This window comes from Arsenophonus symbiont of Ornithomya chloropus (assembly GCF_964026495.1).
Taxonomy (GTDB): Bacteria; Pseudomonadota; Gammaproteobacteria; order Enterobacterales; family Enterobacteriaceae; genus Arsenophonus.
Genome location: NZ_OZ032148.1, coordinates 634,384 through 865,069 on the forward strand (window position 1 = coordinate 634,384; position 230,686 = coordinate 865,069).

At 23.7% G+C, this 230,686-nt stretch carries 149 protein-coding genes, 13 tRNA genes and 6 pseudogenes (1 of these 168 cut by a window edge); 75 read left to right on the forward strand and 93 right to left on the reverse strand.

Annotated features, from left to right (window positions below):
* Positions 1-575 precede the first annotated feature (575 nt).
* Both mutH and metK read left to right on the forward strand, forming a co-directional pair.
* A complete protein-coding gene (gene mutH, locus ABNS14_RS02390) occupies positions 576-1,262 on the forward strand; it encodes a DNA mismatch repair endonuclease MutH (RefSeq protein ID WP_348666664.1) in 687 nt (228 codons plus the stop codon).
* A gap of 591 nt (positions 1,263-1,853) precedes the next feature.
* Positions 1,854-2,999: a methionine adenosyltransferase gene (gene metK / locus ABNS14_RS02395; protein WP_348666114.1), complete on the forward strand. Its 1,146-nt coding sequence runs from the start codon at positions 1,854-1,856 to the stop codon at positions 2,997-2,999.
* Positions 3,000-3,271: 272 nt separating this feature from the next.
* On the opposite strand, the gene ABNS14_RS02400 is transcribed toward metK, so the two are convergent.
* The 9 genes from ABNS14_RS02400 to ABNS14_RS02440 all read right to left on the reverse strand — a co-directional run bounded on the left by ABNS14_RS02400 (position 3,272) and on the right by ABNS14_RS02440 (position 16,549).
* Positions 3,272-4,129: an N-acetylmuramoyl-L-alanine amidase gene (locus ABNS14_RS02400; protein ID WP_348666115.1), complete on the reverse strand. Its 858-nt coding sequence runs from the start codon at positions 4,127-4,129 to the stop codon at positions 3,272-3,274.
* Between the two features lie 1,432 nt (positions 4,130-5,561).
* The gene (gene ihfB / locus ABNS14_RS02405) at positions 5,562-5,849 is read right to left on the reverse strand and encodes an integration host factor subunit beta (protein WP_348666116.1); all 288 of its coding nucleotides are present in this window, start codon (positions 5,847-5,849) and stop codon (positions 5,562-5,564) included.
* 72 nt (positions 5,850-5,921) lie between these two features.
* Positions 5,922-7,598 carry a 30S ribosomal protein S1 gene (rpsA, locus tag ABNS14_RS02410; RefSeq protein ID WP_348666665.1) on the reverse strand — a complete coding sequence of 559 codons (1,677 nt, stop codon included), beginning with the start codon at positions 7,596-7,598 and terminating at the stop codon, positions 5,922-5,924.
* A gap of 174 nt (positions 7,599-7,772) precedes the next feature.
* Positions 7,773-8,456, reverse strand: a complete 684-nt coding sequence (cmk, locus tag ABNS14_RS02415) for a (d)CMP kinase (protein ID WP_348666117.1) — start codon at positions 8,454-8,456, stop codon at positions 7,773-7,775.
* A gap of 109 nt (positions 8,457-8,565) precedes the next feature.
* Positions 8,566-9,849, reverse strand: a complete 1,284-nt coding sequence (gene aroA / locus ABNS14_RS02420; protein ID WP_348666118.1) for a 3-phosphoshikimate 1-carboxyvinyltransferase — start codon at positions 9,847-9,849, stop codon at positions 8,566-8,568.
* Between the two features lie 111 nt (positions 9,850-9,960).
* Positions 9,961-11,049: a 3-phosphoserine/phosphohydroxythreonine transaminase gene (serC, locus tag ABNS14_RS02425; protein WP_348666119.1), complete on the reverse strand. Its 1,089-nt coding sequence runs from the start codon at positions 11,047-11,049 to the stop codon at positions 9,961-9,963.
* Between the two features lie 1,112 nt (positions 11,050-12,161).
* Complete coding sequence (gene grxD, locus ABNS14_RS02430) at positions 12,162-12,515, reverse strand: Grx4 family monothiol glutaredoxin (protein WP_348666120.1); 354 nt, start codon at positions 12,513-12,515, stop codon at positions 12,162-12,164.
* 1,343 nt (positions 12,516-13,858) lie between these two features.
* Positions 13,859-15,178, reverse strand: a complete 1,320-nt coding sequence (gene sufD, locus ABNS14_RS02435; RefSeq protein ID WP_348666121.1) for a Fe-S cluster assembly protein SufD — start codon at positions 15,176-15,178, stop codon at positions 13,859-13,861.
* Between the two features lie 735 nt (positions 15,179-15,913).
* Positions 15,914-16,549 (reverse strand): bactofilin family protein, encoded by a 636-nt coding sequence (locus ABNS14_RS02440; protein WP_348666122.1) that lies wholly within the window; start codon positions 16,547-16,549, stop codon positions 15,914-15,916.
* A gap of 2,137 nt (positions 16,550-18,686) precedes the next feature.
* On the opposite strand from ABNS14_RS02440, the gene cmoA reads away from it, so the two are divergent.
* The 3 genes from cmoA to argS all read left to right on the forward strand — a co-directional run bounded on the left by cmoA (position 18,687) and on the right by argS (position 22,676).
* Complete coding sequence (gene cmoA, locus ABNS14_RS02445) at positions 18,687-19,445, forward strand: carboxy-S-adenosyl-L-methionine synthase CmoA (protein ID WP_348666123.1); 759 nt, start codon at positions 18,687-18,689, stop codon at positions 19,443-19,445.
* On the forward strand, positions 19,442-20,410 hold the full coding sequence (cmoB, locus tag ABNS14_RS02450; RefSeq protein ID WP_348666125.1) for a tRNA 5-methoxyuridine(34)/uridine 5-oxyacetic acid(34) synthase CmoB: 969 nt from the start codon (positions 19,442-19,444) through the stop codon (positions 20,408-20,410). The genes cmoA and cmoB overlap by 4 nt, the downstream gene beginning before the upstream one ends.
* Positions 20,411-20,948: 538 nt before the next feature.
* Positions 20,949-22,676: an arginine--tRNA ligase gene (gene argS / locus ABNS14_RS02455; RefSeq protein ID WP_348666126.1), complete on the forward strand. Its 1,728-nt coding sequence runs from the start codon at positions 20,949-20,951 to the stop codon at positions 22,674-22,676.
* A gap of 393 nt (positions 22,677-23,069) precedes the next feature.
* Here the strand turns inward: argS and ABNS14_RS02460 are convergent, their stop codons facing one another.
* On the reverse strand, positions 23,070-23,690 hold the full coding sequence (locus tag ABNS14_RS02460; protein WP_348666127.1) for a riboflavin synthase subunit alpha: 621 nt from the start codon (positions 23,688-23,690) through the stop codon (positions 23,070-23,072).
* A gap of 251 nt (positions 23,691-23,941) precedes the next feature.
* Here ABNS14_RS02460 and ABNS14_RS02465 point away from each other — a divergent pair.
* Positions 23,942-24,019, forward strand: a tRNA-Val gene (locus ABNS14_RS02465).
* A 120-nt stretch (positions 24,020-24,139) separates the two neighbouring features.
* On the opposite strand, the gene murJ is transcribed toward ABNS14_RS02465, so the two are convergent.
* Entirely contained in the window at positions 24,140-25,660 is a 1,521-nt protein-coding gene (gene murJ / locus ABNS14_RS02470; protein WP_348666128.1) for a murein biosynthesis integral membrane protein MurJ, read from the reverse strand.
* Between the two features lie 528 nt (positions 25,661-26,188).
* On the opposite strand from murJ, the gene ABNS14_RS02475 reads away from it, so the two are divergent.
* A tRNA-Ser gene (locus tag ABNS14_RS02475) sits at positions 26,189-26,278 on the forward strand.
* A gap of 643 nt (positions 26,279-26,921) precedes the next feature.
* Here the strand turns inward: ABNS14_RS02475 and kdsA are convergent.
* Genes kdsA through hemA form a run of 5 tightly spaced genes read right to left on the reverse strand, consistent with a single transcriptional unit; the run spans position 26,922 to position 31,846 of the window.
* Positions 26,922-27,779, reverse strand: coding sequence for a 3-deoxy-8-phosphooctulonate synthase (gene kdsA / locus ABNS14_RS02480; protein WP_348666129.1), 858 nt, complete (start codon positions 27,777-27,779; stop codon positions 26,922-26,924).
* A 50-nt stretch (positions 27,780-27,829) separates the two neighbouring features.
* Positions 27,830-28,639, reverse strand: a complete 810-nt coding sequence (gene sirB1 / locus ABNS14_RS02485) for an invasion regulator SirB1 (RefSeq protein ID WP_348666666.1) — start codon at positions 28,637-28,639, stop codon at positions 27,830-27,832.
* On the reverse strand, positions 28,623-29,474 hold the full coding sequence (prmC, locus tag ABNS14_RS02490) for a peptide chain release factor N(5)-glutamine methyltransferase (RefSeq protein WP_348666130.1): 852 nt from the start codon (positions 29,472-29,474) through the stop codon (positions 28,623-28,625). Before prmC ends, sirB1 begins: the two co-directional genes overlap by 17 nt.
* 5 nt (positions 29,475-29,479) lie before the next feature.
* Positions 29,480-30,556 carry a peptide chain release factor 1 gene (prfA, locus tag ABNS14_RS02495; protein ID WP_348666131.1) on the reverse strand — a complete coding sequence of 359 codons (1,077 nt, stop codon included), beginning with the start codon at positions 30,554-30,556 and terminating at the stop codon, positions 29,480-29,482.
* Positions 30,557-30,583: 27 nt separating this feature from the next.
* Entirely contained in the window at positions 30,584-31,846 is a 1,263-nt protein-coding gene (hemA, locus tag ABNS14_RS02500; protein ID WP_348666132.1) for a glutamyl-tRNA reductase, read from the reverse strand.
* A gap of 226 nt (positions 31,847-32,072) precedes the next feature.
* Here hemA and lolB point away from each other — a divergent pair, with 226 nt between their 5' ends.
* The 5 genes from lolB (at position 32,073) to ychF (ending at position 36,693) form a co-directional block, all read left to right on the forward strand.
* On the forward strand, positions 32,073-32,726 hold the full coding sequence (gene lolB / locus ABNS14_RS02505) for a lipoprotein insertase outer membrane protein LolB (protein ID WP_348666134.1): 654 nt from the start codon (positions 32,073-32,075) through the stop codon (positions 32,724-32,726).
* The gene (ispE, locus tag ABNS14_RS02510; protein WP_348666135.1) at positions 32,726-33,592 is read left to right on the forward strand and encodes a 4-(cytidine 5'-diphospho)-2-C-methyl-D-erythritol kinase; all 867 of its coding nucleotides are present in this window, start codon (positions 32,726-32,728) and stop codon (positions 33,590-33,592) included. Before lolB ends, ispE begins: the two co-directional genes overlap by 1 nt.
* 74 nt (positions 33,593-33,666) lie before the next feature.
* On the forward strand, positions 33,667-34,614 hold the full coding sequence (locus tag ABNS14_RS02515) for a ribose-phosphate pyrophosphokinase (RefSeq protein WP_348666136.1): 948 nt from the start codon (positions 33,667-33,669) through the stop codon (positions 34,612-34,614).
* Positions 34,615-34,888: 274 nt separating this feature from the next.
* Complete coding sequence (gene pth, locus ABNS14_RS02520; protein WP_348666138.1) at positions 34,889-35,491, forward strand: aminoacyl-tRNA hydrolase; 603 nt, start codon at positions 34,889-34,891, stop codon at positions 35,489-35,491.
* A 110-nt stretch (positions 35,492-35,601) separates the two neighbouring features.
* Positions 35,602-36,693 carry a redox-regulated ATPase YchF gene (gene ychF / locus ABNS14_RS02525; RefSeq protein ID WP_348666139.1) on the forward strand — a complete coding sequence of 364 codons (1,092 nt, stop codon included), beginning with the start codon at positions 35,602-35,604 and terminating at the stop codon, positions 36,691-36,693.
* Positions 36,694-36,907: 214 nt separating this feature from the next.
* Here the strand turns inward: ychF and dapF are convergent, their stop codons facing one another.
* Entirely contained in the window at positions 36,908-37,732 is an 825-nt protein-coding gene (gene dapF, locus ABNS14_RS02530; protein ID WP_348666140.1) for a diaminopimelate epimerase, read from the reverse strand.
* A gap of 71 nt (positions 37,733-37,803) precedes the next feature.
* Positions 37,804-37,968 (reverse strand): hypothetical protein, encoded by a 165-nt coding sequence (locus ABNS14_RS02535; RefSeq protein WP_348666142.1) that lies wholly within the window; start codon positions 37,966-37,968, stop codon positions 37,804-37,806.
* A 2,158-nt stretch (positions 37,969-40,126) separates the two neighbouring features.
* Here ABNS14_RS02535 and hemC point away from each other — a divergent pair.
* From hemC to ABNS14_RS02550, 3 genes are read left to right on the forward strand one after another with little or no spacing between them, the layout of a single operon-like run.
* Positions 40,127-41,050 carry a hydroxymethylbilane synthase gene (gene hemC, locus ABNS14_RS02540; protein ID WP_348666143.1) on the forward strand — a complete coding sequence of 308 codons (924 nt, stop codon included), beginning with the start codon at positions 40,127-40,129 and terminating at the stop codon, positions 41,048-41,050.
* 13 nt (positions 41,051-41,063) lie between these two features.
* Positions 41,064-41,255, forward strand: a complete 192-nt coding sequence (locus tag ABNS14_RS02545) for a uroporphyrinogen-III synthase (RefSeq protein ID WP_348666145.1) — start codon at positions 41,064-41,066, stop codon at positions 41,253-41,255.
* A complete protein-coding gene (locus tag ABNS14_RS02550; protein WP_348666667.1) occupies positions 41,210-41,800 on the forward strand; it encodes a uroporphyrinogen-III synthase in 591 nt (196 codons plus the stop codon). The genes ABNS14_RS02545 and ABNS14_RS02550 overlap by 46 nt, the downstream gene beginning before the upstream one ends.
* Before the next feature lie 805 nt (positions 41,801-42,605).
* Here the strand turns inward: ABNS14_RS02550 and ABNS14_RS02555 are convergent.
* The 9 genes and pseudogenes from ABNS14_RS02555 to rluD all read right to left on the reverse strand — a co-directional run bounded on the left by ABNS14_RS02555 (position 42,606) and on the right by rluD (position 52,419).
* A tRNA-Pro gene (locus ABNS14_RS02555) sits at positions 42,606-42,682 on the reverse strand.
* A 74-nt stretch (positions 42,683-42,756) separates the two neighbouring features.
* A tRNA-Leu gene (locus tag ABNS14_RS02560) sits at positions 42,757-42,842 on the reverse strand.
* Between the two features lie 34 nt (positions 42,843-42,876).
* A tRNA-His gene (locus ABNS14_RS02565) sits at positions 42,877-42,952 on the reverse strand.
* A gap of 88 nt (positions 42,953-43,040) precedes the next feature.
* A tRNA-Arg gene (locus tag ABNS14_RS02570) sits at positions 43,041-43,115 on the reverse strand.
* Positions 43,116-43,595: 480 nt separating this feature from the next.
* The gene (locus tag ABNS14_RS02575; RefSeq protein WP_348666147.1) at positions 43,596-43,742 is read right to left on the reverse strand and encodes a hypothetical protein; all 147 of its coding nucleotides are present in this window, start codon (positions 43,740-43,742) and stop codon (positions 43,596-43,598) included.
* Between the two features lie 1,352 nt (positions 43,743-45,094).
* Positions 45,095-46,354 (reverse strand): transcription termination factor Rho, encoded by a 1,260-nt coding sequence (gene rho / locus ABNS14_RS02580; protein WP_348666148.1) that lies wholly within the window; start codon positions 46,352-46,354, stop codon positions 45,095-45,097.
* A gap of 500 nt (positions 46,355-46,854) precedes the next feature.
* Positions 46,855-47,156: pseudogene (gene trxA / locus ABNS14_RS02585) on the reverse strand (thioredoxin).
* A gap of 1,209 nt (positions 47,157-48,365) precedes the next feature.
* Positions 48,366-50,942, reverse strand: coding sequence for an ATP-dependent chaperone ClpB (gene clpB / locus ABNS14_RS02590; RefSeq protein WP_348666149.1), 2,577 nt, complete (start codon positions 50,940-50,942; stop codon positions 48,366-48,368).
* 523 nt (positions 50,943-51,465) lie between these two features.
* The gene (gene rluD / locus ABNS14_RS02595; protein WP_348666150.1) at positions 51,466-52,419 is read right to left on the reverse strand and encodes a 23S rRNA pseudouridine(1911/1915/1917) synthase RluD; all 954 of its coding nucleotides are present in this window, start codon (positions 52,417-52,419) and stop codon (positions 51,466-51,468) included.
* A gap of 127 nt (positions 52,420-52,546) precedes the next feature.
* Between rluD and bamD the strand changes: the two genes are divergently transcribed.
* A complete protein-coding gene (gene bamD, locus ABNS14_RS02600; protein WP_348666152.1) occupies positions 52,547-53,251 on the forward strand; it encodes an outer membrane protein assembly factor BamD in 705 nt (234 codons plus the stop codon).
* Between the two features lie 791 nt (positions 53,252-54,042).
* On the opposite strand, the gene tyrA is transcribed toward bamD, so the two are convergent.
* The 5 genes and pseudogenes from tyrA to rpsP form a co-directional block, all read right to left on the reverse strand.
* On the reverse strand, positions 54,043-54,315 hold the full coding sequence (tyrA, locus tag ABNS14_RS02605) for a chorismate mutase (RefSeq protein ID WP_348666153.1): 273 nt from the start codon (positions 54,313-54,315) through the stop codon (positions 54,043-54,045).
* Between the two features lie 261 nt (positions 54,316-54,576).
* On the reverse strand, positions 54,577-54,930 hold the full coding sequence (rplS, locus tag ABNS14_RS02610; RefSeq protein WP_348666154.1) for a 50S ribosomal protein L19: 354 nt from the start codon (positions 54,928-54,930) through the stop codon (positions 54,577-54,579).
* A 64-nt stretch (positions 54,931-54,994) separates the two neighbouring features.
* Positions 54,995-55,737 (reverse strand): annotated as a pseudogene (gene trmD / locus ABNS14_RS02615) (tRNA (guanosine(37)-N1)-methyltransferase TrmD).
* A gap of 30 nt (positions 55,738-55,767) precedes the next feature.
* Complete coding sequence (gene rimM / locus ABNS14_RS02620) at positions 55,768-56,316, reverse strand: ribosome maturation factor RimM (protein WP_348666155.1); 549 nt, start codon at positions 56,314-56,316, stop codon at positions 55,768-55,770.
* A 14-nt stretch (positions 56,317-56,330) separates the two neighbouring features.
* Positions 56,331-56,573: a 30S ribosomal protein S16 gene (gene rpsP, locus ABNS14_RS02625; protein WP_348666156.1), complete on the reverse strand. Its 243-nt coding sequence runs from the start codon at positions 56,571-56,573 to the stop codon at positions 56,331-56,333.
* 1,899 nt (positions 56,574-58,472) lie between these two features.
* Here rpsP and ABNS14_RS02630 point away from each other — a divergent pair.
* The gene (locus tag ABNS14_RS02630) at positions 58,473-59,753 is read left to right on the forward strand and encodes a CNNM domain-containing protein (RefSeq protein WP_348666157.1); all 1,281 of its coding nucleotides are present in this window, start codon (positions 58,473-58,475) and stop codon (positions 59,751-59,753) included.
* Positions 59,754-60,726: 973 nt separating this feature from the next.
* On the forward strand, positions 60,727-61,263 hold the full coding sequence (gene fldA, locus ABNS14_RS02635) for a flavodoxin FldA (RefSeq protein ID WP_348666158.1): 537 nt from the start codon (positions 60,727-60,729) through the stop codon (positions 61,261-61,263).
* 362 nt (positions 61,264-61,625) lie between these two features.
* Here the strand turns inward: fldA and glnS are convergent, their stop codons facing one another.
* Positions 61,626-63,296, reverse strand: a complete 1,671-nt coding sequence (glnS, locus tag ABNS14_RS02640; RefSeq protein WP_348666160.1) for a glutamine--tRNA ligase — start codon at positions 63,294-63,296, stop codon at positions 61,626-61,628.
* Positions 63,297-63,998: 702 nt separating this feature from the next.
* Here glnS and ABNS14_RS02645 point away from each other — a divergent pair.
* The 3 genes from ABNS14_RS02645 (at position 63,999) to ABNS14_RS02655 (ending at position 64,289) form a co-directional block, all read left to right on the forward strand.
* Positions 63,999-64,073 (forward strand) — tRNA-Met (locus tag ABNS14_RS02645).
* A gap of 10 nt (positions 64,074-64,083) precedes the next feature.
* Positions 64,084-64,166, forward strand: a tRNA-Leu gene (locus ABNS14_RS02650).
* Between the two features lie 48 nt (positions 64,167-64,214).
* A tRNA-Gln gene (locus tag ABNS14_RS02655) sits at positions 64,215-64,289 on the forward strand.
* A gap of 418 nt (positions 64,290-64,707) precedes the next feature.
* Here ABNS14_RS02655 and ABNS14_RS02660 read toward each other — a convergent pair.
* Positions 64,708-65,943 carry an FAD-dependent oxidoreductase gene (locus ABNS14_RS02660; RefSeq protein WP_431603636.1) on the reverse strand — a complete coding sequence of 412 codons (1,236 nt, stop codon included), beginning with the start codon at positions 65,941-65,943 and terminating at the stop codon, positions 64,708-64,710.
* A gap of 906 nt (positions 65,944-66,849) precedes the next feature.
* Here ABNS14_RS02660 and ybeY point away from each other — a divergent pair.
* The 13 genes from ybeY to lipA all read left to right on the forward strand — a co-directional run bounded on the left by ybeY (position 66,850) and on the right by lipA (position 83,640).
* On the forward strand, positions 66,850-67,374 hold the full coding sequence (gene ybeY / locus ABNS14_RS02665; protein ID WP_348666161.1) for an rRNA maturation RNase YbeY: 525 nt from the start codon (positions 66,850-66,852) through the stop codon (positions 67,372-67,374).
* Between the two features lie 64 nt (positions 67,375-67,438).
* Positions 67,439-68,317 carry a CNNM family magnesium/cobalt transport protein CorC gene (gene corC, locus ABNS14_RS02670; RefSeq protein WP_348666162.1) on the forward strand — a complete coding sequence of 293 codons (879 nt, stop codon included), beginning with the start codon at positions 67,439-67,441 and terminating at the stop codon, positions 68,315-68,317.
* Positions 68,318-68,329: 12 nt separating this feature from the next.
* A complete protein-coding gene (lnt, locus tag ABNS14_RS02675; RefSeq protein ID WP_348666163.1) occupies positions 68,330-69,868 on the forward strand; it encodes an apolipoprotein N-acyltransferase in 1,539 nt (512 codons plus the stop codon).
* 130 nt (positions 69,869-69,998) lie between these two features.
* Positions 69,999-70,724 carry an amino acid ABC transporter ATP-binding protein gene (locus ABNS14_RS02680; RefSeq protein ID WP_348666164.1) on the forward strand — a complete coding sequence of 242 codons (726 nt, stop codon included), beginning with the start codon at positions 69,999-70,001 and terminating at the stop codon, positions 70,722-70,724.
* Positions 70,725-70,975: 251 nt separating this feature from the next.
* Positions 70,976-73,558: a leucine--tRNA ligase gene (gene leuS, locus ABNS14_RS02685; RefSeq protein WP_348666165.1), complete on the forward strand. Its 2,583-nt coding sequence runs from the start codon at positions 70,976-70,978 to the stop codon at positions 73,556-73,558.
* Between the two features lie 21 nt (positions 73,559-73,579).
* Positions 73,580-74,107, forward strand: a complete 528-nt coding sequence (locus tag ABNS14_RS02690) for an LPS assembly lipoprotein LptE (protein WP_348666166.1) — start codon at positions 73,580-73,582, stop codon at positions 74,105-74,107.
* 7 nt (positions 74,108-74,114) lie between these two features.
* Entirely contained in the window at positions 74,115-75,161 is a 1,047-nt protein-coding gene (gene holA / locus ABNS14_RS02695; protein WP_348666167.1) for a DNA polymerase III subunit delta, read from the forward strand.
* Entirely contained in the window at positions 75,145-75,819 is a 675-nt protein-coding gene (gene nadD / locus ABNS14_RS02700) for a nicotinate-nucleotide adenylyltransferase (RefSeq protein WP_348666168.1), read from the forward strand. The genes holA and nadD overlap by 17 nt, the downstream gene beginning before the upstream one ends.
* 751 nt (positions 75,820-76,570) lie before the next feature.
* Positions 76,571-78,403 (forward strand): peptidoglycan DD-transpeptidase MrdA, encoded by a 1,833-nt coding sequence (mrdA, locus tag ABNS14_RS02705; protein WP_348666669.1) that lies wholly within the window; start codon positions 76,571-76,573, stop codon positions 78,401-78,403.
* Positions 78,404-78,412: 9 nt separating this feature from the next.
* The gene (gene mrdB, locus ABNS14_RS02710; RefSeq protein WP_348666169.1) at positions 78,413-79,525 is read left to right on the forward strand and encodes a peptidoglycan glycosyltransferase MrdB; all 1,113 of its coding nucleotides are present in this window, start codon (positions 78,413-78,415) and stop codon (positions 79,523-79,525) included.
* 754 nt (positions 79,526-80,279) lie between these two features.
* Positions 80,280-81,494, forward strand: a complete 1,215-nt coding sequence (locus ABNS14_RS02715) for a serine hydrolase (protein ID WP_348666170.1) — start codon at positions 80,280-80,282, stop codon at positions 81,492-81,494.
* Between the two features lie 491 nt (positions 81,495-81,985).
* A complete protein-coding gene (lipB, locus tag ABNS14_RS02720; protein WP_348666172.1) occupies positions 81,986-82,549 on the forward strand; it encodes a lipoyl(octanoyl) transferase LipB in 564 nt (187 codons plus the stop codon).
* A 125-nt stretch (positions 82,550-82,674) separates the two neighbouring features.
* The gene (gene lipA / locus ABNS14_RS02725; RefSeq protein WP_348666173.1) at positions 82,675-83,640 is read left to right on the forward strand and encodes a lipoyl synthase; all 966 of its coding nucleotides are present in this window, start codon (positions 82,675-82,677) and stop codon (positions 83,638-83,640) included.
* A gap of 135 nt (positions 83,641-83,775) precedes the next feature.
* Here the strand turns inward: lipA and rplI are convergent, their stop codons facing one another.
* From rplI to orn, 12 genes are all read right to left on the reverse strand, one after another.
* The gene (gene rplI / locus ABNS14_RS02730) at positions 83,776-84,225 is read right to left on the reverse strand and encodes a 50S ribosomal protein L9 (protein ID WP_348666175.1); all 450 of its coding nucleotides are present in this window, start codon (positions 84,223-84,225) and stop codon (positions 83,776-83,778) included.
* A gap of 32 nt (positions 84,226-84,257) precedes the next feature.
* A complete protein-coding gene (gene rpsR, locus ABNS14_RS02735; RefSeq protein WP_348666177.1) occupies positions 84,258-84,485 on the reverse strand; it encodes a 30S ribosomal protein S18 in 228 nt (75 codons plus the stop codon).
* A 269-nt stretch (positions 84,486-84,754) separates the two neighbouring features.
* Positions 84,755-85,156 carry a 30S ribosomal protein S6 gene (gene rpsF / locus ABNS14_RS02740; RefSeq protein ID WP_348666179.1) on the reverse strand — a complete coding sequence of 134 codons (402 nt, stop codon included), beginning with the start codon at positions 85,154-85,156 and terminating at the stop codon, positions 84,755-84,757.
* Between the two features lie 203 nt (positions 85,157-85,359).
* Positions 85,360-86,100 (reverse strand): 23S rRNA (guanosine(2251)-2'-O)-methyltransferase RlmB, encoded by a 741-nt coding sequence (rlmB, locus tag ABNS14_RS02745; protein WP_348666180.1) that lies wholly within the window; start codon positions 86,098-86,100, stop codon positions 85,360-85,362.
* 160 nt (positions 86,101-86,260) lie between these two features.
* Entirely contained in the window at positions 86,261-88,504 is a 2,244-nt protein-coding gene (gene rnr, locus ABNS14_RS02750; protein WP_348666181.1) for a ribonuclease R, read from the reverse strand.
* Between the two features lie 437 nt (positions 88,505-88,941).
* A complete protein-coding gene (locus ABNS14_RS02755; protein ID WP_348666182.1) occupies positions 88,942-90,240 on the reverse strand; it encodes an adenylosuccinate synthase in 1,299 nt (432 codons plus the stop codon).
* Between the two features lie 139 nt (positions 90,241-90,379).
* Entirely contained in the window at positions 90,380-91,414 is a 1,035-nt protein-coding gene (gene hflC / locus ABNS14_RS02760; RefSeq protein ID WP_348666183.1) for a protease modulator HflC, read from the reverse strand.
* 5 nt (positions 91,415-91,419) lie between these two features.
* Positions 91,420-92,625, reverse strand: coding sequence for an FtsH protease activity modulator HflK (gene hflK / locus ABNS14_RS02765; protein WP_348666184.1), 1,206 nt, complete (start codon positions 92,623-92,625; stop codon positions 91,420-91,422).
* A 935-nt stretch (positions 92,626-93,560) separates the two neighbouring features.
* A complete protein-coding gene (hfq, locus tag ABNS14_RS02770) occupies positions 93,561-93,857 on the reverse strand; it encodes an RNA chaperone Hfq (protein WP_348666185.1) in 297 nt (98 codons plus the stop codon).
* A gap of 106 nt (positions 93,858-93,963) precedes the next feature.
* The gene (gene miaA, locus ABNS14_RS02775; RefSeq protein WP_348666186.1) at positions 93,964-94,872 is read right to left on the reverse strand and encodes a tRNA (adenosine(37)-N6)-dimethylallyltransferase MiaA; all 909 of its coding nucleotides are present in this window, start codon (positions 94,870-94,872) and stop codon (positions 93,964-93,966) included.
* 35 nt (positions 94,873-94,907) lie between these two features.
* Entirely contained in the window at positions 94,908-96,830 is a 1,923-nt protein-coding gene (mutL, locus tag ABNS14_RS02780; RefSeq protein WP_348666187.1) for a DNA mismatch repair endonuclease MutL, read from the reverse strand.
* 2,434 nt (positions 96,831-99,264) lie between these two features.
* On the reverse strand, positions 99,265-99,807 hold the full coding sequence (gene orn, locus ABNS14_RS02785) for an oligoribonuclease (protein ID WP_348666188.1): 543 nt from the start codon (positions 99,805-99,807) through the stop codon (positions 99,265-99,267).
* A 453-nt stretch (positions 99,808-100,260) separates the two neighbouring features.
* On the opposite strand from orn, the gene asd reads away from it, so the two are divergent.
* Positions 100,261-101,130 (forward strand): archaetidylserine decarboxylase, encoded by an 870-nt coding sequence (gene asd, locus ABNS14_RS02790; protein ID WP_348666189.1) that lies wholly within the window; start codon positions 100,261-100,263, stop codon positions 101,128-101,130.
* Positions 101,131-101,370: 240 nt separating this feature from the next.
* On the opposite strand, the gene corA is transcribed toward asd, so the two are convergent.
* Positions 101,371-102,321: a magnesium/cobalt transporter CorA gene (gene corA, locus ABNS14_RS02795; protein ID WP_348666670.1), complete on the reverse strand. Its 951-nt coding sequence runs from the start codon at positions 102,319-102,321 to the stop codon at positions 101,371-101,373.
* A 258-nt stretch (positions 102,322-102,579) separates the two neighbouring features.
* On the reverse strand, positions 102,580-104,547 hold the full coding sequence (uvrD, locus tag ABNS14_RS02800) for a DNA helicase II (protein ID WP_348666190.1): 1,968 nt from the start codon (positions 104,545-104,547) through the stop codon (positions 102,580-102,582).
* 1,623 nt (positions 104,548-106,170) lie between these two features.
* Between uvrD and dapA the strand changes: the two genes are divergently transcribed.
* From dapA to potD, 5 genes are all read left to right on the forward strand, one after another.
* Positions 106,171-107,088 (forward strand): 4-hydroxy-tetrahydrodipicolinate synthase, encoded by a 918-nt coding sequence (gene dapA / locus ABNS14_RS02805; RefSeq protein WP_348666191.1) that lies wholly within the window; start codon positions 106,171-106,173, stop codon positions 107,086-107,088.
* A 1,349-nt stretch (positions 107,089-108,437) separates the two neighbouring features.
* The gene (gene potA / locus ABNS14_RS02810; RefSeq protein WP_348666192.1) at positions 108,438-109,547 is read left to right on the forward strand and encodes a spermidine/putrescine ABC transporter ATP-binding protein PotA; all 1,110 of its coding nucleotides are present in this window, start codon (positions 108,438-108,440) and stop codon (positions 109,545-109,547) included.
* Positions 109,537-110,397, forward strand: coding sequence for a spermidine/putrescine ABC transporter permease PotB (gene potB, locus ABNS14_RS02815; RefSeq protein ID WP_348666193.1), 861 nt, complete (start codon positions 109,537-109,539; stop codon positions 110,395-110,397). The genes potA and potB overlap by 11 nt, the downstream gene beginning before the upstream one ends.
* Positions 110,394-111,188, forward strand: a complete 795-nt coding sequence (potC, locus tag ABNS14_RS02820; protein WP_348666194.1) for a spermidine/putrescine ABC transporter permease PotC — start codon at positions 110,394-110,396, stop codon at positions 111,186-111,188. The genes potB and potC overlap by 4 nt, the downstream gene beginning before the upstream one ends.
* A gap of 295 nt (positions 111,189-111,483) precedes the next feature.
* The gene (gene potD / locus ABNS14_RS02825) at positions 111,484-112,485 is read left to right on the forward strand and encodes a spermidine/putrescine ABC transporter substrate-binding protein PotD (RefSeq protein ID WP_431603654.1); all 1,002 of its coding nucleotides are present in this window, start codon (positions 111,484-111,486) and stop codon (positions 112,483-112,485) included.
* Positions 112,486-113,479: 994 nt separating this feature from the next.
* On the opposite strand, the gene ABNS14_RS02830 is transcribed toward potD, so the two are convergent.
* The 3 genes from ABNS14_RS02830 to asnS all read right to left on the reverse strand — a co-directional run bounded on the left by ABNS14_RS02830 (position 113,480) and on the right by asnS (position 117,948).
* Entirely contained in the window at positions 113,480-114,670 is a 1,191-nt protein-coding gene (locus tag ABNS14_RS02830; protein WP_348666196.1) for an amino acid aminotransferase, read from the reverse strand.
* A gap of 238 nt (positions 114,671-114,908) precedes the next feature.
* The gene (locus ABNS14_RS02835) at positions 114,909-116,207 is read right to left on the reverse strand and encodes a porin (protein WP_348666671.1); all 1,299 of its coding nucleotides are present in this window, start codon (positions 116,205-116,207) and stop codon (positions 114,909-114,911) included.
* 340 nt (positions 116,208-116,547) lie between these two features.
* Positions 116,548-117,948 carry an asparagine--tRNA ligase gene (gene asnS, locus ABNS14_RS02840; protein ID WP_348666197.1) on the reverse strand — a complete coding sequence of 467 codons (1,401 nt, stop codon included), beginning with the start codon at positions 117,946-117,948 and terminating at the stop codon, positions 116,548-116,550.
* A 1,152-nt stretch (positions 117,949-119,100) separates the two neighbouring features.
* Between asnS and bcp the strand changes: the two genes are divergently transcribed.
* From bcp to minE, 4 genes are all read left to right on the forward strand, one after another.
* Complete coding sequence (bcp, locus tag ABNS14_RS02845) at positions 119,101-119,571, forward strand: thioredoxin-dependent thiol peroxidase (protein WP_348666198.1); 471 nt, start codon at positions 119,101-119,103, stop codon at positions 119,569-119,571.
* 1,008 nt (positions 119,572-120,579) lie between these two features.
* Complete coding sequence (gene minC / locus ABNS14_RS02850) at positions 120,580-121,266, forward strand: septum site-determining protein MinC (protein WP_348666199.1); 687 nt, start codon at positions 120,580-120,582, stop codon at positions 121,264-121,266.
* A 27-nt stretch (positions 121,267-121,293) separates the two neighbouring features.
* Entirely contained in the window at positions 121,294-122,106 is an 813-nt protein-coding gene (gene minD / locus ABNS14_RS02855; RefSeq protein WP_348666200.1) for a septum site-determining protein MinD, read from the forward strand.
* Between the two features lie 3 nt (positions 122,107-122,109).
* Entirely contained in the window at positions 122,110-122,406 is a 297-nt protein-coding gene (gene minE / locus ABNS14_RS02860; protein ID WP_348666201.1) for a cell division topological specificity factor MinE, read from the forward strand.
* Between the two features lie 184 nt (positions 122,407-122,590).
* On the opposite strand, the gene tsaB is transcribed toward minE, so the two are convergent.
* The 4 genes from tsaB to aceE form a co-directional block, all read right to left on the reverse strand.
* Positions 122,591-123,280 (reverse strand): tRNA (adenosine(37)-N6)-threonylcarbamoyltransferase complex dimerization subunit type 1 TsaB, encoded by a 690-nt coding sequence (gene tsaB, locus ABNS14_RS02865; RefSeq protein ID WP_348666202.1) that lies wholly within the window; start codon positions 123,278-123,280, stop codon positions 122,591-122,593.
* Positions 123,281-123,527: 247 nt separating this feature from the next.
* Positions 123,528-124,955, reverse strand: a complete 1,428-nt coding sequence (gene lpdA, locus ABNS14_RS02870; protein WP_348666203.1) for a dihydrolipoyl dehydrogenase — start codon at positions 124,953-124,955, stop codon at positions 123,528-123,530.
* A gap of 179 nt (positions 124,956-125,134) precedes the next feature.
* Positions 125,135-126,730, reverse strand: coding sequence for a 2-oxo acid dehydrogenase subunit E2 (locus tag ABNS14_RS02875; protein ID WP_348666204.1), 1,596 nt, complete (start codon positions 126,728-126,730; stop codon positions 125,135-125,137).
* 12 nt (positions 126,731-126,742) lie between these two features.
* Positions 126,743-129,406, reverse strand: coding sequence for a pyruvate dehydrogenase (acetyl-transferring), homodimeric type (gene aceE, locus ABNS14_RS02880; RefSeq protein WP_348666205.1), 2,664 nt, complete (start codon positions 129,404-129,406; stop codon positions 126,743-126,745).
* Positions 129,407-131,763: 2,357 nt separating this feature from the next.
* Here aceE and pitA point away from each other — a divergent pair.
* A complete protein-coding gene (gene pitA, locus ABNS14_RS02885) occupies positions 131,764-133,257 on the forward strand; it encodes an inorganic phosphate transporter PitA (protein WP_348666672.1) in 1,494 nt (497 codons plus the stop codon).
* Between the two features lie 1,272 nt (positions 133,258-134,529).
* On the opposite strand, the gene ABNS14_RS02890 is transcribed toward pitA, so the two are convergent.
* Positions 134,530-135,285, reverse strand: coding sequence for a class I SAM-dependent methyltransferase (locus tag ABNS14_RS02890; protein WP_348666207.1), 756 nt, complete (start codon positions 135,283-135,285; stop codon positions 134,530-134,532).
* 9 nt (positions 135,286-135,294) lie between these two features.
* Positions 135,295-137,334, reverse strand: a complete 2,040-nt coding sequence (gene prlC / locus ABNS14_RS02895) for an oligopeptidase A (protein WP_348666208.1) — start codon at positions 137,332-137,334, stop codon at positions 135,295-135,297.
* Positions 137,335-138,958: 1,624 nt separating this feature from the next.
* Between prlC and aroK the strand changes: the two genes are divergently transcribed.
* From aroK to trpS, 4 genes are all read left to right on the forward strand, one after another.
* Positions 138,959-139,486, forward strand: coding sequence for a shikimate kinase AroK (aroK, locus tag ABNS14_RS02900; protein ID WP_348666210.1), 528 nt, complete (start codon positions 138,959-138,961; stop codon positions 139,484-139,486).
* Between the two features lie 25 nt (positions 139,487-139,511).
* The gene (aroB, locus tag ABNS14_RS02905) at positions 139,512-140,597 is read left to right on the forward strand and encodes a 3-dehydroquinate synthase (RefSeq protein WP_348666211.1); all 1,086 of its coding nucleotides are present in this window, start codon (positions 139,512-139,514) and stop codon (positions 140,595-140,597) included.
* A 1,516-nt stretch (positions 140,598-142,113) separates the two neighbouring features.
* Positions 142,114-142,794, forward strand: a complete 681-nt coding sequence (gene rpe, locus ABNS14_RS02910) for a ribulose-phosphate 3-epimerase (RefSeq protein ID WP_348666213.1) — start codon at positions 142,114-142,116, stop codon at positions 142,792-142,794.
* A 217-nt stretch (positions 142,795-143,011) separates the two neighbouring features.
* A complete protein-coding gene (trpS, locus tag ABNS14_RS02915) occupies positions 143,012-144,058 on the forward strand; it encodes a tryptophan--tRNA ligase (protein WP_348666214.1) in 1,047 nt (348 codons plus the stop codon).
* Positions 144,059-144,500: 442 nt separating this feature from the next.
* Here the strand turns inward: trpS and ABNS14_RS02920 are convergent, their stop codons facing one another.
* The 4 genes from ABNS14_RS02920 to trkH form a co-directional block, all read right to left on the reverse strand.
* A complete protein-coding gene (locus ABNS14_RS02920) occupies positions 144,501-145,133 on the reverse strand; it encodes a Fe-Mn family superoxide dismutase (RefSeq protein WP_348666215.1) in 633 nt (210 codons plus the stop codon).
* 598 nt (positions 145,134-145,731) lie between these two features.
* Positions 145,732-145,807: transfer RNA gene (locus ABNS14_RS02925), tRNA-Trp, on the reverse strand.
* A gap of 737 nt (positions 145,808-146,544) precedes the next feature.
* On the reverse strand, positions 146,545-147,069 hold the full coding sequence (hemG, locus tag ABNS14_RS02930; protein ID WP_348666216.1) for a menaquinone-dependent protoporphyrinogen IX dehydrogenase: 525 nt from the start codon (positions 147,067-147,069) through the stop codon (positions 146,545-146,547).
* A gap of 24 nt (positions 147,070-147,093) precedes the next feature.
* Positions 147,094-148,545 (reverse strand): Trk system potassium transporter TrkH, encoded by a 1,452-nt coding sequence (trkH, locus tag ABNS14_RS02935; protein ID WP_348666217.1) that lies wholly within the window; start codon positions 148,543-148,545, stop codon positions 147,094-147,096.
* A 1,395-nt stretch (positions 148,546-149,940) separates the two neighbouring features.
* Here trkH and rmuC point away from each other — a divergent pair.
* The 6 genes from rmuC to ABNS14_RS02965 all read left to right on the forward strand — a co-directional run bounded on the left by rmuC (position 149,941) and on the right by ABNS14_RS02965 (position 158,942).
* The gene (gene rmuC / locus ABNS14_RS02940; RefSeq protein WP_348666219.1) at positions 149,941-151,272 is read left to right on the forward strand and encodes a DNA recombination protein RmuC; all 1,332 of its coding nucleotides are present in this window, start codon (positions 149,941-149,943) and stop codon (positions 151,270-151,272) included.
* An 85-nt stretch (positions 151,273-151,357) separates the two neighbouring features.
* Positions 151,358-152,098, forward strand: a complete 741-nt coding sequence (ubiE, locus tag ABNS14_RS02945; RefSeq protein ID WP_348666221.1) for a bifunctional demethylmenaquinone methyltransferase/2-methoxy-6-polyprenyl-1,4-benzoquinol methylase UbiE — start codon at positions 151,358-151,360, stop codon at positions 152,096-152,098.
* Positions 152,099-152,689: 591 nt separating this feature from the next.
* Positions 152,690-154,330, forward strand: a complete 1,641-nt coding sequence (gene ubiB, locus ABNS14_RS02950; RefSeq protein WP_348666223.1) for a ubiquinone biosynthesis regulatory protein kinase UbiB — start codon at positions 152,690-152,692, stop codon at positions 154,328-154,330.
* Positions 154,331-155,258: 928 nt separating this feature from the next.
* The gene (ubiD, locus tag ABNS14_RS02955) at positions 155,259-156,749 is read left to right on the forward strand and encodes a 4-hydroxy-3-polyprenylbenzoate decarboxylase (protein WP_348666225.1); all 1,491 of its coding nucleotides are present in this window, start codon (positions 155,259-155,261) and stop codon (positions 156,747-156,749) included.
* Positions 156,742-157,473: an NAD(P)H-flavin reductase gene (gene fre / locus ABNS14_RS02960; protein ID WP_348666226.1), complete on the forward strand. Its 732-nt coding sequence runs from the start codon at positions 156,742-156,744 to the stop codon at positions 157,471-157,473. The genes ubiD and fre overlap by 8 nt, the downstream gene beginning before the upstream one ends.
* A gap of 920 nt (positions 157,474-158,393) precedes the next feature.
* The gene (locus ABNS14_RS02965; RefSeq protein WP_348666227.1) at positions 158,394-158,942 is read left to right on the forward strand and encodes a single-stranded DNA-binding protein; all 549 of its coding nucleotides are present in this window, start codon (positions 158,394-158,396) and stop codon (positions 158,940-158,942) included.
* A gap of 223 nt (positions 158,943-159,165) precedes the next feature.
* Here ABNS14_RS02965 and alr read toward each other — a convergent pair whose 3' ends face one another.
* Positions 159,166-160,266 (reverse strand): alanine racemase, encoded by a 1,101-nt coding sequence (gene alr, locus ABNS14_RS02970; protein ID WP_348666228.1) that lies wholly within the window; start codon positions 160,264-160,266, stop codon positions 159,166-159,168.
* A gap of 32 nt (positions 160,267-160,298) precedes the next feature.
* Positions 160,299-161,708 (reverse strand): replicative DNA helicase, encoded by a 1,410-nt coding sequence (dnaB, locus tag ABNS14_RS02975; protein ID WP_348666229.1) that lies wholly within the window; start codon positions 161,706-161,708, stop codon positions 160,299-160,301.
* A gap of 1,422 nt (positions 161,709-163,130) precedes the next feature.
* Between dnaB and ABNS14_RS02980 the strand changes: the two genes are divergently transcribed.
* Positions 163,131-164,363 carry a multifunctional CCA addition/repair protein gene (locus ABNS14_RS02980; protein WP_348666230.1) on the forward strand — a complete coding sequence of 411 codons (1,233 nt, stop codon included), beginning with the start codon at positions 163,131-163,133 and terminating at the stop codon, positions 164,361-164,363.
* A 24-nt stretch (positions 164,364-164,387) separates the two neighbouring features.
* Here ABNS14_RS02980 and folB read toward each other — a convergent pair whose 3' ends face one another.
* The gene (gene folB / locus ABNS14_RS02985) at positions 164,388-164,741 is read right to left on the reverse strand and encodes a dihydroneopterin aldolase (protein ID WP_348666231.1); all 354 of its coding nucleotides are present in this window, start codon (positions 164,739-164,741) and stop codon (positions 164,388-164,390) included.
* A 769-nt stretch (positions 164,742-165,510) separates the two neighbouring features.
* Positions 165,511-166,530, reverse strand: coding sequence for a tRNA (adenosine(37)-N6)-threonylcarbamoyltransferase complex transferase subunit TsaD (tsaD, locus tag ABNS14_RS02990; RefSeq protein WP_348666673.1), 1,020 nt, complete (start codon positions 166,528-166,530; stop codon positions 165,511-165,513).
* A gap of 303 nt (positions 166,531-166,833) precedes the next feature.
* Between tsaD and rpsU the strand changes: the two genes are divergently transcribed.
* The 6 genes and pseudogenes from rpsU to mutS form a co-directional block, all read left to right on the forward strand.
* Positions 166,834-167,049 carry a 30S ribosomal protein S21 gene (rpsU, locus tag ABNS14_RS02995; RefSeq protein ID WP_348666233.1) on the forward strand — a complete coding sequence of 72 codons (216 nt, stop codon included), beginning with the start codon at positions 166,834-166,836 and terminating at the stop codon, positions 167,047-167,049.
* 142 nt (positions 167,050-167,191) lie between these two features.
* On the forward strand, positions 167,192-168,949 hold the full coding sequence (gene dnaG, locus ABNS14_RS03000; protein ID WP_348666674.1) for a DNA primase: 1,758 nt from the start codon (positions 167,192-167,194) through the stop codon (positions 168,947-168,949).
* Positions 168,950-169,080: 131 nt separating this feature from the next.
* Positions 169,081-170,925: an RNA polymerase sigma factor RpoD gene (gene rpoD / locus ABNS14_RS03005; protein WP_348666235.1), complete on the forward strand. Its 1,845-nt coding sequence runs from the start codon at positions 169,081-169,083 to the stop codon at positions 170,923-170,925.
* 340 nt (positions 170,926-171,265) lie between these two features.
* Positions 171,266-171,340, forward strand: a tRNA-Ile gene (locus ABNS14_RS03010).
* Between the two features lie 901 nt (positions 171,341-172,241).
* Positions 172,242-172,688, forward strand: a complete 447-nt coding sequence (locus ABNS14_RS03015; RefSeq protein WP_348666236.1) for a DedA family protein — start codon at positions 172,242-172,244, stop codon at positions 172,686-172,688.
* A gap of 696 nt (positions 172,689-173,384) precedes the next feature.
* A pseudogene (gene mutS, locus ABNS14_RS03020) lies at positions 173,385-175,796 on the forward strand (DNA mismatch repair protein MutS); the annotation flags it as partial.
* A 308-nt stretch (positions 175,797-176,104) separates the two neighbouring features.
* On the opposite strand, the gene ABNS14_RS03025 reads toward mutS, so the two are convergent.
* From ABNS14_RS03025 to thrS, 12 genes are all read right to left on the reverse strand, one after another.
* Entirely contained in the window at positions 176,105-177,130 is a 1,026-nt protein-coding gene (locus ABNS14_RS03025; protein ID WP_348666238.1) for a peptidoglycan DD-metalloendopeptidase family protein, read from the reverse strand.
* A gap of 561 nt (positions 177,131-177,691) precedes the next feature.
* Positions 177,692-178,453, reverse strand: coding sequence for a 5'/3'-nucleotidase SurE (gene surE, locus ABNS14_RS03030; RefSeq protein WP_348666240.1), 762 nt, complete (start codon positions 178,451-178,453; stop codon positions 177,692-177,694).
* 786 nt (positions 178,454-179,239) lie between these two features.
* Complete coding sequence (gene ispF / locus ABNS14_RS03035; protein ID WP_348666241.1) at positions 179,240-179,737, reverse strand: 2-C-methyl-D-erythritol 2,4-cyclodiphosphate synthase; 498 nt, start codon at positions 179,735-179,737, stop codon at positions 179,240-179,242.
* 43 nt (positions 179,738-179,780) lie between these two features.
* Positions 179,781-180,512 (reverse strand): 2-C-methyl-D-erythritol 4-phosphate cytidylyltransferase, encoded by a 732-nt coding sequence (ispD, locus tag ABNS14_RS03040; protein WP_348666243.1) that lies wholly within the window; start codon positions 180,510-180,512, stop codon positions 179,781-179,783.
* Between the two features lie 107 nt (positions 180,513-180,619).
* On the reverse strand, positions 180,620-180,922 hold the full coding sequence (ftsB, locus tag ABNS14_RS03045; protein WP_348666245.1) for a cell division protein FtsB: 303 nt from the start codon (positions 180,920-180,922) through the stop codon (positions 180,620-180,622).
* Positions 180,923-182,072: 1,150 nt separating this feature from the next.
* On the reverse strand, positions 182,073-182,369 hold the full coding sequence (locus tag ABNS14_RS03050; RefSeq protein WP_348666247.1) for an integration host factor subunit alpha: 297 nt from the start codon (positions 182,367-182,369) through the stop codon (positions 182,073-182,075).
* A 1-nt stretch (position 182,370) separates the two neighbouring features.
* A complete protein-coding gene (pheT, locus tag ABNS14_RS03055; RefSeq protein WP_348666248.1) occupies positions 182,371-184,764 on the reverse strand; it encodes a phenylalanine--tRNA ligase subunit beta in 2,394 nt (797 codons plus the stop codon).
* Positions 184,765-184,778: 14 nt separating this feature from the next.
* On the reverse strand, positions 184,779-185,768 hold the full coding sequence (gene pheS / locus ABNS14_RS03060; protein ID WP_348666250.1) for a phenylalanine--tRNA ligase subunit alpha: 990 nt from the start codon (positions 185,766-185,768) through the stop codon (positions 184,779-184,781).
* A 1,275-nt stretch (positions 185,769-187,043) separates the two neighbouring features.
* Positions 187,044-187,415: a 50S ribosomal protein L20 gene (rplT, locus tag ABNS14_RS03065; RefSeq protein WP_348666251.1), complete on the reverse strand. Its 372-nt coding sequence runs from the start codon at positions 187,413-187,415 to the stop codon at positions 187,044-187,046.
* Positions 187,416-187,475: 60 nt separating this feature from the next.
* Positions 187,476-187,676: a 50S ribosomal protein L35 gene (rpmI, locus tag ABNS14_RS03070; RefSeq protein ID WP_348666252.1), complete on the reverse strand. Its 201-nt coding sequence runs from the start codon at positions 187,674-187,676 to the stop codon at positions 187,476-187,478.
* 71 nt (positions 187,677-187,747) lie between these two features.
* Positions 187,748-188,284: a translation initiation factor IF-3 gene (gene infC, locus ABNS14_RS03075; protein ID WP_348666675.1), complete on the reverse strand. Its 537-nt coding sequence runs from the start codon at positions 188,282-188,284 to the stop codon at positions 187,748-187,750.
* On the reverse strand, positions 188,280-190,211 hold the full coding sequence (thrS, locus tag ABNS14_RS03080) for a threonine--tRNA ligase (RefSeq protein WP_348666253.1): 1,932 nt from the start codon (positions 190,209-190,211) through the stop codon (positions 188,280-188,282). Before thrS ends, infC begins: the two co-directional genes overlap by 5 nt.
* Before the next feature lie 1,416 nt (positions 190,212-191,627).
* Here thrS and ABNS14_RS03085 point away from each other — a divergent pair.
* The 4 genes from ABNS14_RS03085 to ABNS14_RS03100 are packed head-to-tail and all read left to right on the forward strand — an operon-like array spanning position 191,628 to position 195,176.
* Positions 191,628-192,539 carry a metal ABC transporter substrate-binding protein gene (locus tag ABNS14_RS03085; RefSeq protein WP_348666254.1) on the forward strand — a complete coding sequence of 304 codons (912 nt, stop codon included), beginning with the start codon at positions 191,628-191,630 and terminating at the stop codon, positions 192,537-192,539.
* A 2-nt stretch (positions 192,540-192,541) separates the two neighbouring features.
* Positions 192,542-193,420 (forward strand): ATP-binding cassette domain-containing protein, encoded by an 879-nt coding sequence (locus ABNS14_RS03090; protein ID WP_348666255.1) that lies wholly within the window; start codon positions 192,542-192,544, stop codon positions 193,418-193,420.
* A gap of 3 nt (positions 193,421-193,423) precedes the next feature.
* A complete protein-coding gene (locus ABNS14_RS03095; protein WP_348666257.1) occupies positions 193,424-194,314 on the forward strand; it encodes a metal ABC transporter permease in 891 nt (296 codons plus the stop codon).
* A complete protein-coding gene (locus tag ABNS14_RS03100) occupies positions 194,307-195,176 on the forward strand; it encodes a metal ABC transporter permease (RefSeq protein WP_348666259.1) in 870 nt (289 codons plus the stop codon). Before ABNS14_RS03095 ends, ABNS14_RS03100 begins: the two co-directional genes overlap by 8 nt.
* Before the next feature lie 182 nt (positions 195,177-195,358).
* Here the strand turns inward: ABNS14_RS03100 and ABNS14_RS03105 are convergent, their stop codons facing one another.
* From ABNS14_RS03105 to udk, 4 genes and pseudogenes are all read right to left on the reverse strand, one after another.
* Positions 195,359-196,831, reverse strand: coding sequence for a DASS family sodium-coupled anion symporter (locus ABNS14_RS03105; RefSeq protein ID WP_348666261.1), 1,473 nt, complete (start codon positions 196,829-196,831; stop codon positions 195,359-195,361).
* A 527-nt stretch (positions 196,832-197,358) separates the two neighbouring features.
* Positions 197,359-198,762 (reverse strand): NADP-dependent phosphogluconate dehydrogenase, encoded by a 1,404-nt coding sequence (gene gndA, locus ABNS14_RS03110; protein WP_348666262.1) that lies wholly within the window; start codon positions 198,760-198,762, stop codon positions 197,359-197,361.
* Positions 198,763-199,967: 1,205 nt separating this feature from the next.
* Positions 199,968-200,561, reverse strand: a complete 594-nt coding sequence (gene dcd, locus ABNS14_RS03115) for a dCTP deaminase (RefSeq protein ID WP_348666264.1) — start codon at positions 200,559-200,561, stop codon at positions 199,968-199,970.
* A 76-nt stretch (positions 200,562-200,637) separates the two neighbouring features.
* A pseudogene (gene udk, locus ABNS14_RS03120) lies at positions 200,638-201,277 on the reverse strand (uridine kinase).
* Between the two features lie 944 nt (positions 201,278-202,221).
* Here udk and metG point away from each other — a divergent pair.
* Positions 202,222-203,865: pseudogene (metG, locus tag ABNS14_RS03125) on the forward strand (methionine--tRNA ligase); the annotation flags it as partial.
* Positions 203,866-204,862: 997 nt separating this feature from the next.
* Here metG and folE read toward each other — a convergent pair.
* On the reverse strand, positions 204,863-205,528 hold the full coding sequence (gene folE, locus ABNS14_RS03130) for a GTP cyclohydrolase I FolE (RefSeq protein ID WP_348666266.1): 666 nt from the start codon (positions 205,526-205,528) through the stop codon (positions 204,863-204,865).
* Positions 205,529-206,777: 1,249 nt separating this feature from the next.
* On the opposite strand from folE, the gene rhtA reads away from it, so the two are divergent.
* Positions 206,778-207,650 (forward strand): threonine/homoserine exporter RhtA, encoded by an 873-nt coding sequence (gene rhtA, locus ABNS14_RS03135; protein WP_348666267.1) that lies wholly within the window; start codon positions 206,778-206,780, stop codon positions 207,648-207,650.
* Between the two features lie 321 nt (positions 207,651-207,971).
* Here the strand turns inward: rhtA and sseA are convergent, their stop codons facing one another.
* The 6 genes and pseudogenes from sseA to bioB form a co-directional block, all read right to left on the reverse strand.
* The gene (gene sseA, locus ABNS14_RS03140) at positions 207,972-208,811 is read right to left on the reverse strand and encodes a 3-mercaptopyruvate sulfurtransferase (RefSeq protein ID WP_348666269.1); all 840 of its coding nucleotides are present in this window, start codon (positions 208,809-208,811) and stop codon (positions 207,972-207,974) included.
* A gap of 764 nt (positions 208,812-209,575) precedes the next feature.
* Positions 209,576-210,286 carry a Bax inhibitor-1/YccA family protein gene (locus ABNS14_RS03145; protein WP_348666271.1) on the reverse strand — a complete coding sequence of 237 codons (711 nt, stop codon included), beginning with the start codon at positions 210,284-210,286 and terminating at the stop codon, positions 209,576-209,578.
* Positions 210,287-210,757: 471 nt separating this feature from the next.
* Positions 210,758-211,450, reverse strand: a complete 693-nt coding sequence (bioD, locus tag ABNS14_RS03150) for a dethiobiotin synthase (RefSeq protein WP_348666273.1) — start codon at positions 211,448-211,450, stop codon at positions 210,758-210,760.
* Positions 211,443-212,216, reverse strand: coding sequence for a malonyl-ACP O-methyltransferase BioC (gene bioC, locus ABNS14_RS03155; RefSeq protein ID WP_348666274.1), 774 nt, complete (start codon positions 212,214-212,216; stop codon positions 211,443-211,445). Before bioC ends, bioD begins: the two co-directional genes overlap by 8 nt.
* A complete protein-coding gene (locus tag ABNS14_RS03160) occupies positions 212,185-213,351 on the reverse strand; it encodes an 8-amino-7-oxononanoate synthase (protein ID WP_348666676.1) in 1,167 nt (388 codons plus the stop codon). The genes bioC and ABNS14_RS03160 overlap by 32 nt, the downstream gene beginning before the upstream one ends.
* A 106-nt stretch (positions 213,352-213,457) precedes the next feature.
* A pseudogene (bioB, locus tag ABNS14_RS03165) lies at positions 213,458-214,385 on the reverse strand (biotin synthase BioB); the annotation flags it as partial.
* A 118-nt stretch (positions 214,386-214,503) separates the two neighbouring features.
* Between bioB and bioA the strand changes: the two are divergent.
* On the forward strand, positions 214,504-215,790 hold the full coding sequence (gene bioA / locus ABNS14_RS03170) for an adenosylmethionine--8-amino-7-oxononanoate transaminase (protein WP_348666278.1): 1,287 nt from the start codon (positions 214,504-214,506) through the stop codon (positions 215,788-215,790).
* A gap of 12 nt (positions 215,791-215,802) precedes the next feature.
* Here bioA and pgl read toward each other — a convergent pair whose 3' ends face one another.
* Both pgl and ABNS14_RS03180 read right to left on the reverse strand, forming a co-directional pair.
* Entirely contained in the window at positions 215,803-216,792 is a 990-nt protein-coding gene (pgl, locus tag ABNS14_RS03175) for a 6-phosphogluconolactonase (protein WP_348666280.1), read from the reverse strand.
* Positions 216,793-217,704: 912 nt separating this feature from the next.
* Positions 217,705-217,778, reverse strand: a tRNA-Val gene (locus tag ABNS14_RS03180).
* A 333-nt stretch (positions 217,779-218,111) separates the two neighbouring features.
* Between ABNS14_RS03180 and gltX the strand changes: the two genes are divergently transcribed.
* Together gltX and ABNS14_RS03190 are read left to right on the forward strand one after the other, a co-directional pair.
* The gene (gltX, locus tag ABNS14_RS03185; protein WP_348666281.1) at positions 218,112-219,524 is read left to right on the forward strand and encodes a glutamate--tRNA ligase; all 1,413 of its coding nucleotides are present in this window, start codon (positions 218,112-218,114) and stop codon (positions 219,522-219,524) included.
* Positions 219,525-219,709: 185 nt separating this feature from the next.
* Positions 219,710-219,785 (forward strand) — tRNA-Ala (locus ABNS14_RS03190).
* Between the two features lie 50 nt (positions 219,786-219,835).
* Here ABNS14_RS03190 and dusA read toward each other — a convergent pair.
* A complete protein-coding gene (gene dusA / locus ABNS14_RS03195; RefSeq protein ID WP_348666283.1) occupies positions 219,836-220,837 on the reverse strand; it encodes a tRNA dihydrouridine(20/20a) synthase DusA in 1,002 nt (333 codons plus the stop codon).
* Between the two features lie 1,142 nt (positions 220,838-221,979).
* On the opposite strand from dusA, the gene hemB reads away from it, so the two are divergent.
* Positions 221,980-222,957, forward strand: a complete 978-nt coding sequence (gene hemB / locus ABNS14_RS03200) for a porphobilinogen synthase (protein WP_348666677.1) — start codon at positions 221,980-221,982, stop codon at positions 222,955-222,957.
* 785 nt (positions 222,958-223,742) lie between these two features.
* Here the strand turns inward: hemB and tyrS are convergent.
* Positions 223,743-225,017 (reverse strand): tyrosine--tRNA ligase, encoded by a 1,275-nt coding sequence (gene tyrS / locus ABNS14_RS03205; protein ID WP_348666285.1) that lies wholly within the window; start codon positions 225,015-225,017, stop codon positions 223,743-223,745.
* Between the two features lie 110 nt (positions 225,018-225,127).
* Positions 225,128-225,781: a pyridoxamine 5'-phosphate oxidase gene (gene pdxH, locus ABNS14_RS03210; protein ID WP_348666287.1), complete on the reverse strand. Its 654-nt coding sequence runs from the start codon at positions 225,779-225,781 to the stop codon at positions 225,128-225,130.
* Positions 225,782-227,231: 1,450 nt separating this feature from the next.
* Here pdxH and rnt point away from each other — a divergent pair.
* From rnt to ABNS14_RS03225, 3 genes are all read left to right on the forward strand, one after another.
* A complete protein-coding gene (rnt, locus tag ABNS14_RS03215) occupies positions 227,232-227,876 on the forward strand; it encodes a ribonuclease T (RefSeq protein ID WP_348666289.1) in 645 nt (214 codons plus the stop codon).
* 980 nt (positions 227,877-228,856) lie between these two features.
* Positions 228,857-230,269 carry a pyruvate kinase PykF gene (gene pykF, locus ABNS14_RS03220; protein WP_348666290.1) on the forward strand — a complete coding sequence of 471 codons (1,413 nt, stop codon included), beginning with the start codon at positions 228,857-228,859 and terminating at the stop codon, positions 230,267-230,269.
* A 246-nt stretch (positions 230,270-230,515) separates the two neighbouring features.
* Positions 230,516-230,686 carry the 5' portion of a major outer membrane lipoprotein gene (locus ABNS14_RS03225; protein WP_348666292.1) on the forward strand. The gene runs 66 nt beyond the window's last position, so 171 of the gene's 237 nt are visible here — the first part of the coding sequence; its start codon is at positions 230,516-230,518; the stop codon falls past the right edge of the window.

Consider the following 230,686-nt stretch of genomic DNA (forward strand, 5'->3'; position numbering starts at 1 on the left):
TAAAAAAAATAAATTCAATCAAAGATTTTTTACAAACTCAAAAATAATATAAATAAAATAATTTTAATAAAATATAAAAATTTTTATAAAAACATTTGACAATAAAATTTTACAAAAAAAATAATACTACATATAATAATTAAATTATTTATTTTTTAATAAAAACTATGTATAAGCATTTTTTATAATAGATTTTTAAAAAATATTTCAAAATATCTTATTAAGAACTTAAACTCTGCATTTATTTTTTATAATGTAATCAAAAATATTTCATCAAATAATTTATTTTTAATATTTATTTAAAAATCTCTATATAAAAAAAGTATCAAAATTTTATAAAAGTATTATAAAACAATTAATAAAACTTTTTATATAAAATAAAATTGATTATAACTTCTATTTTTTATTTCAGATATATCTTGTATACTTTTTTTAAATATAAGAAATTTATATAATCTTTGCAAAAAATATGATATGCATAAAAAATAACTTTATTATAAAATTAATTTAAGAAACATAACAAATTAAATAATTTAATACATTATTTTTATTGATCATTAAATTTCTATATAGGTATCAATTATGGATTTTTTTTAGAACCTCCTAAAAATGAAAACATTTTACTTAAAAAAGCAAATGCATTGGTAGGATATACAATAGAAGAATTAGCTTCTTATGTAGGTATATCTCTTCCATCAAATCTTAAAAATAACAAAGGTTGGATAGGACAATTATTAGAATATTGTTTAGGTGCAAATGCTAGAAAAACTCAAGATAAAGATTTTATTAATCTTGGAATTGAGCTCAAAACTATTCCGATCAATCGCTATGGTAAACCATTAGAAACTACTTTTGTGTGTACAGCTCCTTTAATAAAAAATAATGGAATAAGATGGCATTCTAGTTATTTAAGATATAAACTATCACGAGTATTATGGATCCCAATTGAAGGTGAAAGAAAAATTCCATTAGGAAAACGTAAAATCACTCATCCAATACTTTGGAGCCCAAGTTTAATGGAAGAAAAATTACTAAAACAAGATTGGGAAGAATTAATGGATATGATTGTTTTAGGTTATATTGAAAACTTAACTGGAAATTATGGAGAAATATTACAAATTCGACCTAAATCTGCTAATAAGAACGTATTAACTAAAGGTATCGGAAAATACGGACAGACAATAATGACACAACCACGTGCTTTTTATCTTAAAAAAAAATTTACTCACCAGATACTCATTGAGTATTTTAATACTAATTAAATGTACTAAAATATTTTTCTATAAAAATCATTAAAAATTTTTCTTAAAAATTATAAATTATATTATACATCTTAATATATATTCTATCTCTAAAATAGAATACTCAAAACTTAAATATCAATTAATAAAAAATTAAATACAAACTTATATTATGCTTATATCCCTTATAGATAATATCTCCATACTTCAAAAAAGAGATTGATTATATTTTATATTTAATAATATTTTTAAAAAAAATCATTTAAAAAATACAATTTTATTTATATCATATTTTTATACAAAAAAATTAATTAATGTTACATGATTAAATATTTTTTATATATATAAAAAATATTATGTAATATCTATATTAGATTTATTTTTATAAAAAATATTTTTATAAAAAAAATAGTTTTATAGATTAAATTATAACATTGATAAATTTTCTATTTTTACAGAAACTTACAATATAAAATATTAATATCTACAAATAGAAAAACTTGCATAAATATACAAAAATATATCGTAATATCATTTAATAAATAATATCATTAATTATTAATTGTTAATATATTTAACATTATTTTAAAATTTTAAGGTACTCAAATATTTATGACAAAACATCTTTTTACTTCTGAATCAGTATCAGAGGGTCATCCTGATAAAATTGCTGATCAAATTTCAGATGCAATACTTGATGCAATTCTAGAACAAGACTTAAAAGCACGTGTAGCATGTGAAACTTATGTAAAAACAGGTATGGTAATGGTTGGTGGTGAAATTACTACCACTGCTTGGGTAGATATTGAAGAAATTATTCGTAGAACAATACGTAAAATTGGCTACACAAGTTCTGATATGGGTTTTGACGCAAATTCTTGTGCTGTAATAAATACTATTGGTAAACAATCACCTGATATTAATCAAGGAATAGATCGAAACAATCCTTTTGAACAGGGTGCAGGTGATCAAGGAATTATGTTTGGTTATGCTAATAATGAAACTGATGTACTCATGCCAGCACCAATTACTTATGCTCATCGTTTAGTAGCACGTCAAGCTGAAGTAAGAAAAAACGGTATTTTACCTTGGTTACGCCCAGATGCTAAGAGTCAAATTACTTTTCAATATGAAAACAATAAAATCGTTGGAATTGATACTGTTGTATTATCTACTCAGCATGATCAAGCAATTAATCAAAAAGTATTATTTTCAGGTGTTATGGATGAAATTATTAAACCCGTATTACCTAAAAAATTATTAAAAAAAAACACAAAATATTTTATCAATCCAACAGGTCGTTTCGTCATAGGTGGACCAATGGGAGACTGTGGATTAACTGGACGAAAAATCATTGTTGATACTTACGGGGGTATGGCTCGCCATGGCGGGGGGGCATTTTCTGGAAAAGATCCATCTAAAGTCGATCGGTCTGCTGCTTATGCAGCTCGATATATAGCAAAAAATATTGTTGCAGCAGGATTAGCCTCTCGTTGTGAAATCCAACTTTCTTATGCTATTGGAATAGCTCAATCAACATCAATCATGATAGATACTTTTGGCACAGAAAAAATAAAAAACGAAAAACTTGTTCATTTAATAAATGAAATTTTTGATTTACGACCTTATGGTTTAATTAAAATGCTGAATTTATTACAACCTATCTATCTTGAAACATCAGTATATGGACATTTTGGACGTTCTCAATTTCCATGGGAAAAGACGGACAAAGTACCTGCATTATGTGCAGCAATCTAATGTGATTTCAATTAATCATTCTCTTAATATCTTTATTTCTGATATATATATCAGAAATAAATTATCATTTAATATTTAAAAATATTTCACTTATGATTTTTACATTAATCACAAATTTTTTAAATTAACAAATTTATATTTTTAAAATATCATCAAAAAATCACAATATTTTTTAAATAAAAAATAATAATTTAAAATTAGTATTTGCTATTATAGCATTAATAATTAATTACAAAATTATATATTAAAATGCGTGGTATAATAATCATTTATTATATTATAACTGCAACACCTTGATTTCTATATTTTTCAACTAATGCACAAGCAATTGCTTCTGTTTCAGCATCTGGGTTACCACTAATATCCATTGAACGAAAATGCAGTTGAAATGCACTAATGATTTTACGTGTTTCTTCATCAAGTTCACCTGATTGAGGAATTGTATCATATCCATATCTTTGTAATTGTTGTTGAATCACTAATATATTAGCAGGTGAATATGGTGATCGACCTGCTAAATATTTTTTAACCGTTATTTCATCTGGCCAAGCACCAATGCCAAATGCAGCTAACCGCTTCCATGGAAAAAGTTTTCCTGGATCATACTTCCTTAAAGGAGCAATATCACTATGCGCTAAAACATTATCAGGAGTAATATTATATTTTCTTATAATATCTTGTGCTAAAAAAATAATTGCAGAAATTTGTCTTTCAGTAAAAGGATACCATATCCTATCCCCAAATAAATCTTCAGTAAATCCTTTATTAACTATTTCTATACCAATAGAACTATAATTAATATTCAATTTTCCATTCCAACTACTAAACCCTGCATGCCAAGCTTTTTTATTTTCTGGAACTAAATTAAAGATCACTGGTTTTCCATTTTTTACTTTAAGATGTTTTGGAATAAGATAATGAGCACTTACTTGAGCTTGTGTTAATAGCTCTAATGATCTAGCATCATTTACTACTGTATAATGAAATATCAAAAATTTAATTCTATTATTTTGACTGATAGCAGAAAAAGAGTTATCGATATAATAATTACCTTTATCAATAATATGTCGCTCAGAAGAGCAACCAATGATCATAATTAATGTTAATAAAATAATCAATAATTTGCCCATATAACTCCATATAACTATTATAATGCTAATCATATATGATATTACATTGCTTAATTTTATATGTTATGAAAAATACTTTACTATAAGATTTTTATTTTAAATCTTTAAATTTTTATATTTTAATTAAAAATTTTTCTATATAATAGATTTATCAAACTTTATTGATTTAATTTTATCTTTAAAAATACTTTTTAAAAGTAAAATATCTTTCATAAAAATACACTACATAATTTATATATTAAAAAATAGAAATATTCTCTTTTAATAATACTTAGATAAAAAATTGATATATAAAAATTATAACCAAAAATAGCACATAATAGAAAAGATGAAGGATCATTTAATAAAATTATTATTTATTTATATTTTTTATTATCATGAAAAAAGAAGACTAAAATAATCAATTATATTACTTTAATATCAATACTTTTATCTATTTTAAAATATTTTAAATACTTATTAAATTAAAGCAATTATTTATAATGATTATTAAAACACGAAATATAATTAAAAATTTGATATAATATAAACGTTTTATAAAAAAAAATAAACCAGTTAATTTTATTTTAATAATTTTATTGTTAATAAAAAAATATATTTATCTTTAAAAATTAAATAATTTAAAAAAAATATTTTGTACAAATTTAAATCAATTTAAAATATTAGTCGATAAAATATAATTTGTAATATAGGATATGTTGAAAATTATATTTTTAAAAAATCAATTTTAAAATTATTTTTGAATTCAACAAAAAAAATATTTTGTATTTACTAATATTAATAACCATATAATAAAAATATTTTTAATTTTTATAAAGTAATAACAATATTTTTTAGTATAAAGTATATTATAATAAAAAATTTCATAAATTTTAAAAAATTTACATATAATACTTTTAATTTATATTTTTATAATTCATAATAAATATTATTTTTATATTATTTTACATATTATTTCAATAAATAAAAAAATAAAATTTTTTTTGCTTATTTCTATTAACAATAAAATTTATATAATAATATGAATAATAAATTCATTTTATATATCTTATTTTTTAATATATTATAAAAATATTTTTTTTAACCAAAATATATAATTTATACTACAATCAAAAAAGTATTTAATATAAAAAATTATTTAACACTCTAATATTGATATTCTAAAATATAAAAAAAGTATCTTAATAAATTTTTATTAAAATAAAAAAATACAACTAAAAGAATATGTAAAATATTCATGATAATTTACTAAAAAAATATATTTAAGGTAAATACATAGCTTTTATTTTAGTAATCTTAAATTTTATGCTTTTTAAAAATAGTAATAACGATTTATTAATTTATATTTTAAAGAATTTTAAATAATATTATTTTACACCAAAATTCATTATTACTATTCAATAATAAAACTCATTTTATCCTTATTATATATTTATGCATATATGTTATTAACGCGATCACGTAATTCTTTACCTGGTTTAAAATGAGGTACAACTTTTTCTTTTAAAAGAATTCGATGACCATTTTTTGGGTTACGACCAATACGTGAAGCACGATAATGAAGAGAAAAACTCCCGAATCCACGAATTTCAATACGTTTTCCTTTACTAAGTGTAATAATCATATTTTCAATCATCAATTTTATAGTTTTTTCAATTAATTTTGCTGGCATATGAGTTAATTCATTAATAAGTCTTTCAATAAGTTCAGACTTTGTCATAGTATTTTTCCTGTAAAATTTTATTTATCGTAAAAATAAAAATAATATTTGTGATTATCATCAATTTATCTTTCATTCACCTTTAGCTACTTTAAATGCTTCCGCCATAGCATTATTGATAAAATCACTACTTTCTTTTTTACTTACAGTAGTGACTGAATCTTTTTCATTAACTTCATCTTTTGCATAAAACGATAAAACAATTATACGATTTTTTCTATCAACACCAGTATATTTAGCTTCAACAATATCACCAATTTTAAACATATTATAAACATCTTCTTGCAAACGATCATGAGCAATATCTGATATACGTAAATAACCTTCAACACCTGAGGCTAATTCAATAGTAATTCCTTTTTCCTCAACCAAAAGTACTTTGCCACTAACAATAATACCTTTTTTATGAGTAGATAAATAACTATTAAATGGATCCTCACCTAATTGTTTAATTCCTAATGAAATACGTTCACGTTCAGCATCAACTTGTAGTACAACAGCAGAAATTTCATCCCCTTTTTTATATTCACGTACCGCTTGTTCACCTGGGATATCCCACGATATATCAGATAAATGAACTAAACCATCAATGCCACCTTCCAAACCAATAAAAATACCAAAATCAGTAATAGATTTTATTTTTCCTTCAACACGATCATTTTTATTATGTATTTCTGCAAATTTTTGCCATGGATTTGGTTGACATTGTTTCAAACCTAATGAAATACGACGTCGTTCTTCATCAATATCCAAAACCATAATTTCAACAATATCAGATACATTAACAACTTTAGATGGATGAATATTTTTATTAGTCCAATCCATTTCAGAAACATGCACTAAACCTTCAACACCTTCTTCTATCTCAACGAAACAACCATAATCAGTAAGATTAGTTACACGTCCTTTCAATTTAGTTTTTTCTGGATAACGTTTAGCAATTTCTACCCATGGATCTTCTCCAAGTTGTTTCAAACCTAAAGAAACACGTGTTCTATCTCTATCAAATTTTAATATTTTAACATTAATATCATCACCAACATTAACAATCTCACTGGGATGTTTTACTCGTTTCCAAGCCATATCAGTAATATGCAATAAACCATCAACTCCACCTAAATCAACAAATGCACCATATTCAGTTAAATTTTTGACAATACCTTTAACTTCCTTACCTTCTTGTAAATTTTCAAGCAAATGAGTACGTTCAGCACTATTTTCAGATTCAATCACGGAACGTCTTGACACAACAACGTTATTACGTTTTTGATCTAATTTAATAACTTTAAATTCAAGTTCTTGATTTTCTAAATTAACGGTATCACGAACAGGACGTACATCTACCAATGATCCGGGCAAAAATGCACGAATACCTCTTAATTCTACAGTAAAACCACCTTTTACTTTACCATTAATAATTCCAATTACTGTTTCACTATTTTCATAAGCTTTTTCTAACATTAACCAAGCTTCATGTCTCTTTGCTTTTTCACGAGATAAAATCGTTTCACCAAAACCATCTTCTACTGCGTCTAAAGCAACATCAATTTTATCACCAATTTTAATTTCTAACTCACCCTGTACATTTTTAAATTGATCTATCGGAATTGCTGATTCTGACTTCAAACCTGCATCAATTAATACTATATCTTTATCTATAGCAACAACAATACCATTAACAATAGCACCTGTGCGAGTTTCAATACTTTGTAAAGATTTTTTAAAAAGTTCAGCAAACGATTCTGTCATAGTAAGATCTTCAAAAATTTTAATTTTTAATTTTCCCATTTAACATCCTGATAAATGGTTTTTATGTATATTTTGCAACATTCCTTGCAGCAAATCTTTTTTGAATCAAATAAAAATCAAAGCTATAACGACAAAAATACAATAGATATAACTATTATGTCAATATTCATCGTATTATATTGATAATATTCGCTTTTTTATATAATCAAGTGCCTTTTTAATCACTCCTTTAATGGATAATTTTGTTGAATCTAAAATATAAGCATCTTTTGCAGGTCTCAATGGTGCTATTATTCTATGACGATCACGATAATCACGTTTTTTAATATCAACTAAAAGATTGCTTAATTTTACATCAAAACCTTTTTTTTGTAACTGTTCCATACGTCGACGAGCACATTCCCCAGGTGTTGCATTAAGAAAAATTTTTATTGGTGCATCAGGAAATACTACAGTTCCCATATCACGTCCATCAGCAATTAAACCTGGTTTCATACGAAACTCTCTTTGCCTACTTAATAATGCTTTTCTCACTTCAGGAAAAATTGCTGTAAGAGATGCAATATTACTAATTTTATCTCTACGAATTTCATTGCTAACTTCTTCTCCTTCAAGAAAAACACTTAATTCTTTATTTCTAGTTTCAAAAGATACATCAAGATTAGCTGCTAGGGGGATCAATGCTCTTTCAGATTTAATATCTACATGATGATATAATGCTGCTAAAGCAAGAACACGATAAATAGCACCAGAATCAAGTAACTGCCAACCTAATTCATTTGCTAATGCTTGAGATAATGTACCTTTACCAACTCCACTTGGACCATCAACTGTAATAACAGGTGGTACAACTACCATTTATACTCCTCCTTGTTTTGATAGAATTTTTTTCAGAAACTCATGCTTTAAATTTAATTATTATGATTTACCTTATTATACTTCATTATGCTTCATTTATAACATTATATTATCGATAACTTAACATTTCTAATTTTTCAAAATACTTGGGAAAAGTTTTAGCGACACAATCAGGGTATACAATTGTAACCGGGGTATTAGATAAAGCAATAAGCGAAAAACACATAGCAATACGATGATCATTATACGTCATTATTTTTGCATAATTCAATTTTTTAGGTGCTAATATCTGAATATAGTCATATCCTTCTTTAATTTGCACTCCAAGTTTTCGTAATTCAAATGCCATTGCACTTAATCGATCACTTTCTTTTACTCGCCAATTATAAATATTGCGAATAATTGTTTCACCATCAGCAAAAATCCCTAAAATAGCAATTGTCATAGCTACATCAGGAATCTCATTCAAGTCCATATCAATTCCGATTAATTTATTACGTTTACATTCAATAAAATTTTTTCCTAAAAAAACTTTAGCTCCCATTTCCTTAAGAACATCAGCAAATTTTATGTCACCCTGCAAACTATTTTTTCCAACACCTTGCACTCTAACAATACCACCTTTTATTGCTGCTGCAGCTAAAAAATATGAAGCAGAAGAAGCATCACCTTCTATAACATACTCTCCTGGAGAAATATATTGTTGTTGAGACTTAATATAAAATTTATAATAAAATTCATTTTCTACTTCAACCCCAAAATCACGCATTAATCTAAGCGTAATATCAACATACGGTTTTGAAGCAAGATTACCTTTTACTTGAATAATAGAATTATGGGATGCTAAAGGTGCTGCAATCAAAATAGCTGTCAAAAATTGACTAGAAATATGGCAATCTAAAGTAATATGCTCACTACCATAAAATCCTCCTTTTATTTTTATCGGTGGATACCCATCTTGCTCAAGATACTCAATTTTTGCACCACCTTGCTGTAATGCTTGAATTAAATGCAAAATTGGACGTTTTTTCATTCTAGGATCTCCAGTTAACACAATATCATTATTACTTAAAGATAAAACTGCAGTTAATGGACGAATTGCTGTACCTGCATTTCCTAGAAAAATTTCTAAACCTTTTTTATAATCAAAAAAATTACCGATACCTTTTATAATACATGTTTTACGATTATTAGATAATTGATATTCAACACCTAAAATTTTTAAAGCTTTTAACATGTAAAAAATATCAGTACTATCCAATAAATTAGTTAATATTGTTTGACCTTTTGCTAATGCAGATAACAAAAGTACTCTATTAGAAATACTTTTTGAACCAGGTAAATTAATAATACCTTCAACATAAGAAATAGGTTGTATAGTTAAAGTTTGCATCAAAAAATATTACAAAAATTTTAGTAAGATAATATATTTTATAATTATAATACATTTATAGTATTCATGTTACGTATAAATTCGTAATTTAAAAACAAAAAACAATGTAACTTATTTATTCTGATATTCAAAATGCATCATAAACTTAACAAGCTTATTTACACCATCCAAAGGCATAGCATTATAAATTGAAGCACGTATGCCTCCTTTTGTTTTATGCCCTTTAAGAAAAAGCAATCCTTTTCTTTTAGCTTCTTTTACAAATTCAACATCTAAACCATCTTTTATTATTTTAAAGGGGATATTCATTAATGATCGATTGAAAGGATGAATTCGATTAATATAAAATTTACTATTATCAATAATATCATATAATAATCTAGCTTTTTCTTCATTTCGTTTTGCTATTTCTGTTAATCCACCTTGTTCTTGAAGCCACTTAAAAACTAAACTTGATAAATACCATGAAAAAGTAGAAGGTGTATTATACATTGATTTATTATTAGCCAATAAAGTATAATTAAAGACAGAAGGTGTAGATTCTCTAGGATTCCCTAATAAATCTTCTCGAATAATTAGTAATGTAATACCTGCTGGCCCAATATTTTTTTGTGCACCTGCATAAATCACTCCAAATCGACTTACATCGAGCGGTTCCGATAATATTGCTGAAGAATAATCAACAATAACAGTCTTGTTTGATGAAAAATTAGGTAATGAACGACAAGCAATACCATCAATTGTTTCATTAGGACAATAATGTAAGTACTTTGCACTACTACTTAATAACCAATCATCCATGGATTTTATAGTTATATAATCAGAATTTTCTTTTATAATATTAATTTTATTAACAATGGAATATTTTTTAGCTTCATTTGCAGCACACTGTGACCAATACCCATTAATAATATAATCTACTATTTCATTACATTGAAATAAATTTAATGGCAATGCCGAAAATTGTCCTCTGGCACCACCATGGCAAAAAAGAACTTTATAATTTTTAGGTATTTTAAGTAATACACGTAAATTTTCTTCAGCTTGTTCCACAATTTCTAAAAATTCTTCGCTACGATGGCTAATTTCCATAACAGAAACACCCATACCATTCCAATTACAAAGTTCTTGTTTTGCACGTTGTAAAACTTCTACTGGCAACATAGCTGGACCAGCACTAAAATTATATATTTTAGTCATTAAGATACTCTATATTGATAATTTTAGCTTGCAGTGAGATATAGCAAAAATTAGTAATAACATTAAAAATAAATTTCTAATTAGAAATTTATTTTTAAATATAATAATATTTTTATATTTAAAAATAAAAATACATTTAAAAAACATAATATTTAGTAAGAGTATATCCTAAATAACAAAACTAATCTTAAAATAATTAATACTAATTTCTATAAATGTAAGAATTATTAAAAATAATAGTGATTTAATGTTATGCATCAATTTTCAATTTTAAATCATCATATCTATATTAAAAAATTAATATTTTAAAATATATAAAATACTGAAAATAATACTTTTAAATTTTTTTATTATTTTATAATTCATAGATAAGAATTGATATTATTTAAATAGATTATCTATAAATTTTACAAAAAAATACAAACATATAGATTAGTTTTTTACATAAGATATTAAGAATCTCTTTATGAACATAATAATACATAAAATTCTATTTTCTATGATTAATATCAAAAAAATAATGAATTAAAATTATAGTTCTAAATAATGTAAAAATAAATTACAAACATTCTTATTTACTATTATAAAATTTATTTTAATAACTCTAAGCTTTATATAAAAAATGCATAAAAAAAGAATATGTAATTTTCTGTTTCAAAAATTATTTTTGCGCTCCTAAAATTTTTCTCTTCTAAAAAATTCGATTGCAAAGTCTTCATATAATTTTTTCAAAAAAAATAAAAACCGTATACTAATTTTATATAAATAATTTTTAAATTAAAACTATATATTAACTGCATATTAATAACTACATATTAATAAATAATATTAAGAGAATTTACAAAAACATACGCATGTATGAATATTACGCAAAATATAGCATTGATTAATATATGATATATCAATTATGAAAATAGCAAAAAACCATAATTTTATTTTAAATAATTTATATTGAAATTAGCAAATATGAATATTTATATAAAACTTAAAAATCCATATAGCCAATAGTAAAATAATCTAAAAATTATTTATTAATTTATATATATCAACAATCATCAAATATAAATATAAAAATTAAACATAATTCTTTATTTTTATAGTTTATATAAAAATTATTCACTATTTAATATGTGTTTTTTTGTAATATAATATTTATTAGCAATTTGACTAATTAAATTTTGTAATTCACCTTTTTCATACATTTCAACTATAATATCACAACCACCAATTAATTCACTTTCAACCCATAATTGGGGGAATGTTGGCCAATTAGCATACTTAGGTAATGCAATACGAATATCGGGATATTCTAAAATATCTATATAAGCAAAACGTGCAGAACAAGCAAAAAGAATTTGTGCAGCTTTTGCTGAAAAACCACAATTGGGAAATTTAGGAGAACCTTTCATATACAAAAGAATTGGATTTTTTTTTATTTGCTGTTCAATTTTTTTTAAAACATTCATTTTTATTTCCTGTACACCTACTTTATAAAATGTATTGACATATTTTTGTAATATATAACATTTTGTTAAAATACTTTTAAGAAACACTGAATATTTATATCTATAATATTTATTATATATTAAAATATTAAAAGTAAAAAAATAAAAATAAAACTATCAAAAATTTTTTTTATAATTACAAAACAAAAAATTAATACTTTAAAAATATATATTGATATAAAATGAATTTTATATAATTAATTTTAAAAATCAAAATAAATATTTAAGTTTTATTATATGATCGAATGCTAAAAAATTCTTTTAAAAAAATGAATAAAAAATAATTTTTGTATTTTAAAATATAATCTAATAAATAAATAGTTTTTTGAAAAAACTGTACATAAGATTTTTATGTCAATCTCAATTATTAAAAATATTAACTAGAAAAATAGAAAATATAATTTTCTAAAAAATAATTTTTATTACATATACTATCTTATAATATTCAAAAAATCATTCAATATCTTTTTGATATCATAAAAAAAGATGGCATTATTTCCTTCTTTCATTACAGTAAAAATAAATCTTTTATACGTAAAAACTATTTATAAAATAAAAAAATACAATTAAAAATTGTCAATGTTATAATAATATAGACAATATATACATTGTTTAAATGTATCAACATTATAAAAAAATTTATTTTTATACTTAAAATCATTACAATAAATCTTATTTACAAGAGAAAAAATACATTTTATGTAAATAAATGATTATTTATATTTGTTATTCTGATAAATTCTGATAATGCAATCTTCATAATTTTCTTATATAAAAAAGAATTATTTTTCTATTTGATTATATTCAACATACATTAATTTTAAAGATAAATAATTTTATTAAATAAATATGTTATTTATTAAATTTAATCTCTTCTTTAATTTAATAATATTTTTTACAAAAATTTAATAATTTTTTAATTGTTTTATAATCAATTGATTCTATCTAAAAATTACCACTAATCTTATATATCATTAATGATTTAAATAATCAAAATTAAAAATATATAAAACAAATAAAAAAGAAAGATTACTATTGCTAGTATATACTTTATGATATAATGTATAAAAATTATATTTTAGTGTAAATATTTATCAATAAGAAAATTATATTTATAATTAAATAATCGTATTAATTTCATTAGATTCATTAGAAAAAAAATTTTGATATAAAAAATCATATATTTTTAAACAAAATATACTTTTTACTTGTATATTTCATGCTGAAAATAATAAAAAATATTTTAAAATTCATAAATTTTATGCAAAAAATATTATTAAATATAATAAAAATACATAAAAAATCTATATGAAAGATTGTCGAACAAGATTTTTTACTTTCTTTTTTATAATATCATTATGAATATTTTTACTTACTTCATCTGTGAATGCAACCATAATTATATGCTGAGCATCTTGAACATGAATACCTCGTGAACGAAGATAAAATAATTGTTCAATATCAATACCTCCCACAGTAGCAGCATGCGTGCATTGAACATCATCAGCATAAATTTCTAACTGTGGTTTTGTATTTACTTCTGCTTCTTTTCCTAATAATAAATTGTTATTTTTCATCTGTGCAGAAGTGTTTACTGCTTTTTTTGAAACTTTAATTACACCATCAAAAATAGCTTTACTATTATTTAATGCAATAGATTTATGTAATTGATAACTTTGAGAAAATGGCTCATTATGTTCAAGATAAGTTTTTATATCAATAATTTGCTTATTTTTAGGTAAAAATAAACTATTCAAAAATAATGTACTACCTTTACCTTTTAAATTACTACTTGTATGATGTCGAGATAATTTAGAACCAATGAAAATGCCAATGCTTCTAATGTTACTAGTTTTTCTAGCAACAAAATCATCATGAGAAAAATGAAAACTTTGTTTATTTTCAAAATTAAGTTTTATATGATTTAAAAAACCATTATCACTAATGTTAGCTGTAAAGCGACTTCCAGTTAAATGTGGTTGATGATTCAAGGAAACAAAATGTTCAATCACTTGTGCTTTACTATTAACTCCAATTTCTAAATGATAACGATAATGACTAGTATTAATATGATGACTAGAGTTTGATCCTGAAGTAATATTCAAGATATAAAGTGGTTTTTCTACTAACTGATTAGAATCCAGCTTAATTAATAATGGTTGAATAGACAAACTTTCTGTCAAATATAAGAATATATCATTATTAAGAATAGGCACTGGGAATTTTTTCATGACATCCTGAAGATTGTGAATCTGATAAGGAAAAAAATCATCACTACTTAAGTTAGGAATAAAATATCCATCAATTAAAACAATTCTCCATCCATCTAAATTAGTAATACCTATATCTTTGAAACTTTTAAAGTGAATATTATGAAATGTATTATTAGTTAACTGATATTTAGCAGTTAATAGCTCTTTTAAAGGAGTATAATGCCATGCTTCATCTTTAAATAATGGAAATCCTATTTTTTCTACTAAATTCCAATAATTTATTGCTTCTTGTTCATTTGCTCTTTTACTACTATAAAAAATATCTGAAAAATGTTTTAATGCTTGTTGATTTAACATTTCCATTTGAATTTTTTCTTCTTTTTTTTTGCACTTTATCAATAAATCAAGCATAATTTTTCTACCTAAACAATATTTAAATAATATTCAATAATCAAACAATTATTTACAAATAATTTATATTATTAATAATGTTGATATCATAGTAAAAACTAAAGATTTTTAAAAAATTTTTTAAAAATAAAAAATAAATGGCAAAACAGAGTAATGCAATTTTTTATTTTGATGTTCAGAAAAAAACATAAACAATTTTAAAAAAATTATTATATAAAAACATTTTTATAGACAAATTCTATTAAAAAAAATAATTCTTATTCTTTATTATTACTTAATTTGTAAGTTATTATAATACAATATTCTTAATATTAAAAAATAAAAAATATAATTTCTAAAATATTTTTCTTATTTTCTACTAATCAAAAATTTTTATAAATTAATTTTTTTTAGAAAATATATAATTAGAAATATCAAAATTATTAAATTCATAATTAATATTAATTATTTAATATTTTCCCCATGACTAAATTTTTTTAACAAATTTTATTTTTAATTTTCTTATATCTTAAATTAATATATATTTAAAAACTATTCTTTCATATATTTTTAAAATAAAAATACAAAATTTTTTAAAAATCATAAAAATCAGTTTTAAAAAAATTAAAATTACTAATTGAATGCTCTTATAGAGAATTATCAAAAATAAATAATAACTATCATTTTTTTACTCAAGTAAAAAAATGATTATATAATATGTTATATAAAATTTAAATATATTAATATAATTAATAATTATTGTTTAAGATTTTTTTTTTCTGGATTCTCTTTTAAAGAAAGAGAATGCCCGATATTTATTTTCTTTTTTTCATACTGAATATCCTTTTTAAAATCATTAAATTCAGGTATTTTTTTATTTAAATCTAAAGTAATTTTTTTTGATGTCCCAATAAAAAATCCACCATCTTCAATTGATAAATTTTCACTAAAAATTTCACCTTCTATTATACCATTTAGCTGAATTTGAATAACATTAGATTCCACACGACCATCAATTTTACCATGAATAATAATTTTTTTTGCTAAAATACTACCTGTAACCATACCATTTTTTGTAATAATAACGGTATTTTCTTTGCAAAAAATATTTCCAACATATTTACCATCAATAAATATATCTGAATCTGATATAATATCTCCAGTAAAACAAGTTTCAGAACATATAATTGTTTTTTTATCATTTTCAATTTTCTTTTTTTTATTTTTTATATCTTCTATTTCTTTTTTCTTAAACAAAATATTTCTCCTAAAATAATAGATAATAAGAAAACTAGAGATTAATCCGGTACCAAAAGAAATCCAAAAAAATCCATTAAAATACATAATAATAGATAGGCACCATGTAATAATGGCTACGTTGATTAATCGCACATTATCCTCCATAGGATCTAAATTAACTACTAAAATATTTGATTAATTATTTTTTGCTATTTTTAATAAAAATTTATATTGTAATTATCATTTTTATTTGACAATAAAAATGATAAAAATTTTATGTCACTCGTAAAAAATACAAAATCTCTTCAATTAAAAGATAAAATATACAATTATCATAAAAACAAAAAAATATCTTTATATTTAAATATTCTTCTCTTTATTATTTAAAAAAATGATATTTTCATCACTTACCTAAAAAATACATTATTGTTAAAATAAATTATAATTAATAATACAAATTTATCAGTATCATGTTATAAATTTGTTAATTTTTATCAACTTTTTAATATAATATTTTTAATAATTAATGCAAATTTTTAATATTGATTTTATAAAAAAATATTTTTTAAAACATCTTTTAGTTATTATAATTTTTGTTTTATAATAAATATTAAAACTATCTAAATATCAAATTTTTAAAATAAAAGTTTAAATTATCAAAATTTTTTCTTTTTTTTATTTTATAAAATTATATTTAATTATTATTAAATATATATATTATAACAATTTTTAAAAAGGTAAAAATAATTTTATAATATTAATTACAATATTAAATATAATAAAAAACATTTTTTATATTTATATTTCAAATATTTAAAAAATATTATCAATAAAAAATTAATTTTATTAAATTGATTCTTTTAATCTACTATTTTTTTTTGAAAAATTATCATAATAATTTATTATTCATTAATATTAAAAAAATAATAATTTTGAATAAAAAAATATTAATATATTTAAAAATATATCCAAAATATAATTTTACATGTTAAATTTCGAAAATAAAATTTTATGTTTTTAAAACTAGTGATTGATTTAATATTTTTTAAACAAAAAACATATTATTAAATTCAAATATTTTAAAATATATATTTACGATAATTAAAAAATTAATTTATATATCATTAATAAAAAATAAATTTATAAAAATCATGTATTTACGTTATAATAAAATAAAAAAAATACAATTTTAAATTATTATTTTAATAATAAAAAATTCAATAGAAATTTTAGATTTTAGAAAATCTAATAAAAAACATCAATTACAAAAAAATAATAAAAATATAAATTTTTGAAATTATTAAAAATAAAAATATTGCATATTTTAAATAAAATCATTTTAAAAAAATAGATTTATTAAAAATAAATAATATTTATAAAATATTAACAATCAAATATCAAAAATAACATATTTATAAAACAAAAATAAACAATTATTCAATTAAAAAATATTTAATATATTAAACATTTAATATATTAAACATGAAGTTTAATTCATTAATTTAAAATATATATTTTCTTTGAATGATCCTAAAAAAATAAAAAGATTTTTAAGATTCCTATTATCTTTATTTTACATTATTTTCAAAAACATAATTTTTATATATAATCAAAAAAAATAATCATTTATAAAAAAATATTGATGATGTTCTATTAACAGATAATTACTTTAAAATATTTTTTAATATTAAATGCTATGTTAAAGATCATAAAAAAATATACAAAATATTTATTTTCATAATATAATCAATATTTTATCATTTAATAAATCTTAATCATTTTTTATAAAAAATTAATATTAAATTAACACATTTTATTTTTTAATATATTTTATATAATTATATCTTTTTAAAGATTAAAAAAATAATTATATTTTATTGATCAATAAAATACTTATAATCAACAAAATACTTCAGTGTATCAGACAAAATATTAATTTTTATAAATTAATTCTTTACTAATAGTATGTACTACTGTACTTAAAACCTCTATATATGACATCTTCAAAAAATGTTTTTGAAAACTACATACCATTGCTAAAAAAATACACCAATAAAAAACAAAAATTTTAATACAAAATTAGCATATCCTGAAAATAACTAATATTTTATGATAGATTAAAAAAATAAATTCAGATTTTATTTTGTAAACTTAATAAAAATTGCATTTTTTTTTGAAATTTATTTTCTTAAAATATAAATGTTTTCTTATTTGTAATCTTATGCTAAATTCATTAAAATGTTATTATGCGTTTTAATTATTACAACTATTTTATATACATATATATTAAATGTTCAAAAAGAAAAATACAAAAAAAAAAGATTTTTCATTCAAAAAACCTACAAAAAAATTGGGTCCTTGGAAATTTGATAAAAAAATTGCTAAAATTTTTCCTGATATGATAAAACGTTCTATTCCTGGATATTCTAATATCCTTACTATCACTGGAATGTTAGCAAAACGTTTCGTAAAACCTAACAGTTTTGTTTATGATCTAGGATGTTCTTTAGGAGCAGCAACATTATCAATACTTTCTGATCTTAAAATAAAAAACTCTAAAATAATTGCTATTGATAATTCAATATCTATGATCAAACTCTGTAAGAAAAATGTATCTTCATACAAAACAAAAATCCCTGTTGAAATAATTTTAGAAGATATTCTTGATACAAAAATAAAAAATGCTTCTATGGTCGTATTGAATTTTACATTACAATTTATTATTCCTGCAAAACGTCAAAAATTAATTAATCGTATTTATAAAGGTTTAAATCCTGGTGGATTACTAATATTATCAGAAAAATTTAATTTTAATGACAAAAAAATCAATAATTTGTTATTTAATATGCATTATGATTTTAAACATACCAATGGATATAGTATCAAAGAAATTTACCAAAAAAAAAATATGTTACATAATATTATGATCACTGATTCAATCCAAAAACACAAATCACGATTAAATATAGCCGGTTTTAATAATTATGAATTATACTTTCAATATTTTAATTTTGGTTCAATCTTAGCCATTAAATCAAAAAATAGATGATAAACTTTGGATTTTTTTATCGAAAAATAGCTATTGGACCACTTAGCATTTGGCTAAAAACCTTACCATATCAAATTGAAAAATGGGAAAAAAATCAAAATACACAATTCAAATATTGGAAAAAAATAGTACAAAATCTACCAAAAATAAAACCTACTTATTTAAATTTGAAAACAGGTGTTATTGCAGAAAATACAGTGAATCTTTCTGTAAAAGATAAAGAAAAAATTCTTCAATTGTTAAAAAAATTAATGCCATGGCGCAAAGGTCCATTTTTTATATATGGTATTAATATTGATAGTGAATGGCGATCAGATTTAAAATGGCAACGTATAATCCCTTACATTTCAACATTAAAAAACAAATTAGTGCTCGATATAGGATGTGGTAATGGCTATTATATGTGGAGAATGTTAGGTGAAAATGCAAAATGTGTAATAGGAGTTGATCCTATTGAACGATATTTATATCAGTTTGAAGCCATTCGTAAATTAATCGGCAATATTCAAAAAGTACATTTATTACCATTAACTATCGAACAACTACCTGCATTAAATGCATTTGATACAGTATTTTCTATGGGTGTAATTTATCATTCTCGTTCACCATTAGAACATTTATATAAATTAAACAATCAGCTAATTTCAAATGGTGAACTAATATTAGAAAGTTTAGTTATTGAAGGCAATGAAAATCAATGTTTAATACCTACTGAACGTTACGCTAAAATGCGTAATATATATTTTATCCCATCAGCAAAAATGTTAAAAATTTGGTTAAAAAAAAGCAAATTTTACGATATAAAAATTATAAGTCAAACACCAACAACAATACAAGAACAAAGAAAAACAATCTGGATGAAAAATGAATCACTAGAAGATTTTCTGAAACCAAATAATCATAATTTAACAATTGAAGGATATCCTGCTCCCATACGGGCTATTTTAATTGCAAAAAAAAAATAAAAATAAAAAAACTATATTCAATAATAAGAATCTAATAAAAAATCAGTATATAATCCTATAATAATATTTTTTAAATTAAAGTATAATCTTCATATTTTTAATAATCTTATCTAAAAAACAATATAAAAATATTCTCTATATGAAAAATAAATGAATATTTTTATCAAAAAAAACAAGAAAAACAAACTAATTATTTATCTAATGATACTTAATAAAATCTTGATTAATAGAGAAATACAGTCATTAAATAAAAATGCTATATTAGCATATACCATTTTTATTTATATATAAAAAATCAAATAATCTTCGATATCACAAAAAATGATTTCAAAAAAATAAATCAATAAGAAATCAAAAATTTATTTTTGTTGTTTAATTTATTTTTATTGTTTACTAATTTAGTATATAGTAATTATTTTTAATAAGCCTCTAATTTATTAAAAAATCAAAAAACTCCTTACATAAATTTTAGATAAACATACAAATATTATGCTAGCATTTAAAGATCAAATACAATATTTTAATTTTAGGTAATTAAGTGAATATTCATTCTTTACTTTCAAAAAAAATTACTCACGCATTAATTAGTGCAGGTGCTCCTAAAAATAGTAATGCACATGTACATCCTTCAAAAAAAAGAAAATTCGGTGATTATCAATCTAATGGTATTATGGTTGCAGCAAAAAAAATTGGTATTCCTCCTCGCAAATTAGCTGAAAAAATATTAACTCTATTAAAAATAGACAACATCGCTAGTAAAATAGAAATTGCTGAACCTGGTTTCATTAATATTTTTCTTGATAAGCAATGGATAGCAAAAAACATTTCATTGACTCTACAAGATTCTAAATTAGGTATCACTTCCATTAATCCACAAACAATTATTGTTGACTATTCTTCTCCAAACATAGCAAAAGAGATGCACATTGGACATTTACGCTCTACTATACTAGGAGATGCTATCACTCGTACATTGGAATTTTTAGGTCATAAAGTTATACGTGCTAATCATATAGGTGATTGGGGGACACAATTTGGCATGTTAATTGCATATCTCAAAACAATGAAAAAAGAAAAACAAAATATATCATTATCTGAAATAGAAACTTTTTATCGTGAAGCAAAAAAAATCTATGATGAAAATAAAAATTTTTCTGAACTTTCACGTAATTATGTTATTAAACTGCAATCCGGTAATAAAGATTGTCGTAAAATATGGCATCAATTAGTCAGTCTTAGCATGAACAATAATCAATACATCTACAATCGATTAAATGTTACATTATCTAAAAAAGATATCATAGGAGAAAGTTTTTATAACGATATGTTACCAGATATTATTAGGGATTTAAAATCTAAAGGATTAGCGGTTGAAAGCAATGGAGCTATTGTTGTCTACCTTGATGAATTTAAAAATAAAAATGGTCATCCTATGGGAGTCATTATTCAAAAAAAAGATGGTGGTTACCTATATACTACAACAGATATCGCCTGTGCAAAATATCGATACGAAGTATTACATGCTGATAGAATATTATATTATACAGATTCTCGACAACATCAACACTTAATACAAGTATGGAAAATCCTACATAAAGCAGGATATCTTCCTAAATCAATAAAATTAGAACATCATATGTTTGGTATGATATTATCTAAAGATGGAAAACCTTTTAAAACTCGTTCTGGTGAAACAATTAAATTAAAAGATTTACTGGATGAAGCAATCAAAAGAGCTGAACATCTTATTCGAAAAAAAACATCAAAAATTCCAGAAAATGAATTAGCTGTAATTATTAATGCCGTTGCAATTGGTGCAATTAAATATTCTGATCTATCAAAAAATCGTACTACAAATTATGTTTTTGATTGGGATAATATATTAACTTTTGAAGGTAATACAGCACCTTACATGCAATATGCATATACCAGAATATGTTCTATTTTAAAACATGTAAACATCAATTCTCTGGATTTAATGCAACCAGTAATATTAAATAATGAATATGAAGAAATCCTAGCTATTCGTTTATTACAATTTGAAGAAACGATTTTATCTGTCGCTCATGCGGGATTACCACATATTATGTGCACTTATTTATATAATTTGGCTTGTGTATTCTCTAGTTTTTATGAAAAATGTCCTATTTTATATGAAAAAAACCATATTTTAAAAAATAGTCGATTAAAACTGGCATTACTGACACAAAAAACTTTAAAAATTGGCTTAGATACATTAGGTATTGAAACTATAGAAAAAATGTAATTCTTTGTATTTTTAAAAAATTATTAATAATATTTTTTATTAAAACACTTTTTTCTTAAACAAGAAAATATAACACTCAAGTAAAAAATCATATTTTTTTTATTATCATTATTTATTATTTCAAATATCCTGATCTGAAACATTTTTTTAATATTCTTAAAAATAAAAAATTAAAAATTAATTTTTTTAATTGAATTATAATATTGATATAAAAATTATATAATCTCCATATTTATTATAAATAACAATTTTTATACTATAATTTATAAAAATTAAAGTAATATGAACATTATCTCTAATATTTTTTCAGATAAAAACAAAATTATTATTAATTTTAATTTCTTTTTTGAGATTTTTAAATAATGATTTATATATTTTTATTAGAATAATTATTTATTTTTTAGAATATATTTGTAACATCATACGTTCAACAGTATCAACAATCCCTTGAATATTTGTGTCAATTTCAATATTAACTGTATCACCTAAATTTTTATCTGCAATATTAGTACGAGCAATTGTTTCTGGAATAAGATGTACACAAAAATGGTGGTTTACTATATCTCCTATTGTTAAACTGATACCATCGATTCCAATAAAACCCTTATACAAAATATATTTCATTAAAAATGGATGTTGAACATGAAACCACATTGTTATATTATTTTCTGCTTTAAGAATCTCATTAATGTCTACCGTACAAATAATATGTCCAGACATAATATGTCCACCAATTTCATCTCCATGTTTTGCTGATCTTTCTAAATTAATTTTATCTCCTATTTTTAAATTACCTAAATTTGTTACATGTAACGTTTCTTGCATCAAATCAAATGTAACTTTATCCTCAAAAATTCGAGTAACTGATAAACAACACCCATTGTTAGAAACAGAAGCACCGATTTCCAAACCATTCAGTAATTCTTGTGGAAATTTTACAGTATAAGTTCTAAAATTAACCTTTTTTTTTATAGAAAATAATGTTCCTTTACCTTGTACTATACCTGTAAACATAAAATTTATTCCTAAATTTAACAAAATATTAACTATAATTATTAAAAATTAAAAAATTACAACTCATAAATAAAAAATCTAACATAAAAAATAAATCACGTATATTTTATCTAACTAAAATAACAATTCTTTAATTAAAAAATTATTCAAATAAATATTACGTAGAATAACAACAGACTTGATAAAATAAAATTTATTATTTATTATGATATCATATAATTTTAATAATTTTATTAAAATATTATTTCATTGCGTCTGTAGCTCAGTCTGGTTAGAGTGCCACCTTGACATGGTGGATGTCGGTGGTTCAAGTCCACTCAGACGCACCAAAAACAATTTTTTACGATTTTATTATTGACTTAAAAAATATATAGGATTTTTAAAAAAAGAAAATCCTAAAATTTTTATATTATGATAAAAAATTTTAAATTCATAATAAATATAATTAATTAAAAATCTCGTAACCGCAACCCTAAAATAAATAAAGTAGTAAAATAACTTATTGCAGCAATAAAAATCACCGATAATAATCGAAAAATTCGCACTACCATATTACCTTGCTCCAAAATAGGGATAAAATTTAATGTCAGCAATAAGACAAATATCATAACAATTAAAGCTATAATTAATTTTAATAAAAATTTTCCCCACCCAGCTAAAGGAGAAAAGAATTTTTTACGACGCAACTCTAAATAAAGCATTAAAGCATGAAAACATGACGATAAAGCAAGTGATAATGCTAATCCAACATGTTTTAAAAAATCAACAAAAATAAAATTCATTAATTGCGTTAAAAGCAAAGTAATAATTGCAATCTTTAAGGGAGTTTTAATATCTTTTCTAGAATAAAATCCAGGTGCTAATACTTTAACTAAAATGACTCCCATTAATCCGCTACAATAAGCAATTAAAGCATATTGTGTCATTATTGAATCGTAGGAAGTAAAATTACCATATTGAAAAAGTGAAACTGTTAACGGATGTGCTAAAATAGCAAGTGCTATAGCACAAGGCAATGCTAATAAAAAACAAAGTTTTAAACCTAAGTTTATTAAACGTTGATATTCTCTATCATCACCAATTGAAATACTTTTCGCTAAAGAAGGTAACAAAATAGTACTTAATCCCACACCTAATACACCATTAGGCAGTTCCATCAATCGATCCGCATAATAAATCCATGAGACAGATCCTGCACACAAAAAAGAAGCAAACATAGTATTTATAATTAAAGAAATTTGACTTATTGAAGCAACAATTACTAATGGTCCCATTAACTTAATTACACGCCACATATCTTTATTTTTAAAAGAAATACAAGGTAATACTAACATACCTATTTTTTTTAAAAAAGGTAATTGAAAAAGTAATTGCAATATACCACCCATTAAAATTCCCCATCCTAACGCTAATATTGGAGGTTTACAATATGGTGCTAAAAATAACACTCCAATAATCATACTAATATTAAGCAAAACAGGCGTGAAAGCAGGGACAGAAAAACAATTCCAAGTATTTAAAATCGCACTAGTTAAAGAAACTAAAGAAATAAATAATATATAAGGAAAAGTTATTTTTAATAAACAAAGGGTTAAATCAAATTTGTTAGTTATCTCACTAAAACCAGGTGTAATTAAATAAATAATCCAAGGTGCACTAAACATCCCGATTAATACAATAATTGCTAAAATTAATGTTAAAAAACCGGAAACGTTAGCAATAAACATACGAGTTGTAGCATCAGCTTTTTTATCTTTATATTCTGCTAATATAGGAACAAAAGCTTGAGAAAATGCACCTTCTGCAAAAATACAACGCAAAAGATTGGGTAACCTAAAAGCAATAAAGAAAGCATCTGTTTCTACACCAACACCAAAAAAACGTGCAATAATAGCATCACGAATAAATCCTAACATTCTAGAAAACATAGTCATAGAACTTATTGTTGCTAATGTTCTTAATAAATTCATATAATATTTTTATTAAAAAGTTACTTTAATACATATTAATAAAATATAGTAGTTATTTTTAAAAATATTATTATTTATAATAACTATTGATTTTAAAATTAAATTATTAAATAAAAATAGATAAAATCTATTTTGTAACTATAGATTCACTAAAGTTAGCTTTAAATTTTTACTATTGTATACAAAAAATATTTTTTGATGTTTAATAACAACTATATTCACAATTGAAAAAATTAAATTTTACTGAAATTAACAATAAATTCTTATTAAATAATCTATAATATTATTTTACTTAAAAAATAATGTATAATAAAATACCAATCGGGTTTTATAAAAAATTAAAATTAAACAATACATAAAACATTCATTTATATACTAAAAGTAATGATTATAATAAATTATATATAAAACATTGTGTTTAACAAAAAAATATATTTTTTATAATTTATTTACGCAATTTCCATATTGATATAATTTTTTTTGTAAAACTACAAATACAAAAATAAATGTATAAATTTATTCTCATAAGGTGAGATGTCTGAGTGGCCGAAAGAACATGCCTGGAAAGTATGTATACATTAAATTGTATCAAGGGTTCGAATCCCTTTCTCACCGCCAAAAATCAAAAAAACTTAAAACTATTTTAATAAGCTTCATGAAATAGTTATTACATAAATATGAAATAATTAATAAAATTTGTTGAATAGAAAAATTCATAAAAAAATAAGTAAAATAACAACAGACAGTATTAAGCGTAATACTGATTTCATAAGTAAAGTATAATACATACTAAAAATGAATAAATCTTATATTTTTATTAAATTCACAAAATATTTTTATATTAATCTTTACATGTTTTTAATATTTATAACATCATATTTGAATAAAAAATAAAAAATTATGATCATTAACTTTTATTTTAATTAAAATATAATTAACATAATATATAAAGAAGATAAAAGAAAAAATAAATATTAAGATTTAAATATTTTTTTATATAAAAAACCACTAAAAAATATATTTAATAAAATGAAAAAATAAAAATAAAAAATATATAAAAATTTAGAATTTTTTATTAATATTAAAAAAATAAGATATAGTATATATTATATAATTTATAATATCATGAACAAAACAAATATTAAAAATAATTGTGATTTATTTAAATCCGCAAATTTTATTTTAAAAAAATATTTTATAGGAAATTTTTATAAGATTTAATAATAATTTTTATAAAAAAATCCATTAATTATATATTTCATTAAACATTATCCAATTCACATGAAGAAAAACTTTTTACTAAATCATCTATAGCTTTAATTTGTTCCAAAAAAGGCAATAATTTTAATAATGTTAATGCAGATGCTCCGTCGCATTTTGCTTGATCAGGATCTGGATGAGCTTCTACAAATAATCCAGCTAAACCTATCGCCATACCAGCTCTTGCTAATTCAAAAATTTGTGCACGACGACCACCAGAAACAATACTAAGGGGGTCACGACATTGTAATGCATGAGTAACATCAAAAATAATAGGAGATCCACCTGATAATTTCATCATTATATTAAAACCTAACATATCAACTACTAAATTATCATAACCAAAATTTACACCCCTTTCACAAATAATAATCTTCTGATTACCAAAATTTTTAAATTTTTCTATAATATTCCCTATTTGTCCAGGACTCATAAATTGAGGTTTTTTAATATTAATAACTGAACCAGTTTTAGCTAAAGCCTCAATTAAATTTGTTTGACGACTTAAAAAAGCTGGTAACTGAATAACATCGACAATTTTTGAAACAGGAATTACTTGAGTAAGATCATGTACATCAGTCAGAATTTTAACACCAAACAGATCTTTTATTTCTTCTAAAATTTTTAATCCTTCTTCTAATCCAGGACCACGATAGGAATAAAAAGAAGAACGATTAGCTTTATCAAAAGATGCCTTAAAAACATAAGGAATATTGAGCTGATCTGTTACCTTTATATAATGTTCACAAACTCTCATTGCTAAATCACGTGATTCAAGCACATTTAAACCACCGAATAACACAAATGGTAAATGATTAGCTATATTAATATTATCAATACATATTATTTTATTTTGCATATATTTAATTTTTTATACATCTAAAAAAACCTAATAAACATCTATCATTATTAATGTAATATAACTTGCTGTCCCTCTATTGAATAAATTTGCATTTTTATCATTTCAGAAACAGGATCTTCTGGACATTGTTCAATAAAATAATTTAAATCAGAAATTGCTACATGATTGCACTCAAGATGAGCAAAAATTAAACCCCTATCACGTATTTCATAAGGATCTTTTGGATCAAAAATTAATAATGTTTCACAAACTTTTAGTGCTTGTTCCATTTTTTTTTCTTCCATCAAAGCAGCTTTTATAGTATCAAACATTTTTCGTATAATAATTTTATTTTCAGTTGCTTCTATATCTTTACGAGTTAAATGTGCAAAAGGACTAATGGTTCCTTTAATCCATAAATCAAGCATCTGTTTAGTAAGTGTTTCACCATTTGTTGGATTAATATACCATTCAATACCATTATCAAGACGAATACACAAAATCAGTTGAGTCAAAAAAACAATAGGTATAACCGGTAATTCTAATTGATCTGCAACATGCAAAAAAATTGTACCTAACGAAACAGAAGCTCCTTGTCTTGTTACTAAAACTTTATCTAACCAAAGTGCTTCTGAAAGCGAATAAATCCCGGCTACACCACTAAATAACCAATCTCGATAAAATAATTTTATCAAAACAGATACTTGTTTTTCTATATCATCATCATTTAATATTACTTTTTTTGCTTCTTTTACAAAAAATGCCAGTTGACTATTAACAGCTTCAACAGGAAAATCTTGACGAATAATTTTAGAAACAAAAATAATACCTTCGATCAGTGGTGCTTTATTAAATTCATAATTAGCTATGCTTTTCATCATTTTTCCATTGACCTACTGTAACACGTTCATTACCACTATAATCCTTAAAAGTTGTTACTTTTTTATAATTAAAACAGCAAAACAACTCCCTTACTTGTCTTCCTTGTAACCACCCGTGTTCGAGTAAAAGCCACCCTTTATTAACTAAATAATCATTAGATTTTTCAATTATACATTCCATATCAGCTAATCCATGATTGCCAGAAATCAATGCTGTTTTTGGTTCGAAACGAACATCACCTTGCTTTAAACATGGATCATCTGCATCAACATAAGGTGGATTACTAACAATCATATCAAATTTTTGAATAGGTAGTGAAGAAAACCAATTACTTTTTAAAAATTTTACATTTTTAATCGCTAAATTACATGCATTAAGTTCTGCGAGAGTAATTACTAAATCACTAATATCAACTCCTATTATCTGTAATTCTGGACGTTCTGATGCTAAAGCCAATGCTATAGAACCACTACCAGTTCCTAAATCTAATATCTTTGCTGACTTTTTATTACCTAATAACAGCAAAGCTTTTTCAACTAAACATTCTGTATCACAACGGGGTATCAAAGTAATAGGAGAAACTTTTATCGCTAAAGACCAAAATTCCTTTTCTGCTATTATATAAGCGATCGGTTCCCCCTTAATCCGACGCGCTAATAAATGCTCTAACTCTTCTTTTTGATAAGAAGTTAATTTAACTTCTCCAAATGCAAGAAAATCAGTATTGCTTTTTTTTGTTATATATTTTAATAAAACTTCAGCATCTAGTTGAGCATTATCACTATCAACAAGTTTTTTAGATGCATAAAACAACCAATCTTGATAATTCATTTTTTTTACTTCTGAAAAAAAGATAATTGATCTGTTTGATATTCATCAACAATAGGTTGAATCAATAAATCTAATTTTCCATTTATTACTTCATCTAAACGATAAAGTGTTAAATTAATTCTATGGTCACTAATACGACCTTGGGGGAAATTATATGTTCTTATTCTATCAGAACGATCGCCAGAACCCAGTAAATTATGACGTTCTGATGTTTCTGCTTCACGACGTTTTTGTATTTCTTTTTCTCGAATACGAGAACCTAAAACTGACAAAGCTTTAGCTTTATTTTTATGTTGTGAACGTTCATCTTGACACTCAACCACAATACCAGTAGGAATATGAGTAATACGAATAGCCGATTCAGTAGTATTGACATGTTGTCCTCCAGCACCTGATGAACGAAAGGTATCGATTCTTAAATCACTTACATTGATTTCAGATAATTCTTTTACTGGGATCTCAGCTAATATAGCAACCATACAAGAGGAAGTATGAATACGTCCTTGAGATTCTGTAGCTGGTACACGCTGAACACGATGTCCACCTGATTCAAATTTTAAACGCCCATATACAGAATCACCGGAAATTTTAATAATAATTTCTTTATATCCACCATATTCTCCTTCAGTCAAATGCATCACTTCAAAACCCCAACCTCGTGATTCAGAATATCGATTATACATTCTAAAAAGATCACCAGCAAATATTGCAGCTTCATTACCACCAGTACCTGCTCGAATTTCTAAAAAACAATTTTTTTCATCATCTGGATCCTTGGGAATCAGCAAAATCTGCAATTGTTTTTCAAGTTTTTCATTACGTTTTTTGAAATGTATGAGTTCTTCATTAGCTATTTCATGTAATTCAGGATCATCTAGTAATATTGTAGTAGTAAGAATTTCTTCTTGAAGAATACGCCATGATCGAAAACATTTAATTAAATCAGTTAACTGAGAATATTCTTGATGTAATAATTTAAAACGTTCTTGATTATTGATAACTTTGATATTACCTAAATTTATCTGAATTTCTTCATAACGTCTTTCTAATAATTTTAATTTGTTTATTATAGAAACCTTCATTTTTTTTTGCAAACCTTACAGAATATTTTAATTTTTCTCTAATCCTAAGCTATCTTTTAAAATATTAAAACGATTAATATCACCATCTAAAACTGCTTGCCGAAGCGATTTTGTTGGTGCATGCATTAAACGATTCATTAACTGATAAGTTAATTTATTAATTACTAATTCGCTATTTTCACCATTATTTAACGTAGAAAGTGCTTTTTCTACCATTAACACCCTCATTTTTTCTGACTGTCTACGATAATTACGAATTATCTTAATTAATGACTGAGAACGTAACCATTGCATGAAATCAGCACTTTCTTTTTGAATAATACTTTCTGCTTGAATAACAGCTATTTTTCTTTTTTTTATATTTTCTGTAATAATAAATTCTAGATCGTCAATACTATAAAGATAAATATTGTTTAATTTTTTAACATTTTGTTCGATATCTCGAGGAACAGCAATATCAATCAATAACATAAATTTATTATGTCTAACTTTCATTGCACGTTTAACCATTACTTCACCGATTATTGGAACAGGGCTGGCAGTAGAACTAATAACAATATCAGCTTCAGCTAAACGAGTATCCAAATCACTTAAATTAATAAATTCAGCACCAATTATTTTAGCAATACGTAAAGCACGTTCAGGTGTTCGATTAGCTATAATTACATGTTTAGCATGACATTTCAAAAGATGACGCACAGTAAGCTCAATAGTTTCACCTGCACCTATTAGCAAAATGTTTAATTCAGATAAAGATTTAAAAATTTGACATACTAATCTACATGCTACAAAAGCAATTGAAACAGCATTAGCACCAATTTTTGTTTCAGTGCGAATACGTTTAGCTACAAAAAATGCATGTTGAAATAAACGTTCAAGTTCACTTGATAATTTTTTATAATGTTGAGATTTCAAAAACGCTTTTTTTACTTGACCTAAAATTTGCGGTTCACCTAATGCTAATGAATCTAATCCACTAGTAACACGCATTAAATGATTAACCACTGCATTATCTTGGTACCAATATATACTTTTTCTAACATCATTTAAATTTAAAGAATGATAACTACAAAACCAATTCATCAATTTATCATGTAATATATCATGTAAATCGACAACTAAATATACTTCAGTACGATTACATGTAGATAATACAACCCCACTATGAACAAATGATTGTTTTAATAAATTATCCAATACATGTTCAATTTTTTCTGCTCCAATAATTAAGCGTTCACGTAAAGTTATTGGTGCAGTTTTATGATTTATACCGAGTGCAAATAAAGTCATGTTCACTCAATTAAATAATTAAATAACTTATAAAAGTTTATATCATTTTATAAAAACTAAAAAACCTTCATAAATAAATTTTACAAAAATATTTTACTTGGTTTATACGACTATATAATTAAATATACTCAATAAATACAACATCTAAATAAATTTTAATCATATGAAAATTTATTTAGTAACTATTTAATAATATTAATATATACAAAAAATTTAGGAAATATTCATGATACTAAATAAAAAACACTTTACAAGTTTATCTTACTTTTCTTATACATTTATTTTTTTATGTATTATTTTATTAACTGCTTGCACGTTTAAACCAACATTAAGCAAACAAACAATTAACAAAATAACAAATACAGAATGGGCTATTCATAAGAAAAAATTAATAAAATTAATAAAATTTAATACTAGAGGTTCTTTTAGTTATATAGATGGTTATAATAAAATTTATGCTAATTTTTTTTTACAACAAAATAATTTTTTACACTACTATCTATTTTTTAGCAATCCCTTAGGCACTACAGAATTTATGATCTATGTAACACCAAATTTTACTACAATAACAGATAAAGCAGGAAAAAATTATACAACTACAAATCCAGAACAATTAATTCATCAATTAATCAACATAAAAATTCCTATAGAAAACTTTTCTTACTGGTTAATTGGTCTACCAATTAATGCAACATCATTTACATTAAATAAAAATGGACTCCTAAAAACAATACAATATATACAAAATAAGGAAACATGGAATATCAACTATCTTTCTTATTCAACAAAAAATAAACTTAAACTTCCAAATAATATTGAATTACAACAATCTGATAGATATATTAAATTAAAAATACATAACTGGGATTTTAAATTATAATGATTTTAAACTGGCCTTCACCAGCAAAACTTAATTTATTTCTACATATTACTGGTTTAAGAAATGATGGTTACCATAATATTCAAACACTATTTCAATTTCTTAATTATGGTGATGAAATCATAATCAAATCACGTAGAGATAATCAAATCCAATTAATGACACCATTTATGAATATAATAGAAAAGCACAATCTTATTATTAAAGCTGCTCGTTTATTACAAAATTACTGTATGAAAATGAAATTATTACATGAATATCAAGGTGCAGATATTTATATTAAAAAAAAATTACCTATTGGTGGAGGTTTAGGTGGTGGTTCTTCTAATGCAGCAACAACATTAATTGCTTTAAACTTCCACTGGAAAACTAATATTAATGATATTATGCTAGCTAATCTTGCCAATCAACTAGGTGCAGATATTCCATTTTTTATAAAAGGTCATTCAGCTTTTGCAGAAGGAATTGGGAATAAACTTTTTCCTATTAATCTAAAAGAAAAATGGTATTTAGTAGCTTATCCAGGAATAGTAATTTCTACTCAAAAAGTATTTTCTGAAATTGGATTAAAAAGAAATTCAACAAAACTATCTTTAAAAAAATTATTGAAAAAAAAATATGTAAACGATTGTGAAGCAATTGTAAGAAAAAAATTTATTAAAGTTGAAAAATTGAGTTCATGGATGCAAAAATATACATCATCACGTCTTACAGGTACAGGTTCTTGTGTTTTTGGTGAGTTTAAAACTAAATCAGCTGCTTATAAAATATTAAATAAGGCCCCTAAATGGGTACAATGTTTTATTGCAAAAGGTATTAATCGCTCTCCTTTACATATATTCCGTACTAGTATTAATAAATATTAAATTTATAATTTATGTATTTTTTCTGTTAAAATATTATAATACTTTTAAATATTTTAAACTGAGGCTTCTTCAATATGCCAGATATGAAACTTTTTGCTGGTAATGCCATACCTTTACTTGCTCAACGTGTTGCTAATCGTCTAGATACTACTCTTGGAGATGCTGAAGTAGATCGTTTTAGTGATGGTGAAATTAGTGTAAAAATCAATGAAAATGTTCGTGGTGGTGATATTTTTATCATACAATCAACCTGTGCTCCAACCAATGATAATTTAATGGAACTAGTAGTAATGATTGATGCACTAAGAAGAGCATCTGCAGGTCGCATTACTGCTGTAATTCCATATTTTGGTTATGCACGTCAAGATAGAAGAGTGCGTTCAGCTCGAGTCCCAATTACTGCTAAAGTGGTAGCTGATTTTCTTTCCAGCGTTGGAGTTGATCGTGTATTAACTGTTGATCTACATGCAGAACAAATTCAAGGATTCTTTGATGTTCCAGTAGATAACGTTTTTGGGAGTCCAATCTTATTAGAAGATATGCTACAAAAAAAATTAATTAATCCAATTGTGGTATCACCTGATATAGGTGGAGTTGTACGTGCACGCGCTATTGCTAAACTATTAAATGATACTTATATGGCAATTATTGACAAAAGACGTCCAAGAACAAATGTTTCTCAAGTTATGCATATCATTGGAGATGTAGAAAACCGAGATTGTGTAATAGTTGATGATATGATTGATACTGGAAGCACTCTATGCAAAGCTGCCGAAGCCCTCAAAGAACGGGGTGCAAAACGAGTATTTTCTTATGCAACACATCCAATATTTTCTGGAGATGCAATAATAAATATTAAAAAATCAGTAATTGATGAAGTAATCGTTTGTGATACAATTCCTTTATCTTCTGATATAAAAAAACTAAAAAAAGTTCGTTCTTTAACATTAGCTGGGATGTTGGCTGAAGCAATTCGTAGAATCAGTAACGAAGAATCAATTGCTGCTATGTTTGAACACTAACAATTATAACAAGAATTAATAAATTATACATCAATAAATAATAATTTATAATACTTAAATAATAATTTATAATACTTTACATATTAGATTATATTACAAATATATTTTTATATTTTAAAATATAAAAAAATGTTTAATAATAAAATTCAGAATTTTAGCACAATTAAAAAACAAAAGTTATCAAAATTATTTTTTCAATATAATAATATATCAAATAATTTTTATTAATAAATATTAAGTATTTAAAAAAATAAATAAAATAAAACACAACATTATGAGCAATATAAAACTAAATATAAAATTAATTGTAGGTTTAGCTAATCCAGGTATTAAATATGAACTAACCCGTCATAATGTAGGATCTTGGTATATAAAATTATTGGCACAAAAATATAAACAAATTTTAAAACTAAAAAGTAATTTTTTTGGGTGCATAGGAAAAATTAATCTATATGGCAATTCTATTTATTTATTTATTCCAAAAATATATATGAATTTTAATGGCAAAGCAGTTTTATCATTAGTTAATTTCTATCATATTCCACCAGAAAAAATTCTTGTAGTTCATGATGAATTAAATTTAATTCCAGGAAAAGCCAAAATAAAATTTGGTGGTACAAATAATGGACACAATGGGCTCAAAGATATCCAAGAAAAACTAGGTCATAATTCTAATTTTTATCGTTTACGAATTGGAATCGGTCATCCTGGAGATAAACATAAAGTGATTCAATTTCTATTAAATAAACCAACAATACAAGAACAGAAATTAATTAATATAACTATTAAAGAAGCAATATTTTGTACTGAAATTTTATTAAACCAAGGAATGCATAAAGCAATAAATCGTTTACACAGTTTTAAAGCATTCTGTTAACACTGTAATTATTTTATCTATGTACAATTTAACATTATCTTTATTATTAATAAATATATTGATCATATTTATTGATGATTAAGAAATATTGAAATAAGGTAACATGCATCATGGGGTTTAAATGTGGTATTATTGGTTTACCAAACGTAGGAAAATCAACACTTTTTAATGCACTTACTCAATCTAATATTAAAGCAGAAAATTTTCCATTTTGTACTATAAAACCTAACAATGCTATTGTAGCAATTCCTGATCCTCGTCTTAATATATTAGCTAAAATTGTTAAACCAGAAAAAATATTACCTACTAAAATAGAATTTGTTGATATTGCTGGATTAGTAAAAGGAGCATCTCAAGGAGAAGGTTTAGGTAATCAATTTTTAAACAATATTCGAGAAACTGAAGTTATAATACATGTTGTTCGATGCTTTAATAAAAATAATATTACACATGTTCATGGAAACATTGATCCAACAATTGATATTAATACAATTAATACTGAATTAATATTATCTGATTTAGATATCTGTGAACAAGCAATTCATAGAATACAAAAAAAACACCAAACTCAAAGACAAGAAGTCAAAATTACATTAAGTATTTTGTTAAAATGTTACCAACATCTTGAAAACTCTCGTATGTTACATAGTTTAAAATTAAAAAAAGAAGAAAAAAAATTAATTCAATATCTTAGTTTTTTAACTTTAAAACCAATCATATATATTGCAAATATTAGTGAAAATAATGTTATTAATAATCCTTATTTAAATACCGTAAAGCTAATAGCTAAAAAAGAAGATGCTATCGTCATACCAATATGTGCCATTATCGAATCAGATATCACAAAAATGAAAAAAAATGAACGTAAAGAATTCATGATTGAATTTAATATAAAAATACCTGGTTTTAATAAAGTATTACTAGCTGGTTATAATTTACTAAATTTACATACTTTTTTTACTGCCGGACCAAAAGAAGTCCGTGCTTGGGGTATTCCTATTAATACTACTGCACCAGAAGCAGCCGGCAAAATTCATTCAGATTTTAAAAAAGGATTCATACGTGCAGAAACAATTTCATTTTCTGATTTTATTAAACATCAAGGAGAAATTGGTGCAAAAGCAGCAGGAAAAATGCGAAGTGAAGGAAAAAATTACATTATAGAAGATGGTGATATTATTCGTTTTTTATTTAAAATATAATACAATAATTAGAATTATATTATACATAAAAAATTATAATTAAAGTCATCTTAAAAATATAATTTAAAATAATAAAAAACCATTCATGATGTTAAGATTATATTATATATAAATATCTATTTTTTAAAAAATTACAATTTTTGTTGTAAATAATAAGTGAAAATAAAACATTTTTATTTTATAAACTATATAATTCACTAAAAAATATCACTCTTTATAAATTAATAATTCCATCATAAACATGCGTAGCAGGGCCACTCATAAATAAAGGATGACCTAATCCATTCCATAAAATTTTTAAAATACCACCAGGTAAATCAACAGTAACATTTTTTCTTAACAAACCTTGCTGAATACCAATAGCAACAGCAGCACAAGCACCACTTCCACAAGCTTTTGTTTCTCCTACACCTCTTTCATATACACGTAATCGAATATTTTTATCATTAATAATTTGCATAAAACCAACATTAGCTTGCTCAGGAAAACGTTCATGTTTTTCAAGCATACTACCTAATGATGATACTTCAGTAGTATCAATATTTTTAACTTGTAAAACACAATGTGGATTACCTATCGAAACTACACCACAAAATATTCTCTTTTTTTTGATTTTAATCTTATATTTTTTTTTAACTTTAAAAGCTTTAAATGGTACTTTACTTGGCTCAAATTGAGGTACACCCATTTTTACACAAACATCTTGATTTTCTAATAAAAATAATGTCATTTTTCCTGATTCAGTGCTAACTTTTATAATACGTTTATGAATCATTTTTTTTAGACGAACAAAATGCGCAAAACAACGAGCACCATTACCACATTGAAAGACTTCACTACCATCAGCATTAAAAATACGATAATGAAAATCAAGGTCTGGATCATAAGGTGCTTCAACTAATAATAGCTGATCAAAACCAATACCCTTATGACGATCTGATAAATAACAAATTAACTCACTAGAAAAAAAAACATCTTGAGTAACTGCATCTACTACCATGAAATCATTACCTAAACTATGCATTTTTGAAAATTGCATTTTTTACTCCATCATAATCAATACATTATATATTTAATTGATCGATTAATGATGACATTTTTTATAATTATTTATATATCTTTTAATAATAATTTATCTTCTTGAATTATATTACTTGTAATTGCTTCAGAACTTAAATAAAGAACATCTTTTACGCCACAAGCTGACAGTAATTCTACTAAAACACTTATCAGAAATAAAAAAAATATTTTTTTTCCTATATCAAATCTTTTCATTATTAATTTTTTATCCTTTATATTATCTAGAACAAACAACAAAAAATAAGAAATTGATAATAAATATACAATTATTTAATAAATTAGTATATAACTAAATAAAATAGATAATATATTATAAAAATACTGTAATTTTTAAAAAAAATACTTGATTTTTTTATAAAAAAGTTGTTAACTAACAACATATCTTATTTATAAAAAATAATCATAGATGCTCATTATTAGCATTTTTAAAAATATTTTTATCTATAAAAAAATATAAATAAGTAAGATCTAACCATTATTCATACATACAAAAAACATAAATATTTATACTTACTTAAATACAGTATCAAAGCTACTCTTAATCTATATGATTCATAAACATAAAGTTTTTAAACAAAAATAAAAAATTGAATACATTATTAATTTGATATAAAAAATATTATCTAAATATTTCAGAAATATAAAAATATTTTTAATATCATATTTGATTTATAAATATAAAAATAATTTTTATATAAATAATTAATACTTGTTTTTTTATTTTTATAAAAAAATATATTTTTTATAAAATCTCTAAAGAATTATCAAAAATTTTGATTTTATTTGAACATCATAAAGTATTTAAAATTTATTAAATAATTAGATTTCCAAAATACAAAAATAAAATCAAAAAACAATATTTGAGTCTTAAATTATATATAAATAATAATTTATTAAACTATTATAAAAATTATATCAAAATTATTTTAGATGTTATTAAAATACATTTTTACAAAAAAATATATTTTAAAGAATTATTTTTTAAAGTTTTATTCGATAATATAAAAAATTATTTTTATAACAATTCTATAAATTTAAAATTCATATCATATTTTTTCTTTTAATTATTCATTACAGAAATATTTTTTTACTAAATTATATTCAAAATACTTTTTAATCTAGAAATAATTCTAGATTAATACCAATAAATTACAAATGATATACATTGATGAAATTATTAAATTTTAATTCTTATAATATTAAAAATCATTATTTTTCTCTTAAAAACGCATGTTTTTTAAAATTTCATTAATCGATCAACATACTTAAAAAGTAATTTTAAACATAAAACATTAATAATATACTTTATAATACAATTTTTTAAATAATTTTAATATTTTTATAAATTTCTACAAGCAAAAAAAATGATTTATTCAAATTTACCTAAAATCAAGCATATATTTTATATGTATTAATTTTACTAGATATGATAATAAAAAAAAATCAATTGTCACTTTTTCTGCATTTTAATAGTATTGTATAATTAAAAATTATTTAATAAAATAAAGTAATTTTTTAAAAGAAAAGAAGTAAAAAAATTATATTTTTTAGTGTAATTTTCAATAAAAATATTAGTTCTTTGATTTCAAAAAAATATTTTTTACTTAAAATGATAATATATTATTTTAATAATAATAAATTTATCTACAGTATATCAATTATATAATTTTTATTATAATCAATGAAATTCTGTATATATATTACCTATAAAAACATGAATTTATTTAATCAAATAAATTCTTTATATTAAATAAATAATTAAAATATACCAGTTTAAAAATATAAATTTATAAATACACTACGTGAAATTGAATTTTTGTTTTTTATTTTAAAATAATTAAATATTTTAAGTATTACTAGATATATTAGGTATATATAAAACTGAAAATGCAAAAAATACTACCTTAATTTCTAATTTTAAATAGCATAAACATTATTTTTTTAAAATTCTTAAAAAATAAACACTCTTCAATCATTAAATTATAAATTGTGTTTTTTATTAAAAATTCATTAATTACACAAAATCTTTTTATTGAAGTCTAATATTAAAATATAGAAAATACCTAAAATTATTTAATTAGTTAATAAATGTAATCAAATAATTCATTAAAATCTTTAAAAAAGAAAAATAAAAATAATCAGCAACAATTTGTTTCATAAAAATTAAACATTTCATACAAAAAAGTATTTTAAATAGTAAAAAAATATTTATTAAAAATAAAATCTACAAAAATTAGACTTATATATACAGCAATTAAATATCACTAAAAATATTAAAATTTTTGATAAATTTAATTGCCTTACTTAATAATTTATATGTAACTCTTGGAAAATTAATAAGAAAAATTATAGTATGTCACTACAAACACTGCGTATAGCAACGAGAAAAAGTCCATTAGCAATGTGGCAAGCTATTTTTGTAAAAACACAACTAGAGAAATATCATCCAAAATTAAAAATTGAAATTATCCCAATAATTACTCAAGGTGATATTTTAATAGACACTCCTCTATCAAAAATTGGTGGAAAGGGTTTATTTATTAAAGAACTAGAAAATGCATTGCTAAAAAAAAGAGCTGATATTGCAGTGCATTCTATTAAAGATATACCCATTAATTTTCCAGAAAATTTAGAGTTGATAACCATATGTAAAAGAGAAGATCCTCGTGATGCTTTTATATCCAATCAATATAATTCCATTGATTCATTAAAAATAGGAAGTACTATAGGAACATCAAGTTTACGTCGTCAATGCCAAATATCTCATTTCTACCCACACTTATTTTTTAAAGATTTACGAGGTAATATAGAAACACGATTACATAAATTAGATAATGGTGAATATGATGCTATAATTCTTGCTGTTGCTGGCCTTAAAAGACTAGGCTTAGAAGCAAGAATACGCATGCCTATATCTCCAGATGAATTATTACCTGCAGTTGGACAAGGTGCTATTGGCATAGAATGCCGCATTGAAGACCATTATGTGCAATCTTTTTTAAAACCATTACACCATTATAACACTGCTATCTGTATTCAAGCAGAACGCACAGTTAATTACCACTTAGAAGGTGGTTGTCAAGTCCCAATTTGTAGTTATGCTGTTTGGAAAAAAAAACATATTTGGCTAAGAGCACTTGTAGGATTACCAGATGGGAGTAAAATTATTCGGGGGGAAAAAAAATTTAAACCGGAAAAAGTTATACAAGCAAGCATTGAACTTGCCGAAGAATTATTGAATAATGGAGCTCAAGAAATTCTTAAAAAAATGCAATAAAAAATATTTTTATATGAGTGTATTAATTACAAAACCAAATCCAAGTGGAAAAAAACTTTTACAAATGATTAGATCAATAGGAATACCTGCAGTTCATATTCCATTAATAAAAATTATACCAAGTCATAAAATCATGCTTTTACCGATTAAATTAAATAAATTAAACCACGCAGATTTGATTTTTTTTTATCAAAAAACGCAGTAAAGTATGCTAATGAAGCACTTTATTTAAGAAAAAAAAAATGGCCTCGTAACTTATCATATTATGGTATAGGAAATTCAACAGCGGAAATGTTTAAAAAATTAACTAATTTACCAATTCAAATATCTCAACTGGGCGAAAACAGTGAAAAATTACTTGCATTACCTTCTTTAAAATATCTAAAAGGAAAAAAATCTTTATTATTACGAGGAAATGGTGGACGTGAATTAATTGCAAAAACATTACAATTACGAGGAAGTGATATTGATTATTGTGAATGTTATCAACGTCAACCAATAAAATATGATACAACATTATTTCAACTAAAATGTCAAAATGCAAATATTAAAACAATTATAGTGACTAGTGGAGAAATGTTAAATTTACTATTTAATTTAATTACAAAGGATTATAAATCTTGGTTATTATCTCTTCATCTTATTATTGTTAGTACACGTTTAGCTAATACAGCTAATCAATTAGGTTGGCAATCAATAAAAATAGCTAAAAGTGCTCAAAATTATGCTTTAATTGAAGCATTATTGTAAATTAATAATTCTAAAATAAAATTTTACACATATTAAAAAATTAATAAAACAAAAATATAACACAACATAATAAGCATAATTTTTTATAATTAACTATTGTTTTTGGAATCCATAAAATCGTTATTTTTAAAAACTATACTTTAAATATCTGAACAATAGAAATATTAATTAAAAATTTATGATACTTATCATCAAATCGATCCATTAAAGAATGTTTTATAAAGATATATTATGCTTTGTGTGAATAAAAAAGAAATAAATTTTAGAAAAAACTAATTCTAGTATAAAATTACTTATTTTCAATAAACGCATTTTCAATAAAATCATTTTAAAGTATTGAAATAATTTTTATTGAATTTAGAATCATTTTATTTATTAAACATAAAAAATATTAATATTTAAAATTACTTTAAATTTCATAATAATGTATATATAAAATTAACAAAACATTTATCTTCAATTTTTTATTCATGCTTGATTAAATAAAATTTATGATTTATCTTTAGAAAAAGAAAAACATTATGGAATAATTGATCATTACTCTGATATTATTTATAATATTGTAAACAAATAATTATTAAAAATGATCGAATATCAAGAAATTTTTATTTTTATGATATTTTTAAAAAAAACAAAAGATAACAAAAAATTTTTATCATGGAATAAAACATTATATTAATAGTAATATGAAGAACTATATTTTTATATTAAAAAAATTTTAAAATAAAATCTTAAATTATATTTTTTATCATGCAATAAAAAAATACAAAACAAATAAAATACATTTTATTTGTTTTGTAAATTTTGGTCGGCGAGAGAGGATTTGAACCTCCGACCTACTGGTCCCAAACCAGTTGCGCTACCAACCTGCGCTACTCACCGAAAGATTTTTTTTTATTTTATCATTTATTTTATTGAGTAAAAAATATTTTAATAAAATAATTTATAAATTATTATGCGAAAGAGGGGACTTGAACCCCCACATCCATAAAAGAATACCAACATCTGAAGTTAGTGCGTCTACCAATTCCGCCACAATCGCAATATAAAAATAAAAAGATAAAAATAAAAATTTATGGGGTGACTAATGGGATTCGAACCCACGACAACCGGAATCACAATCCGGAGCTCTACCAACTGAGCTATAGCCACCATACTCATCATCAAAATATTCAAATATCAAAAAATATAATTAATAATTATAAATTTTATAAATATCAGGAAAACATATCAAACAAAGCGTACCCGACAGGATTTGAACCTGAAACCTCTGCCTCCGGAGGGCAACGCTCTATCCAAATTGAGCTACGGGTACCAAAAACTAAATAAAATATTATTGTCAATGAATTTTGTTTTCAAAATTAAATTATACTACGGATTTCATAAGAAAGTATCTAGTATTTTCTAAATTAATTAAAAATTTTATATATATTTTTTAAAAAAAATATGCATTTTTATATAAAATCTAGCAAAGTTAATTGTTATAACAAAATTTACATAAATTACCAGAAAAATAATTTTTAAAAAATAGATTAAAGAAATAAAAATTAAAAATAAAAAACAAAAAAATCAAAAACAAACAAGTTCTGGATGTTAAAAAAAACAATTAGTAAAAATATTAAAAAAAGCATGTCAAATCATTTATATAAGGAAATAATATTGATTTTAAGATATCATCTTTTAATGTTTTTATGTATTTTTCAAAAAGGAAATTGACTTAATATGATTACAAAACATGATATCATATCTAATAATACACTCGTACTATAGATACAAAACAAAACATTCTTTTAAATTATAACCAGAGAAAAAAATAATTAAGGTTAGAACCAATAATTAATGATATAACTGTTATCATAATACATCGTCTAGATATACCACTCACTATTACTTTTTTAAAAAAATTAGGAATTTGATTATTAAATGCTAAAGTATATATCATCACTATACATACTATTATTGCAACCTAACGATACCGCGATAAGTGCCAAAAATTCATAATTTAAGCAACAGATACAGTACCTGTATTAGTAAATATTTAAACAAAAATACTACCACTAAATTTTGTTTTTTCCAAAGAAAAAAGTAATAATAACAAAAATAGAACTTACATAAAAAATCAAAATTTTTAATAATATATAATTGATGAAATTTTTGATGTAATATTGAGTTCTTTAATTTTTTAAGCAGTTATTCTAAGTAATTTGAATCCTTAATAAAAAACTATTACAAAAGAAAAAAAATCTTATAATCCATAAAAAACCATTATTTACCATCAAATTATTCAAACTAATTGCTGGAATATTACCCCAACCAAATAAAAATTAAAAATAATCCAGTGAAAATCATGGTAATAATTGCTAAAATAAAATTTTAAGCACAGAAAAAAAATTAATTCACCATAAAAATGTACTGCTAAAAAACTAATCAAATTCATAAATCCATAAAAATAGACAAAAAACCTATTAGAGCAGCTCAAGAAACTAAAAATTTACATATATCTTAACTATTATTTCTGATATTTTTCCTATTAAACACATAATAAAAAAATGTATAATCTGACTTATAATATATAAGATAAAAATAAAAAGAGATTTATCTATTTTAAAATACTATCAGTCCTATAAATAAACTAACTCTAGTTAGTCCTACTTAATATAATAAAATCAATATTTTTTTTAAAATCTACGATTAAATCTTTTTTTATAGTAATATCTTAATTATTACAAAAATAAAATTTATTAGAAATAGTATCATAAAATAATATGATTATATTTCAGAAATTATATTTTTTTAAAATAAAAATTTTATTAAATATGCATAAACTATTAAAAATATTTTTTCATAATTTTAAATGATGATAGACAAATATTAAAAAATAATCAAAATTTTTAAAAACATACATATAATTTTAAAAATAACAAAAATAAATATTTCAAAAATATAGATTTTCAATCTTAAATATTACTAAATAACTTATCAAAAAAATACTAAATAATATGATTTAACACAAGAAATTTGTAGAACACATATTAAATATTATTTTTTACATATATTCATATATAAAACTTATACTATCAAAAATATACTGTAATTCATCTAATATCTCAGAAATTTAATAAAATATCATTATGATAAATTCATTTCTCAAAAAATATTTTTATACTTTAATGATCATAAAAAAGCTATATTTATTAAATTTTAAAAAAGTATGTTAAGAACAATAATATGTAAATCAATAAACAAAAAACTTATATTTGTTTTATTTTAATAAATCATTAATCATAAATCAATTTAAGAACGTTTCATAAAATCAAAAAATTCATTATTAGTTTTTGTCATCGCTAATTTGTTGATTAAAAATTCCATTGCATCAATTTCACCCATAGGATGAATTATCTTACGTAAAATCCACATCTTTTGTAATTCATCCGGCAAAGTTAACAATTCTTCTTTACGAGTACCAGATCGATTATAATCAATAGCTGGAAAAACACGCTTTTCTGCTATTTTTCTTGATAAATTTAATTCCATATTACCTGTACCCTTAAATTCTTCATATATTACTTCATCCATTTTAGATCCTGTATCAACCAAAGCCGTAGCAATAATTGTTAAACTTCCACCTTCTTTTACATTACGGGCAGCTCCAAAAAAACGTTTTGGACGATGTAAAGCATTTGCATCAACTCCACCAGTTAATACTCTTCCAGAAGAGGGAATGACAGTATTATAAGCACGAGCAAGACGTGTAATAGAATCCAAAAGGATAATCACATCTTTTTTGTGTTCAACCAAACGTTTCGCTTTTTCTATAACCATTTCAGCAACTTGTACATGACGAGATGCAGGTTCATCAAAAGTAGAAGCAATTACTTCTCCTTTAACTAAACGTTGCATTTCTGTAACTTCTTCTGGCCTTTCATCAATCAACAAAACCATTAACACACAATCCAGATAATTATTTGCAATATTAGCAGCAATATTTTGTAATAACATAGTTTTACCTGCTTTTGGCGGAGCAACAATTAAACCACGTTGTCCACGTCCAATAGGAGCAGATAAATCCAAAACCCGAGCAGTTAAATCTTCTGTAGATCCATTACCACGTTCCATACGCAACCGACTGTTGGCATGTAATGGTGTTAAATTTTCAAATAAAATTTTACTACGAGCATTTTCAGGTTTATCAAAATTTACTTCATTAACTTTTAACAAAGCAAAATAACGTTCTCCTTCTTTCGGAGGGCGAATTTTTCCAGAAATAGTATCACCTGTTCGTAAATTAAAACGACGAATTTGACTAGGAGAAACATAAATATCATCAGGACCTGCTAAATATGAACTATCAGCAGACCGAAGAAATCCAAATCCATCCTGTAAAATTTCTAACACGCCATCACCAAAAATATCTTCTCCACTTTTAGCATGTTGCTTTAAAATAGAAAAAATAATATCCTGTTTTCTCATACGAGGTAAATTTTCTAATCCCATACCTTCGCCAATAGTAATCAATGCAGAAACTGGCGTATTTTTTAATTCGGTAAGATTCATAATGGTGGGTTCTTAAACTTGAGGTATATTTTGAAAATTATGCACAATATATTATTGATTTATTATATAATATCAATAATAATAAATTAATATTTTTATTAAAATATTTTTATTAAAAATATTAATTTTATTATAGTATAACTTCATGTTGGAAAATTATATGTAATTTAAAGAAAATGCCAAAGTTTTTTATAATTTATATGTTTTGTTTTCCCATATAAAAAAATCGACATAAAAAAATAAAGATTTACCACAAAAATCAATAATTATATCTTACTATAATAAAATTTCTAATTTTTAGCATTTTTACTTATAAAAACATGTATAAAAAATCAAATATTTAGTTTTCAGATCTTATAAAGATATGTATCAAATTAAATTATAACGTTATATTAAAATCATTTAAAACACCTATTTATTTATTAAAATACATACTATTTAAAAAATTTTTGTTATTAAAAAATATTTAAATCCCTTTTTATTTTCTTTTTTACAGAAAATTAAATATTTTTATCGATAAAACTTTGCAATTGATTTTTAGATAACAAACCTACATATTCATCAATTTTTTTCCTTTTTTAAAAAACAACAAAAACAACAAAGTTGGAATACTACAAATACCATATTTAGCTATTATAATTGGATTATTCTCAATATTTAATTTTCCAATAATTAATTTCATTGCATACTCATTAGCTATTTCATCTAAAATAGAATAAATTATTTTACAAGGAGCACACCATACTGCCCAAAAATCAATTAATACTGGTTTTATTGCTTTTATGGCTTTTATGGCTTTTATTTAAAAATTTTTATCAGAAAAATGAAGTACTAAATTTTTGTTCATTTTTTAATTACTTCCAATATTGAAAAATAAATATCATTTTATTATTAATGAATATATCTTTTAAAGCAAGTATATTGTTTTCTATTACAAATGTTTTTGTGAGGAAACTGATTATATGCTACATATATTATATTTCAAATATTTAATGATACGTGTTTATCATATTTTTTAAAACAATTACATTAATATAATTATTAATATAAATATAATTTAATATTTTTATTAAAAAATATATGCAATTTTTTTTATTTTTAAAACTAATATTAGTTAAATTAATTTAACTAACTATGTTTTTAATAATTTTAATAAAAATAATAGTTTTTAATAAAAAAACTATCGTCCCAGATCCCAGATAATTAATAAAAATCAATATTATATGAATAATTATATATAATAATCAATATAATCTGTATTTTTTTTTATTAAAATAAATTAGATGATAAAGATCATATCTTTTATTGTATTATATAAAATATATTAAAGCAATATTTTCTTAATATTTTTTTTAAAAAAACGCTATTCAAAAAAATATTTTTAAAATTTAATTATCATAAAAAATTTTTCATATTCTGCTTACAAATACATTAACTTTAATTTTTATATTGCTTCAATGCAAAAACATTATTTGTTTAAAAAATTAAACAAAATAACAATCAATAACAAATGTAAAATAATTTTATATTAAACATAATTAGAAAAAATTTCAATGATTATATTTAACACTAAAAAAATCAGAACGAAAATAAATAAAAACATTTTAAATATGTGCCATATACAAAATTTTTCCCATAATAATTAGTATTTATTAATTAATATTTATTTATATATAAAATATATATAAAAAAGTAGTTATATATAATTATATCAATAAACTAGCAAAATAAAAATTGATCAGAAGATCATATTTCATAAAAAAATATATAAAAGTTTTTTGCAATAAAATATTTTTATAAAAATAATATAAGAAAAATTTAAATTCATAAAATATTTATAGTTTTAATGTATATTTCCTTAAATCAATCTTTTAAATTCAAATTATAAAATTTATTAATATTCAAAATTATGTACAAATTAATAATCATATAAATACTGACAATAAATAAAGTTGAAAAATACAAAACTCAAAATAAAACAAAAATTTATACAAAAAACAAATATACTCGTTCATTGCAAAACAATAATACTATTCTCTTCAACATCTAATGTTATTACCTTTCCTGGTAATAGTGTATTAGATAATACCTTTTCAGCTAACATATTTTCTATCTTATGTTGAATTGCTCGTTTTAAAGGACGAGCACCAAATACTGGATCAAATCCTATTTCAGCTAACTTTTCTAGAACTTTTTCAGTAATTATTATTTTATAACCTTGTTCTTCTAATCTTTTATACAAACGTGATAATTGTATTTTTGCAATATTTTTAATTTGTGTTTTATTTAATGGATGAAATACAACAACTTCATCAATACGATTAATAAATTCTGGACGAAAACTACGACTAACCACTTCCATTACAATCTCTTTTATATTATCATAACATAAATTCTCAAAACGTTCTTGAATTAAATTAGAGCCTAAATTAGATGTCATAATCACAACAGTATTACGAAAATCTACCGTTTGCCCATGTCCATCTGTTAAACGGCCATCATCAAGTACTTGTAACAAAATATTAAAAACATCTGGATGTGCTTTTTCAATTTCATCGAGCAAAATAACAGAATAAGGACGTCTTCGTATTGCCTCTGTTAAATAACCACCTTCTTCATATCCTATATAACCTGGTGGCGCACCAACTAATCTAGAAATAATATGTTTTTCCATAAATTCTGACATATCAATACGTACCATAGCATTGTCACTATCAAACAAAAAATTTGCAAGTGCTTTACATAACTCAGTCTTACCAACACCAGTAGGACCTAAAAACAAAAAAGAACCAATAGGACGATTAGGATCTGATAAACCAGCCCGACTACGACGAATAGCATTCGATACAGCATTTACTGCTTCGTTTTGTCCAATAACAAATTTATGAATTTCTTCCTCCATATGCAATAATTTCTCACGTTCATTTTTTAACATTCTAATCACAGGAATCCCCGTCCATCTTGCTACAATTTCTGCAATTTCAATATCAGTAACTTTATTACGTAATAGCTTCATTGGTTTATTTTCAACACTAGTAGCTACTGCGAGTTGTTTTTCTAATTCTGGAATTTCACCATACTGTAATTTTGACATTTTAGCCAAATCACTATTACGACGTGCTTGTTCTAAACTTATACGTGCATTTTCTAATCTCGCTTTTATATCTTGGGTACCTGTTAGTTCTGCTTTTTCAGCATTCCACTTTTTTTCTAATGCCCAATATTCTTTTTCTTTTTCTATTAATTCTTCTTGTAACATTTTTAAACGTTTTTTACTATCTTTATCCAATTCTTTTTTTAAAGCTTCTTGTTCAAGTTTTAGTTGCATCACCCGACGTTCTAACCGATCTAATAATTCTGGTTTAGAATCCATTTGCATTCGCAAACTTGCTCCAGCTTCATCAATTAAATCTATTGCTTTATCTGGTAACATGCGATCAGAAATATAGCGATTAGATAAATTTGCTGCTGCAACAATAGCAGGATCTGTAATTTGCACATGATGATGTAATTCGTAACGTTCTTTTAATCCTCTTAAAATTGCTATTGTGTCTTCTACAGTTGGTTCAACAATATAAACTTTTTGGAAACGACGTTCTAATGCTGCATCTTTTTCAATATATTGATGATATTCATTCAATGTTGTAGCACCAACACAGTGTAATTCTCCTTTCGCTAATGCTGGTTTTAACATGTTACTGGCATCCATTGCACCTTCAGATTTACCTGCTCCAACCATAGTATGTAATTCATCAATAAATAAGATAACATTACCTTCTTGTTTATTGAGATCATGCAAAACTGATTTCAAACGTTCTTCAAATTCACCACGATATTTTGTTCCTGCAAGTAAAGTACCCATATCTAATGCAAATACACGTTTATTTTTTAACCCTTCAGGTACTTCAGCATTAACAATCCTTTGAGCAAGCCCTTCAACAATAGCTGTTTTTCCTACCCCAGGTTCTCCTATTAAAACTGGGTTATTTTTTGTTCTACGCTGCAGTACTTGTATAGTTCTTCGAATTTCTTCATCACGTCCAATAACAGGATCAAGTTTTCCTTCTTCAGCTTTTTGAGTTAAATCTATGGCATATTTTTTAAGTGCATTACGCTGCTCTTCAGCACTTTTTTCATGAATATTATCTCCGGCACGCATTAATGATATCGCCTTTTCCATATCTTCTTTAATAATTTGCATACTTTTAATTTTATCAGTAAGAAAAGTTTTTGCATCAAAAATTGCTAAAAGAAATATCTCTGATGAAATAAACTTATCACCTTTTTTTTGTGCTATTTTTTCACATAAATTTAGATGACGAATAAGATCATTTGATGGTTGAACATCACCAATAATTCCACCATGCACTTGTGGTAAAACATTCAAAATATCATTTAATTGATCGCTTAATTTTTTTATATTAATACCCATTGAAGTTAATAAATATTTTATAGTACTTCCTTCTTGTTCTAATAAAGCAATCAGCAAATGAATTGGTTCAATAAATTGATTATCTTTTTTAATAGCTAAAGATTGAGCATCAATTAATGCTTCTTGTAATTTATTTGTAAAACGTTCAAAATGCATAAAATCTCCAAAAGATAATCAAATATTTGCTATAAAAAATAATTAAATTTTACGACACATTTTTTATAAAAAATATTTATATGATATATATAATCTTACTTAATCTTACTTAATTTATAAAAAATGAATATTAATTTTTGTATAAATCCTTAAAAAATTTTTTATTAGAAATCTTTCTATGAATAACATAGAAATTAATATCAAATATTATTAAAAGTAAATATTTTATCTAATGATTTTATCATAAAAAATGCTTTTTTACAAAAGTAAATTACAATTACAATAACTTAAAATAAAATATCTATTACTAAATTTTCGCTAATTTTTCTTAAAAAAACAGTTACTATATATAATATTCTTACTTATTGAAATTAATCATAATAATAAAATTTTATACAAAAAATATAGTTTTTTATAACAACTAAAAATATAAATATTACCAATTATATAAAATATTAATTATCAATCTTTTTTCTATTAAATTTTCACGGTATTTTTGCATTCCATTAGTAAATCTCTTGCTTTAATATAAATTTTTTTTTAACATATCAATTAACATAAGCATATCTCTAGGAGGTTCTACGCACCACTCCATCAAATTACCTGTTATAGGATGATACAAACGTAATTTTTTAGCATGAAGTGCTTGACGATTGAATGTTTTAAGCATTTTTATAAATGATTCAGAAAAACCTTTTAATGATCGTACCGATCCATAATACACAGGATCACCAACTACATGATGATTAATATGTGCCATATGAACACGAATTTGATGTGTTCTACCTGTCTCTAATCTTAATTTTACTCTAGTATGTATACGAAATTTTTCTATTATTTTATAATGAGTGATAGCAGGTTTTCCAATTTTATTAATAGCCATATGTATACGTTTACTGGGATGACGAGCAATTGGCTGATCAACTATCCCACTACATTGTACAAGACCATTTACTATAGCATCATATTCACGTATAACTTTCCTATTTTTTATAGCTTGACTCAAATTTGAATGAGCAGTTATTGTTTTTGCGATAACTATTAATCCTGTAGTGCCTTTATCTAATCTATGGATAATACCTGCTCTGGGAACATTTATATTTTCAGGATAATGAAATAACAATGTATTTAATAATGTCCCATTCAGATTTTTAATACCTGGATGCATAACTAAATTTGCAGGTTTATTGATCACAAGTATTGCATCATCTTCATACACAATATTCAAAGGAATATTTTCTGCTTCTGTACAGATATTTTTTTTGATTACAAGATTAATCAAAACTTTTTCATTGCCTACTACTTTTTTTTTAGGGCTATTTACATATTCATTATTAACCTGAACTCTATTATTTAAAATCCATTTTTTTATCTGTGATCTAGAATAATCAGGAAATAAAGAGACTAACACTTTATCTAAACGTTGAGAAAATTGTGATGGCAATATTTTTGCATTAAGTTGTAATTTTTCAGACATAACAATCAGCTAAAAAAATTATATTTTGTTCGAAATATCTATTTTTTGTTTAAAATATATAATAATTATATAATATTTTTTAAAAAAATTGGGAATTTGATAAAAATATTCGTAGGAAACAAAATAAATGAAAAAAAAAATAAAATATTTATTGATATTTATTACAATTAATTTATTAATTGCTGGATGCTCTAGCAATAAAAATATCATATCAGAAGCTTCTGAAAATGATATTTATCAAAGTAGTCAAGAAAAATTAAAAAAACATAATTACAAAGGAGCTATAAAATTATTAGAAAAATTATGTAGCAATTATCCATTAAGTGTATATAAAAAAAAAGCTCAATTAGATCTAATTTATGCGTATTATAAATCAGCAGAATTTTTTTTAGCAATAAAAATAATTGATCGTTTTATTCTATCAAATCCAAATGATCATAACATTGATTATGTTTTATATATGCGTGGATTAAATGCGCAAAAATTAGATCAAAACATATTACAAGATTTCTTTGGTATAGATCATTCTGATAAAGATCCTCAATATGCCATCGCAGCTTTTAAAAGCTTTACTCAACTTATTCATTCTTATCCTAATAGTTTCTATGTAAATAATTCTCTAAAACACTTATTTCTTATAAAAGAACGATTAGCAAAATATCAATTGGCTATTATTAAATATTATAGTAAACGTGGTGCTTATATTGCCATTATTAATCGTACTAAAAACATGTTAAAACAATTTCCAGACAGTAAATATACACAACATGCACTACAATATATGAAAATAGCCTATAATAAATTAGGTTTACTAAATGAAAAAATAAAGTGATAAAATTGCTAGAACTAAATCCTTTAAAAAAATAAAAAATAAAAAATTACTGAAAATACAACTTGATAATTAAATATACTTTCATACTTTATAAAAAACAATTTTATATATTTTTTGATCTATATTAAAAATAATATTATTGTAAAAAACTTAAGTTATATTCTTGTTTTTTAATATATACGATATATTATTAAAAATTTTAGGTTTTTAAATATTATCTCTTACTTTAATATATTTTTTTTATAAAAAATATAATACAAAAAATTGCTATTAATAGAAATTACGCATTGAGAAAAAATAAGGATCAAGTTTATCATTACCTCAAAATATAGATTCATATTTAATCATCATTAATATTAATATATTGTAAACATCTCTTTTAAAAAGATAATAATATAGATCAATAAAACTTGAATCTTTTTTAAAAAAATTTATATATTATTAATATATGATATAAATTATTAAATTTAATTCATATAATCATATTTAAAATTAATATGATCATAACTCGTTCTTTAATATTGTTAACAATCTATTCAAAATAAAAAATATTTCTTTAACAATTAATTAAAGAAGATAGATAACTAAATTCTTAATTATTCTATAGAATAATTAACAATATAATACAACTATTCTCATTTAATTTATAATAAATATTAACACATAATATATTATTAAAAAATAATAAAATAATCAAAATAAATATTTATAATAATTTATAAATATTTATACACTATTAATAAACACAACATTTATGATTAAATAATTTCATCACAACAAAAAATACATATTTATGTTTTTTTCTTTTCATACTTATAAGATTCACATATAATACGACGTAAAATATCTTCGATTAAATCAGCTGAAACACCTATTTTTTTCGCTTCTTTACGTCGCAATTCTAATATTGTATTTTCACGTTCTTTTATATAAATTGGTAACCCTTTTTTCCATTTAAATTCACCAATTGCTATTACTAATTGCATTCTTTTTGCTAATAGTTTTAAGAATAATTGATCGATTTTATCAATTTTTTTACGTAATTGTAATAACTCTACTAACATTTATCTACCTTATGTTAAAAAATTAGCTTTTCTTTTCTTATTTATTATATATTTACTAAAATTAAACTACATTACATAAATATAAGCTAAAAATATAACTTAACATTAAAAAAATATTGATTTTTAACTCTTTAAAATTAATTATACCAATGTATAAAATTTAATAAAATATTTCATAAAATCATTTCAAAAGAAAAACAAAAAGCTTAATACTATTAAGCTATTTTTGATTTCTTCGATATTTTTTTAAGAGCAAAGAAATTATTTGATATTAAGACGTTCTTTAATACGAGCTGTTTTTCCAGAACGCTCTCTCAGATAATATAATTTAGCTCTACGTACAACACCATAACGTTTAATAATAATGCTATCTATAATTGGTGAATAAGTCTGAAATACTCTTTCAATACCTTCTCCATTTGAAATTTTTCTTACAGTAAATGCAGATTGAAAACCACGATTGCGCATAGCAATCACTAAACCTTCAAATGCCTGTAACCGTCTTTTAGCACCTTCGACAACCCATACTTTAACTTCTATAGAATCACCTGGTCTAAATAATGGAATACAGTTTTTTATTTGTTCTTTTTCAAATTCTTGAATAATATTATTCATAATTACCTTTTATAAAAAAACCATCAAAAATAATATATATAAAATATATTATTAAATTCTTTATTTATGTTCCTTCATATTCCTTTTGAAATTCTAATAACAACATTTTTTGTTCTTCGGTTAATTTTAAATTCATCAAAAGTTGAGGCCTTTTAAGCCATGTGTATCCTAATGATTGTTTTTTTCTCCAACGATTAATTTTGCTATGATTACCAGATAATAAAACATCAGGGACTGCCATATTTCCTAATAATTTTGGCCGTGTATAATGGGGAGGAGCAAATAATCCTGTCATAAAAGAGTCTTCTTCTGCTGATCGCTTATGACCTAAAACACCTGGGATAAAACGAGAAATAGCATCAATCATTACCATAGCAGCTAACTCTCCACCAGTAAGAACATAATCACCTATTGACCATTCTTCATTGATTTCAGTTTCAATAATTCTTTGATCTATGCCTTCATATCGACCACATATCAAAATTAATTTTTTTTTTGATAATAACTCAAAAATACCTTTTTGATTTAATTTTCTACCTTGTGGTGAAAGATAGATTACTGTAACATCCTGACCCATAAAAGATTTTGCTATATAAATTGCATCTCTAATTGGTTGAACCATCATTAACATTCCTGGGCCACCACCATAGGGACGGTCATCTACGGTACGTCTTTTATCATAAGCATAATCTCTTAAATCACTACACTCTATCGTCAATAGTTTTTTTTTATTGCACGACTTGTTATGCCATAATTCGTAATTGCATGAAACATTTTTGGGAACAAACTAATAATCCAAATCCACATATTTTTTTACTAAAAACGTTTAATAAATTTCTAAAAACTCGGATCCCAGTCTACTTGAATTATTTTAGTAGCAATATCAACCTTCTTTATAACTTTCTGATAAAGAAATGGGATCAACCTTTCTTTGATTCCAAATGAATCTTTAAGATTTTGTGTTACTAATACATCATTTGCTCCTGTTGCAATCAAATTTGTAACATGCCCCAAATAGTAGGCATGACTGTTAAAAATTTTGCAACCTATTAAATCTTTCCAATAGTATTCATTTTTTTTTAGAAGAGGAAGCTGTCCTGAATCTATAATAATTTTGCAATTAATCATTAAATCAGCATATTCTTTATTATAAATATTTTTAAATTTTGTAAAAATATTTTTATTATCATATTTCCAATCTTCAATTTCTAATTGATACCATTCTTTTAACAATTGAACAAACCATGGTTGATAATTAAAAATATCTTCAATATTTTCAGTAAACGAAAATATTTTTATCCAACCATGAATACCATATGTTTTACCTAATTTCCCTAATATAATAGGATTAATTGGATTTACAAAAAAAACTTTTTTTTTAACCATAATAGAAAATTAAACTATTTTTTTAGTTGTTTAATTAACATGAAAACACGATCAGAAACTTGTGCACCTACAGAAATCCAATAATCAATGCGATCTAACTTTAAAGACATTTTTTTTGCTTGACCTGATGCGATTGGGTTAAAAAAACCTATTCTTTCAATAAAACGACCATCACGTGCATTACGACTATCTGTCACAACTACTTGATAAAATGGACGTTTTTTTGCACCAAATCGAGCTAAACGAATTATTACCATAAAATTCTCTTACTTAGTTTAAAAATACTAAAATAATTCAAACAAAAATTTAATATAAAAATATTTTACTCTTTTTTACATAAAAAACAATGAAAATACTAATTTTATATACTCAAAAAATATTATTTATGAAAAATAAAGTTAACTAAAATTTTTTATATTAAAAATACTTTTAATTCTTTAAATTAATAATATTTTTTATTGTATCTTATGCTTTATGCATGGTATAAAATTAAATGGTTAACAAAATTAAGATGTTATAAATTTGTATTATTACTTATAATAAATTTTTTTATTTTTAAATAAAATTCTTTTTAATAATTATTTAAAATAATAATTTTTTATTTCAAAAAAAAAAATTATTTATTGCAATTTCCATGCGCATAAAACTTAAAATATCATTTATAATTAATCTCTTTTAAAATATATATTTTGAAATACCATCTATATTTTCATATATTGCATTTATTTAAAAGCATTTTTAAATTAACAATTATTATTTTTATCAAAAAATATTAATTCATATATACGGATTTTCTATTTATTTATTAATCGATAATCTCTACGATATATCAATAATTAATAAATTATAAAATTTTAATTCTTAATAAATATCATAAAATTTTACTAAAAAAAATCGGATTATTTCTAATAATATATTACATTTTTATATTATATTTTGAATAAAAAATAAATCTTTTTTATAATGCTTGATAAATTTTAAAAATTTTACATAAAAATATCAAAAAATCTATGATTTTTGATCATACAGTAATTTAATTAACTTCATAAAAATAGTTTTTTATAAAAATCTTAAAAACTAAACATCAAAATAATCAACAATTTTTTTTATTATATTTACAATATTATAATAATTAATTTAAATAATTGACACATGATAAAAAATAATAAATTTTAACTTAGTATATAACTTTTTGATTAATATCTTTAAAAATGTGAATATTTTAAAGTAATTAAATACTTTTATATATTCAAATTACATAAAAATACAGTTTAATAGCATCACTATTCAGATTTTTTTAGATATAATATTTTATTTTTTTTCTTACTCAACTTTTTCGTCTAATGTTTGTTTTTTATAAAATTCAGATAAAAATTTATAAAAAAATTATCAATAATTACTTATTCGATATTACATAAAATGTATTATTATGATTTTTTTTTTAAATAAAATAAGCATTAAAAACTTTTGCAAAACTGCTGCTAATAACTTTAAAAGAATATTTTAGTCTTTAAAAAAATGGAATCATCTATAAATATTTCATATATTTCTTAATTAACTAAAAAATCTGTTCTTGCCATTATTTATTTTTATATATAATATTTTTAAAATATAATTATATATCATACTATTATTTATACTTTTAAAAAATATATCAATCTCTTACTTATTTAAATTTACTTATTGTTTACTATAAAATCAATTATCAAATTATATTTAAAGATATTAATTCTTAATGAAAAAACAAAAAATTTTTATCACTTAAACTTAATTTCTTTAATTATATTAATCGGTATTAATCATAAAATAATTGATTATCAAAAAAATACATATAGATAATGTTTTCATTATTAACATAAATTTCTTATTTTTTTAGATTATTTATTATTTTAATAATAATTTTAATAATAGTAATCGAGAAAAAAGTATATTTTTCTTAAAAACATTACCATTTTTATTTTTTTACTATATCGAATATTAACTAATTTTGTTACATATAATAGAATACACAAAATCAAAAATATTCAAAATCTCATTAAAAATATTTTTTTTAAAAATAATTTTTATAAAATAAATATCTTTAAATATGTAAAATCATTGTTTAATTTTCATAAAATTTTTATAATTATCATAATTAGTAAAATAGGAATTTTATTTTGGAGCAAGTCTCAACAAATACTTTAATTATAATACTGATTATAATGATTATTTTATCAGCTTACTTTTCTGCTTCAGAAACAGGAATGATGAGTTTAAATAGATATCGTTTAAGACATCTAGCTAAAAATGGTAATCAATCTGCTCGTCGAGTAGAAGCATTGCTTAAACATCCAGATCGCTTAATAAGTCTTATCTTAATTTGGAATAATCTTATTAATATTTTAGCATCATCATTGGCTACCATTGTCGGAATGAGACTTTATGGTCATATCGGTGTTGCTATTGCAACTGGTATTTTAACTTTTATAATTTTACTTTTCGCAGAAGTTTTACCAAAAACAATGGCAACATTGTACCCAGAAAAAATTGCTTTTACTAGTAGTTTTTTTTTAAAACCCTTACAAAAAATATTATTACCCATTGTCTGGTTATTCAATACAATTACGATAATATTTATGAATCTTTTTGGAATTAAATCACCTATTATAAATAACTATGCTATATCAAAAGATGAATTACGTACTATTGTAAATGAATCTAAAACTAAATTATCTCGTCAAAATCAAGATATGTTAATTTCAATTTTAGATTTAGAAAAAGTGACTGTCGGAGATATTATGGTTCCTCGCCATGAAATAATTGGTATCGATATTAATACAAATTGGAAATTAATTATTCGTCAATTAACTCATTCTCCACATGGTAGAATTGTTCTTTATCGAGATACTCTTGACGACATGATTGGTATGTTACGTATACGTGAAGCTTATAGATTAATGGTAGAAAAACAGGAATTCAATAAAAAAAACTTAATTCGAGCTGCCGATAAAATTTATTTTATTCCAAAAAATACCTCATTAAACATACAATTAATCAAATTTCAAAGAAAAAATGAAAAAATAGGCATTATTGTTGATGAATATGGTGATATTCAGGGACTGATAACAGTAGAAGATATTCTCGAAGAGATTGTTGGAGATTTTACTACATCTATGTTTCCAAGTTTATCTCAAGAAGTTTTACCACAACTAGATGGATCAATTTTAATGGATGGTGCTACCAATATAAGAGAAATCAATAAAATTTTTAATTGGCATTTACCTGTCGAAGGTGCTAGAACTATTAACGGTTTATTATTAGAGGAAATTGGTGATATCCCAATTTTAAATACTAAAATTCAAATAGGAAACTATCACTTTGAAATATTATCTATTAATGGTAGTGTAATTAAAAAAGTAAGAGCAACATTCATTAGTGTATCATCTCTTACAACATGATAATTTCAAATCTACATTATATAGATGTAATGCTCCAATAAATAACATCTATGAATTTTAATAATATATGAAATATCATCTGCACTTATTTATTTTTATTTCTGTTAAAACTTTTTCATTGATTTTATACTATTTTTAGAAAATTATAAATTATTATTTTAAAAAAATACAATATTTCATCAAAATATGAATTTTATATATCCATATAAAATAAATTACAAATTATAAAAATTAACTACCCCAATATTTTTTTTAAAAAAAGATAAAACAACATATAGCAATGTGTTCATAAAATATTCTTATTATTAGTAATAATAAGATTTTATATTTAAATGATATAATATATAAAAAATAAAAAATTTTATAAAAAACATAAATATTAAAATAATTTTTTATATTTAATAATAATTAAATAATATTAATTAATCTAAACAAATATTTTTTAAAATTTGATCAATTACCTTAAAATTTTACAAAATATCAAAATAAAAAACTAAAAATATTCAAAAAATAATTAAAATAAAATATAATTATAATTATTATACTATATAATTTTAGTAGTATTAATACTTCCAAAACAAAAAATTTTATACGAATGTTTTATTTTTACATATTTATTCTAAAATAAAATAAAAAAATTAATTAAACCGTATTAAGAATAAATAATATTTATTATAAATATTTTTATAATTTAAATTACATCTAAAATAATAGGGTAAAGATCTATACAAAAAAATAAATATTACTTGAATTAATCACAATTATTTCGATAATATGACAAAAAATCAGAAACATGATAATTTTTCTGATTTCTTTTTATAAAAAGTTATTACAAGAATTATGTCAAAAATACTATCAAATTTTTAATTCATTAATATTTATTTATGTCTAAATATAATTTTTCATTAAGATAAATTAAATAAGAGAAATCAGAAAAAACATTTTTTATTTTAAGAAGAGGTTACAATATTGTATGGCAACAATAGGTATTTTTTTTGGTAGTGATACTGGTAATACAGAAAATGTAGCTAAAATAATTCAAAAAACTCTTGGCGGTTCAAATATCGCTAAAATTTATGATATCGCTAAAAGCAATAAAGAAGATATTGAAAAATTTAACATATTATTATTTGGTATACCTACATGGTATTATGGAGAAGCACAGTGTGATTGGGAAGATTTCTTTTCAACATTAAAAACTATTAATTTTCACAATAAAAAAGTTGCTATTTTTGGTTGTGGTGATCAAGAAGATTATGCAGAATATTTTTGCGATGCTATGGGAATTCTAAAAAATATAATTGAACCTAATGGTGCAACTATTATTGGTCACTATTCAAGACAAGGGTATTATTTTGAAGAATCTAAAGGATTGGTTGATGAAAATTATTTTGTTGGTCTTCCTATTGATGAAGACAGACAGCATGAACTAACAGAAGGACGTATTAAAAATTGGGTACAACAAATATCTCAAGAACTTAATTTGCAAAAATCTCTAACTTCAGAATAATATTTTAAAATAAATATTCGTGTTTTAAAAATTTAACAAACTACAATATAAATTAATTTACTTAAAGTAGTTAGAGATATATTTTTTTACAAAAAAATATAAAACAATTTTAATTTTAAAAAATGACATATTTTTATCTTACGATAAATTTAGTACAGATACTACATTAAATATCAAATTTAAAATTATTTAAAATTAGATTTTTTAGATATTTATAAAAAAAATAAAAGCAGAAATTGTCAATAAAAAATAATATATAATTTTCTAGTTATAAATTATTAATATTTTTTATATAAAAAATTAGTTTTATTTAATTTTAATATTTAAATATATTTTATAAATATGATTATTTTAAAAAATAATCACATCTTAATTTTCATCCAAGTATCTCTTAATGATACAGTACGATTAAAAACTAAATGCTCTCTGCTATGACAATAAATATCACTACAAAAATAACCTTCTCTTTCAAATTGATAAACTGTACCAGGTTTTGACATCATCAAAACTGGTTCAACAATACCTTTACATTTTACTAAAGAAAATGGATTAATATGTTTTAAAAAATCTTTTGCTGTATCCGGTGAAACAACATCAAATAAACTATTATATAATCGAATTTCTGCTGACACACCATGTAATGCACTTACCCAATGAATCACACCTTTTATTTTATGAGCATCACCAGGAGCTTTATTTAAAGTATCAGGATAATAAGTACAATAAATAGCAACAACATTCCCTTTTAAATCCTTATCAATACGATTAGCTTGAATAATATAAGCATTTCGTAAACGCACTTTTTTATTTAATACTAAACGTTTATATGCATTATGATATTTTTCACGAAAATCAGCTCGATCTATATAAAGTTCTCTACTAAATGGAACTTTTCTAGTACCCATTTCAGGGTTCTTTGGATGATTAGATATATCAAGAAATATTTTTTTATCAATAGCCATATTTTCAATAACTACTTTAACAGGATTTAATACCGCCATTACACGTGGTGCTATTTTGTCTAAATCATTACGAATACAAGATTCTAATGAAATCATTTCAACTCTATTATCTTGCTTAGTAACACCAATACGGCGACAAAATTCACGTATAGAATTTGGAGTATAACCCCGCCGACGTAATCCAGAAATAGTTGGCATTCTTGGGTCATCCCAATTTTCTACAAGATTATTTTCTACTAATTGCTTTAATTTACGTTTTGACATCACTGTATACGTAAGATTTAATCGAGAAAATTCATATTGTTTTGGACGATGATCAATACTAATATTGTCTAATATCCAATCATATAAACGTCGATTATCTTGAAATTCAAGAGTACAAAGCGAATGGGTAATGCCCTCTAATGCATCAGAAATACAATGACTAAAATCATACGTTGGATAAATACACCATTGATTACCTAATTGATAATGTTTTGAATATCTTATTCTATATAAAACAGGATCTCGCATAATAATGAAAGGAGATGACATATCAATTTTTGCACGTAAACAAGCTTTTCCTTCTTTAATTTCACCATTTCGCATTTTCTGAAATAACTTTAAATTATCAGTAATTTTCCTATCCCGATAGGGGCTATTTTTACCAACCTTTTTTAAGGTACCACGATATTCACGAATTTCATCAGGAGTTAATTCATCTACGTAAGCTAAACCTTTTTGAATAAGTTCTATTGCAAATTGATAAAATTCATAAAAATAATCTGAAGCATATTTAACATCATCACTCCAATGAAAACCTAACCATTGCAAATCTTCCTGAATAGAATGAACATATTTAATATTCTCTTGAACTGGATTAGTATCATCAAAACGTAAATTACATTTACCATGATAATCTTCCGCAATACCGAAATTCAAACAAATTGCTTTAGCATGACCAATATGTAAATACCCATTTGGTTCAGGTGAAAAACGAGTATGTATATGATTATATTTACCTGTAAATAAATCTTTATCAATAATTTTTCGAACAAAATTTGTTTGAATATTTTTTGGTATTTTCACCATTATAACTCCTAAAAAAATACAAAAATTCTAATAAAATAATTTTATTAATAAAAAATTTATAACATCTCAATAATAATAAAAATAATCACTATAACCAAAAAATTATTTTTTATGAAATTAATGAAAATATTAAATATTAATATTATATAAATAAAATTCTTTTTATTTTAAATAATAGATTAATAAAAATTATAAAAATATATAATATATCTTTATAAAAGATATATTTTTAATTTATTTCAAAAAAAAGCTATAACATAAAAATATTATAAGAATTATTTTTTAAGATTTCACAAAAAATTGGAAATATATAAAGCGTCATGATAAAAATAGATTCATAATGTAAATTTACTGTATTTTATCATTACTTTTTCATCAAAAAAATCTTTAGAAACAAAAATTTTGTTCATTATTTTAATAATAAACAACTATCAAAAATACTATATTTAAAATATTTTAATAAGCAATAAACAAAAGTTTTCTAAAATTCTTATAAAGATTGACTTATTATATAATTCTCATACCATTAAAAATTAATAAAAATTAACATTTACATATTTAATAATCAAAATTTTATATCCTCAAAAATATTTTTTTAATAAAAAAATTTACATTTATATTAAAAATATTAAAAAACAGTTGACGATTTTATTTCATATGCGCATAATTTTAATTCAATGTTTAAATACAAATATAATTTAAGGCTACGTAGCTCAAATTGGTTAGAGCACAGCACTCATAACGCTGGGGTTACAGGTTCAATTCCCGTCGTAGCCACTAGCATTTTACGGGAGTGGCGAAATTAGGTAGACGCACCAGATTTAGATTCTGGCACTGTAAGGTATGCGAGTTCAAATCTCGCCTCCCGTACACACATACTACACATATTATATAATCTCAATATTCTTAATATTTTTTTGGGGTATAGCCAAGCGGTAAGGCACCAGGTTTTGATCCTGGCATGCCCAGGTTCGAATCCTGGTGCCCCAGCCATAATTGTTTATTCCAAAAATCTTTTTTATGCACATATAAGATATAAATAATATATATTATATATAAGAATTATATAAGAATAATTATACAAAAAAACAAAAATACATAAAAAAAAATTAGTATATACAATATATTTTATAAAGCATTAATAACATATTTACAGGTCAATACCCAGATTCACCAATCCTGTAATATATTTGATATATATATTCTATATAATCAAATAGATCACAAAAATATTTTTAAAAAATTTTAATATATTAATTTTTTTTATAAAAATTAAAATTGTATAACTAAATATTTATTTAAAAAATAAAGATTGCTACCATTGAAAAATAAAAAAAATATTATTAAATTTTGTAAACTATTTTTTATCTTAAAGAAAATCTTATTTTAAACAAAATAATCTAGTAATATTTTATAATCCTAAAGCGTATTTGATAATTTCTTTTTTAAGAAAACTTGTACGTTGTATAGACATCAAAAAAAAATTTCTAAAAAATTTTGCAGCAGGTAATTGCGAACAAAAAATACCGTAAATAAGATCCATACTTAACTGCATAAACACATTATCTAATATTCTGTTTTTTTGATAACTTAATAAAGTTGCTCGTTCATAATATGGCAACAAACATTTTTCTGCATTAATTAATACTTTTAATAAACTAGCAACATCACGATAACCAAGATTTACTCCCTGACCTGCAAGTGGATTAATTGTATGTGCAGCATCACCAATTAATACTACTCCATCTTGGACATAAGAATTAGCATGATGACGAATCAAAGAAAAAAAACCTCTTTTAACAACTTCTATATATTTAAAACGAGGAGGAAAAGACAAAATAATTTCTTTCGTAAGTTCCTTAAATGACATATTTTGTAATTGTTTTATACGTAGATGAGTATCATACCAAACCAAAGAAGCCCAATGACCAAACAAAGGCAAAAAAGCACGAGGACCAGAGGGAAAAAATTGCTGCCAAGCAATATCTTGCTGTGATTCTTCTATTCTCACTGTAATTAACATACACGATTGACTATATTGATAAATATTACTTTTAATTCCAGCAAAAGAACGGACTTGTGAATTTGCACCATCAGCACCAATAATTAAATTTGTTAAGACTTGACAATTATTATTTAAAGTAATTTTCCATTGTTTATTATAGTAAGTCATTCCTATTACTCTTGCTGGCGCTAACAAAGTAAGATTAGAATATTGTAAACATGTATCTAACAAAGCAACTTGCAAAACATCATTCTCAATCATATAACCCAACTCAGAAAAACCAATACTCTTTGCTTCAAATATCACATGTGAGTTTTTACTTTCCCAAATTTCTAATTTTTTATAAGGCACAGCGCGAAAATTTAAAACACTCTTAGATATATCAAGTGCCCTTAATAATTCCCATGATGTATAATTTATCGCTGAAATACGCAAAGCAGGCTCATCTTGAATATTTAAAGATGTAGGTAACGTGCTACTCTGATCTAACAAAAGAATATTCCAACCTTCTTTTGCTAATCCAATAGCAATTGCTGCACCTGTCATACCAGCACCAACTACTACAATATCATATTTTTTTTTTATTTTATTTTTTAACATACTACCTTTGAGTGAATATCGTGAAATAACACTTAAAAACATATTTTTATATGTACACTTACCATCATAACAATAGTATATATTAAATATAATTATATAAAAAACTAAAAATTTTTGTTATTTAAGCAACATTTTAAATTTAAAAACTACAATAATACAATTCATGCGATCAATTTTATAATAAATTAAATAATAATTATAACAATCAACATAAATAATTTAAAATCGCATCAAAATACGAATAAAGAAAAATTACTTTATTATTTTTTCTATAAAAATTATAGTAAAATCATACAGCAACACTAAATCTATATAAAAATGCTATTTTTATAAAATATTTTTATTTATACAAAAAATAATTTTAAAGAATAACCTTCTTAAAAATCCATATTAAAAATAATTTTATTTTACATATATCAAAAAAGATTTCAAAAAATCTTGATTTTTACTTTTTTATTTTAAGCTATTATGCTATTTTTTATTTAAAAATAATACTGCACTATTAAAAAATACTTAATCTTTTATATAAATTTTTTTATTAATTCTATTATAAATGCATAATAAATATTTTTAATTTTTTTATAAAAAATCAAATTTAGCAATTCAACAAAATAATAAGCTTTAATACAAAAGAAAAACTTGCTAATCAAACAAAAAATTAAGAAATGCAATACTATTTTTACTACTATTAATCATACAATATTCAAGATTTTTAGATAAAAAGAAAAAAGAAAAAATAATATGAAATAAATTATCTGCAATACAATAAAATAATTATCTTAATAATTTTTATATTTATTCAATAAATCAATAAATATAATTTATAATGATTAACAAAATCTTCATTGAGCAATATGAAAATCAAAAACAACAAACATCAATAATTTTCATTCTAATGAAATTTTATATAATTTGATTTTTTATAAAAATTTTATCTTTTTCAAAAAAATGTCATCAAACAACACAAAAAAATATAAAAAACTTCAAAAAAAGAAAAAATATTTCTTTCCATCAGTAATTCTTGACCTCCAAATTGCCTGTAATGATAATACTGGGCTACCAAGCAAACACTTATTCCAAAATTGGTTAGAAGCGTTCTTACCAAACTTTCAATATAAAAGTGAAATTACAATTCGTATTGTAGATATCCTAGAAAGTCAAAATTTAAATCTCAAATACAGAGGAAAAAATAAAGCAACAAATGTTTTATCTTTTCCATTTGAATCACCAAAAAATATTTCTTTACCATTACTGGGTGATCTCATCATTTGTCGACAAATAATTGAAAAAGAAACTCTTGAACAAAAAAAAACAATAAATGCTCACTGGCTACATATAGTAATACATGGCTGTCTTCATTTATTAAAATTTGATCATATAAATAATCTTGAAGCAAAAAAAATGGAAAATATAGAAATCAACATCATGAAAATGTTAGGTTATCCTAATCCTTATAAGATCAAAAATACCTAACCATATTTTTTATATCATAATAATTATGATAGGATAAACTATCAAAAAAAAATAATACAATACTATGACCGACGAACATTCTACAAATAATGATAATATTTCTTTTAAAAGAAATTTTTTTAGTATCCTCAATCAATTATTTCAAGGTGAACCAAAAAATCGAAATGATTTAGTTGAATTAATACGTGATTCAGAACAAAAAGATGTGATTGATCCTGATACAAGAGAGATGCTTGAAGGTGTCATGAATATTGCTAATGAACGTGTTAGAGATATCATGATTCCACGTTCTCAAATTATAACATTAAAACATAATCAATCTTTAGAAGAATGCCTTGATGTAATTATTAAATCAGCGCATTCTCGTTTTCCAGTAATTAATGAAGATAAAGACCATATTGAAGGTCTATTAATAGCAAAAGATTTATTGCCATTTATGCGAACACATGCAGAACCTTTTAATATTAAAAAAATATTACGTACTGCTGTTATTGTACCTGAAAGTAAACATGTCGATCTTTTATTAAAAGAGTTTCGCTCTCAACGTTATCATATGGCAATTGTAATAGATGAATTTGGTGGGGTATCAGGTTTGGTTACTATTGAAGATATTCTTGAATTGATTGTTGGAGAAATTGAAGATGAATATGACAATGAAGAAAATATGAATATTCGTCAATTGAACAAACACGCATACTTCGTTCGTGCCTTAACACAAATTGATGATTTTAATAAAATATTCAATACAAAATTCAAAAACGAAGAAGTTGATACAATCGGTGGTTTAGTAATGCAAGCTTTTGGACATTTACCATCTCAAGGAGAGATAATAACAATTAATAACTACATCTTTAAAATAACCATGGCTGATAATAGAAAAATCATACAACTTCAGGTAAAAATTCCTGATCAAGCACCTACACCAAAACTTTTAGAAAAATAGTATTGTGTAATAATGAAAAAAATAAAATTGGATCAAAATCCATGGTCACGAACATTAATAAGTTTTATTTTTGGTCTTTTAGGAACACTAGCTTTTTCACCTTTTGATATTTGGTTAACAGCACCATGTTCTCTTTTTGGCTTACAATTCTTAATTATTAATCTTTCAAAAAAACAAGCTTTCTTAACCGGATTTTCTTGGGGTATCGGCCTATTTTTTAGCGGCATTCATTGGGTCTATATCAGTATTAGCAATTTTGGAGGAATGCCATTTATTATTAATATATGTTTAATAATATTTTTTATCGCTTATTTATCATTTTATCCTGCATTATTTTCTTATATATTAAATCGGTTCTTTCCAGATGCAAATGTTTGCCGTTTTATTTTTGCAGCACCATCAATATGGCAATTAACAGAATATTTACGTTGCTCAATACTAACAGGTTTTCCTTGGTTACAATTTGGATACACTCAAATTGATGGACCACTTAAAAATATTTCACCAATCTTTGGTGTTGAAATGATAACCTTTCTATTAGTCCTCATCAGTAATTTTTTTGTATTTAGTGTCATTAAAAGAAAATTTATTCCATTGTTTTTAGGTATTATTATATTATATTCACCAATAATAATAAAAAATTATAATTGGATTACACCAGTTATACAAAAAAAATCACAAATTGTTTTAGTTCAAGGAAATATAACTCAAAATTTAAAATGGAAAACAGAATTTTTAAAAAATATAATGAGTATTTATTTTTCTTTATCTAAACCTTATATTGGAAATGCAGATATTATAATTTGGCCTGAATCTGCAATCCCATCTTTAGAATTACATAACAACATTTGGTTAACATCATTAGATCATATATTACGTTCAAAAAAAACTCATTTAATCACTGGTATCGTTGACGCAAAAAAAAACAAAGAAAATATAAAAAAATATTTTAATACTATTATTGTTTTAGGAGAAAAAAAACCTTATCAATATCCAACAAAAAATCGTTATCAAAAACACCATTTAGTACCTTTTGGTGAATTTGTTCCATTAGAAAAAATTTTACGTCCAATTGCACCTTTATTTAATTTACCCATGTCGAATTTCAGTTCCGGTTATTATTATCAAAAACCATTAATTGTTGGTAATATTCATCTAAATGCAGCAATTTGCTATGAAATTATTTTGGGTAAGCAAATACGAGATAATTTTCAACCAAATGTAGATTTTTTGTTAAGTATTGCAAATGATGCCTGGTTTGGAAATTCTATTGGCCCATGGCAACATTTACAAATGGCACGTATGCGTGCACTTGAACTTGGAAGACCATTATTAAATGCAACAAATAATGGGGTTACAGCAGTCATTACACCTTATGGAAATATTCAATCAAAACTTCCTCAATTTACTCGTTCAGTATTATATACTACAGTAATACCAATGACAGGTATGACACCTTATGCACTTTGGAGTCATGGGCCTATGTGGGGATTTGTTATTTTATTTATTATATTAGCATTTGTTAATAATAAAAATAAATTTTTTTTATAATAAAAAATCTAAAAAACAAAAAATATTTAATATCATTAATTAAATTATATTGATTATTAAAATTAATTATCTATTCTACTATTAATATTTTATTATAAATTTTATACATAAAATTTAAAAAGGATATATTTTGATTTATTTAAATAATGTTTCCAAGTGGTATGGAAAATTTCAAGTATTAATAAATTGCTCAATGTCTATCAAAAAAGGAGAAGTTGTAGTAATATGTGGGCCATCCGGTTCAGGAAAATCAACATTAATAAAAACCATAAATGGTTTAGAGCCAATTCAAAATGGTGATATATTCATTGATAATATTCATGTAAATAACAAAAAAACAAATTTATCCACATTACGTTTAAAAATAGGAATGGTATTCCAACATTTTGAATTATTTCCCCATTTATCTATTATTGATAACTTAACATTAGCACAAACAAAAATTTTACATAGAAATAAAAAATATGCTACACAAATAGCATTAAAATTATTAGAACGTGTTGGATTAATTAAACACATCAATAAATTTCCCATTCAATTATCTGGTGGTCAACAACAACGAGTTGCAATCATTAGAGCACTTGCTATGAATCCAATTGCAATGTTATTCGATGAACCAACTTCAGCATTAGATCCAGAAATGATTAATGAAGTTCTTGATGTAATGACTAATCTTGCTAATGAAGGTATGACCATGATAGTAGTTACCCATGAAATGGGATTTGCTAAAAAAGTTGCCAATCGAATAATTTTCATGAATAAAGGAAAAATTGTTGAAAATAGCCATAAAAAAGATTTTTTCTCTGAACCAAAATCAAAACGAGCTAAAGAATTTCTTGAAAAAATAATACACTAATCTAATACAAACTATACTTTAGATTAACTTATAAAAAAAATATTCAAAGAAAAAATAACTATTTTTGATATTTTTTGATCAACATATAATATAATTCTTATATACACAATTTTTTTAATAAAAAATATACACTGTATAAATTCAATATCTATTTAAATTATATTATTGAAAATAATATCCGTTTTTCTATACAGGATTTCTTATATAACATGATGGATATCGTTAAATTTTTATATAGGAAAAAATTTCTTATGCATGAAGAATATCAAGCGAAAAAAATAGAGGGATACGTACAACGTTATTGGGAAGAAAAACAAACTTTTAAAGTTACAGAAGATCAGAATAAAGAAAAATATTATTGTTTATCAATGTTACCTTACCCATCTGGGAAACTTCATATGGGACATGTTCGAAATTATACAATTGGTGACGTTATATCACGGTACCAACGTATGTTAGGAAAAAATGTTTTACAACCTATAGGTTGGGATGCTTTTGGTTTACCTGCAGAAAGTGCAGCAATCCAAAACAATACTGATCCAGCATCTTGGACATATAGCAATATTGCTTATATGAAACAACAATTAAAAATGTTTGGATTTTCTTATGATTGGAGTCGTGAATTAACAACTTGTAAACCAGAGTATTATCGATGGGAACAATGGTTTTTTACAAAACTTTACAAAAAGGGATTAATTTACAAAAAACTATCTGCTGTTAATTGGTGTCCAAATGATTTAACAGTATTAGCTAATGAACAAGTTATTGATGGTTGTTGCTGGCGTTGTGATACTTTAGTACAACGCCAAGAAATACCTCAATGGTTTATAAGAATTACTAGTTATGCTGAAGAATTACTTAATGATTTAAACAAATTAGACGGTTGGCCAGAAAAAGTTAAAACAATGCAACGTAATTGGATTTCTCGTTCTGAGGGAGTTGAAATTACATTTAACATAATTAATAATGATCAAAAATTAACTGCATATACCACTCGAACTGATATTTTTATGGGTGTAACCTATCTCACTATTTCACCTAATCATCCACTATCAAAAATTATAGCAAAAAAAAATTCTAAATTAAATTTTTTTATTAATGAATGCAAAAATACCAAAGTTACTGAAATAGCAACAGCAACCATCGAAAAAAAAGGCATAGCAACTGGTTATTACGCAATTCATCCTCTAAACAATGAAAGAATTCCTATTTGGATAGTTAATTTTATCTCTATGGAAGATAGTACAGGTGTTATGATGGGGGTTCCAGGACACAATAAAAATGATTGGGAATTTGCTACTAAATATCACTTACCAATTAAAACAGTTATAGCTAATAAAAAAAACAAAAGCTCTGATTTAAAAATGGGTTCTTTTATCAATAAAAATCTCTTAATTAATTCAAATGAATTTAATGGCATGAAAAATAATATCGCCGGAGATGCGATTATTAATAAATTAATTCTTCAAGGAAAAGCAAAACGTAAAATAAATTATCGACTTCGTGATTGGAGTATCTCTAGACAACGTTATTGGGGTACACCCATTCCAATAGTAAATATGGAAGATGGTTCTAGCATGCCAGTACCGAAAGAAGAATTACCAGTTATATTACCTGAAAAAACAATACATGGAACTTATAATCCACTTATTAAAGATCAAAATTGGATAAAAACTACTATTAACGGACTCCCCGCAATGCGAGAAACTGATACATTTGATACATTTATCGAATCATCTTGGTATTATGCACGTTATACTTGCCCTCACTATAATAAGGGAATGCTAGATCCATCTGCAGCTAATTATTGGTTACCAGTTGATCAATACATAGGAGGTATAGAACATGCTATTATGCATCTATTATATTTTCGTTTTTTTCATAAACTTATGCGCGATGAAAAACTAATAAGTTCTGATGAACCAGTAAAACGTCTTCTATGTCAGGGGATGGTATTAGCAGATGCTTTTTATTATTTAAATGAACATGGACAACGCATTTGGGTACCACCTATTTCTGTAAAAGTGATACGAGATAAGACAGGAAAAATTATTAAAGCTACTGACAATAATGGAAATACACTTTTTTATCATGGCATGAGTAAAATGTCTAAATCTAAAAATAACGGTGTCGATCCAAAATCCATGGTAGAAAAATATGGAGCTGATACAGTTCGCTTATGTTTAATGTTTGCTGCTCCACCAGAACTTACTTTAAAATGGCAAGAATCAAACATAGAAGGTGCAAATCGTTTTATTCATCGTCTTTGGCGTACTGTTTTAACACATACAAAAACAGGAAAAACTATTCCATTAAAAAAAAATAATTTAACACGAACACAAAAAAAATTAAGATGCGCTTTACATAAAACAATCATTAAAGTAACAGATGATATTAGTCGTCGCTATGCATTTAATACTGCTATTGCCGCTATTATGAAATTTATGAATAAACTTACTCAATCACCTCCTCAAAAAAGTGAACAAGATAGAGCATTAATACAAGAATGTTTAGATGCAATAATACGTATGCTGGCTCCTATAATTCCCCATGCATGTTTTATTATGTGGAAAAAACTGGGTCATCTTGATGATATTGATAATACACCATGGCCCATTGCTGATGAAGAAGCAATAAAAGAAGATACTCAATTAATTATTATTCAAGTGAATGGTAAAACTCGTGGTTGCATTAATACTCTTATTAATGCTTCAGAAGAAGATACCTTAAAAATAGCAATTCATGAATATAATATAAAAAAATATATTAAAAATATGAATATACGCAAAATAATTTTTATAAAAAACAAACTATTAAATATTATCGTTTATTAAACTTAATATTTAGGAAAAAATATGCATTATTATATTGTATTTTTAATAAATTTAACTTTATTAATCATGACTGGTTGTGGATTTCATGTGCAAATGCTTAATCAAATACCTAAAAAAACAATAAATTTAAGTATCAATGATCCATATGGGCCTTTAGGATTAGCAATAAAAAAAGAATTATATTTAAATAACATAGAATACATTAATAAAAACTCAAAAAATATTATTACTTTAAAAATTATAAGCATCTCTGAAAATACTCAAACTATATCTATTTATCAAAATGGTCAAAACGCAGAAAAAAAATTAAATTTTTTGATTAGTGCAGAAATTATTTTACAAAATGGTTTTGTACACCCTATACATATAAATGTAGAACATATTTTTTTTGATATACCGTTAGACATACTTTCTGCAGATGCAAAAAATAAAATGATAAAAGAAGAATTATATGCAAGAATAGCTAGTCAATTAATTCATAAATTGTTAATCATTCAAAATGATATGCACAATAATATCAAGAATAATACAAATAAAAAAGAATATTAAAGTTTAAATGATCAAAATATATCCAGAAGAACTAGATTTTTACTTAACACAAAAAAATCTTCCATCTTGTTTTTTTGTTTTTGGTAACGATTCTCTTTTATTACAAGAAAGTTTAGATAGAATTTACAAAATTGCAAAATTAAAAGGTTTTACCGAACGTTATAGTCATCTTGTTGAACTAAAGAGTGATTGGGATCATATTTATTATTTTGTCCAATCACTAAACTTATTTGAACAAAGAAAAATTCTTTTTTTAACATTATGTAAAAATTGTTCTAATATAATTATATCTCAAAAATTATTAAAATTAACTAAATTATTACATTCTAATGTATTACTTGTATTAAGTGGTAATAAATTCACTAAAAAACAAGAAAATAGCCAATGGTTTAAAAAAATCAATCAAAATAGTATTTATATTAATTGCCTTACACCTAAACAACAAAAACTACCTCAATGGATAACAAAACGAGCGAAAAAAAACTCACTAACTTTAAACAAAGAAGCAAATCAAATGCTGTGTTACTATTATGATGGTAACTTATTGACTATTCATCACATACTTAACCAGTTATCAATCTTATATCCTAATAGTCATCTTACAGTATCACATGTTATAACAGCAATAAATAATATTGTTAATTTTACAGCTTATCATTGGATTAATGCAATGTTCTCAGGTGAAATTAAAAAGAGTTGGTATATTCTAAAACAATTGCAAAAAGAAAAATATGAAGAAACAATACTTTTACGAACAATTCAACGTGAATTAATATTGATATTAAAATTAAAAGAACAAACAAAAAATAAAAAAGAATTTATAAAACCATCTAATAATGAATTTTTTTTAAAAATGTATCACCCTTTAATAATTTCTGTAATAAATCGTTTATCATTAAAACAATTACAACTGGCAATAAACTTAATTACTAAAGCTGAATTATATTTAAAAAAAAATAATGAAAAATCTATTTGGTCAAAATTAGAAATTTTATCTATATTATTATGCGGAGAAATAATTTCAGAGAGTTTTATTAATGATTTTACAAAATAAAAAAATATGTCATTTTCAAAATATTATTACTATATTTGGTGGTACTTTTGATCCAATTCATTATGGTCATTTGATACCTGTTACACAACTTGCAAAAAAAATTGGATTAAAAAAGATTATTTTAGTTCCTAATTATATACCACCACATCGTCCAAAACCAATAGCAAATATTCAACAAAGAATCGAAATGCTAAAATTAGCAATAAAAGATAATCCATTATTTACTATAGATTTTCGTGAAACAAAATATAAAGTACCATCATATACCATTACAACATTAATTTCTTTTAGAAAAGAAATAGGTTGGGAAAAACCATTAGCATTTATTATTGGTGAAGACTCCTTACTATCAATACATACTTGGTTTCATTGGAAAAAAATTTTGCATTTATGCCATTTAATAGTTTGTACTCGCTCAAAAAATAAAATTTATTTTTCCAATCAAATAATGCAAAAATGGCTAAGAAATCACCAAATATATAATCCAAAAATATTGAACTATCAAGTTTCTAACACAATTTATTTATTTAAAAATTCTTTACTAAATATTTCTGCAACAAAAATTCGTCAACAAAAAAATAATAAAAAAAATTGTAATAATATGTTACCACAATCAGTTTCAAATTATATTGATAAATATCATCTTTATCAAGATTAATTCTTAAAAATTAAATAAACTAAAAAACTTTCTGAAAAAATCTATAATTTAATTACTAATCCTAATAAATGATTAATTTTTGTAATTTCATAAATATAATTGCATAAGATATAAAATTAATACTGTTATATTTTTTAATATATAAACACTTTAAAAAAAACTTACAAATTTTGTTTAAAAAAACTTTTAGCTGCTAAAGCAACAAATATTTTTAATTAATTTACTAAAAAAATTAATATAAGTAATAAAATAATACTTTCTAAGTAAAAAATCTAATCTAGATATTATATTAATATCAACTTGATCAATAAAAAATAGATGAATGACTATTTATTATTAAAAATAAAAGTTTTTTTAAAAGATGATTACAGATTTTAAAAATATAAAAATATATTTTAAAACTTTTTATTACCATTATAATAAAAAATACTTCATATAAAAAATACATTAAAAAATAATATTTTTTTAAATAACAAATCAAAAAATAAAAAAAATATCGTATCAATTCAAAACTTATTTTATATAAAATTAAAATTACTAATATAATGACCTAATAAAAAAATAATATTTCTACTTTTTTTACAAAATTTCAATTTTTCATCACAATATATATATTATAAAAAAAATTAAATTTATAATAACTAATTTTTTCTAACTAAAAAATAAGATATTCATATAGGTTATTACTTTGAATGCTAATAAAAAAAAACGTAACCATTTACGTGATTATACAGCTGAATCTACATTATTTATGCGCAGAGCATGTATATCTTTTAGTATTATCATAATATTAGTAATGATTTTAATCACTAATTTATATAATTTACAAGTCATAAAGCATGATGACTATAAAACTCTATCTAATGATAATCGCATAAAACTAGTACCTATTCCACCAACTAGAGGAATTATTTATGATAGGAATGGTATTCCTATTGCATTAAATCGTACTGTTTATCAATTAGAATTAATGCCTGAAAAGATAAACAATATAGAAGAAGTATTTCATGAATTACGTGATCTCATTAATTTAACAAATGAAGATATTAGAAACTTTAAAAAAGAATGCAAACACTCGCGAGCCTTTACCTATGTACCTTTAAAAACTTCACTCAATGAAATACAAGTAGCTCGTTTTTCAGTAAATCAATATCGATTTCCTGGTGTTGAAATAAAAAGTTACCAACGCCGTTATTATCCTTATGGTGCCACTCTTAGTCACATTATTGGTTACGTTGCTAAAATTAATGATAAAGATATAACACGTTTAGAAAATCATGGTCTAATAAAAAATTATACTGCTACTCATGATATTGGTAAACTGGGTATAGAACGTTATTATGAAAATATTTTACATGGAAAAACAGGTTATGAAGAAGTTGAAGTTAATAACCGTGGAAAAATAATACGTCAACTTCATGAACAAGCTCCACATGCTGGTAAGGATATTTATTTAACTATTGATCTTGATTTACAAATAAAAATAGAAAAATTACTAAAAAATAACCGTGCTGCTGTGGTTGTTACAGACCCACGTAATGCAGACATACTTGCTCTTATTTCAAAACCAAGTTACGACCCTAATTTATTTGTTAATGGTATTTCTTACCAAGATTACCAAGTTTTATTAAACAATCCAGATCATCCATTGATTAATAGAACCACGCAAGGATTATATCCACCTGCTTCAACTGTAAAACCATTTATAGCCATTGCCGCATTAAGTGAAAATATTATCACTATAAATTCTACTATTGTTGATCCTGGTTGGTGGCAACTACCCAACTCTGAAAAACGTTACAGAGATTGGAAAAAATTGGGACATGGTAAATTAAATGTTATTAAAGCTATTATTGAATCAGCAGATACTTTTTTTTATCAAATTTCTTATGATATGGGTATCGATCGCATATCAACTTGGATGAAAAAATTTGGTTATGGACATTATACTGGCATTGATCTTGAAGAAGAACGTTCAGGTATTATGCCAACACGTGAATGGAAACAAAAAAAATACAAAAAACCTTGGTATCATGGAGATACAATTCCAATAGGAATTGGTCAAGGTTATTGGATAACAACACCAATGCAAATGATAAAAGCATTAATGATTTTAATTAATAATGGAATTGTAAAAATTCCACATCTTTTATATGGCACTAAACTAGGAGATACAATGATACCATACAAAGAAAAAAAACAGTTAAAAATTAATAATATTCATACGCCATTTTGGGAATTAGCAAAAGAAGGAATGTATGGTGTTGCTAATGCGTCAAATGGTACGGCTTATAAACACTTTATAAATACTAGTTACAAAGCTGCTGTTAAATCAGGTACAGCACAAATATTTAGCTATGAAACATATAACACTGATAAACTTGCTGAGCATTTACGTGATCACAAATTAATGATTGGATTTGCACCTTATCAAAATCCGATAGTTTCTGTTGCGATTATTCTTGAAAATGCTGGTACTGGATCAAATATTGGAGATTTAGTTCGTAATATTTTTGATTATGTATTACTTAACAAAAATACTCATAAAAGAAACTTTAATAATACCTCTTTAGAGGAAGAATAATAAATAGATATGAATGATAACTTACAGAAATTATCTATATTTACACGTTTACATATTGATATTTTTATGTTTTTAATTATTCTTACCTTAATAACATATAGTGTCTTAATTATGTGGAGTGCAAGTGGGCAAGATATTCATATCATGAAACGTAAAATAATACAAATTACCATTGGTTTGGTTATCATGATTTTTATGGCACAAATATCACCACGTATATATGAAAAATTAGCTCCTTTTGTATATATATTTTGTTTAATATTACTAATTTTTGTGGATATATTTGGACAAACAAGTAAAGGAGCACAAAGATGGTTAGAGTTTGGATTTATTCGTTTTCAACCATCAGAAATAGCTAAAATTGCAGTTCCATTAATGGTAGATCGTTTTTTAAACAGAAATTTTTATCCTTTAACATTTAAAAACACAATGTTTGCTTTAATATTAATATTATTACCAACTCTACTTGTTGCAGCACAACCTGATCTTGGTACATCAATTTTAATCGCTGCTTCTGGATTATTTATTCTTTTTTTAGCTGGGATAAATTGGAAATTTATGATTGTAGCTATTAGTGGTATCCTTTTTTTTATTCCTATTTTATGGTTTTTTTTAATGCACGATTATCAACGTAATCGTATTATGATGTTACTAAATCCAGAAATGGATCCACTAGGTGCTGGATATCATATTATACAATCAAAAATTGCTATTGGTTCTGGAGGTTTATTTGGGAAGAACTGGTTACATGGAACACAATCACAATTAGAATTTTTACCAGAACGTCATACTGATTTTATTTTTGCAGTAATAGCTGAAGAACTTGGATTAATAGGAGTTATTATTTTACTTATATTATATTTACTATTAATAATACGTGGATTAATAATTGCAACAAATGCACAAAACACTTTTGGTAGAATTATGGTTGGCGGACTAATGTTAATTTTATTTATTTATATTTTTGTTAATATAGGAATGGTTAGTGGTATTTTACCTGTAGTGGGTGTACCTTTACCATTAATCAGTTATGGTGGATCTTCATTTATTGTATTGATGGCAGGATTTGGTATTATTATGTCCATTCATACACACAGAAAATTATTATCAAATAATTTATAAATTAAAAACATACAAAATATATTATATATATTTTGTATGTTTTTAAAATAAAATACATTTAAAAATTTTATATGATATCAATATAATCAAATCATAAAAAAAATAACTAGGGATATATGAGTATTAAATTATTTGACAAAAAATATATTTAATCATGTAATCATATGAGTCATAAAAATATTCTTATGTGATTTAAAAAATTATTTTTTGCTTACTTTAAACTCATAAAAAATTAGTAATATTATCTATATATTTTTATTAAAAAATTCTTAATTTAATTACTAATAAAAATAAAAAAAATCTTATACACAATCTGTTTTATCATATAGTATATAATACTACTTAAGAAATCATTAAATTAATGCTTCTTAAAGCTATATTTTTATTTTTTTCTTATATAAAAGAAATAGTAGAATCATATAAATAAATATTAACATACATGACAAACGTTAAAAATTATATTTTTATATTAATATTATTAAAAATATAATAAAAATATTTTAAAAAAGAATATTGTTAATAATTTTTATCAATATAATGATTGTTAATCAACAATACGTAATTCTGTATAGATATGAAAATATAAATATAATCAAATTTTGCAAAAAATACTGTGATATTATTTAATCTCTGAAAATTTAATTAATATTTAAAAATCATTAAATTATGAAATTTATAATTTAATTTTATTTTAAATAAAACTAATGATATTTTCATTAACATTTTAATAATAAAACCAAGCACATTATATTTTATGAAATATCTATTTTTTTTGCAATTTATACGCATAATGATATTAAATATTACTATTATATTTTCAATTATAACATTTGCTAACATAAAAACTACATCTCCTAATTTTATCGACTTAAAACATCCAGACATTAACGCTGCATCTTATATTCTTATGGATTATTATTCAGGAAAAATTTTATCTGAAAAAAATGCTGACTACCGTCGTAGTCCGGCTAGTTTAACTAAATTAATGACAACTTATACAATTGGAAAAAAAATTAAAACTGGTCAAATAAGTATGAATGATATAGTCATTATTGACAAAAATTCATGGATAAATAACCAAATTTTTAAAGGCTCTTCGCTCATGTTCTTAAAGCATGGTGATCGAGTCTCTGTATCCCAATTAATGAGAGGTATTAATTTACAATCTGGTAATGATGCTTGTGTCGCTATAGCAAAATATATTGCTGGTGATGAAACTAATTTTATTAAATTAATGAATTATAATGCAAAAAAACTGGGATTAAAAAATACTCACTTTCTTACTGTACATGGGTTAGATTTTAATGGACAATATAGTTCAGCACATGATATCGCATTAATTGCACAAGCTTTAATTCGTGAGATTCCAGAATATTCAATTTATAAAGAAAAAGAATTTACTTTTAACAACATTCGTCAATTAAACCGCAATACTTTATTATGGAATAAAAATATTAATGTTGATGGTATTAAAACAGGATACACTGCAGCTGCAGGATATAATCTAGCTGCCTCTGCTATCCAAGGAAATATGCGATTAATATCGGTTTTATTAGGTGCTCATAGCAGTAATATACGAAATACAGAAAGTACAAAATTATTAATTTGGGGATTTAATAATTTTGAAACCATTAAATTATTCGAAAAAAAAATACAATTGATTACTCTACCTATTTTATTTGGTGATAAACATCAAGTATCGCTAGGGATTAACAAAAATTTTTACATAACAATTCCACGTGGACATAGTAAGGATATAAAAATTCATTATAAATTTAATAATAATATCTTGCGAGCACCTTTTAAAAAAAACAAAATTGTAGGATATATTATAGTAACATTAGACAAAAAAATTATTGAACAAAGACCTTTAATTTCATTAATAGAAGTCAATAATGGCAATATTTTCAATAAAATAATTGATTATTTTAAATTATTTTATTATTTTTTATGTAATTATAATATATAATATTGTTTATCATATTTTTCTCAAAGAAAATTTCAAAACACTAATAATTATATTTATTATCTATTTTATATAAATTTAAAAATTAAGTCAAAACATAAATTTTCTAAAATAACGTATTATTATTTTATAAATTGAAAAATAAAAAATGAAGTCACATAAATTAATCAATACTTTTCAATATAAAATATATACTATATTGCTATTAATAATCTTTTTACTTATCTATAATAATTAAAATTTATCTTTACAAATAAGTATACATTAAATTTTTTATTAAACATCAATACAAAAACTAATAAAAAATTTGTAATTTAATTATAAAAATTATATATAATCACTTAAAAAATTTTTCTTTTATTATAGAAAAATTATATATTATAATTAATAAAATAATTTTTACTGATCATATAGATTATATTATCAAAAATATCAAAAATAACATTATATTACGTCAATTCGGTCTTCATGCTTACCAATCTATTATAGATTTTATGCATGAATTTACAAAAAAAAGGACCATCAATACTCCAGATGAAATTTGGCTACTTGAACATTACCCCGTTTTTACACAAGGTAAAACAGGAAAAAAAGAACATTTATTAGAATCAAGTAATATTCCAGTCATTCAATCAGACCGTGGTGGGCAAATAACCTATCATGGACCTGGTCAATTAATAATGTATGTTTTATTGGATTTAAAACGTCATAATATTAACGTAAAAAAATTAGTTCACATACTAGAAAATACAGTTATTCATACTTTAAATGAATTAGGTATTGCAAGTTGTTCACAAGATAAATTTCCAGGTGTTTATATCAATAAAAAAAAAATTTGCTCTTTAGGACTACGTATTCATAAAGGTTGTAGCATGCATGGATTAGCATTAAATGTTAATATGGACCTCACACCATTTCAAAAAATCAATCCTTGTGGTCATATTGGTATGCAAATGACTCAAATACATACATTTATTCCAAATATTCAAATTAAAGATATAGAACCTTTAATTATAAAAAACTTTTGTAAGTTATTACAATTACAAACTATTCATTAAATAAAAAAATTAATTTTAACAAAAATTCACCAATAATAAAAAATATTATATAAAAATAATTATTGATAATAAAATGAAATAGATTATCTTATATACAATAAAATAAAATGGATAACAAAAGTGTTATGAGTAAAAATATTGAAATAAAAAATAAGTGGCAATATCCTAGTTCTGAGAAAAAATCATCAATTCCTATAAAAAATATTACACAAGACTATGAAAAAATACTAAAAAAACCTACATGGCTTAAAATAAAAATACCTAATGATTTTACTCGTATAAATAAAATCAAAAATGCGATGCGAAAAAATGGTCTACATTCAGTATGTGAAGAAGCTTCCTGCCCCAATCTTTCTGAGTGTTTTAATAGAGGTACTGCTACTTTTATGATTTTAGGTGCTATTTGTACTCGAAATTGTCCATTTTGCGATGTTACTCATGGACGTCCTAGTAAACCTGACCCAAACGAACCTATAAAATTAGCAAAAACTATCAAAGATATGGGTTTAAATTACATTGTGATTACTTCTGTCAATCGTGATGATCTACATGATGGAGGAGCAAAACATTTCGCTGATTGTATAATGTCTATTAGAAATAAAAATCCCAATATTAAAATAGAAATACTTGTTCCTGATTTTCGTGGACGAACAAACCAAGCTTTAAAAATTTTATCTACAGTACCACCAGATGTTTTTAATCATAACATTGAAAATGTACCTCGTATATATAAAAAAATTCGTCCTGGAGCAAATTATCAAGGATCGTTAAAATTACTGGAAAAATTTAAAATAATAAACCCTAACATACCAACAAAATCAGGATTAATGGTTGGATTAGGTGAAACAAATCAAGAAATACAAGATGTTATGTATGACTTAAAAAAACATGGTGTTACTATGATTACTATAGGACAATATCTTCAACCAAGCTCTAATCATTTATCTGTAAAAAGATATGTTAGTCCTAGAGAATTTCAAAAAATAAAAAAAGAAGCTATAAAAATGGGTTTTACACATGTAGCATGTGGCCCATTAGTACGTTCATCTTATCATGCAGAATTACAATCTAAAGGTATAAATATTCAATAATTTTTTCTTTTTTTAAGTTAATATATAATAATTATCATAATTAATAAAAAATAAAAAAAAAAATTTATAAAAATTGGCACTTACCAGTTATTAATTATGAACTTAAAATAAAAATTGATCTATATCCAAAATAAATTATTTAGGAATAATATTAATATTTAGTTTAACTAAAACATCATTATGAAATTGCAAAGTAACTTCATGCTGACCAACAGTGCGTAATACACCATGTGGTAAACACACTTCATTTTTTGTAATTGAAATACCTTTTTCAGTAACGGCTTCTACAATATCACGACTGCCGATTGAACCAAATAATTTACCTTCATTTCCTGCTTTAGAAGCAATAGTTATAGTTTTTAATTCATTAATTTTTTCAGCACGTTTTTTAGCAATAGACAAAATATTGGCTAATTTAACTTGCATGTCGGCATAACGCTTTTTAAAAAAAGAAATATTTTTTTTAGTTGCAGGAACTGCTTTTCCATGAGGAATTAAATAATTACGTGCATATCCAGCTTTAACATCAACTGTATCACCTAATTTTCCTAAATTTTCTACTTTATCTAATAAAATTATTTGCATTATTTTACCCTGAATTCATCATAAACTAAAAATCACTGATGATGATCCGTATATGGTAATAAAGATAAATAACGTGCTCGCTTAATTGCTTGAGCAAGCTGACGTTGATATTTTGCACTAGTTCCAGTAATACGACTAGGTACAATTTTACCACTTTCAGTAATATAGTTTTTTAATGTTGCAATATCTTTGTAATCAATTTCTTGAATACCTTCTGCTGTAAATCTACAAAACTTACGACGTCGAAAGTAACGTGGCATTTTTTTATATTCTCCAATAATTTATATTTGTAAGTATTGAAATATCATATATGAAAGAAATGTTTTTTTACAAAATTACAAAATAGAATTTTTATAAAAATTAGATCATTAAAATATTTTTATAATATACTATATATCATAAAATTTTGATTTTTTATTTTTAATATACCAATTTTGTAATATCTATATATAAGATTAAAAATATTTATTAAACAAATAAGCATCAAAATTTTATTTTTAAAATAAAATTAGAACTAGCATTAAAAAAATTAATTTTCTTTATATTCCACTGATTTAATTTTCAATTTTTCTTGATATTCATAAACAGAATCGTGAGAAAGACAATTTTCTTTATTTTTGATCATCATCGGAGATGATTCCGTAATCACACGTTTAATTCTTATAATCATACTACGGATGATAGCATCATTAAATCGAAAAATTGTCTCTAATTCATCAATTGTTTCTTGTGGAGCTTCTACATTTATTAGAACATAATGTGCTTTATGTAATTTTTTTATCATATAAGCTAATTGACGTCTTCCCCAATCTTCTAAACGATGAATTTTTCCCTGTGCATCAATAATTAATTTAGTATAACGTTCAATCATATTTGATACTGCATCACTTTGATCTGGATGAACCATAAAAATAATTTCGTAATGACGCATAAGTTTTGCTCCTTATGGATTATTATATCAACCTCCTCTTCATTGGAATCAACCGCATAAGATAATGGAGGTAAGGAACTTCTTAGTTTATTGCGATTGAAAAAAAACAAATTTTATTATACTTATTTTACAATTAAAATTCAAATAATAGATTACGTATCTTACTTATATTAAGTATATTTTTAAAATATATTAATAAAAACTCAAACATTAATAAATCGCTGACGAACTATTTCAAATAAACATATCCCTGTTGCAACGGAAACATTTAAAGAATTAACTTCACCTAACATTGGAATACAAACCAAATCATCACAATTTTTTTTTGTTAAATGTCGAATACCTTTGTTTTCTGTACCCATTACTAAAGCAATCGACCCAGTTAATTCTGTATTATATAGCGTATAATTACTTTTAGTAACTGTACCAATAATCCGAATATGATTTTTTTGTAATTGACGTAATGTTTGAGCAAGATTAGTAACTCTAATTAATGGTATACTTTCAGCAGCACCACAAGCAACTTTTTTAGCTATAGAATTAAGATTAGCAGATTTATCTTTAGGTATAATAACCATATCAACACCAGCTGCATCTGCACTACGCAAACAAGCACCTAAATTATATGGATCTGTGATACAATCTAGTATAAGTATAAAAGGAATTTTTATATGAGAAAGCATTATTACTAAATCACTTTCTTTATATTTCTTACCAGGTTTCACTAATGCAACAATACCTTGATGTACAGCATTTTCTGTTTTACGATCCATCCATTTACGATTCACTATATTTGTAATAATACCTAAATTTTTAAATTGATGAATTAGTGACAATAAACGTTTATTTTTATTTTCTTGAAGCACATATACTTCTTGAAAACGTAAATAATCTATTTCTAATATTTTTTGCACTGAATGAATGCCATAAATTATTTTATTCATAAATTTATTCATTACTTAAGAAATATGAAAAATAAAAATCATATTAAATCAAGATCATCAATAATACAAATTATTGTTTATTAAAAGTTTTGACATAATAAACGTTTTATCACCTTAAATATTTTTTATTATCAAATATTTAATGAATAAAAATATTAGTTTAATTATTAGTATATTTTTTATATTTTTTAAATTTTCTATTATAAGTTTCTTGAGGAGAAATTAATGTAAGTGTGATCTTACGTTCATCTACATTTACAGCTTCAACTTTGATTGCTACTTTATCACCAAGACGATATATAATTCCAGAAGATCGACCAATAAGCCGTTGTCCTGTATTATCAAAATGATAATAATCATTTTTTAATGAAGAAATATGCACAAGCCCATCAATAAAAAAATCACTTAATCGAACAAAGAAACCAAAATTAGTGACATTTGTAATGATACCAGTAAATATATTTCCCACTTTATGTTGCATAAAATCGCATTTTAACCAATCAGAAACATCTCTAATTGCTTCCTCAGCACGTCGTTCTGTCATTGAACAATGTTCACCTAATACTAACATTTCATGCATATCAAAATGCCAACCACCAGTTGTAATTTGATGGTATTCATCATTCTGATATTTTTTAGATAAAATATATTTAATTGAACGATGCAAAAGCAAATCAGGGTATCGACGAATAGGTGAAGTAAAATGTGCATAAGCTTTCAATGCTAAGCCAAAATGTCCTCTATTTTCAGAATGATAAAAAGCCTGGTTCATAGAACGTAAGATCATTGTTTTTAATAATTCATGATCTGGGCGTTCAGCAATGATATTCATAATTTTAGCATAATCAACTGATTGAGGCTTAATACCACCAGGTAATATTAAACCAAATTCACTAAAAACAGTACGTAAATTCATTACATTTTCTTTTTTAGGTATATCATGAATACGATATAAAGACGGTTCTTGATTTTTCTCAATAAAATTTGCTGCTGCTATATTTGCTAATATCATACATTCTTCAATCAATTTATGAGCATCATTACGTTCAAGAGATTGAATATCTTTGATTCTTGCATCTTTATTAAAAACGAATTTTGCTTCTTCTGATTCAAAAGAAATAGCACCTCTATTTATTCTTGCTATATCTAACGTTTTATATAATTGATAAAGTTCATCTAAATGTGGTACTATACTTTTATGTAATTTACGTAATTCTTTATCTCCCTGCAAAATTTTCCATACTGTTGTATAAGTTAATCTTGCATGAGAACACATTACTCCTTCATAGAATTTTGAAGTAATAATTTCTCCTGCAGTTGATAACTCTATTTCACATACCATACATAAACGATCAACTTTAGGAATCAAAGAACACAATTCGTTAGAAAGCATCTCAGGCAACATGGGGATTACACGTGAAGGAAAATAGACAGAATTCCCTCGATTTAAAGCCTCATCATCTAATGCCGTATTTGGTTGTACATAATAACTTACATCAGCGACCGCAACCCACAAAAACCATCCTCCTCCTTGTTTTGGCATACAATATACAGCATCATCAAAATCTCTAGCATCTTCACTATCAATAGTAACAAAAGGTAAATTAGATAAATTTATACGTCCTTTTCTTTCTGAAAGAGGAATGTCTTTTGAAAACTTAGCTATTTGCTTTTCAACTTCTTTTGGCCAAATATAAGGAATATCATAGGTTCTCAATGCAATATCTACTACCATATTCACATCCATGTTTTCACCTAATACTTCAATAATATTTCCTACTGCTTGCACATGATTAACAGGTCTTTTTATCATTTCGACTACAACTACATTACCTATTTTAACACTAGCAGCATTAATATGCTTTTTAAGATTTAAAATTTCAAAAGATAGCCGATTATCATCAGGTACCACATATCCAATGCTACCTTCTGAAAAATAACGTCCTACAATATTTTTGTTTCTAGGAACTAAAATTTTAATAATACGAACTTTTGTACGTCCTCTTCTATTTTTTTTTAGTGGATGAACAAGTACTACATCTCCATGTAAAGTTTTTTTCATTTCTTGTAAAGAAAGATAAAAATCATTTTTTTGACCATCTACCCGCAAAAAACCAAAACCATCACGATGAGCAATAACTGTACCTTTAATCAAATTAACATATTCAGGCAAAATATAGCACTGACGATCAAATATTAATTGTCCATCACGTTCCATTGCACGTAACCGACGATTCAAAGCATTTAATTCTTTTGCTTGTGTTAATTGTAATATTTTAGCAATTTCATGGCGACTCACTGGAGTGATAAACTCTGATAAAATTTCTAAGATATATTCACGACTTGCAATTGGTGAATGATATTTCTTTGCTTCTCGCTCTTTATAGGGATCTTTTGTCACCATCAAAATCCTCCACTAATTATTTTATAATTCATATAATATCTTAAATGAATATGATCTGTATTTTTCTTATGCATTATTATGATAATTTAGAGAAATACTCATTATTTTTTCCATGATAATTTATATATATTTTTTTTTACAATAGATAATTATGTTTAAAAAAATTGAGTCAATTAAAAAATAACATAAAAAATATATTAATATTGTTAATTATAAGTGCTAAATAATTCTATTTAATTTAAATTTTCTTATTCATATTTAGTAATCAGTAAATCTCTGAATTTTCTACGAATAAAATACAAATAACAAAAATAAAACTCTAGCATATTAGTAAAATTATAAAACATAAATATTTTAATCATAAAATAACATAAATGACGCCTGAATATTCAGGCGTCATTTATTGAAATTCTTAAAAAATATCTTTAAACAAAAAATTATTGATCAAATGGGTTAAACAACATAATTGTTTCATCACGCTCTGGACCTGTAGAAATAATATTTATTGGTATTTCCGTCAATTCTTCAATGCGTTTAATATAATTAATTGCTGCTTTAGGAAGTTGATTATATTCTTTTATTCCACATGTATTTTCTCCCCAACCTGGCAAAGTTTCATATATTGGTTCTAAATATTGCCAATCTTCTATTACTAAAGGTGTTATCTTTAATTTAGTCCCATCTAATTTACGATAAGCTACACAAATTTTGATTTTTTCTAAATCATCTAATACATCTAATTTAGTTAAACAAAAACCAGAAAGAGAATTAATCCTAACAGCACGATTAATAGCAACAATATCTAACCAACCAGTGCGACGACACCGACCGGTAGTTGTACCAAATTCTCGTCCTTTATTTCTTAAATATTCTCCGATATCGTCTGATAATTCAGTAGGAAAAAAACCAGAACCTACACGTGTAGAATAAGATTTTAATATACCTAAAATATAATCAATATGACGAGGACCTATACCAGTTCCAGTAGATACTCCTCCTGCTATTGTATTTGATGAAGTAACATAAGGATAAGTACCATGATCAATATCTAATAACGTTCCTTGTGCACCTTCAAATATTATTGATGCACCTTTTTTATAAGAATTATATAACAAATCAGCTACATCAACTGTCATAGATATCAAAATATCAGTAATTCCCATAATATCATCCAATGTTTTTTGATAATCTATTGCAGGTGCATTATAATAGTGTACTAATTGAAAATTATGGTAATCAGTAATTTCTTTTAGTTTAATAGCAAAATTTTTTTCATTAAATAAATCACTAACACGCAATCCACGACGTGCAATTTTATCTTCATAAGAAGGACCAATACCACGTCCCGTTGTTCCTATAGCTTTTTCACCTCTAGCTTTTTCACGTAAATTATCTAAAACAATATGATGTGGTAAAATTAATGGACAATAAGCTGAAATTTTTAAACGTTGATTTACTTCTATTCCACATTTTTCTAATTCTTGTATTTCATTCATCAACGCATTAGGTGCTAATACTACACCATTACCAATAATATTAATGACATGTTTATGTAAAATACCTGATGGAATTAAATGAAGAACAGTTTTTTTTCTATTAACTACAAGTGTATGTCCTGCGTTATGTCCACCTTGATAACGAACAACATATTGAACGAACTTAGTCAATAAATCAACTATTTTCCCTTTACCTTCATCACCCCATTGTATACCTAACACTACAACATTTTTACCCATCTTAATATAGACTCATTTGTTAAAAAAATTCAAATTTTAATTTTTAACTAAAAGTGATTATTCAATAATATATTTACATACAAAAAACATATCTAAATCTAGTATAAGATTATTCAAAATTTATTTTATAATTGTTGATCTAATACCTATCACTTTTTTCTGTTACTAAATATTTTTTTTTATAACTAGGTGCTTGCATATAACGAAAGAAATCAATATTAGGACTTAAAACCATGATATCATCATTATTTTTACTAAAACTTTTTTCGTATGCCCTCAAACTACGTATAAAAGCATAAAAGTCTGGATCTTGATTAAATACATCAGCAAATATTTTTATTACCAGCGCATCTCCTTCGCCACGTAATCGAAGTGCAGTACGTTCTGCTTCGGCTAATGTTTCAGTAACTGTCTTATCTGCTGCAGCACGGATCTTAACCGCTTCTTCTTGACCTTGTGAGCGATGTTGACGAGCTACAGCTTCTCGTTCAGCACGCATACGTTGATAAATAGCTTCTGAAACTTCACTAGGTAATTCAATACGTTTAATCCGTACATCTACAACTTCAATTCCCAAAGCGGCCATACTATTTGTATTTACAAGATCTGTATTTCCTTTTTCTATTTCTTTTACAGAAGAAACTTGGTTCATTAAAACAGATTCTGGGTTTTTCTTACTACTTTCAATATCTAATGCAGTACCTTTATTTAAAGTATCGCGTACATCTACTGTCAAACGACCACGAGAATCTGTAATAATATCTTTTACATTTAAACGCCCAAATTCTGAACGCAAACGATCACTAAATTTACGTTTTAACAAAATTTCAGCTTGATAAAAATCACCTCCACCTGTAGCAACATAATAAGCACTAAAATCAGTAATACGCCATTTTAAATAAGAATCTACCATTAAATCTTTGTTTTCTCTAGTTAAATAACGATCTGCTTGAATATCTAATGTTTGAATGCGAGCATCTAAAATTTTTACAGTTTCAATTAATGGGATTTTAAAATGTAATCCAGCATTATAAACAACAGGTTTATTCTCACTATTACGCACAACTTTATCAAATCGCAAAATAATACCTCTTTCTGTTTCTTGAACTATAAAAATTGACATATAAAGTCCAAATAATACAGAAAAAACAACAACAAAACATGATTTATTCATAATTGTTATCTCCCGACACGATTTGAACTACTATCTGTAATATTATCTCGCGAACCATAATTATACACATAAGGTGTTGAAACTTCAGCAGAACTATCTTGTTCTGGGACAATAGGTGGAGATTTTATCTTTTTTATGCTTGTCCTTGTATTTTTCATATCATTTCTTAAATTTTTTTCTAATTGCAGCATTAATATATTATTACCTTTTTCATGCATAATAATTTTACGTGTATTACTTAAAATACGTTCCATCATTTCAATATATAAACGTTCTCTAGTAATTTTAGGTGCAGAACGATATTCAGGTAAAATTTTTTCAAAACCAGCTACTTCACCTTCAGCTTTAAAAACAATACTTGATTTATAAGCCCTACCTTCTTCAATCAATTTTTGTGCATTACCTTTAGCTAACGGCAAAACTTCATTACGATAAGCATGTGCTTCACGAATTGTTTTTTGTTCTTCTTCACGTGCTGCAATAACATCATCAAATGCAGCTTTAACAGCTTCTGGTGGACGAGCTACTTGAAAATTAACATCTAATATCAAGATACCCATCTTATAAGGTTTTATAGTATTTTCTAATTCTTTTTGTGTTTCATCACGAATTAATGCACGTTTTGTAGTTAATACTTGTTCCATTTCTGATTGACCAATAATCCCTCTTACGGCACTATCTGTTGCCTGCCTTAAACTATTATCAGGATTAGTGACATTAAATAAATATTGAGCAGGATTTATAACTCTATACTGAACATTCATTTCTACTTGAATAACATTTTCATCCGAAGTTAACATCATACCATTAGTAGCCTGTTCACGAATAGTTTCGATATTAACTGGAATGACTTTTTCTATAAAAGTAAATTTCCAATTTAAACCAGGCTGGACTATGTGACTATATTTACCAAAACGACATACTACTCCACGATCACTTTCTTTTATTGTATAAAAACCACTTCCAATCCAAACAATAAGCATTATTGTAATAATAGATCCAATAAAAATAAGATTAATACTCATATTATTTTTATTACTTGTATTATTATTATTACCTAATCCACCAATTTTATGAATACACTTGTAGAATAGATTATTAAAATCAGCTTTTTCTTTTTTAGAATGTTTTTTATTACCATTAGAGTTGCTTTTACTGCTCCCCCATGGATCACTATCCTGTCTATTATTACCAGGCTGATTCCACGGCATTTTTAAACTCCTTATTTATTATTTATTGTTATTTTATAAAGTTTTTTAGTATTTATCATATTTCATGATATATTTTTACCAACATTATTATTAAATCCCTAACATACTTTTATAAAGTTATTATCATTGATAAAATATTAGTATATTAGTAAATTAAAAAATGATATTACAAAAATAGTATTTATATTAACAGAATCTTATTGTCTATATAATCAAGTAAATTTTTTTAAAATAATAATACTTTAATAACATAAAAAAATATGAATAATAATATTTATATATTAAAAATTTATAAAATTAGGAACATTTTCATAAATTATACAAACAAAAAATATTTTTACACTTTTTATGAACTTATTACTTATTAATAAAACAAATTATTTAAGAATAATTATTTATATTTAAATATTAATTTTAATTATTAAAAATCATAAAATAAATCGTCTATTCTGAATTACTTTTATTTTTTTGCTAAAAAATACATTACAAAAAAAATATAAAAAAATTTTATTAACAAAACATAAGCTAATAATTATTGCTTAAATTAAAATAATAAAACTAGAAAAATATAAAATATTTTTTAGTAATTGAAGTTTATTTTTATTTCCTATAAAAAATATATGATTTTTTTTAAATTAATTACTGATGATTAATATCATCAATTTTTTTCAAAAAAAACATTATAGTTTTTGATAAATAAATTACCATCAATATTTTACAATTTAAAGTTGTGTAATACTTTTTAAAATTTTTTTCAACATTTTAAATATATTTTTCAATCTAAAATTAAAAACATTTATATATAGAAGAAACAATAATATTTTTTATGAAATTAAATTTTATGCTTAAATCTTATGTATAAATTATTTATTATTTATAATATAAAATAGACAGAAAATCTTTTAAATATCTTTCTCTGTTTATTATATTTAAATTTATTTTATTAAATCTTTATCTTCTGGAACAACTGTTATATTTCCGATATTATAAGATAACCCTGCACTTCCACCTGTATGATTTTGATGAAAAACAGAACGAGAGGGTACTACAGTAGAAATTGCATGTTTATATATCATTTGACTAACTGTATTTTTTAACAAAATAACAAATTGATCAAATGATTCAATATAACCTTGTAATTTAATGCCATTTATCAAATATACAGAAACCGAAACCTTTTCACGACGTAACGCGTTCAGGAACGGATCTTGCAAAGATTGCCCCTTACTCATTTTCTTTATTTTCCTTATTTTTTATTTATAATTTATATTTTATTTATAATTTTAAAGTTTTTATTAATCAAAAAGATTAGTAAGAAAAACAACATTTCTTCATTTCTTATAAAATAGAATATTTATTCATAACATATAATATTGTATTAAGAGCTTTAGGAACATTGTTGCTCTCAATTATATGCAAATTTTTCCATTTTTTTAACCATGTTATTTGATTTTTAGCTAACTGACGTGTTGCAGATATGCTACGATAAATCATTTCATTATAATCTATTTCACCAGATAAATATAACCACATTTCATGATACCCAACAGAACGAAGAGCTGGCAAATCTTTATACAAATCATTTCGTTTATATAAAAATCTTACTTCATCTTCAAATCCTAAAGTTAACATTTTTAAAAAACGATCTTTAATGCGTTCATGAAGAATCGTACGATCTTCTGATACAAGTGCAAATTGTAACACATTATAAGGTAATTCTGTTGCTGTAATTTTCTTTAATTCTGTAAAACTTTTTCCGGAAATCAAAAAAACTTCCAAAGCACGAGATAATCGTTGATAATCATTAGGATTAATTTTAATTGCTGATAAAGGATCAACTTTTTCTAAACGTTTATATATTGCTTTCCAGCCAAATAATTTAGCTTGAGCCGCAATTTCTCTTCGAATACATATATTTGTTGGTGGTAAAGGTGATAAACCATATAATAAAATTTTAAAATAAAACATAGCCCCACCAACACATAAAGGAATACGATCTAATGCAATAATTTTTTGTATTTCTAATAATGCATCACGTCTAAAATCTGAAACAGAATAAAACTGAGTAGGTTCTATAATATCAATTAATCGATGTGGTGCTAATATCTGATCTTCTTTAGTTGGTTTAGCACTTCCAATATCCATACCTCTATAAATCAAAACAGAATCTACACTAATTATTTCAATTGGTAATTTTTTACGTAATTCTATTACCAATTCTGTTTTTCCTGATGCTGTTGGCCCCATTATAAAAATAACTGTGGGCTCTTTTATTTTTTTTTTTAATCATTTTTCAACATTTTAATTATTGATTTTAAATCAATTAAGTGTAACATTTTTTTTGGAGGTTTTCTAAGTAATTCCGGACAAATTAATTCTAAATCATTTAACAATTGAATTCCTTCTGGGATAGTCCAAGTTTTTTGTAAATATAATAAGTTATCTACTAACCAAATAACTAATTCATATAATTCACATAAAATATTGTTAGAAAAATATTCTAATAAATTTAAAAATAATTTAGACAAATCTTGTGATTTTAATGGATCAGATACAGCAACAATAGTTGCTTGTGTATTTAAAATATTGATTTTGAAACCTAATTTACTAAATAATATTTTTTTTTTATTAAAAATTTTTAGATTATTTTCTGATAAATTTACATCTATTGGTACAAGTAAAGGCTGTGATTTCAATTTTGTATTAATAGGAATTAATTGAATTATTTGCAAATATCTATTAGCTTCTATCAATGATAATAAATATATACCTAAAGATGATTCAATTAATGCAAAATTATCAGCATAAACTGTTAATAATTTACCAAATGTATTATTTGTTTCTATGAAAGCTTTTTTTGCTAATATTCTTCTAGATGTGAAAAATTTTATTGTTGAAAAAAAAGTGATTTTTTCTTTTTTATTTTTAAAATCCTCAAAATAATTCTGATATGATATATTTTCTTTTTTCTTAAAATTTTTATTAAAACTATCACTAAAATGCTTTCCTTTTTCATATATTAAAATATTTTGATTATTAATTTTTAATATTGCATTATCTTTTTTTTTGATAATTAAAGGTTTTTCTTTAGATTTATATGACAATAAATAATTTTTATTAATAACTGAATTATTTTTTAATCCAAAAACAAAATTAGCATTTTTTTTTACTGCAATTTGTGCATTATCAAATATTTTTTTGGTTTGTTGTCGCTTTAATAGATTTCTAATTGCTTGATAAATAAAATCATGAACTAATCTCATTTGATAAAATCTTACTTCATATTTTGAAGGATGAACGTTAACATCAATCTGATAAGGATCAATATCTAAATAAAGCACATAAGATATTTGAGTTTCTTTTTTTAATACATCAATATAGGCTTGACGAATTGCATGATTAATTAATCGATTACGAATAATACGTTTATTAACATAAAAATATTGTATTCCTGATAAATTACCAACAGGTGTATAACTAATCCAACCTTTGATTACTAAATCAATGGATTGAGAAAACAATTTAAGAAGATTTTTTAAAAAAACATTACCAAAAATAGTAACCAAACGTTTTTCTTTTTCATTTTCAAGATTTATTGCATGATATTGACGTATTAATTTACCATTATGAAAAACTTTAATAGCAATATTAAAATACACTAAAGATATTCTGCGAATAATTTCATCAATATGAAGAAATTCTGTTTTTTCTGTACGTAAAAACTTACGACGAGCTGGTGTATTATAAAAAATGTCGATAACTTCAACTGTAGTCCCTATTGGATGAGCAGCAGGTTTAATAAAAACTTTCATATCATATCCGCCCTCAGTATATACTTGCCAAGCTTCTGCTTGTCCTGCGATACGTGAAGTTAATATTAAACGCGAAACAGAACTAATACTTGATAAAGCTTCCCCTCTAAACCCTAAGCTTAAAATAGCTTCTAGATCTTCTAAAACAGATATTTTACTAGTAGCATGCCGTTCTAATGCTAATCTAATATCTTCTTTAGCAATACCATTACCATTATCACAAATACGAATAAGTTTTAAACCACCACGTTCAATCGAGATATCAATACAATTAGCACCTGCATCAATACTATTTTCAATTAACTCTTTTACAACTGATGATGGACGTTCAACAATTTCACCAGCAGCAATTTGACTAATTACCTTAGGAGAAAGAAAGTGTATTCTTGACATATAATAAACACTAACCTAATTTTATTATTTAATACTTCATGTAAAATACTACTCAAAAATTATTTCATCTTTATCAATAACATATTATTATCAATAACATATTATTATCAATAACATATTATTATCAATAATATATTATTAAATTTTTTATAATTCTTAGATTTCTTAATAATTATTAAAAATATTTATTAACAATAAAGAGTAATACTTCTACAGTATTACTTAAAAAGTAATTTTAAAACAAACAAAGAAATTTTTAGAAAATAAAATTATATAAAAAAACTATTTTCTAAATTGCTTATAAAGCTTAGTAGTTTTACTCAAATTTTACAATAATTTTACTTTAAAATTTTACTCAAAATTAAAAAATAAAATATTATAAATCTGAAAAATCTGAATAATTAATAATACTAATTAATAATACTAAAATAAGAATTTATTTTTTGTCTTTTAATAAACATCATCTAAATTACCATATAAATTTAGTTGTTATTCTGAAAAACAATTATCTTAATTATTTACTCTTAAATCTTTAAAATAAAAAAAACTAATATAGTAATCATGAATTACTTTTTTAAAATAGTATATGAGCAATATTTTATAGTATTAATCCTTAACGTTCAAAAAACAGTATTTTAACAACAAAATTACTAATTTAAATATCAAAGTTTTTTAAAAATAATTCACTGATCTATGAAAATAATTCACTGATCTATGAAAATAAACATGAAGTGTTTTTGTAATAACCATTATGTTTCATGGATTCTTTTTTATTTAAAATATTTTTATAATCAATAACTTATTATTGATTATTTTTTAAATATAAATATATGTTAATATTTAATTTCATATCTAATTAGACTAATAATTAATATTTTTATACATTAAAAAATATACTAAATAGACAGGTTGTAATTCCAAAATATCATATATTTTTTTATCCATTCAATAAAAAATATTTTTCAAAAAACATGTATTTTCAAGCTTTCATATTTTTAATAATCGTGTTCATTAAGTATTTATTTAATCACGTATGTATATTTATACATATTCTATTTTATGAATATATTTTACAAATTTTATTATCTTTTTTTGAATAAATTTTTTATTTTTAATCCATTTCTTTAAAATTTTAAAAAATTTACAATATAATTATTATATCTAAAAATATCATTATTATAAAACTTCAATATTTTACCATTAAACTTGTTTATTGTTATTAATAAAATTGGTAATTTTTTCAAAAAAAATAAAAATCAATAAACTATACACATAGAAAAATAATAAACTTATCTACATTATTAAATAACAAAAATAACATAAATTAAAAAATATATATTTAATACTCTTTTATAATGTTAATCACTAAATTATAATCATGATTATTACTAAAGATACTATTTTTTTGTAATATTTTTTATATATATTTTATACTATAAATATTTTTTTCTTTCATTACCATTAAACAACAAAAAAATTTTAAGATCAACATATAGTAATCGCCATTGGCATTTTTCAGCCTACTCTACCAAACATATATTTTCAGAATTAAAATAATCATAAATACCAATTAATTCTACTTCTTCAGGATAAATTACACTATATAAATCAAAATATTAAATTATATTAAATAGCAATACATAGGTTTCAAGGAAACAGTTGGACTTTTTATATATAACTTAAAATTTTTTAAATACTATGAATAAAAAATGTTTTTTCGGCACCAATATATCACCACTATGCAAACAAATAAAAAATAAAACGTTGTGTAGAAAAATATGCTAGCTGAACACTGATTTCCTAAACTTACTTTTTGCGTTTCATAAAAATTATATTGATTTTTATCAATTCAAAAAATTGATCATAATAATCTTAAAAAGTAAAATCATAAATACTTAATATACTATATTGTATATATGAAAGTTAAATAATGCGCATATAAATATAAATTTATTATCTCCATAAAATTAGCAATTTATAATTTTTTTGTTTTTTCAATTTCAATTTAAAAAAAATGACATCTCAAGATTCAGTAATATTTTATAAATTTATATATATCATGTATAAAATCATATATATCATGTAATATATTGATATCATAAATATTTTATACAAGCAAGCATATATTTATTGGTATTTCAATTGAAAATTATGAGTTATTTAAATATTAATTTTATTAATTTCATTAATTGAAAATTATAAATTGTAAACAAAAAAAACTAGAAAAAATTTATTTTAAACTAAGCAAAATACTCTACAAAAATATATATCATCATAAATATATGTAATAATTTTAAAAAAAAAGATAGACTAATAATAGTAATTATAAATTAAAAATAAAATTATAAAATCACACATTAAAATCATATTCTAAAAATATATATTTTTTTAAAATCAACATTTGATCTTTAAAAATCAAGAAAACAAAAAGATCTCAAAGATTAATAAAATATTTACGATAATAAGCTAATTCTGCAATAGATTCTTTTATATCTTCTAAAGCTTTATGAGTATGTTGCTTCGTAAACCCAATTGATATACTGGGTTTCCAACGAAATACTAATTCTTTTAAACTACTTACATCTAAATAGCGATAATGAAAATATTTTTCTAAATTTGGCATATATTTAAATAAAAACCGACGATCTTGAGCAACAGTATTACCACAAATTGGTGAAATACCTACAGGTACCCACTTTTTTAAAAATGAAATCGTAGCTAATTCAGCTTTTTTTTCATCATATTGACTACATTTCACTTTCTGAATCAATCCACTTTCATTATGAATTTTTTGATTCCATTCATTCATAAGCAATAATTGTTTTTCTGACTGTTTAATACTAATTACGGGACCTTCTGCTAAAATATTTAGTTTAGAATTAGTTATAACTGTTGCAATCTCCATAATACGATTTTTTTCAGGATCTAAACCGGTCATTTCTAAATCTATCCAAATTAAATTATTTTTATTTAACATAGTATTTTTATTTTATTTAACATTTCATATTTTTTAATATAACATATCATAAAAATATTATGCATATCTTTTATATCACTTTTATATTATTTTATATTACTAAATACATATATCTAAAATACTAAATAATACAGAAAAAACTATTAAATCAAAAAATAAAATCACACAAAAATAGAAAAATAAGAATTACATAAAAAAAATATAAAATATATCATTCATAATAAATTATATTACGATACTATTACTATTAAGCTAAATATATATTTTATATTTTTAAATAATACATTAATTTTAAATAACAAATATTTTTTAAAGAAATTTTAAAAAATAAAAAACAATAGCACAGATTTTTATAGTGTAAAATATAACTCTGGAATTTACAAAAATCATAGGTATAATAGATTTATTAAAGTGAAATTAAAATCAACAACACAAAAATATTAGAGGTGTAATGTGATAGAAAAAACAAAAATAAAATTACAATATTTATTACCACAACAAAGATTAACAGAATTAGCTGGTTGGATAGCAAATAAAAAAGCTAATGGTTTTACACAATTCATAATTAAAATGTTTGCAAAAATTTATAAAGTTAACATGGCAGAAGCAAAAAAAAGTGACTTTTCTGCTTATAATACTTTTAATGATTTTTTTACTCGTGCATTAAAAGAAAATGTACGACCTATTGTCTCAGGTACCCATCAACTTTCTCTTCCAGCAGACGGTATCATAAGCCAACTTGGATCAATTTTAGATGAACAAATTCTACAAGCAAAAGGGCATTCTTATAATTTAACAGCACTATTAGCAGGTAACGATATATTAGTTAAAAATTTTATCAACGGCGTATTCATAACAATTTATTTATCTCCACGTGATTATCATCGTGTACATATGCCTTGTGATGCTTTGCTAACTGAAATGATTTATGTACCCGGTACACTTTTTTCTGTTAATAAAATCACTGAAAAAAATATTCCACATCTTTTTGCACGTAATGAACGTTTGATTTGTATTTTTGAAACAGAATTTGGTAAAATGGCTCAAATTTTAATAGGTGCCACAATCATTGGAAGCATAGAAACTATTTGGCATGGCTGCATAAACCCTGAACGTGAAGGAATTCTTAAACGTTGGACTTACCCCAAAAAAAATAATACAGGTGAAGTATATTTAAGAAAAGGAGAGGAAATGGGCAAATTCAAATTAGGATCAACCGTCATCAATTTATTTGAATCTGCTAGCAAAATTCAATTAAATCCTATACTCAAAACAGGTTCTATCAGTCGAGTAGGTGCACTATTAGGAGAAAGAAATATTTAAAAAAAAGTGATATAGATATTTTTTGAAAAAAATGATACTAAAATGATAAATTTTTTTTATATTTAAATATAACTGTATAAAAATATAACTGTATAATATTATAATAATTTTCATGAACACATCATTGTTATTATTAAAAACAAAATCAACACATGATTTAAATACTTAACAAGTTATTCAAATAAAAATAATTTTCAAACACTTAATATCATATAATATCATAAAAAAATATAATTTTTTTTATAGCCAGTTTTTACGTTTAAAATAAAGATAGGGAGCTAAACCAGCGATAATCATTAATATGATGACTACTGGATAACTAAAATGCCATTTCAACTCTGGCATAAATTCAAAATTCATTCCATAACTAGATGCTACTAGCGTAGGAGGTAAAAATACTACAGAAACAACAGAAAAAATTTTAATAATTCTACTCTGTTCAATATTAATAAAACCTATTGCTGCTTGCATAAGAAAATTAACTTTTTGAAATAATGATTCATTATGAGGTAATAATGATTCTACGTCACGCAAAACATCTTTTGCTTGCTGTAACTGTTTTGATGGTAATTTTGATCGACGAATTAAAAAATTTAATGCTCTTTGACTATCCATCAAACATAAACGTACTTTCCATCCAATATCTTCCTGCTCTGCTAAATAAGAAAGTGCATCATCAAGTGCATCACCTTGTTTTCCTTCTAAAATAATACGACTAAGTGACTCTAAAACATTATAAATATTTTCTATTATATCAGCTAATTGTTCAATTTTAGTTTCAAACAAATCTAAAAATAACTCATAAGCATTCACACTAACAAGTTTTCTATTTCTTAAACGCATACGATATAAACGAAAAGCAGGTAAATCACGTTCCCTTAATGTATATAAGCGATCACCACGAAAAGTAAAAGCAACCGTAGAATTACCAATATGTTCATTAATATCTTCGTAATAAAAAAAAGAATGAATATGCAAACCATTTTCATCTTCAAAAAATCGTGCTGAAGCTTCAATATCAGTTAATTCAGAAGGAGTAACTAATAATTGCTGCAATTCCAGTTGTACTCTTTCACGCTCTTTATAAGTAGGTTCTATCAAATCAATCCATACAGCATTTTTTAATTGTTCACCTTTATCAGATTCAAGACGAGATAAACAATAATTCTCCAATTTAAATGCTAATAGCATAATTATGCTACCTCCTTCCAGAAAAAACAAAAAAGCTCATAAAAATTTTTATAACAAATTTAATCTAATATAAGCTGCAAAAATTTAATTTATTCATATTTTTTTAAAAGAAACTTTGATATGAGAATACTCAAAATCATTATTTCTATATCAATAATAATTCCTTTTCTAAATTTCATATGATAAACGCCTTTACCTACTATAATGTCCTATAAAATAACAAATATTATTATAAGTTATATGACTCATATTTAATCTTTAATATTTTATGGGATAAGTCATTTTAGTTATAAATACTTCCTCAACACATTCTCGTGGTAACTCTTTAATAAAACGAGAAGGAAGATGATATACCTCCTTACCATATAATCTACGACTTTTTGCATAAGTTAAAGTTAACTTTTTCATCGCTCTGGTTAATCCCACATACGCTAACCTACGTTCTTCAGCCAATCCTTCAATATCTTGTATACTCATCTTTGTTGGAAATATACCTTCTTCCATACCAACAATAAATACAATCGGAAATTCTAAACCTTTCGCTGCATGAAGTGTCATTAATTGTACTGCATCGTGATTTATATTTACATGTTTTTCATTAAAATTTAATGCAATTTTCGATAAAAATGACTGCAATAACATTGCATCTGAATCTTCTATATCCATCCACTTACGACTAGAACTTATTAGTTCTTGAAGATTTTCTATACACACTTTTGAATTGTTATTATTTTCTTTTTGATACATTGACCATAAACCTGAATTATAAATTATTTTATATATTTGCATATCTAATGGTATCCCTAATATCTCATCAGACAATGTACTAATTAATGTCAAAAAATATTTAATATTTTTTAATTCACGAATAGGAAGAATTTTTTTTGATAACAAATATTCACAACTTCTCCATAAAGTTATTTTTTCTTTATGTGCAATTTGCTGAACAACATCTAATGTTTTTTTTCCGATACCACGCTTGGGAATATTAATTATACGTTCAAAAGATGTATCATCATTATGATTAACTACTAAACATAAATAAGAAAGTACATTTTTTATTTCTGGACGTTCAAAAAAACTTTTTCCACCATATATCTCATAGGAAATCGAAGACTGTAATAATATTTCTTCAAATATACGTGATTGAGCTTTATTACGATAAAGAATAGCACATTCTTTCAAAGCACAACCTTTTTGATTCCATTTATTAATATTATTTACAACATACATTGCTTCATCTAATTCATTACAAGCAGAATACAATGAGATAAAATCACCATTTTCTCCCTGTGTCCATAAATTTTTACCTAATCTATCATTATTATTTGCAATTAACATATTAGCTGATTTTAATATATTATTACTAGAACGATAATTTTGTTCTAATCTAATAGTTTTTACTGCAGGGAAATCTTTTAAAAATCGTCGAATATTTTCTACTTTAGCTCCACGCCATCCATAAATTGATTGATCATCATCACCAACTGTTATCACTTTATTAATATTACCGGCTAACAAACGTATCCAAGCATATTGAATATTATTGGTATCTTGAAACTCATCAACTAAAATATTTCTAAATCGATTACGATAATATTTTAATATATGTGACTTATATAAAAATAATTCATAAACTTTTAATAAAAGTTCAGAAAAATCAACTAATCCACTTCGTTCACATGCTTGATGATAAGACTCATAAACACGCAACCAAGTTTTTTCTCTAAAATTATCATAATGATTTATATATTGTGGACGTAATCCTATATCCTTTTTAGAATTAATATAGCACATTGCTTGTTTTACTGACCACATACTTTCATTTAAACCAATTGATTTTATAATGCGACGCAATAAACGATATTGATCATCAATATCTAAAATTCGAAAATTTTGAGGTAAATTAGCATCTACGTAATGAATTTTTAAAATTCTATATGCTAAACTATGAAAAGTTCCTACCCATATATTACTTTTAAGATTACTACCTACTATTAAATTAATACGATCACGCATTTCAAATGCTGCTTTATTTGTAAATGTTACTGCCATAATAGAACTAGGGGGGACTTTATTAAAAGATACTAACCAAGCTATTCGGTGAACAAGTACTCTTGTTTTACCACTACCAGCACCAGCAAGTATTAACATATTATTGTTTGGTCCAACAACTGCTTCAAGTTGTTGATTATTTAAATTTTTAAGAAAATATGAGAAATTCATTTTTACCAAAAAAATAATAAGGTTAAACAAATTATTAATCAATGTCAATTGAATTACATTCAAAATTTATACTAACACACCACATACATTAAAGGTGATGTTTTATAATATAAATATACCATACTGATACTAATTTATAATAATTCACTAAAAAATTTAAAAAAGATCAAAATATTTTTATTGACAATATAATGATTAATGATATGCTTTATTTTAAATATTTTTATATTATGTATTTTGCATATTATAAATTATGTTGGCAACATAAGATAATCATTTGTGTTTTTTATTCAATCACCCTGATCATATATTCAATATATCAGTAATATATAAACAATACACACAATTTAATATTAAAAACAAAATCATAATAATTCTCGTAGTTTATGTAAAATTTTATAAATATTTTATAATCTTTATTAAATATTTATATATCATCACATACTATTATACAATAATCACTAATCTTAAAAAAATCTTAAAATTGCAATTTATAAAATACAATTTTATTAGATTATTTAAAAAATATGTTTTTAATCAAAATAATTTCTATATTATAAAATATAATATAAAAAATATTTTATTTATGATTATATGAAATTATATATTAAAAATATTTAGATAATATATATAATACTTATTTATTAAAAATTATTAGAAAATGATTTTTTTGATTTAACATACTAAATATAGTATTTTATTTATTAATAATGTTTTAAAAATCTTTTTAAGAATATTCATCTCTAAAAAATGAAATACTAATTTCATGAAAAATATAAAAATTTAATAATCAAAATTATTTATAATTTATTATTGTAATTGATACAAAACTCTGCTTTTTAAAGCATAATTCATAATATATAAAAATATTAAATATATTAAATATAAAATATATTTAACAATAAAAAAACAAGTATAATTCAATTAAAATTAATTAAATAGATATTTTAATATATTTTATTTTAAAACAAACATTACTTTAATCATAAAAATATATATATTTATAAAAATATCAGTATTACTATTTTTTTATTTTTTTAATTTAAATATATAAAATCTTTATATCTTTTAATATAACAACAAAAAAATACATGTAATATTTTATTAACATTTAATTAGAACATATTATACATCAATATCTATAAAAATTTCAAAAAAAAAAAAAAAAAAATTAAAAAACAAAAATATTTCATAAAAAATATTTTTTATCATATAATTATTTATTATTATTGAATCATTTATAAACTACATATTACAATTAATAAGCTGATCATAATAATTTGATAAATATAAAAATTATTTAAATAAAAAATAAAATAAAAATTTTATTAAATATTATAGTCATTAATGAAAAATTTATCGCATCAAATATTTAATGAAAATAAAAAATTTTTATTAAACAAAAATATTATAAAAAATAATTTTCAATTATATATTATATTAACTTTTTAAAAAACTAGTAATATAATTTAAGATAAATAACATAAAAATTTTTCATATATTTATTATATAAAAGTATGATACTTCAAAAAACATTTTAATAAATTAAGAACTAATATTTTTGCATATATTTTATATTATCATTAAAATAATATATAAAATATTTAATTTAGGAAAATATTTATGAAAAATAATTTTAATCAAGATTATTTTTTTTTATATGGTAGTCTTGTAGCAATGATAACACCAATGGATACAAAAGGAAAAATAGACAAACTTAGTTTAAAAAAATTAATTCATTACCACATTAATAATAAAACAAAAGCAATTGTATCAATCGGTACAACAGGAGAATCTGCAACACTCAATCATACTGAAAAATTAGATGTAGTCTTAAGAACACTGGAATATGCTGATGGTAAAATTCCTATTATCGTTAATACCGGAGATAATTCTACTAAAAAAGTTATTAAATTAAATAAATCTTTTGAAAAAACTGGTGTTATTGCATGTTTAAGTGTAACACCTTATTACAATAAACCTTCACAAGAAGGGATTTATCAACATTTTTATGCTATTGCTAATCAAACATACCTACCTCAAATTTTATATAATGTTCCTACACGTACAGGATGTGATTTATTACCGGAAACAATTGCTAAATTATCAAAATTAAAAAATATTATTGCTATTAAAGAAGCTAGTGGAGATTTAAATCGTGTCACTCGTATTCTTAGATTAATCAACAAAAAAAAATTTATTTTATTAAGTGGAGATGATCTAACTGCATTAGATTTTATAAAATTAGGTGGAAAAGGAGTAATTTCTGTTACAGCAAATATAGCACCTGATTTAATGGCTAAAATATGTGAATTAGCATTAGCTGGTAAGTACAATGAAGCAGAAAAATTGAACCATCGCTTAAACAAATTACAATATCAGTTGTTTAGAGAAACTAATCCTATTCCAATAAAATGGGCATGTCATTATTTAGGTCTTATTAATTCTCATACATTGCGATTACCAATGACACCATTAACATTATCTAGTCAAAAAAATCTTAAAAAAGCATTAAATATAGCAAATCTAAAAAAACAATAGTAAATATATTATATGGTATTTTTATATACAAAACATCTTTAATATATTAAAAAATTTTTAGTATCTATCTTTTTGTTTTTTTAATAATTTAGAATAATCATCACACTTAAAAAATATTATCCTTATCAAAAAATGAATATCATATTTAGATACATGATATATAAATCAAATTACTGATTTTATAAATCTCTAAACTTATTGAAATATTTTTTTTAAATATCGCACATCAATTTATAAAAAACACATTAAAAAATAAAAATAAATATTTACATATTTTTTTTTATAAAAGAATCACCTTTTATCTTTAATAGACTTTTTATAATAATTTTTCATTATCATTATTTTATAAATAATTTTAAATTAATAGTATTATGTATATTTTAATATAATAATACAAAAAATATTAATAAAAAAATAATAATAATTTAAAATTCAAATAAAAAACTATAAAATTCTAAAAAAATATATCTATTATCTAATTTTTAAATTTATATTGTTAATTTAAAAATAGCACATATATATTTTTATAAATAAAAGACATAATAAAAAAATCATGAAAACTCAAAATCATTTATATTTTATAATATAAAAAATCATCTTAACATAAAAATGGCAAGCAATTACGATCTAAATATTAGATATCTATTAATATTTCTAGTGATATTATTATGTTATATTTTTTAATTCTTAAAATATTTTTTATATAAGCATTATGTAGAAAATATTTCTATTTACATGATACAAAAAATATAAAAATTTAAAAAAAAATATTGCTGATAATGTAATATATAATGTGATAATAAAATTACTATTTAATAATTTTAATTTAAAATATGCTTCTTTTTACATAAAAACTCTAAATAATAGATTTCATATGTTAGTTGAATACTAAAAACTTTTATTTTTAAGATAAATATATTATTAACATTTATGATATTTTTATATCATACTTTTTAAAGTAAAAAAGTTTTTTAATTTTAGAAAAATAATATTTTAAATGATATTTAAAATATCATAGTATAATAAAAATATTAATATGCTTTCTTGCAAGTAATAATATCAATTCTTTATTATTACACAAAAATAAAAAATTTAAAGTTCTCTTAAAAAAAACAGAATAACTTTAAGTTATTAAATATATATATATTAATATATATTGATAATTTTTAATATTAATCTTTAATTAAGACTTATAAATTTTATTATATTAAATTTATTGTTTTACTTTATTAAATCAATTGTTTAAGTAACTTAAAACTTTATTTTTATTTTTTACTAACTAATTACTCTTTATGAAATCTTGTATCTGTTACAATTCTAATAACACAAAAAATAGAGTGATACTTGAAATGACCGAGAACAGATTTTTAACATCAATAATTGAATTAAAATCATTAACAAAAAAATTTTATGGAAAAAATATTATTTCACAATTAAATCTTAAAATTAATGATGGTGAATTCCTCACAATATTAGGACCATCAGGTTGTGGAAAAACAACTATTTTACGATTAATTGCTGGATTAGAACATGCTGATTACGGACGTATTTTTCTTGCAGGAACAGATATTACAAATATTCCTGCTGAACATCGTCATATAAATACTGTTTTTCAAAGTTATGCCTTATTTCCACACATGTCTGTATTTGATAACGTTGCATTTGGTTTACGTATGCAAAAAAAAAGTTACAAAGAAATAAAAAAAAGAGTTGAAGAAATGTTAAAACTAGTGCAGTTAGAAGATTTTTCTCAACGAAAACCTCATCAATTATCAGGTGGGCAACAACAAAGAGTAGCCATTGCAAGAGCAATTATTAATCAACCTAAAGTGCTTTTATTAGATGAATCCTTATCAGCATTAGATTATCATTTACGTAAAAAAATGCAAAATGAATTAAAAGCTCTACAAAGAAAATTAGGAATTACTTTTATTTATGTAACACATGATCAAGAAGAAGCATTAGCAATGTCAGATCGAATTTTAGTCATGAGAGACGGTCAAATTGAACAAGATGCATCTCCTCGTGAGATATATGAAGATCCTAAAAATTTATTTGTTGCAAGTTTTATTGGAAAAATTAATATTTTTGATGCAATTGCTTTATACCGAATTAATGAAAAACGCATTAGAGCCAATGTTGAAGGTTATGAATGTGATCTCTATACTCACTTATCGATATCTCAAGGACAACCATTGAAAGTTTTATTACGTCCAGAAGATTTACGCGTTAAAGAAATAGATAACGAACAACATCAAATTGGACTTATTGGATATGTACGTGAACGAAACTACAAAGGTATGATGCTTGATATTGAAGTAGAAATGAACAATGGAAAACAAATCATGGTTAGTGAATTTTTTAATGAAAACGACCCCGATGTCGACCACTCATTAGCACAAAAAATTGCAGTAACATGGGTAGAAAGCTGGGAGATTGTTCTATACGATGAAAAATAAACGTAAATTTTTTCAAAATATTATTATCGTAGGAGTTGTTTCATGGCTTTTATTGTTTAGCTTTGTACCAAATGTTATGATTATTATTACAAGTTTTTTAACCCGTGATGATATAAATTTAATTAAAATAATTTTTACATTTAATAATTATATACAACTTTTCGACTCTTTGTATGCAAAATTAATGTTGCATTCGATAAACATGGCAATTATTGCAACTATATTTTGTTTAGCTATCGGCTATCCATTTGCATTTATTCTAACACGATTACCAAAAAAAATACAATCATTAATGCTATTTTTATTAATTCTACCTTTTTGGACTAATTCTCTTATTCGAATTTATGGGTTAAAAATTTTTTTAAGTCCTCGTGGTTATTTAAATGACTTTTTATTATGGATAGGTTTAATAGACACACCAATTCGTATCATGTATACAGAAAAAGCTGTTATCATAGGATTGATATATATATTATTACCATTTATGATCATGCCGCTTTATTCGAGTATTGAAAAATTAGATAAATCTTGTCTTGAAGCAGCTAGAGATCTTGGTGCTAATAAATGTCAAACATTTTTACGTATTATAATACCATTAACTATGCCTGGAATTATAGTCGGCTCTTTATTAGTTTTATTACCAGCAATGGGTTTGTTTTATGTAGCTGATTTAATGGGTGGTGCCAAAAATTTATTAATTGGCAATGTTATTAAAAGTCAAATATTAAATTTACGTGACTGGCCTTTTGGAGCAGCAATCAGTATTGTACTAACAATACTAATGGGGCTATTACTTTATATTTATTATCGTGTAGTGAATTTACTAAATAAAAAGTTGGATTTAGCATGATTAAATTGTTTTTGCAAATAAGCTTCCTAATTATTATTTATGCCTATTTGTACATTTCAATCATAATTTTGATCATAAATTCTTTTAATATTTCACGATTTGGTAATTTATGGAAAGGCTTTACACTAGATTGGTATAATATATTATGGAATAATGATAGCTTACTAGAAGCTGCATGGCATTCATTAAGTATAGCAATGATTTCAGCAACTTGTGCTACTTTTATTGGTTCATTAACAGCAGTAGCTTTGTTCCGTTATCAATTTAAGGGAAAATCATTTATCGGAGGTATATTATTTGTTGTTATGATGTCTCCAGACATAGTTATGGCAATTTCATTATTATTACTATTTATCTCACTAGGCATCTCTCTAGGTTTTTTATCTTTACTTTTTTCTCATATTACATTTTCTTTGCCTTTTGTGGTAATTAATGTTTATGCAAGATTAAAAGATTTTGATGTAAAAATGTTAGAAGCGGCTAGAGATTTAGGAGCCAGTGAAGCTATAATTCTAAAAAATGTTATTTTACCATTAGTATTACCAGCCGTTATTTCTGCTTGGTTACTGAGTTTTACACTTTCTATGGATGATGTAATCATATCTTCTTTTGTTACTGGACCAAATTATGAAATTTTACCGTTAAAAATTTATTCAATGGTAAAAATAGGAATTTCACCAGAAATTAATGCATTAGCAACAATTTTATTATTATTTTCTTTACTGCTTGTGCTTTTTAGTAAATGGATTTTAAAAAATATTCATAAAAATATATTTATTCAATCAACTTAATAGTACTAAAAATATATTATCACAATATCTATATATAGAATTTTACAAAAAAAAGATATTTTCTCGCATGAGATACAGATGCTATCTTTAAAAGATAAGTAAATGTTAAATCTCTTTAAAAATAAAACATAATAACCAATATTTATATTATTTACCTAATCTTAAGTGCTACATATAATGCTTATTTAAAAATAGCAAAAAACACAATCAAAACAATTACATTTTAATTAATAATTTTACAAAGAAATAATATATGAAACAATATTTATTATGGATTCAAATATGGATTATAGCCATGACTGTCACTTCAGTAATAGCTGTTAATAACAAAACACTATATTTTTATAATTGGTCAGAATATGTTCCTTCTGGTTTATTAAATCAGTTTACTAAAGAAACTGGAATAAAAGTAATTTATTCTACTTATGAATCTAATGAAAGTATGTACATAAAATTAAAAACTTATACTGATAATGCATATGATTTAATAGTACCTTCAACTTATTTTGTAGCTAAAATGAGCAAAGAAGGTATGCTGCAAAAAATTGATAAAAAAAAATTAAGTCAATTTAAAAATCTTGATCCAAATTTATTGCATAAATCATTTGATCCTAATAATGATTATTCAATTCCTTATATCTGGGGAGCAACAGGAATTGGCATAAACAGTGATATCATTGATCCAAAAAAAGTTTCATCTTGGTCTGATTTATGGAAACCAGAATACAAAAATAAAGTATTATTAACTGATGATGCACGAGAAGTATTTCAAATGGCATTGTTAAAATTAGGTTATTCAGGTAATACAACAGATCCAAAATTAATAAAAGCAGCATATGAAGAATTAAAAAAATTAATGCCAAATGTTATGGCATTTAATTCAGATAATCCTGCTAATCCTTTTCTTCAAGGTGAAATCGATTTAGGAATGCTATGGAATGGTTCTGCTTATGTAGCACGCCAATCAGGTGCTCCAATACAATTTATTTGGAGCAAAGAAGGCGGAATTTTTTGGATGGATAGTTTAGCTATTCCATCTAATGCGAAAAATGTCGAAGGCGCAATTAAATTAATTGATTTTTTATTAAGACCTGATATTGCTGCTAAAGTTGCTCAAAAAATTGGATATCCTACCCCAAATTTACTAGCAAAGCAACAATTGCCAATAGAAGTTATAAAAAACAACACTTTATATCCTGATGAAGAAATATTAAAAAATGGAGAATGGCAAGATGATGTAGGTAATTCTAATATATTATATGAAAGTTATTTTCAAAAATTAAAATCTGGTCTTTAAAAGTAATTTTTACAAAAAAATAGCATACAAAATGAGATTTTTTATATGTTATTTTATAATCTTTTATTATTTACTTATAATTTTTAAAAACAAAGAAAATATAATTACGATATATCATATATCAAAATTTATCTCAAAAAAATTATTGAATTATCATAATATCTTTTAGTAAAAAAGTATATTAAACTAAATTATAAATAATATATTTTTCAAAAATCTATACTATTATTAAATTGAAAATTAATTTTTAATAAAAAATATTTTAAGTATTCTTTTTGAATATTCTTAATATAACTAAACTGATAAAGACCAAAAAATAATTTTAGAAAAATTAGTTTTAGATAATATTTAATTTAATAATGCAAAAAATAAAATATAAAAAATATATTATTTGAATAAAAAATATTTTTTTTAGATATTAAAAAATAAATGTTTTACGATTAAATATAATTTTTTTTTTATAATTTAAGAAATGTATATTAAATTTTTAAATTATTAAAAGCATATAAATTTTAAATATTTTTAATATAAAAAGATATTCACTTATGCATATTTTAAAATCTTCAAATATTTTAAAATCTTCAAAAAAAATAATGCTTTTCTTAAAAGATACTCAAAATATTACTTAATATATCACTTAAAAAGTATTTAAATTATATAATAGTAATTTCATATGTTTTTTCAATATATTTTTTTTATAAAATAAATAATAACATCTATTATAAAAAATATTAATAACTAATAATAAATTAATACAAAAAATATCTTTTATAATACAAAATTTAGCATAAATAAATTCTATTACTAGAAACAAAAATCCAAAATTTTAAAAATCCTAGTAAATCACAAAAATTTCATTACTAAAAATATTATTAATATACCCTAATTGATTTAATATATTTTTATTATTATATTTAATAGTGTATTTTACTTAAAAATGATAATTTTATCTTAAATACTAATGTTTGGTTTTTATTCATAATTCACAATATTCTTATAATACATCAATAATTGCTTTACACAAAGGAACCATATTTTCCAACATCAACCCCGCTACATTAATACGTCCTGAATTAACTATATAAATCGCATATTTTTCACGTAATTTTATAACTTGCGATTCATTAAGACCACTAAATGAAAACATGCCGTTTTGTTTGTTAATAAAACTAAAATCTTTTTTAGCACCTTTTTCAAATAGTGTATTTGCTAATAATTGTCTCATACGTTGAATTCTTTGACGCATAATTGTTAACTCTTCAATCCACTCTTTCTTTAAAATTTCATCTGATAAAATAGATGTTACAATAGCAGCTCCATGAAAAGGAGGATTGGAATAATTAGCTCTAACAATTGACTGTATTTGACTAAAAACGTTATCTGCTTCATTACTATCACTGGCAATAATAGTACAAGCACCAATGCGTTCATTATACAAACTAAAATTTTTAGAATAAGAAGTAGCAACAATAATTTCAGGATTTTTGTTGCTAAAAATACGTAAACCTTCTACATCTTTTTCCAAACTTTCAGCAAAACCCTGATATGCAAAATCAAAAATCGGCAAAACTTTTTTTTCTGAAGCAAGTTTTGATAAAATTTCCCATTGATCTGTACTAGGATCAATACCGGTAGGATTATGACAACAACCATGTAGTAACAAAACATCACTTGGTTGCAAATTATCTAAGGTATTCATCATTCCAGAAAAATCAAGCTTATTTCTATTGCTATCATAATAATTATAATAACATATTTTTAAACCAACATTTTTAAATATATTATAATGATTTGGCCAAGTGGGTTTACTTAACCAAATTCTTTTACACGATGTTTTTTTAACAAGAAATTCAGCAGCAAGATGCAATGCACCTGTTCCACCTAATGCTTGTATAGTACGAGCTCTATTTTCAATAAAAATAGGATGATTACTTGTAAATAATAACTTTTGAGTAAGAATCGCAAATTCTTTACTGCCACTCATAGGTAAATAATCTTTAGTAACTTCTTTTTCTAGTAAATATTTTTCTGCTTTTTTTACAGAACGAAGTATAGGAGTTTTTCCAGTTTGATCTTTGTAAACACCAATACTTAAATTAATTTTTTGTTTACGTGAATCAGCATTAAAGCTCTCTACTAATCCTAAAATAGGATCTTTTGGAGCACCTATAATATTTTCTAACATATAACAATTCCAATTATACAACTATATAAATTAAATTATTAAAAATATTAGAGCATCTTTTCAATAAAATTAATACAAATTAAATTTTAACTATTTATAATATATTAAATATAAAAAATATGAATTGTATTAAAATTAAACCAATACTCATATTATTTTTATTAATAATAAAGCAGCGCTTTTGCGCTGCTTATTATGTACCATCTTTATGTTTTTCGCTATATTGCACACACTTAAACTAAAATTTATAGACTAAACCTAAACCAACAACATTATCTTTATTAATACCATATTTTTTTGTGAAATCATTACTATGCATTAAGTTAATTTTATAATCAACAACTGCTGTTAAATGTTTGTTGAAATAATAAAAAGCACCTAAAGAAAGATATTTTGTTAAATCTTCTTTTTCAGCAGCATTAGGATCAATAAAATCTTTTCCTTTAGATTGTACATAAGCAATTGATGGTTTTAAAGCAATATCATCAAAAAAATATTGAGCAACAACTTCAATATTTTCAGTTGTATTAGCTTTTTGTGTTGCATTAAGAGTATCTCTTCCAGTAAATTTAGTCATATTATGGGTTTCACCATAAAGTGCAGCTAAATAAAGATTATTCGCATCATATTTTAAACCAATATTCCAACCTTCAACATCATGATTGATAGAACGGTCAGTTTTTGTAGAAAATTTTTCTACATTATTATTTTTTGATGGTAAATTTTTCTTATCATTTAATACATTATCATTAGCTACAGTAGCTACAGTATCATTAGCTACAGTATCATTAGCTACAGTATCATTAGCTACAGTATCATTAGCTACAGTATCATTAGCTACAGTACTGGCTTGGGGTTCATTAAATAATTCATTAGCATAAACTCCTTGATTAGACTTAGTGTAACCACCACCTAATACAACTCCCCATCCAATATCATAATTAGCAGATATACCGAAACCATCACCATTATTTTTTAAGGGATCCTCGACACCTGATTTATTGTTTTCGGTATTTTTCCCATGATACTGTAAAGCAAACTTCAATCCATCAACTAAACCAAAAAAATCATTACTACGGTAAGTTAATAAATTTCTATTACGACTGGTCATATAACTATCAACCTGATACATAGCATTTCCACCATATAATGGCAGTACTTCGGTCCATGCTTTTGTATCATGTAGTACACCATAGTTACGACCATAATCTAATGAACCAAAATCAGAAAACTTTAAACCAGCATAAGCTATGAGATTTCTATTTTTATTATCATCTTCGCTTTTATTTGTTTTTGCATCCCATTCAAAACGACCAAAACCAGATAATTTATCAGAGATTTGAGTTTCACCTTTTATACCCATATGAACACGTGAATCATCACCTTCTTCACTACTACTATTTTTTGAAAATAAGTGATGGACGTCTACTTTACCATATATATCTAGTGTATCTCCATCTTTATTATAGATTTCAGCTGCGTGTACTGTTCCAGTTAATAACACTGGAATTACTATTGCAAGAATATTGCGCTTCATCATTATTACCCTCACTGGTGTGATTTAGACATGTATTAGCATAAACACATTCTTATTTAATTTAAAAAAATTTAAAAAATATTATTAAATTTAAAATATCTATAAGAAACTAATTTCATAATATAATATTTTATTATAGTTTTCCATTAAAAAGAAATATCTATTTTGGAAATAATATAAAAATATAATTTTTAAAATAAAAAAACAATTTATTTTGAAATTTAAGTAATAAATTTTTATCTTTTCATTATAAATAATCAAAATAAAAAAATATTATTTGTACTTCATAAAAAATTTATAAATATTGAACTTCACTAACAATCTTGATATATCAAAAAAATTAAAAATTTGCATTATTAGGTACCCGTGGAAACGCGATAGTATCACGAATATTATTTATACCAGTAACATAAGCAATTAAACGTTCTAACCCGAGCCCAAATCCAGAATGAGGTACAGTTCCATAACGACGTAAATCTCGATACCAATAATAATCTTCTTGCTTTAATCCAATTTCTTTCATGCGCAAATCAAGTTTATCAAGACGCTCTTCACGTTGAGAACCCCCAATAATTTCCCCGACACCAGGAACCAATACATCCATAGCAGCAACTGTCTTATTGTCATCATTAAGACGCATATAAAATGCTTTAATATCTTTGGGATAATGTTTTACTATTACCGGCATTCTGAAATACTCTTCTGCTAAATATCGTTCATGTTCAGAAGAAAAATCCATACCCCAAACTACTGGATTGGTAAAGTTTTTATTACATTTTTGAAGAACTTTAATTGCATCCGTATAATCAATTTTTTTAAAGTCAGAAATAACGTTATTTTCTAATCTAGTTATTACTTTTTTGTCTATCTTTTCAACAAAAAACATCAAATCATCATTCCTTTCTATTAAGACTTTTCTAAAAAGATACTTCAACATTTTTTCAGCAAGTACTAAAATATCATTTAAATCAGCGAAAGCAACTTCAGGTTCTATCATCCAAAATTCTGCTAAATGCTTACTAGTATTAGAGTTTTCTGCTCGAAAAATTGGACCAAATGTATAAATTTTACTTAATGCACAAGCATAAGCTTCAGCATTTAATTGCCCAGATACAGTTAAAAATGCTTCGCTACCAAAAAAATCTTTAGAAAAATCAACTTCATTTTTATTAGTCTTTGGAATATTCTGAAAATCTAAGGTAGAAACACGAAACATTTCACCAATACCTTCGGTATTTGACGTAGTAATGATCGGTGTTGATATCCAAAGATATCCTTCATTATAAAAAAAATCATGAATCGCATGCGTTAATGTATTACGAATACGTGTAATTGCACCAATAAGATTACTACGTGGTCGCAAATGTGCAACTTCACGTAAATGCTCAACACTATGACGTTTTGCTGCCAATGGATATTTATTAGGATTTTCTACTAAACCTATTACAATAACTTGTTTTGCCAACAATTCATAATGTTGTTTTTTACCTCTAGATTGCTTAACAACACCTATTATTTTAACAGAACAACCAGTTGTTAAATTTAAAACTTCATTTTTATAATTAGATAATTGATTAGTGATAATAACTTGTAATGAATTAAAACAAGAACCATCATAAACAGCAAGAAATGAAAATCCTCCTTTTGAATCTCTTCTTGTACGAACCCAACCACAAACAGTTACTGTATCACCTATTGCAGGATGACCTTGTACTACTTCTAGTATAGTTCTTATTTTCATAAAATTCTCTTATAATATTAAAGTTCAGTAAAATGATATAATTTTATTTTAATATTTTGTATTACTTATTTTTATAAAACTTATTCATTTATAAAATTTTAATTAAAATCATTTATAAAAATACAAAAAATTAATATTTATTAAATATCATAAGATTCTTTTTTAACCTAATCAATCATTTTATGATTTATATTTAAAAACAAATCTCTATCTAAAATAATTTAGATATAGTATTTGTCAAAATAATACGATCACTTGGAGTTTTTAATTAATTATTTTATGATTTTTGAATTAAATTTTCTTTTTTAATATCTATTAATACAAAAACTCTAAAAATAATCAAAAAATTATTTTTGTAATAACACAAAAAATTTACTTTTAATAACTCTTCATTTATCTATAGCTGATCAAATCATAAATAGATTTTTATAGAAAATTATTTTTTTTAGTAAAATTAATTTTAGCAAAAAAAACTGTACTGAATAAATCATAGTAAATCATACAGAAATTTTATAATTAATAATCATTACAAAATAATTTATTGTTCTTTTGATATTTCTGAAAATATTGTTTCTGTAGTAATTTTAAAACAAAAAACTATTAAACATAAAATCAAAGTGATTTTCAATATTACAAAAAATATATTTTGATATACTAAATTCTTACATAAATTTAAAAATACAAAAATTACCAAAAAACTATAACAACCTTTAATACTTCAAATATAAAATGAAATATACAAGAAATTAAAATTTTAAATTTATATCTTCCATACATGATATGCATGAAATGCAAAAAAAATATATTTAATACATCATAATCAAATACATCATAATGATTAGTCAGGATTATTTGGTTTACATAAAACATTATTACAAAATAATAAATAAACAAAACAAATCAAAATAATACAAAATCATTATTTGTATACACATTAATTAAAACTGGTAACAAGAAATAGTAACTAAATTTCTATAGAATTTATTTAACAAATAAACAAAAAATTATAATCACAATAAACTAAAAAAACAAAAATTTACTTAGTTTCTACATTAATAATAAAAAAAATATTAAATCATTCTTTGCTTGATATTTTTTTAGTAAAAATATAAAATTAAATTTAAATGAAGTATGAAAAAATGGAAAACACTCATGATACCATTAAAAACTGGTGATAAAGCTCCTTTATTTAATCTTCCTAACCAATATGCACAAATGATTAATTCATCTGATTTTATTGGGAAACGTATTTTACTGTATTTTTATCCAAAAGCTATGACTCCAGGTTGCACACTTCAAGCTAGTAGATTACGTGATAACATGATTTTCTTTAAGCAAAAAAATATTGAAGTATTAGGAATTAGCACAGATACACCGGAAAAATTATTACATTTTACAGAAAGCCAATTTCTCAATTTTACATTACTATCAGATAAAAATCATGAAGTAGCAGAAAAATTTGGAATATGGGGAAAAAAACAAATCATGGGAAAAATTTTTCAAGGTGTTCATAGAATTACTTTTCTTATAAATACGCAAGGTTTTATCGAACATGTATTTAAAAACTTTAAAACAAATGAGCATCATAAAATTTTATTAAAATACCTGAGCACTTATAAATAATATAACTTATTAGTTATTATATTAATTTAATAATTATAAATCAAAAATATGACATATTTTATCTAGTAAATGTGAAATATTTTTGAAGTTATTCATACATATATGTGAAAAATTACATTAAATAAAAAATGTATTTAATATTCAATATATTTAATATCCAATACATAATAAAATATATAAACAATAACAAATAATCAATCTTGATTGTGATTAATTTCATATTTTAAAAATATTTAATTAATTCATTAAAAATCAAAATTATATCACTTACAATCTTTTCTATCAATAAGACAAAAGATCAATATATATTAAAATCCAAAGCATTTGTTTTAAATCATTTATATTTTACTGATATTTTACTGATATAATAAAAAAACTAAAAAATATAACAAACTTATGAAAAAAATTAGAATACTCACCTATAACATTATCATAAAAATAAACTGTTTTTGCTAAAACAATTTTTATAATAAGAATTATTACAAAAATTATTTTGTAAAAAAAGAGTTTTTTAAATTCTAATAAAAAATTATATTTTTGATACTTAAATTTATAAAATATAATACTTTTCTTTTTTAGAACTAACAAAGTTTAAAACTAACAAAAATTAATTATTTTACTTTTATTAATCTAGCAATAAAAATTTATGATATTTTAAAAAATCAAGAAAAAAATCAAATCTGATAACCAATCACTTCTATTTTTTTTACATAAAAATATCAGAATTTTTTAAGTTTTAGGTTTTACAAAAAACATGATAACAAATGTACATATACGCAATTATTTAATAATAATTTAGGTGCTTGAGAAATCACTTCTTCATCTACATAAAAATAAGTAAATTCTTTTTTAGTACTCACATAAACTATAAAAACATGTTATTTAATACTTTTTGATTAACACTTTTACTTGCCTAAAAAAATAAGTAATTATAACATATTGTTTTGTTTTTTAAAACAATCACTAAAATTTTTATAGATCAATTAAATATCCTGAGTTAAATAAAAAATGGCACAATCACCAATAGAACTAAAAGGTAGTAGTTTCACACTTAGTGTACTTTATATTTATGAAGGAGACCCTATAAATATTAAAAAAGCCATTCAAGAAAAAATTAATCAAGCACCAGAGTTTTTTAAAAATGCTCCTGTTGTCTTTAATATCACTAGTTTACTAAAAGCTAGTACAATTTTAGCATATTATAAAATTATTAGTGAAACAGGTTTAAAAATAGTTGGCATTACTGGATGTACTAATATCAAATTACGTCAAGCTATTTCTAATGCTGGCTTACCTTTACTTACTGAAGGTCAAAAGAAAAAAAATAACAACAAAAAAAAAACTAATATCGTTAATTATCAACATGGAAAAACTCGTATTATTACAAAACATGTTCGTTCAGGACAATGTATTTATGTAACTAATTGTGATTTAATTGTTAATGCAAATGTTAGTGCTGGAGCTGAATTAATCGCTGATGGAAATGTACATATTTATGGTATTATGCGCGGAAGAGTACTTGCTGGTGCATCTGGAGATCATGACTCTCAAATTTATTGCACACACTTAAAAGCAGAACTAATTTCTATCGCTGGTCAATTTTGGATAAATGAGCAAATTCCCAAAAATTTTATTGGAAAACCAGCTCGACTTTGTTTAGTAAATAATGAATTAAAAATCGATAATATCATTTAGTTAGTTTGTAATTACAGGAATAACTTCATGGCACGCATTATTGTTATAACCTCAGGTAAAGGTGGGGTAGGAAAAACTACTTCTAGTGCTTCTATTGCTACTGGCCTGGCTAAAAGAGGAGAAAAAACTGTTGTAATCGACTTTGATATTGGTTTACGTAACCTCGATTTAGTTATGGGATGCGAACGTCGTGTAGTATATGACTTTATCAATGTAATTCAAGGTGAAGCTACAATAAATCAAGCATTAATTAAAGACAAAAAAACCAAAAATTTATATATACTTCCTGCTTCACAAACACGTGATAAAGATGCACTAACAATAGATGGAGTTGAAAAAGTACTAAACGGATTAAAAAATTTAGATTTTAAATTTATTATTTGTGATTCACCAGCAGGTATAGAAAGTGGTGCATTAATGGCACTTTATTTTGCCGATGAAGCTATTATTACCACTAATCCAGAAGTCTCTTCTGTACGTGATTCTGATCGTATTCTCGGTATTATAGCTGCAAAATCACGTCGCGCAGAAAGAGGAATAGAACCAATTAAAGAACACTTATTACTTACCAGATATAATCCTATTCGAGTTATTCATGGTGAAATGTTAAGCACTAAAGATGTACTTGATATTCTATGTATTCCATTAATTGGTGTCATTCCAGAAGATCAAGCTGTTTTACGTGCATCTAACCAAGGAGAACCAATTATTCTTGATGTAAAATCTGATGCAGGTAAAGCATATAATGATTGTGTTGATAGAATTTTAGGTAAAAATTGTCCTATTCGTTTTATTGAAGAGGAAAAAAAAAGCTTTCTTAAGCGTTGGTTTGGAGGATAAAACATGGCTTTATTAGATTTTTTTCTTTCGAAAAAAAAATCAACAGCCAATATTGCCAAAGAGCGATTACAAATTATTATTGCTGAAAGGAAACGTAATGATTGCAGACCTGCTTATTTAGATGAAATGAAACGTGACATATTACAAGTAATTTGTAAATATGTAAAAATTAATCCAGAAATGCTTTCTATACAATTTGAACAAAAAAATGATGATATTTCTGTTTTAGAATTTAATGTAACTTTACCAGAGATAAATGTAAAACAAACAAAAAACTGCATGGAACAATCAAATGTCTGATTATTAGTATTTTACTTATAAAATATAATTTATAAAATAGAAATAAATATTTTTATATAAAAATTATATGCTTAATATTTTTTGTTACAAAATAAAAATACAAAAAAAATTAAATAATTACATTATACAGATGACTTGTTGCTGAATAAAAATTTTAGAAAAAATCATTCAATAATATTAATGGTCAAATATTTTTTTTCCAATGAAATTTACTACGTAAATAAATAGGTTTTGCTTTTTCTGGATGAATTTTTTTGCCTCTTTTCCAATTTTTAAATGCTAAAGGTAACATATATCGAGCATCAGGTAAATAAATACTACTCTCTACTAAATTCACCTTAGCCATTTTTAGTATAGGATAAGTAAACCAACTATTTCCAGAAATAGTCCACTTACCATGCAATCCATCAATTTTAGATAAAAATTGATTAGGTTTAAGTATTGCTTCAGTCTCTTCACCTTCCCAAATTCCATTAACGTTAAGTTGATAACAAGCAGCATAAATTTCTCCCATACCAGCATTTATAGCTACCAGTATTTTTTTTCTTCCCAATTGATTATAAGCTCCTTGAGCAATGGTTAACAGAGAAGAAATACCTATCATCGGTAAATTACAAGCAAATGCTAATCCCTGCGCAATACCAACTCCAATTCTAACACCAGTAAAACTACCTGGTCCCTGTCCAAAAGCTAAAAAATCCAATTTTTTTAAATTAAAATCAGCCTCCAAAAGACACTGATTTAACATAAATAATATTTTTTTTGTATGTTCTTCTGGTGAAATTACAAATTTAGCAAAAATTTTTTTATTATAAATAAGTGCAACAGAACAAGCTTCAGTAGCAGAATCTATTGCTAAAATATTAATAGTCATATTTTATAAATCCTTTTTATAAAATTTTAATCTTTTAATGATAATTCACTGGATAAATAAAAACCGTTATCTAATATTTATTAATTCAATAATTAAATCAGATTTTTTTATCTATTATTCTGTTATTATAAATAGTTTAACATTAAAAAATAAATTTTAAATTTTAAGCACATTTATTAAAAATCATAGAAAAATACTCATAAAAAATATAAAATTATCTTAATAATGATTGCAACATACTGAAAAATTAATTACTTTTATTTGCTTTTGAATTAATTAAATCAGTAATGGAACCTTCAAATATTTTCGCTGCATTACCAATTGATTCATATAATGTTGGATGAGCATGAATAGTTAATGCTATATCTTCTGCATCAGATCCCATTTCAATTGCTAAACTAATCTCTCCGAGCAATTCACCAGCATTAGCACCAACAACAGAACCACCAATAATACGATGCGTTTTTTTATCAAAAATAAGCTTTGTTATACCTTGTGCACAATTAGAAGCAATAGCACGACCAGATGCAATCCATGGAAAAATTGATACTTCATAGTCAATTAATTTTTTTTTGGCTTCTTTTTCTGTCAATCCTGTCCAGGCAACCTCGGGATCAGTATAAGCAATTGAAGGTATAACTTTTGGATCAAAATAATGTTTTAATCCAGATATCACTTCTGCAGCAATATGTCCTTCATAAATACCTTTATGTGCTAACATTGGTTGTCCAACAATATCACCAATTGCATAAATATGAGATACATTAGTGCACATCTGTTTATTTGTCTGAATAAAACCTGAATCATTAACTTTAACTCCAGCTTTATCAGCACCAATCCATTTACCATTGGGTGACCGACCAATTGCTACTAAAATTACATCATAATGACGTACATGTTTTACTCCATTTCTATCTTCCATTGTAACATATATGGCATCTTTTTTAGCTTCCACTTTTGTTACTTTAGTATTTAACATCAAATTAAATTTATTACTTATTTGTTTACTAAAAAAATTAACAATATCTTTATCTGCTGTTGGAATCACTTGATCAGACATTTCTACAACATCAATGATTGATCCTAATGCATGATACAATGTTCCCATTTCTAATCCGATAATACCACCACCCAATATCAACATATGTTTAGGTATTTCTTTTAATTTTAATGCATCACTAGAATCCCATATACGCGGATCTTCATTAGGAATAAATGGAAGTTTTATTATAGATGAACCTGCTGCGATAATCGCATTATCAAAACTTATTTCCGTTATTTTTTCTTTATTGTTAACTACCAATTTATGGCTACTAGAAAACCTACCTATTCCATGTAAAACTTTAATTGTACGTCTTTTTGCCATTCCTTTTAAACCACTAGTTAATTCTCCTATAACTTTTTCTTTCCATTCTGTTAATTTTTTGATATCTATGCTCAGATTAGAACATGTAATTCCATTGCTAGATAAAAAATTCACTTCTTGAATAATTTTTGCAACATGTAATAATGCTTTAGAGGGAATACATCCAACATTAAGACAAACACCTCCTAAAGTTGAATAACGTTCTACTAAAATTGTTTTTAAACCCAAATCTGCACAACGAAAAGCCGCTGAATATCCTGCAGGGCCCGCACCTAAAACTACTGTTTGTGTCTTAACTTCAATACTCATTATAACACCTCTTACTTGTCTTTTGCGCAGAATCTAAATTAACATTAATATTAATTATTAAAATATAATATTATTTTTAATAATTATGTTCATTTATTAAATAATTATCTAAAAAAAATCGTTTTTAAAAAACATAAAAATATTTACTAACATAAATAAGATTTTATCAGTATAACAAATTACATGATTAAAAGACGAATATCACTTATTAATTGTGAAATACGGTTTATAAAACGCACTCCATCTGCACCATCCAAAACACGATGATCAAAAGAAAGTGACATAGGTAATATTAAACGAGCAATAAAAGCACTACCATTCCAAATTGGTTTCATATATGCACGTGACAAACCAATAATAGCAACTTCAGGGGCATTAACAATTGGTGTAAAACTCTTTGTGCCAATGGCACCTAAACTAGAAATTGTAAAACTACCACCTTGCATATCATCATGATTCAAATGATTTTTACGTGCTTTATCAGATATTTCTATCAATTCTTTTGAAAGTTCTATAATACCTTTCTTATTAACATCACGAATAACAGGAACAACCAAACCGTTTAATGTATCAACAGCAATACCTATATGAATATATTTTTTTAAAATTAATCTTTTACCATCTTCAGAGATAGAACTATTAAATCGAGGCATTTCTTTTAATGTACATGCAACTGCTTTCATAACAAAAACTAATGGAGTGATTTTAATTGATAAATTTTCTATTTCTTTATTTTTTTTTCTACGAAATCCATCCATATCAGTAATATCAGCATCTTCCATGATGGTTACATGAGGAATCATTACCCAATTACGACTTAAATTAGCATTAGATATCTTTTGAATGCGAGTAAATTCTACTTCTTCTACTACACCAAATTTACTAAAATCTATTTTTGGCCAAGGTTTTATATTAAATGTTTTTTGCTCACTAAATTTTTTAACATCTAAACCCTCCATTGTTTCTTTTATATAATTCTGAATATCTTCATATAAAATACGACCTTTACGACCGGTTCCTTTTATATTAGTAAGTTGAACACCAAATTTACGTGCTAAACGACGAATAAATGGTGATGCATATACGTAATTTTTATTATTAATCAGTGTGTTTTCATTTGGAAAAGTAAAATCTATTTTTTGACTTGATGATATTGAATCTAAAACAAAAGATCGAGATTTCAAGTTTTTAGAATCATTATTATTTTTGTGTTTTACATCAAAAAAGGTTCCTTTTATTTTAAAAACCATAATCAATGAACCAGTTGTAACTGTATCACCTTCAGTAATTTTAATCTCGTAAACTTCTCCAGAAAAAGGAGCAGATATTTCCATTAATGTATTGTGGTTTTTTACAATGATAATTGATTGTTGCATAGATATGACATCACCAATATTAACCATTACATATTTAACTGTAAAAGTTTTATTGCCAATATCTGGCATAAAAACATTTTTTAATTCACTGTTTGACAAATTTTTTTTGTTATCATCAAAAAAATCAAAATCTATTTTTTTTTCAGAACTAATATTTTTAATAGCTTCAGCTTTATCAAAAATCATTATCAATTTACCAGTCGAAATCTTATCACCTACAGAAACTTTAATTTCTTTGACTATTCCAGTTTCTGGTGATGGAATTTCAATTAATGCTTTTTCATCTTCTACAGTAATTAAAGATTGATCAATGTTAATCAGTTCTCCAACCTTGACCAAAATTTCGGTAACTTCAACTTCATTTTTACCAATATCAGGAACTTTAATTTCAATAAACATTGATTTTTCCTCTTATGCTAAACGTGGATTAATTTTTTCTGCATGAATATCATATTTTTTTATAGCTGCCTTTACACATTTTAAATCAATTTCACCACGTTTGGCTAATTCATATAATGCTGCTATCACTACATATGAAGTATTAACTTCAAAATATTTACGAAGATTTTCACGACTATCAGAACGACCAAACCCATCTGTACCTAAAACATGATAATCATTTGTAGGAATATGAGAAGAAATTTGCTCTGCAAATAACTTAACATAATCTGTAGACGCTATTACGGGAGCATCATTCATAATTTGACTAATATAAGGTATACGAGGTACATCAGTCGGATTCAACATATTCCAACGCTTACAATCTTGCCCATCACGAGCTAATTCAGTAAATGATGTGACACTATAAACATCAGAACCAACACCATAATCCATCAGTAAAATCTTTGCTGCTTCACGTATATGCCGCATCATAGCACCAGAACCTAATAATTGAACTTTACTTTTTTTACCTTTTAATGATTCAATTTTGTAAATACCTTTACGAATACCATCTTCTACACCAACAGGCATTGATGGCATATGATATTGTTCATTTAATGTAGTAATATAGTAGTAAATATTTTCTTGTTTTTCACCATACATACGTACTAAACCATCATGAATAATAACAGCAACTTCATAAGCATATGCTGGATCATAAGAAATACAATTAGGAATTGTTAGCGAATACAGATGACTATGTCCATCCTCATGCTGAAGCCCCTCACCATTTAATGTAGTACGTCCAGATGTTCCACCTATTAAAAATCCACGTGCTTGTTGGTCCCCTGCAGCCCATAATAAATCACCAATACGTTGAAAACCAAACATGGAATAATAAATATAAAATGGGATCATAGGTAAATTATTAGTGCTATATGATGTAGCTGCAGCTAACCAAGAAGCACCAGCACCTAATTCATTAATACCTTCTTGAAGAATTTGACCTTTTTTATCTTCTTTATAATAAGCAACTTGTTCGTGATCTTGAGGAATATATTGTTGCCCGTTAGAATTATAAATACCAATTTTACGAAACAATCCTTCCATTCCAAAAGTACGGGCTTCATCAGCAATAATTGGAACTATCCGTTCTTTGAGCGAATTATTGTTTAATATAATATTTAAAACACGTACAAATGCAATTGTAGTTGATATTTTTTTATTCTGTTCTTTTAATAATGGAGTAAAATCTTCTAATTTAGTAATATTCAACTTTTCATCAAAAATAGGATTACGTTTAGGTAAATATCCTCCTAATCTTTTACGACACTCATGTAAATACTTATATTCATCTGAATTCTTTTTAAAAGTAACAAAAGGCAATGATGACAATTTATCATCAGATACTTGTATATTAAAACGATTACGAAAATAACGCACTCCTTCCAAATCAATGTTTTTTACTTGATGAGCAATATTTTTACCTTCTGCAGAATGACCTAAACCATAACCTTTAATCGTTTGAGCTAAAATTACTGTTGGTTTATCTTTAGTTTTTTGTGCTTCTTTAAAAGCAGCATAGAGTTTTTTAGAATCATGCCCTCCCCTATTTAAAGACCAAATCTCATCATCACTCATATCTTTTACTAAAGCACTAGTTTCTGGATAACGATTAAAAAAATTTTCTCGAATATAAGCACCATCTTTAGATTTGAAAGTTTGATAATCACCATCTAGTGTTTCATTCATTAATTTAATTAATTTACCGGAAGTATCTTTACGAAGTAATGCATCCCATCTCCCTCCCCAGAGAACTTTAATAACTTTCCATTGAGCACCGTGAAAAATACTTTCTAATTCATTAATAATTTTACCATTACCATTTACAGGTCCATCAAGTCTCTGTAAATTACAATTAATTACAAAAATAAGATTATCTAACTTTTCACGAGTAGCAATTGTAATAGCACCTTTCGATTCTGGTTCATCCATTTCACCATCACCAAGAAAAACATAAACATTTTGTTTTTGTGTATCTTTTAAACCTCTATGATATAAATATTTTAAAAATTTTGCTTGATAAATAGCACTGATTGGTCCTAATCCCATAGAAACAGTTGGAAATTGCCAAAATTCAGGCATTAATTTAGGATGAGGATATGAAGAAAGACCTTTTCCATCAATTTCTTGTCGAAAATTATTTAATTGTTCTTCAGTAAGACGACCTTCTAGAAATGCACGAGCATATATACCTGGAGCAATATGTCCTTGAAAATAAACTAAATCTCCATGATGTTGGTTATTTTTTGCATGAAAAAAATGATTAAAACATACTTCATATAATGTAGCAGAAGACTGAAAAGAAGCTATATGACCTCCCAAATCTAATTGTTTTTTAGAAGCTCTTAAAACCATCATTGCGGCATTCCACCGAATAACAGCACAAATTCGACGCTCTAAATCTATATTACCTGGATAAAGCGGTTCATCTTCTACAGAAATAGTATTAATATAATCAGTATTTATTCTTTGATCTTCTATCTTGACTCCACTACTCCGCGCTTGTTGTAGTATTCTATTAATCAAATATTGCGCACGATCAATACCTTCTTCATGGATAACTGATTGAATTGCCTGTAACCAATCACAAGTTTCAATCGGATCCACATCATTTGTATAAAAATCTGACATGGCTATTCCTTAATTTGCATCTATTTTTATTTCACTTTTTTCAAGTTATTTTTTTAATTATATTAAACTAATCTATAAAAAATAATAAAAATGAAAGATAATTGATATTCTTAAAAAGAATTGTAAATCAAGTATCATGCACATAAAATTTTTTTACATATAATTAATATTTTTTAATATAAAAATATAAAAAATATCAAAAATTATATTATAAAATTTAAATTATAACATTTTTTAAATTTTTGCATCTGGGAGGTTAAAATAATAGACTAAAAATTTAAAATTTGATATTTATTTTCCATATGTAATTTTGATATACCATTCCTATCATATGTATCTCAACTATATTCCATCTATTTTTAAATATGTAAACATTTTAAATATATAAATATATTTTTTATTAACAAAATTTTAAAAAAAAGATTTTTAAAAAACATAATTTTTATTACAAAATCAGCTCTCATGATGATTAAATTAATTAAGAAAATAAAATTTACAGAATCAAGATTATAGAAAGACACAATTATTTTTATGTATAATATATTTTTATTTATAATAAAACCTGATTTTTATTTAGATTATTAAGATAATCGATACATTTTTAAAAATTATAATACAAAAATATTTATTTGTAATAATTTTCCTTGTAATTACATAAAAATACTATAAGCAAAATAATGAATTTTAAATTTGTATCTTATTATAATTATACACATCTATATAAGATAAAAATTATAAGATTACAATTGTTCTTAATAATTTTCATTTTATAGAATCATATAACCCTTTTTAAATAAAAGATTATATAATATCCAGCATATTGAAATAATAAAAATTAACATTTAATCAGTACTAAAATAATTTCTTTTAAAATATAAAATTTAAAAAACCATTAATTATTATATACAAAATATTATTTATAATAATATAATTAAAATTTTGAATTTAAATTCTTTGTAAAAAAATTAATGATCAATTACAATAATAACTTATCAATTACAAGTTAATAAAAATATTTTTTTATTATTTTTATCTTACCTAATATAACAATAAATAATGTTATATAAAAAATCAGTATCATTTGAAATATAATTCAAATTAATAAAATTATAATGATATAATATTAATAGAAATATTTATTCTCTTAAAAAGAAAAAATCAATAACATCAAAAAATTACATTAAATATAATTGATAAACAAAAAATAAAAAAATAAAACTAAAATTATTTTATATACATAAATTTATAAGTTCTATGGATAACATCATATTAATATAATATCAATAAAATAAATATTTTTATAAAATTTGAGATTCTTAATAAGAAATACACAACAATATTTCAATTATAAAATAAAAAAAATTAAAAATATATACCAAAATAAAAAACCATATAAAAAAGAAAAACTAGTAATACTATTATTTAAACACTAAAAAATACTATTATTTTATTTAAAAAATAAATATTTATAATTTATAGCAAAACATTTTTTAAACTATTCTTCTTTCGTAAGAAAGATATTAATAATCACTTATCTAGCAAAGCATTTTTCAATTATTTTTTTTATTTTTTCTGGTATATTATTACCAATATATTTTTCAATATAAAATTTAAGTAAAATTTATTACAAATAAAAAATATTTATTTAGAATAAAATATTACTTAAATATAAAAAATTATTTTTAAAAAAAACATAAACAAATGATTAAATCATATAAAAATACTATTTTTTCAGTAAAAGAAAAATAAAATTTTTCTTGCATTCTTTTTTTGATATCTCATAATAAACATTATAAAATTAATAAAAACTAATTTTTTTTAAAAAAAACACATATTAAAAAATAATTAAATTTAAATTTTATTTAAAAAAATTTAAATTATAATACTATCTAACATAATATTTTTTTGATGTAATTTTTAAAAATATCAATATTAACTTTAATAAATATTTTATTTTTAATATAAAATAATTTATATATAATGAAAAACATCCGTATTTTTATAATTTTTTTTAAAATATATTGATAAAATAATCTCATTTCTTAAAGAAAACTATAAATGTACTATAAATTTAAAATTCAACAAAAAGCAAAATTTTCATCAATTATATTTTTTATAAAAAAATAATCTTTATCCATATTTTTATTTAAAATAAAAATATTTTATAATAATTTTTCAAAATTCATTTATTTTTAATAAATTTTCATGAAAATAAAACATAGATCCTTTAAATGTACTAATTCTCAATATTAAATTTTACTAATTATCTGATGTTGAAATTAAAAAATTGCTTTTATAGGTAACATTTGTCACAGACAATATATCAAGTTCATATCCAAGAAATGGGCTTAATTTTTATGCTATATTTATTTACTGGTTTAGATTTATACACCACATTACTATTAATTTTAGCACTATTATTTGTTTTGTTTTATGAAGCAATTAATGGTTTTCATGATACTTCAAATGCAGTAACAACAATTATTTATACTAAGGCAATGCGCGCTCAATTTGCAGTTGTCATGGCTGGTATTTTTAATTTTTTCGGAGTGATTTTAGGTGGACTTAGTGTTGCTTACGCTATTGTGCATTTGTTACCAACAGAACTATTATTAAATGTTACTACTAGCCATGGTCTAACAATGATTTTTTCTATGTTATTATCAGCTATAATTTGGAATTTAGGTACTTGGTATTTTGGATTACCTGCCTCTAGTTCTCATACATTAATAGGCGCAATTATTGGTGTTGCATTAATTAATGCATTAATAACTGATACTTCTATAATTGAAGCATTGAATATTTCAAAAGTAACAGAAATTTTTCTTTCTCTTATTCTTTCTCCTATTATTGGTTTTATTATTGCAGGATTATTAATTTTCTTTTTGCGTCATTTTTGGAATAATACCAAAAAAAAACGTCGTATCCATTTAACACCCATGGAAAGAGAAAAAAAAGATGGTAAGAAAAAACCTCCTTTCTGGACTAGAACTGCATTAATCTTATCTGCAGTTGGTGTTAGTTTTTTTCATGGTGCTAATGATGGTCAAAAAGGTATTGGTCTAATTATGTTAGTATTAATCAGCATTTCGCCAGCGGGTGTTCTTAATATGAATGCAAGTGATTATGATATAACTCGTACCCATGATGCTATTATACATTTACAGCATTATTATGAAGAATACCAATCTGTAGTTGAACATATTGTTAATAAATCACAACAACATTCAAAATTAAAAATTCAAGATAAACAATTTCACTGTGACAATTCGCATCCTATTAACATATTAAAATATACCTCATTAATTTTAACTGACGTTCAAAATTATTCAACAGTAAAACCTGAAAAACGTAATCAGATACGTAGATTATTAATGTGTTTATCTGATACAGCATTAGATGTAGCTAAATTACCGGAAACGAAAGTTGATGATGCGCGATTTTTACGTAATTTAAGTAATGACTTACTAAATACAGTAGAATATGCCCCACTATGGATTATTATTATTGTTGCTATATCACTTTCTTTAGGCACTATGATTGGTTGGAAGCGTGTATCCGTAACAATAGGTGAAAAAATTGGAAAAAAAGGTATGACTTATGCACAAGGTGTTTCAGCTCAAATTACTGCTACTCTTTCTATTGGTATCGCAAGTTATACAGGGATGCCGGTATCAACAACACAAGTTCTCTCATCTGCTATAGCAGGAACTATGATTATAGATGGTACTGGTGTACAAGCTAAAACAATTAAAAATATATTATTAGCTTGGTTATTTACACTGCCTATTTCTCTTTTTTTATCTGGTTTTCTATATTGGATATCATTAAAAATGATATTTATGAAATAATTTTTTATATCACTTGACAATTCATTGTTAGTTTTCATAATATTATCAATATATTATCTAAAACATAAATAATGATTCAGGAGTAATTATTAAAGAATAAGGTAAGCAAACAAAATATTTTTTGTTAAATTTTTATTCAAAATAAATAAACATCAAAACTAAAATAAAATAATTAGTAAAAATATTAAAAATATATAATTTATAATTAAGAAAATTATTAAAATAATTTACAATAATATTTGTTCATTAATTTAATTTTAAATTTTAAAATGCAAGAAATAAATATTTATATATCCTAAGACATATTTTTATATGTATTCTTTATTAATTGCCAAAAAATAAAAAATTTAATTCAAAACAAAAAACAAAAATATATTTCCAAAATAAAGAATTATAAATATTTCATATTTAGAAATTAATATTTTACAAAAAAAATACATAACTTTCTATTTTTATTTTTCTTAATAAACCATATGAAAAATTCAAATATAATACAAAAAATATTTTAAATCTAATAAAAATTAAAAATATAACTATCACTAATATAAAAATATTAACATAACAAAAACCTTAAAATTAAAAAATAATTTTATTATCTTTAACTTAATAATCTTTTAATAAATATAGAAAAATTAAAAATGATATTCTTAATAGTTTATTTAAAATATATAAAACTTTTGAAATAAAAAATAAATTTTAGCTGAATTTTTTACAAAAAATCAAAATTTGTAATTTTAATTACACATATTTTATTAAAAATATTTACAAAAATAATTAACAATTTTTTTAAAAAAATAAAACACACAAAAATAATGAATTATATTATTTTTTTGCAAAAAAAATATATCAGAAAATATACATAAATACCTAAAAATTTGATTAAAAATAATATAGAAAATTATGCAAAATATTAATTAATAATGGTTTAAAATTTATAAATATATTTATTTTAATAAATCAAAAATTTTTATTTTTAAAATAAAAATATATAAAGAATCTCATATATTAGATACATATATCAAAAAACTTTTTATTATCTCAATCAAAATTTAAAATTATAAAAATATTATTATAAAAATAAACTAAAATAAAAATATCTTTAATTGATTGTTATCTATATTTTAATCATATTAAGATCTTTTATAAAGATAAATCTTTCGAAAAAAATATTAATTATTTCTGATATAATCTTAATTATAAAATTTTTGACTTTTTATTATAATAAATATTTATCTTAATAAAAGATCTAATTACCATTTTAAATATTTAATATTAATTCTTATAAGATAAATAAATATCAAAACGATGCTTTTTTGTTTTTATAGTACCTTTTGGAGCTTCTTTTATCATTAAAGAAGTGGCATAATTTGGTCGTTTAACAATTACACGATATTTAGCAATTCTCATTGCAGAAATTAAAAGATCAGTAGCATCTTCATCAGAACCTACAAGACATTGTAATAAACGCATTTTTTTTTTATTAAAACACTTTTTTTTTCTATATGGATACATTGGATCAAGATAAACAACATCAGGTACAAAAGAAAGATTAGATAATGGAGAATCACTTAAAATATGCAATAAAATCATTCTATCTCTTAAAAAATATCCTATTTTAGAATCTAGATAAGCACGTTGTAATCCATTCTCAAGAAGTGCAGCTACTACAGGATTTCTTTCAAACATAAATACTTTACAACCTAATGAAGCAAGAATAAATGCATCAGTTCCAAAACCTGCAGTAGCATCAAAAATAGTCGGAAAATAAGTTTTTTTTATACCAACAGCTTTTGCGATAGCTTCATTTTTATAACTCGCTACTTTTCGACGAAATTGCAACTCTGGTGAAAGAAAGTCAACATATACTCCACCTAATTTAGGTTCATTAATTTTTTTTAATTGCAAATGTTCTGGTGTTAATACTAAAGCCATCAATGCATTTGGTGTATGTGTAATTTTCCATTGATTAGCAATAAGATATAAAGAATTTTTAGAAACTCCTGGTTCACAAATTAATTGAACAGACATGATTATATTTTATTTAAAACCATAACTTTTTAATATTGCATCTTTTTTAGGTAATCGACCACGGAAACGCTTAAAAAGGACAATTGGTGATTCTGAACCACCACGACTTAAAATATTTTCAACAAAAGATAAACCAGTATTACGATTAAAAATACCTTCATTACTAAATCTTGAAAACGCATCCGCAGCTAATACGTCAGCCCATAAATAACTATAATAACCAGCAGCATAATCACCTGAAAAAATATGACTAAATGTATGTGGAATGCGCGACCATTCAGGTAATGATATTACAGAAAATTGCTCTTTTATAGATTTTAAAATTGACAAAATTTTTCCACTTTTTGGAGATAAATAGTCAAGATGCAAATAAAGATCAAATAGTCCTAATTCTAATTGACGTAAAATACACATGGCTGCTTGATAATTTTTCGTTGCTAACATTTTCTCTATGATAAATTTTGATAATGGTTGACCGGTTTCATAGTGACCAGATATCAATTCAAGAGCTTCGGGTTCCCAGCACCAATATTCCATCATTTGACTAGGTAATTCAATAGCATCCCATGGAACACCATTAATTCCAGCAACATCTACCACATCAATTTTTGTTAATAAATGATGTAAAACATGACCAAATTCATGAAATAAAGTTATTACTTCTTCATGAGTAAATAAAGCAGGTTTATCATCTGTAGGTTTATTAAAATTACATATCAAATAAGCTATAGGTTTTTGATAAGTTCCATCAATATTTTTTAATCTATCAACACAAGTATTCATCCAAGCTCCACTTTGTTTATTCTCCCTAATATATAAATCTAAATAAAAGCTACCACATAAATTAGAATACTCATCATACAATTCAAAAAAACGTACATCAGCATGCCATTTTTCTATATCAAAACGTTCTTTAACTGTTAAAGCAAAAACTCTATTAATAATTTTAAAAAGACCTTTAAGAACAATTTGTTCTGGGAAATAAGCACGTATTTTTTCATTATTAATATCAAATTTATTTTGTTTTACTTTTTCACTGTAATAACTTATATCCCACGGTTCAATTTTTTTAAGACCATAATACTTTTTAACAAATTGCTGTAATTCACAAAATTCTTTTTTACCCTGATGATATACTTTATTACCAAAATCTATTAAAAAATCCAAAACCTGTTTAGGAGATTTTGCCATTTTAGTAACTAAAGATTGCTGAAAAAAATTATCAAAACCAAGTAATTTTGCTAATTCGTGACGTAAAGCTAAAATTTCATACATAACATGAGTGTTATCCCATTTTCCTGCATTTGGTCCCTCATCAGAAGCTCTAGTATTATAGGCATAATACATTTCTTGACGTAATTCATGATTATCAGCATATGTCATCACAGATAAATAATTTGGCATATCCAATGTAAATAACCATCCATTTTCACCTTTTGATGCAGCTAATTTTTTTGCAATTAAAAGCATACTTTCTGGTATACCAGAAAGAACTTTAATATCTTTTATTAATTTTCCCCATCCCATGGTTGCATCTAAAACATTATTACTAAAATGATTTTTTAATTCAGATATACAAATAGATATTTCTCTAAATCGCTTCTTTTTTTTTGCAGATAAACCAATGCCAGATAATTTAAAATCACGTAATCTATTTTTAATGGATGTTCTTTGTGCTAAATCCAACATATCAAATTCAGTACTATTTTTTAATATTTTGTACGATTTGTAAAGACCTGTATGATGTCCTATCCAAGTATTAAATTCTGATAAAATAGGCAAACAACTATTGTAAACTGCACGTAATTCAACATTATCTTTAACTGCATGCAAATGAGAAATTGATGACCAAAAACGAGCAAGTTGATCATTCATATTTTCTAGTGGTTGGCATAAATTATTCCAATTAAAATTACTATTTTCTGTAAGAATTGTATAAATAGCTTTTCGATATTCTTGTAAAATATAAGTCATTGCGGGAAATACATGTTGAGGACTTATTTTAGAAAAATTTGGCAACGAAGATTTTGTTAGTAATGGATTATTCATAATAAATATCCTATCATTATAATAATTATAACAAAATAAAAAATTAATATTAGTATGAATATTATTATCTTTTATCTAATTTTAGAAATTTTATCGGTTGATATTTTTTATGCTTCTTAATCATCATTAATTAAAAAAGTACTTTTATCCAAAAAAGCATCCTATCATAAGATAAAAAAAATATAACTTTTTACTAATTATAATATATTAATATTATTTTTTGATTCTTTATGAAAATTATATAATATAATATTATAAAAATAATACTAAACAAAAAACAATCAAATTCAATTTTTATATATCAATTAGTTAATATTTTAATAATTTATTATTTTTATCTAAAATTGTAATTGCACAAATTATGAATCAATATATATTCTATAAAATATTCTATATTCAGTAATATTGAATTATGATTTTATAATATTTAACAAAATGTTTAAAATTTTTATAAACCATATTATAAATTTAGATAAAAAGAATTTAGAAAAAATAATTTTGTATTATTTTGAATAATAAAAAATATCACTTTTTTATTCGTCAAAAATTCATAATGAAAAAACAAAAAAATAATTATCATATAATACAATTATATATCTTAATGCTTATGATCATAAATCAATTACATATAATATTTTACATATATCTGTTTTTACTTAAAAAAGTATATTTTTTAACATGCAAAATTAAGATCAATAAATACTTTATTTGTAATACTTGCAAAATAAATATTTGTATAATTATTATTACAAATAACTTACAAGCAACTGAATTAAGTTACAACTTTTATGTACAGTAAAATGTTTAAATTACTAAAAAAATAACATTTTATGTACTTAATCAATATTAAGTATTATACTTTATATTTTATAAAAATTATAAATTTAATTAATCTTTTAATAAAAAAACAAAAAAAATATTTATACAAAAAATTAAGCAAACTATAAAGTACGAATAATTTATTATGAAAAATTATTTTTTATGAAAACCCACATTAATATTTTTAAACAAAAATTGTTCTTTTTTTTATTTTATAAAAAATCAACATAATTAATAATAGTTTTATGAATTTAAAATAAAATATAGTAACTAATAATTATTTCTTATATTATAAGAATAATAACACAAATATTTTATAAAAAAACACAAGCTTTATAGCATTAAAAAATAAATTACATAAATCTAATGAAAAAAGTTTGATATAGAGATCATAAAAATTTATATTTCAAATAATGTCTTGTAATTTTTTTTATCTTTAATTTATTATTCTTAATATTCTTCATATTTTATTTTTATAAACAAAAATATATTTACCCGATCTTAAATCGATGATGATTAAGCTTAAAACAAAAAAGAAAAAATAGTTAATATTCATTGGAATATATATTATGAATTAAAAATATTCAAAAAAAATACATCTTTTAAAAAATACTTCTTATGATTAGTAAGGTGCTTAGAAGACCATTTTAAAAAAAATACCAAAAAATGAATATATAATATTTTTACCATTGTATATATCAGAAAAAATGTTAATACTCATATAGTTTAAATTTATAGGTCCCGTTACTAATTTCATTGGTTAAGCGGGTTATCATAAACGTATAATCTTAATAATACCAAAAAAATGGCAGAAAAACGTAATATCTTTCTGGTTGGACCAATGGGAGCTGGAAAAAGTACTATTGGTCGACAACTAGCACAGCAACTTAATATGGATTTTTTTGATTCTGATCAAGAAATTGAAAAACGTACTGGTGCTGATGTAAGTTGGGTATTTGATCTAGAAGGCGAAAAAGGTTTCCGGGAACGTGAAGAAAAGATCATTAGTGAACTTACAAAAAAACAGGGAATTGTATTAGCAACAGGAGGAGGATCAGTAAAATCAAAAGAAACACGTAATCGATTATATACACGTGGTGTAGTTATTTATCTTAATACTACAATTGAAAAACAAATAGCAAGAACAAAACGTGATAAAAAAAGACCTCTATTACAATCAGAACAACCTACTCAGGAAATCCTAAAACAACTGGCAAATGAACGTAATCCTTTTTATAAAGAAATTGCAGATATTACTATTCATACCGATGATCAAAGTATAAAAGTAGTTGCTAATAAAATTATTAAATTATTAGAACGTACTAAATTTTAATGAATATATTAAAGGCAAAATTAATATGGAAAAAATAAGGGTATTACTTGGTGAACACAGTTACCCCATTACTATCTCTTATGATTTACTTAATTCATGCAATGTATATTCACCTCTTAATAGTGGTGAATATGCAATGATTATAACAAATAAAAAACTATATTCTCTGTATGGTAAACATGTACAATCTACTCTTAGTAAAATAGGGGTTAAAATTAATAAAGTTATTTTACCAGATGGGGAAAAATACAAATCATTAACTACTGTTAATACTATTTTTACAGCTTTATTGAAACACAATCATCCAAAAACTACTACTTTAATTGCTCTAGGTGGAGGGGTCATTGGTGATTTAGCAGGATTTACTGCAACTTGCTATAAAAGAGGTGTTCGCTTAATTCAAGTACCAACAACACTTTTATCTCAAGTTGACGCATCCATTGGAGGTAAAACAGCTATAAATCACGCTTTAGGAAAAAATATTATTGGTACTTTTTATCAACCTACATCAGTTATTATTGATTTAAATACTTTAAAAACACTACCAAAACGCCAATTTTCTTCAGGATTAGCCGAAATAATAAAATATGGTATAATATTAGATAATATATTTTTTTCTTGGCTAGAAAAAAATATGAAATATATTTTAGCAAATGATAAAGAAAAAATTGCTTATTGCATACAACATTGTTGCAAATTAAAAGCAAAAATTGTTGCTAAAGATGAAAAAGAAATAAATGGAGAACGTGTATTATTAAATTTAGGTCATACTTTCGGTCATGCTATCGAAATCGCATTAGGTTATGGGATTTGGTTACATGGTGAAGCAATTGCTGTAGGCATTGTGATGGCAGCAAAAACTGCAGAATTAATCGGTAAACTAAGTAATTATGATACTAAACGTATCATAAATTTACTACAAAAAGCAAATCTTCCTACTAAAGGACCTGAAAAAATAAATCCGGAAACTTATTTTCATTACATGATGAAAGACAAAAAAATATTAGATAAAAAAATAAATTTAGTTTTACCTCAGTATATTGGTAAAGCAAAATTATATTTTAATATTAATAATGAAATTATTTTAGAAGCAATAAAAGCATGTATTTAGAAAAATTAAAAATTAACAAAATTATTGAAATAATATTTTGTATTTTTATACCTAATACCTATTAAAATTTAATCAATCATGCTTGACAAATATAGAATTACTTTGATTTAAAAAATAAATTTCAAAAAATAATTTAATATTTCTACACTAGATAAGTTTAGTAGTTCTACACTAGATGAGAATAAACCAAAACTAATAAATCATCTAATAAAAATAACAAATTTATAAAAAAATGATTCAACTATTCTGAAAATATTAAAAATAATTTTAGCTATTTTATTATTTAATGAAAAATTTAAAACAGAAAAAAGAATAACAACAAAAAACATGCTTTTAAACTATTAATAATTTTGATATTATTGACTTTTATTAAAAAAATATAAAATATTCTATATATTTATATAATATAAAAATATTAATTGCTTGAAATCATAAAAAAATTTTTCTAAAATCTATTTTAAGAAATAATCAAATATCATAAGTTCAAATTGTCTTTCTAATTTAATTTTTTTATGCTCTTTTTTTTAAACTATATAAAAAATATTTTAAACATTTTATTACTTATTAAAATAAAGTTTTATAACAAATTATATCTTTAAAAAGGATCAAAAAATAATAACCTTTTTTCAAACACTACAAAAATTTTCATAATAAAACAAAATTCAAAAAAAGAAAAAACATGCTTTTCTGAAATTGACTGATAATAAATATTTCATAATTGAAATACTCAACAAATATTTACCAAAAAGTAATTTTCTAATTGATTTTTTTTGAATAAGTGCAATGTATTTTAAATACAAGTTACAATACTTATATATTAGTTAACATTAAAAATACTTTGATTAATTAATATAATACACTAAAATATCCAACTAAAAAATTTACAGCATACAAATCTACTCTTTAAAAATCCACTTTTTAATAAAAAATTTAATACAGCTAAAATCTTTTTTATTTACGTACTAAATTCAATCTATCAAAGAACCCTTAAAATCGTAACAAATTATTTTTATATCTTAAAATCATCATTGTTATGATTTTCTTTTGCTTAAACATTTCAAAAAAGAATACAAAATCACATTTAGATTTTATTAAAAATCTTAGTTTTCTGAAGAAAAATTGTATTTTTCCTAAAAAAAACAAAAAACATTATCACTTTTCAATAAAAGTGCTATTATTTATTATAATTTACCTTTCTTGTTATAGCACTTTTTAAAAAAGCTTCTTTTATAAAAAATTTTATATATAATTTTTTAAAAAAAATAAAAAGCAAAATGATAATATTTACTAAAAACTCCCTATCTCTTATTATTAATAGAAGAAATATTAATTTTAATATAAAATCATAATACTCTTATGAAAATAGCATGATATCATCAGATAAAATCAAATCTAATTCCAGTTAAAAAATAATTAACAATGACAGCCTTACTTGCAAAAAATAAATGAACTATTAAAAATTTATTATGATTGAAATGATAAAACACTTAAAAGATAAAAAATATCGGAGATAATAATGAAAAAATTTTTTATTGCTCCCTCTATTCTGTCTGCAAATTTTGCATGTTTAGGTGAAGATGTTAAAAAAGTTGTTAAAGCTGGAGCAGATATGCTTCATTTTGATGTCATGGATAACAATTATGTTCCTAATTTAACATTTGGGCCAATAATATGCAAAGCATTACGAGATTATGGGATCACTATTCCAATTGATGTACATTTAATGGTGAAATCAGTAGATAGACTCATTGCTGATTTTGCCAAAGCAGGTGCAACTTATATTACTTTTCATGCTGAAGCTATTAAACATATTGATCGAACATTACAATTAATTAAAGATAATGGATGTAAAACAGGTTTAGCTTTTAATCCAGCAACACCATTAAATTATTTAGATTATGTAATAGATAAATTAGATATGGTTTTGATTATGTCGGTAAATCCAGGTTTTAGTGGACAAACTTTTATTCCAGGAACTTTAAATAAGTTGCGCCATGTTCGTAAAATAATTGATAATAGTAATTATAATATTTACTTAGGAGTTGATGGTGGTATAAATATTGATAATATCATTCATGTTGCAAATGCAGGAGCTAATACTTTTATCGCAGGTTCTGCTATTTTTAAACAACAAAATTATAAATTTGTCATTAATTCTATGCGTAAAAAATTAGCTTCATTAATTAAAAATTCATAAAAATTAGCTTCATTAATTAAAAATTCATATACAAAAAAAATAAAAAACCAATGTTTATGAAATTATACATAAATTTTAAAATAAAGAATTAATAAAATAATTAATAACATTTTTGATATCTTTTTAAAAAACAAAAAATTGATTCTTCATTACATATTTTGAAAAATATATTATAATTTTTTAATTATATGTTACAAACGCTTATTAAATAATTAATATGAATATACCTGTATCAGTTATACAAAAAATAACCAATATCAAAAAGCCTATTATATTTAGTGGAACTCAACCATCCGGAAAATTAACTATTGGTAATTATATTGGAGCAATAAGACAATGGGTTGAAGCACAAAATAATTATGAGTGCATTTATTGCATTGTTGATCAACATGCAATTACAATTCGTCAAGATCCAACAGAATTACGAAAAAATACATTAGATACATTAGCTTTATACTTAGCTTGCGGAATTAATCCTAAAAAAAGTATTATTTTTTTACAGTCCCACGTTCCTGAACATAGTCAATTGCATTGGATATTAAATTGCTACACTTATTTTGGTGAACTCAAAAGAATGACACAATTTAAAGACAAATCCATGCATTATTCTAAAAATATAAGTGCTGGATTATTTAATTATCCAATATTAATGGCAGCGGATATTTTACTTTATCAAACAAACAAAGTACCAGTTGGTATTGATCAAAAACAACATTTAGAATTAAGTCGTAATATTGCTAAACGCTTTAATAACATCTATGGTAAAATATTTACAGTACCAGATCCCTTTATGCATGTAACAGGTACTAAAATTATGTCCCTACAAGAACCAAAAAAAAAGATGTCAAAATCAGATAATAATCATAATAATATTATTATTTTATTAGAAAATCCTAAATACGCTATTAAAAAAATAAAACTAGCTATTACAGATTCTGAACAACCACCAAAAATTTATCATAATTTAGAAAAAAAACCAGGGATTTCCAATCTCATAGAGATTTTATCTGGAATTACAAATACTTCTATCGTAGATATAGAAAAACAATTTTCTGGAAAACTTTATGGGGATTTAAAAAATGATGTAGCTACAGCTATTAATGATATATTATACAAAATACAAAATCGCTTTTATGAATTTCGCAATAATGAAAAAAAATTAAATAATATTTTATTAGAAGGAGCTATAAAAGCGCAAAATAAAGCGCGAATCACCTTAAGTAAAGTTTATGAAGCAATCGGTTTCATGAATTTTACAAAATAAAAAACATTTTCATATTTTTTCTATCAGTGCATAAAAATTTAAAATTAAAATGATTTAAGTATTTTATGATCTCTTGAGATCAATCACAAAAAACACAAAAAACAAACAAAACAAATATACAAAAATAAAAATGATTAAGATGAAAATATCTAGTATAGAAAAAACATATTATAATTAAATAAATATTTTAGCTATTTTTTATCTGAAATATACAGAAACTGATAATAATGCACAAATATTTATTTTTAAAAAATTTTTTAATATTTTATTAACAAAAAAGTTTAAACGTAAATTTTTTTTTATAAAAAAAAAATTACTTACTTATTGATATTATCATAACTTTTTTGTTAAATTTATTAATCAATATAATTTTATTTTTATTTTAATGAAAAATTAATCACTTTTTGATCACTAATCACTAAATCAAAAAAAATACAAAAAGTTAGAGTTCATTAATTTTTTTTATAAAACGTTTTTCAGCTTCATCCCAATTAATTACTGACCAAAAAGCTTTAATATATTCTGCACGTCGATTTTGATATTTCAGATAATAAGCATGTTCCCAAACATCAAGACCTAAAATTGGAAAACCAAAAATATCAGAAACTGGTTCATCCATTAATGGATTATCTTGATTAGCTGTTGAAACAATTTCTAATTTTTCATCTAATCTTAATATTAACCATACCCATCCGGATCCGAAACGACTTAATGCATATTTTTCAAAACTATTTTGAAAATTTTGTAGATTACCAAAATCTCGTTCAATTGCATATCTTAATTTTCCTTGAAGTATAGTGCCTATTTTTAATCCTTTCCAAAATATGCTATGATTAGCATGTCCACCGGCATTGTTTCTTAAAAAAGTACGTTTATTGACTGGAATTTTATTTAAATTTTGTATTAAATCATCAATATCTAGTTTAGCTAACTCAGGAAACGTTTTTAATACATCATTTGTATTATCAATATAAGCTTGATGATGTTTTTTATGATGAATCCTCATTGTATTCTCATCAAAATATGGTTCAAGTTCAGAATATTTATATGGTAAATCCGGTAATGTATAACTCATAAATTATAACTCCTATGTTTTTTTATAAAAACTATTCAAAGTCTAAATAATCGCTTACACAAAAAAATATTGTCATCAAATATAATACATCAGAAAAAATATTTCACAAAAACTAACATAAATACTAAATAATCAATTATATTTAATTATTATTTCTAAGACTTATAAAGTATTTTATTTTATAATAAATATACTTATACAGTATTTTTAATATAATTTATTTTAGCAATTTTAAAAAACAAAAAAATAATATAAGAATTTATAGCAAAATTACTACAAAAAATCAACAAGATCTAAAATAAAATCATCATTTCTAAATTAAGAATGATTAAAAAATTAATTCTATTTATAAAATATTTGAATATTCCTAATATTTATTATACAAAAAAATATATAATTCTTAATTTGTATATTTTTTAATATATCATTTACTAAATGACTAAATAAAGAATTACTATTCTTAATATTTTCTACGCTTTAAAAAAAGTATATAAAATTTAATATTAATTGAAATTGTTTTTTATGTTTTTATAATAATAAAAATTATACTTTTAATTTTTAAACAAATATTCATCGAAATAAAAATTAATAATTTTTTTGGCAGGGGCAGAGAGACTTGAACTCCCAACCACCGGTTTTGGAGACCGGCGCTCTACCAATTGAACTATGCCCCTATTATATAATAATGCCCCTATTATATAATAAAAAACAAATATGTAAAAATATAAAAAATATATTAATTAATTTAATAAATTAAAATTGTTTTACATGTTATTTTTTAATATATGATTTTTATGCATAAATATTTATAAAAAATCTTAAAAAACAAAAACTCTGAAGAAATATACAAACAAAAAACAATTTATTTAACTAATTAATTTAAAATATATTTAATGAATACATAAACATAAAAAATATTTTAAATCAAAAATTATATTTTAGTATTAATTATAAAAATATTTTAGATTTTTTATACTATAACTTTTAAATTACTTCATCAAATAATACTTGTTTTATTTTTTATTTTATGCAATATTTGCATCTGCAATAAGTATCTTAAATTCTTTATTATTTAATATTATTCAATTAATATTTATAATCAAATCAAATAATCTATAAAATATTAAACAATAGTTTTTATAAAAAATATCATTAAATGCTCTTATATTAAGAGATATTTTTTTAAAAAAAAATATAATTTTCAAAATTTAAAAAGCATTCATTATGCTAATTAATTAATAAAATAAACAAAAATTTTTGAAAAACAAAATTTTACATAAATTAATTAAAAATACATAATTTATTAATTACTATTTTTATTTATCAAAGCACATCATAAAAAATGATGATCTAACAACATATTAAGAAAATACAGAAAAAATACAAACAAATAAGAAAAAATGCATTTTAACTATAGTCTACTAAACTGATTTGCAAAATCTTCTACTTTTTTCCAATCTGTATATTCAATATTTTTTTTAAAATTTGCTTTTCCATTACTAAGACGCATAATAAATTGAATCATAATACGATCAAACCATGTATAATCAGAGTAACACAACGCACCTGCAAATACAGTGGTTATAGTTGGTTTCCAAGAAATTTTTGATAAAAATTTAACCATATAAATATTTGTTTCAGTTCTATCTTTACCTTGTTTTCTTGCTGTTAAATTTACTCCACAAAATGCAGTTGGCATGATATTCAATTCTTTTTGATACTTATCAACAAAATTTACAAAAGCAGGATTAAAACGACCATAATGTATTGAAGCACCAATTAATACTTTCAAATACCTAGAAAAATTACACTTTTTCATAATATTTAAATCTTGTACATCACATGGTTTATTAACTTGCTTTAAATATTCAGAAATTTTAAATATTATTTTTTTAGTTTGACCATATTTTCCTGAATATATTAATAAATAACTCATAATATTACCTATTTTAAGCAATAACTATTCCCGCCAAAATGTTGGAGTAAAAAGCACAAGTACAGTAAAAACTTCTAATCTTCCAAATAACATAGTAAAAATCAAAATCCATTTTCCTATAGAATTCATACTAGTAAAATTTTCAGCAACTATTCCTAATCCAGATCCTAAATTATTTAATGTTGAAGCAATTGCTGAAAAAGCAGAAAATTCATCTACTCCTGTTGCTATTAATAATAATAAACTAATTACAAAAACCAAAGCATAAGCAGAAAAAAAACCCCAAACTGCTTCAATGATACATTCAGGCAATATTCTAAAACCTAATTTAATCTTATAAACAGCATTGGGATGAACTAAACGCTTTAGTTCACGTGAACCTTGTAAAAATAATAATAAAATTCTAATAACTTTTAATCCCCCCCCAGTTGATCCAGCACATCCACCAACAAAAGAAGCATAAAGCAATAATATTGGTAAAAAAATTGGCCAATTTACAAAACCATCTGTACTAAAACCTGCTGTTGTTGTTACAGAAATAACTTGAAAAAATGCTTGATTAAATGTTTCTAAAAATGATTCATAAACCGAATAATACAAAAGCACAAAAACACAAATAACAATTAAAACTAATTGAAAACCTATAAACACTCTAAATTCAAAATCATGCCAATAAATTCCAAAACTACGACCAGACAAAAAAATAAAATGAAGACCAAAATTACAGCCTGAAATTAACAAAAAAATTGCAACAATTATATTAATAGAAGGGTTATCAAAATAACCAATACTTGCATCATGGGTAGAAAATCCACCAATAGCTATAGTAGAAAAACTATGTGCAATAGCATCAAAAATATCCATCCCACTGCTCCATAATGCTAATGCACATATTATAGTTAACAAAACATATATTAACCAAAGTGTTTTAGCAGTTTCTGCAATTCTTGGACGCATTTTATTATCTTTTACTGGTCCAGGCATTTCTGCTCGATAAAGTTGCATACCACCTATACCTAATAAAGGCAATATAGCTACTGCCAAAACGACAATTCCCATTCCTCCTAACCACTGTAACATCTGTCTATAAAAAAGTATTGCTTTTGGTAATCGATCTAATCCAACTAATGTTGTTGCCCCAGTGGTCGTCAAACCAGAAAAAGATTCAAAAAAAGCATCTGTGATAGAAAGATTAAGCTGATCTGAAAAAATAAAAGGTAAAGCACCTACACTACCTAATACTGTCCACAATAATACGACAATCAAAAAACCTTCTTTAGATTTTAAAGCATATTTACTTTTTCTATTAGGTATCCATAACAATATGCCTATACTTAATGATAAGATAAAAGTTTGAGCAAAAACACCTCCTGCACCATCTCGATAGATTAATGCTACTATTCCTGGAATAATCATCGTAAAAGAAAATAAGACAACTAATAGTCCAACAATTCTAATAATAGATCGAAAATGCATAAAGGATTCCTTGAGAATCAAGCTTTAATATTCATCTTATTATTCCTAATAAAAATTTTATTTTAATAAAAATTACTAAACAAATAATTTATCATTAACAATGTATTTGAATTTATAAAAATAACATAAAAAATAAAATTTTTTAATTGATTACATGAATATTCAGTAATATTTATTAAATATATTAATCACTAAATTTATTTCTTTAATAATTCAATCAACCTTTAATTAAAAAATAATTTATTAAAAATTATTATGATATTACCAAAAAAATTATTATTATTTGCAATGATTTGATTAATAATCAAAATCAGATTTGTATATATTTACATAATCATAAAAATCATTTACATAAAAAATATGCTTTATGATAAAAGCAGAAATATAAATAAAAATCTACACGAAATAGATTAAACTCTATTTATGATCTTTATGGATTATCTTTATGGATTTTATATATCTTATGTATTTAGCATATTTTTATACTAAAAAAGATTTCAAAATTTATATAATATTTTTCTACAAAAATATCATTATATTGACGGATAAATTTCATCATTATTATGCATAATAGTGCTATAAAACAATGTTTTCTAAATATAGAATAATATATTTATATAAAATTTTACATGTGAAATTGAAAAAATAAAAAAATCAGACATTAAAAATACTAAATAACATAAAAAAATTATTTGTTAATATATTTTTTAAAAAATACAGAAAAATTATTATCATGAACTATAGACTAATACTCATTAATCATAAAATAAACTGAAAAAGAAAAAATTATTATATAAAATAATTATAATAATTAAGATAATCATTAAAATAAAAAATATAATTCAAAATATTAATTATTATGTCAAAAAATTTTATACTTAACTTAAATGATCCGACAAAATTTTTAAAAATATCATAAAATTTTTATTTTAAAAAATAAAATTATTTAAAAAAAAACTACAAAAATAATCGTCACTTAAAAAATTAACATTTTTACAATCAAAGATAATTTCAATTACAGATTTTCTTTATTGAATTCATCACATTTATATTAATTATGCTCATTAACTACTATATGATAGTTTCTATATAATATTTTGCACAAAAAAATAAAATACACAATATATAATGTACTAGTAAGTAATTTTTATTTTTTATGTTTTCATGATATAAAAATATTTTAATATTAAATTATATAATTGTATTTTAAAAATAAGAAGAATACACTTCTTCAAATTATATTTATATATTAAATATTTAAATAAAAATTATTACAAAATAATAATTTAATTTACAATACCCGTTGCATACAAGAGATAAAAAAATATTATTCTCTTAAAAAATATTTATTTTTTAAATATTTAATATATAAACAAATTAATATAGGAATTCTACATGAATGTTCACTTATTATACGCAATAATTGGATTTTTTACAGGAATATTCTTTAGTAGTATTTTATTGCTGTTCTACACAAGAAAAAAAATCAACAAAAAAAAAATAAAATTACAAAATTTGTATACTATTTATAAAACTAATTACAAAGAAAAAATTGCTAATTCAGAACAATGGAAAATTAAGTGTGAAAACCTCATTCAAGAATTAAAATCACAACAAAAAATCAATCACAATCAAGCAATAAAATTACAAGAAGTCATGACAAGACTCGAAGAAACACGATGTGCTTTTGCAGAAAAACAACGTTTATTATTTAATCATGAAGAACGTTTAAATATCCAATTTGAAAATTTAGCAAATCGTATTTTTGAAAAAAATGAACGCAGAGTTTCTGAACAAAACCATCACAATTTGATTACACTATTAAGACCATTTCGCGAACAATTAGAAACCTTTCGTGATCAAATAAATAATAGTTTTAGTAAAGAAGAAAGAGAACGTTATACACTTATACATGAAATTCATCGACTGCAAAAACTAAATGCGGAAATGACAAAAGAAACAACCAATCTCACTAAAGCTCTTAAAGGTGATAATAAAATACAAGGAAATTGGGGCGAAACTATTCTTTCTCGCATACTAGAAGATTCAGGTTTAAGAGAAGGCTATGAATTTCAAACTCAAGTTAGGATAAACAATAATACAAACAATCATCATTATCAACCAGATGTAATTATTCATTTACCACAAAACAAAGACATTATTATAGATGCCAAAATGTCATTAACCGCTTATGAACGTTACTTTAATAGTGAAAATGAAGAAGAAAAAACTATTGCATTGCGAGAACATATCCTTTCAGTTAAAAATCATATCAAAGAACTAGGAAAAAAAGAATACCATGAATTAAATGGACTAAAAACACTAGATTATGTCTTAATGTTTATTCCATTAGAACCTGCTTATTTAATTACTTTACGTAAAGCACCTGAATTAATTGATGAAGGATTAAAAAATAATATTTTACTTGTCTGCCCTTCAACTTTATTAGTGGCTGTACGTACAATTAATAATTTATGGCGTTATGAAAAACAATGTCAAAATGCCCAATTAATTGCAGATCGCGCTGCAAAAATGTATGATAAAATTAGATTATTTATTAATGATATGCAAATTATAGGTCAAAGCTTAACAAAAGCACAAATTCATTATCAATCAGCTATTAAAAAATTAACAGAAGGAAAAGGTAATTTAATCTATCAAGCTGAAACTTTAAAAGAATTAGGAATAAAAGTTAAACGTCCAATCGAGGCTACGTTTAACGAATAAATTAAAAATTTATACAATAAAAATCATGCATAAAAAATATTAGCAATTATTATTATAAAATAATCAATATATAACAAACAATAAAATGAAGAAAAAAAAATATCTTAATTTTCATAGAAATAACCAGAATAATATAGTAGAAACTGTTTTTCATTCCGTAGCAAGTAAATATGATTTAATGAATGATTTAATGTCATTTGGTATACATAGAATTTGGAAAAATTTTACAATAAAAACAAGTGGAGCATGCCGAGGACAATTTATTTTAGACCTTGCTGGTGGTACTGGAGATTTAACAGCTAAATTTTCAAAAATAATTGGTCACAAAGGAAAAATTATTTTAGTAGACATTAATAGTTCTATGTTAGAAATAGGGAGAAAAAAACTTCGTAATATAGGTATAATTGGTAATGTTTATTATATTCAAGCTAATGCTGAAGAATTACCTTTTTCAGATAACTACTTTGATTGTATTAGTATTTCTTTTGGTTTACGTAATATTGCTAACAAAAAAAAAGCTCTTCAATCTATGTTTAGAGTATTAAAACCAGGAGGTCGGTTATTAGTACTGGAATTTTCAAAACCTATTTCTCCATTTGTACAAAAAATTTTTGATCTTTATTCTTTTATTTTTTTACCATCTCTAGGAAAAATAATCACAAAAGATGCTGATAGCTATCGTTATTTAGCAGAATCAATTCGGATGCATCCAGATCAAAAAACAATAAAAAAAATGATGGAATTCGTTGGATTTAAAAAAGTTTCATATACTAATATGACAGGAGGCATTGTTGCCTTACATAGAGGGTTTAAATTTACAGATTAATATATTTATTTGTAATTAAAAAATACTTTAAAGAAATAAATTATAATCATATTGTAATATACAAATAATATTTTATTCAAATAAAAAATAAGTATTCTTAAAAAGAATAATGTTAACAATAATCAAAATTATCAAAAATGCAATAAAAAAATACTTTTAATATCTTTTCTTTTAAAGAAATAAAAAATTTTTTAATAAAAAATACATATTTATATTATGATCAAAATATAGTAAATCCTTTAATATATTTTTATATATACATATTTGATCATGATATCTCAAATATTTTTAAACATTTTTTTAAATTGATTAAATAAAGTATTTTTATAAATATTTTATAATTTTTCATGCACTTTTTACTAAAAAACAGTGTTTTTTATTGATTCTTCTTCTGTTTTTATGATTTTTTCTAAAAAATAGTTAGATAATAAAAAATATTAAAAAACATCAATTATTAAATATAAAAACATCTTATATGATTTATTAATATAAAAAATAAAATATATTTTAATAAAAAATTCGATCATAAGATTAAAAAATTAACAAAAAATATTATAAAAAACAAGATTTACCAAAAATTGGAGAAAAAACATGAAACCGGGAAAACTCAAACGGTTTTATTTTATCATACGTATATTTTTAAATTATGGTTTAGACGAAATTATTCCAAAAATTAAATGTACTTTACCATTAAAACTACTATTTTATTGTTTATTTTGGTTATCTAATAAACACAAAAATAAATCATTTGGTGAACGATTACGTTTAGCTTTACAAGATTTAGGACCAATTTGGATTAAATTTGGTCAAATGTTATCTACTAGACGTGATCTTTTTTCAGAAAATATTTCTGATCAATTAGCACTCTTACAAAACAATGTTGTCAGTTTTAATGGTCAAATAGCACGTCAACATATTGAAAAATCATTAGGTGGCTCCATTGAAAATTGGTTTGAAGATTTTAATGAAATTCCATTAGCTTCAGCATCTATAGCTCAAGTACATACAGCAAAATTAAAACAAAACAAAAAACAAATTGTTATTAAAATTATAAGACCAGATATATTATTAACCATTAAAGCTGATCTTCATTTAATATATAAATTATCTAATTGGATATCACTTATATCTAGTAGCAGAAATCTACGAGCAAAGGAAGTTATCAAAGAATATGAAAAAACATTAATCAATGAATTAAATTTATTACGTGAAGCATTCAACACTATTCAATTAAAACGTAATTTCAAAAAAAGTTCAATACTTTACATACCGAAAGTATATTTAGATTTTTGCAGTAAAAATATTATGGTCATGGAACGTATTTACGGTATTCCTATTTCTGATATCCATGCATTAAAAAAACAAAGAATTAATATGAAAATATTAGCTGAACGAGGAGTTAATATTTTTTTTACCCAAGTTTTTCGTGATAGTTTTTTTCATGCTGATATGCACCCTGGAAATATTTTTATTAGTAAAAAAAATCCAAAAAATCCAAAATATATAGGAATTGATTGTGGCATCGTAGGTTCATTAAATCAAAAAGATAAATTTTATTTAGCAGAAAATTTTATTGCTTTTTTTAATCGTGATTATCGAAAAATAACTGAATTACATATTAATTCAGGATGGATACCACGAAATACTGATATTTATGATTTTGAATTTGCTATTAGAGAAGTTTGTGAACCTATTTTTAAAAAACCATTATCAGAAATTTCATTTGGTCATATTTTATTTCATTTATTCAAAACAGCACGTCATTTTAATATGCAAATTCAACCTCAATTAATTTTATTTCAAAAAACTTTATTATATATTGAAGGTTTAGGAAAACAATTATATCCGAAATTAGATCTATGGAAGACTGCAAAACCATTCCTAAAAAAATGGATTCAAAAAGAAATAGGATTAGTAAGTATTATTAATGCATTTAAAAAACAAACGCCTAATTTTTATACAAATACAATACCAGAAATCCCTAAATTGTTGTACGAAGCACTTAACCAACATAAATCTTTACAAGATAATCTTGAAAAATATCACCTTCAATTCAAAAAACAAAATAATAAAAAAATCGAAAAATATTATTTATTTAGTATAGGTGCAACTTCTTTATTATGTGGAACTGTATTACAAATTTTTCATTTCAAAATCAGTGCTATAATTTTAATGTTTTTTAGTATAATTTCATGGAGTATAGGTTTGTATAAAATAAGAAAAATAGATTAATTCAAATACATATTTATAAAATTTCTAATAAAAAAACAAATTTATTAATTTATGATTCATTATACATAATTTAAACATTACTATTTTAAATTTAAAAATAAAGCATAAAAAATAATCTTCATAAAATTAATATAAGATTATAAAATTTTTAAATAATTTTGACAAATAACATTTATACAAAAACATAAAAATTATGAACAAAATACATATTTTAGATCATAAACTTACAATACATATTTAAAATATTTTTATTTTAAAATCACTATTAATAAAATATATAATTTTTATAAAACTATAAATTTACTCTATATTAAATGTTTTATTAAAAAAATAAAATGAAATAAAAAAATATTTATATAATAACAATATATTAACAAGATTTTTTAAAAGTAATATTACCACAAGACAATCTTATTAATGTTTTATATATAAAACTTAGTATGCAATATTAATTTAGTAAATCATATAAAAATGTTTTTATAATATATAATATAAAAAAAAATATACACTATTATCTATAGCAGTAATTGTTATTTTTTTTATAAAAAACACCAAAAAATAGAAATATCAAATTTTAAATAATATGATATCATATTTTTAATTTATAAAAAATAATAAATCAATCATAAAAACTATTAAAAATAAAGATCAAAGATTTATTCTTATATTTTTAATGTATTAATTAGAAAAATAATTTTACTTTATGATTTACAAAAACATAATCACAAAAATAATGCTTTACAAAAATAGATAACCACTCTTTATTGACTTAAATTTAATTATATTAACTTAAATTTAATTTTAGATTTTTATAAAAAAGTACCGAAAATTATTAAGTATTATTATACAAATTATACAAAAAATTACATTTATAATATAAATTAAATATGTTAATCAAACTTTTATAAGTTGTAAAACAAAAAATATAATGAAATATCATAACCTAAGACATTTTTTATTAATATTAGAACAAAAAAAAGAATTAAAACGTATCACTTATAGTGTCGATCCATATTTAGAAATGACAGAAATAGCAGATCGCACTTTACGAGCAGGTGGACCAGCATTATTATTTGAAAATCCAAAAGGTTTCAATATGCCTGTACTTTGCAATTTATTTGGCACTACCAATCGAGTTGCAATGGGGATGGGAAAAGAAAACATCAAATTATTAAATGAAGTCGGTTACTTATTAGCTTTTTTAAGAGAACCAGAACCTCCAAAAAAAATGGTCGATTTTATTAAAAAATTATCTCAATTTAAAAAAATTTTTTATATGCCTACAAAAAAATTACGATGGGGGGGTTGCCAGGAAAAAATTTTGAAAGGGGATGATGTTGATCTTTTCCGTATTCCAATCATGCATTGTTGGCCAGATGATATAGCTCCACTTATAACATGGGGGATTACTATTACTAAAGGACCCAATAAAACACGTCAAAATTTAGGTATATATCGACAACAATTATTAAGTAAAAATAAATTAATTATGCGTTGGTTGTCTAACCGTGGTGGTGCATTAGATTTTCAAGAATGGTGCAAAAAGTATCCAGGCAAATCTTTTCCTGTAGCAGTTGCTTTAGGCGCTGATCCTGCAACTATTTTAGCGGCAGTGACACCAATTCCAGATACACTGTCTGAATACGCATTTGCTGGATTATTACGAGGATATCGTTCAAGGGTTGTAAAATGTATTTCTAATCAACTTGAAGTACCAGCAAATTCAGAAATAATCCTGGAAGGATACATAAATCCTCAGGAATCAGCACCAGAGGGGCCATATGGTGATCATACCGGTTACTATAATGAAGTAAAAATATTCCCTGTATTTACAGTGACACATATAACACAACGTTTGCAACCTATTTATCATTCAACTTATACAGGTCGTCCTCCTGATGAACCTAGCGTATTAAGCGCTGCACTAAATGAGGTATTTATTCCTATATTACAGAAAAAATTCCCAGAAATTATTGATTTTTATTTACCTCCTGAAGCATGTTCTTATCGATTAGCCGTAATAACAATAAAAAAAAAATATATTGGCCATCCGAAACATATTATGATGGGTATTTGGTCTTATTTACGTCAATTTATGTATACTAAATTTATTATTGTTTGTGATGAAGATATTAACGCTCGTAATTGGCATGATGTTATTTGGGCAATTACAACTAGAATGGATCCTGCAAGAGATACACTGATAATAGAAAATACCCCTATAGATTATCTTGATTTTGCATCACCAATCTCGGGTTTAGGATCAAAAATAGGATTTGATGCAACTAATAAATGGTTAGGAGAAACACAAAGAACATGGGGGCGCAAAATTGTTATGACAGAAAAAATAAAAAAACGAATAGATAAAATCTGGAATGAATTAAATATTTGTGCATTTAAAGAGAATATAGATGACTAAATTAAAATGTAAAGTGGTATCTATAAAATCCATTAATAATACTGTCTATCGTGTTTTATTATTACCTCAAGGTCAATTTTCATTTCTTGCTGGTCAATATTTGATGCTTATTATAGATGAATATAACCAACGACCCTTTTCAATAGCTTCAATCCCTTCAGAAAAAAAAACTATTGAATTACATATAAGTGCATCAAGATTTCATTTATATGGCATAGAAGTAATGAAAATCATTTATAAAAAAAATAGTATTAATATTGATATACCATATGGTAAAGCTTGGTTCCGTGAAGGAAGCAAAAAACCTATGATTATTATTACAGGAGGAACAGGATTTTCTTACACTCAATCTATTTTACATGCTGCATTAAAAGAAAATCCAAATAGAGAAATTACTTTTTATTGGGGTAGTCGCCAATTAGAAAATCTATATTATTTAAATGAACTAAAATATCTCTCAAAGAAATATGCTAATTTAAACATTATTTTCGTAATTGAAGAATACATATCACATTGGACGGGGCGAAGAGGTACAGTATTAAATGCTGTACTAAATGATTTTAATAAACTTACTCAATATGAAATTTATATTGCAGGTTCATTTAAAATGGCTAAAACTACTAGAGAATGTCTATGTAATGAAAGAGGGGCAATTGCAAAATATTGTTATGGTGATGCATTTGAATCTTTTTTAATTACATCAGAAACAAATCAATCCATATAATGGATCTCATATTTAAAATATTCAAAAACATATTTTTTTAAAAAAAGACTAAAAAACATAAATTTTAAAATATACTGTAAAATCTGACATGTCATCTAATATTAAATACAAGCTATAATTTTAAAAAAATGAATCATAATTTTTTCTATATTAAGAAAAATCAAAAATATTTTATACAAAATAATCTACAAAAAAACTATAAAAAATTTATATTACACTAAATACATAATCCTTGAAAAAAAATCTAAACAAAAAAATAAAAAAAAATTTAATCAATATATTTAATCATATTTTTATCTTTATATATAAAATCACAATATAAAATTGTATCTGCAGATAACAATTTATCTATAAATAAAATGATCTAAAATATAATAAAATATTGTTATACATTAATATTAGGAAAAATTTTAAATAAAAATTTTATGGAATTTATTTATATTTCAAAAATATTCAAATAAATATATAAACTTTTTCTTCTTTATTTGTGTTATTTGTATTATGATGTCAATCATTACATTAAATATATTCATTTATTTTAAATTAATGATAATCAATCATTAATAATCATAAAAACAGTAATATAATAATGAAATTTCTTTAATTTTTATTGTAGAAAAATCTGATTTTTTATGAAAAATGTTTATTTTAAAAATCTTTCTTTAAAAAGAATAAAAATATATCAGAATATTTATATAGATTTTTTAAATCATGATATAATTTTTGATTAAAAAATTAAAGATAAAATAAACAGAAACACAATACATTATTATATATTTTCAATAAATAATTTCAAAAATCTAAATATAATCAAAAATTATACAAATATTTCAAAAATACTACAAATATTAAAAAAAATTTTCTGATATTAAAAATAAATTACAAAATTTTAAAAAAAATTATCAAGGAGCATATAAATAATGGGTAACAGAGGTATTAATAAAGTTATATTAATCGGTAATTTAGGACAAGATCCAGAAATTCGTTATATGCCAAATGGAAGTATGGTTGCAAATTTAACACTAGCAACTTCCGAAAGTTGGCGTGATAAACAAACTGGCAATATACGTGAAAAAACAGAGTGGCACCGTATAGTCATTTTTGGTAAACTCGCAGAAATAGCAAGTGAATATTTACGCAAGGGTTCACAAGTTTATATAGAAGGCTCATTGCAAACTCGAAAATGGCAGGATCAAAATGGACAAGATCGTTATACTACTGAAGTAATAGTAAATATTACAGGTACACTTCAAATGTTAGGTACTCGTATGAATCTAAATTCAGAAGAAAACTTACAACGCAAAAAACTTGATACTTGGAAACAAATACAAGACCCACAGTCTACAGCAATAAATGAAAAAGAAGACAAAGAAGAAAAACTTATCGCATTATCTGAAAGTGAATCAACTAACAATAAAGAAAATAACAAAGAAACACTAATAGATTTTGATGATGATATCCCATTTTAAATACTTTTTATACTATGAAAAAATATACGATTATCAATCTTATTTTTTTTTATAATACAAAAACATGATTTTTATCATATTCCATATGATAACAAAAAATTTTTGTTATTTCAAAAATACTAAAACAAAAATATACAGCATTTTATAAAAAATTAAAATAAAAATTTTAAAAAAAATAGTATGAACAATATTTTATTTTAAAAACTCTTTTTATTTTAATTTATTAATCTAAATATTCTATTTTTATGCGAGAAGTTAATTTTGTTAGTAATTCATAATTACTAAGATGAACATATGATGCTACTTCTTCAACAGGTAATAAATCTCCCCATATAATAACCTCATCACCAACTTTATCACTAATATTTTTTCCTAAATCTACTAATATCATATCCATGGAAACTTTACCAACAATAGGTACTTTACGTCCATTAATCAAAACCGGCGTGCCTGAAGGAGCATTTCCTGGATATCCATCACCATAACCAATAGCTACCACTCCAAGAGTAGTATCATGATTACTCATCCAAACACCATCATAACCTACTGTTTCGCCTGCGTTATGTTTACGGATAGCAATTAAATTAGATTTCAATGTCATTACAGGTAATAAACCAAAATCTTTTCCCTGCTTACCTTGCTGCGGTGAAGACCCATACATTATAATACCAATCCGCACCCAATCAAAATATGATTCAGGCCAAAATAAAATACCAGAAGAAGCAGCAATAGATTTTTCACCTGGTTTATCTTTTACAAAAGCATTAAAACACGCTAATTGTTGATGTGTAGCTATAGGAAATTCTGGATGATCTGCTTGATAAAAATGACTGATAATATTAACAGGTTTTTTAATATGACGACATCTTATTAAACGATTATAAAACATTTTCCCTTCTTCTGGTCTTATTCCTAAGCGATGCATACCAGTATCTAATTTCATCCAAACTTTTACAACATTTTTAATTTCATTTTTTTTAAAAATTTCAAGTTTTTCTATGCTTTTAAGTTGTTCTATAGTATGTATAACAACATCAATTTTATTTTTAATGATAATAAATAATTCTGATTGATCAAAAAAACCTTCTAATAACAAAATAGGTTTATTTATCCCATACTCACGCAAAGCTATTGCTTCACTAATACGAGCAACACCAAAACAATCTATAAGCTTTTCTATTGTAATAGCAGTTTCTAATAAACCATGTCCATAAGCATTAGCTTTAACTATAGCAATTAAACGACTATCAGAAACAATTTCTCGTACTTTTTTTATATTATAACACAAAGCAGAACGATCAATAATAGCAGTTGCCAGTTTCATGAAACTCATCTTCATTAAATATAATATATAAATTATTTATCATAATAAAATGATTCTGCATAATTATCAAAACGCGACCATTGTCCATTAAAAGTAAGACGTATTGTTCCAATTGGTCCATTACGTTGTTTTCCAATAATAATTTCTGCAATTCCTTTGAGATCTGAGTTATTATTATAAACCTCATCTCTATATATAAACATGATTAAATCAGCATCTTGTTCAATAGATCCAGATTCCCGTAAATCGGAATTAACAGGTTTTTTATCTGCTCTTTGTTCTAAACCACGATTAAGTTGTGATAATGCAATAACAGGTATTTGCAATTCTTTTGCTAATGATTTTAAAGAACGTGAAATCTCGGCAATTTCAAGTGTTCTATGTTCGGACATAGAAGGGATACGCATTAACTGAAGATAATCAATCATAATTAAACTTAAACCACCATTTTCTCGATAAATACGACGAGCGCGTGAACGAACCGCTGTTGGAGTTAATGCTGATGAATCATCAATATACACATTACGTTTTTCCATTAAAATACTCATCGTACTAGATATACGAGCCCAATCTTCATCATTAAGTTGACCAGTACGAATACGCGTTTGATCCACCCGAGAAAGAGAAGCTAACATACGCATCATAATTTGATTGGCTGGCATTTCCAAACTAAAAATTAATACTGGTTTTTCTTCTGTCATCGCAGCATGTTCACATAAATTCATAGCAAAAGTAGTCTTGCCCATTGAAGGACGTGCAGCAACAATGATTAAATCAGAATTTTGTAATCCTGCAGTTTTTTTATCAAGATCTTGATAACCAGTGGATATACCTGTCACACCATCATGCGGCTGTTGATAAAGTTGTTCAATTTTCTCTACAGTTTCAGATAAAATTTTTTCAATTCCTTTAGGACCATCATTTTTATTAGCCCGACTTTCAGCAATTTGAAAAACCAATGATTCAGCTAAATCTAATAATTCTTCACTACTTTTACCTTGAGAATTATAACCTGCATCAGCAATTTCATTTGCTACCGCAATCATCTCACGAACAACAGCACGCTCACGTACAATATCAGCATAAGCATTAATATTAGCTACACTAGGAGTATTTTTAGCTAATTCAGCTAAATATCCAAATCCTCCTATTGCATCTAATTTTCCTTTTTGTTCTAAAGATTCAGATAAGGTAATTAAATCTATTGGTTGATTATGCTCTAAAAGAGATTGCATTTCAGAAAAAATAATACGATGTAACCGACTAAAAAAATCTGCATTTTGTAAACGCTCAGATACATTTTCCCAACGTTCATTGTCTAACATGAGACCACCTAATACAGATTGCTCAGCTTCTAAAGAATAAGGTGGTACTTTTAACCCTTCTATTTGAGGATCGTTTTGAGCAATAAAAACAGTTTTTTCAGAATACTTCTTTATCATAGCATTTTTTTTACCTATTAATCGATATACTTTTTAATTAAAAATATCTAAATTATGTTATTATTTTCATGAAAAAATAATATTTTAAAACGTAATATAATAAAATATTAATAACCTCAATTTTTTGAAAAATTATTCATCGTTTTTTACAATTATTAAACTAAAAGATCAACTTATCTAGCTATAGAGAATAATTTTATAAAAATAATTAATAACATTATCTAAAATAATGCAATTTATTTTAAAAATAAACCATTTAATCTTAAATTTTTAATATAATTTTAATTTCATAAGTAAATGAAAAACCAAAAAATATCTTCTCATTTTTTATGAAAATTACATATCGAAATAAAAATAAATGATTTTATTTAACAAGATTTTTCTAAAAAAAAAGAAAAATAAAGATTATGAAAATATTTTGAATATATTTTTTAGTAATTACTCTATTAATACTATTAACTTTGTTATAAAATTTTTAAATTTAATATAAAAGATATATTTGTTTTTTTAAATTTTAATAAAAATTATTTTACATTAAATAAATTAAATAATTTTAAGAGTTATTTTTTGTTCTAATTTGGTTAATTTGGTATTGAATTTTCAAAAACAAATATATTTTTTTTATTTATAAAATACATAATTTATATAATAAAATAAATATTTTTTAATAAAATGCTTAAATATTAAAACAATAAAATCAAATAATTTTTTATAAAAAAATTATCAAATATCTTTACGCGATAAAATTTTTACTTTTCTATAATTTAATTATAATGATATATTTAATTGTTTTTACTATAATTTTTATAAAAAATTTTATATTTTTATATAAATACACACACTCATAAAACTATTTATACATAAGATTCTTTTAATTTTTTTTCAAAAAATCTTTAACTAGTACATAATACTTATTATTACCAATTTTAAAAAAATTATGAAAAAATAATTTAAATATATTTAATATATAAAAATATAAACTATAATTTTACATAAAAATCAAAAAAGATAAAGTAAAATGAAATGAAAAAATTTAATATTAAAAAATATTTTTTAATACTTTATAATACATGAATTATAAAACAAAACTAGTAAGATTATAAAAATAATATACAATAAGAAAAACATATCTTTTAATAAAATAAAGAGTGATTTTATTAATTCATTTTTTACTTCCATATTAACCGTGATTATACTATATAATATATAATCTATTAATTTTTATAAAGGTAAAACTTGCCACCTAATAAATTAAGAAAAATATTTAATCATTACAAATAAATGATATCAAAAATTTTATTTTTTCTTAAAAAACTTTCAAAAATAAATATACATAAAATTATTTATAAGAAAAAATATTGCAATAATGTTAATATAAAAAAATAAAAACATGATAAATATAATAATATGGAGTTTAATCTTATGCAAATTTATCTTGTTGGAGGTGCTGTTAGAGATGAACTATTAGGCTTACCAGTTTCCGATCGTGATTGGGTCGTAGTCGGTGCTACTCCAGATGATTTAATCAAATTAGGTTTTCAACAAGTAGGAAAAAAATTTCCCGTTTTTCTTCATCCTAAAACACATGAAGCATATGCATTAGCTCGCACAGAACAAAAAATAGGAATAGGGTATACTGGTTTTTCTTTTTATACTCAACCTGATATTAGTATAGAAGATGATTTATTAAGAAGAGATCTGAGTATTAATGCTATTGCTAAAAATAAACATGGAAAACTTATTGATCCATATCGTGGCGAACAAGATATAAAAAATCGTTTATTACGACATGTATCCAATGCTTTTATAGAAGATCCTCTCAGGATACTTCGAGTAGCACGTTTTGCAGCTAAACTTGCTAAAAAAAAATTTAAAATAGCATACGAAACCGAAGAATTAATGAAAAAAATGGTGAATCAACGTGAATTAGAAACACTAAGTGCTGAAAGGGTATGGTCAGAAACAAAAAAAGCATTGCAAACATGCTCTCCTGATGTTTATTTTCAGGTTCTCTATAATTGTGGCGCTTTAGCTATTCTATTTCCAGAAATTAATCGACTTTTTTCTATACCAGAAACGAAAAAAAAATTATCTGCTGAAATAAATGTTGGAATACATACACTGACTACCTTAAAAATAACAGCATTATTAACTGATAATGTTGATATTCGATTTGCCGCACTCTGTCATGATTTCGGAAAAATATTCATTACAGAAAAATGCCCTAAAACTTTTGATTATGGAATTCAAGGAATACCTCTTATAGAAAAAATGTGTAACAGATTACGCATTCCAAACAAAGTGAAAAAATTGGCAAAATTAGTTGCAGAATTTCATCAATATATTCATCACATTTATCAATTAGAACCAGTAAATATTATTAATTTATTCGATAAAATTAATAGTTGGAAAAAACCAGAACGTATTAATCAACTTTCTGTTATATGTGAAGCTGATTTTCGCACACAAACGAAAAAAAATAATGTTACCTATTTACAAAAAAAAATTTTTTTTGAAGCATTTAAAATAGCAAAAAAAACATCTGCGCAAAAACTTATTAAAAATAATATTACAGGTTCTGCATTTAAAGATCAGCTTACTCAACAACGTATTAAAACATTAAAAACTTGGTGGAAAAAAAAATTAACAATGTAAACTAAAATTTATCATATAACAAAATTATTTTTTTTTACGTTGAATAATTATTCCAACTTGTTTAGATTTTGGTATGGCATTTAATTTTACTACTTTAATACGAACCCAATAAATATCAAATTTATTTAAGAGAATATCAGCAATATCTTCTGCAACACGTTCAATTAATTTAAATTTTCTTTTTTCTATATGTTCAATAACTATTTGAGAAATTTCAGAATAATCTAAACAGTATTTTATATCATCACCTTTATCTATATATTGATGATCATACCCAATTTTAATATCTATTAATAATTTTTGTTTAATAGTTTGTTCCCAATCATAGACACCAATCGTTGTAAATACTGTTAATTTTTTAATAAATATAATATCCATTAATGTTTCTCATTTTTAAAATTTTAAAATTACAAAATTTGTTATTTAAAAATATATTATTATTTATAATATACAGCTAAAACCTATAATTAATTGTAATTATAAAAATATATTATTTTTAAAATACAAAATATAAACAATATGACTTAAGAAAACATAGTTAATAATTTTAACAAATGTATGCCATAAAAAATTTTTAACAAATGTATGCCATAAAAAATATATATATTGTTATATGTTATTTGTATAAAATCATAAATTACACAATAGTTTTCATTAATGAAACAAAAATATATTATCTAGTCTATATCTTTTATGTTAATACTTTAACAATTTATAAGAACACAATTTAAAAACTACTTAGTTTTTACATGTTTTTACATAAAATATATATTTTTCTATCTTAAATAATCAATCTACAAAAAATATAGCATTCAAAAAATATTTTTCTGATTATAATTATCATAAATTTACTATGATTCAATTATACAAAAAATAAATTTATAGGATAAATAATTCAAAAAAATAATAAAAAAAATTTTAATTAATATAAGTTATTTATTTTATAAGATAAGTTATCTTAAAAATAAAATTAATATCAATATTATGATTTTTAATAAAAATGTATAAAAAAATAATGTTTTTATATGCATTAAAAATTTTTAATTTTAAATATTAAATATTTAATCAGATTTTAATAATTTTTTATTGTAATTAAAAATTGTAATCAAAACAAAAAAATACATATTAAAAATAAAATATGTCATCTTTAAATTAATGGAGGTAGTTCTGTAAGAGGCCATCGAGATTTTACAGTAATATCCATAGCATTATTATTATTCATACAATTTTTAAAACGTAGCATCCCAGTTAATGCTATCATTGCACCATTATCAGTACAAAATTTTGGGCTAGAATAAAAAACTTCCCCGCCAATTTTATTTATAGATTCCATCATTCTTATTCGCAAAGTATTATTTGCACTTACACCACCAGCCATAACCAAACGTTTAAAACCAGTAGCTTCTAAAGCTCGCTTAGATTTTATTACTAATGTATCCACAATCGCATTTTCAAATTCATAAGCAATATCAGCAATTGTTTGTTCATCTAAAATATTATTACGAATTGTATTAGCTACAAAAGTTTTTAAACCTGAAAAACTAAAATTTAGTCCAGGACGATTTATCATAGGACGTGGAAAGACAAAACGACCAGACTTTCCTTTTTTGGCTGCTAATGAAAGAGCTGGTCCACCAGGATAATTTAATCCTAATAATTTTGCTGTTTTATCAAAAGCTTCACCAGAAGCATCATCAATTGATTCACCTAATAACTGATATTCACCAATAGCCGTTACACTAATTAATTGAGTATGACCACCAGATGCCAACAATGCAACAAAGGGGAATTTAGGACTTTTATTTTCTAACATTGTCGATAATAAATGTCCTTCCATATGATTTACTGGTATAACAGGTACTCCCCATGCAAATGCTAATGAACATCCTATTGTTGCTCCTACTAATAAAGCACTAATCAAACCTGGACCTGCAGTATAAGCAACACCATCAATATCACTACCAACTAAAGATGCTTCTTTTAAGGCTGCTTTAATCAAAGGGATTATTTTTCGAAGATGATATCTAGAAGCAAGCTCAGGTACTACTCCACCATAATCAGCATGTAATTTTTGACTGTATAATTGATTAGCCAATAAACCGAAACAATCATCATAAATTGCAACACCAGTTTCATCACAAGATGTTTCTATACCTAAAATACGCATATCATTATTAACCATATTTTTATTATCTTATATCTAAATATAATCTAACAAATATTATTCATAATGCAAAAAAATATTTATATTTTATAAAAAATATAGATTATAAATCATATCTGAAAATATTCTTTATTATTATTTAAATTTCTTTTTAAAATATTAGTCATTATTATTTTTATTTTTACCTTTTTATAAAGATTGATCTTTACAAAATCTATTTTATTACAGTAAAATTATAAAAAATATAAGCTTTATTTCAAAAATTCAGTATAATAATAAACAATAAATTATTTGAGGTAACAATAAATGCCAATCATTAAAGTTAGAGAAAATGAACCATTTGATGTAGCATTAAGGAGATTCAAACGTTCTTGTGAAAAAGCAGGTATATTAGCTGAAGTACGTAGACGTGAATTTTATGAAAAAGCAACGACTATACGTAAACGTGAAAAATCATCAGCAATAAAACGTCACGCGAAAAAAATAGCACGTGAAAATGCACGTCGTATTCGTTTATATTAAACGTACTCTATATTTCTCAAATATATAGCTTTAAAGAGTCATTATTAAAAAATCATCATACATATTATATGATCTCTTTCCAAAAATCCGCACCTTTTAAAAAAATAAGATGCAGTTTTTTTTGCTTATTAATAAAACATTTATGGGAAGAAAAATATCAAATATATTTATCAATAATTTATTAGCACAAACTAATATCATTGATCTTATTAATAGTAAAATTGAATTAAAAAAAAAAGGTAAAAATCATTACGCATGCTGTCCATTTCATCATGAAAAAAAACCTTCATTTACTGTTAATAAAAATAAACAATTTTATTACTGTTTTGGCTGTGGAGCACACGGTAATGCTATTGATTTCTTGATGAATTATAACAAATTTAATTTTGTAGAGAGCATTGAAGAATTAGCTACTATTAATCAACTGAATATTCAATATGAGAAAAACAATGATACATATCAAATAGAACAAAAAAAAAGACAAAATATTTACAAATTAATGAAACATATTAATCAATTTTATACAAATTCATTAAATACAGCAAATGTATATCAAGCAAAAAAATATTTAATAAAACGCGGATTAAATGATGAAATTATTGATCAATTTTCTATTGGTTTTGCACCAAATGGTTGGAACAATATAATTCAATATTTAAAAAAATATACCAGTAATTCTGAAAAAATAACAGAAACAGGTATGTTGATTACTACTAAAAATGGTCATACTTACGATCTTTTTCGTCATCGAATTACATTTCCAATACGAGATCAAAGAGGTCGCATCATTGCGTTTGGTGGTCGTGTTTTAGATAATCAATTACCAAAATATTTAAATTCACTAGAAACTGAAATTTTTCACAAACATCGTCAATTATATGGTTTATATGAAGTACTAAAAAATAACAAAAAACTTTCGAAAATATTAGTTGTTGAAGGTTATATGGATGTTATAGCTTTAAATCAATTTGGCATTCAATACTCCGTAGCTTCATTAGGTACAACAATCACAAAAGAACATATTCAATTACTATTTAGAAACACTGATACAATAATTTGTTGTTATGATGGTGATCCAGCAGGATATCAAGCTGCATGGCGAACACTAGAAATAGCTATAAATTATTTACAAGATGGTTATCAAATAAAATTTGTTTTTTTGCCACATGGTGAAGATCCTGATTCACTAATACGAAAAGAAGGCAAAAAAAAATTTGAAAAACGTATAATAGAAGCACATTCATTCTCAAAATTTTTATTTGACACATTAATAAAAAAAATAAATTTACAAACTTATCAAGGTAAAGCAAAATTTAAGCAATTCGTTATATCTTTTATTAAGAAAATACCTGGTGATATTATAAGATTACATTTAGCAGAAAAACTTGGTCATTTTATTAATATTCCAGATATTACATATATTCTTTCTATGATTAAAAAAGAATTACCAAAAAAACAATATCAAATACCAAAAATAAAAATAACTACAATGCGAATACTAATTGCATTATTAATACAAAATCCACATTTCGTTCATTTAATCAATAACATCAATGAAATAGAAGATTCAAAATTACCAGGAGTAACATTATTTTTAGAACTAGTAAATCTTTGTCAATCTAATAATAATATAAATACCGGTCAATTATTAGAATATTATCGTAATAATAAATTCATTAAACAACTTGAAAAACTTGCAACATGGACCGATATACAAAATCAAACATCAGAAAAAATATTTAAAGATGCATTACAAAATTTATTTATTAGAATTCTTGATGAAAAATTAGAATTCCTAATTATGAAAGCACGGACAAAAGGTTTAACAAAAGAAGAACGTAAAAAAGTATGTTTCATGACGCTTTCAAAAATAAATAATCCAACTGTAAATCATGCATAATATAAATTACTTTTAAATTGCTATGCGATAAAGGACATAGCATACAAAATACTAAAATATCCTTTAATTTCATCGTTGGTTATTTTTTTCCAACAAACATCAATCAAAATATGAAGTGTGGATACTATCTTATGGAGCACAACCCCCAATCACAACTTAAACTATTAGTAACTAAAGGCAAAGAACAGGGCTACTTGACTTATGCTGAAGTCAACGACCATCTGCCAGAAGAAATCGTAGATTCAGACCAAATTGAAGATATTGTCCAAATGATTAATGATATGGGCATTCAAGTGATGGAAGAAGCACCAGATGCTGATGATCTTATTTTAGCTGAAAACACTACAGATACTGATGAAGATGCTGCTGAAGCTGCCGCTCAAGTACTATCCAGTGTTGAAAATGAAATAGGGCGCACAACAGATCCCGTACGAATGTACATGCGTGAAATGGGTACTGTAGAATTATTAACCCGTGAAGGAGAAATTGATATCGCTAAAAGAATTGAAGATGGTATTAACGAAGTACAATGTGCTGTTGCTGAATATCCAGAATCTATCGCTTACTTATTAGAGCAATATAAACGTGTTGAAAAATGTGAAATTCGCTTATCTGATATTATTACTGGTTTTGTTGATCAAAATATTGAAGAAGAAATAGGAAAAACCATAACTAATATTGGTTCACTATTATTAGAAGAAACCATCAATGAAGAAGAAGATGGAAAAGAAGAAAATACTGATACTGATGAAAATGATGAAAACAACATTGATCCAGAATTTGCTAAACAAAAATTCTTAGAATTGCGCACACAATATGAAAATGTAGATCTTACAATAAAAAAAAATGGTCGTAATTACAGTACTTCAATATCAGAAATTACAGAATTATCAGAAATTTTCAAACAATTTCGTTTAGTACCAAAACAATTTGATTATTTAGTAAATAAAATGCGTCAAATGATGGAACGTGTACGTTTTCAAGAACGAATTATAATGAAACTATGTATTGAAGAATGTAAAATACCAAAAAAAAATTTCATTTTACTATTTTCTGGTAATGAAACTAATACAAAATGGTTAATTGAAGCAAAAAATATAAACAAAAACTGGTCTGAAAAATTAGTTAATGTTGAAGAAGAAATAAAGCGCTCTTTACAAAAATTAGAAAAAATTGAAATTGAAACTGGTTTAACTATTGAACAAGTAAAAGATATCAATCGTCGTATGTCTATTGGTGAAGCAAAAGCTCGACGTGCTAAAAAAGAAATGGTTGAAGCTAACTTACGTTTAGTAATCTCTATAGCTAAAAAATACACTAATAGAGGATTACAATTTTTAGACCTTATTCAAGAAGGAAATATTGGTTTAATGAAAGCAGTTGATAAATTTGAATATCGTCGTGGATATAAATTTTCTACTTATGCTACTTGGTGGATTAGGCAAGCAATTACTCGTTCAATAGCTGATCAAGCACGTACCATTCGTATTCCAGTACATATGATTGAAACAATCAACAAATTAAATCGTATTTCCAGACAAATATTACAAGAAATTGGACGTGAACCATCTCCTGAAGAATTAGCAGAAAGAATGTTAATGCCTGAAGACAAAATAAGAAAAGTATTAAAAATTTCTAAAGAACCTATTTCAATGGAAACACCTATTGGAGATGATGAAGATTCACATCTAGGTGATTTTATCGAAGATACTGCAGTAGAATTACCATTAGATTCTGCTACATCGGATAGTTTGCGTTCAGCTACTTATACAGTTCTTTCTGGATTAACAACACGTGAAGCAAAAGTATTACGTATGCGTTTTGGTATTGATATGAATACAGATCACACTTTAGAAGAAGTGGGTAAACAATTTGATGTCACAAGAGAGAGAATTCGACAAATTGAAGCAAAAGCCTTACGTAAACTTAGGCATCCTAGTCGTTCAGAAATACTACGTAGTTTCTTAGATGAATAAGAAAATATTTTTCTTTTCAAGAAAAATACTAAAAACGACTTATCGTATCGTACTTCTGAGATAAAGTATTTTATATTTAAATATTATTAATAATTTTTATAATTTGTTATTTTTATAATTTGTTAAAATAATATAAAAATATAATGTACATTATCTTATTTTTATAAAAAATATTTTAAAAGTTAAATTATAAATATTATTTATATATAATATTTATATTATTTTTATATAAATTTATTTACAATATAATTAAATATTTAATTTAATATTTTTTATTAAAAATATAATCAAAATATCTTCATTTAATAAAGAATACAATATATAATGCATTTTTGTGAAAGGCCCCTTAGCTCAGTGGGTAAAGAGCAGGCGACTCATAATCGCTTGGTCGCTGGTTCAAATCCAGCAGGGGCCAAACTTGCTTTTATTAAAACTTTTTTTTATTAAAAAATAAATTACAACTTAAAAATATGAACTGATAAAAGAAAATTTTTTATCAGTTAATTAATAATTCTAATAAAAATAAAAAAGAAACTGGTTACTTATAAAAATCAGAATTTTAAATTCATTTACATTGTAATTAAGATAAAAATAAAAAACATAAAAATAATATTAATATTTAATATAATTTTTTTTAAAAAATGTCATTAAAAACATAACTTTCGATAAAGTTAATCATAAAAAAACCATAAAATTTTTTAATTTAAAAAAATACATTTTCATTTAAATAACTTACTATAAATTTTTTTACAAAAACACAATTTTTAAAAATTCCTATTTATTTAATCAAAAATATACTCATATATTAACTAATATAGTATAAAAGAATAAATAACTGTTAAAGAAAAAATATTTAGCATTTATAAATTTCTGAATAATAAAATAAATTATAGTAATAAAAAAAATACCACTACTATTCTTCTTTAAAAGGCTATTTAATATGTATTTTAATATTTCTACCAAATACTAAATTTAAAGTTATATTTCATATTTTAAAATCAAAATACACATTTTTTATAATTTAATATAATTATTTTCATTAATATTTGATACACAAAAACATCAAATTAAATTTAATAATTTATTTAAAACTTAAACTATAAATATTCAATTATAATTTTATACATTAATATTTTTATTTATATAAACATATTTATTTTTTTTACCGATAATTAAACATTTATTTAATAACTAATAAAATAAATTACGAATCAACACCTATGAAAATTAATGATTATATATCATATATAAATATATTTTTTTTAAAAAATAATTTACATCCGATAATATTATTTACTATTTTATTCATCATAGCAATGAGTAAATCTACCATTTTCTTATCTTCTTTCTTACCACCTGCATCTGTTATGCTAATAACTATTATTAGCATAAGTTTTCCAACTCTAAATATTAATTTAATTTGGTTAGCAATTACTTTAGGAGGGACTACAGGTTCTATTATTTCTTATTATATAGGTTATCAAATAACTCAAAAAAAAATTTGTGGTCAATTTTTAAATCGTTATCAACTGATACTTGATAATTCTTATAAAAAATTAATAAAAAAAGGAACAATAATATTATTTACTTCACGTTTTATCGCAATACTAAGATATACCATCCCATTGGCTGCAGGGATCTTATTAATGAAAAAAAGAAAAGTGTACATAACTTTTTTCTTATCTTCTGGATTGTGGGCAATATTATATATATTAATTGTTAACGGTACATTTTCTATTATAAAATCAAAAATTTTTTTATAAAATCAAGATTGTTTTATTACCAATAGAATATTAAACATAAAACACTAAAAATTAGTACATAAAATTTTATAAAAATATTTTATATATACAATATTATAAAAAATAATAATACGATTACAAGAATATTTTTATAAAAAAATAAATATTATTTTATCATCTACATTTTATTTATAAAAATTAATTATAAAATAAAAAAATGCAAATAATAAATTATTTTAGTAATATTTAAAAAACATTTATTTTATTAAAATTAGTATAGCATATGATCAAAAAACTGTATTTAAAAAAAATAACAAACCGTAAACATCACTATTTATTTAGTATTCTATGAATCGAGATAAAATTAATCATATAGACAAAAATAATATCAAAAAATTAATTATAAATATTTATGATAAAAAATCACTGTATTTTAAATACATATCAATTAATTTATACTGTTATCTCATAAAAAAAAAATAGATTTTTTCATCTTTTAAATATAATCCATTAAATTTATTTGTACTAATATTTAATAAAATATTATTTTTTTCTTAAACAGTCTTGCAATACTTTTTAAGAAAAATATCACAAATATAATATTAATTAATATCATATTCATAACCTTTGAATATTAAATTCTGCATTTTAAAAATTTCAAAAAATAAAATATCATATAATATATATTTATTACACAGGAAATCAAAAAATACTATTATGATTAATCAAGAAAAAAATAAATTAGCAATCCATACTCCGATAATGCAACAATATCTCAAAATAAAAAAACAATATCCTGAAATTTTAGTATTTTATCAAATAGGTGATTTTTATGAATTATTTTTTGAAGATGCCAAAAAAGCAGCATATCTTCTTGATATCACATTAACGAAACGTGGATTTTATGATGGAAAACCAATCCCTATGGCTGGAGTACCAATCCATGTAGCAGAAAATTATTTGAAAAAACTAGTACAATTAGGTGAATCAATTGCTATATGTGAACAAACAGAAAGCAATAATATTACTAAGGGGCTTATTGAACGAAAAGTTATACGCATTGTTACACCAGGAACAGTAAGTGATACTGCTTTCTTAGAAGAAAAAGAAGACAATCTATTAGCTGCAATTTTACAAAAAGATCATCGCTATGGTTATGCAACTTTAGATATAAATTCAGGACGTTTCATCATTACTGAAACTAGTGATGAAAATACTATAAATGCTGAATTAGAACGTACCAAACCGATAGAAATACTTTATCCAGAAAATTTTTTAAATATCTCATTACTGTCAAACATCAAATGGACACGTCGTCGTCCATTATGGGAATTTGATTTAGATACTGCTAAACAACAATTGAATCTTCAATTCAAAACGAAAGAATTAATAGGTTTTGGTGTTGAAAATGCTAAATTAGCATTAAAAGCAGCTGGTTGTCTCATACAATATGTCAAAAACACTCAATGTATAGCATTACCTCATATCAATAATATCATACTAAGACAAGAAAAAGAAAACATTATTCTCGATGCAGCTACAAGACGTAATCTTGAATTAACTCAAAATTTATCTAATGGTGAAACAAAAAATACTTTAATTTCAATTCTTGACAAATGTGTTACTCCAATGGGTAGTCGTATGCTAAAACGTTGGTTACATAATCCTATAAAAAATATCAATGTATTACTTAATCGCCAACAAACAATCATGCAGCTACAGATTTATTTTTCTGAATTACAACCCTTTTTAAAAAAAGTTGGAGATTTAGAACGTATACTTGCTCGTTTATCATTGCGTTCTGCAAAACCAAATGATTTAATTAAAATGCGTTATGCTTTTCAACAATTTGCAAATATTCATACTATATTGGATAAGATTAAACTTCCATATTTAAAAATATTACAATCACGTATTAATTCTTTTCAAGAATTACAAAAATTATTAGAAAAAGCAATTCTTATTGCACCATCATCTACAATACGTGATGGAGGAGTAATCGCTCCAGGATATAATGAAGAACTAGATAAATGGAGACAATTAGCTCATAATAGTCATAATTATTTAAAAAATCTTGAACAAAAAGAAAAAAAAGAACTAGGAATAGAAAGTTTAAAAATTGGATTTAATACAATTCATGGCTACTACCTACAAATTAGTCGCAAGGAAATTCATTTAATACCTATCCACTATATTCGTTGCCAAACATTAAAACATGTTGAAAGATTTTCTATTACTGAATTAAAAGAATATGAAAAAAATATTTTAATCTCTAAAAATAAAACATTAATCATTGAAAAAAAACTTTATAACGAATTATTTAATTTACTATTACCCCATTTAAAAACTTTACAAAATAGTGCAGAAGCTTTAGCAGAATTAGATGTACTTAACAATTTAGCGGAACGAGCTAAAACTTTGAACTATAATTGCCCAATTTTTCATCAAAAAACTGGAATAAAAATTATAGACGGTCGCCATCCAATTATTGAACAAGTACTCAACAAACCATTTATTACAAATACACTATATTTATCACCAAAAAGACGTTTGTTAATTATTACTAGCCCTAATATGGGGGGGAAAAGTACTTATATGCGTCAAACAGCATTGATTACATTACTGGCTTATATTGGTAGTTTTGTCCCAGCAAAAAAAGCAATCATTGGTCCAATTGATAGAATATTTACACGTATTGGAGCTTCAGATAATCTTACAGCTGGTCGATCCACTTTTATGGTAGAAATGATAGAAACAGCAAATATACTCCATAATGCAACTCCAAAAAGTTTAGTATTAATAGATGAAATTGGTCGTGGTACATCAACATATGATGGTCTTTCATTAGCTTGGGCATGTGCAGAATATTTACTGAATCACATCAAAGCAATAACATTATTCTCTACACATTATATTGAATTAACTTATTTAGCTAAAAAAAAAGAGGGTGTAGTTAATATTCATCTAGATGTAATAGAGCACAATAATAGTATTATTTTTATGCACAAAATAAAAGAAGGAGCGGCAAAAAAAAGCTATGGATTAGCAGTAGCATCTTTGGCAGGGATACCTAAAACAGTGATAAAACTAGCGAAAAAAAAATTTTTTGAATTAAAAAAATCATCTTCTTTACAAAAAGAAAGAACTTACTCTTAATTTATTATTAACAAAAAAACAAAAAAATAAAAATATTTTATTAATCTAAAAAAAATAAACTCTATTTAAAACGATATGAAGTTTTACATTTAATTTATAAATTTAAAAAAATTGTTAAATAATGAAAATAATTTAATAAAAATTTGTTTTAATCAATTATTATTTTATATTAATACTTTTTAGTATAACATAAAAGCTATAAAAATTATTTTAAATTTTTATATACAATAAACTAAAAATATGATAAAAAACAAACTTAGAAATCTTTAAATTCTTTAAATTTATTTTTTTGATAAATAATGCAATGGATTAACTGATTTTCCTTTATAACGAATTTCAAAATGTAATCTAACTGAATTAGCACCAGTACTCCCCATAGTAGCAATTTTTTCTCCTTGTTTTACTTCATATTGATCGTCAACTAATATAGTATCATTATGAGCATAAGCACTTAAATAATCATCATTATGTTTAATAATTATAAGATTTCCATATCCACGTAACGCATTACCTACATAAACAACTTTTCCTGCTGCAGCCGCAAAAATAGGTTGGCCTAATAAACCAACAATATCAATACCCTTGTTGCCACCTGGCATACCAGAAAAATATTGAATAATTCTTCCTTCAGTAGGCCAATACCATTTACCTATCGTATTGAATACATTTTTATTATCATTACTAATACTGGACGATATACTTATTTTTGAGTTTCTGGAAACATTCAAATTATTGGATATTGTTGATAATCTCTTTTTTTCATCTCTGTTATTCTTTTTTAAGCGAGGATTTATAATTATTTCTCTAGGAGAAATAGAGTTATTATCAATAGTCAGTATTTGTCCGATTGTTAATTGATAAGGTGGAATTACTTGATTGCGTCTTGCTAAATCGTAATAATTATTACCTGTTATCCAAGCAATATAAAATAAAGTATCACCTTTTTTGACAACATAAGTGTTTTTTTTGTAACTTCCTTTTTGAATATTGCTATAATTTCTCTCATATTTTATAAAATTATTATTTTTAGAATCAGATGTTGAATTTAATATTTTTTCATACATCGAATCATTTATAATCTGCTTATCATTCCTAAGCAAGAGATTTTTAGAATATGAAAGAATATTTTTACTATCCAATAGTACTTTTTTAGAAGAAAAAGTATTAGTTTTATTTTCCGTATCATAAATACTACTAATAGGTGTAAAAGATTGATAGGGTTTTGTAGAACAACCAATCAAAAAAAGACTTGTTATTATATAAATAATGGCCCATTCAATTACATATTTTGGGCTATCAAAATTCATACTTTTTCTCCAAGAAAAATCTTTAATAATATCTTTAAAATAAGAATTACCATAAATAATAATAGCTAAAAAATAATTTTTTCATAAAAATAATTATATTTTAAATTATTAATTCCTAATATATTATTAATTTTACAAAAAATAAATATTTTAAAATTAATGAAAGATTTTAAACAGAATTTTACTATTAATAATTTATGATTATCAAATGATTAATAAAATTTCTATAAATATTATTTTTAAATAACATAAATAAACAATAAACAAATAATCCAATATCATTCAAAGAAATTTTATAAAAAATATTATATTAAGAACCTATTAATTCTATAGTATATTCCTCAATAGAATCTTATTTTTTCTGCATCATATATTTTTAATTTATTAAAAATATATCCTTAATTACAACCATAACAAACAAAAAATAAAATATATTAAAACATAACATATATTTTTTTTATAAAAAAAATTCTTTTTTAAGAAAAATATACAACAGTAAAAATATTCTAAAAAATATCTGATAAATAAATATTCATATATAATCAAAAAAAACTAAAAAACTTAATTTGACTCACTTTTTTCTGCCGTTATCAACCAATCTTTCACAATTTTTTTAACTTTATAAGCAGTCAAATCTACTTGTAATGGTGTAATAGATACATATCCAGCTTCTACTGCAGCAAAATCTGTATCTGGAGCTGCATCAGATATTTTTCCAACAGGTCCTAACCAATAAACTATATCTCCTCGTGGATCTTCTAAAGAATAAACATTTTGAGAAGCATATCGACTGCCACATCGGGTTACTTTATACCCTTGAATTTCAGATAAAAGAATATCAGGAACATTAATATTAAGAATATTTCCTGCACTCAACGGTTTCTTTTGCAATAATTTCAATACATAACAAGTTACTTCTGCTGCTGTTTGATAATGTTTATTACCATTTAATGAAATTGCTAATGCGGGTAATCCAAGATGACGACCTTCTGTTGCTGCTGCTACTGTACCAGAATAAATTATATCATCACCTAAATTTGGGCCACAATTAATCCCTGAAATCACTATTTCAGGATATGGTGAAATAAGCTGATTAACACCTAAATATACACAATCAGATGGAGTACCTTGTACTGAAATATCTCCATTTTCTAATCGAATTATTCTTAATGGTTTATGAAGTGTTAATGCATTTGATGTTCCACTTTGATTTCTGTCAGGTGCAATAACTTGAACAGAATAATATTTACGTAACATAGTAGAAAGAATTTGAATCCCAGGAGCTGTCACACCGTCATCATTACTTAGCAATATCCTTAGCATTATAATATCTCGTTAACTTAAATCAAAAAAATACAAAAATTTTACTGCTTTATGGAAGTATGATATCCAATATTAATAAATTTAAAATAAAACCATAATATTTTTTATCAAGAAACGTTAATAATAAATAAATATGATTAAAAAATAAAAATATATATTTATTAAATTAATTTCTTCAAAAATGTCTATTTTTTTATTTTAAAATTATTTGCTAATAATACAAATAATTGAATTTTTAATACACATATATAAATTTTAATATATTATTAAAAAATAAATAATACTTTTAATAAAAAGTAAATTATAAACAAAACATCAATTATTTATATATTATTTAAATAAATACTAAATTCAATACATAAAAATCGCTAATTAATATAATTAGTATTATTGCATTTATTAAAAAAATCACATAAATATATTGCGAAATATTTTACAAACTCTTACAAAATATGAATTTATATCAAATAAATTTTATTAAAAAACTTTAAAATAACATTTTTAAAACAAATAAAAGTTTGTATCATTAAAATACATGAAAAAAAATAAAAAAATATTTAATGCATAATTTATTATTTTATTTTTCCTTATAAAATTTATTTAATATTATTAAAATATAATTATCAAAATTTTATAAATTAAAATCAATAAAATTCTAGTTTTTTAAAATGCATTAAATATATAAAACCATAAAAATAATTTAATAATCTTATCATATTTATTAAAAATTAAAATACTTCATTTATAATTTATATTTTTAAAAAATTATATCAAAGTTTTATTTTACTATTTACGCATACTTAATTTATAAATATTACTTTTTATTAAAGCTAACACTTCACACGCAATACCTTCTTCTCGACCTATAAACCCCAATTTTTCAGTAGTAGTGCTTTTAATATTTATTTTATTAATATCAGAAGACAAATCATTTGCTATATTTTTTCGCATATCTTGAATATATGGTAACATTTTAGGAACTTGTGCAATAATAGTGATGTCTAAATTACTAATAATATATCCATTTTTTATTACTTGATCATAAGCTATTCGTAATAAATTACGACTATTTATATCTTTAAAATCAGAATTTTTATCAGAAAATAATAAACCAATATCTCCTAATGCTGCTGCACCAAGCAAAGCATCAATTAATGCATGTAATAACACATCACCATCTGAATGAGCAATTAATCCTTTTCTATAAATAATTTTAACACCTCCAAGTATAATAGGGCCATTACCACCAAATTTATGCACATCAAATCCGTGCCCGATTCGCATATAAGAATTACTCCTTAATCAAAAAAACTGTTAAAAAATATTTTTATTCATTGCGATGAGAAAGATAAAATTTAAGCAATAACAAATCTTCTGGTTGAGTCACTTTTAGATTATCACTTCTACCTTCTAACAATTGCGGGTGATAACCACAGTATTCCAATGCTGAAGCATCATCTGTAATAATTGCTTTTTGTTTTAAAGCTTGAATTAAACAATTAGTAATTAAGGTTAAAGGAAAAAACTGAGGTGTTAATGCATGCCACAGCTCACTTCTTTCAACAGTATAATTAATGTCAATTGTTCCTTTAATTGAACATTTTATAGTATCTCTTACTGGTATAGCTAAAATACCACCAGAAGAAGATTGATGAGTGTCAATAAAATGAATAATATTATCTAAATCAGAGTGATGTAAACAAGGACGTACTGCATCATGAACTAATACCCAACAAGAATCTAATAATACGTTGTTTGATAAATAATGCAATCCGGCTAAAACAGAATAAGATCTTTGAGAACCACCAATGACTGTTTTAATAATTGAATGTTTTGAAATAGCTAATTCATAAAAAAAAATATCGTTTTCACGCAACAAAACAATAATTTTCGAAATTCTTGAATTCTGTAATAAAGTTGATAATGTATATTCAATAATTGTTTTTCCTGCTATTTTCAAATATTGTTTAGGATAATCCACTTGCATTCTCTTACCAATACCAGCAGCAGGTACTAATGCAACAATTTGTGTTTTATGATGAGATATACGATGATACATTATTTTTAATAATTAATTATAATTTTTACAATAGTGTAATTATTTATGATTCTGCTCTGAAGAGCAAAAAATATTTTTTTAATATATAATATTCAAATTAAATGTTACTATTTTTTTTTTTCAGAAATAAACGTGTTATTTTTTATAATACGATAAAAAGATTCACCAGGTTTAATCATCATCAATTCAGACCGTGCTCTTTCTTCGATAACTTCAAGACCTTCTGCTTTTAAATCATCTACTTCGGAAAACAAATATTTATTACGTGATTTTAAAATCATATTTAATCTTTCTAAAGATAAAATTTCATTTTTAAGACGCATATAATCATAAACACCATTTTTACCTAACCATAGAGAATACTGTAAACAAAATAAAACTATCAACAAAATAATCATGAATACACGCATGTAAAGTCCATAAATTTGTAATTATCACTCCACAACTAACTTTAATAAAGTTATTTACAAAAACATATCATGCATAAATATTAAATATTGACTTATATAAAATTTATTTTTCTAAAAAAATACTTTATATTTTTATCTAAAAAATTAAATTTATTAATTTAATAAAGAAAAATACTTTTAATTAAATATTGAATATCATCCTCAAAAATAAAATATTATCAAAAATTCTATAATATAATTATTATAATTATTAAATTATTAATTTAGATAATTAAAAAATTGATTAATTAATATTTTTTAACTGTATAAAAAATAAAAAGTTTCAATAATTATTTCATTTTAATATTATCATATATTAATATATTAAAACTATAAAGCATCATGATACATTAATAATTTAATATTTTTGAAAAATTAATCTGCAATTAATTTAAATCTTAGAAATGAATTAATCATATTTAATAATATTATTAACCAATTTTATTTTTAGATTAAATTAATTAAAAATTATAATTTATAAAATAACTATAAGATATTATATTTATAAAAATGATAAAGATAAATTATATTAATTTTAATATGTTTTTTTATTCAAGTATTTTTTGACTTTTACAAAAAAAACTTTAAAACTACTTTAAAAGTATTACGTATTAGTTTCATTAAAACGTAATGCTAAACATGCAATATTAGCAATATCAATAATATATAAACATATCAGAAAAAGATATATATTATAAAAATACAGACAGAAAAAATCTTTTAAAAATTTTGTTATTATTGAAGATATGTATATAATCATTTTTTAAAAAATTATCATGTATTACTTGCCAAACTCCTTGTTTATCAAAATTTTAAGATTAATATAAATATTAATTTTTATAAATATTAAACATATTTTATTAGAAATCATTATACAAATATCGCATAAAATACATTAATAATTAAAATTTTATATTATTCAAAAATAAAAAATTAAAATAAAAGATGATTTAACGATTAATTTTGTAATGATTTCATAAATAAGAAATAAAACTTAATAAATTCTTGTTTTTTATATCAAACATTTTAATAATCTATTTATCCATAATAATATACCTATATTACATAAAATATATTTTTTAATTTTAAAAATTATTACATAATAATATAATTATTTATAAATTTTTATATTTTTGACTTGATTTTTTAATTTTTGTCCCGCTCTAAAAGTAACTACGCGACGAGCAGAAATTGGAACATTTTCACCAGTTTTTGGATTCCTACCTGGACGTTTAGTTTTATTACGTAAAGAAAAATTACCAAATCCTGAAAGTTTTACTGGCTCACCATTTTCTAATGAACAACGAATTTGCTCAAAAAATAAATCTACAATATTTTTTGCATCACATTTTCTTATTTTTAATTTTTTAAATAAATCTTCTGATATTTCAGCTTTTGTAAGTGCCATATTACTCCCTCAAATATGCTTGAAATCTTTGTTTTAACGCAGCAACACATTTATTAACAGTGGCTACGATATCTTTTTCCTCTAAAGTACGGAGTGTATCCTGCAAAGTCAGACTAATAGCAAGACTTTTATAACCTTCTGCGACACCCTTACCACAGTAAACATCAAATAAGTTTACATCAACTATATACTTTATATTACTTTTTTTACATTCCGCTAAAATATCTGCTGCAGGTATTTTTTTTGATACCACAATAGAAATATCTCTTCGATTACAAGGAAAACGGGAAATCCTATTTACTGAAGGAAAAGCACAATCTTTAAACGCATCCCATAATAATTCAAAAAAAAATATTCTATTATATAACTTTAACTTATTTTCAATAGCAGGATGAATAGCTCCAACATGTCCAATAAAATGATCATTTAAATAAATTCTGGAACTTTGTCCAGGATGAAATAGTGAAGAAAAATGGTTCTTAAAAACAATATTATCTAACTTCCCTGTAAGTGATAATATTAGTTCAAGATCACCTTTTATATCAAAAAAATCAACAAACCGTTTCTCTTGTAACCAATGTTCTTCATAACGATAACCACTGATAATTCCACTTAACATAAATTCTTGACGCACACCATACTTTGCATCTACATCTGGTACAAATCTTAATCCAGTTTCAAATATGCGAATACGATTTTGCTGACGATTTTGATTATAAATGACTGTTGTTAATAATCCTGGGAGTAAAGAAAGACGCATTTCAGACATATTCACAGAAATAGGATGAAGCAAAATCATGGCCTTTTCTTTTGGATGCAGTAATTTTTGAATTTTAGGATCAACAAAACTATAAGTAATCACTTCATTATATCCACGATCTATTAATAAAGTTTTTACTCTTTTCAAAGAAAGCTTTTCATTAAAATTATGAATAGGAATCATTAAATCAAGATTTAATGGTATATTTGGTATATTCTGATACCCATAAATACGGATAATTTCTTCGATTAGATCTTCTTCAATCTGGATATCAAATCTCCAAGATGGAACAGTAACTTTCCAAGAATCTTTTTGAGTAAATACTTGAAAACCTAAACACTTCAGAATTTTAGTAACCTGCATATTATCAATATTATGACCAATTAAACGATAAATTTTTTTTTGAGTCAGCAAAATATTTATTTTTTTAGGTAAATCTGTTTCAGAAGTAATACTAACAATATCACCAGCTCTTCCTCCACAAATATCAATTATTAATTTACTAGCTCTTTCCATAGCTGTATATTGTATTTGTGGGTCTACACCTCTTTCAAAACGATGAGAAGCTTCAGTATGCAAACCATAATTACGAGCACGTCCAATAATAGATAATGGATTAAAAAAAGCTGATTCTAAAAAAATATTAGTAGTATATTCATTTATCCCAGAATATTTTCCACCAAAAATACCAGCAATACCTACAATATTTTTCTCATCAGCAATTACTACGGTATCTTGGTTTAAAATTATTTTACGATTATCTAACAAAACTAAATTTTCATTAAATTTAGCCATTCTAACAATTAAAGTTCCATGTAATTTATCTATATCATAAACATGCAAAGGTTGTCCTATCTCTAACAATACATAATTAGTAATATCAAGAACAGCATTAATACTACGAATACCACTTCGGTTTAATCTTTCTTTCATCCAAATAGGAATTGGAGCTTTAAGATTAATTCCTTTAATAACTCTACCTAAAAAACGGGGGCAAGCATTCGGAACTGCAATATGAATTGGAAAAATAATATTTTCAGTAACTTCTACTGATTTAATTTTTATTGCGTTAAATCTAAGATTATTAATAGCACTAACATCACGAGCAAGACCCAGAATACTTAAACAATCAGCACGATTAGGTGTCAAACTTAACTCAAAAATACAATCATCAAGTTTTAAATATTCCCGAATATTCATACCAATAGGAGCATCATAAGGAAACTGAATAATATCACTATAATTATTATAAATCCCTAATGTAGAATACGAGCAAAGAATTCCTTCAGAGGATTTACCTCCTATTATTTTAACTTTTACCATAACATTATCAGGCAATATAGCACCAATCATAGCAACCGCTACTTTTGATCCTTTGTAAAAGCTCTTTACATTATCATAAATAATATTTATGAAATTATTTAAACCAATCTTAATTGTTATTAAAAATAAACTATTTATATTAGGATGTTGATTACATTCAACAATTTCACCAATTACTACACCTTGAAATTGACCTGCAACAGGTTTTACTTCCTTTATTTCTAAACCGGCCATTGTCATTTGATCTGATAATTCTTGAGTATTAATTTCTGGATTTACCCATTCACGTAACCAATATTCACTGAACTTCATTTAATAATCCTGTCTTATCTAAATTGTTTAAGAAAACGAAGATCATTTTCAAAAAATATGCGTGCATCAGTTATCTTATAACGTAACATTGTTAAACGTTCTATGCCCATACCAAAAGCAAAACCTGTATATATATTATGATTAAGATTAACATTACGTAATACATTTGGATGTACCATCCCACAACCTAACACTTCTAACCATTTCCCATTACTTCCCATCACATCAACTTCAGCAGATGGTTCAGTAAATGGAAAATAGGAAGATCGAAAACGTACTTTAATTTTTTCTTCAAAAAAATAATTTAAAAAAGCATGTAATATATCTTTCAAATTACTAAAATTAATATTTTTATCAATAATTAAACCTTCTGTTTGATGAAACATTGGAGTATGTGTTTGATCATAATCATTACGATATACACGACCAGATGAAATAATACGAATCGGAGGATTTTTTCTTTTCATAATCCGAATTTGTATACCAGAAGTTTGTGTTCGCAGCAAAAGAGCATCATTAAACCAAAAAGTATCATGTGAAATACGAACTGGATGATATATTGGAATATTTAAAGCATCAAAATTATGATAATCATCTTCTATTTCAAAACCAGAAACAACAGAAAAACCAAGTGTAACAAACCATTCCTCAATCATTTCAATTGTTCGATTCACTGGATGTAAACTACCATTTTTATCAAAACGACCAGGTAATGACACATCTATTTTTTCAAAAACTAATTTCTCATTCAGGATATTATTTTCTAACTGCTTTTTTCGAACTCTTAGCAAATTTTTAATTTCATTTTTAATTTTATGAATTTTTATAGTCAGCAATACTCTCTCTTCTTCAGATTTAGACAAATTTCGTAACATGGATAATTTTGACGCAAAATGACCCTTTTTTCCTAAAAATTCAATACGTACCGAATTCAATGCAGTAAAATTTTGAGTGTTTTTTATAGCTTCTTTTGCTTGTGCAGCCAACTTAGTAAGTTGTAACATTATTTCCTCATATTAAAAATATTTTTATTAACATCATTTTTTTGCAAATTTATTTTTTATAAAAAATAAAAGTTTTTTATAATTTATATATGATGTTACCTTTAGTATATAAAATAACTATCTATCTAATATACTAAATTAATTATTTTTAAAATATTTTCTTTTTATAAATATCAATCATGAAATTAATAATTTTTATCAAATATTTTTTAGTATGATTTATGCATTAATAACTATTTTGATATTTAATTTTATTAAATTTCTATTCAATATAAATAACTTAATTCACAGCAGATAAAAAAAATAATACATTTTTTTATTTTTATCAAAAAATACTTTATAAGCAAATACGGAAATAAAAATATCTCTATAATATTTATCTCTAAAAAATTTATGTATTTATTTTTGAATAAATGTGATTTTATTAATATTTTTTTACTTAAAACAACACAAAAACTTTTATTTTTTATAAAATTAATATTTTTATATTAAAATGAATGTTATAGATGAGAATTTATAGTTTTACATGAGAAAAATTGATAAAATATTTTACATTAATTTAAATCAATGTTTAAAAAAAATTCTAACTTAAAAGATTACCAAAATTTTATTAAAACATATAATTTTTAACTTTTTTAAAAAATAATTTTTTATAAAATAGGAATAATCATTACTGCATAATAATGATTTAATAAATAAATCATGAACAAAAAAAATACGATTTATCAAATTCATATATTTAAATTTCATAAGTATGTAAAGACGTAATTATCTTTATAATTGGTTAAAAGAAATCAAAATTAACAAATATTTTTTTTCTATGACTTTAGCTCTTTCATAAATCTTATTGATTTTAAAAAGATTATTTTGATAAAAATTTTATAAAACATAATTTTTTTTACAATATTTTTTCTTATATTCTTATATTTTATAAAAAATTACTATTTTTTCTAACATCAGCTATAATCTTTATAATCACAGTTTTTTCTTCTTCATAATCCACATTTTTTTATAAAAAAAACAGTGTAAAATGCTAAGAATCAAAAAAAGAGGTAATATTTTTAATATTTATTTTAATAAATTCTAAATTTATAAATTTTTTATACAATCAAAAAAATATAGCAGTTCTCAAAAATTTACAAAAAATTTCAAAAAATACTTTTTATATTTAATTTACTTTTATATCACTTATATTTTTAATATATTGATATAAATTATTATATAATATATATGATAATTTATAAAAAATAATAATTTTTAAAATTAAAAAAAACACTAAGCATTTTTTATTTCTCCTAATGCAGTTTTTGCTTGTGTAATTAATGCTAAAAATCCTATTTTATCAAAAATAGCAATATCAGATAGTATCTTACGATCAATTTCAATAGAAGCTTTTTTTAAACCATTCATGAAATAGCTATAAGACAAACCATGTTGTCGTGCAGCAGCATTAATACGAATAATCCATAATTTACGAAATTGTCGCTTACGCTGACGACGATCACGATAAGCATATTGCCCTGCTTTTATTACTGCTTGCAAAGCAACTCGATAAACACGTGATCGAAGACCATAATAACCTTTTGCTTGTTTTAATATTTTTTTATGACGAGCTCGAACTACTACGCCTCTTTTTACATGAGCCATTTAATTTTCCTAATATACTTTAAAATGAAATTTATCAAATTTCAAGCTAACAATCAAAAATTATGCGTATGGTAAAGAAGTAATTATTAAATTTAAATCACCTTTTGATACCATGGTTTTCGCTCGTAAATGACGCTTACGCTTAGTTGATTTTTTGGTCAAAATATGACGAAGATTAGCTTGCTTATGTTTAAAATTATTGCCTTTTGCAGTTTTTTTAAAACGTTTTGCCATACTACGCACTGTTTTTATTTTTGGCATTTTAATATCCATTACGCCTAATTAGTTATATCAACATACGACTTTATTGGGTGAGATTCATTCAAAAAAAATTATTTTTTTGGAACTAATACCATAATCATTTGACGACCTTCTATTTTTGTTGAAAAAAATTCAACAACTGAAAGTTCTTTCAAATCATTTTTAATACGATTTAACATATTAATACCAATCTGTTGATGAACAATTTCACGCCCACGAAAACGTAAGGTAATTTTTACTTTATCACCACTTTCTAAAAATCGAATAAGATTACGTAATTTCACTTGATAATCAGCTTCATCTGTCCCAGGACGAAATTTAATTTCTTTTAACTGAATTACTTTTTGTTTTTTTTTCTGCTCTTTCAGTAATTTGCTTTTTTCATAAAGAAATTTACCATAATCCATAATACGACAAACTGGTGGATCAGCATTGGGGCTGATTTCCACTAAATCAAAGCCGGCTTGATCGGCTTTTAAAAGGGCTTCTTTTAAACTAAACAAACCAAGTTGTTCACCATTAACATCGGTTAAACGAACTACAGAAGCTCGAATCTCCTTATTGATACGATTTTGACGAATCGTCTGAATTTTTCTTCCAACTTTAATATTTCATTTCCTCCCATTGATGCATACTACGAGTTTGAATTTCATTGAGAATTCGTTTTATAAATTCTGCAATAGTAAATATTCCTAAATTTTTTCCACTACAAGTTCGAATAGATACTTTTTCTAACTTTATTTCTTTATCACCACAGATTAACATATAAGGTACGCGACGCAAAGTATGCTCGCGAATTTTAAAAGCTATTTTTTCATTTCTTAAATCTACTTTCACACGAATACCAACATTACACAATGTTTTAAATATTTTTTTTACGAAATCAATTTGTTTATCTGTAATATTAATTACAATAACTTGTAATGGTGCTAACCATGTTGGATAAAAACCACCATATTCCTCCGTTAGAATTCCAATAAAACGTTCAAGTGAACCTAAAACAGCACGATGAATCATTACAGGAATTTTACGTTCATTATGTTCATCAATATAAAAAGCATTTAAACAACTAGGCAATGAAAAATCAAGTTGTACAGTACCACATTGCCACGCTCGATCTAAACAATCATAAAGCGTAAATTCGATTTTAGGACCATAAAATGCGCCTTCACCTTTTTCATAACTAAATGGAATATTTGCTAATGCTATAGCAAGATCTGATTCTGCTCGATCCCATTGTATATCAGTACCTATACGTTTTTTTGGTCGAGTAGATAATTTAACTGTAATTTTTTTAAATCCAAATATTGAATAAATATCATAAATCATTTTAATACAATTTTTGACTTCATCTACAATTTGTTGTTCAGTACAAAAAATATGAGCATCATCTTGAGTAAAACCACGAACTCGCATAAGACCATGTAAAGCTCCTGATGGCTCATTACGATGACAGCTTCCAAATTCTGCCATACGCAATGGCAGATCACGATAAGATTTTAATCCTTGATTAAAAATTTGTATGTGTTCTGGACAATTCATAGGTTTTATGCAATATTCACGATTTTCAGAAGAAGTAACAAACATATTTTCTTTATAATTTTCCCAATGACCTGTTTTTTCCCAAAGAATGCGATCCATCATTAATGGAGTGTTAACCTCTTCATATTGATATTCATATAATTTACTGCGAATCATTTTTTTTAATTCAAGAAATATAACCCAACCATTATTATGCCAAAATGTCATACCTGGTGCTTCGTCCTGAATATGATACAAATCAAGTGCTTTAGCAATTGCACGATGATCTCTTTTTTTTGCCTCTTTTAAAGATAGTAAATAAGAATCTAATTGTTTTTTATTAGACCAAACTGTTCCATAAATCCTTTGTAACATTTTATTATTTTTATTACCACACCAATAAGCTCCAGCTATTTTTTGTAATTTAAAATAATTACAAAAACGTATATTAGGTATATCTGGACCAGAAGAAATATCAACATATTCTTGATAATAAGAAATTTCTAAATATTTTTTTTTCTCAAATTTTTTTTCTAAAAATTGAATTTTATAATTTTCATTTCTAGCTAAAAAAATATTTTTTGCTTCTTTCCAACTAACTTCTTTTTTAATGATATTATATTTTTTTTTTACCAGTTCATGCATCTTGTCTTCAATTTTTTCTAAATCCTCTTCTATCAAAGAATGCTCAAGATCAACATCATAATAAAAACCATTTTTTATAATATTACAACTTGCCAGTTTAATACTTGGCCATAATTGTTTTATAGCTTGTCCGAGCAAAAAAATACATGACTGCCGAATAATCTTTAATCCTACTGGATCTTCAGAAGTAATAATCAGTACTTTAGCATTTTTATCAACAATATAACTAGCATCAACAAGTTCACCATTCACAAAACCAGCAATACATTCCTTTGAAAGGACTAGATTAATATCATGAGCAATGTCCATAACTGAAATAGAATTTTTATATTTACGTTGGTTACCATTAAGAAGAGTAATAATTGGCATTGAAAATCCTTTATTTAGAATAGTGAATCATCAAAAAATTCATAATTTAAATTTATTAAAATATTCTAAAATATATACAATGTTTTATTATATTTATGCTATGTGTTATGTTATCTATATTACTTTATAATACTTATGAAATATTATACTATTTCATCACAAAAAATTGTATTGTACAATGCATTAATAAATTTCAAATAAAAATAAATTTTATTTTTATTTGCTCAACTTTAATATAAATATTCATTTTTAGTAATATCTTTATCTTTATATTTTTCATATGTCTATTTATTTTAAAGTAATATAAAAAAAAATATTTTTTTATTTAGCATAGTATTCTGAAATTTAAAAAATAATTTATATTTTACTTACTAAAATATTCCAAAATATATATAAATATTTTTCATTATATGTATTATTTTATATACTCAATTACAAAAAATATTATATTAATATAAAAAATAAAAAATCTTCAATATTATTTTCTTTTATATTCAGTTTTATTTTAATCACAATCATTATAATGATATTCTCAAAACATATTTTTTAATCAATCAATTTACTCTATATAGAATAATAGAAATTGACCGATTTTTTTTAAAAAAAATCATAGAACGTACTCTTTTAAAAATATTTTATATCAAATATTTTATAATAATTACTTATGATTACTTAATTACAAAAAACAATAATCTTCTTGGATATTATGAATAATTTTAAATAAAATTATCTATTTAAAATAAAATAACTTTATTTTATTAAATTTATAATTAATTCTAATTTCATTATAATAATAAACAAACATTAAAATAATAAAATAGGACGACTTTTTCTTACAGAAAAGTAATAAAAAAATTACTGATTATAGAAAGTAAAAATATTAATACAAATTTGTAATATTAATTAAATAACACGAAAATTCAAAAAATACTTTTATTATTGCAAATATCTTGCAAATTAAAATTTATCTTAAATTACAATCAGCGATTAATTTGATATCAATAATTGACAAAAAATATCAATAATCATGTTTTTAAAATTTATGATATTTTTATTATTTTAATATATGCAAACTTTACAAAATCAAAAAATAAAAAAACAAAAATATACACTAAAAAATAAACATAACATACAAAATATTTATTTATAAAAAATTTTTAATAATTCAAAATTTTTCTAAATTTTAATATATTTGAATGATTCACGATAAAAATGCTTAATAACATAGTCATGTTAACTAATAAAAATAGTATTTTTGCGATATTTTTTATATTAAATCAAATAAAAACTACAATAACAAAAATTAAATATAATTTATTTTAGTAAAATAATGTATACTTTATTAAAATATTAGTCATATAATTTTTTTATATAGTTCCTATAACTAAAATTTAGTTTGTAAATTTAAAAACATTTATGAAAAAAAAATCTAACAATTTATTCAAAAAAAAAATTATTGGTTCAATAATATTAATTACAATATTTTTTTCAAATACCGTGGTAAATGCAAAAAAAATTACTGTAGTAACTACTTTTACTATTATTCAAGATATTGCTAAAAATATAGCAGGTAATTCAGCAAATATTTATTCTATTACAAAACCTGGAGCAGAAATTCATGAATATCAGCCAACGCCAAAAGATATTTTAAAAGCACATAATGCTGATTTAATTTTATGGAATGGATTAGGACTTGAAAAATGGTTTTATCGTTTTTTTGAAAATTTAAATGATATTCCTGCTGTTATTGTTACTAAAGGAATAAAATTAATGCCAATTAGAGAAGGAGGACATAAAGGTAATCCTAATCCTCATGCTTGGATGTCTCCAAAAAATGCATTGATATATATAGAAAATATTCGTGAAGCATTTATAAAATATGATCCAGAAAACATAAAAACATATAATAATAATGCAAAAATATATGCTAATAAAATAAAAGAAATTGATGCACCATTACGCAAAAGACTTGCAAAAATTCCGAAAGAAAAACGTTGGTTAGTAACTAGTGAAGGTGCTTTTAGTTATCTGGCTCATGATTACAATTTTAAAGAAGCTTATCTATGGCCAATTAATGCTGAAGAACAAACTTCTCCACAACAAGTTCGTAAAGTTATTAAGATTATAAAAAAATATAAAATCCCTGTAGTATTTAGTGAAAGCACCGTCTCTGATAAACCAGCAAAACAGCTTAGTAAAGAAACAAACACTCAATACGGTGGTATACTATATGTAGATTCTTTATCTAAAAGTGATGGTCCAGTACCAACATATATAGAACTCCTAAATACAACTGTTGACACTATTGCAAAAGGTTTCGGCAAATAATTATGCATTATGATAAACCTCATTTAATTATCGATAACATTACTGTTAAATACAATAATGCACATATTGCTATTTATGATGCTAACCTTGATATAACTGGTGGTTCAATTTATGCATTAGTAGGAATAAACGGCAGTGGCAAATCAACTCTATTTAAAACAATCATGGGTTTAATAAAACCAACAAAAGGATTAGTAACATTAAACAATAGTGAAATAAAAAAAGCTCTTCAAAAAAATATTATTGCTTATGTGCCACAAAATGAAGAAATTGATTGGAATTTTCCTATTTTAGTATCTGATGTCGTAATGATGGGCAGATACGGAAAAATGGGCATATTAAAAATACCAACAAAAAAAGATAAAAAAATTGTTGCTGATTCATTAAATCGTATGGGGTTAACAGGTTTAGAAAAAAGACAAATCGGAGAACTCTCTGGAGGACAAAAAAAAAGAGTCTTTCTTGCAAGAGCACTCGCTCAACAGGGAAAAGTATTACTACTTGATGAACCATTTACCGGGGTAGATATAAATACAGAAAATTCAATTATTGATCTTTTACGTGTACTCCGTAATAATGGATATTTAATTTTAGTCTCTACCCATAATTTAGGTAGCGTCCCTGAATTTTGTGATCAAGTTATTTTAGTAAACCGCACAATATTAGCTAGTGGTCCGATTGAAACTACTTTTACAAAAAAAAATCTTCAACTCGCTTTTGGTGGTGTATTACGCCATATTCACCTTTCTGGTACAGAACTTCATGATGATGACGATCCTCGTTCATTAACTGTAATTACTGATGATGAAAAAGCAGCAGTTTTTTATGGAGATCATGAACAAGAAATATCTCTTATCAAAAAAAATAATAGGAAAATATAAAGCATGGTAAATTTATTACTGCAACCTTTTGAATATAACTACATGATAAAAGCAATTTTAATCAGTGGTATTGTTGGAGTAGTCTGTGCTTTTCTTTCTGCTTATCTCATGTTAAAGGGATGGTCTTTAATGGGAGACGCTCTTTCTCATTCAGTTGTTCCCGGTATTGCTGGAGCTTATGCTCTTTCTCTTCCCTATTCTGTAGGTGCATTTTTTAGCGGTATTCTCGCTGCACTAGCAATAACTTTAATACGTCATGTCTCTAATCTTAAAGAAGATGCAATCATTGGCTTTATTTTTTCTACTTTTTTTGCTTTAGGATTATTAATCCTGTCATTAAATCCTACATCAGTAAATGTACAAACTATTATTTTTGGTAATATTTTAGGTATTGCGAATGAAGATATAATCCAAATTGGAATTATTACAATAATTTCATTTATTATATTAATTTTTATATGGAAAAATTTATTAGTTGTATTTTTTGATGAAAATCATGCGCGTTCTATTGGATTAAATCCATTAAAATTAAAAATAATTTTTTTTACATTATTAACTGCATGTACGGTTACAGCTTTACAAACAGTGGGATCAATACTTGTTATTGCAATGGTAATTACACCAGGTGCAACAGCTTACTTACTTACAGATCAATTCAATCGATTACTACTTATTGCGATAATTATTGGATTTATATCTAGTACTATTGGTGTTTATATCAGTTATTTCATAAATGGAGCTACAGGTGGCATTATTGTCATAATACAAACTATAATATTTCTTTTTGCTTTCTTTTTTGCACCAAAATATGGTTTATTTATTAAATATATAAAGAGAAACAAAAAAAACATAAATGTTATGCAATGTACACAAAAAATAAATTGTAATGAATGAATTCATAGAATTATTAATAACACCTTTTACCTTTTCTTTTATGCAAAAAGCTATTATTAGCGCATTAATTACTGGATCAGTATGTGCTATACTTTCTTGTTTTTTAATCTTAAAGGGGTGGTCTCTAATGGGAGATGCTATCTCTCATGCTGTATTACCTGGAATAATTCTTGCTTTTTTATTCGGTATCCCTTTATCTTTTGGAGCTTTTTTATCAGGATTTTTTTGTTCTTATGCAACTGGTTATTTAAAAAATAATAGCCGTATTAAAGAGGATACCATAATGGGTATTGTATTTTCTGGTATGTTTGCTCTAGGATTAGTGCTGTTTACATACATTGATACAGACCAACATCTTACCCATATTCTCTTTGGTAATATATTAGGTATTAATGAAATTGAATTCCAACAAATACTTTGGATATCAGGATTCAGTGCTGTGATGATTTTATTAAAACATAAAGATTTTTTGATTTATTGCTTTGATCCTAACCAAGCAAAAATTGTAGGTTTATCTGTTGAAATCTTACATTATTGGTTTCTTTCTTTATTATCTCTAATTATCGTAGCGTCTTTACAAGCAGTTGGTATTATTGTTGTTATTGCTATGTTGATTTCTCCTGGTATTATTGCTTTTACGCTATGCAAAAATTTTAAAAAAATGGTAATCATAGCTATTATTGTTTCCATTACCTCTTCTTTTTTAGGTACTATTATTAGTTTTTATATTGATGGAGCAACAGGACCTTGTATCGTAATTACTCAAGCCATATATTTTATAATTTCATTAATATATAATTATATAAAAAAAACATATAATCATTTTATATTTAGATCAGATAAAAATCTTAAAAAAACATAAAAACAATATAATTATTATTAGCTTATTTTAAAAATATTTTTTTTATAATCTTATAAGTCTTTTTAGTTTTTTTAAAAAGTGTTTAGAAAAAACAAAAAATTTATAAAAAAATAATTAATATAATATATTTAAAATTTCTATAAAAATCATACTGTTAATATATTAATATTGGTTATGGTTATTTACCAATAACCTAATTCTTTCCACCATAAACCACCAATCACAATCCATATAAAAAGATTAACCATACTTAATATAAAGCCTATTTTCCACCATTCAGATAAAGTAGCATAACCTGAACCGAAAATAATTGGTGCACTACCTGTAGCATAATGTGTTAATGACATCATTAATGATGAGGAAAAAGCTAAAATCAGACCTAACAACATAGGAGGAGCACCTAATGTTAATCCTGCAGTAAAAAATGCCGCTAACATTGCCATAATATGGGCTGTAGTACTGGCAAAAAAGTAATGAGAATACACATATATAAATACTAACAATAAAGTTCCTAAAATCCAATTAAGACCCATATGACTAATAATACTACCAACTGTTTGCGAAAACCAATGAATTAATCCAAGTTTACTCAAAAAAGTAGCCATCATAACTAATGCAGCAAACCAAGTAATTGTATCCCAAGCTCCTTTAGTTTTTAAAATATCATTCCACTCTAACACTCCAGTACACAACAAAATAGAAATTCCAATTAATGCCGCTGTTGTTGGATTGATGCTAAAAGCATTACCAAAAATAAAAGCAGGTATATCTGCCCACATTAACAATAAGATAAAAAATATCACTAAAGTAGTTATTTCTGCTCTTGAAATAACTCCTAACTGTTTTAATTTTTCTTGAGCAAAAATTTGCGCATCTGGTGTTACTTTAATTTCAGGAGGATAAATCCAGTAAATGATTAATGGCATTATTAATAACGAAATAACACCGGGAACAAAAGCAGCTATAGCCCACATTCCCCAAGTTATTTCAAATGTTGGGATAGTATTTGCCATAATTAAACTTACAATCAATGGATTAGGAGCTGTTGCAGTAATAAACATAGCTGATGTAATAGGATTAATATTGAAATTAGTCAATGCAAGATAACGTCCAATTTTTTTCGAAGTACTTGATTTTGGTTTAGAACCAAAGCTATCTGCAATAGAACACATAATCGGATGTATTATTCCTCCACCACGTGCTGTATTACTTGGTGTTACTGGAGCTAATATTGTTTCTGCGATTACTAAAGAATAAGCAATACCTAAGGTTTTTTTACCAAATAAAGAAATGAAATAATAACCAATGCGTGCACCTAATCCTGTCTTATTTAGACTAACAGAAATCATAATAGAAATACCAATTAACCAAATTAATTGATTAGAAAACCCACTTAAGGCATCATTAATTGCTTGCGTTGCATTATTTGGATTAGTTACACCAGTTATAGCAATCAAAGTAATAGCTATAATTGCAATAGCTCCTATCGGTAATATTTTAAGTATAATAGACAATATAGTACCGATAAAAAGAGCAAATAGTTGCCATGCATGAACATCTACTCCTTGAGGAGCAGGAATAACAAACCAAATTAAAAAAATAATTCCAATAACAATAAAAGTTGATAAAAGTTTTAGCGGAATAAATTTATGCATATTTTATTATCCAATTAATGAAAACAGTATATGATATCAAAATATTTGACTTTATAAGTTAATTACGTGTACTGTAAAATTATCCATTTAATATGAATTTATAATTTATATTATTTTTATATATTATTTTGTTTTTTAAAAAGAAATTTATTTTTTATATTTAATAAATTTTATGTTTAATAAAAAACAAATATCGAACATTAACTATATAAACTATATAAACATATAATATAATAATATAAAAAAACAAAAAAACAAAAACACCAAAAAAAAATAATAAACAATTAATACTTATCAATTTTTATCATAAATTTCATATTTTTATAAAAACAAAAAATCAGTATTATAAGTATATAATATAATATCAGTATTTTAATATACAAAAAATAAAATAACATGTTTTATCGAAAAAATAATTTATAGAATATCTGAATCATACAAAAAAATTAATTAATATTTTATGAAAATAAAACATTTTTATATGTATTTTTATATTTTATATGTATTTTTATATTTATTCAGCATGTTTATATCCATTCAGTATGCATAGTAGTTTCTTTTTCTATATGAAAATAAGTATGAGCACCAAAATAATCACGTTGTGCTTGAATTAAATTAGCTGGTAAAACAGGAGCGCGATAACTATCGTAATATGAAATAGCTGCTGTTAAAGTAGGTAATGGTATACCATTTTTTATAGCAACACATACAATATCACGCAATGATTCCTGATATTTATCAATATTTTTTTTAAAATAAGGGGATAGCATCAAATTCACTAAAGATGGATTCTGAGAATAAGCATTAGTGATTTTCTGTAAAAATTGTGCTCTAATAATACAACCAGACCGAAAAATTTTTGCAATATCAGCATAATTCAATTGCCATTTATATTTATCTGATGCCACCTTTAATTGATAAAATCCTTGTGAATAAGCAATAATTTTTCCTACGTAAAGTGCTTGACGAATTTTTTCAATAAATGTTTTTTTATTACCTGTAAATTTAACATTAATTGGTCCAGTTAATATTTTTGATGCTGCTAATCTCTGTTCTTTTAAACAAGAAATATAACGAGAAAATAGAGATTCCGTAACAAGAACAGCAGGAATCTCCAAATCTAAAGCATTTTTACTAGACCATTTTCCTGTTCCTTTACTAACTGCAACATCTAAAATAAGATCTATCAAATAAATACTATTTTTTTCTTTTTTACGAAAAATATCAGCTGTTATTTGAATCAAATAACTATTTAATTCACCTTTATTCCATTCACTAAAAATATTAGCTAATTCTTCATTATTTAAATTTAATATTTTTTTTAATATAGAATACACTTCAGCAATAATTTGCATATCACAATACTCTATAGCATTATGAACCATTTTTACATAATGACCGGCACCATCAGAACCGATATAACTTAAACATGCTTCACCATTAACTTTAGCTGCAATTTTTTTAAAAATAGGTTCTATTAAATTAAAAGCTTCTTTTTGTCCTCCAGCCATAATAGATGGACCTTTTAATGCACCCTCATGTCCTCCAGAAATTCCCATACCAATAAAATGAATTCCGTATTTAGAAAGTTCTTGATTACGACGAATAGTATCTTGAAAATAAGAGTTTCCTCCATCTATTAAAATATCATTCTTATCTAAATAAGGTATTAATGACATAATCATTTCATTTGTAATATTTCCAGCTTTTAACATCAATAAAATATAACGCGGTTTTTTTAATGAAAAAACAAATTCATTAATCTGATAAAAAGGAATTAATTGTTTACCTATGTTTTCTTTAATGATTTTATCAGTTTTTTCTCTAGAACGATTAAATATCGAAACAGAATAACCATGATTTGCAAGATTAAGTGCTAAATTACAACCCATCACACCCATGCCAATTAAACCTATTTGTTGCTTTATCATAAAATAAACTCATCTTAATGACTAATGACACAAAACATATTAAAATATACAGAAATTCTAACAAATATTTATCTATTTTTTTAATTTTTATCTACAAAAGTTAAACGTATATCTATATATAATACATATAAAAAAGTATACATATTTTTTATAATAAAACAAAATATCTTTTATAATTTATGATTATGACTAATCTACTATAATTATTTACAAAATTATATGATTTTAAAAAATATTTAATGGTTATTATTATCATGAGTATTTGAAAACAATAATAAAAAGATTTTTTATCTTCAATTAATTCATTATTATTATTTTTTGATATTATTTTTTATTTTTAATAAAATAATTTTATTATATATATATTTAAGTATATCATATTTTATTTATATAAAATTCATATTTTATTTATATAAAATAATATTGAAAAATAATTGTAATTTTATAATAAATTCATGATATTTATTAATATAAATTAATATTTATTAAGCATATCAATCAATATATATAAATTAACTATAAAATAACTATAAAAGATGTAAATAAAAAATAATTTTTATATTTTTATTCTGTTATAAATAAAAATCTTATAGTTATGTCATCAAAAAATATAGAATTATAGATTGAATTTAAAAATAAAACAAATATAAATATAATATAAAATATTGATATCTATAATCTTTTGTACCCTTTTAAAAAACAACATAATAAAATAAATATTAAAATAAAAAATTTTTAGTTAAAAGAAATTGCAATATTTAATCCATAACATAAATAAAAAAATCGATACACTTAAAATCATAAATTTATAAAATCACATCATCAGATTAATATAATTTATCAATGTAAATATATTTCTACTTAAAACATTAAAAACCTAATTTCATATATAAATACTTATATACACTGTAATAATTGTTTTATATTAAAAAATAAATTTATAATCATCATTATGTTATTCACAAAATATTAACAAAAATCAACTTTTAATAATTTTAGCGATATACAATTTTATATTATTTAAATAACCTAAACATTTTATAATAAATGAATAGAAACAAAAAATATTCTTAACTTCATCGACAAAATTAATGTATTTTATAATTTATGTTAAACATAAAAATTACAAAAAAATATTTTTAATATATTTTAAATTTTACAATATAAACAATAAAAATAAATATTGTTTTAAATTATGAATATTATCACACAATTTTTCCATCTTCATTAATTTTACTTCCTACTGCACCTGTTTGATTATTATATTTTGCATTGGGTCGAAGATAATATGGTCTTTCAGCAAAACCTGATAAATATTCAAAACTTAATGCACCAATAATCATACCTGGTTTAAGTGCTAATGGCAATTTACCAGAATTATAAAATTCTAATACAAGATTACCAGACCAGCCTGGATCAATACGATGAGCAGTAACATGAACCATCAATCCTAATCGAGCAAGCGAAGATCGACCATCTAACCACCCCACAATATTGTCAGGTAAACAGATTTTTTCTAAAGTAATTGCTAATGCTAATTCAGCAGGGTGCAAAAAAAATGCATGATCATACTTTAATATAATTTCATTACTCATAATTTGATCTAACGCGGCATTTACTTCATTTTTTTTACCACTAAGATCAATATAAGGTATTTTATATCCTTTAAATACTCGAAATTTATTTCCTAAACAAATATCAACAGTTGCTCCATTAATACGTTCAATTGATGGCCTTGGTTCAATGATTATTTTTTTTTTATTAAGCCAATTAACTATGTCACGATCACAAAGGCGCATTTTTTATCCTTTTAAGTAAAAAATTTAATTAAGTAAGAGCTTTAAAAGTAAAATATTAAATTTTAAAAATAAATAATTATTGACAAAATTCTCCTATTTTTGCTTTTAAAATATCAATAGCTACTCGATTTTTTCCTCCTCTAGGAATAATAATGTCTGCATATTGTTTTGATGGCTCAATAAATTGAAGAAACATTGGACGTACTGTCTGCGTATATTGTTTTAAAATAGAATCTAACGTTCTTCCTCGTTCATTAACATCTCTTTTAATCCTTCTTACCAAACAAATATCTAAAGGTGTATCCACATAAATTGCAAAATCTAATTCATCACGTAAACGTTTGTCAGTTAACAACAAAATACCTTCAAGAATAATTACTTTTTTAAAATAAAAAAAATTTCGTATTTTTACGCGTATGATTAGTATAGTCATATTGTGGTAAATGAATTCCTTTACCTATTTTTAATAATTGCAAATGATGAAATAGAAGATCATGATCCATAGAATTAGGATGATCATAATTTACCTTACTTTTTTCTTCCATAGTCATTTCATCTTGACTTTTATAATAACAATCCTCATCAATTATGCCAATATTATTATCACCAACTTTATGACGTAATTCATTATAAATAGTTTTTGCAATAAGACTTTTTCCAGATGCTGAAGCACCAGATATTCCTACAATAGTGCACCGATGTACTACTTTCGACATTTTTAAAAACCTTTTTTTAAAAAAGTAAAATATAACTTACAAGATTAAATCTATATAAAATCTCTTCGCTATCTTTAGCTTTATTTTTATTAAGACATTTAGTTAATAAAACAAATCAACATTGATTATCCACTATATTATAATGTATATTATATTATAATACATATTATAAAATATAATATCATAATATTATGAATAATATCATAATATTATGAACCGATATTTGTTAAATATATAAATCAAAAATTAATAAAAATTTTATATATATTTATAAATATTAATAATTTTTATATAACAAGCAACAAATGATTCAATGATGATAACTTATATAATTTTTTTTAAACATTATTAAAAATAATATTTTATTAAATACGAAATATAAATAATTTTTCCATTAAAAAACCGTATAAATAAAAAATAAAATTAAAATATATATAAAATAAATCTTTAAAACATCTACATCGATTTCGTTTGTAATTATGTAAGCAATGTTTTTCATGTAAGCAATGTTTTTCTATACTTATTTTTCTATACTTATTAATTTTATATTATAACTTGCAAAAAAAACGACAATTTTATTGATAATAAGCGAATTATTATATATAGTATTATATACTTTTCTTAAAGTATTTTTATACTAAATTTAGTTTTTAATTAAAATATTTTTATGTAATTAATAAATATCAATTTATTTACAATACACACATCACTTTTTTTTAAAGTTCTAAAGTATCATTTAATAGCATCATTAGTATGCTAACATATTTTAATAGCATCAGTATATTACTAAATAAATATATTTATACGGTTAAAAAAATATCTTTAAAATAATATACATTACACAAATTTATCAATTAACAATAAAAAACAAATGATCTATAATCTTCATATTTGCTATATCTATTAGAATAAAAAATATAAATTCACAAACATTAAATTCTACTATGTCTAAAATCTCGCAAAAAATGTTAGTTACCTGTGCTTTACCTTATGCTAATGGTGCAATTCATCTCGGTCATCTTTTAGAACATATTCAAGCAGATATTTGGGTACGTTACCATCGTATGCGTGGAAAAGAAGTCTATTTTATCTGCGCTGATGACGCACATGGTACCCCAATCATGCTTAAAGCTCAACAATTAAACATTGAACCAGAAATAATGATTAACGCAATCAAAAAAGAACATGAACAAGATCTTGCAGCTTTTTTTATAAGTTATGATAATTACCATTCAACTCATAGTATAGAAAACAAGATATTCTCTGAAAAAATTTTTTTAGAATTAAAAAAAAATGGCTACATAAAAAGCAAAATAATTGCACAACCTTATGATCCTATAAAAGGTCTTTTCCTTCCAGATAGATTTATTAAAGGAACTTGTCCAATATGTTCTGCACCTCATCAATATGGTGATCATTGTGAATTATGTGGTGCTACTTATAGTTCAACAAAGCTCATTGATCCATATTCAGTCATTTCTGGTGCCACCCCTGAAATACGCAATACAAAACATTTTTTCTTTGATTTACCAGCATTTAGCCATATATTACAAAATTGGATAAAATCAGATGCTTTACATAAACACGTTCGAAACAAAACACAAGAATGGTTTACGAATGGATTGCAACAATGGGATATTACTCGCGATGCCCCTTACTTTGGTTTTCAAATACCAGACGAAAAAAACAAATATTTTTATGTCTGGTTAGATGCACCTGTTGGCTATATAAGTACATTTAAAAATCTATGTAAAAAACAAACAAACATTGATTTTGATACTTATTGGAAAAAAAATACAAGTACTGATCTTTATCATTTTATTGGTAAAGATATTATTTACTTCCATACTTTATTTTGGCCAGCAATATTAGAAGGTATAAATTATCGTAAACCTACAAATATACTAGTTCATGGTTATTTAACAATAAATGGAACTAAAATGTCAAAATCACGTGGTACTTTCATTACTGCACGTTCTTATTTAGAATACTTTGATCCTGATTGTTTACGATACTATTATGCAGCTAAATTATCATCAGGCATCAATGATATTGATCTGAATTTAATTGATTTAGTACATACCATCAACAGCTACATAGTTAATAAAGTCGTCAATATTGCAGCACGAAATGCTAGTTTTATTACTAAACGATTTCAAGGAAAATTATCATCTCGTCTTGCAGAACCAGCTATTTATGCAAAATTTATTTTAGCAGAAAAAAAAATTGGCCAAGCGTTCTCTGATCGTGAATATAACAAAGTAATTCATGAAATTATGCTTCTTGCTGATTTAGCTAATCGATATATTGATAATCAAGCACCTTGGATTCTTGCTAAAAAAGAAAACAAAGAAAAAGAATTACACGACATATGTTCTATGGGAATTAATTTATTTCGTGTTTTAATGACTTATCTGAAACCTGTATTACCTGGATTAAGCAGTCGTACAGAAAAATTTTTGAATATTTCACTTTACTGGAAAGATATAGAAAATCCTTTATTAAATCATGAAATCACTCCATTTAAAAAATTATTTCAACGTATTGACATACATCAAGCAACAGAAATGCTAGAAAAATCTTCAAAAAAAAATACAAATTAATATTTATATTCATATTCATAAAAAAACAAAATTTTAAATTAATATCAAATACTATTTTTTTATTTGATTGAATCTAAACAGATATCATAACTAAATAATAAAAATATAAAAATATTTTAGTATTAAAATAACACTTAAATAAACATATTCCTTAATATTATAAATATTAAAAAGTTCCAAATAAATCATAAAATATGAATTTACTTATCATATTTTCATTAAAAATATATTAAACTGAACCGTTCATCTTAAATGCTAAAAATTATTTTACACAATATTAAATGTATATACATATAATAAAAAACTAATACTTAACTTTAATATAAATTAATAAAATATAAAAATATTCAACTACATTCTAATATACATTCTAATAAATAATATTTATATTAAATATGTATCACAAAAATAATAAAAACAAATATTTAATCTTTTAATTTTACATTAATAACACTGACTTAATGTATACTTATTTACTCTCTCATTAGATATGATTTAGAAAAAATTATATTAATTTATTAAAAATAAATACCTAAAATATTTTTATAATTTTTGTATTTTTTGATAAAATAATAAAAGCATTTTTTATCAATACAAAAATAATTATCATTAGCAAATTAATGTTTTATAATTATTTAATAAAATATTAATTTATCAATAATTACATTCAATTATTTTTAAAAAAAATAAATAATCAATAAATCATTATGATTAATATTTTATTTTTGTAAAATTATCACGTGAAAATAAGTTAGAATTTACCAAATATATTATATAATATTTATTTTGTAATATAAAAATATTTTTAAATATTTATAAAATATATCCTCAAAAAAAATATGAACTTTAAAAAACTATTTGCAAAAAAATAAAATATACAATATTTAATATAAATTAGATAAAATATAACAAATTTTTTTTACAAACTTATGTACTTTGTATAAATATACAAAACATATTTTTTATCAAAATATTATTTTAATTAATTACGCAAACGAGAAACATTACGTAAAAATTCTTGACGAGTATCATGACTAGATTTAAACAAACCACCAAGAGATGTTGTCATGGTACTACTTGTCATATCATGTATTCCTCTAGCTTTAACACAATAATGAATAGCATCAATAGAAACAGCAACATTAATAGTATTTAACAATGTCTGTAATGCAATTAATATTTGTTGTGTTAAACGTTCTTGAACTTGTGGTCTATTAGAAAAAAATTGAACAATACGATTAATTTTTGATAATCCAATGAGTTTATCTTTTGGAAGATAAGCTACAGTTGCTGTTCCATCAATTGTAATAAAATGATGTTCACAAAAACTCGTAAGTGTAATATAACGTACAGTAACCATTTCATCAACATCCATTTTGTTTTCAATTAAAGTAATTTTAGGAAAATTGTTATAATCTAATCCTGAAAAAATTTCATCAATATACATTTTAGCAACACGTTCCGGTGTTTTTACCAAACTATCATTGTTTAAATCAAGATTTAGTAAACACATAATTTTGTACATACATTTTTTAATCTTCCGTTTACGTTGATTATCAAACAATGATTTAGCATAAAAAGGTGTTTCAATACCAGAATTTTCTAATGCTTTACGAACAAGATCTGCTTCTTCAGATAAAGATGACATATTTTTCCCCAATAAATAATTTTTAAATTAAAAATATAAAACGATACTTTCACAACTGAATTTTTATAAATTTGTTACAAAAATATATTTTATGATCAATATTTTTAAATGCTTGAATACTTATACCTCAAAAAACATTCACAGTATATTTTTTAAAATGATAGCAATCAATACCATTACATACAGAATTAAATAAATTTTCAAAAATCAAAAAAATAAAAAATTGTTTTAAATATTATGATACATATATTTAAATATATTTAATAATAAATAATGCACAATGTTAATTCAAGAAATGAAAATAAATTATATTTTAATATAAAAAATTTAGCAAAATTTAATAATCAAAAATATTAATAAATAATAAAAAATATTTTTATATATTAAATATTTTTAAAAACCTTAATATTAAAAAATATTGTATCAAAAAAAACTAATTAAAAATAAAATTACATATTGATTAATTAATCAAAAAATTTTAATAAAAAATATTTTTATAAAATATTTTATATAATTCATTTTATATATTTATTCACTTATTAATATAATTTAATTTTACTTAAATTTTTTTTTAAAAAAATATTTTTAAAATTTTTTCCATAAATCATCATACATATTTTTTATATATAAACATATTAATTATTTTTATAAAATTATTAATAAATTAATACTTATTTAAAATTTAATAAAAATATTATTTAATATAATTTATAAAAAATAATGAAATAATATTTTATTACCAATAAAAATTAACGATCTTCATACATATCTCCTATTTATTTCTTTATCATAATAAACTTTAAAATTAATTTAGATATAAAATACACATAATAATAATTATTATTGATATAATTAAAAAAAATACAAACAAAAAAAAATCAATTCAAAGAATAGAAAGTAACACAATGATCATTAAAGATCATATTTTTAGTAATTAGAATATTGAAAAAATGATAACTAAATTTATAAAAATAAATAAATACACAAGTACATTATGATAATATTCATTTTAAAAAAATATTAAATTGATAATAAATATTTTTCTAAAAAATATATCTATACAAAAAACATTATTTTAATAATGTTATATAATTTTATAAAAATTTAAATATTTTTTTTAATAAAAATTAAAAAAAATATTTGTTTATATTTTTTTATGTAATAATTGTTCATACAATTAAGTAAAAATGTTATTACTAAATTCACATTTAATTTTATATAATTTTTATATTTATTAAGGATATATTTAATGTTGTTTTTCTTACATCACAAACCAAAAACACTTTTACCAATATTATTATTACTTTTAGCAATGATATCCATACAAAGTGGTGCTTCATTGGCCAAAAGTTTATTTCCCACTATTAGTGCACTTGGCGTAACAACACTTCGATTATTTTTGGCAACAATTATTTTATTTATTATCTTTAAACCATGGCGAAAAAAAATACGTGGGTATTTACTAAAAGATTTACTAATTTATGGAATATCTTTAGGTTTAATGAATTTTTTATTTTATTTATCGCTAGAGAGAATACCATTAGGTATTGTAGTTGCATTGGAATTTACTGGTCCACTAACTGTCGCAATGTTTTCTTCAAGACGTCCAATTGATTTTCTTTGGATATCAATGATTATTATTGGATTAGCATTTTTATTTCCTAGAGGAAATAACATTAATAATTTAGATATAATTGGAATAATTTATGCTTTATCTGCAGGTGTTTGCTGGGGTATGTATATTATTTTTGGACAACGTGCTGGTGCAGGATATGGAACAGAAACTGTAGCTTTGGGTTCATTTATTTCTACATTAATTTTTTTTCCTATTAGTTTATTTACAGTTGGTATCAAACAATTGCTTGATTTCTCAATTCTTCCTATTGCACTTGCTGTGGCTATTTTATCTACTGCATTTCCTTATACCATTGAAATGTTTGCATTAACCAGAATTCCAACAAAAACATTTGGTGCCTTAATGAGTTTAGAACCTGCAATGGGTGCTTTTATGGGTATGATATTTCTTAATGAAAAATTATTTTTTACTCAATGGTTAGCATTATTTTGTATAATTGGAGCATCAATTGGTTCAACATTAAGTATAAAAAAAAAGAAGCTATGAACCAAATTTCACAATAAAACATTCAAGAAATTATTTATTATAATAAATATTAGATTATAATTTTTGAATATTATTGTCTTATTTTTATTGTTGATGTTATTTTATTATATCTTCACGTATTTTTTTATTTATTTTAAAAAATAACACTAATAATTTTTCTTTTAAAAAACTATATTACGATACATTTCGAATAAAAAAATATTTTTTAATATTATTTCTAACTCTTTTTAAGAAGATCAAAAAAAAAGAGTAGATTTTTTATATCATAAAAATATAAATTATCATAAAACATTTTAATTGATCAAATTGTAATATAAAAATTTATTTGGACTCAATAGGTAAATTATTATCTTTCCCCCATTCTGCCCAAGATCCATCATAAAGTTTTACTTTATTGTTTCCTAAAATTATCAATGCAAGCAATACCACTGCAGCTGTCATGCCTGATCCACAACTAGTTACAGTGGGCATACTAATATTAACACCTTGTTTATAAAAAATAGCATTTAATTTTTTTGGTTTTTTATAGCAACCTTTATGAACCAACCAAAACCAAGGTACATTTTTACTACCAGGAATATGCCCCATTCTTAATCCTGGACGTGGTTCTGGCTTTTTTGCATTAAAACGTGCAGTTGTACGAGCATCAATAAATTGAATATCTGATTTCCATAAAAAAGATAAAACTTCTTTTTTTGATAATACATGATTACTAAGATATGTAATAACAAAACGTTGTTTTTTTCTTACAGCAGAAATACCAGATTCTAAAAAATAGCCAGCTTTTTCCCATCTACTTAATCCACCAGATAAAATTTTAACATGATTGCACCCGAATATTTTAAAAGTCCACCATGCTCTAGGCGCAGAGAATAAATCACCTTGATCATAAAGAATTACTTGATGAGTATTACTAATACCTAATTCTTCAACCATATTATTAAAAGTTATTTTATCTGGTAACATATGTGGTAAATGAGCATACCTATCACATATATCTAAATTAAAAAATTGTGCACTAGGGATATGTTTTTTATAAAACAAATATTGATAATCTATTTTTTCTAATGGCTTTCTCGAAGAGACATCAAGAATAACAACATTTTTATCTTTTATATGATCATAAAACCATTTTGGAGTAACAAAAAATCTTTCGTACATAAGTACTCCATGATGTAAACTAATAACTATTATAGTTATATCCTTTAAAAATTAAATATTTAATTGATTTCGTAAAAAATAAAATCAGAAAAATTTTTTTTATAAATCTATAAATTAAATTTTTATATTAAATATATCTTACTTTTTAATGCATGACATATAAAAATGTATAGATGAACAAAATTTAATTTTATTATAAAATCTAATGATTATTAATTTTTATTAGTTTTCTAAAAATTTTATAAAAATATTTAATAAATATATTAATAAATATTCTGTTAATATACATTTTTTAGTTTAATATATTATGTACTTTGCTAAGTATCAAAAGAAATTTTAAAACAAATATAAAAATCAAATTTTATTAAAAATAATAAACATATTTTAATTTTAATTACAAATAAAATATAAATATATTTTTAATATAATATAAAAAATAAGATTTATATTATTCAAATACATAAAGTTAAAGTATATTTTTTTAAAAAATAAAAGCAAAAAATACAATAAAAATTAATAATCAATAATATAATAAAAATACAAAAAATTCTTCTTTCATATCATTTTAATATCAAAAATAACCTTGATATATCAGTAATAAAAAGCAATTTTTTAAAAAAATATTTTTTATCTAACTTATCTCTAAAAAATAACATCAAAAAACATAAAAAATTATAAAATAACCTAGCGTTATCATTACTACTAGGTTATTTATTTAAAAAATAATATTAAAAAAAAAGAGAAACTAATATTTTATTTTTCAATTAACGTCGATCAGCCGCAATACGCAATAACATTAAAAACAAATTAATAAAATCTAAATAAAGTGTCAATGCGCCAACAATAGCATATTTACGCATATTATCTTGATCTGAAGCATCAATTTGACTACCCATATTTTTTAGTTTTTGAGTATCATAAGCAGTTAAAGCAGAAAACACTAATACAGCAAAATAACTGATCATTAACATTAAACCAGCACTTCTTAACCAAATATTTACCAATGAAGCAATAATTATACCTATTATCGCCATAAATAAAAATATGCTCATACCACTTAAGTTACGTTTTGTACTATATCCATATAAACTAAGGGAACCGAACATAGCTGCTGTTATAAAGAAAGTACTAACAACAGAAGCACCTGTATAAGAAATCAAAACTAAGGAAGTTGTTATTCCTGTTAGCATTGAATACAACATAAACATTGCCGTTGCTGCACCTGCACTTAATGTAGGCAATAAAAAAGATAACCCTATCACTAATCCAATTTCAGCAATAATCAGTCCTATCAGCACCCAACTATGCATTGCTAAATACGTAATAATATTGCTATTATTAACAGCATACCAAGAAACAAAAGTTGTTAATAACAAACCTACTGTCATCCAACCATATACTTGAGACATATAAGTTTGAATTCCCGCTCCAGCCCGCTGGATGATTGAATCATTTCTATGATCAAATAAATCCATAATGATTATCCTTATCACTGTAGTTAAAGATAAAGCTATTTAAAATAATAAATAACTCAGTAAACTTCAAAAAAGAATATCATGTTTTTTTTAAAAAGTCATTAATTAACATTAACTAATTATTAAAATTTTAAAAACACATCGTTAGAAAAAACAATAAGCATTACTAATATATATACTTTTGAATATAATGAACATTATTTTTATAATAAAATACTTGTTAAAAAATAACAAATAAGGTCTTTGAATATCTAGAAAAATAACTATATAATATTATTAATTATAATGTATACATTCTTAATTATTCAATTTTTTTTAAAAAATATCAAAATTTAGTGTTTCTATAAAAAAATAAAAATTTAACAATATAAATAATAATGACTTATTTTATCATAAAAAATCATCAAAAAATTTATCTATAATTATTATATACAAAAAAAATTACTCAAAAATAATTTTAAATACCATAATCTAAAAATTAACTCGATCTAATATTTTAGAAAACTTTATAAATTTTCCGATAAAATTAGATTCCCAATTAGGACAATATGGGATTACTCCCAAGCATGGAACAGATAATTGTTTTTGTAATGTTAATAAATAATCTGCTTCATATTTTTCTGAAAGAATGATTTTATTAGCAATCCACCCGATTAAAAATAAACCACTATTTTTAATAGCTTGCGCAGTTAATATCGCGTGATTAATACAACCTAATTTTATTCCTACAGTTAATATAACTGGTAATTGTTGCTCTATTACCCAATCAGCAAAAGTTTTTTCGAATGAAAATGGTGTATACCAACCACCAGCCCCCTCAATAATGATCCAATTAGCACAATCTTTTAATTTTTGTAATCCTGTAGTCATTATTTTACAATCTATAAATCCACCTGCTCTTTGAGCAGCTATATTAGGTGATGTAGCATCTAAAAAAACAATAGGATTGACATCATTATAACTAAGATTTACAGTGCTATTTTTCCTTAAAAGCTCAGCATCTAAATTTCTTAAACCGAAAACTGATTGTTTACTACCTGCAGCTATAGGTTTATAACCTGCTGTTTTATAACCCCTGTATGATGCAGCCTGCAATAATGCACAACTAACAACAGTTTTTCCAATATCCGTATCAGTTCCAGTTAAGAAAAAATATTTATTCACAATACAATATTCCAAAAACAAGTTGATAAGTTAATGGGAATTGATGACCATTATTTGGATAATGATTAAAAAGTTCAGCTAATCTTTTTTTTGTCATCAAACCATGATCTTGACGCCCTTTTGCTACATAAGTAGCACCAATACCTTTTAAAGATTTAAGCAAAGATCCAAATGATGGATAAGTTAATTGCCATGATTGTTGTTCTAAACTATGAGGCCAATACTTACAAACCATTTTAATTTGTTCAAAAGTCATAAAAGAATTAATATGAGAATCATTATCGATTTTTTGCCAAGATTGTTTTAATTCTTCTAAAGAACCATCAACTAAAGTAGAAAAAGCAACTATCCCGCCTTTTTTTGTAATACGATATAATTCACTCAATGGAGTATATAAATTAGTACACCACTGAATAGCAAGATGACTAAAACATAAATCAACACTTTCATTTTTTAATGGTAAATATTCCATATCTCCTTGTATATAAGTTATAGCAGTTTGTTTTTTTTTTGCAATAGATAACATAGATTCCGAAAGATCTAAGGCAATAACATATTTTCCTGCTAATTGCCACTGATCACTAAAATAACCAGTACCGCAACCAGCATCTAAAACAATATCACCTGGTCTTGTAGAAACACAATCAAAAAGATGTTGGCCACTTTGTTGTTGAAAAATTGCGATATCATCATAATTTTTAGCTGCACGACCAAAAGCGTGAGCAATAGCTTTTTTATTCATCTGGATTATTTTTGAAGAATTCATGTAAAGTTTCCACTAACTTTGCAATATCGGCTAATCTATGATTAGCCGTTATAGTGATCCTTAATCTTGCTGTACCATTAGGTACAGTTGGCGGACGAATAGCATGCACCCAAAATCCTTGATGACGTAAAAATGAAGATAACTCTAAACAACGTTGATTATCACCAATAATCAATGGTTGAATTGCTGTAGCAGAATTTAGTAATGCAAAATTGTGTTGAGTAGCTAAGTAACGAAAATAAAGAATATTACGCTGTAAATTTTTTCTTAATTGATCTGCTTGACGAACTTGAATAATTGCTTCGGATAATGCCACAGCTTGTGCTGGTGGCATAGAAGTAGTATAGATTAAATGCCGTCCATATTGCAAAAAATATTCTGCAATATTTTCATCACAAAGCAAAGCTGCTCCACTTAAACCAAATGCTTTACTGAAAGTTATTATTAATAGTTGAGGTTTTATTTTATGTAAATCACAACTACCTTTTCCTTCATAACCTATTACACCAATACCATGTGCATCATCTACTAATAACCATGCTTTTCTTTTTTCCGTTGCAATTTGTAATTGTAATAAAGGGCTAGTATCACCATCCATACTAAATACTCCTTCAGTTACAACTAATGTTTTTCCTTTGTGATTATTTTTTAAAAATTTTTCCAAATTATTAATTTGATTATGTGCAAATCGTTTTAATGTTGCTGGAGATAAAATTGCTGCATCTAATAAGGACGCATGAGTTAACCTATCAGCCAAAATATAATCATATTTATTCATTAAAGTGATAATAACAGCCTGGTTTAAGGTATAACCAGAAATAAACAATAAAGCTTTAGGATATCCTAACCAATCAGCTAGTTGTTCTTCTAATACTGCATGAGCATCAGTATAACCTATAATATGGCCAGAACTTCCACTACCTACTCCATATTTGTTTAATCCAATTTTCCAAGCATTAATAATCGCATTATTATGGCTTAATCCTAAGTAATCATTATTTGAAAAATTAATATATTTTTGCTGGTTGAATATTAAAGTACGTCCATTATTATTTTCAATAATATTGCGTTTTCGCCATAATGTTTCTTTTTTTCGTATATTAAGATGAGTATTTAAAAAGGTTGCCCAATTCATCATATTGCCGCATTGTAAAACTGTTCTGTATCAACAACTTTCATCAAAGTATCTTCTGATTTTTTCATTTCTTCTGGATAATTTAAGTTAATATTTCTTTTTTCAGTATTAATATTTAACTTTTGGAATAATTGCTGATCTTTGTCTTCCGTGGGATTGCCAGCTGTTAATAATTTACAACCATAAAAAATAGAATTGGCTCCCGCCATAAAACACAATGCTTGTGTTTGTTCATTCATTTTTTCGCGACCAGCAGAAAGTCTCACATAAGAAGTAGGCATCATAATACGAGCAATAGCAATTGTACGAATTAAATCAAATGGATCAATATCTTGATTATTTTCAAATGGGGTACCTTTTACTTTTATTAACATATTAATTGGTACACTTTCTGGCACTTTTGGTAAATTAGCTAATTGCACTAATAATGCTGCTCGATCAATTACATTTTCACCTAAACCTAAAATACCACCAGAACACACTTTCATGCCTGCTTCACGTACTTTATCCAATGTATCAAGACGTTCTTGATAAGTACGTGTAGTAATGACATGCCCATAAAATTCAGGTGAAGTATCTAAATTATGATTATAATAATCTAATCCAGCATCTGCTAAACGACGTGCTTGATCATTATTTAATGTACCTAATGTCATACAAGTTTCCATACCTAATGCTTTTACTTCTTTTACCATAGTTTCTAAATATGGCATGTCTCGTTCGTTAGGATTTTTCCATGCAGCTCCCATACAAAAACGAGTGGAACCAGCTTTTTTTGCTTGTTTTGCTGATTCAATAACTTTTTCTACTTCTAAAAGTTTCTCAGCTTTTAATCCAGTTTTGTAACGTGCACTCTGTGGGCAATATTTACAATCCTCAGGACAAGCACCAGTCTTAATTGAAAGCAAAGTGCTAACTTGTATTCTTTGAGGATCAAAAGATAAACGATGCACCTGTTGTGCTTGAAAAAGTAATTCAAAAAAAGGTAAATCAAACAATGCTTGTGCTTGACGAAGCGTCCATGATTTTTCCATCTTCACCATCCTTATTTTTAATGAAATAAAAAGTATTGCCAGTTTAAATAATAGCGTTATCATGTCAACAAAAATAAACAAAATTATTTAAAATAATATAATTAGTTGAGTCAATAACATGAAATTAGATGATCTTAATTTTGATATTAAACACATTTGGCATCCATATACTTCTATGATTAATCCAATGCCCTCTTATCCAATTATTACTGCATCAGGTGTTGAACTTGAATTGGCAGATGGAAGAAAACTAATTGATGGCATGTCTTCTTGGTGGGCAGCTATTTATGGTTATAATCATCCAATACTAAATCAAGCAGCTATAAAACAATTAAATAAAATGTCACATGTTATGTTTGGTGGTATCACACATCCACCAGCTATTGCATTATGCCGACAATTAATGGATATTACCGATGAAAAATTAGAGTGTATTTTTCTTGCTGATTCAGGTTCTGTAGCAATAGAAGTTGCATTAAAAATGGCATTACAATATTGGTATGCAAAGGGAGAAAAACGTCATAAATTTATTGCCTTAGAAAACGGATATCACGGTGATACTTTTGGTGCTATGTCAGTTTGCGATCCAAAAAATTCTATGCATAATCTTTATAAAGGTTATCTGCTTCCCCACTTTTTTGTACCAGCTCCAAAATATAGTTTTTATGATAAATGGAATGAAGAAGATATAGAAAATTTAGAAAAAAAACTTAAAAAATATGCTGATAAAATTGCAGCTATTATCCTTGAACCTATTGTACAAGGAGCAGGTGGAATGCGTATTTATCACCCTGATTATCTAAAAGCAGTAAGAAAATTATGTAATCGCTATCACATCTTATTAATTACGGATGAAATAGCAACAGGATTTGGTCGAACTGGAAAATTATTTGCTTATGAACACAGTTCTATTGTACCTGATATTTTATGTTTAGGAAAAGCACTGACTGCTGGTTATCTTACACTCTCAGCTACATTAACCACTCGTCATATCGCAGAAACAATTAGTAATCATGAACCAGGTTGTTTTATGCATGGACCAACTTTTATGGGTAATCCATTAGCTTGTGCAATTGCTGATGCTAATTTAACATTATTAAAAAATAGTCCATGGAAAATATGGGTAAAAAATATTGAAAATCAGTTATTTTCTGAACTCTATGATCTTCAAGATCATCCTAGAATTTTTAACATAAGAGTTCTAGGTGCAATTGGAGTGATTGAAATGAAAGAATATCTAAATGTAAGTAAATTACAACGTCAATTTGTTAATGAAGGAGTATGGATTCGACCATTCGGTAAATTGATTTATTTGATGCCACCTTATATTATTAAACCTGAACAATTAACTAAATTAACGGATGCAATCAAAAAAATAATCTCAATGAATACATTGTTTCAATAATTTTATTTTTATTTACAATGTATGAATTGCAATCCACATTGGACCTTTTCCTACTAAATACCGTTCTATAAACTCTAAAAAACCAGTAACGGGATTTATTTTATAGACAGAAATATGATTAGATTTTTGACCAACCACCAGCAAAAAATTACCGGCATTATCAATATTAAAACCACGTGGCTGTATTTCTGTTGCATATGATTCTATTGGCAATAATTGTAAACCATCACTTATTACTTGAAAATGTCGAATAATACTTGTAGAACGCTCACTGGCATAAAGGTGATAACCATCTGGGGTAATGTGTATATCTGCTGCCCAAGGTTTATTCTTTAAACCAACGGGTATGATATTATATTTTTCTACTTGCCGATAAGTTTTTAAAAAATTATAAACACCAATAGTTGCATCTAACTCATTCACACAATAAAAAATATCTTTATAAGGATGAAACACTAAATGTCTAGGTCCTGCACCTTTTTTAGTAGAAATAGAATTAAAGCTATGTTCTTTAAGAGGATTTTTATTATAGCCAATTACAAAAATTCGAATGATATCTTCTCTTAAACAAGGAACTAATAAATATTGTTTGTCAAAACTTATACCTACAGCATGAGGATGTTGTAAATGATCAATAATTTGAATAACCGAATGAACAATCCCTTCTGCATCAATTGGTAATACCATTAATTGATTTCCATGATAAGAAGCGATAAATAACCATTTGTTATAATGATCTATAATCATATAAGTTGGTGAAGATGGAATTTTTGTAATGGCTTTTTTGGTAAGTTTACCTTCATCTGAAATAAGATAAGTTATAATAGAACATTCATCACGAACGCCAAGATAGAGATATTTACCATCATGACTAATTTGTATTGTTTGTCCTGGATGTGGTAATATTAATTCTTGTAATAAAGTTAATTTACCTGTATTATGTAATGACCAAACATAAAGTTGTTTGCTTTCTGGGCTTGCAACATATACTACTTGTTTCATAATTAAACCTTTTAAATACAAGAAATACTTTAATTATACAAAAATATTAACGAAAAAAATCTTGTTAATAACCAAAAAAAACCTTCAAAAAAAATAAATATTTTTCAATAATGCTGTTCACTACTGTTAAAAAAACATAAATTTAACAGATATCACAGTCATGATTTTTTATAATTCTTTTATTTTCAAAAAAAACCGTATATTCATAATATATACTATGATATATCTTATTTTTATGTAATATTTAAAATTCAATTCAAAAAATATAGCTAATTACAAACATTTGTTTGCAAAAAGGTTACAAAAAAATATTTATGCAAAAATATTTTTATCTAAATTACCATAAAAATTTCATGCACAACATATTATGTTAAAACAAACATTTTAAAAAAAATAAATACTATTATATTATATAAATTTTATTTATAAACTATTTAAATAAATATTTATGAAATACATTAAAAAATAAATAATTATGAAATATTTCCTAATGTTGATTATTAATAATAATTATATAAATTTATAATTAAAAATTACAAAAAAAATACTTAAAAGATATATAATAACTTTATATGATTTAGTATGTTAAATGAAACTACAGAATAAAAATATTCATTTTTTATTTAGTTTTACTAATGAATATAGTCAGTAATATATCTAAATCATATTGATTTATAATACGATAAATCGATAGATTTTTTTAATAGAATTTAATGCAAATTTTTAAAAAAATTAACAACGTATTTAATTAATTGTCATACAAAAAATGATAATTTTTTTTAGTTTTTGTAAATTAACGTTTTTTATACTTTTATATTGATGTTTAAATTTAATATTGGTTAAAATTTATTATTACTTAATAATACTTAATAATTATTACTTAATAATACTTAATAATAATATAGGGAATTATGGGCGATACCAGACTTGAACTGATGACCCCCTCCTTGTAAGGGAGATGCTCTACCAAACTGAGCTAATCGCCCATCGTCAAAATGAAACAATTCTAAATTTTATATATAATTCTTAATAAAGTCAATTTTTTTACAAAAAATTATTAATACAATCAAAAACAAAAAACTTTATAAAAAGTATTACATTAGATTCAAACTAAGCTTATACTATATAAGAAATTAAAAAATAATAGATTATAGAAATGTTTATATTAGATAAAAATAAAATAAAAATAAAAAAAACTTAATTGCTAATACTAGAAATATAAAAGTATTACATTACATATAGTTATACATAAAATTTTGTTGAAAAAATATCTATTTTTGTAATCATAAGATATTAAAAAATATTTTAGGTCATTTTTTATGAACACAACAAAAACCCGTTTTGCACCAAGTCCGACAGGTTTTCTACATGTTGGTAGCGCTCGTACTGCACTTTACTCATGGCTTTACAGTCGACATAACAAAGGAAAATTTATATTACGTATTGAAGATACAGATATTGCACGTTCAACAAAAAAAAGTATTAATGCTATTATTGATGGAATGAATTGGTTAAATTTAAATTGGGATGAAGGTCCTTATTACCAAACTAAACGCTTCAATCGCTATCATGCAGTAATTAATCACATGCTAGATAAAGGAATAGCATATCGTTGTTATTGTCTTAAAACTAGATTAAATAACTTACGAAAAAATCAAATTTCTAATGGTCAAAAACCACGTTATGATGGCTATTGTAGAAATAATAATAATGATCAAATCAATAAACCTCATGTAGTACGTTTTGCTAATCCAAAAAAAGGTTCAGTAATTTTCGAAGACAAAATTCGCGGATGGATTAAATTTAGCAATCTTGAATTAGATGATCTAATCATACGTCGAAGCGACGGTACTCCAACTTATAATTTTTGTGTAGTTATTGATGACTGGGATATGAAAATCACTCATGTAATACGTGGTGAAGATCATCTGAATAATACTCCAAGACAGATTAATATATTAAAATCACTGAATGCACCAATACCTAAATATGCACATGTTTCAATGATATTAGGTGATGATGGTAAAAAATTATCTAAACGTCATGGAGCTATTAGTATTATGGAATACCGCGAAGAAGGTTACTTACCAGAATCATTACTAAACTATTTAGTTCGTCTAGGATGGTCTCATGGTGACCAAGAAATTTTTAATTTAGATGAAATGATAAATCATTTTTCTTTACAAAAGATTAACAAATCAGCTAGTATATTTGATATTAAAAAATTATTATGGCTAAATCATTATTACATTAATACATTACCACCAGAATATGTTGCGAAACATTTAAAGTGGCACATGGAACAACAAGGTCTTAATATAAAATCTGGTCCTACTCTAGAAAATTTAATAAAACTTCTGGGTAAACATTCAAAAACTTTAAAAGAAATTGCTACATCATCTCACTATTTTTATCAAGATTTTGATTTATGTAAAATTGAAGAAGAATCAAAAAAATATTTATGCAAGACTGCTATCTTACCTTTAAAAACAATAAGAGAAAAATTAGAAAAGATAAATACTTGGAAAAAAGAAAGTATTTATGAAGTGATAAAATTAACTGCATCAACACTAGAAATTAATATTCAAAAAATTTGTATGCCATTACGTATTGCTTTAACTGGAACCATTCATTCCCCAAGCATTGATGCAACTTTACATGCCATCGGAAAAAATCGTGTATTAAAACGGATTAATAATGCTTTACTCTACATTAATAATATAAAAAAATAACATTTTAATTCAAAACAAAACATTATTTTTAATTTAAATTATATGTATTTTACAAATAAATTAGATTTTGTAAGATTACATACACTCAAAATTATTTTTTTAAACTTAATCAAAAAAATTAAAATTAAGATATATTAAACATTAAATATTATAAACTTTAATTCTTTTCTTTAATTCTTTTGTTTGGGGCTATAGCTCAAAAGGAAGAGCGCTTGCATGGCATGCAAGAGGCAGGCGGTTCGATCCCGCTTAGCTCCACCAAATTTAGAACATATAATTCTTTAACTATAGTATGCTTTATGCTAATTAATTTAAGCTAGAAAATTATTTTTTGTAATAAATTTCAACGCTTTGTTAACAATACTAATATCTGCATTTTTTTTATATGCATTTTCACTTAAATATCGTCGCCATTGACGAGATCCTGAAACTCCTGAAAACATTCCTAACATAGGTCGAGTAATATGACCCAAAAAAGTACCATTTTTTAATTCTTGATGGATATAAGGATACATTGCTTGTATTGCTGCAATTTTATCAAATAATAAATTATGACTTTCTCCAAATATTTTATAATCAACCTCCATTAATAAACTAGGATCTCTATATACCTCTCTCCCGATCATAACACCGTCAAGATATTCTAAATGTTTTTTAGCTTCATTAATAGTTTTGATTCCACCATTAAGTACAATGATTAAATGAGGAAAATATTTTTTTAATTGATAAACACGTTGATAATTTAAAGGAGGTACCTCTCTATTTTTCTTAGGTGTCAATCCAGATAACCATGCTTTACGAGCATGAATAATAAACAAACGACATTGACTATTAGTAACAATTGTATCAACAAAATTAATTAAAAAATCATAACTATCATCATTATCAACTCCAATACGAGTTTTAATTGTGACAGGAATGGTTACTACATCTTGCATTGCTTTTACACAATCTGCTACTAAAGAAGCTTCTCTCATTAAAGAAGCGCCAAAAAAACCACTTTTCACTCTATTAGATGGACATCCAATATTTAAATTAATTTCATCATAATTATATTTTTGAGCTATTTTTGCACAATAAGCTAATTCTTTTGGTTTATTTCCACCTAACTGCAAAGCTAACGGATGTTCCTCTTTATTATAAGTTAATATATTTTTTATATTTCCATAAATAATAGCATTAGTTGTCACCATTTCTGTATAAAGTAAAGCTTTTTTGGTTAATAATCTATAAAAATAACGACAATGACGATCTGTACAATCAAGCATTGGAGCTACACTAAAACGATTTACATTATAATATTTAATTTTCATGCATTAATTATATTAGTTATTTTTTATTTTTTATAAAGAAAATATTAACAAAATAATTTCATTGTTAATTAACTACTGTTCAATAAAATTGAATATTACTTAATTCACAATATTAATAACACTGATTTCTAGAAATTAATTAAAAAACAGAAAAGTATAAAAATATTTTATATATTAAAATTATTCATCCATAAATTAAAGAGTTAAGACATCTTGAAAAATTAGTATCATATTTATTATTTTTTTTTAAAAAACGATAATTATTCAACATTACAATCAAAATAAAAAATATATTATTTATTTTGATAAATCTATAAATATTTAAAATACTACATAATATTTAAAAAATATTTTTTAAATATTACTTTTTTAAAATTGAAAAAATACATATTATATATTAAATATAATATATTGTTTTTTTTAAATATAATATATTGCATAATACATGATTTATTGAATGATTTTTTAATTTAAATATTGTTATTTTTTATATAAATACTTTAATAATGCAATGCATTCAAAATGAATAAAATACATTATTTCGAATACAAGGATACATATATTATCGATACATCAATAATTATTCTCATACATATTTAAAAAATAAAAAATATATTTAATAACCTAAATATTATATCAAAAATTTTATATCTAATTTTTATTATTAAATATTTTAAAATAAATTACTTATTCAAAAATAAAAAATATGCAATAAAAAAACTAAACATAACAGCTAAATATCCATAGTTTTATCTTTCATAGTAATATATATTTTAGTTTTAGAATGATTTTAAAATATCAAATGAAATTACAAAAAAAAATCATTAAATGTTCATTATTTAATATATAAATAAAAAGAATAATTTAAAATTTATTATCATAATATTAATTATTAAGAAATTTTATAAAATTTAATAAAAAATAAAAATGATAATTTAATGTAATTTAAACAATGTATGATATTCTTATCATAAAAAATACAGAAAAATTAATCACAAAAGTATTTAATTAAAAAAAAACAAATTTTAGAACAAAATATTATTTACACATTATATAACATATAAAAATATCATGATTAATTAACAAAATCATATAATGCCAATAAACAAAAAATATTATGAATACTCATGATAGGAAAACATATGCGATATCAACAAAATATTCAACGTTTAAGAAGATTACGTCAAACAAAATCCATTCGAAATTTATTTCAAGAAACAAATTTAAGCATAAATGATTTAATATTACCTTTATTTATTGAAGAAAATATTCAAGATTATCAAGCTATTACAAGTATGCCCGGTATATTTCGTATCCCTGAAAATAAATTACCTTACGAAATTGAACGTATTGCTAAATCTGGTCTCAAATCAGTTATGTTATTTGGTGTTTCTCATAACCAAGATGCAATAGGTAGTGATACTTGGAAAGAAAATGGATTAATTGCTCGTATGTCAAAAATTTGTAAAAATACAGTACCAGAAATCATAGTAATTTCTGATACTTGCTTTTGCCAATATACTTCTCATGGACATTGTGGAATCTTAAAAAGAAATACCGTTGATAATGATAAAACATTGTTGAATCTACAAAAACAAGCGATTACTGCAGCAAATGCTGGTGCTGATTTTATTGCACCTTCTGCAGCTATGGATGGACAAGTTTTTACAATTCGGAATGCACTCAATAAAGCGGGTTTTATACATACTGGTATTATGTCTTACTCAACTAAATTCGCTTCTAATCTTTACAATTCTTTTCGTGAAGCTATAGGATCTTCTTTAATTGGTGATCGAAAAAGTTATCAAATCAATCCAATGAACCGTAATGAAGCTATTAGAGAATCATTAATAGACGAAAAAGAAGGTGCTGACATTTTAATGATAAAACCAGCAGGTACTTCTCTTGATATTATACGTGATATTCGTGAAAGAACTACTTTACCATTAGCTGCCTATCAAGTCAGCGGGGAATTTTCTCTAATAAAATTTGCGGCTAAAGCTGGTGTAATTAACGAAATTGATGTTGTTTTAGAAACATTGAGTGTAATAAAACGTGCAGGAGCTACATTAATATTAAGTTATTTTGCATTAGATTTAGCAGAAAAAAAACAAATTTAATTAATTTCATATTTTAAAAAATTAAAAAAAATAAAAAAATAATTTTAAAAATTAAAACACAAGAATCTGCAATTAGTAATATTGATGTTATTCAAATACATGACACTTAAAAAATTATTAAAGAAAACTAGAGAAATATATTTTTTAGAAAATTAATGAATAATATTTTCTTTTATATAAAAATTATTTTATGTAAAAATCATTATTAAAAACATATATACAAAAAATTTTATGTTATTTTTAAATAAAAAATTTTGAATAACTTTTATAATATAAAAAATTAAAAACCACATATGCATTACTTAGTTTTATTCTTTTATAAAATAACATGCACACAAAATTTTTTAGTTAATATAACAATTTTAATAAATTAATTATTGATATAAAATCTTGTAAATTACATTTAAAATCAATTTATTACCAATAATAAATAAAATAATTAGTATAATTTTTTATTACATAAAATATTTGTTAAATATAAAAATATAAATCAATTTTTAAAAAAAAGAAGTTTTTATTAAAATTTACTTATTTGTTACATTTTTATTAAAACTAAAATAATTAATTTTAATAATATTTCAAATACAAAAATAATTTTATGAAAACTAATTCATGATTTTTATATTACATTCTTTAATAAGAATATTATCATGATCTAAATATCAAAACTTCTTGAACAAAGCTATGTACAATTGCTTTCAATATTGTTAATAGAAAGTTATTTTATTATCTCGATATTTTTTATTCATTTTTAATTGATAAAATTACGTCACATTTATTACTTATTATTTCCAATATACTAAACAGTAATTTTTTTTACCACGTTTTATTAAAGAATAACGTTCAAACAAACGATCTTTTTCAGTAAAAACATAGGCAGGATCAGAACATTTTTTACCATTAATCATAACTGCATTAGATTTAATTATTTTTCTAGATTGTCCACGTGAAAATACAAACTGCGCTTCAATTAATGCTTCCTGCAAATTTGCCCCTACATGTAATTTTATTATCGGTACTCCATCTTGTGCCAATTGTATAAAATCTTTCACTGATAATTGATTAATATTATTAAAAAACAAATTTTTAGTAATACGCTTAGCTGCCTGCAAACTTTCATTTCCATGTACAAATTGAGTAATTTTTTCTGCTAATAAATATTGAGCTCTATTTTTTTTATGACTATTTTGGTCTTCTTTTTGCAAAACTTCTATTTCTTCAATCGGTATAAAAGTAAAAATTTTTAAAAAACGATAAACATCTACATCTTTAGTATTAATCCAAAACTGATAAAATTTATAGGGACTAGTTTTTTTTGGATCTAACCAAATAACACCATCTTCTGTTTTTCCAAATTTAGTACCATCAGATTTAATAATAAGAGGTACAGTTAAACCAAAAACTTTTTTTTGATATAACCGACGTGTTAAATCAATACCTGAAATAATATTACCCCATTGATCTGATCCACCTATCTGCAATTTAACATTATATTTATTAAAAAGATAAGCAAAATCATAAGATTGAAGTAAACTATAAAAAAATTCACTAAAACAAATTCCATTATTATCACGTTCAAGACGTTTTTTAACCGCTTCTTTATGAATCATTTGATTTACAGAAAAATATTTCCCAATATCACGCAAAAATGTCAATAAATTTATTTTACTAATCCAATCATAATTATTAATAATTTTGGCACTATTTTTAGAACAATCAAAATCTAAGAATGGCAAAATTTGTTGACTAATTTTATTTACCCATTCAGATACCATTTCAAAAGTTTGTAATTTGCGTGCATGAGATTTAAAACTGGGATCACCAATCAAAGCCGTACCGCCACCAATTAAAATAATTGGTTTGTGTCCCATCTTTTGAAAATGTTTTAAAGATAACAACGGAACTAAATGACCTAAATGTAAACTATCAGCAGTTGGATCAAAACCACAATAAAGATTAATTGATTCATTTGAAAGTTTCTTACTTAAGTATCTTTCATCTGTTAATTGATTAATTAAACTCCTATTTTTTAAATATTGCAATAATTTTTCATTAACCATTAATAGCTCTCCATAAATCATATCTTTTATTTTACATACATGGTATTTATCGCTTAACTTTTAAAAAAAACATATTTATTTAATGAAGGCATCAAGAAAAATATTTTTTATTAAGGTGCTAAACGATTAATTTCCCAATGATTAGATTTCCATATATATATAAATCTATCGTGCAATCTTTTATTACCACCTTGCCAAAATTCTACACTATTAAACTTAATACGATACCCCCCCCAAAAACTAGGCACAGGGATTTTGCTATTTTTAACTATTTTAGAAAATTGTAAAAATTTTTTTTCTAAAACATCACGACTAGATATTTTTTCTGATTGTGGAGAAATCCAAGCTGCTATTTGACTATCTTTAGGACGACTATAAAAATATTTGATAACTTCGACAGAAGATAATTTTTTAGCAGTACCAAGAAAACATACTTGACGTTCTAATGAACACCATGGAAATAATACACTAACGTGATTATTAACAATAATATGTTGTGATTTGCGACTAAATAAATTAGTATAAAAAATCAATCCATTTTTATCATAGTGTTTTAACAAAACAATTCTTTGATATGGCTGTCCATTATTATCTACTGTAGAAATAGACATCGCTGTTGGATCAATCAGTTTTTCTTTATAAGCATCTTGCATCCAAAGATCAAATAAAATTAAAGGATCGTGTGTTAAATCTTGACGTCTTAAAATGCCTCTAGAATATTCCCTTCTACAATTAGAAATATTAAATTGAGTATTTTCTAACATCTCTCTATCTCCAACGATTTTATTCAATGAAAATTGAAATCATATTACATTTAAATATTTATAAAAATTATATACAAACTAACATTATTAAAAAATTAATAAAAAACAAGCATAATCTATTTATAAAAGGAAATTTTCTTAAATAAAAAAAATAAATATAATTATATTATTCATATTATATTTTTTATAATCCATATATTATATTTAAAATCTTAAAATCTTACTCAATGTATTAATAGATAAATTCAATTTTTATAAAAAAAATATTTTTGTAAAAAATATGTATTTTATGTTTATATTTTATATACAAAATCTAATTTTATAGATCAAAAATAAACTCAATTTATAATTATTTAATTTTTAATATTTTTAAAATAAAAATCTTAATAAATTAAAAATTTTAAAAAAATATAACAAAAATGACGTAAACATAATCATATAATCTTGTAATTTTACAAAATAAGAAAAATATGATATTTATAAAAAACAAATAGTTTATATAAAAGTTTGTATTTAAAATTGCATTTATAAAAATCATAAATTCAATTTTAGTATTACATTTTTGTTTTTTATTCCATATAATATTTTTATCATTGCAAACTTTTTATTAAATCAAATCTCTATTATTATTTTTTAATTTTTATATACAGATCATTGTGAATCTTATTATAATCAATGTTTTTTTTATAAAACAGCAAAACTAACACGTGTAAAAAATACCAATACCATAATAGATATTACTTATAATGTATAACTTATAAAAATAGTAATTTTAAAAAAATATATTAACAATTTCAGAAACTAAAAAATCTGATAAGAAAATATAATAATATACATAAAATATTATCTTTCTTATATTTTTCAGAATTTTTATACTTTAAAAATAAAAAACACAGGCACGGGTGAGGTTCCAAAAACCATATACAAAAAATTGAATAAATACTTCAATTAATAAAAAGTTAATTTTTTAAAACTTAAAAATATTTAAAATATAAAAAATTTGGATCTTGCGAAGAAATATATATTAATTTATATATTATAATTATATAAAAAATTATAAATTTATTGAAACATCAAAACATAATATTGTTTCTTTAAAAGAACGTTCAAAAAAGTTATTTATATTAAATCTTCATACATTATTTTTTTATATAAACAACTTTTACTATATATTTAATGAATACAATATAAAAATTTTTATAAAAAAATAATATCTAATTCTTCTATATAAAAGAATTTTGTAAAAAACTTTATCAAAAAAAATATATCAATCATAAAATTTATATTTTTTTTAAGATAAAAAAAATTAAAATAATCAAAATTTATATAATAAACATTTTCATAAAAATTATATCCATCCATACATTTTTTTATGTTATGCTAATCTTTTATATTCTATACAAATTATAGAACAATATTCTTTTATTTTTAAGCATAAATTAATATAAAAATGTCTAATAAAAAAAATGATATTCATACGTTATCAGAACGTTTTCGAGGCTATTATCCTGTCGTTATAGACGTTGAAACAGGAGGATTTAATGCAAAAAATGACGCACTATTAGAAATAGCAGCCATAACATTAAAAATGGATCAAAAAGGTTGGTTAGACATTGATAAAACACTTCATTTCCATTTAATACCTTTTGAAGGTGCAAACATCGAAGCTACTTCACTAGCTTTTACTGGAATAGATCCTCACAATCCATTACGTAGAGCAGTCAATGAACATACAGCTCTAAATGAACTTTTTAAAATGGTTAAAACAGGCATAAAAAATAATGATTGTCATCGAGCTATTATTGTTGCACACAATGCTAATTTTGATCATAGTTTTATAATGGCTGCAACTCATCGAACAAATTTAAAACATACTCCTTTCCACCCTTTTGTTACTTTTGATACTGCTACACTCAGTGGTTTAGTTTTCGGTCAAACAATTTTAGCTAAAGCATGTGATACTGCAGGAATTCCTTTTGATGGAAAACAAGCACATGGCGCACTTTATGATACAGATAGAACAGCATTGTTATTTTGCACAATCGTTAATAAATGGAAAAAATTAGGAGGATGGCCATTAAATGCAGATTGCTAACAAAAAAAATATTAAACTACAAATTTTTTACAAAAAAAAATTATACAATTTTTTTATAAAATCGTAATTATTTCTAAAATATATTGATATATATTTTTATATATTATGCTTCTATTATATTATTGCCAATATATTATTAATTATTATTAATAATGCATAATTCAAAAAAGATATCAAAAAAATCTTTAAAAATCAAGAAAAAAATTTTTAAATAATTTTAAAATACATCAAACAACTATTTAGTATTTATAAAAATAAAACCAAAATATATTAAAAAATAAGTCTAAACATTATTTTTAATTTTTTTTAAAAAGATAAAAATAAGATGATATTATTTTTATAATTACAATTTATACATTATTTTTTTAATAAAATTGATACATAAAATAAATGATGTTAATCATACTTGCTTTTAAAAAATTACTTAAATAACTCATAAAGTTTACATATTAATAAAAAAAACAGTCAACAACAGATTTTTTTTTGATTATATAAAAATACATCACTTTTTGAAAGATTATTAGATTTAATATAATCATAAATATTTTTTGAAAAAATCATTAATGCATAAAATAAATATTGATCATATTTAATACTAAAAAATTATTTAAAATAATAATTTTAATTTGCAAAATTTATCATTTCATGATAAAATCTTTGATTTTTAAAAAATCATCATATGAAGATTTTAGCATATGAAGATTTTAGAATGAACATTCATAAAAATAAAAAAAATTAAAAATAATTTATAAAACATATCATAAGTTTTCTTTTTAGAGAATTAACAATTAATATCATATTCAAAAACTATAAAAATTCATCGAAAAACAACAAAAATCACTACGTCAATAAAATACAATATCTATTATATATAAAATTTTATTGCTTATATTTAAAAGTATAGTATATAATAATTTTATATCAAAATATATAATATAAACAATTAATTAACATTATAAAGAATCTATAGATTAATTATCATGAAAAAAACAAAAATTGTTTGTACTATTGGTCCAAAAACTGAATCTAAAAAAAAACTTTTAGAATTATTAAATGCTGGCATGAATGTTATTCGACTAAATTTTTCACATGGGAATCATCAAGAACATAGTCGGAGAATAAAAAATTTTCGTACTGTCTGTAAAGAAAATAATCAACATGCAACAATATTATTAGATACAAAAGGGCCAGAAATTCGTACCATGCATCTTAAAAATGGAAATAATGTATTCTTAAAATCAGGACAAAAGTTTATTTTTACTACTGATATGTCAGTTATAGGAGATAAAAATAGAGTAGCTGTTACTTATCAAAATCTGCCTTATCAAGTAAAAACAGGTGATAAAATTTTAGTTGATGACGGTTTAATTGCTATGAAAATTTCATCTATCAAAAAAAATAATATCATATGTCAAGTACTCAATAATGGAAATTTAGGTGAAAATAAAAGTATTAATTTACCTGGAATATCAATTAATTTACCAATACTAGGGGAACGTGATAAACAAGATATAATCTTTGGTTGTCAACAAGATGTTGATTTTATTGCTGCTTCATTTATTCGCAAACATACTGATGTAGAAACAATTCGTGCTTATCTGAAAAAACATGGAGGTCAAAATATACAAATAATTTCTAAAATTGAAAATCAAGAAGGATTAAATAATTTTGATAAAATTTTAGAAGCCTCTGATGGTATAATGGTTGCACGAGGTGATCTTGGTGTCGAAATACCAGTAGAAGAAGTAATTTTTGCACAAAAAATGATGATTAACAAATGCATTTCTTCAAGAAAAATTGTCATTACTGCTACACAAATGTTAGATTCTATGATTAAAAATCCATTACCTACACGTGCTGAAGCAGGTGACGTAGCTAATGCTATTTTAGATGGTACCGATGCAGTTATGCTTTCTGCGGAAAGTGCAAAAGGTAAATATCCTATTGAAGCAGTAAAAATTATGTCAACTATTTGTGAACGTACCGATAAAGTCATGCCAAGCCGTATAAATGATAAACAAAAAAATCAAATTATAGGAATTACTGAAGCTATTTGCCGTGGAGCAGTAGAAATAGCAGAAAAATTAAATGCTCAGTTAATTATAGTGGCAACCTATGGTGGAAAATCTGCAAAATCAATACGTAAATATTTTCCAAAAGCACCTATACTGGCTTTAACTACTCATGAAAAAACAGCACGTCAATTATCTTTAGTAAAAGGTGTAATTCCAGAAATAGTAAAAAAAATTAATTCTACAGATGATTTTTATCATATCGGAAAAAAAATTGCTTTAGCAAATAATTTCAGTAAAAAGGGTGATATAGTAGTTATGGTTTCCGGTGCATTGGTACCAAGTGGTACAACAAATACATCATCTGTCCATATTATATGAGCTCATTTAAAAATAAATTTCTTATTACCGAAAAAAATATATATATTTTCATTATAAATAATTTTATAAAAATTTTTTAAATTATTAAATTAATATTATATTATAAGAAAAAATAAGAATTTTAGATAATTTTAAAAAAGATCTAATAATTGAAAGTTAAAAAGAGAAAAATATTCTCTGTTTTGATAGAAATGTGTCATACTTACTTTACTACTCAGAGATTAACTAAATTTAAAGGATAATATAATGAATCGTACTAAAATTACACTAACTTCTATCTTTTTGACTGCTTTTTTATTAGCAGGTTGTTCAAGTAGCAATCAAATGAATAAACTTTCCTCTGATGTACAAACATTAAATGGCAAAGTTGATCAATTATCTAATGATGTTGAATCATTACGCACTGATGTTCAAACT

Excerpts from the sequence above, each read along its gene's own strand:
- metK (WP_348666114.1), top strand. The coding sequence starts at position 1,854 with ATGACAAAACATCTTTTTACTTCTGAATCAGTATCAGAGGGTCATCCT.
- ABNS14_RS02400 (WP_348666115.1), bottom strand. The coding sequence starts at position 4,129 with ATGGGCAAATTATTGATTATTTTATTAACATTAATTATGATCATTGGT.
- ihfB (WP_348666116.1), bottom strand. The coding sequence starts at position 5,849 with ATGACAAAGTCTGAACTTATTGAAAGACTTATTAATGAATTAACTCAT.
- rpsA (WP_348666665.1), bottom strand. The coding sequence starts at position 7,598 with ATGACAGAATCGTTTGCTGAACTTTTTAAAAAATCTTTACAAAGTATT.
- cmk (WP_348666117.1), bottom strand. The coding sequence starts at position 8,456 with ATGGTAGTTGTACCACCTGTTATTACAGTTGATGGTCCAAGTGGAGTT.
- aroA (WP_348666118.1), bottom strand. The coding sequence starts at position 9,849 with ATGCAAACTTTAACTATACAACCTATTTCTTATGTTGAAGGTATTATT.
- serC (WP_348666119.1), bottom strand. The coding sequence starts at position 11,049 with ATGACTAAAATATATAATTTTAGTGCTGGTCCAGCTATGTTGCCAGTA.
- grxD (WP_348666120.1), bottom strand. The coding sequence starts at position 12,515 with ATGAATGTTTTAAAAAAAATTGAACAGCAAATAAAAAAAAATCCAATT.
- sufD (WP_348666121.1), bottom strand. The coding sequence starts at position 15,178 with ATGCTTGATTTATTGATAAAGTGCAAAAAAAAAGAAGAAAAAATTCAA.
- cmoA (WP_348666123.1), top strand. The coding sequence starts at position 18,687 with ATGTTCAAAAAGAAAAATACAAAAAAAAAAGATTTTTCATTCAAAAAA.
- cmoB (WP_348666125.1), top strand. The coding sequence starts at position 19,442 with ATGATAAACTTTGGATTTTTTTATCGAAAAATAGCTATTGGACCACTT.
- ABNS14_RS02460 (WP_348666127.1), bottom strand. The coding sequence starts at position 23,690 with ATGTTTACAGGTATAGTACAAGGTAAAGGAACATTATTTTCTATAAAA.
- murJ (WP_348666128.1), bottom strand. The coding sequence starts at position 25,660 with ATGAATTTATTAAGAACATTAGCAACAATAAGTTCTATGACTATGTTT.
- kdsA (WP_348666129.1), bottom strand. The coding sequence starts at position 27,779 with ATGCAAAATAAAATAATATGTATTGATAATATTAATATAGCTAATCAT.
- sirB1 (WP_348666666.1), bottom strand. The coding sequence starts at position 28,639 with ATGAAAAGCATAGCTAATTATGAATTTAATAAAGCACCACTGATCGAA.
- prmC (WP_348666130.1), bottom strand. The coding sequence starts at position 29,474 with ATGAATTATCAAGATTGGTTGTTTTATGCATCTAAAAAACTTGTTGAT.
- prfA (WP_348666131.1), bottom strand. The coding sequence starts at position 30,556 with ATGAAGGTTTCTATAATAAACAAATTAAAATTATTAGAAAGACGTTAT.
- hemA (WP_348666132.1), bottom strand. The coding sequence starts at position 31,846 with ATGACTTTATTTGCACTCGGTATAAATCATAAAACTGCACCAATAACT.
- lolB (WP_348666134.1), top strand. The coding sequence starts at position 32,073 with ATGATACTAAATAAAAAACACTTTACAAGTTTATCTTACTTTTCTTAT.
- ispE (WP_348666135.1), top strand. The coding sequence starts at position 32,726 with ATGATTTTAAACTGGCCTTCACCAGCAAAACTTAATTTATTTCTACAT.
- ABNS14_RS02515 (WP_348666136.1), top strand. The coding sequence starts at position 33,667 with ATGCCAGATATGAAACTTTTTGCTGGTAATGCCATACCTTTACTTGCT.
- pth (WP_348666138.1), top strand. The coding sequence starts at position 34,889 with ATGAGCAATATAAAACTAAATATAAAATTAATTGTAGGTTTAGCTAAT.
- ychF (WP_348666139.1), top strand. The coding sequence starts at position 35,602 with ATGGGGTTTAAATGTGGTATTATTGGTTTACCAAACGTAGGAAAATCA.
- dapF (WP_348666140.1), bottom strand. The coding sequence starts at position 37,732 with ATGCAATTTTCAAAAATGCATAGTTTAGGTAATGATTTCATGGTAGTA.
- ABNS14_RS02535 (WP_348666142.1), bottom strand. The coding sequence starts at position 37,968 with ATGAAAAGATTTGATATAGGAAAAAAAATATTTTTTTTATTTCTGATA.
- hemC (WP_348666143.1), top strand. The coding sequence starts at position 40,127 with ATGTCACTACAAACACTGCGTATAGCAACGAGAAAAAGTCCATTAGCA.
- ABNS14_RS02545 (WP_348666145.1), top strand. The coding sequence starts at position 41,064 with ATGAGTGTATTAATTACAAAACCAAATCCAAGTGGAAAAAAACTTTTA.
- ABNS14_RS02575 (WP_348666147.1), bottom strand. The coding sequence starts at position 43,742 with ATGATATATACTTTAGCATTTAATAATCAAATTCCTAATTTTTTTAAA.
- rho (WP_348666148.1), bottom strand. The coding sequence starts at position 46,354 with ATGAATCTTACCGAATTAAAAAATACGCCAGTTTCTGCATTGATTACT.
- clpB (WP_348666149.1), bottom strand. The coding sequence starts at position 50,942 with ATGCATTTTGAACGTTTTACAAATAAATTACAAGAAGCATTAATTGAT.
- rluD (WP_348666150.1), bottom strand. The coding sequence starts at position 52,419 with ATGTCTGAAAAATTACAACTTAATGCAAAAATATTGCCATCACAATTT.
- bamD (WP_348666152.1), top strand. The coding sequence starts at position 52,547 with ATGAAAAAAAAAATAAAATATTTATTGATATTTATTACAATTAATTTA.
- tyrA (WP_348666153.1), bottom strand. The coding sequence starts at position 54,315 with ATGTTAGTAGAGTTATTACAATTACGTAAAAAAATTGATAAAATCGAT.
- rplS (WP_348666154.1), bottom strand. The coding sequence starts at position 54,930 with ATGAATAATATTATTCAAGAATTTGAAAAAGAACAAATAAAAAACTGT.
- rimM (WP_348666155.1), bottom strand. The coding sequence starts at position 56,316 with ATGGTTAAAAAAAAAGTTTTTTTTGTAAATCCAATTAATCCTATTATA.
- rpsP (WP_348666156.1), bottom strand. The coding sequence starts at position 56,573 with ATGGTAATAATTCGTTTAGCTCGATTTGGTGCAAAAAAACGTCCATTT.
- fldA (WP_348666158.1), top strand. The coding sequence starts at position 60,727 with ATGGCAACAATAGGTATTTTTTTTGGTAGTGATACTGGTAATACAGAA.
- glnS (WP_348666160.1), bottom strand. The coding sequence starts at position 63,296 with ATGGTGAAAATACCAAAAAATATTCAAACAAATTTTGTTCGAAAAATT.
- ABNS14_RS02660 (WP_431603636.1), bottom strand. The coding sequence starts at position 65,943 with ATGTTTTTAAGTGTTATTTCACGATATTCACTCAAAGGTAGTATGTTA.
- ybeY (WP_348666161.1), top strand. The coding sequence starts at position 66,850 with ATGTCATCAAACAACACAAAAAAATATAAAAAACTTCAAAAAAAGAAA.
- corC (WP_348666162.1), top strand. The coding sequence starts at position 67,439 with ATGACCGACGAACATTCTACAAATAATGATAATATTTCTTTTAAAAGA.
- lnt (WP_348666163.1), top strand. The coding sequence starts at position 68,330 with ATGAAAAAAATAAAATTGGATCAAAATCCATGGTCACGAACATTAATA.
- leuS (WP_348666165.1), top strand. The coding sequence starts at position 70,976 with ATGCATGAAGAATATCAAGCGAAAAAAATAGAGGGATACGTACAACGT.
- ABNS14_RS02690 (WP_348666166.1), top strand. The coding sequence starts at position 73,580 with ATGCATTATTATATTGTATTTTTAATAAATTTAACTTTATTAATCATG.
- holA (WP_348666167.1), top strand. The coding sequence starts at position 74,115 with ATGATCAAAATATATCCAGAAGAACTAGATTTTTACTTAACACAAAAA.
- nadD (WP_348666168.1), top strand. The coding sequence starts at position 75,145 with ATGATTTTACAAAATAAAAAAATATGTCATTTTCAAAATATTATTACT.
- mrdA (WP_348666669.1), top strand. The coding sequence starts at position 76,571 with ATGCGCAGAGCATGTATATCTTTTAGTATTATCATAATATTAGTAATG.
- mrdB (WP_348666169.1), top strand. The coding sequence starts at position 78,413 with ATGAATGATAACTTACAGAAATTATCTATATTTACACGTTTACATATT.
- ABNS14_RS02715 (WP_348666170.1), top strand. The coding sequence starts at position 80,280 with ATGAAATATCTATTTTTTTTGCAATTTATACGCATAATGATATTAAAT.
- lipB (WP_348666172.1), top strand. The coding sequence starts at position 81,986 with ATGCATGAATTTACAAAAAAAAGGACCATCAATACTCCAGATGAAATT.
- lipA (WP_348666173.1), top strand. The coding sequence starts at position 82,675 with ATGAGTAAAAATATTGAAATAAAAAATAAGTGGCAATATCCTAGTTCT.
- rplI (WP_348666175.1), bottom strand. The coding sequence starts at position 84,225 with ATGCAAATAATTTTATTAGATAAAGTAGAAAATTTAGGAAAATTAGGT.
- rpsR (WP_348666177.1), bottom strand. The coding sequence starts at position 84,485 with ATGCCACGTTACTTTCGACGTCGTAAGTTTTGTAGATTTACAGCAGAA.
- rpsF (WP_348666179.1), bottom strand. The coding sequence starts at position 85,156 with ATGCGTCATTACGAAATTATTTTTATGGTTCATCCAGATCAAAGTGAT.
- rlmB (WP_348666180.1), bottom strand. The coding sequence starts at position 86,100 with ATGAATAAAATAATTTATGGCATTCATTCAGTGCAAAAAATATTAGAA.
- rnr (WP_348666181.1), bottom strand. The coding sequence starts at position 88,504 with ATGGTGACAAAAGATCCCTATAAAGAGCGAGAAGCAAAGAAATATCAT.
- ABNS14_RS02755 (WP_348666182.1), bottom strand. The coding sequence starts at position 90,240 with ATGGGTAAAAATGTTGTAGTGTTAGGTATACAATGGGGTGATGAAGGT.
- hflC (WP_348666183.1), bottom strand. The coding sequence starts at position 91,414 with ATGAATAAATCATGTTTTGTTGTTGTTTTTTCTGTATTATTTGGACTT.
- hflK (WP_348666184.1), bottom strand. The coding sequence starts at position 92,625 with ATGCCGTGGAATCAGCCTGGTAATAATAGACAGGATAGTGATCCATGG.
- hfq (WP_348666185.1), bottom strand. The coding sequence starts at position 93,857 with ATGAGTAAGGGGCAATCTTTGCAAGATCCGTTCCTGAACGCGTTACGT.
- miaA (WP_348666186.1), bottom strand. The coding sequence starts at position 94,872 with ATGGGGCCAACAGCATCAGGAAAAACAGAATTGGTAATAGAATTACGT.
- mutL (WP_348666187.1), bottom strand. The coding sequence starts at position 96,830 with ATGTCAAGAATACACTTTCTTTCTCCTAAGGTAATTAGTCAAATTGCT.
- orn (WP_348666188.1), bottom strand. The coding sequence starts at position 99,807 with ATGTTAAATAAAAATAATTTAATTTGGATAGATTTAGAAATGACCGGT.
- corA (WP_348666670.1), bottom strand. The coding sequence starts at position 102,321 with ATGCTATTAGCATTTAAATTGGAGAATTATTGTTTATCTCGTCTTGAA.
- uvrD (WP_348666190.1), bottom strand. The coding sequence starts at position 104,547 with ATGAATTTCTCATATTTTCTTAAAAATTTAAATAATCAACAACTTGAA.
- dapA (WP_348666191.1), top strand. The coding sequence starts at position 106,171 with ATGAAAAATAATTTTAATCAAGATTATTTTTTTTTATATGGTAGTCTT.
- potA (WP_348666192.1), top strand. The coding sequence starts at position 108,438 with ATGACCGAGAACAGATTTTTAACATCAATAATTGAATTAAAATCATTA.
- potB (WP_348666193.1), top strand. The coding sequence starts at position 109,537 with ATGAAAAATAAACGTAAATTTTTTCAAAATATTATTATCGTAGGAGTT.
- potC (WP_348666194.1), top strand. The coding sequence starts at position 110,394 with ATGATTAAATTGTTTTTGCAAATAAGCTTCCTAATTATTATTTATGCC.
- potD (WP_431603654.1), top strand. The coding sequence starts at position 111,484 with ATGACTGTCACTTCAGTAATAGCTGTTAATAACAAAACACTATATTTT.
- ABNS14_RS02830 (WP_348666196.1), bottom strand. The coding sequence starts at position 114,670 with ATGTTAGAAAATATTATAGGTGCTCCAAAAGATCCTATTTTAGGATTA.
- ABNS14_RS02835 (WP_348666671.1), bottom strand. The coding sequence starts at position 116,207 with ATGAAGCGCAATATTCTTGCAATAGTAATTCCAGTGTTATTAACTGGA.
- asnS (WP_348666197.1), bottom strand. The coding sequence starts at position 117,948 with ATGAAAATAAGAACTATACTAGAAGTAGTACAAGGTCATCCTGCAATA.
- bcp (WP_348666198.1), top strand. The coding sequence starts at position 119,101 with ATGATACCATTAAAAACTGGTGATAAAGCTCCTTTATTTAATCTTCCT.
- minC (WP_348666199.1), top strand. The coding sequence starts at position 120,580 with ATGGCACAATCACCAATAGAACTAAAAGGTAGTAGTTTCACACTTAGT.
- minD (WP_348666200.1), top strand. The coding sequence starts at position 121,294 with ATGGCACGCATTATTGTTATAACCTCAGGTAAAGGTGGGGTAGGAAAA.
- minE (WP_348666201.1), top strand. The coding sequence starts at position 122,110 with ATGGCTTTATTAGATTTTTTTCTTTCGAAAAAAAAATCAACAGCCAAT.
- tsaB (WP_348666202.1), bottom strand. The coding sequence starts at position 123,280 with ATGACTATTAATATTTTAGCAATAGATTCTGCTACTGAAGCTTGTTCT.
- lpdA (WP_348666203.1), bottom strand. The coding sequence starts at position 124,955 with ATGAGTATTGAAGTTAAGACACAAACAGTAGTTTTAGGTGCGGGCCCT.
- ABNS14_RS02875 (WP_348666204.1), bottom strand. The coding sequence starts at position 126,730 with ATGTTTATTGAAATTAAAGTTCCTGATATTGGTAAAAATGAAGTTGAA.
- aceE (WP_348666205.1), bottom strand. The coding sequence starts at position 129,406 with ATGTCAGATTTTTATACAAATGATGTGGATCCGATTGAAACTTGTGAT.
- pitA (WP_348666672.1), top strand. The coding sequence starts at position 131,764 with ATGCTATATTTATTTACTGGTTTAGATTTATACACCACATTACTATTA.
- ABNS14_RS02890 (WP_348666207.1), bottom strand. The coding sequence starts at position 135,285 with ATGTCTGTTCAATTAATTTGTGAACCAGGAGTTTCTAAAAATTCTTTA.
- prlC (WP_348666208.1), bottom strand. The coding sequence starts at position 137,334 with ATGAATAATCCATTACTAACAAAATCTTCGTTGCCAAATTTTTCTAAA.
- aroK (WP_348666210.1), top strand. The coding sequence starts at position 138,959 with ATGGCAGAAAAACGTAATATCTTTCTGGTTGGACCAATGGGAGCTGGA.
- aroB (WP_348666211.1), top strand. The coding sequence starts at position 139,512 with ATGGAAAAAATAAGGGTATTACTTGGTGAACACAGTTACCCCATTACT.
- rpe (WP_348666213.1), top strand. The coding sequence starts at position 142,114 with ATGAAAAAATTTTTTATTGCTCCCTCTATTCTGTCTGCAAATTTTGCA.
- trpS (WP_348666214.1), top strand. The coding sequence starts at position 143,012 with ATGAATATACCTGTATCAGTTATACAAAAAATAACCAATATCAAAAAG.
- ABNS14_RS02920 (WP_348666215.1), bottom strand. The coding sequence starts at position 145,133 with ATGAGTTATACATTACCGGATTTACCATATAAATATTCTGAACTTGAA.
- hemG (WP_348666216.1), bottom strand. The coding sequence starts at position 147,069 with ATGAGTTATTTATTAATATATTCAGGAAAATATGGTCAAACTAAAAAA.
- trkH (WP_348666217.1), bottom strand. The coding sequence starts at position 148,545 with ATGCATTTTCGATCTATTATTAGAATTGTTGGACTATTAGTTGTCTTA.
- rmuC (WP_348666219.1), top strand. The coding sequence starts at position 149,941 with ATGAATGTTCACTTATTATACGCAATAATTGGATTTTTTACAGGAATA.
- ubiE (WP_348666221.1), top strand. The coding sequence starts at position 151,358 with ATGAAGAAAAAAAAATATCTTAATTTTCATAGAAATAACCAGAATAAT.
- ubiB (WP_348666223.1), top strand. The coding sequence starts at position 152,690 with ATGAAACCGGGAAAACTCAAACGGTTTTATTTTATCATACGTATATTT.
- ubiD (WP_348666225.1), top strand. The coding sequence starts at position 155,259 with ATGAAATATCATAACCTAAGACATTTTTTATTAATATTAGAACAAAAA.
- fre (WP_348666226.1), top strand. The coding sequence starts at position 156,742 with ATGACTAAATTAAAATGTAAAGTGGTATCTATAAAATCCATTAATAAT.
- ABNS14_RS02965 (WP_348666227.1), top strand. The coding sequence starts at position 158,394 with ATGGGTAACAGAGGTATTAATAAAGTTATATTAATCGGTAATTTAGGA.
- alr (WP_348666228.1), bottom strand. The coding sequence starts at position 160,266 with ATGAAACTGGCAACTGCTATTATTGATCGTTCTGCTTTGTGTTATAAT.
- dnaB (WP_348666229.1), bottom strand. The coding sequence starts at position 161,708 with ATGATAAAGAAGTATTCTGAAAAAACTGTTTTTATTGCTCAAAACGAT.
- ABNS14_RS02980 (WP_348666230.1), top strand. The coding sequence starts at position 163,131 with ATGCAAATTTATCTTGTTGGAGGTGCTGTTAGAGATGAACTATTAGGC.
- folB (WP_348666231.1), bottom strand. The coding sequence starts at position 164,741 with ATGGATATTATATTTATTAAAAAATTAACAGTATTTACAACGATTGGT.
- tsaD (WP_348666673.1), bottom strand. The coding sequence starts at position 166,530 with ATGCGTATTTTAGGTATAGAAACATCTTGTGATGAAACTGGTGTTGCA.
- rpsU (WP_348666233.1), top strand. The coding sequence starts at position 166,834 with ATGCCAATCATTAAAGTTAGAGAAAATGAACCATTTGATGTAGCATTA.
- dnaG (WP_348666674.1), top strand. The coding sequence starts at position 167,192 with ATGGGAAGAAAAATATCAAATATATTTATCAATAATTTATTAGCACAA.
- rpoD (WP_348666235.1), top strand. The coding sequence starts at position 169,081 with ATGGAGCACAACCCCCAATCACAACTTAAACTATTAGTAACTAAAGGC.
- ABNS14_RS03015 (WP_348666236.1), top strand. The coding sequence starts at position 172,242 with ATGAGTAAATCTACCATTTTCTTATCTTCTTTCTTACCACCTGCATCT.
- ABNS14_RS03025 (WP_348666238.1), bottom strand. The coding sequence starts at position 177,130 with ATGAATTTTGATAGCCCAAAATATGTAATTGAATGGGCCATTATTTAT.
- surE (WP_348666240.1), bottom strand. The coding sequence starts at position 178,453 with ATGCTAAGGATATTGCTAAGTAATGATGACGGTGTGACAGCTCCTGGG.
- ispF (WP_348666241.1), bottom strand. The coding sequence starts at position 179,737 with ATGCGAATCGGGCACGGATTTGATGTGCATAAATTTGGTGGTAATGGC.
- ispD (WP_348666243.1), bottom strand. The coding sequence starts at position 180,512 with ATGTATCATCGTATATCTCATCATAAAACACAAATTGTTGCATTAGTA.
- ftsB (WP_348666245.1), bottom strand. The coding sequence starts at position 180,922 with ATGCGTGTATTCATGATTATTTTGTTGATAGTTTTATTTTGTTTACAG.
- ABNS14_RS03050 (WP_348666247.1), bottom strand. The coding sequence starts at position 182,369 with ATGGCACTTACAAAAGCTGAAATATCAGAAGATTTATTTAAAAAATTA.
- pheT (WP_348666248.1), bottom strand. The coding sequence starts at position 184,764 with ATGAAGTTCAGTGAATATTGGTTACGTGAATGGGTAAATCCAGAAATT.
- pheS (WP_348666250.1), bottom strand. The coding sequence starts at position 185,768 with ATGTTACAACTTACTAAGTTGGCTGCACAAGCAAAAGAAGCTATAAAA.
- rplT (WP_348666251.1), bottom strand. The coding sequence starts at position 187,415 with ATGGCTCATGTAAAAAGAGGCGTAGTAGTTCGAGCTCGTCATAAAAAA.
- rpmI (WP_348666252.1), bottom strand. The coding sequence starts at position 187,676 with ATGCCAAAAATAAAAACAGTGCGTAGTATGGCAAAACGTTTTAAAAAA.
- thrS (WP_348666253.1), bottom strand. The coding sequence starts at position 190,211 with ATGCCAATTATTACTCTTCTTAATGGTAACCAACGTAAATATAAAAAT.
- ABNS14_RS03085 (WP_348666254.1), top strand. The coding sequence starts at position 191,628 with ATGAAAAAAAAATCTAACAATTTATTCAAAAAAAAAATTATTGGTTCA.
- ABNS14_RS03090 (WP_348666255.1), top strand. The coding sequence starts at position 192,542 with ATGCATTATGATAAACCTCATTTAATTATCGATAACATTACTGTTAAA.
- ABNS14_RS03095 (WP_348666257.1), top strand. The coding sequence starts at position 193,424 with ATGGTAAATTTATTACTGCAACCTTTTGAATATAACTACATGATAAAA.
- ABNS14_RS03100 (WP_348666259.1), top strand. The coding sequence starts at position 194,307 with ATGAATGAATTCATAGAATTATTAATAACACCTTTTACCTTTTCTTTT.
- ABNS14_RS03105 (WP_348666261.1), bottom strand. The coding sequence starts at position 196,831 with ATGCATAAATTTATTCCGCTAAAACTTTTATCAACTTTTATTGTTATT.
- gndA (WP_348666262.1), bottom strand. The coding sequence starts at position 198,762 with ATGATAAAGCAACAAATAGGTTTAATTGGCATGGGTGTGATGGGTTGT.
- dcd (WP_348666264.1), bottom strand. The coding sequence starts at position 200,561 with ATGCGCCTTTGTGATCGTGACATAGTTAATTGGCTTAATAAAAAAAAA.
- folE (WP_348666266.1), bottom strand. The coding sequence starts at position 205,528 with ATGTCATCTTTATCTGAAGAAGCAGATCTTGTTCGTAAAGCATTAGAA.
- rhtA (WP_348666267.1), top strand. The coding sequence starts at position 206,778 with ATGTTGTTTTTCTTACATCACAAACCAAAAACACTTTTACCAATATTA.
- sseA (WP_348666269.1), bottom strand. The coding sequence starts at position 208,811 with ATGTACGAAAGATTTTTTGTTACTCCAAAATGGTTTTATGATCATATA.
- ABNS14_RS03145 (WP_348666271.1), bottom strand. The coding sequence starts at position 210,286 with ATGGATTTATTTGATCATAGAAATGATTCAATCATCCAGCGGGCTGGA.
- bioC (WP_348666274.1), bottom strand. The coding sequence starts at position 212,216 with ATGAATTCTTCAAAAATAATCCAGATGAATAAAAAAGCTATTGCTCAC.
- ABNS14_RS03160 (WP_348666676.1), bottom strand. The coding sequence starts at position 213,351 with ATGAATTGGGCAACCTTTTTAAATACTCATCTTAATATACGAAAAAAA.
- bioA (WP_348666278.1), top strand. The coding sequence starts at position 214,504 with ATGAAATTAGATGATCTTAATTTTGATATTAAACACATTTGGCATCCA.
- pgl (WP_348666280.1), bottom strand. The coding sequence starts at position 216,792 with ATGAAACAAGTAGTATATGTTGCAAGCCCAGAAAGCAAACAACTTTAT.
- gltX (WP_348666281.1), top strand. The coding sequence starts at position 218,112 with ATGAACACAACAAAAACCCGTTTTGCACCAAGTCCGACAGGTTTTCTA.
- dusA (WP_348666283.1), bottom strand. The coding sequence starts at position 220,837 with ATGAAAATTAAATATTATAATGTAAATCGTTTTAGTGTAGCTCCAATG.
- hemB (WP_348666677.1), top strand. The coding sequence starts at position 221,980 with ATGCGATATCAACAAAATATTCAACGTTTAAGAAGATTACGTCAAACA.
- tyrS (WP_348666285.1), bottom strand. The coding sequence starts at position 225,017 with ATGGTTAATGAAAAATTATTGCAATATTTAAAAAATAGGAGTTTAATT.
- pdxH (WP_348666287.1), bottom strand. The coding sequence starts at position 225,781 with ATGTTAGAAAATACTCAATTTAATATTTCTAATTGTAGAAGGGAATAT.
- rnt (WP_348666289.1), top strand. The coding sequence starts at position 227,232 with ATGTCTAATAAAAAAAATGATATTCATACGTTATCAGAACGTTTTCGA.
- pykF (WP_348666290.1), top strand. The coding sequence starts at position 228,857 with ATGAAAAAAACAAAAATTGTTTGTACTATTGGTCCAAAAACTGAATCT.